Below are 230686 nucleotides of genomic sequence, written 5' to 3'. Positions count from 1 at the left end.
AATACCAATGGAGAGGTGGCGGTGGGCGCCAGGGATATTTATCGAACCATACTTTTCGCTGTAGCGAGAGGGGCCTCCCATCCAACCAATCAGAAAAGTCGTCAGCTTTTCCCGTGACTCGGTTAAATCTGATGCATGCATGGCACGAATATCAGCAGCCTCTGGTAGCGTATCCATGTAATGGTAGAAGCTATCAACCAAACATTTTACGCCTTCTTCTCCACCAGCTGCTGTTAGCGTGCTATCACCCACGCCATAAACCGGTGTCGTTTTTTCTTTCACAGAAGAGGGATCCGGGCGGTATATCAACGTCATTATATTGTCTTCATTACTTCCTTTGATGTTGCAAGTATACCAATCTATACAACATTATCCTGCTCTTAAACGTGACAATACCGTAAGGTGCTTATCATTTGATTATGCACAGTTGATATATCATGACTGCCTACGTCGGAGCCGCCACGCTAAGCCAGTCAAGCCCAACCCAAACATGGCTAACGACGCAGGTTCAGGTACAACAAATGAAGATCCGCCAACATACTGATGCGCTTTATCTTTACCGCCACCCAGTACCGCTCTGCCACGAATCCCGACGGAGATAAGATCGCTTAGCGAGTTGCCCAAATCAGCAATATCAAAGCTAATGTCATAAAACCAATTGGTCAGTTGCGAGTTACGAGCCCCCACACGCAAAATCACATCATAGGGGGCATAAGGCACTCGGTTAAAATTACAGCCACCACCACAGTTCGATGAATTAAAGTAAATATTCGTCGGTGCCGTAACATCGTCACCAGAACGGCGCACAGCATTAAAATTTTGCAGATCAATATTGCCAGCATTGTACTGATTGGCAGTGTCGGAAAAGTTAAAGCCTATTCCCAAAATATCGGCATCCGCTTCTGGCACTGTGATATTGAAAGTAAACCTACCGCTCGTATTATCGTTAACCTTGAAAATATAATCCGCAGTTTGGTTGTTGGTATCATTCCAGTCATCAATATGCAGCTCTAAAGCAGATACCGGCGTACTGAGAATACCTAGCCAAAGTAGATAATTTTTTATTTTTTTCATGCTCGCTCCACGAATCAATTTACATAACACTCCTGAACATGGATAAAGCAATGACTATGCCAGCACTGTAAGTCACAGATGCCTAATAAATTTATACCTGGCCTCTAACCCTTTTCATCATCACTGTAAAAAAGCCTGACACTTTCACGATGCTATGCGCAATCAGTGTAATGTCGTTCCTCATATATCACGCCCATTTAGGTATTTATACGTTATGGCAAGCGACAAACCGGCCCTACTATGTAAATAAACCTGACAGTTAGCATCTGTTTTTTCCAAGAGTGAAGTCACCAAATGTTCCGTCGGTATTTATAACTGATTGAACTTAAAAGTGCCTTCGCCCAAAAAATGACAACGCTCATAATATTCGGGGTGGTCTGTATTTTGCTTAAAGAAAGAGTATTGCTATGTCGTACTTGTCTTCAAGGAGCAAATTACATGCTAAAACCAGCCACATTGCTCGCTATCAGCGTAACTTTCATCCCCTTATCACATGCCAGCCCGCTAGACTTGCTGAATAACCACCAGCTCATTGTTTTTGAAGACTTGGAATCAACCAGCGAAGTGGGCGGGACAGCAATCATTGCGGGCGACCTCAATGGCACAGCGTCAAACTATGCAACCCATATGTCGCAAGCCATGCCGAGTGGAGACGGGCTGGTTATCGGCGGGGATCTTAATGTCAATGTACAAGTCAACAACAACTACGGCGCTATTGTAGGTGGCAGCAATAATGGTATCGTATCGCTCAATGGCCCAAGTAGTGGTTTATCATCCGATACCAGCAACTATGATTTCTCCCAAATCCAAGCCGAGCTCAGCCAATTTTCAACATTTTTGGCATCACTTCCGTCCAACTCGTTGTTAACGCAGCCTTTAGGGTGCTGCAACAACGCCAGCTTTGACGTTGGTAATTCAGTGGGTAGCCTTGCTGCAGTATTCAATATCGATAAAGAAGATATCTTTGAAAACCCGCTGATCAATAGCTATTCACTCAACCTCAATAGCCAAATGCCGTCAGCCATTGTGATTAATGTGGCAGGGGAAAATATTGATGACTCCACCTTCAGCTTCAATGCTATCGGTGACTTTGTATCAGAGGCCATTGCCGAGCTGGTGATCTGGAACTTTTACCAATCGGAGACCTTGAACCTCACCAAGGCCATTCATGGCAGTATCCTCGCCCCACTCGCTGAGCTAACCAACCACACCGAAATCAAAGGATCTGTTGCGGTCAAAAGCCATTTCCAATATGGCAAAATATGGGGCCCAACTTTCGCCGGTATCGTCCCTGCTACTGAAGACCCATCCCCTGCTCCAGCGCCTAATCCACTGGCCTTCATGGCGCTGATCGTCGGCTTCCTTTGTTGGCGCTACCGAGTTGCTGCATAGTCTAGATTCAACGAGATAGATCGCTGCAAAAAGAAAAAAGCCCTTGATAACCAGTATCAAGGGCTGTTAACTATGGTGATTGTACATCAAGAAACGTATATAGGACCGCCAAATGCTGTCACAGGTGGCACTTCACCAGTGAATTTCTCGATGTCGACAATCACAGTATTGGCACTGGTTGCCTGAGCCAATTCCGACGTACCTATATCCATGGTGACGGTATTGGGGTCGCCATAAGTATCGATGGCACCCAGCTTTTCATTCAGCGGGCCATACCACGCCCCTTCATGAATACGTACCACACCCGGCGGGTAATCATCAGACACCCGAGCCCCGGCCAGCAATTGACCACGGTCGTTAAACACCCGGACCAAATCACCGTCTTTGATGCCTCGAGCTTTAGCGTCTTCCGGGCTGATATAAATCGGCTCACGGCCCTGTACCGCGTAGGTTGCACGATATTCCTCTGACTCACACATTTGTGAGTGCAAGCGTTGGTCTGGGTGGCACGATTGAAGCCAAAGCGGGAATTTATCGGAACCTGGCCCACCATGCGAGCGCTCGGCCTTTTCAAACCACATCGGGTGACCTTGGCAGTGCTCGTAGTTATAGCTGGCAATCTTACGGCTATAGATTTCGATAAAGCCAGAAGGTGTTCCCAACGGGTTGATTTCAGGATCTTCACGGAAATCAGCATGACGAACAAAGTTCTTGCCTTCACCGAAGTCTACCCAGCCAGCCTCACCGATCTCCCAGAACTTATCAAATTCCGGCATTTCGAAATTGGCCTTGTTGGCTTCTCGGCAATCCTCATACAACGAGCGCACCCACTCCATTTCATCCATGCCTCGGGTATATTCTTTATTGCGCCCAAAGCGACGGCAGAAGTCAGTAAAAATATCGAAGTCAGTGCGCGACTGATAAAGAGGATCAACCAACTTGTGCATGGCAATCACACCCGTTCCCGAGTACGCCCCATAAAGGTCGATATCATTACGTTCAAACTGGGTACACGCCGGTAATACGATGTCGGAGAAGCGGCAAGTTGCCGTCCACGCAAAATCGATAGTGACAACGGTTTGCAACTTCTGGAATGCCTTTTTCATCCGGTTACGGTCTTGGTGGTGGTGCCAAGGGTTACAACCACTGACGACCAGCATCTTGGTATCCGGTAATATCACCTTACTGCCGTTGTAATTAATTTCCTTGCCCGGCTCCAAAATCGCATCAATCCAACGGGCAACTGGAATTGTCCTGCTGTAGCCATTGAAGTCGTCATTATCCCACTTCGGCTTCTTACCCTCATCAACATTACGAGGGAAGCCACCTGGGCCAGACGCCCCTGTCGGCGGAATACCGACCCCACTGTAGTGGTGAGAGTATGAAATGCCACCGCCCGGCAAACCGATTTGGCCAAGCATGGTGGCGATAACCGCCCCCATCCAGTATGGCTGCTCACCATGCTGCTGACGCTGCACCGCCCAACCGAAAATAATCTGGGTACGATCTTTTGCCATCATGCGCGCAAATTCGCGGATCTGATCCGCTTTCACGCCACAAATAGGCTCAGCCCACTCAGGGGTCTTCGCGGTCTTATCTTCCGCTTCCCCCACAACGTAAGGAATGAATTCATCAAAGCCTAAGGCATAGGTATCAATAAATTCCTTATCGTAAAGCTCCTCGGTGTACAGGGTATGGGCAATTGCCAACATGAATGGTACATCGGTTTGCGGGTTAACGTAGATTTGATCGCAGCTGAGGAAGTTCTGGGTTTTCGACTTCACCGGATCCACCGAGATCACTTTGATCTCCCCTTTGGCGACCTTCTCTTTCAACTGCTCATAGTATTCATAAGAATCATGGGTTTCGCACTGCCAACCGACCTGGGTATTTTTCACCGGGTCATTGGCCCATAAAATAACATTCTTACTGTTACTCAAAATATCAGGCCAAGACGTACCTTGGGCGTACACCTCGGTAGAGCCCAAGACATAGGGCATGATCGTTTGCCCCGCCCCCGTCGAGTAGTCCCCTACCTTGGTCATAAAGTTACCGTGCATCCCCACTGCACGCTGCATATGGTTACCGCAACTGTGGAACTGTCCCGTTTGACGCCAACCGGTCATCCCGGCATGCAAGGCCCATGGGCCATAATCCTTTTGCACCCGCTCTAACTCTTGATAAAGCAGATCCAATGCTTCATCCCAGGTCACCCTGATAAAGCGGTTATTACCTCGGGTATCTCCGCTATATTTATGCTTCTTCAACCAATCAAGCCGCACCATCGGGTACTTCACTCGTGATGGGCTATAAATGATCCCTTTTACCCCGTTGATCATATCCGTTGGATATTTATCTCGATCCAACGGCTCAATGTCGGTCACCTTCCCGTTATAGATACGGGCCCGGAAGGCCCCCCAGTGGGAGCCTGTTGTTTTCCATACCCCATCTGAAGCATACGGGGATGCCACTTCTTCAGCAGCACGTGCCGCCGAAGTTAATAAACTAGGGCCAATCACCGTTACCGCACTGGTGGTGGCTAACCCTTTCAAAAATTTACGTCGACTCAGAGACATAGTTAACCTCACTTCGCTTCTTTTAATGGCCTGCGTCAGAGAAATCTGACGAGTGTTTTTGCAAGTATTTCAATACAAGTGCTTCACTATCACGATCGAGATTGACGAATGCGAGCATCCCGTTGAACATGCCAGGCCAAGTGTTGGCATCGAAATGATTTTCTGCCGGCTGAGTATGACAAACACTACAGTTGTCATTGTAGGCAGGGCGTGCTTCCGCCCAGATCACTTCGACATCATCGATAAGCGACTCTTTTGGCATCCAGAGTTTGACGACGACACGTTGCCAGCCAAGACCGGTTAACTCGTCTTCTTTCTCTTCAAACTTCTCAACCAAGGTTTCACTCAAAGCAGCATCTTTGCTCAATGCTGCCGTTGGAATATTCATACCGAAATCTTCATTAATAACGCGACCAAAGCCTTTGGTTTTGCGCCACCCGGCAATTTCGACCTGAATTGCATTATCCTTCACTTGAACAACCTTCACTTCTGACGCCGGGTTCAACTGCCCGCCATCAATCGTCAAGGCTTCATCTTCATACATAGGTAAGTAACGGACGCTGAAGTAATTTTCACCCTCAGAGAAGCGGGTGTTATTCGCTTTTTGAACCAGACCTGAAATCATACCGCCAGAAGCTTCCATATTGCCCGGTAGCTCATGGGCAATCCCCTTGTGGCAATCCATACAGCTTTGATCACGCTCAGCGGCTTGCTTCATCTGGGTTCGGGCGATGTCAGACATTTCATCCCACTTCATACTGTCGTAGTTGTGGCAGTTTTTACACTCAAGTGAACCATTGGCCGAGAAGCGTTCCCATTCGTGGTTGGCAAGCTCCAGTCGTTTTTCGAGAAACTTCTCGCGAGTATTGATTGTGCCGAAAATAGCCCCAAACACTTCCTTACTTGCCTGCATCTTACGGGCAATTTTATCGGTCCAATTATGCGGAACATGGCAATCTGGGCAGGTCGCCCTCACACCAGAATGATTCGACCAGTGAACCGTTCCCTTCAATTCTTCGTATACATTGTCACGCATCTCATGACAGCCGATGCAAAACTTCTCGGTATTGGTCACTTCTAGGGCGGTATTGAAGCCACCCCAGAAAATAATACCGGCAATAAAGCCGCCCAACGTGAGGACGCCCAAGCTAATGTGCATAGCCGGACGCCAAAACGTGGCCCATAGTTTTTTCAAAAAGCTCATCATATGCTTACCTTTCCTTAATTTGGCTTACGGTGTTAACGCGTCGTATCTAGCCGTGCCCCGGAGGGCCTAAGAAAAAGACCTGCATCGCCCATACAATGAAGCCATAACCGCCCACAATGGCAACCGCAAGAATGGGAAACAGGAAAATAGTGATGAAGAGAAAAGAGCGCCACTCATACTTTGCTCTTTCTTTATCCGCGACTGGATCAGGGTTACTCATTGCTGACATCCTTCTTATTATCTGTATCCCTTAAGCAACGAGTAGGCACTTACTGCTAAAGGGCTATATCGAATATGTTCAAGTATAGTTAAGGATGTTAACGGTACGGAAAAACCGCTCAATTAAAGCAAAAGTGTTGAAGCAAAGCACATTTTTCACATCAACCCCATTCAATACAAGGTCAGGTTTAGTGAAGGAGAATGAGTTGGTATTTGATAAAACAGAAAAAGGCGCATTGCTGCGCCTTTTAAGAGAGGAAGGAGGATTTTACTTACAGTGCAACACTGTAGATAGTTTGGTTCTGCTGGTATAGCTTCAAGCGCTGTTGGAAGTTCGCCACACGCTGGCTGTTGCTGTCGTCCAGTTTACCAATCGCCGTTTCCTGAGCTTCAATAGCTTGGCGGAATTCGCCACATGCAGCGTAGGCCGCAGCCAAGTTATCGTAATCACCTGCATCACCGGTGCCAGTACGGCTCAATACCTGTTTAGCCAATTTCAGTGCACGTTCGCCGTCACGCATACGCTCGTCCGAGCATGTCGCATACAGCCATACCAGATTACGCTTTGATTCCAACGAACCGCCGTTTGATGCTTCGTTAAACCACTTAATGGCATTGCCGCAGTCTACCGAGCCAGCTGCGCCAGAAGCATAGTACATACCAAGCTCAACCATTGCCGGTACATCACCTTCTTTTGCTGCTTCTTTATACCAATGAAGCGCTTGTTCGTTATCACGAGGTAGCACCTGACCCTGCTTAAATAGGTCGCCAATCATGGTTTTGACTTCAGGCATATCAACCGCGGCTTTCTCTAGCCAGTACATGCCTTTTAGCGGGTCGGCCTTTAAACCGTTGGAGCCTTCAAGATAGGCTCGACCTAAGAAAAGCTGCATATTTTTATCACCCTGTTCAGCTTCAAGCTCAACATAGTTCAATGTTGAAAGCAGGTGGTGCTCAGGTGAAGTTGTAACAGAGGCGTTGGCCGTGGTGGTACCTAATACAGCAAGGCCAAACATTGCACCGAACACAACTTTTTTAAGGGTCATAACTGCTGGCATATCGTGGTCTCTTCTCTCAGGCGTTTCGTTCTGGTGAAGCAATTTAATCAATGCGTGATTAAAAAACAACCAGCTGCAGCCATACAGGCGTGACTAAAAGAATAGACAATTAACGATATTTTATTTCATGCCAAGCGGTTAGCTGACTCAGAAAAATGATGAGGATTATTGAAAATGAGAGATAGATCGTAATTTTATATACTAGATAATAATGAAATATGCTGAATAGGCGCTTAACTGACAGCATAAGTCTCTAGCTAAGTACATAAAAAGGCCGCGAAGTGTTACCACTTCGCGGCCCAATCAATCAGATAAGCATCTTAAAGGTGGAGGTAATGCTCTTCACCAGCCTTAATGTAGTGGCCTTTATCGTTTGGCGCACCATCTAGGTCGATATCCAAATCAATTTGATTCGGTAGATCCAGCAAGGCATCACACACTAACACCACATCGTAGTTTCCTTGCGGCACATGCTCCATCTTATACTGATCATCACTAGATACTTTCGCCGTCATCACTGGCGCATAAGCTGAACCTAAATCACCATACTTAGAATCAGATTCGTACAAATACACATAAGAGTCATCTGTTTTGTTCACACATGATGATAAATCGACGTCACCAAGAATAGTGCCTGATAGCGCTTCATTCGCAACACGGAAACCTTCACTCTTTAGTATGTAGGCTTGATCAACCAATTGAAGCAAACTACGTAAATCAAACGTAAAGATGAACTTTTCAGGTACATCAATGTTGATATTCAAGCCATCAAACGTGAGATCATCGACAATATCCATTTTCATTTTATCAACTGGATTACCCACGTATGAGTATGGTGTATCAAGGAAGTCACCATAGCTACCCTGCAATACGGAAAGCGCCATCGAGGTATACTCCCCAACAGGAACAAGCTGTTCCGCAATCAGATCCTTAAGATCAATACCGGTAATATCATACAGGTCGATAACAATAAACTTCGGATAGCCATCATTATCAACAGGAATTTCCGAGTCGGCTGGAATACACTGTTTTGAGTTAACGCCATATGGGTCACTCATACTTTTCGTTGTCCACTCAACAATGGTTCCCGATAAATCCTTAATTGATACCGAGTCAATGGCGACACACGCTTGCAGGTCATCCGTACCGTTCGGTACTTCCGAAGGCGGAACCGACACATCTACAGAAACGGGCGCCGTACCACCGCTATCTTGGTTACCTGTTGCATTGTTTGAGTCATCCGAGCCCCCGCCCCCGCCACACCCGGCTGCGACAAGCGTGGCTAGCATTGGTAATAGTATTTTGTTCATGTCTTCACCCCTACGACAATGTAAAAACTGGCCGTTACCAAACCAATCCGCTGGCCGCTGAGTGTTTGGCTGTATTGTTATTAATGGCCAGATTGAATCTGACAGTTCAAATTTTAGGAGCTATTGAGAAGGCAAAAAAATTATCAGAAGGTTAATTAAGTAATGAGAAAAAGATCTTATTAACAAGACGAAAAAAGACCGGTTGAGAAACCGGCCTTTGTTTTATTTTTGAAACTTGAACCCCTATACAGGGTCGAGTTCAAGCATTTCCTGAATGTTGGCTTGAGGTTTGGATTCCTGACCAAAGCCACGCAAACCCACCACGTGCACATGTTCACGATCCTTGAAGATCTTACGAACCAGCTTATAGGTCGTGCCCTTCTCAGGGCTGATATTCTCAGGTGCAGCGATAAGCAACTGCATGTCCAAACGGTCACACAACTCAAACAAGGTTGCAATCGACTTGGCATCCAGACGTGCTGCCTCATCCAAGAACAACAAGCGACACGGGATGATATCTTTACCGCGCAGACGGCGAGATTCTTCTTCCCAGCTCTGAACAACCATCAGTAGGATAGCCTGACCAGTACCGATAGCTTCACCTGTTGATAGCGCACCAGATTCTGCTTGCAGCCAACCGTCTGTACCACGGTTAACCTCAATGCTCAGCTCAAGATAGTTACGATAATCCAGTAGCTCTTCACCCATGACTTGCGGTGAGCGCTGACCCATGTCAATGTGCGGGTTCAAACGCTGGAACAGTTTCGCAATCGCTTCCGAGAACGACAGACGCTGGTTACCAAACAGATCTTGGTGCTGGTCTTGCTGATCCGCCAAGCCATTCAGTAGCGACTCGTGGGTCTCGCGTACCTTCACGTTCAGGCGAACCCCTTTCACCTGGCCGAAGCCAATATTCTGTAGGCCTTGGTTTAGCATACGAATACGGTTTTGCTCGCGCTGAATTGTCTTACGGATAATATTCGCAACCGAGTCAGAGCTGATTGCCAAGCGTTGCTCACGTGCCGTCAGCTCTTCGCTTAGGCGGGCAAGCTCCACTTCCATTTCTTCAATCGCTTCGACCGGATCATCAGTACGGATGATGTCATGACGAATACGCTCACGTAAGTGCTGGTACACTGCAATGTAGAACAGCACCTTGCGCTCTGGACGCGACACGTCTTCCGATGCACGTAATGCATCACGCAGCTCTTCGTTGTCCGCGACAGCCAAACGAAGTGCACCCAGGGATTTATCCGATAGCGAGCGCAATTCATCAGCAGACATGTAAGCCATTTCACGGCGGTGTAGGCGACGCTCAACATCGCTTTCGCGTGCGAGCCGAAGCACAGCACACCAACCGGCTTTCGCCGTTACCACTAATTTGCGAATGTCTTGGTATTCCTTGCCTACTTTACGCAGGCGTTTTACCAAGCCCTTCATTTCAAGTTCAACAGAAGTGATGGCTTTCTCAAGCTGGCTACGACGGTTGCGAGAAGCGTGCAGACGCTCATTCAACTCATCGCGGCGCAAGCGTGCACGCTCTTCGGCTTCGACATCGGCACGAACACCTAGCTCTTGCAATTCACGCTCAAACTCTTGAACCGTTTCCAGCTTCGCTTGGTGCGAACTCTTCAACGATGCCAATAGCTGATTGTATTGGTTCGACTGGGCACGAGACTGCTTCAACGCATCACGACAACGAGTTCGCTCACGCTCTGCGGCAACCAATTTCGCTTTCAGCTGCTCATTAAGCTCCGAGCTCTTGTTCAGTAGCTCAACAGAATCGGCATAGCTGAAGTGGTGGCGACGCTCGACCAGGTCAGCCACTGCGAAAATTTTGGTCTTCAACGCCTGCAGCTTGGTATCTGCCTGCTCATATCCGGCTTGCAGACTATCAAACTGCTCTGGATCAGCCTCAAGGGCAGTGGCCAATGACTCTAGCTCGGCAATTGCCTTACCGTGCGTGTTGATGAAGTGCTTCGCTTCATCAAGCTGTGCCAGTTGCTGCTCGATTTCTTCGAAACGCGCCACCAAGGTGTCGTCTTCAAGCAAGTTAACCAACGGGTTGATCTTACCCAACAGCGACAAACCTTCGCGTGCTGCAGTCAGCTGGCTACGCTGCTGTTGCTCTTTGGCATCGGTTTCTGATAGCTGACGGGCAATTTGGTTACGCTTGTCGCGGGCCACTTTCAATGCCGCTTCCGGATCATCGTTGAAGGCAACCGACATGTGGGTGGCAACAAAACTATTGAAGCTCTGGTACAAACGCTGCAATTTCTGCGAATCGAACGATGCCTTGGCATGATCTTCTACAACCTGATCACGCTCATCACGAAGTTGCTCCAAACGCTGCTCACGTGCCGCGCGGCCAAACAGTGGCACTTTCGGGAAGCGAGAGTAGCGAAGTTGGCGGTCGTTCAAGTGAACGCATACCGCATCTTCAAGCTCGTCAACATCAAAGCCGCTGTCATCAAACGAGTCAGCATCACCTTCAATGATGTACAAATCATCTGGGCAATCATCAAGCGCGACCAGTTTCTCTTTAATACCTTTGAGATCAGGTACAACAATCGCATGACGCGACGGGCCGTACATGGCACTAAAATATGGCGCATCGGCAAGGGTAATATCGTCATAGATCTCAGACAGCATGGTGCCGCCCAAGGTGTCTGCCAAAGCGCGCAGGCGCGAATCATCGCTACCGCCCGGCTGTGCCAAACGTTCGATATCCAGCTCAAGTTGCTTTTTGCGTGCCGCAAGTTGGTCGCGGTTGCTTGACGCTTCACGCTCTTTGTCCAGCGTATCTTGCATTGCATCCATGACCGCTTGGCTGTCATACAACTCGCGCTCTGATTGCTCCGCCAATTTTTCCAATGCATCAGAAGCTGCAATCCATGCTGGCGCTGCCGCTTCCAAGGTAGAGATTTGTGCCGCCAGCTGCTGATCTTGGCGACGTTGCTCGCTACGCTGCTCAACCAAGACTTCTTGTTCTTGCTCTAGGGCTTCAAGCGTTGCTTCATGGCGAGCTTGTTCTTCTGCCAACGCCAACTCGCCATCCAGTGTCACGGCAAAGCGCTTGGCATAGGTTTCGGCCAGTTCAGTCGCTTGGCGCTGGTTGCGTACTGCACGCTCTAGATCGCGGTATTGCGCTTTGAGCTGCTCGCCGCGCTCGGTAACCGATCTCAACTGGCGTGCCTTTGCAATCAGCTCTTTCGCTTTATTGCTCGCTTCAGAACGCTCAACTGCACCAGCAATGGTGGTCACAATTTGCAGGCCTTTTTCGAACTGCTGCGCCGCTGCCGATGACATATCGAGCTTGTGCTTGAGCGCCAACAACGCCGTGGTTTGGGTTTCCTGCTCTTGCTTCAGTTGAGCAAGGTAAGGCACCGCTTTGTCGGCAAGCAATTGATGATCGCCTGAAAGCTCGCGGGCTTTTTCCAACGCTTGTACCGCTTGCTGGTACTGAAGGGCACGGGTTTGCTGCATATCCAATGCTTGCTGGTAGTCAGCCAACTGAGTCTTCAGGCTATCAACTTCTTCTTCAGTCAAAAGAGACTGCTCTTCAGCCATCGCCAACTGCTCAGCAGCTTCTTCCACCACCATAACCTGCTCTTCAAGACGCTCGGTCAGCTCTTCCAGATCTTCGCGGTAACGCTCAATCTTTTCTTGCTGGCGTACCGCCGTCTGTACCAATTGCAGGTGATCGGATGCCGCTTGATGATCCTGCTCAAGCGCGCCTTCGCGCTCAGTCAGTTCATCCAACTCAGCCGTCATATTGGTCATCGACGCCTGATGATCATCCAGTGCCTTGCGAGATCCCATCAGCTCACTACGCAAAGCCAGGGTCTTTTCTAGCTTTTTGCGACGCTCATTGGCATGTCGCATGTAGTCTGCAGCCACATAGTTGGTCGCTTCGGTGATCAAATGCTTGAACAAGTCACGATCACTTTGGGTCAACTTGATCGCTTCTAGCGTCATGCGGTTTTCGCGTAGTGCGGCTTCCATGTCTTGGAACGCCTTTTTCACCCCGCCGTTTTGCGGCAACAGGTAGTCACGCAGCGAGCGGGTAATGGCACTTGAAATACCACCGTAAAGCGAGGCTTCAATCAGGCGGTAGAACTTCGAACGATCTGTACTGTTACGCAATTTCTTCGGCAACACGCCAAATTCAAACATTTGCGCATGGTAGTCAGTGACCGAGTTGAACGCCTTGAACACTACGCCTTCGTATTCAGACGTGATGATGTCCTTCACTTCGTTGATTTGGCGAACACGTGCCTGGTTGTCAGACAGCGACTCAACCAACACTTCTGTCGGCTTAACGTGTGACGGCAAGCCTTGGATAATGAAAGGCTTAATATCTACTTTCTTATCACGGCCAGCCACTTGCTGCAGCTTCACCGCAAAAATGACACGTTGCTTCTTCGAGTTAACCACATCCAGTGCCGAGTAACAGGCACCCGGCTTAAGCTTACCGTGCAGGCCCTTGTCACGTGAGGCGTTCGAACTACCCGCTTCAGTGGTATTACGGAAGTGAAGCAAACTCTGATCAGGGATCAGCGAGGTGATGAAAGCCGCCATCGTGGTCGACTTACCTGCACCGTTACCCCCTGATAGGGTGGTTACTAAGTTATCGATGTCAAAGGTACGGGCAAAAAAGCCGTTCCAGTTGACCATCGTCAGCGATTGATACTTACCGCGTTCCATTAGGCTTCGCCCTCCTGCTCGCTATGCTCAAGATCTTGCTCTTGGCCTAGTTCTTGTTCTTTAGTTTCTCCAGCATCAAGCAGGCTTGACTGGCTTGGCTCTTGCTGGTGAACAACAACCGCTTCACCGTCACGAATCAAGCGGATTTGTGCTTCGCGCACATCATCGCCAGCACGAACATCCGCACCAAAGCGGAATACCGCCTCGCTGATACGGAACTTGCCGTTCTCACCAACCGGGATCAACATACCAATACGGCGTAGGCGACGCAGCGAAGTCTTCACTTTGTCGTATAGCTTTTCACGGTCAAGATCAGAACCTGTTGCGCGGTTGGTTACCAGCTTCATGAGCTTTTTCTCATCCGCTAGCGCAAGCAGTTCATCGAACATTTCTTGGTTGGTAAAGATACCCTCATGGGCCAAACGCTCGGGGCTTAGGTAAAGGAAACACAGTACCTTACCCACCAGCATGTCGATTTCAGACAGAACCGAGCGGCTAATCAACGAGGTTGAACGCGGACGAAGGTAGAAGAAACCTTCAGGAGCACGAACCAATTCAGCGTTGTAGCGCTTATAGAACATCACCAGCTCTTGCTCGAACTCGATCAATAGGGCGTGGTTATCTAAGTCTTCGCTTGAAATATGGCGGCCAGTACGCAGCGCATTATCCAAAGCAGGGAAAAGCGGGTTGGCAATTGCCTTGGCCAGCTTTTCAGGCATAAATTCTTCAATATTTGTCAATGACATTTGCTTGTACCTTGGCTCCATAGTCATTAATTGCTTCCCAGTCAGGCTGGATGGCGCTGAAGTCCGACTCGGAGTAACCCAGTCTTACAGCCTGGTCAATCACAAGACGCGACACATCAAAATGCTGCGCCTGCGGGTGTTGAGCCAAATAATCTTTAAGAAGCAAACTTAAGTTAATTGCCGCCCCAGTTTCTTTATGGGCTTGCAGCATAGCAGCGACTTTCTCGGCGAGCTGATCTTGTACCAGATCGAGTTCTTCAAACTCCATTTCTTCTGGCACGATACCCGTCACCTCATCGTCGCGAAGTACCAAGGCCTCATCACGCATGTCCAACAAGCGCTCAGCATCGGCATAAGTCAGTAGCCACGGCGCGTCGAAGTAGTCGGTAACCGACTGGCGCAAACGCTGGCTGAAAGCACGGTTCTTATCCATATCGATGGCGGTACGGATAAATTTATGCACGTGGCGGTCGTAGCCAATCCACAAGTCGATGGCCTGCTGTCCCCAGTTAATGATGCGATCCAACTTAGCTTGTAAGTTGAAAACCATGGCATCAACGAAGTCCAGTTCAGGGTTACCTTGGGTTTCTTCCTGGATAATCAACAACTGGGTTTGCAACTGATCACCCGCCGCCTGCAAGGTATCTTGCAGCTCTCGCAGCGTGCTTGACGTCTCGTTCAATAGCGTTTCACAGCTAGTGATGGCCGCGCGCCAGTCTTGGTTAAGCAGCTCGGCGATGTCTTCTTTCACCTGTTGCTGCTGCTCATCCATGGTGCGCTGGTTAAGGTCGATACGGTCAAAAATTTCGGCGACCGAATATTTCAACACCGCATGGACATTCTGGCGCCAGTGTTTCTCGTCGCCGCCTTCGGCAGCTGCCTGAGCAGCCTTGTTAATTTCATCTGCCACCATAGCAAGTTGGATCGACAGCTTAAGCGTCGAATACTCGCGATGGCGGGCATAATAGTCCGTGATCCCTAGCGCTAACGGGCTAAGGCGGTAAATGCTCGCCCCGTCTGTTACTTCACTGGTAAATCGTGAAATCAAACGTTGGCGAACCAATTCATTTATGGCGTTATTGGCTCGAAAGGCCACGGTTTCAGGTGTTTGACCAAACATATCACTGACGATACGAAACGCATCAATCAGCTCCCCTTCCCCTAATTCTTCATCGAAACGATCACCGCTTAAAACAGCAATCGCCAACAAGAACGCCAGCCGCTCGGTTGGTAGGTTAAGCTCAAACTGGTGTTGCTTAACCCAATTCACCAACTCGGGAACGGTCTGGGTAACTTCACTCATCCGTTGTCCTTATTGCTGTTGTTTTTATCTGTCTCACTCTCTGCCAACGGCTTTTGGGCGTAAACATGAATGTAGCGCCCCAAAGACAGATAAGGCTCCTGACGACAAAGCTTCTGCTCCATCTCAAGAACCTGCTCAAAACTGTAATCTCCCACCATGGTTGTTTGCATGTAGTCGTGGAAGGTACGTACGCCGGTTTTACCCAAAATGGTAAATCCAGCATCAGTTAACCAGCTATATACCTCTTCTGGTTTGATACCTTGTTGAGGTTGAAGCTTAAAGCGCTTACGGTGTGGCATACCTTCTTCGATATGAGTCAAATTGCCACAAATCAAGTTCTTAAACAGCAAACCATTGTAGTTATAGAACATGACAGAAATAACGCCGCCAGGTTTGGTTTGCTCCAATAAACGCTCGAGCGCTTCTTTCGGGTCTGATAACCACTCCATCACTGCATGGAATAAAATCAGATCGACTGGCTCATCCAAGTGCTGGCTGATTTCCTGCACCGGGCTATGAACCAATCGATATTGCTCAAGAAGCCCGTTTTTCGCAATTTCTTGCTCAGCCAATTTCAGCATTTCGCCAGAGAGATCACATAAAGTGACATGATGCCCTAGCTCAGCAATTTTTTGCGAGAGCTGACCAACACCCCCACCAGCATCAAGAATGTGCAGCGGTTCATTGGTTTTCAATAAGGCTAAAATTTGCTCAAGATCTTGCCAAACAACCGTTTGGCGAATTTGCCCTTTGGCTGTTCCGTAAATATTTTTTGCAAATTTTTGCGCTAAGTCGTCAAAATTTCGATCTTCGATCACGTCAGCTTTACGTTATGATAGCGGTTCTAAAAATGTGGCTTATTTTCTCACAAGCGAAAGAGGAATAAAGGCTTGTGATGCTTTTTCAAGCTCAACTGCTGATTTTTCGGACTACATTGCATGTTTGAACTAAAAAAAATTGTTTCAACGTTTTTGATGCCCCTACCTGCCTTGCTGTTGCTGGGCTTGTTCGGGTTACTGCTGCTTTGGTTTACTCGACGTAAGGGACTTGCATCATTTTTCATCGGTTTTGCATTTCTAGGAATATTCCTAGTGTCATTCCAGCCTGTCGCGACCAGCCTGCTGCGACCACTGGAAAAAGCCTACCCGCCTTATGTCCCTTCAGACCGGACTGTCGAATTCGTCATGGTGCTGGGAAGCGGTCATGTCATCGATAACAAGATGCCCATCACTTCCCAACTATCCAGAACCTCATTGATGCGCCTGTCGGAAGGGATCCGCATCCACCGCATGTTCCCAGGTTCAAAAATGATCCTGTCGGGATATGGTGCCGGCACTGAGATCAGCCAAGCCAGGATGATGGCAAAGGTCGCACTGGCACTCGGGGTAAATAAGAATGACATCTTGCTACTGGAGACGGCAAAAGACACCTGGGAAGAAGCCTTCCAAGCAGCAACCGTCGTGGGCGATAAGAAGCTGGTTATCGTTACTTCAGCCAGCCATATGACCAGGGCCATGAATGAGTTCCATGAAGTGGGGCTTAACCCTGCTGCGGCACCAACCAACTTCTTGGCCAGCAATAAGATAGAGGAACCTTGGCATAGATACCGCCCGCAAGCGAAATTCCTAGAGCAGACTGAACGCTACTGGCATGAAAGACTTGGCCGGTGGTGGCAACAACTGAGAAAGGTCGTTGCCCCTAAGGATCCTGAAATTCAAGCGCCGTCAACCCCTGACGAGCCGGCTCAGGTTTCAGCTTAGGTGTAGCTTTAGGTTTAAGCCCTGCCACAAAAAAACTAACGTCCCGTGAACTGTTACTAAACAGCTCACGGGACGTTTTCGTCTCTACGGCTTAATCGTGCAGGTATTTGCGCTTGTAGTCTGACGCCATGGCGAAAAGGGGAACAATGCAAGCAACCAAGCCGATATTGGCAATATAAACCAACGACTCATTTGCCAGCACCTGATAAACGGAAACCATTAGCATCAAAGCCATTGTTAGCAAAAATAGGCGGTGTGCCCAAGGACGGTTTAATGAAAATCGCGCGTATTGACGAACCATAATTACTCTCTCGTTATATTTTACCCTCAATAAATTAAGGCGGTCAGTCACGTGACGAATAAAGCATGAATGGTCATTTTTTCGAAGCAATATCAATAAAAGGCCATTTTATATACAACTTAACCGCACTTATAAAAACTTGGAATATGATAGTAAATTTGTTCATATTTAAATTCCAATAAAGCCATTCCCGATTTGCAAACTGCATCATATTATTGTCCGCCTATTAGTTATTGATATGCCTGTAAACGGAACTTGCAGGTCACGGCGAGATTTAGGATACCGAATATGATGTACCAGATATTAAACTTGGCGATTTTCGTCATTCTTATTGGCCTGCTGTATAAGCAACAAAAAGCAGAAAATACGCTATCAAAGCGTGTATTTACCAGCCTAGGGCTAGGTGTTGTGTTCGGTGGCGCACTACAGCTTGTTTACGGTGGCGGCAGCGAAGTTATCGCCAGCACACTGGAGTACGTCAACATTGTTGGCGCGGGCTATGTTAGCTTGCTGAAAATGATCATCATGCCTTTGATCATGGTGTCGATCATTGGTGCCATCATTAAGGTTAAAGACTCTGGCTCGCTGGGTAAGATCTCCGGCCTAAGTATTGGTATCCTGCTGGCAACAACTGCAGCATCTGCCTTAATCGGTATTCTGGTGAGCAATATGTTCGGCCTAACGGCCGAAGGCATTGTCCAAGGCGCACGTGAAATTGCACGTGGCGAAGCACTGGAAACTCGCCTGACGACGGTTCAGACCTTGTCATTTGCTGACATGATTATCTCGTTCTTCCCTGGCAACCCGTTTGCGGACCTTGCAGGTAGCCGTGCCACCTCAACCATCGCTGTTGTTATTTTCTCAGCCTTTATCGGTGTTGCAGGCCTGACGGTAATGCGCACCCAGCCAGAGCTTGGCGCGAGCTTTGAAAAGTTCGTGAATGTTGCACAAGAAATCGTGCGTACCCTAGTACGTATGGTGCTAAGCCTAACGCCATACGGCGTGCTAGCCCTAATGACCAAAGTGGTTGCAGGTTCAAACTACGATGACATCTTGAGCCTGATTAACTTTGTTGTAGCCTCCTACGTTGGCCTTGGCCTGATCTTGGTGATGCACTTGGTACTGGTGACCTTTGTCGGTGTTAATCCTGTGCGCTACCTGAAGAAAATCCTACCTGTGCTGACGTTCGCATTCACCTCTCGCTCAAGTGCCGGTACCATCCCGCTGAACGTCGATACTCAGGTTAAGAAGCTGGGTAATGGTGAAGGCGTGGCTAACTTCTCTGCATCATTTGGTGCGACCATGGGCCAGAACGGTTGTGCGGGCCTATACCCTGCCATGCTAGCAGTAATGATTGCCCCTACCATCGGTATTAACCCGCTGGACCCAGGCTTCATGCTGACACTAATCGCAATTGTGACTATCAGCTCATTTGGTATCGCCGGTGTCGGTGGTGGTGCGACTTTCGCCGCACTTATCGTACTATCCGCATTGGATATGCCTGTCGCGCTTGCGGGTCTCCTGATCTCAATCGAGCCGTTGATTGATATGGGCCGTACCGCCGTTAACGTAAGTGGAGCTATGACAGCAGGTACCATCACCTCTCGCGTGTTGGGTCAGGCTGATGATGAGATCTTCGAGTCAGATAACGACATCGAGGGTGAACCAGCAAAAGCTTGATAATATTCACTTTTGTTAAAATCAAGAAGGACGAGCAATTATGCTCGTCCTTCTTGATTTACCTAATTGAGTTCTAGAAGCAGTTAATCGAAGTTATCACTCAGATTTGAGACGAAGTCACTCAGGCTCTGCATATCAATTTCTGCCCCACCTTTTGCTTTCCCAGTAACTGGCTGACTCCCTGTCAGAAACGCTCCCTCAAACTCTCAATAGGTCTGACTGAGTATTAGGCTTTGAGCTATTTTTCACGCTTACCCACCTATCAAGCCGAATCAGTTTCATTTGCGTTGTGTGCCTCTAACTTCCTATGGCTTCCTTCGGAGCCTGCCGTTGGTCATCAACACCCTTGCCATTCGCTTAGAGCTAGGGCGATTCAGGTTTCTTTCAACCTGACGGATTTGCCAGCTTAGCTGGGCGAATAAAAAGGCGAGTATTAATATTACTCGCCTTAAAAAGAGTGCATTTATCGCTAGGGTATTGATTAATTTTATGCTACCAACAGCCCCATATCATCTATGGGTGAGCCATTCCGATTGTTATAAGTGAAGTACATTTTCAGCAATATTTTGCAGGGCTAATTACTGCGACAGACTAGACGTTTTAAATGATTACTTAACTAAAAATGAGTAAACCAGTCTATTATTTTATAAAATTACCATACTCAATTTGTCGACTCATTAATAACCAAAGGGTATTTCCTCAACATAAGCACTGTATAGCTTACCGCACTTTGATTATCATATAATAATCAAAGTGTAGAGAACATCAAATTAGTGCTAATTATCAATAGTCATCTCATCTAAAGAAACAACTCCACATTCATCAGAATCAACATACTCAAAATCAGTTAAGCCACTTTTTTCTATCGCAATTACTCCCCGATAGCAAAAAGTACCATCAGGATAAAAGTTTTTATTTCCAACACTCTGTTTTGATTGTGTTAGCTGGCTTTTCATTGAAACCGCATAGTCAAGAAGGTTTACCAAACGAGTTTCTGTTTGAACCACCTCATTATTTAGCAAGTTAACCTTTGCATTTAAAACTTCATTTTCTTTCGATAAAACCTTATAAGTCAAAAAGTTGCTTAGCATTAGTGCAGATAACGCCAACATCACAGCCCACACAAAAAAATCACCAAATTTCAATGTATCACCTAAAAGTTACTAATTACAAAATTTCATCTGACACAATATATACAAACAAGCAAGTAAAAACACAATCAAAAATAAAATATAAACAAAATATTAATCACGCAGAATATGTTTTTTGTATTTGAGTTATTTTAACACACATTAAGAAAACCCACACCACCTCACAAAAATAAAGATAAAATAAAAATAAAACAGCAGAAAGGTGACTCGAATTTATAATGCTCATTTCAAAAAGTAAATTTATTATTCTCTTATATCTGCCATCTGTTGATATTATTATGAACGTTACTATTAAGTAAAAAGTAACATCTTATTTAAACAAAACAATAATTTAATTCAAATATTCAACCTAAGCTTGATTTGACCATACAATATGGTTACCCCTATGATTAAAAAAGGGCTGATGGGATAACCCATCAGCCCTTTGACTGTATTTAAGCTCACTACGATGCGGCTTAATGGTACAAGCTAGTCTGCAGCAACCAGCTGACGGACCTTTTCAAGATCTTCCGGCGTATCAACACCAGCAGGCGGCGCATCAATCGCGACTTCAACGTGGATCTTCTCGCCGTACCACAGCACGCGTAGTTGCTCCAGTGCCTCGATTTTCTCTAGCGCACTTGGCTCCCAGTTGATGTAGGTGTTAATAAAACCGGCACGGTAGGCATAGATACCGATATGGCGCATCAGGTTATGATGGATTTCCTGCGGGCGCTTGGCATAGTTATCACGATCCCACGGAATCGATGCACGGCTAAAGTACAAGGCATAGCCGTCTTTATCCGTCACCACCTTCACGGCGTTCGGGTTGAACACCTCATCGGCATGGTCAATGTGCACTGCCAATGTCGCCATCGGCGCTTGGCTGCTTGCAAGGTTGGTCGCCACCTGGCGAATAATTGAATCAGGGATCAGCGGCTCGTCACCTTGCACATTAACCACGATTTCATCATCGGCCAGATTATACTTTTCAACCACTTCGGCAAGGCGCTCAGTACCCGATTCATGATCATCTCGGGTTAGGCAAACCTCACCACCAAAGCCCGTCACAACATCAACAATGCGCTGGTCATCCGTGGCAACAATCACTTGAGTAGCACCGGCTTTGCTGGCCTGCTCATAAACCCACTGGATCATTGGCTTGCCCGCGATATCTGCAAGCGGTTTACCCGGTAGGCGGGATGATTGGTATCGGGCTGGAATAATGACAGTAAATGACATTATTTCACCTCTTCCGAGCTCAATGTGCGTGCCTCAGGCTCAAGCAGAACTGGAATACCGTCCTTGATGCCGTAAGCCAAACGATCAAACTTACAAATCAGCTCATTTTTCTCTTTGTCGAAATTCAATTTACCTTTGCAAACAGGGCAAGCAACGATTTCAAGTAGACGATGATCCATATTCTTCCTTTACCTTTTTAATGCGGTTAATCAAGCTCTCAGCCTGCGGCTCTGGCATGACGGCATCCACCGGCAAGTACCACCAATTAGGCAGGGCGAAAGCGTGGCATTTCACCGCATCTTTCTCTGTCATGATCAGATGCTGCCCATTGGCAGCCAACTGTTGTAATTCCTGCTCGGAGAAAGCCTGATGATCAGCAAACGGCTGACAAACAACAGGGTTAGCACCTAGCTGGTTTAATGTATTAAAAAATCGTGGCGGATGACCAATACCCGCCATCGCGACCAAGTCGCCTTCAAGCGATTGGAGCTCTGCCCGCTCACCGGTTTTCAAGTTGATAAGCGGCGATGGAGCCAAATGCATCGGGATTTCGTTTGCTTGTGGTTGATCACCATTACAAATCAGAAAATCCACTTCTTGCAAGCGCTCGCAACCTTCACGCAATGGCCCAAGCGGTATCAGTTGCTGGTTGCCAAACCGACGCTGGCCGTCAATGACAACAATCTCAATATCGCGTGCTAACGCATAATGCTGCAAGCCATCATCAGTAATAATGACATCGACCTCGGGCTCAAGCAATGCAACAGCTTCTGCCCTTTTCGGTGATACGGCAACAGGCACACCAGTACGGCGGTAGATTAGTATAGGCTCGTCGCCCGCCTCGCTGGTGCTACTCTGCCCGTCGATACGGTAAGGGTAATGGGGCGCTTTACCGCCATACCCCCGCGACACAACGCCGGGTTTCAAGCCTGCCGCGAGTAACTGCTCAACCAGCCATACCACCACAGGGGTTTTGCCGTTCCCACCAGCGGTGATATTGCCCACAACGACGACAGGCACAGAAGCATGATAGGCGGGCTTGCGACCGGTTTGATATTGCTGCCGGCGACGACGACTTATCAGGCCAAAGAGCTTACTCAATGGCCATAATAAAGGCTTCAGTGCCCGGCCGGCCGGGTGGGACTCGAACCAAATTTTTTCAATCATTGATGCCATGATATGCCCAGGCCGCTACTCGCCAAACTGGATACGGTGCAATTGGGCATAGGCGCCATCTTGAGCCAGCAGCTCAGCGTGAACGCCCTGCTCGATAATTTCACCCTCGTCCACCACCAAGATCTGATCAGCTTTTTCGATTGTCGACAAGCGGTGGGCAATCACCAACACGGTACGGTCTTTTTGCAGCTCATCGAGCGCCGCCTGAATAGCTCGCTCAGATTCGGTATCCAATGCCGAGGTTGCCTCATCCAGAATCAAGATTGGCGCATCACGCAGTAAGGCGCGGGCAATGGCAAGGCGCTGGCGCTGACCGCCCGATAGGCTGACGCCATTTTCACCAATCATGGTATCCATGCCTTCATCCATCCCTTCGATGAAGTCCATCGCATGGGCAAGGCGTGCTGCTTTTTCAATATCTTCGCGGCTGTACTTATCACCACTGGCGTAAGCGATATTGTTGGCAACAGTGTCATTGAATAAGTGTACGTTCTGGGAGACCACGGCCACCTGATCACGCAGGTTAGCCAACTTGTACTCACAGATATCATGGTCATCGATGGTAATGCTACCAGAGTCGATGTCGTAGAAACGGGTTAGCAAGTTAGCGATGGTACTTTTGCCCGAGCCAGAACGGCCGACCAATGCCAATGTCTTACCGGCCGGCAGGTCAAAGCTAACGTTGCGTAGCGCGGGGGTATCTTTGGTCGGGTAGGTGAAAGTCACGTCTTTGACTTTAACTTCACCATTTACTCGGCCGGCCACCAGGTTACCGTGGTCTTTCTCGGTTTCCTGCTCCATCAAGTCAAATAGGGTGCTACATGCCGCCATACCGCGCTGGAACTGTGAAGTAACGTTAGTCAGCGATTTCAAAGGGCGCATCAAGCCAAACATCGAACCGAAGATCAGGGCAAAGGTACCCGGCGTCAGCGACTCGCGCAGTGTGTCAGTATTGGCCAAAATCAGCACCGCGACCAACGCCAACGAAGCAATAACCTGGATCACCGGGTTAGCAATGGCCTGAGCAGAGACCAATTTCATGGTTTGCTGGCGCATGCGGTTGCTGACGTTATCAAAACGGTCTTTCTCAACTTGCTGGCCGCCATAGCTCAATACCACTTTGTGGCCTTTCAGCATTTGCTCTGCCGATGAGGTGACCGAGCCCATTGCATCTTGCATATTTTTCGAGATGCGGCGAAAACGCTTTGAAACAACACGGATAGAAATAGCGACGATTGGCGCGATAATCAGGAGGATCGCGGAAAGCTGCCAGCTGTTGTAAAACATGATGGCCATGAGTGCGATGATGGTTGCACCCTCGCGAACCAAATTCACCAAGGCACCACTGGTTGCCGAAGCCACTTGTTCAGAATCATAGGTGATGCGGGAAAGCAATTTACCGGCCGATTCCTTATCGAAATAGCCCACAGGCATTTTCATGAAATGGTTGAACATCTGGCGGCGCATGGTCATCACGACATTGCCAGACACCCAAGCTAGGCAATAGGTTGAAACGAAGCCACTGACCCCACGTAGGATCATCAAACCCAGTAAATAAATCGGCATCATTGCCAAGAAGTTCGACTCTACACTGTCTATTCCGCCAAAGCTTTCGTCCATCAATGGCTTAATCATCGAAAGCATCAGGGCATCACTTGCGGCATTGACGATAAGGGCAACAATGGCAACACCTAAGCCCGCTTTATACAGGCTGATGGAAGGCCAGAGGCGCTTAAAGGTATCCCAAGTGGTTTGATCGTTGGGTTGTGTCATGAAAATTCATTTATTTTTGAAGTCAATTCTTCACATTCTACTCGCTTAGCGTCATTGGACCAAATAAGTTAATCCACCCCCTTTGTAAACCGCTCAATTTTCATGCAAATTTCGACTTCACCCCAAGGCGAATTATTCATAAATACGAAACCACGCCCGCTTTACATCCTGCCTATACCTCAGAACGCTAACATCCCCCGGCCCAATGGTCAGCGAAATCTGCCCAGAATCAGCGGTTGATAGCCATTGTGCCCCTTTCGTCACATATCGCTGCTTAACCAGAGATGACGGCAACGGCCATGGGCTATATTTAGCCACCGACACCAATGCAAATTGCGGTGACATATCGCTAAGCCACGTCGCTGTAGACGAGCTGTTGCTTCCATGGTGCGGGACTAGCAAGATATCGGGAGAAAGAGAAGGGGCTTGCTGTTTCAACAACAGCTCTGAAATCGCATCGATATCCCCAGTGAGCAGTAATACCGGTGAAAACTGGGTTGTCATACTAGCTATTTCAATCACACAAGAATGAGGGTTGGCAGCACGGGATACGCGCTTTGGTGGCCACAAGACCCGAAACTCCAGCCCTTGCCACTGCCACCTATCACCTTTAACACAGGAGGCGAAACCGGCACGGAAATCACTGCTTCTTTTCCAGCCCGGCTTAAAATGCTCGACCAGAAACTGGGTACCGCCCGCATGGTCATTATCGGCATGGCTCAAGATTAAGCCGTCGAGTTGATGGATGCCTTTTGCATGAAGCACCGGCGCAATCACTGATGATGCAATACTGCCCGATTCCCAGCGGTTACCTGTGTCGTACAGCACAGCCCGGCCATTTCTTTCCAGCAAGACGGCTAACCCGTGTCCGACATCCAGCAAGTGGATCTGCCAAGACAGCAGGTCGACCTCTCCTGCTGGTTTAGCCGACCTATCACCACGGAAACCCCACCCCCATGCAACCAACACAATAAGCAAAGCCGTATAGAAAAAGCGAAACGTCGAGAAGGGAAAAAACCACCTTAATGCGATACACAACATCACACCAAATAGCATTAGCATGGCAAGCGGACTTAATACCCACCAACTACCCACGGCTAGCTCTGCAATTGTTAACACCGGTGTTAAAGAGTGATCGGCCAACCACCATAATTTGCTGGCAACAAGCTCACTGGAAGAAAACACAATGGCCAATAATACCAAGGGGACAGTGACCAGGCTGACCCAAGGTACGGCAAGGAGGTTAATCAACGGTGCCATAGGGGTAAAACCACCAAACCATAGCCACTGTACCGGCAGCATCAATAGCAGCAGGGCAAACTGAATTTGTACTAAAGGCTTCACTTTCGCCCAAGTAACGGCATGAATGGCCACACTTGAGTCGCGCGGCCCTAGATTGCTTGCCCTCCCAGCACCGACAACCAGGCAGAATAGGATAATGACAACAGCTGAGAAGGATAACCAGAAGCCCGCGGTATAAGACGCAAGGGGATCAAAGCCCAGGCAAAGCGTAAAAGTCATTAAGGTGATCTGCCAGGCGGGTAAACGTATCCTGAGCCGCAATAATAATAAGACTATGGCGCTCATCACCAAGGCTCGAACCGTTGGAATACTAAAGCCGGCAAGCCACGCATACCCTGCCCCGGCAGCCAACCCTAGCCATAATGGCAACCATTGCCCCCACAGTGGTAGGTTGAGCATTCCTCGCAGGCATTGGCCCAGCCACCAGCCCCCCATCACCGCAAGGCCTATATGCAAACCTGAAATTGCCATTAAATGTGAAAGGCCGCTGTCTCTTAGCAGCAACCAGTGTTGGTCATCCAACTCCCCGCGAAAGCCAAACCCCAATGCCAATAGATATGCTTGCTGCTCTAAACCCTGGGTCAGCGAAAAATGATAATCAAACAGATGTTGCCGAGTGGAATGCTGACCTTCAAGGCTAAGCCGCCTTCCTGATAATACCGTGCCCCGGCCATGAATCCCTTTTCCCACAGATTGCTTTTCCGCATCATACCCTGCGCTATTGACCCGGCCATAAGGAGGTCGAAGCCTCACCTCAAACTGCCATCGCTCACCTTGCCTTAACACGGTTTCATTCTCACCTTGCGGCCAATGTAACCTAAACTTCATTGGCACCGACTCAACATTTCCTAACGGCGGGTAATTTGAAGTTACAAAATCAAAGGTGATAACGGGCTTGTTAGCATTTAATAGGCTGCTAACTTCCCCAAATATGGTAAGATTCTCCGGCTCAATAAATATATGTTGGACGTTTTTTAGATAGGATGTTGCGGCGATATTCGCCAACAGTGTGCCAAAAGCGACCCAGATCAATAGTGGTTTGCCTAAATAAGCACACACTACGCAGCCAAATATAATAGCTGCAATAAACCCATTATATTCTGGTATCGATGGCCAGAAATGAAGTGACAATAGTCCTAAAGCAATCCCGGCAAAAGCGATATTCATACCGTTATTGCCTGTAAATAAAATGACTGACAATGCCAAGACAAGTAATTAAACGTTTCATGCCCAGCCACGAAGTGATTAAGCGCCAAAAAGCGCTGAAAATTTTTGGTAGTGTGCTTTATAACCCAAACCTGTGGTGCCTTAACCGCCGTTCGGCATCAGGTGCTTTTGCAGTTGGTTTGTTTATGGCGTTTGTTCCTCTTCCCAGTCAAATGATCATGGCTGCCGGGTTGGCAATCCTTTTTAGTGTCAACCTGCCTTTATCGGTATGCCTTGTTTGGATCAGCAACCCGATTACCATGCCAGTCATGTTCTATGCCGCCTACAAAGTCGGGGCGTGGCTCATGAATACCCCCCACCAGCCTTTTCATTTTGAGCTGTCGTGGGAGTTCCTCATGCACCAGATGAACCAAATTGGCCCGCCGTTCCTACTTGGCTGCTTGGTTTGTGCGATTTTCTTTTCCCTTGTCGGCTACTTTGGGATCCGCGGCCTTTGGCGCTACTCAGTCGTCCGTAGTTGGCAAAAGCGAAAGTTTCGGTTGCTCAACCTCGACTAATCGCTATACGGCTATGGCTTGATACTCGAAATAAAAAAACCTCGCTAATGCGAGGTTTTTTAATATGTAAATAAGTCAGCAGCAACCTAAGGGGAGAATGACATCACGATAAAGGAAGTCACGACACACACTCATTGTATTTAGCTGTACAAATACAGCCAATGATGGAATCTATGTCGATAAATTTAACCACTATTCGTTAATTCTCTCTCCCTTGTACCCACTGCCATGTACCCAGCGCCCTGCCCCTAACACCTTGTCACCGTCAGTTATTTGGCACTTAGCACTGTCGCGGGCTGCAACGCACTGGCACGCTTGGCCGGATACCAAGTCGCCAAGAAGCTAAGTAGTACCGCAGTCACCGTGACGATTGCCACATCATGGGTTTGCAGCTGAGTTGGCAAAAAGTCGACAAAGTAAATATCGCCAGATAAGAACTGGTGACCAATCAAGCCCTCGACAAAGGTGACGATGGCCGTCAGGTTCACTGCTACTGCCGAGCCAATTATCGAGCCAAGCAAGCTCCCGATAACACCAGAAAGTACACCGTGCCAAACGAAAATCGAGCGGACCAGCCGATCTGTCGCCCCCATGGTTCGAAGAATGGCGATATCCGCCGCGCGGTCTTTCACCGCCATCATCAACGTCGACACGATATTGAAGCAGGCCACGCCAATCACCAATACCATCACCAAGTACATGATCGTACGAACCATCTGGATATCACGGTACAAATAGCCGTATTGTTGCTGCCAGCTCTTTAAATAGACATAGACCGGAAGGGTGAACCCCACTTCGCGCACGATATTCTGGGCATCAAGTACCTGGTCAACATTGATTGCAATGCCCGACACGCCTTCACCCATCGACAAATATTGCTGGGCGTCTGCCATTGGTACTAAGGCAAAGTTATGATCAATTTGCCCTGCCAGGGCGAGCAAGCCTGCCACTTGCAAGCGAATACGCTGCGGGGATTTCAGCTTAAGCGCAGGATCCGGGTTGGGGATCATGGCCGTGATCCAGTCACCGACATCAATACCCAGCTTTTGCGCCACACCTTGCCCTAGGATCACCTGCTGCTTGCCAGCTTCAAGGCGATCCCACGCCCCATCCTCAACAAAGTTAGGGATCGCGCTTACTCTTCGTTCCTGCTCAGGATCCACACCGCGCACTTCGACCGCCTTCAAGTTACTACCCTTCTCCAACAAGGCGGTAAATTGAATATACGGTGCGGCGGCCACAACCTGCGGATGCTGCTCGACCTTTTCTAGTACAGGCTGCCAGTCCGTAAATGGCGGGGTCACCGCTTGCAACTCACCATGTGGGATCACCGACAACACCCGGTTTTGCAACTCACGCTCAAAACCGTTCATGGCCGATAGACCAATGATGATCACGGCAACGCCGACCGCAATGCCCAACATCGACGAAACCGAAATAAACGAGACCATCCGGTTGCGCTGTTTCGCCCGGCTGAAACGGCTACCTATAAATAGCGATAACGGTCGAAACATCAAGCTACCTCAACCTTTTCTAGCTCGCCGTCCTGCATGTGCATGCAATGATCCAGCTTGGCCGCAAGTTCGTTGTCATGGGTCACAACCAAAAATGCCGTGCCTGACTCCTTGTTCAGCTTGCGCATCAAATCATAGATTTCTAACGCGGTTTTATGATCCAAGTTACCGGTCGGCTCATCGGCCAGCACCAAAGCCGGCTTATTCACCAAGGCGCGGGCAATGGCAACCCGCTGTCGCTCACCACCACTTAGCTCTGAAGGACGATGCTCCAGGCGATGGCCTAAACCGACCATTTCCAGCATGCTGTGAGCCTGAGAGCGTGCTTTATCCGACGCCACACCACCAATCAACAGCGGCATTGCCACATTTTCCACCGCGCTAAAATCTGCCAGCAAGTGGTGGAACTGATACACAAAGCCTATCTCACGGTTACGCAACTTGGCCTGCTTATTGGCGCTCATGGCATTCAGCTTCTGCCCTTTAAAAAAGACCTCGCCTTCTGTTGGTTCATCCAGCGCGCCCAGCAAATGCAACAAGGTACTTTTGCCGGAACCTGAAGCACCCACAATGCCCACCAAATCACCCGCATTCAGGCTAAAACCTACCCCTTTTAACACCTCGGTCTCGAGCTGGGCTTCGCGATAAACCTTGCGTAGCCCCTGACAAACTAATAACGAATTACTCATAACGAAGTGCCTCAGCAGGACGAACCGATGCCGCCCGGTAGGAAGGAAAAACAGTTGCCAGCAGGCTCAACAAAATCGCCCCGACAATCACAACTAAGATTTGCATCGGTGAAATCACCACGGGTAGCGAACCACCAGCAGCAATCAGGCTAACGCCTGTGACCGATAAAATAGTATTCAGGTTATATGCCAGTAACGTCCCCAGCAAACCACCGGAAATCGCGCCAATCACCCCACTACTGGCCCCTTGTACCATAAAGACAAAGAGCACTTGCCTTGATGACATACCTTGGGTTTTCAAAATCGCCACTTCTGCCTGCTTCTCCATCACCACCATGATGAGGGCAGAAATAATATTAAACGCAGCCACACCAATAATGAGCCCCAGCATCAGGCCCATCATGTTCTTTTCCATTTTAACGGCTTGAAATAATTCACCGCGTTGCTCACGCCAATCAGACCAACGCTTATCATCCAGCAGCGGCTCCTTCGCTAGCTCGGCGACCACAAACGGATCGTCGACAAATAAACGCCACCCGGTGATCTGGCCTTTTTTATAGCGAAGCAACCGACCCGCATCTTCGATATGGGTCAGGATCAACTGCTTATCGACATCCGAGCCGGTATTGTAAATCCCGGACACCTCAAAGTTACGCTGGCTTGGAATACGGCCAAGAGGGGTGTACTGACTGGCACTGGTCACCATCAGGCGCACTTTATCACCCACGGCAACACCCAGCTGGTTTGCCAATGATTGGCCCAAAATCACGCGGTAGCTACCCGGCTGCAAATCTTCGATCGCGCCACGGCTAGTGTAATAACCCACCGGCTCAAACTCTTCAGGGTCAACCCCAAGAAGCATACCTGCCGCCAGCGACTGGGCACTTTGCAATATCGCCTCGTCACGGGTGATTGGCGTGACCATTTCAACATGGGGCATTTCAAGGAGTGATGGCGGCGGGGTGTCTGTTCGCATTATCCGCCCATCCGGGCCGGATACGACCGCTTGGGGCATCACCCCAAGAATGCGCTCTTTGAGTTGCTGCTCAAAGCCGTTCATGACAGATAGCACCGTCACCAAGGCCAGCACCCCGATAGTGATCCCGGCCGTCGACATATAGGAAACAAATCGGCTAAACCTGTCCCCGGAGCGACCGCGCAAATAACGAAGGCCGATAAAAAAAGAAACGGGATGAAACATATTATTGTGAAAATACCATCCTGATAAAAACTGTTCGCCAGCATACCGTTGATGCGGCTTTTTACCAATAGCAAAGGGTAAAACTAATGTAAAAACAGAAGGTAAAACAGGCACTCCTACCCCTACCGACTTGCCCCTAAGCGATTGCTAAGTGATAATCGAATGATAGTTAATTTATTGTGAGTGCAACATGCAGCAGGACGAGTATTTTTCAGTCAATGCCGGACTGACCATTAATGTCGAACCATTACCGGCAGATGAAATGACGCCAGACGAGCAATCCTTCAGCCTAGAAATACCGCCACTGTTCCGTGTTGCCAGTGAGTGTAACCAGCTTGACGACAATCTAGAGCGCTCTTTAAGCACACTCGGCCAAACCGAACAGCAAGCACTCACGGCTTATCTGACAGCGCAGAATAATAAAATCAATCTGCTGCTCACTTTCGTGCTTTCTCAGCAAAATGACCCCGCTTACCGTTTCACAACGGAGTCCTTTGGAGCGAGCCGGTTATCATACCGCTCGCCAGTCGCCCTCTCCCAAGGTTCAGCAGTCAGGGTGAAGCTCTTTCTCGATAACCCCGCGGCAGCAGTGTATGCCTATGCCGAAGTGGCTGAATGCACCGAGCAAGATGATCAGTTTGAGATTACACTCAAGTACACCCGTTTACAGGAAGATGACAGGGATCTTTTGATCCGTGCCGCCCTGCACTTTCAACAGAAAATCTTGCGCCAACGCGCCCAACAGCGATCAGAAAACCAATAATTACCATGACAGTACAATCGATTCTTTCTTTACCATTGCCATCCAAGGCCGGCGATAGCCGCTTTGTCGGTAATGTTACCGGCGCAGCACTGGCACTTTCTGTCGCTGAGTTGGCCCATCAGCATCAAGGCCCGCTGCTGGTTGTGGTACCCGATACGCAAACCGCCCTTAGGTTACAGTCCGAGGTTGGCCAGTTTACCGAGCAAGAAGTGACGGTTTTCCCTGATTGGGAAACCCTGCCTTATGACAACTTCTCGCCGCACCAAGATATTATTTCCGAGCGACTGTCGCGCTTGTACCAGCTGCCCACCCAGCAATCTGGGGTGATGCTGGTACCCATCAGCACCCTACTACAACGCTTATCACCCCAAGAATTTATTCACCAGCATGCACTGTTGGTAAGCAACGGGGACCGCCTATCACTCGACAAGCTACGGTTGCAGCTTGAAGCGTCGGGCTACCGTCATGTCGATCAAGTGATGGAGCATGGCGAGTACGCAAGCCGAGGCTCACTGCTCGACTTGTTCCCAATGGGTAGCAACCAACCCTATCGCATTGACTTTTTCGATGACGAAGTTGATTCAATCCGCCAGTTCGACCCGGAAAACCAGCGCTCGACTGGGGAAATTGACAGCATCAACCTACTGCCGGCTCATGAATTCCCAACCAATGATATTGCGGTTGAGAGCTTCCGTATGCGCTGGCGCGAGCGTTTTGAAGCCAGACGCGAGCCAGAGTCTATCTACCAGCAAGTCAGCAAACGCACCTGGCCTGCCGGTATCGAGTACTGGCATCCTCTGTTTTTTGAAAAAACAGAGACCTTATTCGACTACTTGCCTGAAAACAGCTTGCTAGTCACGCTTGGTCATTTGGAACCCGCCGTCGATCAATTCTTGAACGATGCCGAATACCGCTATGACCAACGCAAGGTTGACCCATTACGCCCGTTGCTACCACCGCAAGAGCTGTGGCTGACCAAAGAAGAAATGTTCGTCGGATTTAAGTCGCTGCCGCAAGTTCGGATCCGCCAAGACCAAGAGCCGGAGAAAGCAGGCCGTTTCAATCCGGCACTGGGCCCAATCCCAGCAATCACCATCAACCACCAGCTAAAAGAGCCATTGGCTGATTTCCGACGCTTTAGCGAAAGCTTTGCGGGTAAGATTATTTTCTCGGTCGCCTCCGAAGGCCGCCGCGAAGCTCTCCTTGATCTGCTGGCACGAATCAAGTTGCGCCCGATCGTATGCGCTTCACTCACCGAGGCAGTAGAAGCGCCGGGTCGCTTCAGCCTGGTGATCGGCTCAGCGGAACAAGGATTTATTTTAGAAGATCCGTCTGTCGCCTTTATTTGTGAAAGCGATCTGCTTGGTGAGCGAGTGGTTCAACGCCGCCGCAGGGAAGATAAAAAATCGGTCAATGCCGATACCATTATCCGCAACCTTGCCGAACTACAAGTCGGCCAGCCGGTTGTTCATATCGATCACGGTATTGGCCGTTACCAAGGCTTGCAAACCCTTGAGGCTGGCGGGCTAAAAACCGAGTACGTGACATTGGAATACCAAGGCGGCGCCAAGCTTTACGTACCGGTTGCTTCCTTGCACCTGATCAGCCGCTACTCTGGCGGGGCTGAAGAAACAGCGCCTATCCACAAGCTCGGTGGCGAAACATGGGCGAAAGCACGCAAGAAAGCGGCCGAAAAAGTCCGCGATGTTGCCGCTGAACTACTGGATGTTTATGCCAAGCGTGAAATGAAGCCTGGCTTTAAATTCAAGCTAGACCGCGAAGCCTATGCCGATTTCTGTACCGGTTTCCCATTCGAGGAAACCCATGATCAGGCATTGGCTATCAACGCTGTGCTTTCTGACATGTGCCAAGCCAAAGCCATGGATCGCCTTGTGTGTGGTGATGTGGGCTTTGGTAAAACCGAAGTCGCGATGCGTGCTGCCTTTGTGGCCGTCGACAACAACAAACAAGTGACGGTACTGGTGCCAACCACCCTACTGGCCCAGCAGCATTTCGAAAACTTCCGTGACCGTTTTGCCAATACGCCAATTCGCGTAGAAGTCCTTTCGCGCTTCAAGACCGCCAAAGAGCAAAAGCAAATATTGGCAGATGTGGAAGAAGGTAAGATTGATATCCTGATCGGTACCCACAAGCTGCTTAATGCCTCGGTTAACTACCATGATCTCGGCTTGCTGATTGTCGATGAGGAGCACCGCTTTGGCGTCCGCCAGAAAGAAAAGCTAAAAGCCATCCGTGCCGATGTCGATATTCTGACCTTAACCGCCACACCGATCCCTCGTACCCTGAACATGGCCATGAGCGGTATGCGCGATCTATCGATTATCGCCACGCCGCCAGCACGCCGTTTGGCGATCAAGACCTTTGTCCGAGAACGCGATGATGCCATTACCCGCGAAGCGGTATTGCGTGAGATCATGCGCGGTGGCCAGGTGTACTTCCTCCACAATGATGTCGATTCCATCGAAAAAATGGCCGAAGATCTCGCCATCTTGATCCCAGAAGCCCGCGTCACATTTGCCCACGGCCAAATGCGTGAACGCGAGCTAGAAAAGATCATGAGCGACTTCTACCATCAGCGCTTTAACCTACTGGTGTGTACCACGATCATCGAAACAGGTATTGATGTTCCGACCGCCAATACCATCATTATCAACCGTGCCGACCACCTTGGCCTGGCGCAGCTGCACCAGCTGCGCGGCCGTGTTGGTCGTTCACACCACCAAGCATACGCCTACCTGCTTACACCTCATCCAAAACGTATGACCAAGGATGCGGTGAAACGTCTTGATGCAATATCATCCCTTGAAGATTTAGGGGCAGGCTTTACACTGGCTACCCATGACCTTGAGATCCGCGGTGCGGGTGAGCTACTGGGTGACGAGCAAAGCGGCCAAATCCAGTCCGTTGGCTTTAGCCTGTTCATGGAAATGCTTGAGCAAGCAGTTGAAGCGCTGAAGGAAGGGAAAGAACCCTCATTGGATGATTTGCTGCGCCAGCAAACCGAAGTTGAACTTCGCTTACCGGCGCTGCTGCCCGATGACTTTATCCCTGACATCAACACCCGACTCTCGCTGTACAAGCGTATTGCGAGCGCAGAGAACGAAAACGCCCTCAATGAATTGAAAGTTGAGCTTATTGACCGATTCGGCTTGTTACCGGATGCCACCAAGAACTTGCTGACAGTGAACAAATTGAAGCTGAAAGCAGCCGATGTGGGTGTACGTAAAATTGAAGCAGGCGAAAAAGGTGGCTTTATCGAGTTCAACCCGAATGCAGCCATTAACCCGGCGTTCTTGGTTGGGCTACTTCAAGCTCAGCCACAACATTACCGAATGGAAGGGCCAACCAAGCTGAAAGTAATGGCACCGATGACTGATCGTAAAGATCGGATTAAGTATGTTGACGGGCTTCTAACACAGCTAGCGGAAAACACTCTATAATAGACGGCATTAAAGTGCGGAGTATTATCTTGAAAAAAATGATTTATTTGCTGCTCTTAGCCATCAGTTGGCCGAGCCTAGCAGCAAGACAATTCGACATTGAAGTGATCATGTTCAAGCGCAACATTGCGCCGGAGCAGGTAAGTGAATCTTGGCCTGATCAGCAAAAGCCTATCAACCTCAAAGGCGTTGTATCATTCGGTGACAGCGACCGTCTGGCAGCTAAAGGGATCACCCTGATGTCGCCTTCGGATTTCGAGCTTACTCCGCAGTACAACAAGCTTAAAGGCCACGCGGGCTTTACCCCTCTCGCCCACTTTGGCTGGCGTCAGGGTGATCTTAGCCGGGCAGCAGCACCGCGCTTTCATTTAACCGCGGGTAAAGACTTCTCGGACAAGTACTTGGCGGATGGCACATCAAAAGCCGAGCAGCAGCGCCGTGAGCAAGAAGCAGGCACGGACGGTATTGTAGTTGTTGCCGACAACGATCCGGTCGCAATTGATGAACAGTCACTAAGCCCTGAGCAAATCCCTGAAGTGGCAAAAGAACAGCCGCTTTATGAGCTCGAAGGTATGATCCGTGTGTACGTCCAGCATTACTTATTCACTGAAATCAATGTGGATCTCCGCGAACCCGGTCGCCGCGAAGTCATTGTTGGCACCGAAGGCATGGATGAGTTCGACCCGCTCAGTGAAGACAGCAATGTTCAGGTTGGCCACCTACAGGAAGTGAAGAACAAAGTTGAAGTGGAAGAATTCTTGAAATCATACCGCTTTGAACAGCAGCGCCAGATGCGCAGTGGTGAAACCCACTACCTTGATCACCCACTCATGGGCATGGTCATCCAAATCCGCCGAATCGATGGCTAACATCCGGATAGATTAACGACTTTTGACGGGCAACCTATTATAGGTTGCCCGTTTTGTATCTGTTGCGTATTGCCCCTTCACACTATTACCGCCAGCCTATTGCAAGCCTCAAACAGCCATACCAAACTAGTCATATGCCAATAAGTTCTTCAAAGGATTGAATAAATGAAGGCAGATTTTGAACTGGTAACAGATAGGCTAATTCTAAGGCCCTATAAAAATGTTGATTTGCTTGACCTTGTCGAGGCAATACAACAATCAGATGACACCTTGTCGCGCTGGCTCCCTTGGTGCAGCGCACATTACAACCAGCATGATGCGCACGAATGGATCCACGCCAGCCAACAAAACTGGCTATATGATATTTGCTATGAGTTCGCGATTTTCCACCGTGACGACGATGAGTTCCTTGGCAGTATTTCCATCAGCAACTTATCCGAAATTACCAACTCAGGTGAACTGGGTTACTGGATTAAATCATCCGCCCAGCAGCAAGGATTCGCCACAGAAGCTTGTCGAGAAGCTGCCCGCTTTGCCTTCTCGAAAGTAAAACTGACCCGGATTGAAATCGTGACCCACCTTGGCAATTTAGCCAGCCAACGAACAGCACTGGCATGCAATGCAAAGTTTGAATGTACCGCCAGAAACCGGGTCATTGAAGATGGACACCCCATTAACGGATTGTTGTTCTCCTTGATCCCCACAGACATACCTCAAAACCCGGCCCCCAGAGGCAATGAGTCTTGAAATAATGCCAAACCGATTAAATATCTGGTCAGATCTTGAATTGGGTTGGCATAAAACGCCTTTACCTTAAAGAAACATGGTATATATTGAATCTTCAATGCTTTGACAGGAATCCAACGTGTTCAAAATTATCCTTACTATTGCCCTTATCGGCCTTGTTATTTTCTTCGTGCAGCGCTCATTCACCAATAAAAAATCCGCAGAAGAGAACGTAAAAATTGGTGCTGAGTTTTTGGCGAACAACCAAGCGCAAGAAGGGGTAAAAACCACTGAATCTGGCCTGCAATACTTAGTGTTACAAGAAGGTACAGGCACCGTTCACCCTAAGGCCACCGACAAGGTCACTGTGCACTATCACGGTACGTTAATTGACGGCACGGTTTTCGACAGCTCAGTTGAGCGTGGTGAAACTATCCAGTTTGGTTTGAACCAGGTGATCAAGGGCTGGACTGAAGGGCTTCAGTTAATGGTAGAAGGCGAAAAAACCCGCTTCTTCATTCCTGCGGAGCTTGCTTATGGCAACCGTGGCGTTGGCAGTATTCCGGCGGGCTCTGTGCTTATCTTTGATGTTGAGCTGTTTAAAATCAACTAATTGCCCGACAGCAGACAGATAACCAATAAAAAAACCGCCAATGGCGGTTTTTTATTTCTCACTTATAGCCCATTACTCAGCCAAAGCCGCTTCATGCAAAGCGGCTATTTCAAGCGCTTTACCTCGGAACGCGCTGCGGTCGCATTCTCATGGTAAATGTCGGCCAAATAAGTGGCCAAGTCGTCTTCTTCCAACTCTGGTGGAATAACAACATCGTAAATACGGGCACGCATCGCGGTATCTGACTCTTTGAACAATAGCCAAAAGCCGTCTTTCTTTTGTACTGACATCTTGGTGCCAAATACATCGAACATTAAGAACATTATCGACATCCTTTCTTTGCGCCCCGCATCGGCGGCTTGCTTAGTGAAGTTTCAGGTTAGGTCGCAACACGCGGTTGATTCGACCAACCAACATCATTAAACCTGTTTTGAACATGCCATGCAACGCGACCAAGTGCATGCGGTACAAAGAAATGTACACAACACGCGCAATGCGACCTTCAACCATCATAGAGCCCTTGGTCAGGTTACCCATCAAGCTACCCACGGTAGAGAAACGGCTCAGAGAAACCAACGAGCCATGATCGCTGTAGACGTAAGGCTTCTGCTCGCGATCGGTCAATTTCGCAACAATGTTGTAGAAACAGCGGCTTGCCATCTGGTGGGCAGCCTGGGCGCGTGGCGGAACAAAGCTACCGTCGTCCTGCACGCAAGATGCCAAATCGCCAATAACATAGATGTCTTCGTCGCGGGTGGTTTGCAACGTCGGCTTCACCACCAACTGGTTGATGCGGTTGGTTTCTAGGCCGGCGATCTCTTTCATGAAGTCAGGCGCTTTGATACCTGCCGCCCAAACCATGATTTGCGCCGGGATATGGTCGCCATCTTCGGTTGTCAGGCCGGTTTCATCGGCCTTGGTAACCATAGTCGCGGTACGTACGTTCACACCCAGCTTGGTAAGCTCACTGTGCGCCGCAGATGAGATACGCGGTGGAAGCGCAGGCAAAATACGCTCGCCCGCTTCCACAAGGTTGACGTTCAAACGTGAGCTATCCAGATCGCCAAAGCCGTAGTTTTGTAACTCTTGTACAGCATTGTGTAGCTCCGCCGATAGCTCAACCCCTGTTGCACCCGCACCGACAATCGCAATATCAACCGTTTTCTGGTTCTTATCGGCGTGGAGTTTCAGGAACTGGTTGTTCATCTCGGTGCGGAAACGGTGTGCCTGCTCAGGGCTATCCAGGAAAATACAGTTGTCACGCACTCCCGGAGTATTGAAGTCGTTTGAGGTTGAGCCAATCGCAAGCACCAACACATCGTATTCAAGCTCGCGCTCTGCCATTAGCAGTTCGTTATGCTCATCATAAAGTGCGGCAAGCTTGATCACTTTATTTTCACGATCAATGTCTTGCAGGCTGCCCATTTGGAAATCGAAATGGTGATTCTTCGCATGGGCACGGTAGCTCAACGCATCGACACCCGCATCCATCGAGCCTGTCGCCACTTCGTGCAATAAAGGCTTCCACAGGTGGCTGGCCTTGCGGTCCACAAGGGTTACTTTGGCTCGACGTTTACGCCCAAGGGTACGACCCAGTTTAGTCGCAAGCTCCAAACCGCCGGCGCCACCGCCTACTACGATAATTCGCGTCACAATTACTTCCTCATATTCTCTAAATTTATTTTGCTCAGAGCCTTACACCGACCTTTCATCCATAAAATGAAGGTTGTACTGCGCTGGCTAGCTGACTGAATTTTATTAATATCAACAGAACAACACCCTTAAGCAACAAGGTGCAAAGCAAGACGCTGTTCTATTGATATTAATGAGCAGACGGCAAAAAACCGTCTGCGGGGGGTAGGAGGCTAAGGCGTTTCTTTGAATGCTTTTATTGTTTGTAGATGTTGCGAGATTTTTTTAAATTTATGAGTTTCGCTCTCGTCCCAAATGATATCGTAGAAATCATCCAGCGCATCTTTTGTGTGACGATTATCTAACACTTCATCATTAGTTGAAAGTATGCAAAGGCAATTACCTGCATTTTTTTCACGGAAGCCTGTTACACATTTAGTCGAAATGTCGGCATATTCCTCAGGTCGATCAATCCGCCCTTCCATGTTTTGCTCAGGGTGCAAATTTGGGTTAAAAATGACCTGCTTGATCCCACATAAAAAGCCGATTCGCTCAGACCAGTATCCCCCAAGCCCTACACCACAGATCAGCGGTTGCTCATCTGAAGATTCCTCTTTTAGCTTGTGCACTTCTTTCAACAGGTGCTGCATATCATGCTTGGGGTGTAGGGTACTGTAATTCACGAAACGAACATCAGGGTCAATAAACTGAAGCTGTAGTACCTTTTCATGATTACCCGGGCTTGTTGAATCAAAGCCATGCAAATAAATAATCATCTTGTCTCCCTGTCGTGATTTACGCTAGGGCTTAAGCTGAGCATTGTTTTAATTAAACAAAAACAGACACTGCAACGTAAAACCCTTATAACAATTCGTTGAATTTAATCTAACACGTTTTATAGGGTTTAAAAGCCACAAATCCCACTTTTTTCACTATTGGTTAATCAAGACAGCCACATCTTTGCGTAACCCGGTTAGTTTGCTGATTAAATAGCCACGCTGTTTATCAGAAAGCGTGTGGTTCAATCTTCGCATCAGTTCAAAACGGCGGTTGAGGTAGAAGTTGACCTCTGCCTGATGGTGCGGTGTTTCAAGAGAGACAATCTTTTGCAGCAATTGGCTAAGCTGAGATTCAAAGTTCGGTGAGTTGCGCTGCTGCATTAAGGCTCGCCAGCTATCGAGGTAATAGCTGCGTATTGCCAGGAACACCGGCTCCATTTCCAGCTGGTACCCAGCCAGTTCTTGCAACATGGCTTCCTGCTTGGAGGTTAACGAACCTATCCAATCTTGGGTGAAGTCTTCAAGCCGTTCGGTTCGCTTGGCTAATTTTTGGCCCGGTGCCAGCCCTGCCCGCTCTTGATTGATCTCATTTAAACGGGTCGTGATTTTCCTATCTAACTCAGCCACCTGCTGCTCCGTCAAACCCGAAAGCATATCCGCTAAGGGCTCCGCCAATACCGCGATTGAGCTTTTACCAAGATTATTGAATGTGTGGTAGTAGCCCCTTACCTGGCTGAAAGTTAACGGTATGGACAAATCAACCACTAGCTGATCAAGGGCACGATGAAGCTTAGGCAATTCTTGGCCACGGTGGCGCTCCAAAGCCCGTGCCAGGCCACCATCTAGGCTGGACTCCAGACGACTGTCCAAACTGACATAGTTGGAGAGGTTATAGCCAACCCAATAATCAAGGTTGTTATAAGCAAGACGTGTTGCACACCCACCCAACAGAATTAAGGTCAGTGATATTGCTGTGATCTGGGGGATCATTCTCACCATCTTGGTTGCTCCAAACGAATCAGCTCGCATGAAGTTTAGACCAGAATTAAGAGAAAAGATTTAACTAATCAATAGATTGCATGTAAGAAATGAGACGGCGCTTTAGTTTTTCTGCCTCAATAAGATAGCTTTCATCTTGCCAAAGTTCAGCCCCAACATAAAACCATAACATGGCGAGATACTCGCACCATGGCAGCCAAGATTGCACAGCCTGACACCAACGTTCAATATCAGTACATTGCCTTATGTGGCAATACTGCTCGACAGCTTCGGTGATGGGCAGTTGATTGGCAGATAGGGTCAAGGCTAAATCTAGCGAGGGATCGCCGGCGGCAGCGTATTCCCAATCTATAACACGGCATTCATCCTGCGGCGAAACAATCACGTTGTACCAACCAAGATCATGGTGGCAGCAGGTATCACTAAACCACTGCACAGGCTTGAGCGCTTGAAAATATCCGTAAATCGCTCGCAATGATTCATCTTTATTTTCAATACTGATGTGATGCCAATAGTGAGCCGATTTTTGTTGGACATCCAACCGTGCTTTAGGAACAGGAAGTTGGTGTATCTGTGCCTGTAGTTTCAGCAAGGCTTCGCAATCTAATTCGGCATTGGCGGTGTCACCTTCAAGCCACTCAACCAGAATACCTTGCTCATGGCATAAAAATGGGCGCGGTGCTATCCCGCCAGTATCGCTGCGATTGATGCCAGCCAAGAGCTGGTACTCATGATCACGTGAAATATCAAACGCTGCTGTCGATAATGAAACGGGACGCCAGACGAAACGGTGGCGCTTTAACGATCGGATATGTTGAAGGTCGACTTGCCAGCAGCGGTTACTTAAACCACCGCTGAGTGGCGAAGCCGATATACATTGATAATCAGGTAGCAATGAGCATAGCAACGCGCTCAGTTGTTGTGAGTTGACGGCCATGCTGCTACCTGAAAATTCAATATATTAGTACCTGAAAATGAACCACCTAGGCGGTTACCAACCCAGTAAGCTTTTTGACTCTTGCTTACGGATTTCGGTTTCGTCAGCCCACTCGATCAAACCTGTTTCCAGATCCATCAAGCGCATGGTCATCTTGTAGTAAACGTCTTTATCGCTACCGGCTGACTTAACAATGCTTGATAGGTTACCGTATAGCATGTATTCCGCACCCACCATCTTACCGAACTGAATAGCCGTGCTTTGGTTCACCAACTCATCGTTGTTCTGGAAGTTAAGCTGCTTACGCACCGCTTCAACACGGGTCATATCAACGAAACGGAACTTACCCGAGTTAAGTAAGCGCGTACTTACTGAATCAGTAATTGACTCAGTGTCGATATGCTCGCTGGTTTTGTTCTTGATACCATCAACAACAATAATTGGGCGCTGGTTGTTACCTGTGATGTAAGCGACCGAACCAGAAGACAGCATGCTATCGGTCATCTCTTCAGCAATTTTCTGCAAGTCGGTAGAACCGAATTCAATGGTGGTGGTTTCTGCTTCTTGAGCATCGCCATAACTCACTTTCTGCGCACAGCCACCCATTAGTGCAGCCACACCCAATAATGCAATCACGCTTTTTTTCATTTTCCTACCTTTATTTTAAATCAACCGCTTATACCTATATCCAAGAAACTTGGGTGTGAAAGGATAAGCCAATGCCCTAAATCAATATGTCGCCTTGCGGATATATACCCGGTATTGCGTTGCTTCTGGCTTTCTTGCGACCGCTTGCAACGTCATGGTGTCCTTGCCATGTAGTACAAACTGGCGCCAAGGCGAATCGCTACCCGCGACTTCTAACCCTTGGGCGTCATACCAATAAAATCGGTATTGTAATTTGAGATCAGAGTCGATTTTGCTCGTCACTGGCACCGCTGCTTTGAGCAAGCCATTAGCATTCGACACATGCGCACGCTCGATGGTGACGCGGTTTGCCAAATCGTTATTGCCAATCACGACGTTTTGGTTGCTACTTTCGATACTGATACCCGAGGTTGTCGTCGAACATGCCGCCAGACCCAGTACCATTAACACTACGAACAACACTCTCATTAGCTATCTCCTAATAACACCGACCAACCGGTCAGCTGATTTCCTTGTCGAGAAACCCACACCATGGTCGTCCTGCCAGCCACGACATCGACGTCAACCTGATGACCGTTCCATGTTACAGCATGCTTGCCCGGGGCCAGCATTTGGTGCGAGACATCAACCTTTGCTGGTAAGGTTTGCCAGCTGCGTGTATCGGGCTGCTCTGTCAGCGTATTAAATATATTGGCCAGCACATTGCCCACATCATCAGCCCCTCTCGATGCTGACTGCCTTACCTGATCCTTTGCCAATACTCGAAGCGCCCGGCGAAGAACAATAACCGGCAACTCTTCACTCAAACTGTATTGCGCCATACCATTGATATTAGACAAGTTACTGCTGGATAACGGTTGGTTATCCATTTTCAATGGCGAAAACCTCGGCGCTACGGTGTTTCCATAATAGGGCAAGGCCAAGTTATACACCGCCCCATTACCATGCCTGTCATATAGCCATAGCGGTAAACGCCAGCTATCTTTGGCCGCCACGACCCCCTGCTCGTCAAAGATCACTACGCGCCCTTGATTTCGCGAAGGCGCTTGGTATTTGCCGTAGCGGGCTTCAAGTTGCTTAAGATCGTCTGTCATGCCCATGCGTGTAGCCAAGCGAAGCACAGTATCAGCAACGAATACATTGTCGGGGGCAACGGCGAGTGCACGCTTGTAATCGATGTAGGCGCTGTTTAAGTCGCCATCGGCTTCATAAAGCACACCAGAGAAGTAAAAGAGATAACCGTTTTGTACATTGCCCAGATCTGCACCCACATCCGGGTAACGCGCCAAGACCGCACCAAGATTTTGATCTAACCCTTTACGCCTGGCTTCTTGTTCCGCACGGCCCAACTCGGCTTCACGCTCTCGCTTTGCAGCCTCTTGGACTTGGTTTGCACGCCTTACTTCAACCAGCGCCCCTTCCAAGTCTCGCTGCTGCAGATAGTTCAGCGACAAATACAGATGTAAAAACCCCAACTCGTAGTCGGCGGGCTTGTAGGTGATCATGTTGTCGTTCGTCAGCAAAGAACCAGCTTGGTTAAAACCTTCCGACACCTGAAGCACAGCCTCACGCTGCTGTTGCTTTACCGCATTATCCGACACTTTCAAGGCAGCAAAACTCTCAGGGTAGTGCTGGGCGACAAACCCCACGCGCCCCTTCTCCATACCGTCTAAAATGTCACCAGCAGGTGCATCAGGTAATGCTTCCAAAGCCTGTTGGTATTGGCCTTGTTGCATTGCCTGATGTGCCTGACTATTTGCAGCGCTGTAATGACTGAACAAGCTTTGCGTCGATAAGTTCGCACACGCAACCAAACTAAAGGATAAAACCGCAACGGCGGCACGTTTCAACATTCTGTCATCAACCACTAAAAATAAAAAAGCCCAAGTGCCGAGTGTTATCTTTATTGACCTTTGATAGGCGAAAAAATCACACTCTTGGTGCTCATATACCCAAGCACCTGCCACTCAGACTTTGTTCTAAGACGTAAGTTCCCCAATCAGGCGCAACTATCATACGCCAGATCAAGCATTCATCAAATCAATAGTTAACCAACCAACATTGGTCCTAGCGGGCGACCACCAAGCAGGTGCATGTGAATATGGTACACTTCCTGGCCACCATGAGGATTACAGTTCATGATGAGGCGGTAGCCGTCTTCAGCGATACCTTCCTTCTCTGCTAGCTTACGTGCAACCGTAAACAAGCGGCCCATCATCAACTCATCATTCGCTTCAACATCGTTTACTGTTGGGATCAGCTTATTAGGGATAATCAAAATATGGCTTGGCGCACGCGGGTTTATGTCACGAAATGCTGTCACCAGATCATCTTGATATAAAACGTCTGCTGGAATTTCTTTACGAATAATCTTACTGAAAATGGTCTCTTCAGCCATAACACGCTCCGTTTTTATTAGCTAAGGTTTTTCCTTGCTTCCCAGTATGCGTGACTCAACCCAACAGAGCAATATTGAACACTGTTTTAAACCATTTTTCCAGTGAATAAGTCAACTTGGAAGTTATTTTTTGATGCAGCCGTCAAAGACTGTAAGACGCATATTCAGATATGATCAGCTGCTATGCCCTTTGCTTCACACGGAATTTATGTGCTGAAAGGGTCATTATTGTCACATTTGGTGTTGCTTATTTTATTGCTTAAAATTTCGACATCACACTTTGTACGAAGACCAATATCATAATAACAACTTCGTATTACAGTTAGTTCAGTAAGTCCAGCTGTCGCTTACTTAATTGATCTATTTAGGGATATTATGAAGACAACGAAACAAACCTCCGTCATACGACGTATGTATACCGGCTTTGCAGTGATGGTTATCTTGTTTGCCGCCACAATCATGATGATGCTCGATGGCACAAACCGCATTCACCAGCAACTTGAAACCGTGACTACCGATGCACTACCTTTGGTCTCCACTTCAAACCTCGTCAGCGTCCGCCTTCTCTCCGTCGACAAGATTTTCAAAGACTACCTGACCAGCCAAAACATCGAGCGCATGCAAGCCTACGAACAAGAGCTGCTAGTGGCCCATGATGAATTTCTCGTTGCCCTTGACGAATTAGTCGCCCTTACCCAAAACAACAACGCGCTAAACGCCCAGCTAAACGAGCTTATTGCCCTCGAAGACCGCTACTTCCAAGAAGCAAAAACTGCGATGGGCAACTACCGAACCCAATTGCTGGCCGAAAGCGAGCGACAGCAGTCTGCCCGCCAATTCCAGCAACTGCATAACAGCTTAAACCTCAAGATGAAGGACTACGTTGAGGAGCAGGAAAGTATCTCCGTCAAGATGATTGCCAAGAATTACTTCATCAAGCTACAGCAAACAGAAACCATTACCTCGGATGCGCTGGCAACTGATGACTTGGCCGCTATCAACAATGCCGTCAAAGACAACAAGCTGTATGTCAACCACCTCAGCAATACTTACCGCTCGCTCACTTCGATGATGCCGGAGATCAAAAGCATCTTCGATAAAGACATTGAGCAATACAGCAAAGATATCGGCCAGAATGGCGGGGTCTTGGATGCCCACTACCAGTATGTTTCAGCCCGCGAGCGCCTTTATGCCAACATTGCCATCCTGGCCACTGAGATAGACAACGCCACGGCCATTCTTGATGGCTTTCGGGTTCAAGCCAACACCCAAATGAACCAAGCCATTGTTGATGCCGATGAGGCATACCAGCAAGGTTACAACCGTGCAATCATGATCGGTTTGGCCGCTACCGCCTTTGCCATCTTCATTGGCTGGTACTTGGCCCAGAGTGTTCGCCGCCCTTTAAATTCAACGCTGAAAACGCTAGAAGCCCTGGCCGATGGCGACATGACCAAGCGCAGCAATATCAACCAGTTTGTTGAGTTCAGCAAGCAAGGCAGCTACATCAACTCGCTGGCCGATAGCCTGCAGGAAATCTTGGGCAAAATCACCCAGGCATCCAGTGAATTAACCAGCGTTGCGGAAGAGAACCAAACCACAACCACTGAAGCCAAGCACCGACTCAACGAACAGCGCCAACAAACGGCTTCCGTTGCAACGGCAATGACAGAAATGGAGCAATCCGTTACCGATGTTTCCCATAGCGCCCAAAACACCATGGAGCGGGTGCACGAGGTAGAGCGGGCTTCCAACACTGGTCGCGAGGTGATGAGCCGCAATATTAACACCGCCCATCAGTTGTCCGAGCGGCTTGACGAGTCGGTAAAAGCGGTTTCGAACTTGCAAGAGATGAGCAGCAATATCGGCTCGATCCTTGACGTGATAAGAAACATTGCCGACCAGACCAACCTACTTGCCCTCAATGCCGCAATCGAAGCTGCCCGCGCCGGCGAGCAAGGCCGAGGCTTTGCCGTGGTTGCCGATGAAGTCAGGGTGCTGGCAAAACGCACCACCGATTCCACCTCGGAAATCGAGCAGATGATCCAAAGCTTGCAGTCCAGCTCAGGCCAAGCGGTGAACGTCATGCAATCCTGTGTGGGTGAAATGGAAAACAGCATCAACCAGGCATCTGACGCCAACAGCGCAATGGAAGAGATCCAAGCGATTATTTTGGAAATCAGCCAAATGAGCACCCACATTGCCGAAGCCGCAGAAGAGCAGCGTAGTACCACCGCTGAAATTGCGCGAACCCTAGAGGACATCAGCCATATTGCCGACTCTAACTACATGTCGATGGAAGAAGTTGCAGAGGCGAGCAACAAGCTGGATACACTCTCTCACCAGCAAAATGATTTGGTTCATCGCTTCAAGCTATAGCCATTCAAGTGATTGATTTATACCACCAAGCCAGTTGCTTAGCGACTGGCTTTCTTTTACCCAGCATTAACCCGTTTCGCCTCACATAAAAGCAAACGTTTACTCTTTTAATAATCATAGAGCTAGATAGTTTGAAACCACCCCTTTACATCCCTTCATTATGCTTTTAGAATCGGTCGAATTTTTTTGGGAGGGAAGCAACAATGACGACATTAACGATCACACGTCCTGATGACTGGCACACGCACCTTCGTGACGGCGAAGTGTTGAACGATACTGTAAGGGACATTAGCCGGTATCTTGGACGCGCAATCATTATGCCGAACTTGGTTCCACCGGTGACCGATACCGAAGCAGCTCTTGCTTACCGCGATCGTATTCTTGCCGAAAAGCCTCAAGGCAATTTCTCTCCTCTAATGACACTCTACCTCACCGACAACACCACACCTGAAGAAATCCGCAAAGCTAAAGCAACAGGCCACATTTATGCGGCAAAGCTATACCCAGCTGGCGCAACAACCAACTCGGATTCAGGCGTGACCTCTATCGATAAGCTGATCCCAACGCTCCAAGCGATGGAAGAAGAAGGCATGCTGCTGCTTATCCACGGTGAAGTAACAACGCACGACGTTGACATTTTCGACCGTGAGAAAACATTCCTTGATACGGTGTTGGCACCCATCGTTGAGAAAATGCCAACCCTAAAGATTGTGGTTGAGCACATCACGACAAAAGATGCGGTAGAGTTCGTCAACAATGCCGGCCCTAACGTAGGTGCCACCATCACGGCCCACCACCTGATGTTTAACCGTAACCACATGCTGGTTGGCGGCATTCGCCCACACTACTACTGCCTGCCAATTTTGAAGCGCAATATTCACCAGCAAGCGCTAATCGAAGCGGCTACCAGCGGCAGCCCTAAGTTCTTCCTTGGTACCGATTCAGCACCTCACGCTCAAGGTCGCAAAGAATCAGCTTGCGGCTGTGCGGGTTCATACACGGCACACGCAGCTATCGAGCTATACGCTGAAGTATTCGAACAAGCTGGCGCACTGGATAAGCTCGAAGCTTTTGCTAGCTTCAATGGCCCGGACTTCTACGGCCTGCCTCGCAACACGGACACCATCACGCTGACGAAAGAAAGCTGGCCGGTGCCTGAAACAATGTCATTCGGTAACGATGTCGTTGTGCCAATCCGCGCAGGCGAAGAAATTCAGTGGCAAGTGAAGTAATACAAATTACTTAAACTTTTCCATTAAAAAGGGCTTCCTATTTAGGAAGCCCTTTTTGATTATCTAGAAACTATCGCATCACCACTAGTTCTGCATGGCTGGCGTGCCCTCGCTAACCGAACCAGGCAAAGCAACGTGGTGGAACAAGCGATAGAGTACAGGTACCACAATCAAGGTCAGCACGGTGGCAAAACCGAGACCGAACATGATGGTTACCGCCATCGGCTTGAAGAACACATCGGGCAATAGTGGGATCATACCGAGTATGGTGGTTACCGCCGCCATACATACCGGACGAACACGGCTCACCGCCGCATCAACAACGGCCTGGTACTTCTCCTTACCACTGGCGATTTCAATCTCAATTTGATCAAGCAATACAATACCGTTTTTCACCAGCATGCCCGACAGGCTCAAGAAGCCAAGTAGCGCCATAAAGCCAAATGGTGTATTCAGCAATAGCAAGCCGGTAGTCACACCGATAACCGCAAGTGGTACCGTCGCCCACACTATCAACGCCTCTTTTACCTTGTTAAACAAGAAGATAGTAATAAGGAACATCACCAAATAACCCATAGGCATCGTTTGGAACAGTGACGCCTTCGCATCTGCCGACGATTCATATTCACCCCCCCACTCCAACGAGTAGCCCGGCGGATAATCCAACGCCTCAATCAATGGCTGAATACGAGCCTGAACGGTTGCGGCCGTTTCATCGCCCAGCGGATCCGGATCAGCCATCACGGTGAGCATACGCTTACGGTCTTTCCTTGCGATCAGTGGATCTTCCCAGCGAATGTTGACGCCGTTGATCACCTGCTGCAACGGAATATAGCCTTGGGTTGCCGGGCTCCAGATCTTCATCCCTTCGATAGTGCTGACGTCGACCCGCTCTTCATCTGGCAGGCGCGCCACAATCGGCATCAGGTTAGTACCGTCACGATACACCCCAACCGTTAAGCCAGAGAATGACATTTGCAGTAAGTCATCGACATCTTTCTTGGTAATACCGTAGCGGCGAGCCTGGCTTTCATTGAAAATTGGCTCGATCACCTTGTTACGCTCGCGCCAGTCATGTCGAATATTGAATGCCCCAGGGTCAGCATTCATGATATCGACCACTTCCTTGGCTAAAGTACGCAGTACTGTTGGATCTGGCCCCACCAAGCGGGCTTCAAGTTTCGAACCAGAAGATGGACCAAGCATGATTTGCTTCAATTTGTAATCCAGCTCTGGGTGTCTTGCATCGAGCACTTCGCTCAACTTGCCCATCACCGGTAAGACATCTTCAAAGCTCTTCACTCTGATAATCAACTCACCGTACGACGAGTAACTTTTCTCTGGTGAGTAGGTCAACATGAAACGTTGCGAGCCTCTGCCCGCACTGGAGCTGACATACTCAACCCGATCGTCCTGCTCAATGGCCAGCTCAAGATCCTTCAAGGTATCGTTGGTTGCACGGATATCCGTCCCTTCCGGCAGCCAAACATCAACCATGAACATCGGCGTTGTTGAAGCTGGGAAGAAAGATTGCTTAAGCAAGGTAAAGCCGTACAAGCTCGCGCCCAACATGATGACCAGTGCAATCACGGTCAGCCAGGCCCGGCGCATACAGAACTCTAGGAAGGCCTTGTATGCCACAAATAGCTTACCTGCGTATGGATCCGCATCATCGTCACCATCGCTGACCTTACTGCTCTTGAAGAACATATCGGCAAAAAACGGCGTCAGCGAGATAGCGGTAAACCAACTGAGCATCAGGGACACGAGCAGTACCGTAAAGAGGGTTCGACAGTATTCACCCGTCGAGTCCTGCGACAACCCAATCGGGGCAAATGCCATTACCGCAATCACGGTTGCCCCCAGCAACGGCCATTTTGTTTGGGTCACAATATCGGACGCGGCCTGCATCCGGGTGCGTCCCCGCTGCATTCCTATCAGCACCCCTTCGACCACCACGATGGCGTTATCCACCAGCATCCCGAGGGCGATAACCAAGGCCCCGAGTGAGATCCGCTGCAAGTCTATCGCCATCCAGCTCATAAAGACGAAGGTGCCCAATACGGTAAGCAACAGGATCAAACCAATTAAGATCCCCGACCTTAAACCCATGAAGAACAGCAGAACGATAATAACAATCGCCACCGCCTGGCCAAGGCTGACTATAAAGCCACTGACTGACTTATCGACTTCGGTTGGCTGGCTATATACCACGCTGATATCGATGCCAACCGGTTGTTGCTCTTTCAGTTCACGCAAACGGCGATCAACTCGATTCCCCACTTCGACCACGTTGACGCCATCAACCGCGGAAATACCGACATGCAGGGCTTCAGAGCCGTTGTAACCAATGAGGTTGTCGGGTATTTCCTTGAAATCGCGCTTAATCTCAGCCACGTCTTTCAAGTAAATCAGCCCTTCGGCGCCACTGTCGGTAATGATTAAATCACCCAACTCTTCAACGCTGGTAAACTCACCAGTGGGGTGGACGCGAATATACTCAGTACCAATTCGCACCGCCCCCGCACTGGTCACCAAGTTCTGGGTCTCAAGCGTGCTATAAATGGTTTGCGGCGAAATACCCAGGCTGCTCAAGCGCTGCATCGAGATTTCGATAAAGACTTGCTCTTGCTGAGTACCGGTAACCGATACCTTACCTACCCCCTCGACCAACTCCACCTCACGGCGTAAGTAGTCAACGTAATCGTTCAGTTCCTTATAGCTATACCCTTCACCGGTGATCGCCAACAAAATACCGAACACGTCACCAAAATCATCGTTAACAATGGGCTCTTGAACACCTGGCGGCAAAGATGGCTTAAGATCGTTGACCTTCCGGCGCAATTCATCCCAGATCTGCGGCAAGTCATCCGGGCCATAGTTGTTTTTCATGGTCACGGTAATTTGAGATAGCCCCCGGCTCGACACCGAGTTCACCTCGTCAACATAAATCAGCTGCTGAATCGCTTTCTCTATCGGATAGGTGACCTCTTCTTCCACTTGCAGCGGAGTAGCACCAGGGTAAGCAGTGACAACCATGGCATCTTTGATGGTGAACGCCGGATCCTCCAGTCGGCCAAGCCCAAAGAAGGCCATGGTCCCGCCAATAAGGAAGATCAACGTCAGCATCCAGCTGATAACTTTATTCCGTATAAAATAGGCTGCAATATCCTGTTTCATGATCTGCCCGCCTCCTTATCCACGATAGTCACCGATTGCCCTTCACGGAGTCGGTTAACACCTTCAACCACAATACGCTCTCCAGGCTCTAGCCCCTCAATTAAACGCACCCCTTCCGGTACCACCTTGTCGGTGACGACTTTCCGCTTGGTCACCGTATTATCATCGTTAACAATCCACACGAACTTGTTCTCTAGCCCCAAATCATCCCCGTCGGCATTGAATATGGCTTCCATGGGGATCACCGCCTCATCACGGCGATACACTTTCAGCTTTTGCGCATCTGCTTTTACTTCCACCGCCATGCCATCGAGAATAAATCGGTCTTTCGGCATAGGCATGGTCAAGGTGACCAAAAACGAGCCTAAATTCGGGTCGGGTTCGGTAGTAAACTCCTTGAGTTTCGCTTGGTACTGGGAGCCGTCGGCCAAAATAATTTTGGCGCCAGGCTGAGACTCTTCAACTTCTACAGCTGTGCTCTGGGAATAAATCATGTCCGGCGCCTGAATGATCACATCGACCTGGTCGGCCAAGTGTAAGTTCATGACCATCTGGCCAATTTGAACATTCTCGAACTGCTCTACTGGCACCCGTGAAATCACCCCGGAAAACGGAGCTTTTAACTCAGTGAAGGTCAAATTTAACTTGGCAAGATCCAGTCTAGCCTTGGCAATGCGGCGTTGGGCTCGCAGTTCATCAAATTGCGACTGGGGCAAAAAACCTTGTTTGACCAACTTGGCCGAGCGGCGATACTGGCTATCTGCGACATTGAACTTCGCTTGCGCATCATCCACTTCCAGTTTGTAATCTGTCGGATCGAGCCGGGCCAATAACTGCCCTTTCTTGATCTGATCCCCCGGGCGCACAGCGATATAGCTCACCTCACCTTGAACACGAAACGATAAGCTAGACTTGTTAGCAGCGGCGGCAACGGCAGGAAAGGTCAGTTGTGGCGCAGCAGTGGCCATTGTTACTTCACTAACCGCAACGGGCGCGACAATAATCCGGGGCTCAACTTCCGCCTTATCACAACCAGACAGCACGCTGGCAGCCCCTAAAGCTAAAGGCATTAATGTCCATTTCTTCATCTTATAGCCCTCGCTCCTTAACCCATTTGCGGACTTTCTGGCCCTCTTGCAGCCCAGTCACACCAGAGGTTGCGATTAGATCCCCATCTTGCAGCCCACTGATCACGCGCCGCCTGTCATCAAGCTGGACAGCCACTTTGGTGACCATCCCCTGTTCATCCACCTTCCAAACATAGGTCGTATCGCCTTCGGTCAAAATGGCACGCCTAGGCAACGCGCCTGTTCCCCCACTGGGAATCGCCACCTTCACGTGACCCGCCATCCCCGGCAGCAAGTTGTAACCTTGCGGACGCTCCATAAAAAGGGTGACCTTATAGCTTGACGTCTTCTCGTCAGCTTCGGTGTCAATTTCCTTGAATTGGGCTTCGAAGGTTTGGTTAGGAATGGTATCGAAGGTCACGCGGGGATCACGGTCGAAATCAGAACGGTGTTCAAACCGGGCAAACAACTGGTCTGGGAGCTGGAAGGTCACATTGATCACACCAGCACTTTGGATATGCATCACTGGTTGCTTGGCCGCGACGTACTCATAGTTTTCTACCAGAGATAAGGACAAGGTCCCATCGTACGGTGCGACTAAACTGGCATAATTCAGATTGGCCTTGGCTTTATCTAAATCCGCTTTTGCCTGGTTAAGCTCAGCTTCCGAGCGGTCAAAATCCAGCTCAGAAACAACATTGGTCTTGAGCAGTTCCTTGTCACGCTTGTACTGCACATAAGCCAATTCATAGTCTGCTTGTGATTGCTCAAGCAATAGGCTTAACTCATCTGTATTTAAGTGAGCCAGTACCTGTCCCCGCTCGACAAAGTCTCCCGGGTTGGCATTCACCTTATCAAGCTGCCCCGACACCCTAAACGCCAATACGGCCTTATCACCTGCTTCAACCACCGCCGGGAAGGTACGAAATGTTTGATCATCTCCCACTGATACGGCTTCCAGCTTCACCGGTCTGGAATCAGGTTCAGGTATTTCTACTTCCTTGCCGCCACACCCCTGAATAAACAGAGATAGCATAGCCGCAGCTAAAATAACGCGCCCCATAATACCCTCAATAATCGGTTTGTTTTTATTCTGTCTAATGACTGTTTTTGCCCTTCCAACGGGACAACAGCGCAAACCGGCCATTGAAACTCGCAATGCGCCTTAACCTACGCATCACCAGATCAAATACCTGATTACACTATAGTCCACAAATAGACACAATTTTCGAACCGAACACAAAAAAGCGACCAAAAACAATTTATTAAATGAGAGCAAACGCTAACAAATTGGCTAAAGGCAAACGAGGCAGGGGGGAGGAATTTCAAAAGAAATCAGGGGAAACAAACCAAGTTAGTTGCTAAATTTAGCTGTACAGAGAAGAATTCAGCCCAAACCGGCGAAGGTAAAAAAACAAAAAAGGAGCCGCAGCTCCTTTTTTGATCAGATTAAAGCAAATTTTTGCCTACTCCATTTCAGCAATTTTCACTTTCCAAGTATCAGGACCGGTCTTATGCGCATTCACGCCTTCGGCGTCGACGGCAACAGTGACCGGCATATCTTCCACTTCAAACTCGTAGATAGCTTCCATACCCAAATCTTCGAAAGCAACGACACGCGCTTTCTTGATAGCTTTCGCCACTAGGTATGCAGCACCACCAACGGCCATTAAGTAAACAGCCTTGTTGTTCTTGATGGACTCAATTGTCGCAGGACCACGTTCTGCTTTACCGATCATGCCGGTTAGGCCAGCCTGCTCAAGCATCATATCGGTAAACTTATCCATACGGGTGGAAGTTGTTGGGCCAGCTGGGCCAACCACTTCATCACCAACCGCATCAACCGGACCTACGTAATAGATAAAGCGATTTTTGAAATCAACCGGGAAGTCTTCACCCTTCGCCAGCATGTCCTGAATACGCTTATGCGCGGCATCACGGCCTGTCAGGATTTTGCCCGATAGCAATACCGTCTCACCCGAACGCCACTCTTGGACGTCTTTCTTGCTTATTTCATCGAGGTTCACGCGACGAACGTTTTCGCCCACTTCCCAGGTGACTTCCGGCCAGTCTTCCAGCTTCGGTGGCGTTAGTTCGGCAGGACCAGTACCATCTAGGGTGAAATGGACATGGCGAGTTGCCGCACAGTTAGGGATCATGCATACCGGTTTCGAGGCGGCATGCGTAGGTGCGGTTTTGATCTTCACATCAACCACCGTTGTCAAACCACCCAGCCCTTGAGCACCAATACCCAGCTTGTTGACACGGTTAAAGATATCGAGGCGAAGTTCTTCTTCTGCATTTTGCGCACCGCGCTCTTGCAGCTCGTGGATATCAACCGACTCCATCAATGATTCTTTTGCCAGTACCGCCGCTTTTTCAGCGGTACCACCGATACCAATACCCAGCATACCCGGCGGACACCAGCCAGCACCCATTAGCGGCACTGTCTTCTCTACCCACTCTGCAACATCATCAGACGGGTTTAGCATCACCATCTTGGTTTTGTTCTCAGAACCACCACCCTTGGCGGCAATTTGGATTTCTACCTTGTCGCCCGGTACCATATCAATGTGTACCACGGCTGGGGCGTTATCTTTGGTGTTCTTGCGGCTACCAGCAGGATCCGCAACGACAGAGGCTCGTAGCGGGTTGTCTGGGTTGGTGTAGGCTTGGCGAACACCTTCATCAATCATTTCCTGAACGGTCAGATCGCTGTCCCATTGGACATTCATACCAATCTTGACAAAGCAGGTCACAATCCCGGTATCCTGACAAATAGGACGGCGTCCTTCTGCAGACATACGCGAGTTAATCAAAATCTGCGCAATCGCATCTTTTGCCGCTTGGCTTTGCTCTTTGTTGTAGGCTTTTTCAAGTGCCTGAACAAAATCTAGCGGATGGTAGTAGGAAATATACTGTAGTGCATCAGCAACACTATTGATCACATCTTGTTTCTGGATGACGGTCATAAAGCCCTCGTTGATTTATTATCATTCCATGGCGCCCGATTTAATGCTTCCAATGTCATGTGATTCACACTTGCATGCCTGTATGTAGGGGATAATGCACAGGATGAAATGTAACCACGTGGCCATGATCCTCATGGCTTATCTCCGTTAACCATTGTTTCTACATCTCCAGTAGAAAATAATGGTCAAAGGACTTCCTTGGGCGTCGTATTAAATTCTGCGTTTATGATACTCTTGCGGACAATTTCGCGCCATGCGCCAATCGTACACCTGTCACAAAAAAGAAAATGATTTGTAAATCACATCCAAAACTGAGTATTGAACAACTCAATTACACTAAAGACGCTTCGCTAACGTGGTTCCAACCGTTGGCGGGCCAGCCGTGGGCTATGATATTACGCTCTGCGGCTTCAGATCATCCTGATAATCGCTTTGACATATTAGTTGCTGATCCTTTAGCCACTTTACAGACATATGGTGAAACAACTCATATTAAATTTTCAAATGGTGATGAAAAAACCAGCACCCATGATCCTTTCGAGTTAGTTGCGCAAACACAAGAGCAGTTACTGCCTGCTATTACCCCTATCAAAGATGTACCTTTTTTAGGTGGTGCACTCGGGTACTTTGCCTACGACCTCGGCCGTCGGGTCGAAAACATTCCTTCGCTAGCACAGCACGATTTGGCGACAGCCGATATGGCGATTGGCATTTATGACTGGGCACTCATTGCCGATCATCACACTGAACAACTTTATTTGATTTCCCCGCAAGGCAGTGAGCGCAGAGCATGGTTAGAAAAGCAGCTGGCTGAGCACCTAAGTAAAGTGGAAAATAACGTTTTACAACAAACCACTCGCTTTGCCTTAACATCTCCGTGGCATTCCAACATGGAAAAAGAGGAATATTGCAACAAATTTGATCATGTTCAGCAGTATTTGCTATCGGGTGATTGTTATCAGATCAACCTTGCACAACGTTTCAGTGCCAGTTTTGCAGGGGATGAGTGGGAAGCCTACCAACATCTCGAACAGCACAATGGCGCCCCTTTTTCCGGCTTTATCCGCACCCATGACAGCGCTATTCTCTCTGTTTCGCCTGAGCGCTTCTTGCAACATAGCCACGGTGATATAGAGACCAAGCCAATTAAAGGCACCCGCCCTCGCTCAGAAAACCCTGATTACGACGCCGAGCTTGCCAATGACCTGCAGACGGCCGAGAAAGATCGCTCAGAAAACCTCATGATTGTCGACTTGCTACGTAATGACATCGGTCGGGTCGCCGCCCCGGGTTCGGTACGGGTACCTTCACTGTTTGCCATCGAAAGTTTTCCAGCCGTACATCACCTTGTTAGTACCGTTACAGGAAAACTGGACGACGGGTACAACCCAACAGATCTACTGCGAGCTTGCTTCCCCGGCGGATCCATTACTGGCGCACCCAAAATCCGCGCGATGGAGATAATTGAGGAGCTTGAGCCTCACCGCCGTAGTGTCTATTGTGGCAGCATCGGTTACATCAGCCGTTGCGGCACCATGGATACCAGCATCACGATACGGACGCTGGTTGCTCATCAGGGCAATATCCATGCTTGGGCTGGTGGCGGCGTGGTCGCAGACAGCCAGGCTGACAGCGAATACCAAGAGATCCTCGATAAGCTGAGCAAAATCCTGCCCACGCTCGAATAACACCAAACCAAGCACGGGCAATGAAAAGCGGGCAATAGCCCGCTTTTGTATCCAATAGTACAATGACATTTTGCTATAAATTTACGCTAACAATCTGTTTCAACAGCTATAGTTACTATATTGGGTAACAGCAACATGCTATGGAAGGCTTATGGAAAATCAGCAACACATACTCACCCGCTTCTTACTCGCACCGCAAGCTAATTACGACCATAGCCATCAAGCACGTATCCGCCAGCACATCGCACCAAACTCCAAACTGAAACAAGCGGCTGTATTAATTCCACTTGTCCCCCGAAACAGTGCCTACCATGTGGTATTTACCCGACGCGCGTTACACCTGAAACACCACCCGGGGCAGGTTTCCTTTCCCGGAGGACGTTATGAAAACAGTGATATTGATTTAATTGATACCGCATTGAGGGAAACCCGAGAAGAGACTGGTATTTTATGCAATCGTGACAATATTATTGGACAGCTCCCTGCGCTGCCAACGGTCAGTGGCTACCTTGTTACCCCTTATCTTGCCATTATCTCACCTGAGTATAAGCCAGTGCTAGACCCTAACGAGGTTGATGAGTTGTTCGAAGCACCACTGGACTATATATTAAACCCAGTGAATATAAGAACACAGAAATTTACTATTTCCGGAAGTCTTCATAATATTTATTCAATTCCATTCAGCAAGTATTCAATTTGGGGTGCCACCGCCCAGATGCTCAAACTGCTATCAAAGCAGCTTTGGTATTAACAAATCTAATGTGACACGCCATTTTCCCTAATATAACCCCGCCTTATAATGTGATCCAAATCACCTTTAATTGTATTGCAATTACATCCGATTACATAACGCGATCTTGATCAAAGTTTTCCTGCAATAAATCGTGAAAATGCGCCCCGTTCCTAAATTCCGTTCCGTAATTAACTTTGGATATATAATCATGCAGACATCTACAAGCACAGCTGCTAACACTGCAGCAAAAGCAGGATGGACTTACAAAGACGTTACCTGGGCACTATCACTATTTGGTACTGCTGTAGGTGCGGGTGTTCTTTTCCTTCCAATTAAAGCGGGTGCTGGCGGCTTCTGGCCTCTAGTTATTCTTGCTCTGCTTGCACTGCCAATGACTTGGTTCGCGCACAAGAGCTTGGCTCGTTTCGTACTTTCTGCGAAAAACCCAGAAGCTGACATCACAGATACTGTTGAAGAACACTTCGGTAAAGCTGGCGCAAACATCATCACTTTTGCTTACTTCTTCGCCATCTACCCAATCGTTCTAATCTACGGTGTTGGTATCACAAACACTGTTGACTCTTTCATGGTTAACCAGCTTGGCATGGAATCACTTCCACGCTGGATCCTGTCTGGTGGCCTAATCATGGCGATGACAGCGGGTGTTGTATTCGGTAAAGAACTAATGCTGAAGGCAACTTCTGCAATGGTTTACCCACTAGTATTCGTTCTACTAGCACTATCTCTGTACCTAATTCCTGATTGGAACGCGTCTATGGTATCTGTTAGCCCAGACTGGGGTTCAATGCCTTCAGTAATCTGGCTAGCGATCCCAATCATCGTGTTCTCTTTCAACCACAGCCCAATCATCAGCCAGTTCTCTAAAGAACAGCGTCGCATCTACGGTGACAACGCAGTTCAGAAGACTGACATGATCACTGGCGGTGCAGCGATGATGCTAATGGGCTTCGTAATGTTCTTCGTATTCTCTGTTGTTCTTTCTCTATCTCCAGAGCAACTAGCTGAAGCACAAGCTCAGAACATCTCTGTTCTTTCATACCTAGCGAACCAGCACGACTCTGTACTGATTTCTCTAATGGGTCCACTAGTTGCATTCGCAGCTATCACATCTAGCTACTTCGGTCACTTCCTAGGTGCACACGAAGGTCTAGTTGGCCTAGTTAAGTCTCGCTCTGAAATGCCTAAGAGCAAGATCGAGAAAATCTCTCTAGGTTTCATCGTCATCACGACTTGGATTGTTGCGGTAGTTAACCCAAGCATCCTTGGCATGATTGAAACAATGGGTGCACCAATGATTGCTGCAATCTTGTTCCTAATGCCTATCTTTGCGATGAACAAAGTACCAGCAATGGCTAAGTACAAAACTTCTGCGCCAGCTCAAATTTTCACTGCACTATGTGGTATTGCAGCGATTACTTCTGTAATCTACGGTGCACTGTAAGTCACTCTTAATATAAATAGAAAGAATGACTGGTGATTAATTGTAAAGGCAAGAAAATGTGCTACAACGCATAGTCTTCTCAATTAATTCACGTACAATAGAGTAACGAAAAGAGCAGGAAGCGTATGCCCCTGCTCTTTTGTTTTGATTATCTCGCCAAGGAAGGGGCGAGAATGATAAAAACTATACAGTTTGCCGAACGCTAGATAGGGTTCCCAAACTGAGGTATTAGCAATGATCAGTGTTTTTGATATCTATAAAATTGGTGTGGGTCCTTCCAGTTCACACACCGTTGGTCCAATGAAAGCAGGTAAAGAGTTCATCGACGATTTGCGTGCAATGGGCAAGCTTCGTGACGTGACTAAAATTACCGTGGATGTTTACGGTTCTCTTTCTCTTACCGGTAAAGGTCACCACACTGATATCGCAATCATTATGGGCCTTGCGGGCAACAGCCCTGAGCACGTTGATATTGACAGCATCCCTGGCTTTATCGCACGTGTTGAAGAAACCGAGCGCCTTCCTGTTGGCATGCACTGCCACACTGTAGACTTCCCTCGTGAAGGCGGTATGAACTTCCATACCACTAACCTTCCTCTTCATGAAAACGGCATGACCATCCACGCTTGGATTGGTGATGAAGAAGCCTACACTAAGACCTACTACTCTATTGGCGGTGGTTTCATCGTTGACGAAGAGAACTTCGGTAAATCTTCTGAGTCTTCTGTAAAAGTTCCTCACATGTTCACCACAGCTGAAGAGCTAGTGAGCGCGTGTAAAGAAAGCGGTCTTTCTATCAGCTCTTTGGTTATGGCGAACGAACGTGCCATGAACGCCGAAGACGAAATCAACACCTCTTTCGCTAACATCTGGAAAACCATGCGTGAGTGTATGGAACGCGGTATGAGCGAAGAAGGTATCCTGCCTGGTCCTCTACGTGTACCACGTCGTGCCGCAGCACTTCGCCAGCAGCTAATGACCACAGAAAAACTGAGCAACGACCCAATGACGGTTGTTGACTGGGTGAACATGTACGCATTCGCTGTGAACGAAGAGAACGCAGCTGGCGGACGTGTTGTGACTGCGCCAACTAACGGTGCATGTGGCATCATCCCTGCGGTACTGGCTTACTACGATAAGTTTATCCAGTCTGTTGGCCCTAAAGAGTACACCCGTTACTTCGCGGCTTCTGGTGCGATCGGCGGCCTTTACAAGCGTAACGCTTCTATCTCTGGTGCTGAAGTAGGTTGTCAGGGTGAAGTAGGTGTAGCTTGTTCTATGGCTGCTGCTGGTCTTGCTGAACTTATGGGCGGTAGCCCTGAGCAAGTATGTATGGCGGCTGAAATCGCGATGGAGCACAACCTAGGTCTAACTTGTGACCCAGTTGCAGGTCAGGTGCAGGTTCCATGTATCGAGCGTAACGGTATTGCTGCAGTTAAAGCAATTAACGCATCTCGCATGGCACTACGTCGTTCATCTGACCCACGCGTTTCGCTAGATAAAGTTATCGAAACCATGCTAGAAACCGGTAAAGACATGAACGCGAAATACCGTGAAACATCTCAGGGCGGTCTGGCAATCAAAGTAATTTGCTAATTACCAAGATTAAGACATTGAAAAAGCTACCCTCGGGTAGCTTTTTTTATGGTTCACAATACAACGACGGCAACTAGAAAGCCCCGCCCGCATTGTGCAACAGCTGCTCAATGTCTTCGGCTATCGCCTCACCGCATTGCAAAGTGGTCAGCCATGAGATTGGGATCCCATCCTGGTTGCCGAAGCCATAGCAAGCACCGGCTAAAGCGCCGACAATGATCCCCCGACCGCAACTATCTCCCGACACAAGAATATTCTTCATTATTGCCTCGGTGTAACTGCTGCTGTTTTGCAAGATCCACGCCGCCATCGGCAAGCTGTCTCCCAAGTGGCAAGCTTGGTTGGCAATAGCGAGCACATGTCCCAAGTCGTTCACATCACCGCTCAATACCCTAACCTGTTCGATCTTTTCCTGAATCGGTTCTGGTGATTTAACCTTTAGCACGTTAAGCACAGGTTCCATCCGCTGCGAACGCAATGCCTCGTTAAGAGCACTGGCAAACGCCTTGGCACAAGCAATCGCGGTTTCATTCTGGTGGGTAATGCCAACCACGCGCTCAATTTCCGCTTCCAACTCAACCGATGGCATTTTCAAGGCCACCAATGCAGGCACTGCGCACAACGCTGGGTTTTGATCGTCATCACTGCCCGAATCTTCTGGCCAATCTTCCGGCGCCATCGAAAACAGCGTCAGCAGCAGTGCCTTGGTCGGACTATCGACGTAGCCGATAAACTCCCCGCCGGGGCCGAAATAATCGAGGATTTCTTGCTGCAAGGTTTGGGTATCGACACCAGGCTGCGATAAAAGCCGAATATATAAAGACAGCCATTCGCCATAAATAGTCAACTCGCCCGCCGTTAGCTTATCGTGGGCGTAATACCCTTCTACCCCTTCATAGTGATGGGCGTCTGGCTCAATAAATGGAAAATGCGGTAGAGACTGGAGTGTCTTGACCCGCTCGGGTGAATAGATCCAGTGGGTTCCCATACTGGCGGCATCTGCAACTAACGCCCCCATCAATGCTGCATAACGTTGTGCCATCGCGCGTTCCTTTCTTGAGAGAAAAGTATTGCAATAAGCTTATACCAAGAACGCAAAAGCAGAGCATTTACAAATTAGGAATGGATAAAAGAAAGGCATAAAACACAAAAGGCCCACCACATTGGGCGAGCCTTGGGAATAACATATATAGGCGAGGCGATCCCCTGCCTAATGAAGCAAGATTAAGCGGCTGCTTTTAGCTGGGCTTTGTCTTTCTTCAGTTCGCCGATTGGCAAAATAGTACGACCATACTCGTTGTTCAGTACCTGAGCCATCGCGAAGTAAATCGCACTTGCACCACAGATGATGCCTTCGAAGCCAGCGATAGTACCGATTAGGGTACTACCCGTGAAGTCACGAGCTGCAAGTAGGAAGAACAGTACGGTTAGAGAACCAAATACGAACTGCTTAGCACGTGGGTAGCACAGAGAACCAATGAACATGAAGCCAGTAAAGATGCCCCATAGTAGTAGGTACCATCCCATGAAACTTGCAGGGCTAGCTGGTAGACCCATGTAAGGCATGACCAAGATGCCAACCAGTGTCAGCCAGAACAGACCGTAAGAGGTAAATGCAGTGGTACCGAAGGTGTCACCACGCTTAAAGCACATCATACCTACGATAACTTGGCTTAGACCGCCGTAAAAAATACCCATAGCCAGGATCATAGAGTCAATCGGGAAGAAGCCCGCATTGTGGATATTCAACAGGATGGTAGTCATACCAAAACCCATAAGACCAAGTGGTGCTGGGTTAGCTAGTTTCGTAGACATTAGGTCCCCTACAGGATTAATTCAAATAAAGTTACAAACATTAAAATTTAGATGCATTTCGAATGCGCGGCGAATTCTAAAGGATGAAGCTGGTCAAATCAATCCAAAAGCCGTGCAAAACTTAACCAAACTCAAAAAAAGTTGGAATTTAATTTTCTCTGTAAAGTATTTTTCATTCGAATTCTATTTCTAAATGTTATCAAGTGTAAACCGAGCTTTTATCAATATATTTCACAACTCGCACTTATTGACTTAATAATCATTAAGTTAACAACAAAAGGCCAACTTCATCCTATTCATATTTTTCACAAGCCAAAAAAAAAGCAGCCATTCGGCTGCTTTTTAGTTCTGCTGTCTTTTGGAAAGGCTATTGGGCCAACGCTTCCGCTAGCGCTTGCTCTTGTTGCTCAGAGGGGGCTGTTGGCTCTGCTGAATTAACCTCACCTTTACCACCAGCAGCAACATCGGGTAGTGGCTCCAATGCTTGCGCCGACGGTACCGTCACTGGCGGAGCAACCTTGGCTTCCGTTAACTGCTTCAGTTGCGACTTCAGCAAGGCAATCTGCTCGTTCTGCTGGCTGATCAATGTTTGCAATATATCCAGCTGATCGTTCGTTTCGCTGCGGGCCAATTGCTTGGAGGTAGAATCATGCTGGCGTCTTGCCACGATAATCGCCTCCTCAATGAGTTTTGCCTGCTGGGCTAACGGCACATCACGCAAATCTTCATCTTTCAACGCCAATGAGATATTGAGCAGTTGGCCTTCCATTTCCAGGAAGAAGCTTTCATATTCATCGCGACTTCTATCACGCAGGCTTTTCACCTCTTGGGCTATATGCTCAGCATGGGCAAGCTCGAACTTGATCGCGGATACCGTTTGGTTAATGGCATCAAACGCACGTGGCGAGTTATCGATCAAAGCCTTACCGCCTGCAATTTCGGCTTCGACCTTGGCGTAGCTCAACGGCGCATAATAACGCACATCGTTACGCCTTAGCTCACGCAAAGCTTCCTCTTGCGGCATGATATAGATCCGCTTAATTACCCTGATTTCAAGGCTATGGGCACGCGACAAAAACTCATTTTGCTCCTCTTTCGCATCGCTAATCTGCCCACGTGCAATCAAGCTAAACAACTTGGCATAGAAGCGGTTCAAGCGAACAAATTCGCTACGATAATGCTGGCTGGCATCAACAGAATTAAGGTAGGCGATTTGAGTTATCGACGGCGCCAACACCTCATCCGCTACACGCTTTAGGTATTCGAGCTCTTTGTGATTATTCTCAACCACCGTGATATCTTCATAGAAGCGATCGATATAGGTCGTCGATGAGAATAACGACGCGCTCTGCAATGCCATATCAGGCGTTTGTTGAATTTCCTTAAACAGCGAATCAGCCTTCTGCCAACTCACCATCATGGTGTTGTATCGTTCAGGAGAGTAAATGCGCAACGCTTCCGCATTGATCAATGTGTCTCGCCATTGTAAGTGGATTTTTTGTGCTGTTTGTAAGGTGGTTTCCGAATTGACTTCATTTGGAGCACTACTTTCATTACCAGATGTACTTCCGCACCCACTGAGTAAAGCTGCAAGTAACATTAACCCGACAGCTTTCCCTCTAAATCTCATATAAGTGTTCCAATTTTGCTATATTTTTTCTCGTCTTATTGTATCGGACTCAGAAACCGCAAAAAAGTTCAGGTTGTTAATTCCCTGTCATTTTTGGCTCAAGCACAAACAATCGAGTAATTTCGCAGCATTTATAACCGATATCCAAGCAAGCCAGACATTAATGACTACTTAATGCTGAAGCCTTTATCTTCGATAAACTGCTTCATGAAAGGTCGGGCTTCTTTGTTCAAGGTAGCCGTTATCTGCTCGCTCCAAGACATGTCTTTTGTTCCGCCAGTACGGGTACGGTAATAGTCACGCACATGCTTGTCATACTCAGCCAGCGCATCACGATCAAGCTCATGTTGATAGCTGTTTTGGTGAACAACCAAAGACTGAGGTAGGCGAGGTTTAATCTCAGGCTGTTGATCAGGGTAGCCAAGGCAAAGACCAAACAGTGGCAACACGTGTTCAGGCAACTCAAGTAAATCAGCAACTTTGTCCGGGTTATTTCTAAGACCGCCAATATAGACCCCACCCAATCCCAGCGACTCGGCAGCAATCATGGCATTTTGGGCCATCAGTGCCGCATCCACCGCGCCAATCAACGTCTGCTCTGTGAAACCCAGTTGCGCCTGCGGGTTGATCTGCTGATGGCGGTTGTAATCGGCACAGAACACCAAGAACTCGGCCGCCGAGGCGACATAAGCTTGACCACCAGCATATTCAGCCAGCAGTTCGCGCTTATTGGTATCCGTTACGCGGACGATACTCACACACTGAATGAAGCTAGAAGTCGATGCTGCGATGGCACAATCTAAAATGGTTGATAGCTGCTCTGGAGCGACCTGCTGCGAGGTGAATTTGCGAATAGAGCGGTGGGCGAGAATGGTTTCAATTGCCTGGTTCATAGATATCCTTATCTTTTTTACCAAAGTCACTTAAGCATATGATTATCAATAGTGAGCTGTTCACTTTACCACAGCCCACTATTATTCAGCCAACAAATATATGTAAATGATTAACTCACTTAATTATTGCTCAGCAGTATCATTACGCTCACCGAGCGCGGCTAAATCTTTCTGCTTATTGCAATCACACATTTGCTCAAGAATACTCAGCAAGCGATCTTTGTTTAGCGGAAGTGGGTTCCCTTTGATGGCGTTAGATAGCAAGGCATCTTCTGCCACCTCATCATACATGATGTCACACAAGCCATAATCAGAAACGGGCGGTAAGTTAAGTCGCTTCAAGGTTCGCTTGGTCCATAGGATCCCATCGATAATTTCCGCATTCATTCGTCCTGTCAGGATACACGCCAATTGGCGATAGCGGTTGAGGACATCGGCACGCCCGGCTTCACGCGCTGCCAACACGTTCTCCTGCATCACGAATGGCGCCAGTTGGGCTGTGATCAAACCATGCGGGGCATTTAGCCGGCCACCAAGCGATGACGCCAGCCCATGCGCGGCGCCCAATTTAGCATTGGCCAACGCCATCCCGCCCAGCAAGGCGGCAAACGACATATCCGAGCGGGCACGGGGATCGTCATCTTCGCAGGCTGCCAAAATGGCCCCCGACAGCCGTCGCAAGCCCTCTTCACACACCATATCGGTCAGCGGGCTAGGCTCGCCACACACATACGATTCCATCAAATGGGTGAAAGCATCCATTCCGCAGCAACCGGACATGACTGGCTCCATCCCATAGGTTAGGGTTGGGTCGATAATGGCCAAGTCCGGCAACATGTCAGGACTTCGAAGGCTGACTTTGACATTTTCTTGAGCCGAACGCAGCACAGCGTTCTTACTCACTTCCGAACCGGTACCTGCCGTTGTCGGCACCGCGATAAACGGGATAGGTTTTGCCTGCAGGGGAACATTGCGGCCAACCACCTCAACATAATCATAAACGCTGCCTTGGTTCGGTATTAACGCGGCCAGCGCTTTGCCCGCATCCAGTACGCTGCCGCCACCAACGGCCACGACCATATCAGGACGAAACTTGCGCCCCATTGCCGCCATTTCTTCAACCATGGCTATCAAAGGCTCACCATGAACGGCGACCTGCTGATATCGCATGTTCTGCTGTTTAAAATAACTAATCATAGGCTCGGCACGGACACTGTCTCGGCCGGTCACCAGCAAGACGCTGTAACCAAACTGATTGAGCGAAGACAAAGAATTATTTAGCGCACCTTCACCAAAGATAATCCGGGTTGCGGTCATAAACTGAAACATAGGCACTCCATTCCACAAACATATACCCAAACAACCTCAAATGGCTCACCGACGAGCTTCTACCTTCAATGCTTTGAATTCAATAACATGCTCATAAAACTGTTTGGGTATAGGTAAGTATTATCGAGTGTGCCCGCTTCATGATTCCTGTTTTTGATTCTGAACAAACTTTGCCCAGTGATAAATCCTGCAACGTCGATAATCCGCGCCCAGTCACACTTAGCCATTAAGGTGAATTGATGACGCTTGGTTACTTTAACGTCTCTAGTTTTACGAAGTTATATTGATACAACACTCAACCAAGTGTCATAAAAGTGCCTAAATATTAAAATGTTACTGTCATTTCAACCCTCTACTCTGCCCCCAAGACAAAAAATGGCAACGAAGCCACAAAGGTTAAAACAGGGGATAAAAAATGAAAAAAGCAGTATTGGCATCAGCTATTTTTGCCACTCTAGTATCTGGTGCAGCTAGCGCAGCAACGGTTTACCAAGACGAATCATCATCGCTGAGTGTAGGCGGTCGCGCCGAGGCTCGCTTCAACATTTCTGACGAGAACAAGTCAGATGCAGATAGCACCGATTCCTTCGAGGACAAGAGCCGTGCTCGTGTGAACCTAAAAGGTAAGACAGAGATCATGGATGGCCTGGGTGCCTTCGGTACTTATGAAGTTGAATTGAAAAACGGAAAAGACACCAAAGTTGAAACTCGCTACCTATTTGCAGGCCTAGACACGCAAGTCGGTGCCTTTTCTTACGGTCAGCAAGACTCCGCGCAGGTTATTCTAACCGACCTTACAGATATCCTAGCCACATTCGGTGGTGATGCGGCTGACCTGATCGATGGTAACAAAGACAAGCGTGAAAACAACTTTGTCTATTCCGGCTCGTTCAATGACCTGACCGTTACCGCAAACTATATCGCCAACGATGCGAAGGACTCTGACACTTACGGTATCTCTTTTGTTTACTCCCTGCCGATGGGCCTTGATCTCGGCGCAGGCTATGTTGACGGCAAGGACGATGATGTTGATACCGACCAGTACAACATCACTGCCGCCTACACCATCAATGATTTCTATGTTGCTGGTCTCTATGCTGGCGGCTCAGCTGGCGATGCCGACCTCACCGCTTATGAACTTGCAGCGGCATACAAATATAACCAGTTTACCTTCCAAGGTGTGTACAACTACCAAGAAGAAGACCTGAACGGTACCAAGACCGATACCGTTGACTACTTTGCCCTTGAAGCTATCTACAAGTTCAATAGCAACTTCCGTGCTTATGCGGGTTACCTGTTCGAACAACTTGATGATACCGATGACCAATTCCAGGCTGGCGTTCGCTACGATTTCTAAGTCGGTTATTTAGCCCTTAAAATCGCCCCAACAAAACCGGACGCTATGTCCGGTTTTACTTTTTCTATTCGTCTTCGACAGCTTCAATCGGTTTTGTCTATCGCAGCAAGAGATAAAACCCTCTTTCTCATCTCCCGCAGTCACGTTATAGTAAACCCATCAAATTTTAGGAGATATGTCATGTTTGTTGTTATTTTCGGTCGTCCAGGTTGTCCATTCTGTGTTCGCGCTAAAGATCTAGCTGAAAAGCTAAAAGAAGAGCGTGAAGATTTTAACTACCGTTACGTGGATATCCACGCTGAAGGTATCAGCAAAGCAGACCTTGAAAAAACAGTCGGTAAGCCAGTAGAAACTGTGCCGCAAATCTTCATCGACCAAGAGCACATCGGTGGTTGCACAGAGTTTGAAGCTTACGCGAAAGAAAACCTAAACCTTTTCCAGTAATCGGTTTAAAAACAGGGTGTTAACAATTAAAAACAACACACCTGATAACAAATTCTTAAAAAGGCTGAAATATCAGCCTTTTTTATTGCCTTAACAAAAATCACTAGCTAAAAAACATTGTATTTTTTGTATTAAATAATGCTTTTTTCGGTATGACCTTTAGCCAAAATCAGCTAGAATTTCACCACTTTGTTGCTGTTCTATCGTCCCCGGAAAAAATGTTGTGAATATCGATGTCGCCGCCCTTCTTCATCAGAATGATATTCTGTTGCTCTTTGTTGTCCTCGCCGTCGGCTTAACCGCTGGCAAACTCAGGATTGCCAACCTCCAAATAGGTAATTCCATCGGTGTTCTCATCACCGCCCTGCTCTTTGGTAACGCAGGTTTCACCTTTGATGCTGACGCATTGAATATCGGCTTTATGCTGTTCATATTCTGTGTCGGAATCGAGGCAGGCCCGAACTTTTTCGGTATCTTTTTCCGTGATGGTAAGCACTACTTGATGCTGGCATTGGTGGTGATTCTTTCTGCCATTGCCATTACCGTTACCATGAGCCAGTACCTAGGACTCGAGCTCGGCTTGGCCACCGGCCTGATGGCAGGCTCGCTCACGGCTACGCCAGTACTGGTAGGTGCCAAAGACGCCTTAAATAGCGGCTTAGCTGGCATCACCGATGGCGATATCATCCAGCAAATGGTCGACAGCTTGAGCGTTGGCTATGCGATGTCATACCTAATTGGCCTTATCAGTGTCATTGTCCTGGCCAAGCTCATGCCGAAGCTGCAAAAGCACAACCTGGCCGAATCCTCGCAGCAAATCGCCCGCGAGCGTGGCATCGGAGAGAGTGCCCAGCGCAAGGTCTACTTACCGATTATCCGCGCTTATCGCGCTGGCCCTGAGCTAATCAACTGGATTGACGGCCGCAACCTGCGTGAGTTGGGTATCTACCGCCAAACCGGCTGTTATATCGAACGTGTTCGTCGAAACGGTATTCTTGCCAATCCCGATGGTGACGCAATTTTACAAGAAGGGGATGAAATCGCGCTGGTAGGCTACCCCGACAGCCACGCCCGTCTTGACCCAAGCTTCCGTAACGGGAAAGAAGTATTCGACCGGGATCTACTTGACCTGCGCATTGTCGAAGAAGAGATCGTGGTAAAAAATGACAGCATTGCCGGCAAGCGCCTATCAGAGCTCAACCTGTCTGAATACGGCTGTTTCCTCAACCGTGTTGTGCGCGCCCAGATTGAAATGCCGATGGATCACAACATCCTGCTTAGCAAAGGGGATATCCTGCAGGTCAGTGGCGAGAAAAGCCGTGTGCTTGGCCTTGCAGAACGCATCGGTTTCATCTCGGTTCATAGTCAGATTGCCGATCTGCTGGCTTTCTGCTGCTTCTTTATCATCGGGTTATTGGTGGGTACCATCACCATGACCTTTGGCCAGATCGCGTTTGGCCTAGGTAGTGCTGCTGGCCTACTTATCGCTGGCATTACCCTTGGTTTCTTGCGGGCCAACCACCCCACCTTTGGTTATGTCCCGCAGGGGGCGTTGAACATGACCAAGGATCTCGGCTTGATGGTGTTTATGGTCGGCATCGGCTTGAGCGCCGGTTCCAACCTCTTTGAGTCGCTATCTCAGGTTGGTATTGCGGTGTTCTCGGTTAGCCTAATGGTCAGCGTCATACCTGTGGTGTTGGCATACCTGTTCGGTGCTTACATCTTGAAGATGAACCGCGCCTTGTTATTTGGTGCCATCATTGGTGCCCGTACCTGTGCCCCGGCAATGGACATGATTAACGAACACGCCAGAAGTACCATTCCAGCGCTTGGCTATGCCGGTACCTACGCCATTGCCAACGTGTTGCTCACCGTAGCTGGTACGCTATTTGTGATCCTCAGCTAGCCCATCATACGGAACATAAATCAAACGTGCCCTTGGTGTGATGCCAGGGGCATTTTTTTGCATGTCTTTCAACGAGTCAGGTCTGATTCAGTCCGTTCGACTACTATATATTCATCTAATGACTGATTTTGCAGTCTGTAATCAAAAATCACTCATATATCATTCGCCAGCCTGACTGCTATTCAGTATATTGAATACAAAGAAAAAACATTGGTAATCAAAACTATGCGTATCCTAATTGTTGAAGATGATCCTATTCTTAGCCATCACCTGAAATCTCAGCTGAGTGAGCTTGGCCATCAGGTGCAGTGTGCGGGCACGGCAGAGGAAGGCCTGTTCTTTGCCCAAGACTACCCAAACGATGTGGCGATTGTTGATATCGGCCTGCCTGACCGTGATGGTATTAGCCTAATCAAAGACATTCGCCAAAAAGGCTTACGCCTACCAATCTTGATCCTGACTGCGCGCTCGAACTGGCAAGACAAGGTAACCGGCCTTGAAGCGGGTGCCGATGACTACCTGGTGAAGCCTTTCCAAAAAGAAGAAATGGTGGCTCGCCTGAGTGCGCTAGTGCGCCGCAGTGCCGGTTTTGTAAAACCTGAAATGACCGCGGGCGATATTCGTGTCGACCTACTTGCCAAGCAAGTGTTCATTCGCGAGAACCTGCTTGAATTGACCGCATTTGAGTACGACTTGCTCGAATACCTAATGCGCCATAGCCGCCAGGTGGTGTCTAAGCAGCGTTTGCTTGATGTGTTGTATGAAGATCAAGAAGGCGATCCAAATACCATCGAGGTGATGATTAGCCGCCTGCGCAAGAAGTTCACCAGTAACGGTCAAGACAACCCGATCTCAACTATCCGAGGCCAGGGTTACATCTTCGAACTACACGCACAATGAACCGAATTATCCAACCACGATTACGCCGCCGAGTACTGGTTACCTCGGTGGCTATCATTGTTCTTATCACATCGGCCCTGGCCGGCGTGATAAACCAACTCTATAGCCAAAGTTATATGGCGGCCTACTCTTCTGAGCTGGTCGCACAAATGCCCATGGTGGTTGCCCAGCTCAACCGGGCAGGCTTAATTAAAGACGTTGATAAGTGGATTGACTCAGTCGACCCATCAGACACCGACTACATGTCGGTGGTGTGCGATAAGACCGACCATACGATTTGGTTGTCGGAAGAGGCCCAGGAAGCCAACATCGGTAATATCTGTAAAGAGTTACCTGACAGTATTCCGGTCCCGACTCTAATAGAAACCAATAAAGGTGATAGCTATATCGCCTACAACATGACCCAGGAGCGTGAAGGCAACAACACCTTCCAATTGGTCGTGCTGCGCTCGGGCGATTCTTACATTTCATCACTGAATCAACTGCACAAGCGCACCACCTTCTACCTCGGGCTGTTCGTTCTTATCGCGATTGCCTTTTTGATTGCCGCCTTCCACTGGAGTTTTCAGCCGCTGCGCAAGCTGGCCTCCCAGCTCGATCAAATGACCGATGCTAAGCGCAACAAGCTCGATGATAATTTTCCGATGGAGCTGCAAGATGTCACTTTGGCCCTCAACCGCCTGATTGAGATAAGCAATGCCCAAAAAGGCCGTTACCGGCATGCAATGGACGATCTTGCCCACAGCCTGAAAACACGACTGGCCGCCACCAATGCCCTTTTGGATGACAAAGAGATCCCCCGGATCGAGCTAAACCAGCGGGTTATGGAACAAATCAGCCAAATGGATGAGTTGGTTCAGTATCAGTTGAAGCGGGCAATGATGGGTCAGCAAGGCCTACAAAAAGACAAAACCGAGCTGAAGCCGGTGATCGATAGTTTTGGTCGCCTCCTAAGCAAGGTATACACCGATAAGAGCGTAAAACTCGGCTACCACTTCAACTACAAGCTGAAGCTGCCAGTTAACCGCAGTGACTTGATGGAACTGCTGGGCAACCTGCTGGAAAACGCCTATCGCTTCTGCATTAGTGAGGTGCGCATCGCGGTTGATGAAAAACCGGACCACTTCATCATCCGGATCGAAGACGATGGCCCCGGCGTGGCAGAGGATGTACGCGAAGCCATCTTCCAGCGTGGTGTTCGTGCCGACCAGCTCAATCCAGGTCAAGGCATCGGCTTGTCGGTTTGCCATGAAATTGTCCGCAGTTATCAGGGCACCATTCACGTAGAAACAGCCACCATCGAAGGTGCGTCGTTCGTGATCAAACTGCCGAAACAGTAATCCGTCCCAAACCTACGGTAACCTGCACCCAGCGACCAAGTTGAGCATCAACAAAAAAACCGCCTTCCGGCGGTTTTTTATTAACGTTACGCTACGCTTGGCGGCGAATTAGATGTCTTGTACATCAAACTCAACAGCAGGGTTTACGTCTGCCGCGTAGTCAACAGCCTCGATACCAAAGCCAAACAGCTTCAGGAACTCGTCTTTGTATTCTTGGTAGTCTGCCACTTCGAACAAGTTTTCGTTAGTCACGTTCGGCCATAGCTCACGGCAGTGCTTCTGGATGTCTTCGCGAAGTTCCCAGTCATCCAGGCGTAGGCGGTTTTCGCTGTCGACTTCTGGTGCAGTGCCATCTTCTTTGTATAGACGCTGGGTGAACATGCGGTGGATCTGCTCCATACAGCCTTCGTGTACGCCTTCTTCGCGCATTTTCTTGAAGACCATCGCAATGTATAGCGGCATTACAGGAATAGCAGAGCTTGCTTGCGTTACAACACTCTTCAGTACCGCTACGTTCGCCGTACCGCCAGTTACAGAAAGCTTCTCGTCTAGCTCTTTCGCCGCTCGGTCTAGATCCATCTTCGCTTGGCCTAGTGCGCCATGCCAGTAGATAGGCCATGTGATTTCGGTACCGATGTAGCTGTATGCCACAGTCTTACAACCATCAGCCAATACGCCAGCATCAGACAGGGCGTTGATCCACAGCTCCCAGTCTTGGCCGCCCATAACGGTAACAGTGTCTTGTACTTCTTGCTCTGTCGCAGGCTCAATGCTTGCTTCAATCAGCACATCTTTATTGGTATCAACCGCCGTTGCGGTGTAGGTTTCGCCCATTGGTTTCAGGGTCGAACGTACAACCTCGCCAGAGTCCGGCATTTTACGCACTGGTGAAGCCAGCGAGTAAACCACCATATCAACCTGGCCTAGGTCTTCTTTGATCAGGTCAATGGTTTTTTGTTTTGCTTCGTGAGAGAAAGCATCACCGTTCAAGCTCTTAGAATATAGGCCTTCTTCTTTAGCAAACTTGTCGAAAGCAGCAGAGTTATACCAACCAGCGGTACCTGGCTTCTTCTCAGTACCTGGCTTTTCGAAGAACACACCGATAGTTGAAGCGCCGCCACCAAAGGCTGCCGCGATGCGAGAAGACAAACCGTAGCCACTTGAAGAGCCGATAACCAGCACGCGCTTAGGTGCATTGGCAATAGGGCCTTGAGCCTTGGTATAAGCAATTTGCTCTTTGACGTTTTCTTCACAACCCACAGGGTGCGTTGTAGTACAAATAAATCCACGAATTCTAGGTTTGATGATCATTTTCAACTTCCCTTACACAATTGACTGTAGGATAAAAGGTAAATGACAAATTCGCATTAAATTTATGAGCGAAAACGCTAAAATTTCCAGTGGTTGGAGGTGTTATTAGCAACTTTGTCGTCTATTTAACCGCAAATTAGACATAAAAAAGTGCCACGCTTTCGCGTGGCACATGGGAGACACCAGGGTTTATTGTTCACTTAGGCTATTGCCTTAGGCAGCCCTTCCCGGTTGTAGGCTACCTTTCTTGAAGTGAGCAGCAGAGAAGTGATCCACCTGAATTGCCTTCTGCCTTAGTTGATCAGCATTTTGCATCTTCTCAACGTCACCTTCTGTGATGATGCCCGCATCAAGCGCAACTTGTAACTTTTCTGTTAACGAAAGTTTGCGCGAGATCTCACCCGCCTTCACTGCTTTCGCCAATTTGCGCTCTAAATCTTTGACACCGTACATTGCGATAAACGCACGCTCCATGATGCCAACCGGATCATCTTCTTTTTCACCCACGTAGCACAGCTGAGTAAGTCGCTCGCGGTGCGCCCCTGGGGTCATTAGCAGTTCGGCAATCTTCACCGACAGTTCATCTTTTGGCGCCGAGTAATGGATACCCAACGGGAACAGCAAGGTGCGAAGCAAACGGCCTACTCCTTTGCGAGGGAAGTTTGCCAATACCTCATCAAATGCAACGCCACACTGATGCAAGCAGTGTTGAAGTGCGTAGTGGACCATCGGCAAGTCTTGCTGCTGGCGGCCTTCATCTTCAAATCGCTTCAGCGTTGCCGACGCAAGGTACAAGTGGCTCAAGACATCACCCAATCGTGCCGACACCATTTCGCGTCGCTTGAGTTCACCACCCAGGCTCAACATCGCAAAGTCTGCAGCCACTGCCAGCGCCTTACTCATACGTGACAAGTGCTTATAATAAATAGCGGTTTCACCCGACACCGGCGTACGGTTAAAGCGTGACCGAGTAAAGGCATTCACCATCGACTTAGCCACGTTACCAACCGCAAAGCTGATATGGCTCGATAGCAACTTGTCGAAATCTTTGGCTGCTTGCTCTGTGTCAGGATTAGCCGCCGCTTCCATTTCGCTCAGTACATATGGGTGACAGCGCGTCGCACCCTGCCCAAAGATCATCAGGTTACGAGTTAAGATGTTAGCCCCTTCAACCGTGATCGCGACAGGCATACCAAAGTAATGGTGGCCAATATAGTTCATTGGCCCAAGCTGTATCGCTCGCCCGGCGTGAACATCCATCGAGTCATTCAGGATGGTACGCGCCATTTCCGTCATATGGTATTTGGCTATTGCGGTAACAATCCCCGGCTTCTCTTTCATATCAAGCGATGTTGTTGTCAGGGTACGGGCAGCCTCAAGCATATAGGTGTAGCCACCAATGCGGCCCATGGCCTGTGCCACCCCTTCGAAGTTACCGATAGAGGTACCAAACTGCTTACGGACATAAGCATAGGCGCCAGTCGTACGAGCGGTCAGGTGACCAACCGCAGTGCCCAATGCTGGCAATGAAATACCTCGGCCAGCCGACAGGCACTCCACCAGCATGCGCCAACCACGGCCAACATAGTCTTGGCCGCCGATCACCCAATCCATCGGAATAAAGACATCGTTACCACGGGTTGGGCCATTCATGAACGCCAAGTTTAGCGGGTCGTGACGTTCACCAATTTCAACACCGGCATGATCGGCAGGGATCAACGCACAAGTAATACCAAGATCTTGCTTGTCACCAATCAAGCCTTCAGGATCCTGAAGCTTGAATGCCAAGCCCAGTACAGTCGCAACCGGCGCCAGAGTAATATAACGCTTGTTCCAACTCACGCGGATACCCAGCACCTCTTCGCCTTGGTATTCGCCGTAGCACACCACGCCCATATCAGGGATACCACCAGCATCAGAGCCGGCCTCTGGGCCTGTTAGGGCAAAGCATGGAATATCTTCACCATGAGAAAGGCGTGGCAGCCAGTAATCTTTCTGCTCTTGAGTACCATAATGGCTTAGCAGCTCACCCGGGCCCAATGAGTTCGGTACCATGACACATACCGCCGCACTCAAGCTCTTGGTCGCAATGCGGGTAACAATCGTAGAGTTGGCATGGGCAGAGAAGTCCAACCCGCCGTACTCTTTACCAATAATCAACGAGAAGAACTTTTCTTTACGTAAGTACTCCCAAACCTCTGGCGGAAGGTCTTTATCTTCCTGAACAATCTGGTAGTCATCCAACATATCAAGCAGTGTTTCCAGCTTGGTATCAATGAATGCCTGCTCTTCATCGCTTAACTTGGGTTTTGGGTAGGTCAACAACGTGTTCCAGTTTGGTGCGCCACTGAATAGCTCACCATCCCACCATACGCTACCGGCTTCCATCGCCTCACGCTCGGTATCAGAAAGCGGTGGCAACACCTTCTTGAACATTTTAAATGCGGGATCACTGAGATAGCGTTTTCTTATATTGGTTAACGTACTCATGTTTCAGGTCCTTTTGTCTCATATTGTTATTGGTTTTTATTGCGGGTATTACATTATTATTCGGTTCCTGTCTGCGTACCGCCGATAAGCGATAGCGGCTGATCTATCGGTGCTGCAACGCCAGCTGCCAAGTACGGCACCATGCGTTCAATCAAATCCTCAGTCGTCACCTTGCGGGAGAAGTCATTCTCGGCAATCTCACACAATGCCGTTGACGATGCCATGGTGAAGACGGAAGCCCCGAGGGTGAAATGCAGGCGCCAGAAAAGAGTTTCAGGATCAAGAGAAGGATTGGCGCGGCATACGGCGGTCGTGAATAGCTGTAGTACCTCGTTATAGCGATTGAGGATGTACCAGCGTAAGTGGCCCTGAACATCTGTATACCCACGACCGATCAGCGACATAAAGACAGTCGCACCACGGGGACGAAAATCATTCAACGACACCAGCGGGGCTTTGATGCAGCGGAAGACGTCATCCATAGAGAAGTCGTCGCGAGTAAGCAACACCTCCAAGTCAGCCTGCAACGCCGGCATGAACGCATCAAGGTAACGGCTTAGCACCGCCCTGACTAAAGTCTTTTTGTCACCATAGTGATAGTTTACCGACGCTAGATTAACCCCGGCCTTGCTTGTAATTGTTCTTAGCGAGGTATCCTTGAAACCATGCTCGGCAAACAGCAGCTCAGCGGCATCCAAAATACGTGCTTTGGTTTCTCCCTTTCCAGCCATATTCATTCACCCGTATTAAACACATGTTTAAACTTTACAACTTGATAGCATTTTTAACAAGCAATAAACACAAACTCTACTCTAAGTGATTGATAAGTTGATTTTATTAGCCAAAGTTGCGACTTCGATCATGTTAAAAATCAATGTGCCGCCACTGATTTTCTGGCCATAGCAGCAGTCTCAACCCCGTCCCATGCGACATTGCTGAGAATGGAGCAAACAAGAAAAAACTGAGAAATTTAAAAAAAATGGGAACAAAGGAAAAAAAAGCAGGTCATATGTAATGCCACTGCTTTTTCTTAGAAGACATTCTTCGAAGCCCGTCCCCTCATGGAGATGGGTTTTCTTTATTGGGGCCCGCTTAAATAGCTCAAGCAGGATGTTAATCACCGAACCTGCGTGCCCTTAACTTTTAGTTACCACTTATCAATCAGTTATAAAAAAATTGAAAAAAACAGCTGAAAAGTTGGAACCAAATCATGATCAGCGAGTCAGAATATATGTCATTAAGATTAAAGATTTCATTGTTAGCTGGCCGCCAAACACGAATTCATATCTTTAATCTACGAATGCAACTGCTGCTAAACTCCTAATTGTGTAAATAGAATTTCGCCCACTGATTTCAGTGGGCTTTTTTTTACCTGAAATAACCAAGACAACAAAAATAATTTGAACCAATCACCCTCAGCGAAGTCCTATATATACATTCATTTTGAAACAAAGGTGCATAACATAATGAATGATTATGCTTTGCTCCTTTGAACTGTGATTGCCACTGCTGCTAAACTCCTAACTGTGTAATTGATTTTGCCCACTGCTTGTCAGTGGGCTTTTTTTATCACAAAACCATAGAGATAAATTTTTTATAAAAAAGTTTGAACCTTTGGCATTCCCGTCAGTCTTATTAATAACATTCAACATTAAAGGGGCCAATCATGGTGATAAGCCGCTCCTTTAATTTTCAATGCCACTGCTGCTAAACTCCTAATTGTGTATTTTTGTCCCGCTGCCAGTCAGCGGGATTTTTTTATCGTGATAGCAAGTTGAGGCTCACTTCCTCATACCCCCAATGCAGATTCAGCAACTTATCAATTAAATAAAAAAAATGAAATTTTTATGAACTCTTTTAAAGCAGCATGGTCATATTTATATGATTGAAATTATGGCGTGATTGTTACCCCTAGCTAAATAGCACGCCATAATGTTTGATTGCCACTGCTGCTAAACTCCTAATTGTGTACTTTTTTATGGCCGAGACAATGTCTCGGCTTTTTTTTATATTTGCGGCTTCAACACCATCAAATCTGGATACTTTAGTGTCAATGAAAGTTGCTCGCACGTTTCACTGGCATCAACCACTTTGGCATCTCGCTCTTTAGAAGCGGAAAAACATGGTGCCGGAATACCTATCAGATCAGCCATCGCCGTATAATACGCTTGCCGCGTTGGGTGAGTCGGTGCTGCCAAATGCAATATTTGCTTTTTCGGCCATACCGTCATGATCTCGGTTATCGCATTGATACAATCTTCTTGGTGAATCAAATTAACTTTATCAAGGCCATGTTCGATACCTTGACGATTGGATAAAAACTTTACTGGGTGTCGCTTTGGGCCTATCAAACCAGCTAACCTGATGATCACAACATTCTCGCCCCATTGTGAGAGCAATTGCTGCTCAATAAAAACATGGGCTTTGGCTGATGCTGTTTCGGGTTGTACTGGGGTATCCTCTGTAATAATCCCTTTTGCGCTACCGTAAACACCAGTTGTACTTATAAATACAATTCGATGGCATCCTGCAAGCTTAGCTTGCTTCGCAAGCCCAAGCACACTGGCGATAAATCGCTTGTCGGCGTATTCCCCACGGCCCGGAGCGACATTAATTACCAGCACATCACTCCCAAAAAATTGCTGCCATTGGGGGCCTGACTTAGGCTCAATCACGTCATCGGGCAAGGATAATTGGATACCGTTTATGCCTAGGTCATTTAAACTATCAGCGGCAGCTTCATCTTGCTTGCTTCCCCAAACATCCATACCCTTGTTTACTAAATGTGTTGCCAAGGGCAAACCTAACCACCCGCAGCCACAGATACTGACTTTCATAATTCCCTCATTTATTTTCTGCTTTGTCCCAACAATATGCATACGATGACATTAAACAACCACTTTTATTTATTTCATCCTGTAAATTAATTCCTAGCACATGAAAATAAACAACAGAAAAATGCCAATATCCGTATGAATTTCGCTATTTCACTTAAAAATATTTTCAGTTCTGAAAGGAAAAAGTAGATCCCTGTCAAACTATAATAAAAAGTAAAAGGGATATTCATGGATTTGCTAGGAGCAGATCCATGAAAAGTAGTATAGTTTCATCAAAATGGCTTGATATGTTAATGAAAGCCGGTAATGAAATTCAGTAACGAGCGGTAACCGCCATGAATACCCTAGAGAAAATTCAAAAGAACCTAGATAACTTCAGTAAATCAGAACGTAAAGTTGCTGAAGTGATTCTTGCTTCTCCACAAACTGCGATTCATTCTAGCATTGCAACGCTGGCGAAAATGGCGGATGTCAGTGAGCCAACCGTTAACCGTTTCTGCCGTCGCCTCGATACGAAAGGCTTCCCAGACTTCAAACTACACTTGGCGCAAAGCTTAGCCAACGGTACACCTTATGTGAACCGCAATGTCGAAGAAGATGACGGGCCTGACGCTTACACATCAAAGATTTTCGAATCAACCATGGCTTGTCTTGATGTCGCAAAAAACAGCCTTGATCCAATGCAAGTTAACCGTGCTGTTGATCTGCTAACCCAAGCTAAGAAGATCTCTTTCTTCGGCTTAGGTGCATCTGCCTCGGTTGCCCATGATGCGCAGAACAAATTCTTCCGTTTTAACATCCCAATTGTATGCTTTGACGACATCGTTATGCAGCGCATGAGTGTTATCAACTGCACCGATGGTGATGTTGTTGTCATGATTTCGCACACAGGTCGCACTAAGAGCCTGGTTGAAGTTGCGCAAATGGCACGTGAGAATGGCGCAACGGTCATCGGTATTACAGCAAAAGACTCGCCACTTGATCGTGAATGCTCTCTATCAATTTGCCTTGATGTACCAGAAGACACTGACGTTTATATGCCAATGGCCAGTCGTGTGGTTCAAATGACCGTTATCGATGTATTGGCGACTGGTTTCACCCTTCGCCGCGGTGCGGGTTTTCGCGAAAACCTAAAGCGAGTAAAAGACTCACTTAAAGATTCCCGCTTCACCAAAGAAGGGATCATGTAAGCCCCCCTTACACGATATTCATTATAAAACACGGCCTTAGCGCCGTGTTTTTTTATATTTTACCCAGCCCAGCGTTCCCCCCTCTTCGTCCGTGTCATCTACACTTAACAGCAAGTCATAGCAACCATTTTTCCTGCGTAATACATAGCTCAATGACTTATCCAGGTTGGCATAAGAAATATTCACTAAACTAGGTAAATCAACCGCAATTCTTATCGTAACATGCAAAATTATTCATAATTATGCTTGTAGTACGTATTTTTCTTACATTTTGTTGATGAAGAACAGCTTCTTCTTCACGCAAGTTGTAGTAAAATTTCAATTACCCCCATGGAATGACTGAAACCAAGCAATCGTTTTCATGGTAAACAATGATACAGATGGAGTTTCCAATGTCAGAAAGGCTAAGACGTACTAAAATCGTAACTACTTTGGGTCCTGCAACCGACCGTGATAACAACCTTGAAAAGGTGATTGCAGCAGGCGCCAACGTAGTACGTATGAACTTCTCTCATGGTAGTCCTGAAGACCACATTCAGCGCACTAAAACTGTACGTGAAATCGCCGCTAAACTTGGAAAGCATGTTGCCATCCTTGGTGACCTGCAAGGTCCAAAAATCCGTGTTTCAACTTTCAAAGACAACAAAATTCAACTTGCTATCGGTGACAAGTTCACCCTAGACAGCGATCTTCCGAAAGGCGAAGGTAACCAGCAAGCTGTTGGCCTTGATTACAAAGAATTACCAAAAGACGTTGAAACAGGCGACATCCTACTACTGGATGATGGCCGTGTTCAGCTACGCGTGACATCAGTGGAAGGCAACAAAGTACACACTGAAGTTACCGTTGGCGGTCCTCTTTCAAACAACAAGGGTATCAACAAGAAAGGCGGCGGCCTTTCTGCCGAAGCCCTAACTGACAAAGATAAAGCAGATATCATCACTGCAGCTAAGATGGGCGTTGATTACCTAGCCGTCTCTTTCCCTCGCAACGGCGAAGACATGAAATACGCTCGCCGCCTTGCAACTGACGCAGGCCTAGAAGCGAAGCTTGTCGCTAAAGTTGAGCGTGCGGAAGCAGTTTCAACAACCGAAGCAATGGATGACATCATCATGGCATCTGATGCAGTGATGGTAGCCCGTGGCGACCTCGGTGTTGAAATCGGCGATCCTGAGCTAGTGGGCGTACAGAAGAAACTGATCCGCCGCGCTCGTAGCCTAAACCGTACTGTTATCACTGCAACGCAGATGATGGAATCAATGATCACAAGCCCAATGCCAACCCGTGCGGAAGTCATGGACGTTGCCAATGCTGTGCTTGATGGTACGGATGCGGTAATGCTTTCAGCCGAAACTGCTGCTGGTGATTTCCCGGTTGAAACAGTAACCGCAATGGCTGGTGTTTGTGTGGGTGCTGAAAAAGAGCCTAGCATTAATGTGTCAAACCACCGCCTAGCACGTACGTTTGAAACACCAGAAGAAACCATCGCAATGTCTACCATGTATGCTGCAAACCACATGGAAGGCGTTAAAGCGATGATCGCAATGACTGAATCAGGCCGCACAGCATTGATGATGTCGCGTATTTCATCTGGCTTGCCAATCTTCGCCATGTCACGCAACGAGAGCACACTAAACCGTGCTGCGCTATACCGTGGTGTAACGCCAGTTTACTTTGACCGCGATAGCGACGCTGGCCTAGCTGCCGCGAAACACGCAGTAGCCGTTCTGAAAGAAAAAAGCTTGCTAGACCAAGGCGACTTGGTGATCATCACTCAAGGTGACGTGATGGATACCATTGGTTCAACCAACAACATGCGTATTCTAACGGTAGAGTAAGCACCTTAGTCTTAGTCATACGTAAAGGGCGTAGCCATTGGCTACGCCCTTTGTTTTTCTAGGCAGGGTAACTTCAAACTCGTTATGGATACGTTTTATCGACTCTGACACCATTATCAAAATACAAGATTCTCACTGCATCACCCCGCTTGAAAATCATCGACTGATCGACATCCTGAATCACATCAATCAACCGCCCGTCATCGGCCTTTATCAAGACTTCAACCAAGCGATAATTGACAATTTTTTTAGTTGGCTGGCGCTGGTGCGCAATGCCTGCCCCTGCTACAGCACCCACCGCCGTCGCCACTTCCCGGCCTGTACCTCCGCCGAACTGGTTACCGATTAAGCCGCCGATAACACCGCCAAGCAAGGTTTCCCACCCATTTCTTTGGGAGTTAATCACCTCTTGGTGGGTGATATAACGCACACTGTCCACCTCGCCAAACACCACACTATTGACAGTACGGGCCTGATTGCGGTTGTAAGGGGCCGCAGATACAACGAGAGGTAAAATTAGCAATAACATTAACCACTTTCTCATCATATAATCCCCTTTCATTATTGCGCACGACACACTGACGAACGATTTAAACTACATTAATTAAATTATGGCTATTTACCTTCCGGAACTCGACCCGGTTACCACTGATTTTCCGCCGACAACAACCGCGCTTGACGATCCAAACGGCTTGTTGGCTTTCGGCGGCGACCTACGCCCTGAACGGTTACTATCCGCTTACCGACAAGGGATCTTCCCGTGGTTCTCCGAAGGCGAACCCCTACTTTGGTGGAGCCCTACCCCTCGGGCAGTGTTTATGCCAAGCGAGTTCAAGCCCAATAAAAGCTTAAGAAAATTCTACCGTAAGTCAGGGTACCAAGTCACACTGAACCACGCCTGTCATGATGTGATCCGCCTTTGTGCCGATACCCGAGGACCGGAAGAAACCTGGATCACCGAAGATATGATCCAAGCGTACCAGTTAATGCACAACTTAGGCTATTGCCACTCGGTCGAAGTATGGCAAGAGCAGAGACTGGTAGGCGGGCTCTATGGTATTGGTGTCGGTACTATCTTCTGCGGCGAATCAATGTTTTCACTGGCTGATAATGCATCGAAAATTGCGCTTTGGGCCTTCTGCCAGCATTTTAGCCATTACGGTGGCACCTTAATTGATTGCCAAATCATGAATAACCACCTTGAATCCTTAGGCGCCATTGAGCTCGACCGCCCCTCGTTCAGCCGGACCCTACAACGTGACAGAGATGCCATACTAGATCAGGGATGTTATCAAAAGCAGGAGTTGGCACCTTCATCATCATGAGCAGTTTTAATAAGCTATCGCTTCGCATCGGCCTGACACCAGAGTCAGAATGCAACTACTTGCCCACTGAGTCGGAGCAGCTGGGTGTCGTAATGGATCACCACTGGCTTAGCCCCGCAGGCTACAATGTATTATTGGCATCCGGTTACCGCCGAAGCGGGCAAGCTGTTTACAAGCCAATGTGCCAGCTATGCCAAGCGTGTACGCCGTTACGGATTGACTGCCAAGCCTTTGCCCCCTCAAAAAGCCAAAAGCGGCAACTAAACCAGATGAAGCAATTTAGGTGGGAGTTTAAGGACAACTTGGACGATGGCTGGTACAACTTATATGAAAAGTATATTACCCTGCGCCATGCAGATGGCAGCATGTACCCGCCCAACCGTGAGCAGTTTTTTGACTTTTGTACCGCACCATGGATGTCGACACGTTTTCTTCACGCGTATGACGGGGAAAAGCTGATTGCTGTTGCCGTGACCGATGTTTTCGACAATGCCATGAGTGCCGTCTATAGTTTCTTTGACCCTGATTCCCCACTTTCACTGGGCACGCTTTGCATCCTGTATCAGATCCAATATTGCCAACAATCAGGCCGAAAATGGCTCTACCCCGGCTACCAGATTGATGAATGCAAGGCGATGAACTACAAAGTGCGCTTTAAACCGCACCAAAAACTCACTGAAAACGGTTGGGAATCGACCAGTTAGACAGATAGAGATGCAATTTTCACCTTCGCTTTGGGTGAAATGAGAGAAAATACGTTTTAATGCATCACAGTTGCTGACAAAGCCCTACCGCAAGGGTAAAATTGCGGCCTAAACTTTACACTCAAACAGTTTCAAGGCATGATCCAGCCCGATCAGAAGAATGGCTGGTAGCCTAAGAGGATTCAATGGCAAAAGAAGACGTAATTGAAATGCAAGGTACTGTACTTGATACACTACCTAACACAATGTTCCGCGTTGAGCTAGAAAACGGTCACGTTGTTACCGCTCACATCTCTGGTAAAATGCGCAAAAACTACATCCGTATTCTTACTGGTGACAAGGTGACTGTGGAACTGACTCCATACGACCTAACCAAAGGCCGCATCGTCTTCCGCGCCCGTTAATCTTGAATCAAGATTAAGAATACAAATAAAACCCGGCCAAGCGCCGGGTTTTATTTTTCACGTGATAACAAGAGCTAATACCAGAACAACTTTGCGCCTAAAACAAAACAACCGCCCGAAGGCGGCTGTTTAAACACAGAGCACCAATTAAATTAATGCGCAGGTTCCATTTCACTGCTGAACTGGAAGTCAAGCTCGTCGTTAACAATATCAACGCGTACCGAACCGCCGTTCACCAGACAACCGAATAGCAATTCGTTCGCCATTGGTTTTTTCAGGTTATCTTGGATAACACGCGCCATTGGACGGGCACCCATCGCTTTATCGTAACCCTTGTTCGCCAACCACTCTCGTGCTTTGGACGACACTTCCATCGACACACCACGGGCATCAAGCTGCGCCTGCAGTTCGACAATAAACTTGTCCACCACTTGCGAGATAACATCTTTCTCAAGATGGTTGAACCAAATAATGCCGTCTAGGCGGTTACGGAATTCAGGAGTGAACACACGCTTGATTTCACCCATCGCATCGTGGCTGTGATCCTGCTGGATCAGGCCAATCGACTTACGAACCGTTTCGGTCACACCGGCGTTGGTGGTCATGACCAGGATCACATTGCGGAAATCAGCTTTGCGACCATTGTTGTCGGTCAAGGTACCGTTGTCCATCACCTGTAGCAGCAGGTTAAATACATCTGGGTGTGCTTTTTCGATTTCATCAAGCAACACAACGGCGTGAGGGTGCTTGATCACCGCGTCAGTTAGCAGGCCGCCCTGATCGTAACCAACGTAACCCGGAGGCGCACCAATCAAGCGGCTTACGGTATGACGCTCCATGTACTCAGACATATCGAAGCGTAATAGCTCAATACCCAAGGTACGCGCAAGCTGCACCGTCACTTCGGTTTTACCCACACCGGTTGGACCGGCAAACAAGAATGAACCCACAGGCTTATTCTCGGCGCCCAGGCCTGCACGGCTAAGCTTGATGGCTTCTGTTAGTACGTCGATCGCAGGGTCTTGGCCAAACACCAGCATTTTCAGCTTGTCATCCATCTTCTGAAGAACATCGCGATCACTTGAAGATACCGACTTCTCTGGGATACGCGCCATTTTGGCAATCATCGCCTCAATGTCGCTCACATTAACCGTCTTCTTACGACGGCTCACAGGTGCTAGTCGGCAACGTGCGCCAGCTTCGTCGATAACGTCGATGGCTTTGTCCGGCAAGTGACGTTCATTGATGTACTTAGCAGATAGCTCAACCGCAGCACGAATCGCTTTATTGGTGAAACGGACCTCATGGTGCGCTTCATATTTCGGTTTCAGGCCCATCAAGATCTTGGTCGTGTCATCCAACGACGGCTCTACAATATCAATCTTCTGGAAGCGGCGAGAAAGCGCACGCTCTTTTTCGAAGATATTGCTGTATTCCTGATAGGTGGTAGAACCCATGCAGCGTAGTTTACCGTTGCTCAGTAGTGGCTTGATAAGGTTTGCCGCATCAACCTGGCCACCAGATGCAGCACCCGCACCGATAATGGTGTGGATCTCATCAATGAACAGGATGGCCTGATCTTCTTTTTCCAGCTGCTTCAAAATCGCCTTGAAGCGTTTTTCAAAGTCGCCGCGGTACTTAGTACCCGCCAGTAGCGAACCAATGTCGAGCGAGTAGATCACGCAATTTTTGATCACTTCAGGGACTTGGCCTTCCACAATGCGCCATGCAAGACCTTCGGCAATGGCTGTTTTGCCCACGCCCGCCTCACCAACCAACAATGGGTTGTTTTTACGACGGCGGCAAAGTACCTGTACGGTGCGCTCCAGCTCAGAATCACGACCGATTAGCGGGTCTACGCCACCTGCGCGAGCCAGCTGGTTCAGGTTCGTCGCGAAATTCTCTAGCTTATCTTCAGAGCTCTGCTCTGCGCGTGGGTCTTCGCCACCCACATCGGAGCTGTTTAGATCGTCGTTATCACTGTCTTTGACCGTACCGTGAGAAATAAAGTTAACCACATCAAGGCGGCTAATATCGCTTTTCTTAAGTAGGTAAGCGGCATGCGACTCTTGTTCGCTAAAGATAGCAACAAGTACGTTCGCACCGGTCACTTCACTGCGGCCAGACGACTGCACGTGGAATACGGCACGCTGCAATACTCGCTGAAAACTGAGTGTAGGCTGAGTTTCTCGGCTCTCATCATCAACCGGAATTAATGGTGTCGTTTGTTCGATAAATGAGTCGAGCTCTTTGCGCAGCGTATCCAAATCGGCACGACAGGCCAGTAACGCCTCCTGTGCGGCTGCGTTTTCTAGTAAGGCTAACAGTAGGTGTTCTACTGTCATAAACTCGTGACGCTTTTCCCTTGCACGTGCAAATGCACCGTTCAAGCTTGCTTCAAGTTCTTTATTTAGCATAAGGCACCTCCCCTAAATACCACTCAATAATGGCGTGCCGGAAAAAACTCAGGCTTTTTCCATCGTACACAGTAGCGGATGTTCATGCTCCCTTGCATACATCATTACTTGGGCCACCTTTGTTTCGGCGACTTCAGCAGTGAAGGTTCCACATACCGCTTTCCCCTCATAATGCACAGTAAGCATCAACTGTGTTGATTTCTCCAGATCCATGGAGAAGAACTTCTGTAACACTTCTATCACAAAATCCATCGGTGTGTAATCATCATTGTTTAAAATTACTTTGTACATCGATGGCGGTTTTACCTGGACATCCTCTTCTTCTAAGACATCAGAGTCTGGGATAATCCACTCATATAACTTGCTCATAACCTTAACTTACCAGTACGATAGGAATAGTCCACCAATAAACAACAACTTAACACTAAGCCATTAAAATATGGCAATTCGACCGCAGTTTTCCTACCTCTATATTCAGACTAATGCACACATTGTATTCCAGCAAATCTGAGATGACTATGACTAAGCCGACAATACCGACTGATATAAGATGTATCTGCTGACAATTTATGCATTAGCAAAAGATATTGCAGGCTATTGCTCTCTACCCCCAATAAGCACGAAATTTCCGCCGCTGTCGACACTTTTTTCTATTGCTCACATATTCGATGCCAATAGCAGATTTTAAAGAAATGTTATTATATGCACTTGACTGTCTACTTCTTTTTACTAAAGTGTAACTTGTAATAGATGTTAACTGCATCAAATTAGCATTAGTATGCAAGTCATGATAAAAAGAGATAGCAAACTAATGCAAAATGGAACTTGAATGCAAAGAAGGATGTAAGCATGGCAACAGGTACAGTTAAATGGTTCAATAACGCAAAAGGTTTTGGCTTCATTTGCCCGGAAACAGGCGAAGGAGACATCTTTGCACACTATTCAACTATCCAAATGGATGGATACCGTACACTCAAGGCAGGCCAACAGGTTAACTACACCGTTGAGACGGGTCCAAAAGGTTTCCATGCCAAAGAGATAGTGCCTGTTGAAGGTGAGTTCGTTAAATAGCGATCACTTCAACCCGCATTGCTTAGGCGAGCATTGGCTCGCCTTTTCTATACCTAACCGACACCTAAGCCCCCGAATATTCTGGTACTTTTTTACGATTAACCACACCAGACGAAGTGAATAACAACTGCATAAAAACCTTCTCCCACACAATCATCTATTAACATTTCTGTTAACAATACATACCTTCTCCCCTAGTCACCCATTTACACTATCAATAACACCTGGCTGGATAGGTCATTGCTCCAAATATCGCGCATAAAAAAAGCCCGGCATTAATGCCGGGCTTTTGCAGGTTCTGGGAACCAGAATTTACATTTGCTCAATCATGTCATCAGCAAATTCAGAACACTTACGTAGCGTTGCACCGTCCATTAGGCGCTCAAAATCGTAAGTCACAGTCTTGTTGCTGATCGCCGCTTCCATAGAGCTGATAATCAGGTCTGCAGCTTCTGTCCAGCCTAGGTGGCGAAGCATCATTTCCGCTGAAAGGATCAGTGAACCTGGGTTAACCTTGTCCTGACCAGCGTACTTCGGTGCAGTACCGTGAGTTGCTTCGAACAGAGCAACACCATCACCAATGTTCGCACCCGGTGCGATACCGATACCACCAACCTGAGCTGCTAGTGCGTCAGAGATGTAGTCACCGTTAAGGTTCATGGTTGCGATTACATCGTACTCCGCTGGGCGAAGTAGGATTTGCTGTAGAAAAGCATCGGCGATGCTGTCTTTAACGATGATTTCTTTACCCGTGTTAGGGTTCTTCAACGTCATCCATGGGCCGCCGTCCAACAATTCAGCACCGAACTCTTGCGCTGCCACTTCGTAACCCCAATCTTTGAAGGCACCTTCGGTGAACTTCATGATGTTACCTTTGTGGACTAGCGTCAGCGAGTCACGATCGTTATCGATGGTGTACTGGATTGCAGCGCGTACTAGGCGCTTAGTGCCTTCTTCAGAAACAGGCTTGATACCCACGCCACACTCTTGTGGGAAGCGGATCTTAGTCGCACCCATTTCTTCCTGAAGGAACTTGATTACCTTATCAGCTTCTTCAGTACCGGCCTTGAACTCAACACCCGCATAGATATCTTCCGAGTTTTCACGGTAGATAACCATATCAGTTAGTTCAGGCTGTTTTAGTGGGCTTGGAACGCCATCGAAGTAGCGAACTGGGCGAGCACAGATGTACAGATCAAGCTCTTGACGAAGAGCAACGTTTAGTGAACGGATACCACCGCCAACTGGCGTTGTTAGTGGACCTTTGATTGCAACTTTGTAGTCACGGATGAAGTCTAGAGTTTCTTTCGGTAGCCAAGCATCTTCACCATAAACCTGGGTCGATTTCTCACCTGTGTAGATTTCCATCCACGCGATTTTACGGTCGCCGGCGTAGGCTTTCTGAACGGCTGCATCAACTACTTTGATCATTGCAGGGCTTACATCAACCCCAATACCGTCCCCTTCAATGTAAGGGATGACAGGGTTGTTAGGAACGACCAGTTTACCTTCAGAATCCAGGGTGATTTTCTGACCTTCAGCTGGTACAACTACTTTACTATCCATTTTAATCTCCTAGCGTCCATTTGTTATCTTTTTGTAAGATGCGCGCAAATCATACTTGAAATTTTATCGATACGCCACTCATGTTATTTTTCGAGTATAATGGGCGTGTCAATTTACTTTTCCCTTGTACAACACGCTATTTATGAAGCCAAACACCTCAGCTCGTCAACCAAAACGTTCTAATAATGAGCGCCGACCATCAAGAAAATTAAATAAACCGAAACGTCCGCGCGGGCCGCAGAAGATCATTTTATTTAACAAACCTTTTAACGTTCTGACCCAATTTACCGGCGAACCGGGCGATCAAACCCTGTCCGATTTTGTCCCGGTAAAAGACGTATACCCAGCCGGACGGTTAGACAAAGACAGCGAAGGATTATTGGTACTGACCAACGATGGCGTACTGCAGGCCCAGCTAACCCAGCCAAAATCCAAACAGCCAAAAGTGTATTGGGTACAAGTTGAAGGCGCACCGAGTGACGAAGATTTGGATAAGCTGCGCAAGGGAGTGGTACTAAAAGACGGGCCGACGCTGCCAGCTGGCGTCGAACGCATCGAAGATCCTCAAGTTTGGGAACGGGTGCCCCCTATCCGTGAACGCAAGAATATTCCAACGACCTGGCTGGCGATCACCCTAAAGGAGGGACGCAACCGACAAGTTCGCCGAATGACGGCCAATATCGGTTTCCCTACCCTGCGCTTGATCCGCTATAAAATGGCCGACTGGACCGTTTCAGACTTGCAGCCAGGCGAGTGGCGCGAAGTGTCCCTAGGCTAACCATTCCAACGGCAATAATACTTACCTAGCATCCCCTTGCTAGGTAAGTTTCCTTTCAATGCTCGGCAATCATTTCCTTACGATTTTTTTAGTTAATTAATTCGAAAACCACTACACATTTCAATCTAGCTAATCTATTATTGCCGCAACAAAGCAAACGTTTGCGTCAGTGTTAAATAGTCTGCCTGTTTCGTTTAACTCACGCTTTCCGTAAAGGATTTCTGACTCGGAACAAAAGAATGGCAAATTAATAAAGTGTGATTCGGCTCTCGCTCTGTTTCGCTAAAAAGCTTTCTGTTAGAATTACGCTCTTAACTCTATTAACGACTGAAGAGAAATATGTCAGATAACAGCCAGAAAAAAGTCATAGTCGGCATGTCCGGCGGCGTTGATTCCTCTGTTTCCGCTTACTTACTACTTCAACAGGGCTACCAAGTGGAAGGCCTGTTCATGAAGAACTGGGAAGAAGACGATAACGAAGAGTACTGCTCTGCCGCAGAAGATCTCGCTGACGCACAAGCTGTATGTGACAAACTAGGTATCCACCTGCACACCATCAACTTTGCAGCCGAGTACTGGGACAACGTGTTCGAATACTTCCTTGCAGAGTACAAAGCAGGCCGTACACCTAACCCTGACATTCTTTGTAACAAAGAAATCAAGTTCAAGGCATTCCTTGAATTTGCAGACGAAGTACTAGAAGCCGATTACATTGCGATGGGCCACTATACCCGCCGCAGTTTCCCAACCGCAGAAGGCGAAAAGCCGCAAATGCTGCGTGGTGTCGATAACAACAAAGATCAGAGCTACTTCCTGTACACCCTAAGCCATGAGCAAATCGCTCGTAGCCTTTTCCCTGTGGGTGAACTAGAAAAGCCGGAAGTGCGCCGCATTGCTGAAGAGCAAGATCTGATCACCGCGAAGAAAAAAGATTCTACCGGTATCTGTTTTATTGGTGAGCGCAAGTTCACTGACTTCCTTGGTAAATACCTACCTGCGCAGCCGGGTAAAATCGAAACGGCCGATGAAGGCAAAGTTATCGGTGAACACCAAGGCCTGATGTACCACACCCTAGGCCAGCGTAAGGGCCTGCATATTGGTGGTCAGAAAGGTGGCAACGGTAATGAAGAACCATGGTTCGTTGTCGATAAAGATGTAGCGCGTAACGTACTGATTGTGGGTCAGGGTAAAGATCACCCTCGCCTTAAATCTAACGGCCTGATTGCGAGCCAGCTGCACTGGGTTGATCGTCAACCAATGCGTGAGCCTTTGGCTTGTACAGTTAAAACACGCTACCGCCAGCAAGATATTCCTTGCACCATCATTCCAATGGATGATGAGAACATCAAAGTGATCTTTGATGAGCCACAAATTGCGGTCACACCAGGCCAGTCAGCTGTATTCTACAGCGGCGACGTTTGCCTAGGCGGCGGTATTATCGAGAAGCGTATCTAAGGGAGTTGACGCACATGGCACACACTGTATATGACCGTACAATTGCTTTTGCTGGCATTTGCCAAGCGGTAAAACTTGTTCAGAAAATTGCTCGTGACGGTCATTGTGACGATGAGTTATTGGCTGCAACCCTAAACAGTATTGTGGTAACCGACCCGTCGAATACCATCGAGATTTACGGCAACGAAGCTAACTTGCGTATGGGCCTAGAAGCGTTGTCTGCCGAGATTGACAACTCCCCGTCAGGTAACGAAATGACGCGTTACTTGGTCAGTGTGATGGCGCTTGAACGCAAGCTTGCCAGCCGCCGTGACAGCATGTCTCAACTCGGTGATCGCATCGATACCGCTAAGCGTCAGATCGACCATTTTGAGCTACTTGAGGATCAAATGGTCAGCAATCTGGCGAGCATCTACCTTGATATCATCAGCCCGCTGGGCCCGCGTATCCAGGTAACCGGTACACCTGCACACCTGCAGCAGCAGGCAGTACAACACAAAGTACGCGCGCTGCTTCTCGCAGCTATTCGTGCAGCGGTACTATGGCGCCAAGTGGGTGGCAAACGCCGTCACCTAATCTTCGGTCGCAAACAAATGGTGCAACAAGCGAAGATCTTACTCGCTCGTTGCTAACAGTTTTCTGCTGGCGCCATGGCGCCAGCACTACATTGCGCTTTTTGCCCGGCGAAAAGCCAGTAATAACTAGTTTTAACCCTCACTAATCAGGAGAGAGCAACATGGAACTGTCAGCATTGACTGCTGTTTCCCCGGTAGACGGCCGCTACGGAAGTAAAACAATTGCACTACGCAGCATTTTCAGTGAATTTGGTCTGCTAAAGTACCGCACTATTGTTGAAATCCGTTGGCTACAAAAACTAGCCGCTACTGATGCTATCGTGGAAGTGCCAGCATTCAGCGACGAAGCAAATGCTTTCCTAGATCGCGTTGCTGCTGAATTTAGCGAAGAAGATGCAATGCGCATCAAAGCTATCGAACGCACAACCAACCACGACGTAAAAGCTGTTGAATACTTCCTGAAAGAAAAAGTAGCTGAAGTACCAGAACTACACGCAGTGAACGAGTTCATTCACTTCGCATGTACGTCTGAAGATATCAACAACACGTCTCACGCGCTAATGCTGAAAGAAGCACGTGAAGAAGTGATCCTGCCTGAGATCCGTAACGTTATCGACGCAATCAAGGCACTTGCTAACGAATACCGTGAAGTACCACTACTATCTCGTACCCACGGCCAGCCAGCTTCTCCATCTACCATGGGTAAAGAAATGGCTAACGTTGCATACCGTATGGAACGCCAGTACAAGCAAATTGAAAACGTTGAAATCCTAGCGAAAATCAACGGTGCTGTAGGTAACTACAACGCTCACCTATCTGCTTACCCTGAAGTTGACTGGCACCAGTTCAGCGAAGAGTTCATCACAGAATCTCTTGGCGTAACTTGGAACCCATACACAACTCAGATCGAGCCACACGATTACATCGCTGAACTATTCGATGCTATCGCTCGCTTCAACACGATCCTACTAGACTTCGACCGCGACGTTTGGGGCTACATCGCACTGGGCCACTTCAAGCAGAAGACCATTGCAGGCGAAATTGGTTCTTCAACCATGCCGCACAAAGTTAACCCAATCGACTTCGAAAACTCAGAAGGTAACCTAGGCCTAGCTAACGCTATCTTCGGCCACCTAGCGCAGAAACTGCCTGTTTCTCGCTGGCAGCGCGACCTAACTGACTCGACAGTACTTCGTAACCTAGGTGTGGGTTGTGGCTACGCTATCATCGCTTACACATCAACGCTGAAAGGCATCAGCAAGCTTGAAGTTAACCAAGCTGCACTTGAAGCTGAGCTTGACCAAAACTGGGAAGTACTGGCTGAGCCTGTACAAACGGTAATGCGTCGCTACGGTATCGAGAAGCCATACGAGAAGCTAAAAGAGCTAACTCGCGGTAAGCGTGTTGACGGCGAAGGTATGCGTACTTTCATCGACGGTCTTGAGCTTCCAGAGCACGAGAAAGCACGTCTGAAAGAAATGACGCCGGCTAACTACATCGGTGACGCTGTTAAGCTAACTGATAAGCTGTAATCGCTTCGCGATCTTTGCTTCATTCTCAAAGGCCAGCATCCGCTGGCCTTTTTCTTTTCTTCCCCAACTACCAAAAACCAATCCCTTCAATTGGTGAAGTCGCTTGGATAACCTCCTATTGGTATTTGGCTACTTAAGCGTATAATTCGCCGTAATAGTCAGCTAAAAAAGCCAATTATATGTATCAACTCACTTTCAGCTTCGATGAATTCCTTGCCGAGTTTTGGCAAAAGAAACCCACTATTATCAAGGGCGGTTTTAAAGACTTCGTTGATCCTATCAGCCCCGACGAATTGGCCGGACTTGCCATGGAAGAAGAAGTCGACTCCCGTTACATTGCCAAACAAGGCGATGACTGGGATGTAAAACACGGCCCACTCAGTTTCGACAACGTGCCTGAAGATAACTGGTCGTTCATTGTTCAGGCTGCCAACCACTGGCATGAAGGGGCGGCACGCTTAGTCACACCGTTCCGCCAAATGCCAAACTGGCTATTTGATGATCTGATGATCTCCTACTCTACCCCGGGCGGCGGCGTCGGTGCCCATATCGACCAATACGATGTATTCATCGTTCAGGGCTCAGGCAAGCGCCATTGGCGTGTTGGGCCGAAAAAAGACGACTACGAAGAAGAGTTCGGTCATCCGGCACTGCGCCAAATCAAGGGCTTTGACCCGATCATTGATGAAGTGCTTGAACCGGGTGACATTCTCTATATTCCGCCGGGCTTCCCCCATGACGGCTACGCCATTGAGACGTCGATGAGCTTTTCTGTTGGCTTCCGCTCACCGAAAAAACAAGAACTGCTCAGCAGCTTTGCCGACTATGTAATTGCCAATGACATTGGCGATGTTCACTACCACAATCCTGCCCTGCCAGCGCGCAAGCACTCTGGTGCCATCCTAGCCAGCGAAGCAAAAGATCTTGAAAACATGATGCGCAGCTTGCTCGACCATCCCCAGATGATGCAGCAATGGATGGGTGAGCACCTGAGCAACAGCCGCCATGAGCTGGATGTGATTGCAGCCGAGCCACCATGGCAAAATGCCGAAACCTACCAATTCCTTGAAAGTGGCGAAGAGATGAAGCGACTAGGTGGCCTACGTGCATTCTACTTCCCTGAGCAGCCGCACATCTTATACATCAACGGCGATCGTTATGAATTACCGCAAGAGTGCGGCTCGGCAGCGGCTTACCTCTGTGACGAAGAGGCAATCAGCCAAAATTTACTTGGCAAGCTGATCGATCACCCCGCTTTCATCGCCCTGCTCACCCAGCTGGTCAACCACGGCTACTGGTACCCAGCCGACTAAGCAATAGAAAAACACCACAATAGAAAAACACCGAGCGGCGCTCGGTGTTTTATTTTTAGTCGACTGTACTCACTGCAACATCAAACCTTGAACTGCCCAGTCAGCGACTGCTGGTGATGGGACAAGGTTGTCAGTGTCTCGCCAATGCCCGCCGACTTTTCAGCCTGCTCGAGAATATTCTCGCTCAGCTCGCGAATATTGGTGACGTTACGGTTCACCTCAGCCGATACCGCCTGTTGCTCGTTCGCGGCATGCATGATTTGCTCATTCATCGCTTGAATCGACTGCACCGCAGCCGTGATTTGCTCAAGGCTATCAACCGCTTCGCTTACCTGCTCAGAAGTTTCGCCCGCCAATTGGTTGCCTTCTTCAATCGCTTTGACAACATCACGGGTACCCTGTTGGAGTACTTCGATAACCTGACGTATTTGACCGACCGAATCTTGGGTACGGCTAGCAAGTTGGCGAACTTCATCGGCCACCACCGCAAAGCCTCGGCCCTGCTCCCCTGCCCGCGCCGCCTCAATCGCGGCATTCAATGCCAGCAAGTTGGTTTGTTCAGAAATACCTTCAATCACCTGCAAGATCTGGTTGATATCCTCACTATTACTTGCCAGCTCTTTCGCGACAGGGACAGCCGTTTCCATTCTGTTCACCAGTGTCCCCATTGACTGCGAAGACGATTGAATCACGGTTTGGCCATCTTGCACCGACACTTCAGCTTGGTTGGCAGCCACCACCGCCGTTTCGGTATGCTCCACTACTTGCTGCGCCGTCAACGCCATCTCTTCGGAGGCCGTGGCAACCATATCCACTTCCTTGAACTGTGATTGGCTACCATCGCGGGAGTGGCGGGCGACTTGCGCCGCTTCTGAAGCGGTATCGCCAACTTGATCCACCGCTGTGACCACCTCCCGGATTGTATTTTGCAGCTTATCGAGGAAGCGGTTGAACCACATCGCCAATTCACCCACTTCGTCATTCTGGGCAACTGGCAAGCGCTGGGTTAAATCCCCTTCGCCTGAGGCGATATCTTTCAGGCTCGCCACCACTCGCTTAATCGGCGCGACCAAACGGGCAGCGGCTAGCAACACCACCACAAAGCCAACCACTGCGATGATGGCGCTGGCAAGCAGCTGAACATAGACTGATTCATTACGTTGTTGCTCGATAGCAGTATCAAGATTAATCGCATCTGCCAATACTTGGTCAACCGGCAATTGGATGACCACACCCCACGATGACTGACCCAAGGATACCGGCATGTAGACATAAAGCCATTGCTGATCCTGCGTCCAAACTATCTGCTCCGTCCCTTGCGCAAGCCAAGCTGTCAGCTCAGTTGGCAATATATCGCTTGAGCCAAATTGCTGCCCTATCCGGTTGCTAGCCTGCTCCCACGCGACAATCACCCCGCTTTCACTGATCAGGCTGACATGCCCTTGGCCGCCGTACAAGGCACCATCAACCTGTGAAATCATGGCCTGAAGTGGGCCTAGGCGAATATCCAACCCCATTACCCCAATCACGTCGCCGTCAGCCAATAGTGGGAACGTAATCGAACTCACCAATGGCTTCTCCTCGCCCATAGATGCATGAAAGGGTTCAGATACACACATCAAGCCACTATTAAGGCTGCAATTTAGCTTTTCAGCATTGCCCGCCGTCATCAACGCCTGCTCGCCAATAATGTATTGCTGGCTACCTTGCTCGGGTGATTGTGCCCAATACGGTGCGAAACGCCCCTTTTCATTGGAGCCCACATAGTCGGCACCGTGGTAATAGCTATCTTCACCATCAAGGGCATCTGGCTGGAATACGACGAAGGCACCGTAAATATTATCAAACTGTTTAACTGAATCTCGGAGCAGATCGTTGATAGAGCCACGCAATTCTTCGCTACTGGTAAAGTTGTCTTCGGCACTGCTTTTCAAGAAAAGAATGCTTTGCGCCAACATTTCAGCACGATAGGAAGCCTCGTCGAGGTACTGATTTACGCCAGTGGCTTGCCGGTGAGCCTGGGCTTGAACCATCTCTTCAGACTTACTGCGTAAAGTATTAAATGATTGCTCTCTTACCAGTTGCTGGTTTTGAGCCGAGAAGTAGAAAGACAGGCCGGTTAACACTGTTACAGTGGCAAGCAAGCCGAGACCCGCCATGAGGGTGATCTTCCATTGAACGGAGATTGACCGCATACAACAATCCTTTTGATGCTTATTTCATCGACTTTTATCCACCAGCCGAGAAATAGAATTTACTGCTTATAATCCATTGAGCAGGTTGCATTTTTACATATCAGTTACAACTTTATCAATATTTTTTGATGTTCTACCTAAACGAAAAAAAGCGCGAGTTTTACCCCGCGCTTAAAGCCTGTCACAGGCTTGAATTAGTTTACGTTCAAGCAGGATACCGCGTGAATATCGCCGCCTTGCAGCTGCGGTTTATGCTTCGCACATTCTGCCGTAGTAATAGGACAGCGAGTTCTAAACACACAACCCGATGGCGGGTTCATTGGTGACGGTAGTTCACCTTCAAGCAACTGGATGTCCTTGTTACGCTCGAGGTCCGGATCTGGGATCGGCACTGCCGACATCAAGGCTTTGGTATATGGGTGCTTTGGATCGCTAAACAAGGCATCAGCCTCGCCCATTTCAACCGCGTTACCGAGGTACATCACCAATACACGATCAGAGATGTGCTTAACCACCGACAAGTCGTGGGCAATGAAGATCAAGCTCAATCCCATCTCTTTTTGCAGTGATTTTAGCAAGTTCACAACCTGCGCCTGAATCGATACATCCAATGCCGATACCGGCTCATCACAGATGATCATCTTCGGCTTGAGGATCAAGGCGCGGGCAATACCGATACGCTGACATTGACCACCGGAGAATTCATGCGGGTAGCGGTTGATCACGTTCGGAAGCAAGCCAACTTTTGCCATCATGGCTTTAACCTGCTGCTTCACATCATCGGCGTCCAGTTCCGGATAGTAAGCCTTCAAAGGCTCGGCAATGATCTCGCCCACCGTCATACGCGGGTTGAGCGATGCCAATGGATCCTGGAAAATCATCTGGATATCTTTGCGCTTTTCGCGCATCGCCTTGTGATCCAGCTTGGTCAAGTCTTGGCCTAGCCAAACAACATTCCCATCAGTCGCTTCAACCAAGCCAATAACCGCGCGGGCAAAGGTCGACTTACCACAGCCGGATTCGCCAACTACCCCTAGGGTTTCACCTTCGTAAAGACGGATACCAACCCCATCCACCGCTTTTAGCTTCAGTGGTTTAGTCCATGGCCAAGCCGACTTTTGTGCAATGTCGAAGTGTACTTTTAAATCTTGAATATCAAGCAGTAGATTTTTTTGTGCTTCCATTACCACGTCCCCACATCAGAAAAACACGCACGTAAACGCCCTTCGGTAAATGCTTTTAGCTCAGGTGCCACCTGAGAGCATTGGCTTGTTGCGCGGTGGCAACGGTCCTGATAAGGACAGCCTTGCGGGAGGTGCAGCAAGTTTGGCGGGTTGCCAGGGATCGTCGGCAACTCTTCGCCTTCGGTGTCCAAGCGCGGGATAGCCTTCAACAGCCCTTCGGTGTATGGGTGAGAAGGTTTGTAGAAGATTTCGTCAATCTTGCCGTATTCCATGGTACGGCCAGCATACATCACCAGTACCTTGTCACAACTACCGGCAACCACACCCAGATCGTGGGTGATCATGATGATGGCTGTATTGAAATCATTCTTCAGCTCGTTCATCAGCTCCATGATCTGAGCCTGTACAGTTACATCGAGTGCCGTGGTCGGCTCATCGGCAATCAACAGTTTCGGACGGCATAGCAGTGCCATGGCTATCATGACGCGCTGGCGCATACCGCCCGAGAATTCGTGCGGGTACATGGTGATACGCTTGCGTGCTTCAGGGATCTTCACCGCCTCAAGCATGCGAACGCTTTCTTCGAACGCTTCCGACTTGCCCATTCCCTTGTGCAGCATCAGCACTTCCATTAGCTGATCGCTGACTTTCATGTAAGGGTTTAGCGAGGTCATCGGATCTTGGAAAATCATCGCGATTTGCTCGGCACGGATATGGTTCAAGTCCTTTTCCGGCAAATTAAGAATTTCGCGGCCTTCGAACTTGGCGCTGCCGCCAATCATGCCGTTTTTCGCCAGCAGGCCCATGATGGCAAACACGGTCTGGCTTTTACCCGAGCCAGACTCACCAACGATACCAAGGGTCTCACCTTGATTGAGAGAAAAATTAAGATCATTTACCGCGGTAACAATGCCGTCTTGTGTTTTGAATTCAACGCGTAGATCTTTGACATCTAATAAGCTCATACTACTTCCTTATACTTATCTTGCCCTAGCCCGCCACCTTTAAGCGGGCTAACACATGCCTTATTGTTATCTGTCTTTTGGATCCAGTGCGTCACGCAAACCGTCACCCACATAGTTAAAGCAGAATAAAGTCACGACCATAAAGGCGGCAGGGAACAATAGCTGCCAAATGGCAACTTCCATTGTCTGCGAGCCTTCCTGAAGCAGTGCGCCCCAGCTGGTCATCGGCTCTTGAACACCAAGGCCAAGGAAGCTCAAGAATGATTCGGTTAGGATCATTGATGGCACTAGCAGCGTTGAGTAAACCGCAACGATACCCAATACGTTAGGTACGATGTGACGGGTAATGATCCGCCACTGGCTCACACCAGAAACATGTGCCGCTTCAATAAACTCTTTACTGCGCAGCGACAGGGTCTGGCCACGTACGATACGCGCCATATCAAGCCATGAGATTGCACCGATAGCGACGAAAATCAGCATGATATTTCGGCCAAAGAAAGTCACCAGTACAATCACAAAGAACATGAACGGGATGGAATACAAAATTTCCAGCAAGCGCATCATGATACGGTCGGTACGACCGCCAATAAAGCCGGAAGCTGCACCGTAAAGCGTCCCGATCACGACCGCCACCAAGGCACCCAGAATACCCACCATCAGGGAGATCCGGCCGCCAATCAGAGTACGGGTGTACAAGTCACGCCCAAGGCTGTCGGTACCGAAGAAGTGACCATCAGGGCCAAAGCTTGGTGCCGCATGCAATGCATACCAGTCAGTATCATCGAAGGCATACGAGCTAAACATCGGGCCGAAAATCACAGCCAGTGTAATAAAGAATAGAATGGTCAGACTCACCATTGCCGCTCGGTTGCGCATGAAACGAATTCGCGCATCCTGCCACAGGCTGCGGCCTTCGATTTCAAGTTGCTCAGAGAACTTCTCGACCGCTTCTACATTGTCTTTTTTAGTCAGCATCATCAGTCTGTCCCCTTAATAACGAATCTTAGGATCAATGTACGCCAGCACGATATCGACGATGGCGTTGAAGACAATGGTCAAGGAGCCGATCAAAATGGTGATCCCCAGAACCAGCGAATAGTCACGGTTAAAAGCAGCATTAACGAATAGCTTACCGATCCCTGGTAGGCCAAAGATGGTTTCGATAACCACCGAACCTGTGATGATGCCTACAAATGCAGGCCCCATGTAAGAAACCACAGGTAGCATGGCAGGCTTGAGGGCATGCTTGATGACGATATATGGGTAGCTTAGGCCCTTGGCACGCGCAGTACGGATAAAGTTACTGTTCAAGGTTTCAATCATGCTACCGCGGGTAATACGGGCGAAAGTTGCCACATACAGCAATGACATACCCATCATAGGTAATAGCATGTACGGCAGCGAGCCATCGTTCCAGCCACCGGCCGGTAGCCAGCCCAGGTTAATTGAGAAGATATAAATCAGTACCGGCGCCAATATAAATGAGGGCATGACGACCCCGGCCATGGCGGTCGACATGATGCAGTAGTCTATCCAACTATTCTGCTTCAAGGCGGCAATGGTACCGACGGTGACCCCCATGATGACGGCAAAAATAAAGGCAAAAACACCGATCTTGGCAGACACCGGCAACGCTTTGGATACCAGCTCATTTACCGTGAAGTCTTTGTATTTAAAAGAAGGACCAAAATCACCTTGGACAATATTGCCAAGGTAGGTGGTGTATTGCTCAAATACGGGTTTATCTAGGCCATACTTGGCTTCGATATTGGCCATAACTTCTGGCGGTAGTGGGCGATCACTTGAAAATGGGTTACCTGGTGCGAAGCGCATCAGGAAAAAAGAGATTGTGATGAGAACCAATAATGTGGGTATGGCTTCAAAAATCCGTTTTGCGATGAATTTAATCATAAAATTCCACCGTATAGTCTGTGACAGTTACTATTAATTGCTTACTGAAAAACCGCTGAATCCAATCAGTACTTCCAATCACTCTTGGCTGGCGGCAAATATTGAAAAGGGCACTGCTCTTGAACCAAGAGCAGTGCTTATTATTCATCTTGCTGTTTATTAGTCAGCAATGATGTAGAGGTCTTTACTGAAGATGTTGTCTTCAGGGTTTTTCTCTGGGTAGCCACCAAGTTTCGGGTTAACTAGGCGAGCATTAACATAGTGGTAGATAGGCATGATTGGCATATCGGCCGCAAGTTGCGCTTCTGCACCCTTGTATGCCGTAGCACGGTCAGCATCAGACTTAGCAGTCAGCGCTTGATCTAGGTATGCATCATAAGCCTGGCTATCGTATTTCGGATAGTTCTGCGAGTGGCCATCGCGCATGATTGCCAAGAAGGTTGATGCCTCGTTGTAGTCACCACACCAGCCGGCACGTGATACATCGAAGTTACCCTGACGCTTGCTGTCTAGGTAGCTCTTCCACTCTTGGTTTTCAAGTACTGCAGTAACACCCAGCTCTTTCTTCCACATTGAAGCGATCGCAACCGCCACTTTCTTGTGGTTTTCGCTGGTGTTGTAAAGCAGGTTGAACTTAAGCGGGTTGTCAGAGCCGTAGCCTGCTTTATCTAGCAGGGCTTTCGCTTTAGCGACACGCTCTTTCTGCGATAGCTCAGAATAGTCCGGCATTTCAACTTCGATACCGTTAGTAGCTAGCGGTGTGAAGTTGTATGCTGGGGTTTCACCCTTACCAACGATGAACTTAGCGATGACGTCGCGGTCAACCGCGTAAGACAGTGCCTTACGCACATTCTCATCATCGAATGGCGCTTTAGATGTATTGAACTCGTAGTAGTAAGAACATAGGTACGGTGTGACTTTTACGTAGTCTGGATGCTGCTTAACCAAACGCTTGAAGTGCTCGTTTGGCATTTCGTAAGTCACATCAACTTCGCCAGCCAAGAAACGGTTCATTTCAGCAACTTGGTTCTCGATTGGCAGGTAGGTCACCTTGTTCAGTACTGAGCTGTCGTTATCCCAGTATGCTTCGTTACGTGCTAGAACGATACGCTCGTTTACAACCCAGTTATCTAGCTTGTATGCGCCGTTTCCTACGTAGTTTTCAGGGCTTGTCCACTTATCACCAAACTCTTCAACCACTTTCGGGTTAACCGGTTTTAGCGATGTGTGCACCGTCATTGAAACAAAGTATGGTACTGCTTTGTCTAGCGTTACTTTCAATGTGTGCGCGTCAACTGCTTCAACACCCAGTGTTTCAGGATCTTTTTTGCCTAGAATGATGTCACTCGCGTTTTGCATCGTGGTCATTTCTAGATAAGAAGCGTACGGAGAACCCGTCTTAGGATCGGCTAGGCGGCGCCATGTGTAAACAAAGTCTTCAGCAACGACTGGATCGCCGTTAGACCATTTCGCGTCTTTGCGTAGGTTGAAAGTCCAAGTTTTGTTGTCTTCAGTTTCCCAAGACTCAGCAACACCGCCAACTAGCTTGCCGTTGCTATCTTGGTTAACCAAACCTTCAAGAAGGTCACGGATTACATTCGACTCAGGAACACCAGATACTTTCTGCGGGTCCAAAGATTCAACTTCGGTACCGTTACCACGGACTAGCTCTTGCTTGTCAGCCAGTTTTACACCGGCAGGTACATCTGCAGCCAAAGTAGAAAAAGAGGTGGTTGCCACAGCCATGCCAGCGCTTAAAAGAAGAGCCTGGGTAATTTTGTTCTTATACATGCATTAACTCCAATACATCATTTAATACGTCCTTGATGTTCTTCAGTCGGTGCATATTCACGCAACAATCTTTGCATCATTAATCCTAAACAACACAAAGCAAACCGAAGAATTGTTCAAAACATTATCAGGCATTGAAGTCTTTTGCCACATTTTGATTACAAAAACCGACATAATCCTTAATAAACAGCAAAAACCCAGCATTAGCCGCCATATGACACTTTGCTTACAGCTCAATATGTCACAAAACCCTAAATAAAAAGGAAAATCGGCCAGAAACGCCAAAAAACAGTCAATATTGAATAAATAATTATATTATTGAACATATATTCAGCATAATAAACTCAACACAGCAACAAAATACACAACAGTCAATAACAAATATTTAAAAACATGATGTCTACTCATAAAAAAAGCGCCTTTCGGCGCTTTTTTTATTTATTCTCACTGTCTAACTGAATGTTTGGCGGAACTTCATTCGGTGTTTGCTGCTTTCCTTCCCGTATTGACTGGTCGTTATCTGCATTGACCACGGAATCAAAAATACCGTCGTGGTTGATCTCTTCCATCATTTGCTTAATTTTACGATTCGTGACGCGCTTATGCTTCATGAAACCCTCCGCTGTTAACCGAGATACACAATTAAATGCCATTGAAGAAATTAATTTGTTCAAACCCAGCTAGCATTTCTTTCTTCATTAAATGAATATATTTTCAATATCCATGTTATTCCATCATGCTAATCATGAATTTAAAATATGGCACAGCAATGGGAATAGCGCCTTCAATTCGCCCTTATAATAACCAAACCGAATATAAAACATCCCCTATAGATTAAGTTTTCACATAGTGAACTTTTCACCTACAACACATTTCTCTAACCGCTTAATAAAGCTACTATAAATTTATTGGCTATTTAGTTAATTGGATTAACAAGATACGCCAATATTCCGTTCCCCGTTCCGTTATACCTTGAGAGTAGAATATGAGACCAGTAGGTTGTTTTTCACGTCCAAGTCCTTCCCGCGTCCGTCATGGCTACGTGCCTCCGTCGCGCAAAGTCAAAGACGGTAAGTAAGAAATAACGATAAAGCCCTTCGCGGTTGAGTTATGTATTAGCCCCTCATTTGAGGGGCTAATTTTTTTGCATTAAGCCCTTAGCAAAAACAAGAAACTTGTTATTCAATCACGGCTATGGAATCATCTTTTTGCGATCAAGGGGATGATCGCACACTGGCTTTACCCAATGCCGACCAGTTGCCTAATGGAATGGATACCAAGATGGAAACAAAAGCATTATCACACGACGAGAACTATACCATCTCTCAATTAGCTCAAGAGTTTGATGTCACGCTCAGGAGTATCCGCTTTTACGAAGATCAGGGGTTGTTAAAGCCAAAACGCCATGGCAAAACCCGTATTTTTTCGCGCCAAGACCGAGCCCGGCTGATCCTGATTTTACGCGGGAAAAGGCTAGGCTTTAGCCTGATGGAAATCCAAGAGCTATTTAACCTTTATGACGCTGATTCTAATAATAAAAAACAGCTGCAAACCATGCTAAATACTGTTCAGGCCAGACAACGGAAACTGAAACAGCAACAGAATGATATCGATTTGATCATGATGGAATTGAATGCGGCGGAAAGGCGTTGCTACAAGCAGTTGGCGAAGTTTGAGTAACCCACCAACGGCTTGGTAAACCACATGCCCACTAATGCAGCGGTATCCTAATCACCCACACCTGATGGCAAGGCTGTACCGGTAAGCCGTCATCAAGTAAGCGGTTTAAGTAAGCCAGGCGATGATGCCCCTCCAGCAAATTGTAATTCGCCTTTAGCACTTTGCCGTTCATCATCGGTATATCACGTTCATAATGAAGTACAATCGGTGCAACAGGCCAAGTCCCTGTTTCCTGCATTGCCTGTACCAGCCAGCTTCTTTGATAAATTGGGTTCTGCATCCGACTCGACAGCTTATCGACCACTTCTTGATGGGGGGTCTGGATTTTTGACTGAATTTGCTCCGAGCTCCACTCTTCGAGCGAGAACTGCATTGACTGAAAATCCAACCATCCCCAGTTGCATAATACTCCCTTCCAATGGCGATAAACCCATTGTTTGAGTACATCATCGGGAAAATTGGGCAAGGCTTGCTTGGCCTTGAGTCGCCACTGCGCCCACGGTTCGCAGTTTCTCGCACCAAAACCATCCGGCTCTAATTCATAGAGCAAGCGATCACTCCTAATCATAAGCGCCCTCCTTAGCAGCTTAGCCCTGGCGATCCTACGCCACAAAAAACAATAACCATTCACTTTTAATGGTTATTTATACCTTTAATTTGAAAGTAGCACAGCTCATCAGGAATGAACACCTGAATATTTAAGAAAGATTATGCAGGAAGCAGGAAGCAGGAAGCAGGAAGCAGGAAGCAGGAAGCAGGAAGCAGGAAAGAATAGCGCCTCTACGAGGAAGGCGCTATTAAACGATTACTTGTGCCAGCGATCGGCTGCTGAAGTATCCGTCTCGCGAGCATCAACCCAGCGTGACTCCTCAGGGGTTTGCTCTTTCTTCCAGAATGGCGCGCGTGTCTTCAAGTAGTCCATGATAAATTCACAGGCCTCGAACGCGGCGCCACGGTGTGCACTTGTTACACCTACAAACACAATTTGATCACCCAATGCCAAGTCGCCAACACGATGGATAACACGGGTTTTAAGCAGCGGCCAGCGGGCTGTTGCTTGTTCGACGATTTCCGCCAGCGACTTTTCCGTCATGCCCGGATAGTGCTCAAGCGATAACCCTGTTACCGCATCACCTTGGTTAAAGTCGCGGACCTTACCCACGAAGGTCACCACGGCACCGGCATCGGTTCCTTGGGCCAGCTGTTCATACTCATCCGCAACCGAGAAGTCTTCGAACTGAACTGAAATCATGGTTAGCCCCCTGTTACAGGCGGGAAGAAAGCCACTTCATCACCATCTTTGATTTCGGTGTCCAGCGAGCTGATCGTCTGGTTGATTGCCACCAGCAGTTTGCCCGACTCTAGCGCCAGCTGCCACTTGTCACCACGCTCAACAAGGTGGCTACGCAGTGCTTCCGCGGTAGCGAACTCAGCTTCAACTTCTAGACGATCGACACCCACAAGCTCTTTTACCTGAGCAAAAAATAAAACGTTAATCATGATTCCACCTTAAAGTGACCAGACTTACCGCCCGTTTTCTCTAGCAAGCGAACTTGCCCAATCACCATGTCTTTTTGTACCGCTTTACACATATCGTAAATAGTCAGTGCAGCCACTGACGCCGCCGTTAGGGCTTCCATTTCTACACCGGTTTTGCCCGCAAGCTTACAGCACGATTCGATGCGCACCATATTTTCAGCTTCGATCGCTTCCAGCTGAACTTCAACTTTAGACAACAGCAAAGGGTGGCATAGCGGGATCAAGTCCCATGTTTTCTTCGCCGCCTGAATACCAGCAATACGGGCCGTCGCAAACACGTCACCTTTGTGATGCTTGCCTGACACAATCAGTGCCAAAGTCTCTGGCGCCATGTGAACAAATGCCTCGGCACGTGCTTCACGAACAGTTTCAGCTTTCGCAGACACGTCAACCATGTTTGCTTCACCAGAAGCATTGATATGGGTAAATTGGTTCATCCGTTATAAATCCAAACAGAAAAATTAAATTTGATGTGAGATGGCGGCCTAGCCGCCAATTGATGCCAAGTTCGGTGTCATGCCGGTATTCCCCTGATCGAGGAAGTGGCTGACTGCCTTCTCTTGCAACCCACCTTGAATACGGGCAATAAGCGCATCACGCTGATCGTCTTGCTGTAGCAAATCACGTAAATCGACACCGTGATCGCCAAACAGGCATAGATGCAACTTGCCTTTTGCTGAGACACGAAGGCGATTGCAGCTCTTACAAAAATCTTTTTCGTAAGGCATGATCAGCCCGATCTCCCCTTGGTAATCTGGGTGGCAGAAAACTTGTGCGGGACCGTCGTTGTTGCTCTTGATTTTCAACAACCAGCCATTGGCAATCAAGTAATTACGGATGCTAACACCGGAAACATGATGGTTGTTAAATAGCTCATCCATCTCACCAGTCTGCATCAACTCGATAAAGCGCAACTGAATGGGACGATCTTTAATCCAGGCTAGGAATTGCGGGAGTTGCTGAGAGTTGAGATCTTTGAGCAAGACCGTGTTCACTTTCACTTGCTCAAAGCCGGCATCGAACGCCGCATCAATGCCATCCATGACCTGATTAAACATGTTCTCACCAGTGATTTGGTAAAACATCTTAGGATCAAGGCTATCGACACTCACATTGATGTGGGTTAAACCTGCATCACGCCAATCTTTGACATGCTTAGCCATACGATAACCGTTAGTCGTGGTCGCGACCTTGGTGATCCCAGGCTGATCGGCAACAGTACGGATGATATCGGTAAAATCGCGGCGCAAACTTGGCTCGCCGCCTGTAATACGCACTTTCGTGGTACCACATTCAGCAAACGCGCCAGTCACACGCTGGATTTCCTCAAGCGTCAAAAAAGAAGGCTTCTTCTTCTCTGTAGGATGGTAGCCATCCGGCAGGCAATATGTGCATTTAAAGTTACAGACATCTGTAACTGACAATCGCAAGTAATAAAACTTGCGATGATAGGTATCTTCAAATTGTTTCGCCACGGAACACCTTTCCAAATACGGGAGGCCGATGCATTTCTTTATCGACCCTGGTGACAACCTGTCACTGTCTTAGAGCACTTATGCTTCACTTCTAGAAGGCACTTAGTGATCTGAGCTCGGAGTTATGGCAATTGTGCAAAGGGGGTTGATCCAAACAAGACACAATAGCAGTAATAGTTATAAAAGTATCAGATGAATGACCTAAGGGGCAAATCATCTGAAAAAAAACGTGCTGCATTCTACCTTTCGGGGCATTTCACGACAATACTACTAAAGGGAATACAGGAAGATTTTCTTACAAAAAGTGAGGATATTATGTCCAATATAATCGAATCCGCCACGGTTGAGGATATTGCGCTCTATCTACAACGTGAGGAAGGGCTTGATGCAAGTACGGCCCGAAAGCAAGCACAAACCGTCATTGATGGTTTTACTGATATGCAGGACAAGGGGCTAATCAAAGGTTGGTACTTTGATGAGCAAAGCCACCTCGAACTGCTACCCAGTGACAACGCAATGAAGATCATTGCAAATCAAAAATGAATTGCATTTTGCACATAATGTATAAGCCATTTATTGCATTATGCTAAAAAGTCGGCAGGGATGATAAATCACACCATATAAATAGCGGTATGACAATCCGGCATCACATTTGCAATGTCCATATTACCTGACAACAATTGATAGCCGGAGCAGACTATGAAACAGTACATACCGCTAATTTTCCAAAAGCGTCACATTCTTCCTGGCGGAAAAATCCCACTACGTATTTCTCCTGGCCCACAAATGGAGGCGTTCAAAGCCGCACTCAAAAATGAGAACGGTTTTGGGGTATGCATGTTTGACGAAGGCGAGCATGGGCACCACTTCTTCCATATTGGTACCCGAGTGACTGTCGAAGATTTTGACACCTCGACAAATGATGGCACCTTGGTGGTCACGGTCGCAGGCCATGAAAACTTCCGTATCGACAGCCTTGAACGCAATGACGACGGTGTATTTATTGGCGACTGCCAGCCTATTCCGCTATGGCCAGAAACCAAAGTCAGCTCGGACCAACAAGTACTTGCCGACAAGCTCAAAATCATGTTCAAAAAGCACCCGGAACTCAATGGGCTCCACCAAGAAAAACAATTTAGCAACTTGAGTTGGTTGTGCCAGCGTTGGCTCGAACTTCTGCCGGTACCCGCTAGCGAAAAACAGGCACTGCTCAACACGCCTAACTGCTACGATACCTATGACTACCTAATGAGCATCATGCAGAAAAATCACTAGCTCATACCATCATGTTGTCATTTGTGCCCTCTTTGCTCTGGGAGGGCGACAACGCAGGTGCCCTGCCTTGATAGCCTTGGTTGCTGTGTCCATCTTGCCTCGCAGGTATCCCCAACTGTGATATAGCTATCAGCTTCAAGCAATCACCTGTATTCATACCGCAGAAAAAAGTACACTGCTCACAGTTATTCCTATGTAAACGTCGAGCAACTCATGTCAAACACGACCTCCCTCACTTCTACTACGCCAAAAATTGTCGCCATTGGTGGCGGACATGGACTTGGGCGTATCTTATCCGCGCTTTCTGATTACGGTGAAGATGTGACAGGTATCGTCACGACAACAGACAACGGCGGCTCGACGGGACGTATCCGGGCTTGCCAAGGCGGTATCGCTTGGGGGGATATGCGTAACTGCCTAAACCAGTTAATTACCGAGCCTTCAGTCGGCTCGATGATTTTCGAATATCGCTTTCGTGGCAATGGCGAACTGGACGGCCACAACCTTGGCAATCTAATGCTAAAGGCGTTGGATAATCTATCGATTCGACCACTGGATGCCATCAACCTGATCCGTGACATGCTGAAGGTGAAAACCCAGATTGTGCCGATGTCGGAACACCCAGCCGATCTATCGGCAATGACGCCAACAGGTGAGATCATCTGTGGTGAAACCAGTGTCGATGAGCTAGGCGAGATCCCGCAAAGGCTCTACGTCGAACCTGCAGTGCCTGCCACCAAGGAGGCGGTCAGCGCTATCAATGACGCTGACGTGATTTTACTGGGCCCGGGTAGCTTTCTGACCAGTGTTATGCCGGTATTGCTACTGAAAGAAGTCGAGCTGGCACTCAAGAAGAGCCAAGCCACAATCGTCTTCATTACCAACCTGGATAAAGAAAAAGGGCCTGCCGGCATGATGTCACTGGAGCAGATGCTGCATTGGTGCGAGCGCTCGATGGGTGGGCGTCAGGTAGACAAAATCTTAACGGATAAAAAGCTTGAACTGCTTGATGCGAAATACGACCAGTGTGTGGAAGATCTCGCATCAAACAACCATGAGTGGCGACATGACCGCGATAAACTAAAGCAAGCTATTGATCGGATTGTCGAGGCTCGCTAAGCGCTTATATTCCACCGCCATTCCCTCGACCAGCTGCCTAAACTCAGGCAGGTGGTCGTGCATCCAATCTTCCTGCCCTTGGCGAACACGAGATTCACATTCCTGCGCCATCAATGCCAATTCGTCGGCCCCAAAACTCGCGGCACTGCTTTTAATTGCGTGGCTAATTTCACGTACCTGCCCCGCAGTAGGCTGATCAGAAAGCTGACGGAAATACTGCTCTAACTCGTCACTAAAAACGGTTAAAAGTAACGTTAAAGTATCATGACCAACTTCATCAGCCATACGCTTGATTGTTTCTACATTAATACCTGTAGCCATTCAATACTCTCCCTACAATTAACCCTGTGCTTCCTGCCAGGTTTGTAATTTTCTATAAATCGTGGATGGGCTTACTTCCAATAAACCCGCCGCTCGCGGAATGTTGCCATCGCAAGCATCAATCGCCGCTTCAATTGCCCGTTTCTCTACAATCCAAAGCGGTTCAATCTGTGACTTGCTTACGATTTGGCTAACACTACTTGTCGCTGTTTGCACCTCAGGTTGAACAGGTGCCTCGGCTGCCATATGTGAAGTAGATGCAATGCTTGAAGTAGATGCAATTTTGACGCCACCATTATTGATTGGCGGCGGCACCATCTGCAATGTAACTTCTTCGCCTTCGTTTAGCACCACGATATTTCGAATTACGTTCTGCAGCTCACGAACATTTCCCTGCCAATGATACGCTTTGAAGAGCCTTATCACTTCTGGAGAGAAACGGCTGAAATTTTTGCCTTCCTCAACTGACATAAGAGCCAACAGTGCATGGGCAATTTCAAGTACATCATCGCCGCGATCACGAAGAGGTGGCAATGAAACCGGAATTACATGCAAACGGTAATACAAATCTTCCCGAAAACGGCCTTCTTGCACTTCTAGCCACGGGTTACGGTTAGTCGCACAGACAAACCTCACATCGACTGTACTGGTTTTCGATGAGCCTACTTTCTGGTAAGTCCCTGTTTGAATGAATCGAAGCAGCTTGCTTTGCAAGTCGAGATCCATCTCGCAAAGCTCATCGAGGAAAAGGGTACCGTTATTGGCAAGCTCGACCGCCCCTTGGCGTTCTGTCGACGCACCTGTAAAGGCGCCTTTTACATGGCCAAATAACTCACTTTCTATCAACTCTTTAGGAATGGCGGCACAGTTTAAGGCCACGAAAGGCTTATCGTTTCTAGGGCTTGCCGCATGGACTGCTTCAGCACATACCTCTTTACCGGTACCACTTTCACCGGTAATAAAGACCGTTGCCTTACTCGATGCCGCAGACTCAATAACACGATAAACCGCCTGCATCGGTAAGCTATTACCAATAAAGCCTTGATATTGCGCGCCAGCTTGTTTGGAAGACTTTTTCTCTTGTGGCGATTTCTCTTCTTCTTTCAGCGCATTATTGACAGTGACACGTAGCCGGTCTGCCTCACAAGGTTTGATCAAGAAGTCTTGGGCTCCATAGCGCATCGCTTCAACCGCGACATCAATCGAGCCGTGTGCCGTCATGATCACCACAGGGATATTGCCATGATCTCGCCTGACGGCTTCTAGCACCTGCATACCTGTCATATCCGGCAGGCGTAAATCCAACAAGATTAGATCTGGGGTGATATCTTTTACAAATGCCAACGCCTCGGTGCCGGTCCCGACAATAGTGACCGACACACCTAGTGGGTTTAGGTATGACTTGTACAACGCCGCAACTGAGGCGGTATCTTCAACCATCAAGACTTGACGCTGTCTTGTTTTGCTCTCCATTGCCCCTCCAAATCCTATTGACCTTTACTAATTGTAATCAATAGAAATTTTTTGTTGTCACTTTTTTGCTATCGCACTAACACAACAACGTATTTTTTCATTATGAATCGCATAATGATTCGCAAAATGCAAATCCATGGCTATTTTTTATCCTACCGAGCGCAAAAATATCATCTAACCCCGCTAAAAAAGTACAATTAAAGAAGTCATGAAAAGTTGGCACGGCTTCTGCATTTATTAAATTGACTCTCCTGAGAGTCAACCTAGCCAACTGACGTTGTTTGTGGATTTTTTCACTAAAACAATGACGCCAACCGAAACTGTTCTCGGTTGGCTTTTTTTTGCCTGCAAACAGCCCCATCAAAAAAGTGATAAGGCCATTGCGGTTAAGGGAAGGAATTAGGAATTAGCAATAAATTGCTGTCGTAGTTCATGGATCTTATCTCGCAGCTCCGCCGCTTTTTCAAACTCCAAGTTTTGAGCCGCATCGTACATTTGCTTCTCAAATTGCTGAATCTCAGACTCCAGCTGCTGCGGTGACATTGCAGTGTAGCTCGCTTTGTTTTCAGCAACCTTATGAAGCTGGGCTGCGCGATTCGCTGGCCTCCCTTTTCCGGGTGCGCCAAGCTCCATAATATCGGACACTTTCTTGTTCAGCGCTTTAGGCACTAGGCCATGCTTTTCATTATGGGCTACCTGTTTCTCACGACGGCGCTCTGTTTCATTGATTGCGCGTTGCATTGAGCCAGTGATCTTATCACCGTACAGAATCGCCTTACCTTCCAAGTTACGTGCGGCTCGGCCAATCGTCTGGATCAATGAACGCTCGGAACGCAGGAAGCCTTCCTTATCTGCATCCAATATCGCCACCAACGATACTTCGGGCATATCCAGGCCTTCTCGCAACAGGTTGATCCCCACCAGTACATCAAACTCTCCCAAGCGAAGATCGCGAATAATTTCGACCCGTTCAACCGTATCAATATCGGAGTGGAGGTAGCGGACTTTGACATCATGCTCAGACAGGTATTCAGTTAAATCTTCCGCCATACGCTTGGTGAGGGTCGTTACCAGTACCCGCTCGTTCTTCGCTTCGCGAATACGGATCTCAGAAAGCAAATCATCGACCTGGGTGGACACCGGCCTTACCTCAATAGCAGGGTCAAGCAAGCCCGTTGGACGGACGACTTGCTCTGCGATATCCCCGCCAGACTTCTCGATTTCATAATTACCAGGTGTCGCAGAAATATAGAGGGTTTGCGGGGCCAGTGCCTCAAACTCTTCAAACTTGAGCGGACGGTTATCCAGTGCCGATGGCAAGCGGAAGCCATATTCGACCAGGTTTTCCTTGCGCGAGCGGTCACCACGGTACATGGCACCAATTTGCGATACGGTAACGTGGGACTCATCAATAATGAGCAAACCATCGGCAGGCAGGTAATCAAAGAGTGTCGGTGGCGGCTCACCCTCTGCTCGGCCACTTAAATAACGGGAGTAGTTCTCGATACCCGAGCAGAATCCCAGCTCGTTCATCATCTCGATATCGAACTGGGTGCGCTGGCTGATACGTTGCTCCTCAACCAACTTGTTGTTCTCTAGCAATTGCTTCTTGCGAACTTCCAGCTCATCTTTGATCCCATCAATCGCCTCCAGCACCTTCTCGCGCGGGGTCACGTAGTGGGTTTTCGGATAAATGGTGCATCGAGGGAGATCACGCTTGATCACCGCGCCGGTCAGCGGATCAAAGACACTAATGCAGTCGATCTCATCATCGAACAGCTCAATTCGAATCGCGTCTTTTTCAGATTCCGCCGGGAAGATATCAATCACCTCTCCCCTCACCCGGAAGTTACCACGCTCAAATGCCACATCATTGCGGGTATATTGCAGCTCGGCCAAGCGGCGCAGAATATCACGCTGATCGATCACATCACCTCGGCGGGCATGCAGCATCATCTTTAGGTATGAGTCGGGATCGCCCAAGCCATAGATAGCCGATACCGAAGCAATAATGATGACATCACGCCTTTCCATGAGAGCCTTGGTCGCCGATAACCTCATTTGTTCAATGTGCGCATTCACCGATGCATCTTTTTCAATGAAGGTATCCGTGGTAGGCACATAGGCTTCAGGCTGATAATAGTCATAGTAGGATACAAAGTATTCCACCGCGTTATCAGGGAAGAACTCCCTCATTTCACCATATAGCTGAGCCGCCAGTGTTTTGTTTGGCGCCAGGATCATGGTCGGCCTGCCTGCTTGGGCAATAACGTTGGCTACCGTAAAAGTCTTACCGGTACCCGTTGCCCCAAGCAATGTCTGGTGAGCCAACCCAGAATCAAGTCCATCTAACAGCTGCGCAATGGCGGTGGGTTGATCGCCCGAGGGCGAATAGTTTGAAGAGAGGTTAAATGTTTTTGAGCTGGCTTTATCCATCTGAAACCCGTACTGGCTATATGATCAGTGTGTAGATAGTAGCTAACAAGCCTCTCAACAGCAATCATCAGCGGGCTTGGCCTAGGCTTGTTTGCAAACTTTTCCATTTAAATCACGAAGAAGCAGCATCCTAAAAATGCATATTTATCAACGTGATTATTCATCGAGTGCATGGCGAAATAACCTAAAACCACAGGTTAACGCAAGAAGGTATCTGTCCCAATCGCAAATATCAATAAAGCACATAAAGTAATGATTTTATTTACCTTTAATGTTGTTAACTTGATATCAATAGCAATAAGACAAAGAACCAGAATGCATATAGTGATTTCAATCCAAACCCCATTATCGAACCATTGTTTTTACTTAACTAGTCACTCATTTTAGCTATAAGTCTCTATTCTTTACTGTGACCATATAAATATCTAACCGGGAGCTATCCCAGCATATGGTAAGGCTATCAATATGAAAACTATTAGCAAAAAAAACCTTCGCCAAGGCCGCCCTAGCGGCATCTATCCTGGCGACACTTGTTGGCTGTTTTGATACTGGTGACGACGATACGACCAAATTCACCATCCTACACACGAATGACCACCATGGCCGCTTTTGGCATAACAGTGATGGTGAGTATGGCCTGGCAGCGCGTAAAACCCTGATAAACAATTTACGTGACGAGGTAGAAGCCAGTGGTGGCGAAGTATTGCTACTTTCTGGCGGCGATATCAACACTGGGGTCCCTGAGTCCGATTTACAGGACGCGGAGCCTGACTTTGTTGGTATGAGTGACATCCAGTATGACGCAATGGCCGTGGGTAACCATGAATTTGATAACCCCCGTGAAGTACTCGACCAACAGCAAACATGGGCTTCATTCCCTATGCTGTCGGCCAATATCTACGTCAAGGAAACTGGCGAGCGTTTATTCAAGCCCTATGAAATCTTTGATGTCAACGGAATAAAAATCGCTGTTATCGGTTTAACCACCGAAGATACAGGCCGGATCGGTAACCCGGAATATGTATCGGATCTTGAGTTCCGCAATACCGCAGAAGAAGCCGCGAAGGTCATTGATGAGATTAACGCCAAAGAAAAAGTGGATGTCATCCTCGCCGCCACCCATATGGGCCACTATCAAGATGGTAATAACGGTAGTAACGCCCCGGGTGATGTCACACTTGCCCGCTCCTTGGAGCCCGGCCAGCTTGATGCCATTATCGGCGGTCACTCGCAGAACCCAGTGTGTATGGAGCCCGGCAGCAATAACTATGATCCCAATTTCGAGCCTGGTGACGACTGTGTTCCCGACCAACAAAACGGTACCTATATCATGCAAGCCCACGAGTGGGGTAAGTATGTGGGGCGGGCTGATTTTGAATTCACCGACGGCGAGCTTACGTTAGTCAGCTACGAGCTTATCCCGGTGAACTTAGTTGAAGAAGACGAGAATGGCGATAAAGTCTTTATCCAAGAGGAGATCGAAAAAGATCCCGACCTATTCGCCGTTTTGGAAGTGTTCCAAATGAAGGGGGATGAAGCGCTTGGTGACACCATCGCCACACTTAATGGCAAATTAGAGGGGGATCGTGATGTGGTTCGCTCTCAACAAACCAATTTAGGCCGCCTGATTGGCGCAGCCCAAACTGAATCTGTGCCCAATGCCGACTTCGGTATCATGAACTCTGGCGGGGTGCGCGAGTCGATCAACCCCGAAGGAGTCGATGGCTTTGAAGTCACCTACCGTGATGTATTAACCGTACAGCCATTCGGCAATACCATCGGGTACGTTGAAATGACCGGTAGTGAAATAACCGAGTACCTAAGCGATGTTGCCACCAAGCAGATTGAATCCGGTGCCTATGCCCAATTTTTCGGGATCAGTATGACTGTCGACTGCCAGGCTGGCTCTGTGACGATTTCAGAGCTCGGCGGCAGAGCTTATACACCTGATGATCCCTATATATTTACCATCCCAAGCTTCAATGCCAACGGCGGTGATAACTACCCTATCTTGGAATTTATTGATACCGGTAATGTCGACGCAGATGTACTTCGAAGCTTCTTCGAATCAGCGGGAACCATTAACGCCGCTGACTATGAACCGAGCGGCGAAATCGTCTACCAGAACTCCAACTCAACAACAGGTTGCCAGTTAACGCCTTAATGACTCTATGACATCACTCCAGTTTGTAACACCAAGCTGGAGTGAATTAACCCATGATGAAGAAAGAGTGATCTTTCTCTTGACCGTATTGCTATTTCGCCTTAATATCTTCGCCCACGCTTCATACAGCCTCAGTTCAGTCTTCATCTGAGCGTAGATAATTATTCCTCATAATTATACTTTTATACCTATTTTTCCCACAGCTTATTCAATCATTGATTTAAATCAATTCACAGCACAATATCTTGAATTTTTAGCCTAAAGTATTCACTCTAACTTATCCCTTGCAATGTATCAGCCATGCTGTCACGCCTCCAATAACAGGGCTTTAGCACCCTGCCTCAGCTGTACAATTTTCACGCAAACCGTTAATCCGTTGGGCTATACAAGCACTTTCCAAGCATCAATTAACATACTTATCCACAGTTTCCGTGGATAAGTACGCTAAAGCCTTGTCTTGTCTGGGCTGGAGAAAAGCAAGATCATTTTTGCAGTTTTTTTGCGTTGCGAGGACAAAACCGAACAATTGTTCGAATTGCACAAAAAACACCCAACAAATGCGCTTTAAAGTGTTTAGTTTATGCTGACAAAGCGTTTAAGGATGTTAATGCAACATCGAATTCTCTTTACGATGGGTGAATTAACCGCCAAAAAGCCCTTCTATCTGAAAAACCCTGCTGTTGAGGAGTTGTTATAGCTATCACAAAGGCAGATAATATAGGGATCTTTAGCAAATAGTATTACGGCGGTATGACTGAATACCTACTCCTTCTCGTAGGTACAGTGTTGGTAAACAACTTTGTACTGGTTAAATTCTTGGGTCTGTGTCCCTTTATGGGGGTTTCCAAAAAACTGGAGACCGCTATTGGTATGGGATTAGCGACGACATTTGTTCTCACACTGGCCTCGGTGTGTGCGTACTTGGTTGAGACCTACATTCTTATCCCACTGGATATTCAATACCTCAGAACCCTCAGTTTCATTCTGGTGATTGCTGTTGTGGTCCAGTTCACTGAAATGGTGGTACACAAAACCAGTCCTACGCTTTATCGCCTATTAGGTATTTTCTTACCTTTGATCACCTCAAACTGTGCGGTGTTAGGTGTTGCACTGCTGAACATCAATGAGCGACACAATTTTATTGAATCCGTGATTTACGGATTTGGTGCCGCCGCTGGTTTCTCATTGGTGCTTGTCTTGTTCGCCTCTATGCGTGAACGTATTGCGGCCGCCGATGTGCCTGAACCTTTCAAGGGTGCATCCATTGCGATGATCACCGCAGGCCTGATGTCTCTTGCCTTTATGGGCTTTACTGGTTTGGTGAAAATTTAGATGAGCGGATTACTGATTGCCGTCATTGCTATTGCCGTCCTTGCTGCAATCTTTGGCCTTGTTTTAGGTTTCGCTTCGATCCGATTCAAAGTGGAAGCGGATCCTATCGTCGAGCAGATCGATGCGATCCTGCCGCAAACCCAGTGCGGCCAATGTGGCTATCCTGGCTGTCGCCCCTATGCCGAAGCCATTGCCAATGGCGATGACATCAACAAATGCCCGCCGGGCGGCCAGCAAACCATCGAAAAGTTGGCTGATCTGATGGGTGTTGAAGCTCAAGAGTCGGCCCACGATGCAGAGAAAAGCATTAAAAAAGTGGCCTTTATTCATGAAGACATGTGTATTGGCTGTACCAAATGTATTCAGGCTTGCCCTGTTGATGCCATTGTCGGCGGCACCAAAGCCCTGCATACCGTCATCAAAGACGAATGTACCGGATGCGACCTGTGTGTAGCACCGTGCCCAACGGATTGTATTGAAATGGTGCCAATTGAAACGACACCAGATAGCTGGAAGTGGGACCTTAACCAAATTCCGGTCGTCAATCTACCTGCAGATAGTCAACAGAGCACGGTGAAGTAACATGCTGTCAATTATCGAACAAATAAAACAAGGCCAGCTTTGGGACTTTCCCGGCGGTATTCACCCAGCTGAAAACAAGAAGCTATCAAGCAAAGTGGCAATCAAGCAGGCCGGTATTCCTGCCGAGTTGGTGTTGCCACTTAAGCAACACATCGGTACCAAAGGGGATATCCTGGTTGCCGTTGGCGATAAGGTACTGAAAGGCCAACCGCTAACAAAAAGCGACATGAGCATGTGTGTGCCTATCCACGCGCCCACCTCAGGTACAGTGACCGCCATTGAACAACGTACTACCGCCCACCCTTCTGGCCTATCGGATCTTTGTATCGTTATCGAAAGTGACGGTGAAGATACTTGGGGCGAGCAGGTTAAGCTCCCCGATTACCAAGATAAAGAACCTGGTGAGCTGATTGATGCCATTCGCTTCAATGGTATTGCTGGCTTGGGGGGTGCAGGCTTCCCGACCGGCCGTAAGCTTCAGGGTAGCCTTGGCTTAGCCGACATCTTGATCATCAACGCTGCCGAATGTGAACCTTATATCACGGCGGATGACCGACTGATGCAGGACTATGCAGCAGAGGTTATCGAAGGGGTGCGTATCCTGCGCCACATCGTTAAGCCTAAGCTGACACTTATCGGCATCGAAGATAACAAGCCGGAAGCCATCAAGGCGCTTGAGCAGCATGTCACCACCGATGACAACATCATCATTCGTGTCATTCCAACCAAATACCCTTCGGGAAGCTCGAAGCAGCTGGTTAAAGTTTTGACAGGGCGTGAAGTCCCAACCCAGTCCCGCTCTTCCGCTGTGGGTGTGGTGGTGCAAAATGTCGGTACCGCTTTTGCTGTCAAGCGCGCCATTATCGATGGCGAGCCATTGATTGAGCGAGTTGTCACCCTTACCGGTGAAGCCTTTAAACAACGCGGCAATGTTTTCGCGCGTTTAGGTACGCCGATTCAGTACCTACTCGACAACTTTGGCTATAAGCCAGATCGCAAGTACCCACGCGTCATTGTGGGTGGATCGTTGATGGGCTTTACATTACCGCATGCCAATGTGCCGATCACCAAGATCACCAACTGTATTCTTACGCCCAAGCGCCGTGAGTTACCTTTGCACACCCATGAGATGGCATGTATTCGTTGCAGTGCCTGTGCTGATGCCTGCCCGACATCTCTGCTTCCGCAGCAATTGCAGTGGTACGCCAAAGACCAAGACTACGACAAGTGTGAAGAATACAACCTGTTCGATTGTATCGAGTGCGGCGCTTGTGCCTATGTTTGCCCAAGTGAAATCCCGTTGGTTAATTACTACCGCCAGGCCAAGGCTGAAATCTACGCCCGTCGCCAAGATGAGCAAAATGCCGAGCGAGCCAAGCAACGTTTTGAAGCGAAGCAAGCACGTTTTGAACGTGACAAAGCGGCGCGTGAAAACCGCTTCAAGAAAGCAGCGGAAGATCGCCGTAAAGAAATGGCAAACAAAGGCGGTGATGACGCTGTGGCTGCCGCAATCGCCCGCGTAAAAGCCAAACAAGCTGGCGGTGAGGCCGATGACAAGAAGCCAGCCGTTGCTGCCGCAATTGCCCGTGCCAAAGCCAAGCAAGCAGAAGCGCAATCGGGTGCTGTCAAAGAGGCAGTGCCGGATAACAGCGAAATGGCCAAACTCCGTGAAGAGCGCAAACGCCAAGCTCGCGAGAAAAAAGCAGCCAAGAAAGCGGTAATGGCAGAGCTAGAGGAAGCACCGGCTACAACTGACGGTAAAAAAGATGCCGTTGCAGCCGCTGTTGCCCGTGCCAAGGCTCGCAAGGCTGCCCAACAAGCCGAAAGCAGCGCTGAAGCACTTCAAGCAGAGGCAACTGCCGAAAATGCTGAAGTAGCACCGCAGCCTGATGCCGATCCGAAGAAAGCGGCTGTTGCTGCTGCGATTGCCCGCGCCAAGGCTCGCAAGGCTGCACAACAGGCTGAAAGCAGTACTGAAGCACCTCAAGCAGAGGAAGATGCTGAAGTAGCACCGCAGCCCGACGCCGATCCGAAGAAAGCGGCTGTCGCTGCAGCGATTGCCCGCGCCAAGGCCCGCAAGGCTGCCCAACAGGTTGAAAAGGAAGCTGAACAAACCAGCGAAGCGGTTGAAGCAGCTCCGCAGCCTGACACCGATCCGAAGAAAGCGGCTGTCGCTGCTGCTGTTGCCCGTGCCAAGGCCCGCAAGGCTGCCCAAGAGGCTGAAAAGGCAGCGGAAAAACAGGCGGAGCAAGTCAGCGAAGCGGTTGAAGCAGCCCCGCAGCCTGACGTCGAACCGAAAAAAGCGGCTGTCGCTGCTGCCGTTGCCCGTGCCAAAGCTCGCAAGGCTGCCCAACAGGCTGAGAAGGAAGCAGAGCAACAAGCTGAGCAAACCAACGAAGCGGTTGAAGCAGCTCCGCAGCCAGACGTTGACCCGAAAAAAGCGGCTGTCGCTGCTGCTGTTGCCCGTGCCAAGGCTCGCAAGGCTGCCCAACAGGCTGAGAAGGAAGCAGAGCAACAAGCTGAGCAAACCAGCGAAGCGGTTGAAGAAGCCCCGCAGCCAGACGTTGACCCGAAAAAAGCGGCTGTCGCTGCTGCCGTTGCCCGTGCCAAAGCTCGCAAGGCTGCCCAACAGGCTGAAAAGGAAGCAGAACAACAAGCTGAGCAAACCAGCGAAGCGGTTGAAGCAGCCCCGCAACCTGACGTCGACCCGAAAAAAGCGGCTGTCGCTGCTGCCGTTGCCCGTGCCAAGGCGCGCAAGGCTGCCCAACAGGCTGAAAAGGAAGCAGAGCAACAAGCTGAGCAAGCCAGCGAAGCGACTGAAGAAGCCCCGCAGCCTGACGTCGACCCGAAAAAAGCGGCTGTCGCTGCTGCCGTTGCCCGTGCCAAAGCGCGCAAGGCTGCTCAACAAGCACAAGCAAAGAATAATGAGGAAAACTAATCGTGGCTTTTAATATTGCCAGCTCCCCACACGCCCACAGTCGCCGTAGCACTAGCAGCCTAATGCGAACGGTGATTTTATGTAGCCTGCTGGGTGTTGCAACACAATGGTATTTCTTTGGTTGGGGCGTCTTGATACAAGTTGTTTTAGCTGGATCCTGCGCGGTTGCGGCTGAGGCACTGATAGTCAAACTACGCAATCGACCACTTACCCCTTACCTGCGCGATAACAGTGCCTTGCTGACAGGTGTACTACTGGGTATTTCCATCCCACCGCTGGCACCGTGGTGGATCACTGTGATTGGTGTGGTGTTTGCGATTATCATTGCCAAGCACCTCTATGGTGGGTTGGGGCAAAACCTATTTAACCCGGCCATGGTTGCCTATGTTGTTTTGCTGATCTCGTTCCCGCTCCAAATGACAACTTGGCTACCGCCAGTTTCACTTAGTGCCGAACCAGTGAGCTTCATGGACAGCTTAAGTGCCATCATGACCGGTTTTACCCAAGACGGTTTTAGTGTGCACCAGCTAAGGGTGTCGGTTGATGGCGTGACCATGGCAACCCCACTGGACACCTTGAAAACCTCGCTAACAACCGGGCATACCACAACGGAAATCCTATCAGGCCCAGTTTTTGGCACCATTGCCGGTGTCGGTTGGGAATGGGTAAATATCGCCTTCTTGGTTGGTGGTGTGATCATGCTGAAGATGCGTGTGATCCAGTGGCACATCCCTGCGGGCATGCTGGGCATGCTGTTCCTGATGAGCACTCTTGGCTTTTTGATCAGCCCAGACAATTCAGCATCGCCGCTGTTCCACCTTTTCTCTGGTGCAACCATGCTGGGTGCATTTTTCATTGCAACCGATCCGGTTTCAGCCTCAACCACGGTTAAAGGACGATTGATCTTCGGCGCATTGATTGGCCTGCTGGTCTTTTTGATCCGTACCTTTGGTGGCTTCCCTGATGGTGTGGCATTCAGCGTCCTGCTTGCCAATATGTGTGTACCGCTCATTGATTACTACACACGCCCAAGAACCTATGGTCACCAGTAGGAGCTGCCATGATTAACGCAATGAAAAAAAACGGTGGCATCCTCGCCCTATTTGCTATTTTTGCCACCGGATTGGTCTCGGTTACTCACCTGCTCACCGCAGGCAAGATCGAAGAGCAACAACAAAAAGAGCTCTTAAAAGTACTTAACCAAGTTATCCCGGCCGAAAGCCATGATAACGAGCTATATAAAAGCTGCACCCTGATCACCAATGAGCAATACCTGGGTACACCAGAGCCTATGCCTGCCTATATTGCAGAGAAAAATAGCCAGAAAACCGGGGTTGCCATTGAAGCCATCGCACCAGATGGCTATAGCGGTGCAATAAAGCTAATTGTTGGTTTAGACATAGACGGTGTCGTCACTGGGGTACGGATCCTGAACCACAGCGAGACCCCAGGGCTAGGCGATAAAATTGAAACTCGCATCAGTGATTGGATCTATAGCTTCAACGGTAAGAAGCTTGAAGGCGAGAAAGATAGCCGCTGGGCAGTACGCAAAGACGGCGGCGAATTCGATCAGTTTACTGGGGCAACCATCACCCCGCGCGCTGTCGTAGGTGCCGTTAAAAATGTATCACTGTATTACCAACAACAGCAACAGACCTTATTCGCACAACCTCTGAACTGTCAGGGTGGATAACAGTATGAATAACGAATTAATGAAAAACGGCCTGTGGAATAACAACCCGGCCATCGTTCAACTTTTGGGTTTGTGTCCCTTGCTGGCTGTGTCAGCAACAGTGACCAACGCACTCGGTCTAGGCTTGGCAACCACCGCCGTCCTGGTCGGTTCGAACCTGATCGTCTCGCTGGTTCGCCAGTGGGTACCTTCTGAAATCCGTATTCCAGTATTCGTCATGGTAATCGCGGCATTGGTAACCTGTGTCCAATTGCTAATGAACGCCTTCACCTATGGCTTGTACCAATCACTGGGGATTTTCATCCCGCTGATTGTGACCAACTGTATAATCATTGGCCGGGCAGAAGCCTTTGCATCGAAAAACGAACCTAAGGCAGCCGTACTTGATGGCTTGTGGATGGGTCTGGGTATGTGCGGTGCCCTGGTTGTGCTTGGCGCAATTCGTGAAATTCTTGGCAACGGAACTTTATTTGATGGCGCTGACCGCTTGCTTGGCGAGTGGGCATCGGTTCTGCGTATCGAAGTATTTAGTTTTGATAGCAGCTTCTTGCTTGCCATCTTGCCACCAGGCGCATTCATCGGGGTTGGTTTCATGATTGCAATCAAGAACAGCATTGATAAGCAGCGTGAAAAGAAAGCGGAAAAACAACAAGACAAGCCGACAATCGAACGAGTTCGCGTTACTTCATCTAATTAATTTTTCAATTTGTCGATGATCGCATGCTGTGGAGATGAAGTCTCCGCAGCAGATCAGACACACTACTCAGCACGCCCTACAAATATTCAATGTGACTGAGTTTGTCAGCTTAACTGGAAGTCGTTATGAACAATGAAAAACGGGTTCAAATCCTAGAACGCCTACGAGCAGAGAACCCTCACCCAGAAACCGAGCTTAACTGGAGCTCACCGTTTGAATTGCTGATTGCCGTATTGCTCTCAGCCCAGGCAACAGATGTCAGTGTCAACAAGGCCACAGACAAGCTCTACCCTGTCGCCAACACGCCGCAAGCCCTATTTGACTTGGGTGTTGACGGCGTTAAGGAATACATCAAGACCATCGGCTTATTTAACTCAAAAGCTGAAAACGTCATAAAAACCTGCCGTATTTTGCTTGAAAAGCACGGCGGTGAAGTCCCTGAAGATCGTGATGCATTAGAAGCACTACCCGGTGTTGGCCGCAAGACAGCCAACGTTGTGCTAAACACCGCCTTCGGCTGGCCGACCATAGCTGTCGACACCCACATTTTCCGCGTATCAAACCGTACCAAGTTTGCCATGGGTAAAAACGTCGATCAGGTTGAGCAGAAACTACTGAAGGTCGTACCGAAAGAGTTCAAGGTCGATGTCCACCACTGGCTTATCCTGCACGGCCGCTATACCTGTATTGCCCGCAAGCCACGCTGCGGTAGCTGTATTATCGAAGATCTTTGCGAGTATAAAGACAAGGTCTACCCAGCGGAATAACGCTGTAGCGACGACCGATAGAAAACAACAAAGCCCGTTACAGCAATTAACGGGCTTTGTTGTTAGTAGTCAGAGCGAATTACATTACTCTACTTTACTGAAATATTCGGTCACGATAGCGCGATAGTTATTATCGTCGCTCGTTGGGTCATTAAACTCGATAGAGTAATACGGCATGATGCTTTCTTTTAGCTTTTCAGCAATTTGCAGTTCGAGGTTTTCGACGCTGACGGTACTGGAGATCTCATAAGTTTCAGCCCTGTTCAGCCCCATCTCTTCAGCCTGTTCAACCGAGATCTGCTCAGCATTCACTTCAGCTGCCAATTCAGAGCCCACTTTAGCCACATCGCTATCAAGCACAACGTCGTCAGCTGCAATCGCAGTGCCGACACTAAAACAAAAACCAAACATCGCTAGCCAAGCTAATTTTTTCATAACCACTACCTTCTTAGTTTTATTGTTCCACACTAAATCTAGCCCGTTTGCTAGTTAGTTCAGCTTCAAAAATAAGAAATGGGAGCGGGAAATTGCATGAGTCGATCCAAACGAAATGGCGACAAACCAAAAAGGCGGTCGCTGCTGTTCGCTAACCGCCTTTCCCCTTAGGAAATACAATAAATCGCTATTCCACTTGATTGTAATAGCCAGTCACAATGGCTTGGTAGTTACTGTCGTAGCTACGCGGCGCAACATAGGCCACGGAATAGTATTCGATGTTTTTCTCTTTGAGCTTATCGTAGACCTGCTGGTCTAGGCGCGCTTTGCCCGATACGGTATAAACAGTAAATGACTCAGAGCGGTTCAACCCCATTGACTTGGCCTTGTCGGTCGTCACCTCATACGGGACACCATCAACTTTCGCCACCGGATTACAATCTTGAGCCACTAAAGGAAAGGCGGCAAACAGTGCAATGAATAACAACGGTTTCATATTTGACTACCTATTTCGACTACACCCTATAAAGTTAGTCAAGTAATCAGTTTTATCGAATATTATCCCAAGAAAATAGCTAACCCCGTTGCTATAAGATGGTACGGCCCAGGGAAATGACCACGCGGCGGTTTTTATTGCGGCCAATTGGCGTTGAATTATCGGCAATTGGACGACGCTTGCCATAGGCTTCAACCTGAATGCGATCCTTCGGCAACCCCATTTGCATGAAGTAGTCTTCCAACCGCTTGGCACGGCGTTCAGATAACGCTTGGTTGGTATTCTTACCACCTTGCGAGTCGGTGTAAGTGGCGACTAACACCAGATCGACATCGTCGCTGTAGCGCACAAAATCAGAGATTTGCGCCAATCGTTGCTGCGATGCTTTATTAAGCTCTTCGCTATCCTGATCATAATGCAGAACGGTAAAGGCGATATCTTCAAAACTGTAAGGCAGTAAGTTATCTAGGCATTGGCTGAATTGGTTATACGAGGTTTGGAAAGCGACGGCCGATAACCCCACCTCCACCAGCTTGTTACGCTGTTGCCAATCTTGATAACTGAACGTTGGGTAGCGACCCAGCTCCAGTTCAGACAGCATTGACCACGCGGTTTGCCCGCCGACATAACCATCGAACTGCTTGAAGAAAGTAATTTGAGCAATAGGCTCGGCAGCATCGCCCGGCATCCATTTGGGCGGCATGGAAACCAAACTGACATTACGGGTCTCACCCATAGGCCGGCGCATTTTTAGCTCGAAGTCCAAGTTGATTTTTTTGCTGGCGCGGGAAATGAACTGGGCCTCACCGTAATTGGGGATAGCATGCAGCATTCGGCATTCTAAAGGGGTATCAACTGCCACTTTCCAGCTCGATTGCGCAGGCGTGGCCACATACTGCTGATTAGCAACCGCTGTTCCACTGAGCATCAAGCTCACCCCCAACGCTGCATAGCCATATGTGAAAGTTGTTTTACCCATAGTCATTACCTACTGTTCTGCTCGCCCCTATTGTATCGGATCAAATAGAAAAATCTTTAGCCAACACACAGAAAGGCAGCAAAATCACAATGACTTGCCCTATCGCCACACCGTCTAAAGGTTTAGCTCCGGATGTGAATCTGACATAATGCGCAATTACTTCAATTTTTGCCGTAGTGTTATGAGCCAAGATAACGAACTAAACACATTAAAAAGTCGCTTTCGCGGCTACTTTCCAGTTGTCATCGATGTAGAAACAGCTGGCTTCAACGCTAAGACCGACGCACTACTCGAAATTTGTGCTGTAACGCTTCAAATGGATGAAGATGGCTGGCTAAAGCCGGCAACAACGCTTCACTTCCATGTCACGCCTTTTGAGGGGGCAGTGATCCACAAAGAGGCGCTGGAATTTAATGGGATCCGCGACCCGTTCAGCCCGTTGCGTGGCGCGGTATCTGAAGAAACCGCATTAAAAGAAATCTACAAGCAGATCCGCAAAGAACAAAAAGCATCCGGTTGTTCACGCGCAATCATGGTGGCCCACAATGCCAACTTCGATCACAGCTTTGTAATGGCAGCTTCTGAGCGCGCCAAACTAAAGCGCAACCCATTCCACCCGTTTGCAACTTTCGATACCGCAGCACTAAGCGGCCTCGCGTTTGGCCAAACGGTGCTTGCCAAAGCGTGTGCGACCGCTGGCATTGCATTTGATAACAAGGAAGCGCACTCAGCACTGTATGATACCGAACGTACCGCAGAGCTATTTTGTGAGATTGTTAACAAATGGAAGAAATTAGGTGGTTGGCCACTCGTTGCGCCTCAAACAGATGACGAGACCAACGAAGAATAATTCAAACAGCGCCCCCTAGCCAAACCCAGCACAAGCCCAGACTATCTGGGCTTTTTTCTGCAAGATTCAAACGGCCGTTTCATTTTAAATGTTCGTTTCAAACACCCGAAATATAATCGATTAAATTTTAGACATTACATTCAAAAACAATGCTTTACATTAGGTTAACATTTCTAATCTTGCCCGATATACTGACCACTGCTGTTTCAATGTGTTAATAAATGCTTCAAAAGAATAACGTGGAATTCAAGTTGTTCATTACTGCAAGTGACACCAGCAATGAGCAACCATCTCCGCAACAAAGAAGCCTCCCTCCAACACTGCGATTCAGTGATTGAGCTTTTCTATTCATGGATTGAAGAGCAAAGAGCAATATAAATAAGAGGCAACAATCATAATGTCTAAAAAGATCACATACTCCGCTATGGCCGTCGCCGCAGCGCTAGTTAGCATCAATGCTAATGCGGCAGGCTTCCAAGTAAACGAACATTCAGCATCAGGTTTAGGTCGCGCTTTCTCCGGTGAAGTCGCTGTTGCTGACAATGCGTCGGTATTAGCCCGCAACCCGGCCGCCATGATGATGTTCGATACCATGCAGCTATCAGGTGCAATCTCATATATTGATCCGCAAATAGATGTTGAAGCTGAAAACGTTGGGGAAACCGCAACCGATGTGGCCCCAACCGCAGTCGTACCAGCGGGATACTTTATCCAACCAATCAACGATCAATTTGCCTGGGGACTTGCCCTATTCACCAACTACGGCTTTGCCACTGAATACCCTTCTGACTTCCACTTTGGTTCTGATGCCGGTACAACCGATCTGCTAACCTTGAATCTAAACCCGAATATCGCCTACCGAGTTAACGACAACTTGAGTATTGGTGCGGGTATTAATATGGTCTATGCCGATGCCGAGTTGCTTCGTCACCAAGGCGGCTTGAATCCAAGCAACCCAAGTGCCGACTTATTGAAACTCGAAGGCGATACCATTGATTGGGGTTGGAACATTGGCCTATTGTACGAAGTGAATGAAAATCACCGCTTTGGTTTAAGCTACCGCTCGGAGGTCGAACTTAAATTTGATGGCGATTTCACTGATTACACCGGTGCCTTTATCAATAGTGGGCAGGCTGGCGAGACCGTTCCCGGCAAGCTGAATGTTATCACTCCGGCCATTGCCGAGTTTGGCGGCTTCCACCAGCTCAACAACCAATGGGCAGTTCACTACGGTGTGCAATGGATCCAGTGGAGTAAGTTTACAGAGCTCAAAGCCACCAGTGATCAATGTGTGAATAACGAATGTTTGTTGAAAGAAGAAGACTTCGATGACAACTTCCGTTACTCCATTGGTGCCACCTATAACCTGAACCCAGATTGGATCTTACGTGCCGGCTTTGCATTCGATGAGCAGGCAGGTAAATCGACCCTTAGCATCCCTGATACCGATCGTTACTGGTACTCAGCAGGCTTCACTTACAACTACAGCAGCCAGATGACCTTCGACTTTGGCTTCACCTACCTATACGGCAAGAGCAACAGCTTCGAGGAAAGCAAAGAAACCTTCCATGCTACCAACGATGCCTATCTGACATCAGCTCAGATCAACTACAGCTTCTAAGCCGAAAAAGTGGATAAATTTAGCTAAGGGATTACCAAATGAAAAAAAGTATTTTAGCACTGAGCGTGGCAGCCTCTCTGGCACTGGCGGGCTGCGGCAACGACACCAAGGTCGAGAATAAGGTTCAGTATGAAGATCACATCCTAAAGAGTCTACAGGCCGACACCAAGATTGTATTTGATGTACTGACTGACCCAATCCTGCCAACATTCATGGCAGTGGATACCATCGATGGCACCCTGTCGACCGAGGGCAGTATGGGTGACGATCATTACTCGACGGATCTCTCTGATCCGGTTGCGGCACTAGGCAAAACTGATGGCTGGAGTACCACTCAGCCCATTGTCTTGCCGTTTGGCGGTGGACTCAATAGCGCTACGATCCCAAGTGCGATTTCAGTTATCGAGACTAGCGATCCGCGGGCTGGAGCGCCATTCAATATCGTTGAGTTGCAATATGGTGTTGACTACCTAGCCCTGCCCGTTGACGACAGCATTATCATTCAACCAACTAAGCCATTAAACCCGAAGTCCCACTATATGTTTGCGGTCACGGACGAACTGCAAGACAGCAATGGTGAGCCTGTGGGTATGTCAGAATCTTATGCAGCGCTAAAAACAACCGTCCAGGCACCAAGTTCAGATCTGGTCACTGCGCAAGAAGTCACCCACTTGATTGAAGGGATTTTTGCAAGTACTGGCATGGATTCGAAAACCATCATCTACTCCAGCTGGTTCACAACAGGCTCGGTAGGTGAAACACTTTACGCAACCAAAGCGGCCGTAGCTTCTGGGGTGTTGTCAGGCAAGGGGGTTCAATCAGTTTGGACTGGCACGGCTAACCCTAATAATGTTGACTTGACCCTAGCCTACTCAATCTCAGCAGACTCAACCAAGGACTATGCTGCCGCACTTGGTGAGGACGATAACTTCACTAAGTATCTCGATGATAGCAATGGGACTCTAAAGCAAACATTAATCGGCTTATATAGCGCAACAAGCCCGGGGACAATCAACGTTACCAAAGGAACGGTCAAGCTCCCATACTACCTAGAAACTGATACAAATAATTGGAATAACACCCCATTCCAATCGGCAATGCCTAGCCTTGCAATTATTGCTAACGCGCTGGGTGACGATGCGCTCGCCGCCACGGTTACCGAACAGCTTATCGCCGCTGGTATTGACGTGACCAAGCTAGCCACGGATACAACCGAGCAACTGAAACTGGTTGGCCTTTCGCTGGAGGATGCTGACGGGCAACCGCTTGATGCCGAAAGCTTGATCACCCAATACAGTCCAATCCCGCAAATCAAGTCACTCGAAGATGTACCTTACCTGCTGTTCACCCCAACAGTTGCTGCAGCCGATGGCTCGCTACCGGTTGTGATATATCAACACGGTATTACTTCGGTAAAAGAAAATAGCTATGCCTTCGCAGCCAACTTGATAGCAAAAGGGATTGCTGTACTTGCCATCGATAATCCGCATCACGGTGATCGCAGCCTGGATGACGACCGTTCGGCTAACACGGATATTCAAGCTTATCTGAACCTAACCTATCTACCTGTTGCCCGCGATAATATTCGCCAGAGTATGTTAGATATCAACGGGCTACGTACCGCACTATCAGTGACCGATTTAACAACTGATGACGAGCTAAAACTGTTAGATTCATCTAACGTTTCTTTCCTCGGCCACTCACTCGGGGGCGTGGTGGGCGCACCAGCTGTTGTTGCAGCTAACCGTACCCTCGGACTCGGCACGCCAGTTGATGGTATGTTCTCATTTGAAAAAGCGGCCTTTGCCAATTCGGGGAGTGATATCGGCAACCTGCTATTCGGCTCGCAAGCCTTTGGCTCGATGATCAAACACAACTTGATGTATAGCAGTAGTAAGGATTACCAATCCTATGCTGATGCAAGCTGCACCGATACTAGCTTTGAGGGCTGGGAGAACATATGTTTTGATAATTTCGAAGCCGCCGCGTCCGATGAAATAAAAACTGAAATGAGCTCAACGTTCAGTTCATTTATTTACGCCGCCCAAACCATTATTGGTACAGCCGATCCAGTGAACGCCGCCTGGCTCGCTAGCAATAACGTAGCGCCAGATGGAAGCGATGAGCCAGTCAACATTCCGATGTACATGCTACAAGTCAAAAACGACGATACTGTACCAAACAATGTGCCGATCAATCAGATCCTCAACCAGCCATTTGCAGGTACCGAGCCAATGGCAGATCTATTCGGCTTGGATTCTTTTACATCTGGTCCAGCAGAAGGAGGGAAATACTTTGCTAAGTTCAACGAGGCGGCAGAAGGTAACCACTCAACCTTCATTGCCCCTAGTACATTTGCCCCTGGTGCTCCCGAGCTAATTACCCATGGTGTGATGCAAGCTCAAGTAGGTGAATTCTTTGCAACAGGCAAAGTAGATACCATCGGCAATCAAGAAGATTAAGCAACAAAAAGGCTAGCCACTTGGCTAGCCTTCTCTTCTTCACTGTATTTGCAGCCAAGCTCGCTTGAGCTCGGCAATCAATCCAGATCCTTACAAATCGTCAGTGTGCTCTGACAGGTAAGCGGCTACACCCTGTGGTGATGCATCCATACCTTCTTTACCTTTCTCCCACTGTGCAGGGCAAACTTCGCCGTGCTCTTCGTGGAACTGAAGCGCATCAACCATACGTAGCATTTCATCGATATTACGGCCTAGCGGCAGATCATTTACAACCTGGTGGCGAACCACACCTTCTTTGTCGATCAGGAACGAGCCACGGAAGGCAACGCCCGCTTCAGGATGCTCAACGTCGTAGGCTTGGCAGATTTCATGCTTAGTATCTGCAATCAATGGGTACTGAACAGGACCGATACCGCCATCTTCTACCGCGGTGTTACGCCATGCGTTGTGGGAAAACTGCGAGTCGATTGAAACACCGATCACCTCGACACCCTTCGCTTGGAAGTCAGCAAAACGCTTATCGAAAGCGATCAGTTCTGATGGGCAAACAAAGGTAAAGTCTAGTGGGTAAAAGAAAATAACCGCCGGCTTGCCAGCAATGTGCTCTTTTAGGTTGAACTGGTCAACAATCTCACCGTTGCCTAAAACAGCTGCTGCAGTAAAGTCTGGCGCAGGACGGCCTACTAGTACACTCATAACAAACTCCATTTAATTGAGCATCGAATTGGTGAACAATCCAACACTTCAGCTTATGAATAGTAATAACGCATTGTTATTACTACAGGTTATACATTTAACGAATATCCAAACCAGTATAAACACCCATTGATGACAAGGCTAAGACATACAGCACAGATAAAGAAATTCCCTTTTACGGTAAAATTTTTCTCGACATGTTGTAAATTTTCAGCAAACTGAATGGTTTTGAGCAAAACAGCCCAATTAAATTATAAATACTACTTTCTAGGCACTCATTTCGTGCCAGTTGTAGTAATACAAACATTTTAACGACATAACACAACGACGGATCTAAGTTTTATGAACCCTGTAGTAATTTCGGTATGCGTTATGCTTGTACTCGCATTGATGCGGGTCAACGTAGTAGTTGCGCTTACCTTCAGTGCCATTCTTGGTGGCTTGATCGGCGGGATGCCACTGGCGGACACCGTCAGTGCCTTCGAAAGCGGCCTAGGCGGCGGTGCAACCACTGCACTTAGCTATGCCATGCTTGGTACTTTCGCTGTTGCCATTTCACGCTCGGGCATCACGGATGTACTGGCGCAAAAAGTGATCAAGCGCATCAGCGGCCATCACAACGCAGCAGCAGCCACTGGCGTAAAATACTCTGTTCTTTCTATTTTAGTGCTTTTGGCCATTTCTTCGCAGAATGCCATTCCGGTTCACATCGCGTTTATCCCGATAGTGATCCCACCGCTATTGCACGTATTCGCGAAGCTAAAACTAGACCGTCGCCTTATTGCCTGTGTGCTGACATTCGGCCTTGTAACGCCGTACATGGTGTTACCTGTCGGCTTTGGTGGCATCTTCCTAAATAACATCCTACTGAAAAACCTACACGACAATGGTTTGGACGTTAGTGCAGGCCAAGTACCGCTTGCAATGCTACTACCTGCGATGGGCATGATCTTCGGCCTGCTGGTTGCCACCTTTATTAGCTACCGCAAACCACGTGAGTACTCGGAAGAGAAAATCCTGGCGAGCGAACCAGAGCACGCTGAAATCAACATGCAGCATGTCTACATTGCTGTTGGTGCCATCATTGCGGCACTGGGTGCCCAGCTGTACAGCGGTTCGATGATCATTGGTGGCCTGATCGGCTTCATGGTGTTTACTTTTGGTGGTGTGATCAAGTGGAAGGAAACCCACGACGTATTCACCAAAGGCGTCCACATGATGGCAATGATCGGCTTTATCATGATTGCCGCAGCGGGCTTTGCTTCGGTAATGAAAGCAACCGGTGGTGTTGAGACCTTGGTTAGCTCATTGGCTGACGTAATTGGCGATAACAAGCCGCTAGCTGCCATCCTAATGTTGGTTGTTGGCCTACTGGTTACTATGGGTATCGGTTCATCTTTCTCGACTATCCCAATCCTAGCGACCATCTACGTACCGCTATGTATCACTTTCGGCTTCTCGCCATTGGCTACGGTAGCCCTAGTCGGTACAGCTGCCGCACTGGGTGATGCGGGCTCCCCTGCGTCTGACTCAACCTTGGGTCCAACAGCGGGCTTGAACGCTGACGGCCAGCACGAGCACGTATGGGAAACGGTGGTACCGACTTTCCTACACTACAACCTACCACTGATTGCCTTTGGCTGGATTGCGGCTATGGTGCTGTAGCCCGGCAAATAGCCTTACGGCCTAAAGAAAATACCCCAGGGTATAAACTTACCTGAAAACACCAGCCCTATAAGGCTGGTGTTTTTTTATTCTTTTACTGACTAGCCAAACACTTAGCAAAATAAAACCAGATGCTATAAACCCATTTTCATAATGGCATCTCTAGCCTATAGTTAGCGAATAAAGAATAAAAATTTCAGGGATGAGAAATGGAAATTCTGGCCCAGTCTTCGTATCTAATCATCGACGACAGCAACATCATTCAAAGTGCGACCCGCGCACTGTTGATGAAGCTTGGCGTCCCGATGAACAACATCGTCAGTACTGCCAGCGCCAAAGGCGCCATCGCGGCATGTAGCAAACGCAAGTTCGATATTCTGCTTATCGACCATAACCTTGGTGCCGGCAGCACAGGGTTGCAGCTTTTGGAATATTTGCATTACAAGCAGCTCATTTCCCCCAACGCCTTGGTGTTTATCGTCACCGGCAATGATAGCCAAGATGTGTTTTTCGGCTATTCGCAGCTTGAGCCTGATGGCTACCTGATCAAGCCGATACGCTCTGAAGATATCATCAAGCGAGTTTCATCCGGGCTACAGCGCCGCACCTTTTGCGGCACACTCCAACAAGCCTTTGGCGAAGGGGGGCTAAACCAAGTTAAGCCCTTATTTTCTAAAGCACCGGATACCATGGCACTCAAAGGCGGGACACTGTTCGTCGCTGATATGCTAAGAGCCAATCACCAATATGACAAAGCACAAGCAATGCTGGCAGGCTTGCTGCAAATTCATGACTACTTGCCGGCAAAAATAAAGCAGGTGGAAATATTGGCAGACCAACAACAATTCCGCCAAGCCATTGAACAGCTTAACAACCTCATTGACGAGAACCCGTTTAATGTCAGGCTACTGGGTATTAAAGCCACCCTCTGCACCCTCTCCGAGCAGTGGGAGCTACTTGAACACACCATCCAGCGCCATATCCAACTTCATACTAGCAGCCTTGACCAAACACTTTGCCTAGCATGGCTATACATCATCGAACAAGAGATAGACAAAGCCACCCCATTACTGCTTAAGAGTGCGCAGCTGCTCCCGAACTCGATGTGGGACAGTTCGGGACGGCGAGGACTCATCGCCTTTACCGATCTACTTGCATGTCAAAAAGAGAAACCTCAATCCCTTGAAAACTGGCGGTTGGAAAGTGCGTGGGCAAGGATCAGCAAAGATCCGAAGAGTAGAATTACCTCAAAAGGCACCCACAAGGCCATTGCCGCCATTAAATTCCTACTAATAGAAGAGAAAGAGCAGGCCAAAGAGGTATTGGCAGATATCACGGACAAAGAAATCACTGACACCGAAACCGGCTACTTAATTTGCTGGGCATTAAATCAACTTGGCGATCCAAGTGGCATCAAGCGCACGATCAAGATAATAGACAGCCTGCAACTGCCCGCCAGCCTAACCTTGGCAAGGCTACAGGCCATCGCACTGGGTAAGTTTGTCAAGCAAGAAGCAATTTCGCTACCGGAGCCTAGCGCTTAATAACTAAGTCACCCTTTGCAAGGATGTAAAGTATGTTGTCTCGCACCTCTAAGCTGGCGTTGGCCAAAATAGTTTTCATTTTGGGATGGCTTTGCTTCCCGCCAGTGAGTTTCGCTAGCCAGCAACCCACATTGAAAGTCGGCTTGCCTTATTTTGATGTACCGCCATACATCTATATCGACAAGCAAGTTTCGCCCCATAAAGTCACAGCGGCAGGCTACCCGCTCGCAAATAGTGCCTATAGCGGACTTATGGTTGATGTCCTCAGAAAGGTAGCAAACCAAACTGGCTTCGAATATCAATTAGTGCTCTACCCCGATTTCCAACAGGTATTAGCGGCATTTAAAGCAGGCGAGCTTGATTTACTCTTGGGTGTCACGGCTACTTTCGAGCGGCAACAGTATATGTCGTTTAGCGATCCCATGTTTTCTATCCGCCGCGGGGTGATCACCCACAATAAGTCGGTCAACGATTACCAACAGCTCAACAAGAAAACCATAGCGGTCGAAAAGGGATTTGCACTCAATGAATTGCTGCCAACCCTATTACCCAGTGCTTGGCTCAAGCCCGTTGCCGACAGCAATGAGGCTATCAGTGCGATTTTAAGCGGTACTGCCTTCGGTTATGTCGGTGATGCTGTTGTGTTGTCCAACTTGTTAAAGCAACAGGGCAACCCAGCCCTAACCTTATCAATACTGCCTGGGCTGCCCACCAAACACCTGCATTTTTCGGCCCCCAAGGGAAAACATAAGCTACTGAGCCGGATTAACTTTGCCCTGGAAGACATAAAGCGCGACAGCATGCCCGCCATTTACAACCAATGGCTCACCCCCGAACAACAAAATATGTTCACCCATTACGGGCAACTCAAGCTCAGCCAAGAAGAAAGAAACTGGCTTGACGGCAACCCAACCATTTCTGTTGGCGTACACCAAGACTGGGGCCCGTACGATTTTGTTGACGACCAAAATCGCCACTCCGGACTAAGCGCCGATCTGCTTGATATTTTAAGCTACGAGCTGGGCGTGAAGTTTAAGCCCCAATCAAACCCGTCTTATGCCGCTTTAACCGAATCATTCATCGATGGCGAAGTGATGATGCTATCGGCTGTGGCTGAAACCGAGGAAAGTAGCCTGCAAATGTATTTTTCGGCCCCCTATATTGATGAGCCCTGGGTACTTTTCGGCCATGCTGGAGCCTCGCTCGGTGGCTTATTCACCGACTCAGAACCAAAAGTCGGGGTCATTAGTGGTACTGCCGGCGAAGAGTTACTTGCCACACTTTGCAGCACCTGCAAGCCGACTTTCTTTATGGATCAAGCGTCAGCATTTCGGGCACTACAACAGAATACCGTCGATCAGGTACTAAGCTCACTTCATCACGCTTCACCCTTATTGCAAAGCAGCTATATCGGCCAGTTCAAGATGATCGGGCAAATCCAGCCTGAAAACCTGTTACCCCTCAGGTTTGCCGTCAACTATCGTCATCCAATATTACACGGCATTATCGATAAAGCGTTGGCGACCATACCCAAAGAAGAGTTCGATCGGCTAGAGCACAAATGGCTCACTTATGACTACCAAGAAGGCTTAGCACCAATGGAGGTCGCCAAGTGGGCAGGGCTTATTTCTGCACTCGGGCTAATGGTGATCGTTAGCATCATTGGCTGGAACCGCAAAATGGCACAGGAGATCTTACAGCGAAAAACAGCCGAGCGACGGGCAAAACGGGCAGAGCAACGGTTGCAGCAACTAGCCGATAACCTTGATGGTATCGTGCTCCAGCACGTCCAACCGGATCCGGATAAACCATTGGCACTGCACTTCACCTTTATCAGTGCCGGGATCACCGAGTTACTCCATATCAATGCCGACCAACTGCTATCGGCACCGTCCAGTTTACTTGAGCAAATGTTATTGGATGATGAGCAAAGCCTGGAAAACAGTATGCTCAGAGCGTGCCAGCAAGGACACTGGGATCACGAGCAAGCCATGAAGTGCCCAAGTGGCAAACCGAAATGGGTGCAGTTCAAGAGCCGTATCACTCCCCATGAAGATGGCGGTTACTATTGGAACACCGTCGTCACTGATATTTCGCTACTCAAGCAACAGCAGCTGGCGCTCGATGACGCCCGGAAAAAAGCAGAAATTGCCACCGCCGCCAAGTCCCAATTCCTTGCCACCATGAGCCATGAAGTGCGTACGCCCATCAGCGGTATACTCGGTTTATTAGAGCTGATGCAAGACCAGCCACTCAACGAGGAAACACGCAGCCTACACGGCGGTTTGACCCAATCGGCGCGAAACATGCTCCATATCGTCAATGACATCTTGGACTTTTCAAAGATTGAAGCAGGAAAATTGGAACTGAGCCCCGCAGACATTGCCTTGGGGACGACACTAGCAAGGATCATCCAGCCACAATCTATCCATGCCCAGCAGAAGGGGCTGGCCTTTCATTACTGGCAAGATCCAAACCTTGCCGAAAGCCATTTTGTCGACGATATACGCCTGCACCAGATCCTCAATAACTTTCTGAACAATGCAATCAAGTTCACCCAACAAGGGACTATCTCGTTAGTGGTGGATGCTCTCCCTCAACCAAGTTCGGCAACGAGTCCAACTACTGAAGATGGCATACAGCATGTACGCTTTAGCGTGAAGGATACAGGAATTGGTATTTCTCCGGCTCAGCAACAAGCCCTGTTCCAGCCCTTCGAGCAAGCCGATCAAAGTACCAGCCGTCGTTTCGGTGGAACCGGACTCGGTTTAGCCATCGCCCGCAAACTGGTTGAGCAAATGCAGGGGGAAATCACCCTCAGCAGCGAAGAAGCAAAAGGGAGCACTTTCTCCGTTCTCCTTCCCCTTGCCATCACCAAACAACCTGAGCCAACACGCACCCCACAAATGTTGGCAGGTAAACGCGCACTGCTATTCGGTTATTTTCTGCAGCGCGAAGAGCTGTGCCAATACCTTGAACATCAGGGTGTGGTGACTAACGTGGCCCCGCAAACCCACCCGCACGCCATTTGCAATACCCTCAAGCAGCAGCAACCCGACATTGCTTGTATCGCCCAATCTCTCTGGCAACAACTGGGCATCGACAGTACTTGGCTCAGCACCCACCTACCAAGCTGCAAGGTAATTGTGATCAGCCAGAACCCGATGCTTTCGCCTGAGCCGCTTGATCATCAATGGTGCCTGTCGGTCAACCCACTACTACCCGACAACCTAATGCATGTCATTACCGAGCCCGTCAGCGCGATTACCAATTCGGTTATCAATGCACCAGTAGAGCAAGCAGCCCGCGAATCAAGAATAGAGGCCGAAAAAAATGGCCGGTTGATCTTGGTGGCAGAGGATCACCCCGTCAACCAACAAGTGATCGCCAACCAGCTTGAAAAAATCGGCGTGCATGCCGACATTGTAGACAATGGTGCACAAGCCATTGAAGCACTGCAGCAGCATCATTATGGCTTGATCCTCTCTGACTGCCACATGCCGGAAATGGATGGCTATACTCTCGCCACGACACTGCGCCTACAGGAAGAGTTTGCTCACCTTCCTATCATTGCGCTCACCGCCAACGCCGTCCAAGGCGAAGAAAACCGCTGCATCGATGCAGGCATGAATGACTTTTTGATCAAGCCGGTATCAATCGACAAGCTAAAGGCGGTCATTGAACAATGGCTGCCTTCCGCGCCCGAGCCAGAACCCGAGCAACAGCAAACACAAGAACCAGCATCTTTGGAAGATGATTTCAGCGCCTTGTTCGGCGGTATTACCGCAGAACTAGAGGCTCCAACAAAGGAAGCGGATTCCCCGATATTAGATAGCGACGACGCCAAACCTGACCAATTTGATCCCTCCCGCAACAAAAGCGTTCTCGACAGAAACAAGATCCTCGCTATCTTTGGCGATGCTGATCTCAGTGACAACTTGATTGAAGAATTTAAGCAAAACCACCAGCACGATCTTCAGCTGCTAGAACAAGCGCTGCTCAATAACAACCAAGCCTCTGCGGCCGATGTTGCCCACCGCATGAAAGGCGCGGCAAGAATGTTGGAATGTGAAGCACTCGCCATGCCCCTTGAGCAAATAGAGCATCAAGCAGGCAATCAGCAACTTTCACCAAACGCGCATGAAATGAAGCAACTCAAACAGCTGAGCCAGCAACTTTGATACTTATAATGCATCGAGCCACGTCTCGGCATGGCTGAGCAAACAAACTCAAAAGCGGCCCTAAAAAAACGCCCCGGCCAATTATGGCTGGGGCGTTTCGTTGTCTGCTTCGCTGAGCGCCTTAACTGAGCGCCGAGCTTAAGCGAGAATTACTCTGCAGCAGCGTCACGGCGCTCTGCCGCTTCTTTGATCAGTGGCTGAAGCTCACCTTTCTGGAACATTTCGATGATGATGTCACAACCACCAATAAGCTCGCCTTCAACCCATAGCTGTGGGAATGTTGGCCACTGTGCGTAAGCAGGCAGCTCAGCACGGATATCAGGGTTTTGCAGGATATCTACATAGGCAAACTTCTCACCGCAGCCCATTAGAGCTTGAGATGCCTGAGATGAAAAACCACAGCTTGGCAGTTTTGGTGAACCCTTCATGTACAACAGGATTGGATTTTCAGAAATCTGCTGCTTAATTTTGTCGATGGTTTCCATAGCTTCCTCTTACGACATTTTAGTTATACCAAGCAATTCGGCATGCTTGATTAATTCTCACACATATAGCCCGACGATCTTGCTCAGTATTATAAGTTGAATTTCACAAGCACATTCTACTGCCTTGGGGCGAGGAAAAAAACGCCTAAAAGTAATATGGGTATTGAATGGGTAAATATCTGGCGTTTCTCGTGAGCTTTTTATGTCGAGGGGGTTTTAATAAAGAAAAAACTTGCTAAAATGATCCTATCATCACAATCAGGCTACCAGCCCTTGGTTCTAGTCGTGTTGTGAGCATACCCACCAACAACAAAAACGATGGGTATTAGTCAGTTATAAAATAAGTTGGTCACGAGCCAACCGGAAGCAATGTCGCGGGGCAACCCCCCTCAATAAAATGGAGAATCGAGTAATGGCATTCGAACTACCCGCTCTACCTTATGCAATCAACGCACTTGAGCCACACATCTCTCAGGAAACGCTTGAGTACCACCACGGCAAACACCACAACACTTACGTTGTTAAGCTAAACGGTCTTGTTGAAGGTACAGAACTTGCTGAGAAGTCTCTAGAAGAAATCATCAAGACTTCTACTGGCGGCGTATTCAACAATGCAGCTCAGATCTGGAACCACACTTTCTACTGGCACTGCCTAGCACCAAACGCTGGCGGCGAGCCAACGGGTGAGGTAGCGGACGCAATCGCTCAGTCTTTTGGTTCTTTCGAAGAGTTCAAGGCGAAGTTCACAGATTCTGCAATCAACAACTTCGGCTCTTCTTGGACTTGGCTTGTCAAGAAAGCAGACGGCTCTCTTGACATCGTTAACACGTCTAACGCTGCGACGCCTCTAACAGACGAAGGTGTAACTCCTCTTCTAACTGTTGACCTATGGGAACACGCTTACTACATCGATTACCGTAACGTTCGTCCAGACTACATGAACGGCTTCTGGGCACTAGTTAACTGGGACTTCGTTGCTAAGAACCTAGCAGCTTAATCGATACCGGCTCCTTTAGCCTCGAACATAAGCGCCTGCATATTGCAGGCGTTTTTTTATTAAATCTATTTAGCCTCCCGCCGCAATTCTTTTTAAATTAGCCATACCCACCAGCAACCGTCCTTCACCATTTTCAGCTGCCAAATGCATCTCAAAGCTCCATACAAATGGACCGATTCTCGTTAAAACATACGATACTCGGCGGGGCTGGGTAAGAGAAATCGCTGATTACAGCGAAAAGATGGTGCCTTTATCCTTGGTTAGGGCAAATTCACCGACACAAGTGAAGCACCCTATAATTTAATTTAAAGTCAATTAGTTACACGTAAGTTTGAACTGCTTTTTATAAGCCTCGCGCCCCTGAAAAGCCATAAAAAATATAAAATCGTATGGTTTCATATAGTTGATTTACGCTTTCCTGACAATTTGCTGAACAAATGAAAGTAAAAATGCGGGTGTATTCAGCAAGAAGATACTCTTATGACTAAAAATTCAGCCAGCAAAACTTTCATCACCACCCTACTTTGCCTTGCTCCGGTACTTGCTACTGCCAACGAGACAGAGGCATCCGCTATCCCTGTTACGGTTGAGCCCGTGGCAACGAAGAGCATCACCCAACACATCGAAGAAGTGGGTAAAATCACCGCACACGACTCTGCCAACCTCACCTTCAGTGCCGGTGCCAAAATAAAAGCTATCCACTTCAATGATGGCGAAGCTGTCGAAGCTGGAACTGTGATTGCCGAACTTGATAGTACTAAAGCTAAAGCGGATTACGATAAGGCCCAAAGTTCACTGAAGCTCGCTGAAACCAATCTAGCCAGGACGCTCAACTTGCTTGCCAAGCAACCAGACGCCCTCTCTCCACAGGATGTTGACGGAATCAGAGAAGAGGTAAACCTCGCGAAAGCTGATTTCCGCCAGAAGGAAGCCACACTTAAGGACTACACCATTGTTGCCCCGTTTGATGGCCGCCTGACCACATTCAGCTATTCGGTCGGCAGCCATATTGATGCCTCTACCCCGCTGGTGAGCTTGTTCAAGCTTGATCCAGTTAAAGTTACCTACTCAATCAGCCAAGAGGATCTCGGCAAGGCCCACAAGGGGCAAGCCGCGAGTGTGACTGTTTCAGCGTACCCAAACCAAGAGTTTACTGGCCAAGTTAATTATATTGCGCCGGCTGTAGACGACAGTTCAGGACGAGTTGAGGTCAATGCCAATATCAATAACCCGAACCTGACTTTAGCACCGGGCATGTTTGCCGATGTGCGCCATAAACTCGAAGTCGCAAAACAGCAGCTTGTTGTACCTCAAACCGCCATCGTTGCGCATAACGACACACGCTACATTTGGGTAATCAAAGACAATAAGCCAACACGCAAAACCGTAACATTAGGTGCCAATACCAATGACGGTTACGTAGCAGTTAACTCCGGCCTCAATAAGGGTGAGCTGGTGGTCACTGCGGGTCAGCACAAGCTCAATGAAAACGTAACGGTAAAAGTGATGGATCAACCGTTGAAAGAAACTGAGGAGGACAGCTAATGCAGTTGCCTTCAGTTTGTATTCGCCATCCTGTTTTTGCATCGGTACTCAGTATCGCCATAGTCTTGTTGGGACTGTTGTCTTTTCAAAAACTCTCTGTTCGCTATTTCCCGGCGCATCAAGATTCGACCGCAACTGTCAGTGCCAACATTACAGGTGCTAGTGCCGAATTTATGTCGCGCAACGTGGCAGATAAGCTGATCGATGCTGCAAGCGGCATTGATAGCATCGAAACAATGGAGACCGACTGTGGCGAAGGTTCCTGTAGCTTAGCGATTGAGTTTTCGGATGACGTCGATGAGACCGAATACACCAACTTAATGAACAAGCTGCGCAGTAGCGTTGAGGGGATCACTGACTTCCCGCCGAGTATGACCGACAAGCCAACGGTGACGGACAATACCTTTGCCCTCGGTGCTGCTAGTAATGTCATTACTTTTGTCAATACGGGCGAGATGGATCAACAAGCGATGTTCGACTACATCGACCAACAGCTCATTCCACAATTCAGGCACATTCAGGGCGTTGGCAGCGTCAATGGCCCCTTCGGTGGCGAAGCCAAAGCCGTACGAGTTTGGCTAAAACCTGAACGAATGAAAGCCCTAAACATCCAAGCAGCCGATGTGGTAGGCACACTCAGCACCTATAACAGCACCTTTACCGCCGGTACCATCAAGGGTGAGGCCCGAGACTTTTCTATCAACCCAGTTACCCAGGTTGATAACATTGATGATGTACGTAACTTAGTGATCCGTGTTGATGAAGGCCAAATCATTCGAGTAAAAGACATTGCCGATATCAACATGGGGGCGGAAAGCCTTACCCCGAATATGCTATCTATCGACGGCCACCAGGCTTTATCGTTAGAGATTGCACCATTTAAAGCCGAGAACCCGATTGTCGTCACGGAACGTATCCAGGCCGCCATGGAGAAAATGCAGGCAAAATTGCCAGCAGGCATCGAAATGAAGATGGTGTATAACGAAGCTGACTTCATTGATTCGGCCATTAATCAAGGCTTTTCGACACTCATCGAAGCCATTGTGCTGGTTTCCTTAGTCGTCATGCTGTTCTTGGGGTCAATCCGAGTGGCCTCTATCCCGGTGATTACTATCCCTGTTTGTGTGATAGGTGTATTTGCCGTGATGTCATGGCTTGGCTTTAGCATCAATATGATGACGATACTGGCGATCATTCTCGCCATTGGCCTGGTCGTCGATGACGCCATCGTAGTGGTGGAAAACTGCTACCGACATATCGAAAACGGTGAAACACCACTCAATGCCGCGCTGAAGGGCAGTAAAGAAATTGTCTTTCCCGTCATCTCGATGACACTAACGCTGGCAGTGGTTTACCTACCGATCGGCTTTATGTCAGGCCTAACCGCGGATCTGTTCCGCCAATTTGCCTTTACACTTGCCGCAGCGGTCATTATCTCCGGTATCGTAGCTTTAACGCTGTCACCGATGATGAGTGCCTACTTACTCACCCCGCCAACTCAGCAGCCGCGCTGGTATGCTCGTATTGACCACCAGCTAAACCGCTTAGCGAATGCTTACAATAACGAGTTAGCGAAATGGTTTAACCGAAAAGCAACCATGGCAGCCATTTCGCTCGGGCTGTTGCTCATTGCTGGCGTCACTTTTGTTTATATACCCAAAATAGTGCTGCCGACTGAAGATTCGGGCTATATCCATGCGACACCTGTCAGCCCGACCGGCGTTGGTACCCAATACCACCTCACCCACCGTGACGCGTTAAACAAAGTCATGGGTAACAATGAAGCTATCGAAGCGAATCTTTCATACCTTGATAGCGCCCCTGACAACCATATCCTGCTAAAGCCATGGGACGAACGCGAGCAATCCATCGAAGAGATTATCGCAGACCTAAGCCGTCAGGCCGGGCAATCAATACCCGCTTATGACTTATCATCAATATCGGTGCGCACCTCCGACGGCCTTCACTTGGCGACTAGCCTGGTATTAGTCCTGACGACGGTCGATCGTGATACAGATGCATTGGCTGCTACGGCGGAGAATGTTGTAACGCTACTGGAAAACTACCCAGGCCTTACCGATGTCTCAAACTCAACCGTGCGTGACAACCTCGCCTATGATTTGTTCATTGACCAAAATGCGATTACATTGTCAGGCGTAAACTATGGTGATGTCACAAGCGCCCTGTCGACTTTTCTTGGCTCCGTGAAAGCGGCTGACTTACAAGCTGACGATGGCTTTACCTACCCGATTCAGGTACAGGTCAACCGCCAGGATCTGGGTAACTTTGATGTCCTTGATACGTTGTATGTCAATTCCGAGTCGGGCCAAAGTCTACCTCTGTCGCAATTTGTCTCGATTAAGCAAACCACCGCAGAGAAAACCTTCAAGACATACATGGCACGGGACAGCGCTGTTATCTCGGCAAAGCTAATGCCAGGCTATATTCCTAGCGATATCAAGGCGTTTGTAGATGAGCAAGTACCACTACTACTTAACCCAGCTCAAGACTACGCCTACGATGGAACGGTCAAAATATTAAACGACTCACAGGCGGGCACCCAGTTGCTGTTCTTGCTTGCCCTCGTGTTTGTTTACTTAATCTTGGCGGCACAGTTTGAGAGCTTCGTTGACCCCTTGGTGATCTTGCTGACGGTCCCATTGTGTATTGTCGGCGCCCTGCTGACACTGACAGTGTTCGGCCAGAGTATGAATATCTACTCCAAGATCGGATTGCTCACCTTGGTCGGCCTCGTCACCAAGCACGGCATCCTTTTGGTCGAGTTCGCCAATAGCCAACGACGCCAAGGCTTACCTGTGCTTGAGGCCGCAATGGAAAGTGCACGCTCTCGCTTGCGCCCAATCCTGATGACGTCTCTGACCATGATCCTCGGCACGCTGCCACTGGTTTTTGCTTCTGGCCCAGGCTCAGCAGGCAGAATCAATATCGGATTAGTGCTGGTTGGCGGATTGATTGCCGGCACCTTCTTCTCGCTATTCGTCGTACCGGTGGCCTATGTTGCCTTGGCCAAAATCAAAGACAAAGCTCGCCTGGCCTTCGGCCAGTCAAGCGATAAGTCTCAGGCTACATCTTAGTTTAGCCGTCGTTCTTAACCCATAAAAAAACGCCTGCAACTGCAGGCGTTTTCACATTTAAAGCTTAAACAAGTACTGAAATTACTTCTCAGCCAAGATAATACGTAAAGTACGACGTAGCGGCTCTGCCGCACCCCATAGTAGCTGATCACCCACGGTGAACGCGTTCAGGTACTCACCGCCCATCGCCAGCTTGCGCAGACGACCAACAGGAATAGAAAGCGTCCCCGTTACCTTGGTTGGTGATAGCTCCTGAGCGGTAATATCGCGATCGTTCGGGATCACCTTCACCCAATCGTTGTGCGAAGCGATGATCTGCTCGATTTCGTCCATCGGTACATCTTTTTTCAGCTTCAGCGTCAGCGCCTGGCTGTGGCAGCGCATCGCGCCGATACGCACGCAAGTACCGTCAATTGGAATTGGGTTGCCATCAAGGCCTAGGATCTTGTTGGTCTCAACCGATGCTTTCCACTCTTCCTTGCTCTGGCCGTTATCACGCTTCACGTCAATCCATGGAATCAACGAGCCTGCCAGCGGCACGCCAAACTCATTCGACGGGAAGTCAGACGAACGCATCACGTCGGCAACCTTACGGTCAATATCAAGAATGGATGTTGACGGATCAGCCAGCTCACTTGATACCGCATCGTTAATCACGCCCATCTGGCTAATCAACTCACGCATATTCTTAGCACCGGCACCCGATGCAGCCTGATAGGTCTGCGAAGTCATCCACTCCACCAAGCCTGCCTGGTAAAGACCACCCACCGCCATCAGCATCAAGCTAACGGTACAGTTACCGCCGGTAAAGGTATTCACACCATTTACCAGGCCTTGTTTCATTTGATCGTAGTTAACAGGATCAAGCGCAATTATTGACTCATCAGCCATACGCAAGGTAGAGGCAGCATCGATCCAGTACCCTTTCCAACCAGCTTGGCGCAGTTGTGGGTAAACTTTCTCGGTATAACTACCGCCCTGGCAGGTAATAATCGCATCAAGCTTCTTCAAGCTATCAATATCAAAGGCATCTTGTAGGTCGCCTGCATCTTTACCAAAGTTCGGTGCAGGAATACCTATTTGGGATGTCGAGAAGAATACCGGCTCGATTACATCGAAATCCCCTTCTTCTACCATACGTTGCATAAGGACGGAGCCAACCATCCCTCGCCATCCAACTAAGCCTACTTTCATCATGTGCACTACACTCCCTGTTTTTAATATCTGTTGGTCGATAGCCAAACCCAAAATCTGATACCCATCTATAGTAATTTCAGCCCTGAAACACAAGTAGAATATGCAATAAACCTGTAAAAAAATCACTTCCGCGTGAAATCTTTGTCGGGCAAGTAAAGTTGACGCTTTTTAACAATAGAAATTGCTGCTATTTGAGTCCGTTGTTTAACGGACTAGAAAACATGCAAAAGACGCTTATGATGCAACCTCACTACCACTTATTGTTCAGTTTTGACGCTTGGGCGAAAGGCATCCCCCTATTTCCCTCCTCTCTTTACTGGCTAATTTTGATATACGACCATCGAATTGATAGCCCGCATGCGCTCAACATTGCGATACCTTAATCAATATAAATTAGAAAAGTCAGACACCTACACAAAGAAAGAAACTCATATAGAAACGCCATAGAACAGCCAATACAGAGACAAAAAATAGCTAGCCCAATATTGGAGACGTGAGGAACAATCAATAAAGGCATTGTTTTATCGGTTTCAGTGCCACCAATTGAATTAGACCGCAAAAACACATGCTATCCATCCCTGTGGTAAAACCATTCTGCTACTGTGACTGATATTTCATAAACGGCCTAATCCGTCTAGGTCCTTCGCTGACGCTAGAAAAAACCATACCCAGATACCGATAAAAGTAATATCGCCTCTGAGCTTTTTCCCAGTATGATTCTCTACTCCAAGTTTCAATACTGGCACCATGGTGAATGTAAACAAATATGTCAGCCATGAATTATTGGAAAACATTCAAAATCTTGAGCTAATCAATCAAAATTAGTCACCAAAACAAGCCAGTAACTGAAAGCACACAGTTCGAAGCCAATTAATTAATAAAGAAAAAACATTTGACGAAGAATTTAACTATTCACTCTATTCATTAATTTTCACAAAGCCCTGATTAATATAGATCCAGATCACATTTATTAACGAATACTTCAATAGTGTTATGTTTCAGTAGCACATATTGACCCCCGTCAATTATTTGCCCTGCCAATTAGAGAAAATAACCACGATTTTTATTTTAAGTAGCGTCAACTTCTTACCCATTGTGAAAAGTTGTTACAAGTTACTTTTTGCCAATTTGGCTTTTAGATTCCTACGAGGTTATATATGAGCAATCCAGCAAAGGATGACCAAAAGGTAACAATAGGTGCATACATTGCCCTAGCGTTTGCTTTTGTGTTCTTCTCAGGCGCACTACAGACGAACGAGTGGTACGGTGTTTTTGACTTTAACACCCTAAACGGTTCTTTCGGTACTATGGCTAACGAAGTCACTGTTGCTGCAGAGGGTGCACTAGAAGTGACTAAGACAACTATGCGCGGTACTGGCGGTAGCGGTGCACGTGATGGTTTCTTGTTTGCCCTAACACTAGTTCCAACAGTTATGTTCGCACTGGGCATGATCAACGTACTAGAGCACTACGGTGCACTTAAAGCGGCACGTAAGCTACTGACTCCTCTACTACGTCCACTAGTTGGTCTACCAGGTGATACCGGCCTAGCACTTATCGCTTCTCTACAGAACACTGACTCAGGTGCATCAATGACCCGTCAGCTGCAGGAAGAAGGCCACATCAACCAGCGTGAAACCGACGTGTTCGCGATGTTCCAGTTCTCAGCTGGTGCGACTATCGTTAACTTCTTCTCTTCAGGTGCGGTGCTATTCACCCTAACTTACGCTGACGGCACAGCGGCTGTGACATCTTCTATCGGTCTTGCGGTAGTGATGATGTTCGTTATGAAGATTGTTGGTGCCAACATCTTCCGCCTATACCTAGCTGCAACTGACAAGAAAAACAACGTAACTTCAGAGAAGGAGACCGCATAATGTCTCAAGCTACTAAAAAGCCAATGGTTACCGACATCTTCGTAGAAGGTGCAAAAAAAGGTTGGGCAATCTCTACTAGCTCAACAATTCCAAACGTAATGATGGCATTCGTTATCATCAAAGTTCTTTCTCTGACTGGTGCCCTAGACGCAATGGGCGTACTTTTCTCACCAGTTATGGGTATTTTCGGCCTACCAGGCGAGGCAGCGGCCGTACTAATCGGTGCTTGGATGTCTATGGGCGGCGCTGTGGGTGTTGTTATCACCCTGTTTGACAGCGGTATCTTAGACGGCAGCCACATCGCTATCTTGGCACCGGCTATCTACCTAATGGGCTCTCAGGTTCAGTACCTAGGCCGTATCCTAGGTGTTATCGGTACTGAAGGTCGCCACATCCCAGTAATGGTTGCGATTTCAGTATTCAACGCATTCGTTGCAATGTTCGTAATGAACATCCTAGTGTAACGCTATTTAAATAGGGGGGCAGATCTGCCCCCTTTTTTTATTCCTGTCGCTATTCCTCCCCGACAAACGGGTTTCTATCAGGAGCTACTATGAGTTTCTCACTACAAGATTATTTGGAAGAACTACGTCCGTTAATTGATGTTGACTGCGGTACCCTTACCAAAGAAGGTATCGAAGTTATTGCAAACCAAATGGAAAAGAAATACCTCGACCTTGGTTGGCATGTTAAGCGCGTTGACTGCGGTATTGCAGGCACTGGCCTTGAAGTTCGCAACAAGCCAGAAGCAGAATCAATTGATGTGATGCTACTTGGCCACATGGATACTGTTTTCCCAGTGGGTACAGTGGCAGCTCGCCCAATGACCTTCGATGAAAAGCGTGCATACGGCCCAGGTGTATCTGATATGAAATCTGGCCTGTTGAACATCGTTCATGTCATGCGCGAAATGGATAAAGAGACGCTAGACAAGCTGTCTATCTGCATCTGCATGAACCCAGACGAAGAAATCGGCTCGCTACACTCTGAAGCGTGGCTAAAGAGCGTTGCTGTTAACGCTAAGAACGTATTGGTTGCCGAAGCCGCTCGTGCCGACGGCTCACTGGTTAAAGCGCGTAAAGGTATGGCTCGCTACCGCCTAACGTTTGCAGGTAAAGCTGCTCACGCGGGTAACGAACCGCAAAACGGCCGCAGTGCAATCACTGAAATGGCTAACTGGATCCTGGCTATCAACAACCTAACAAACTTCGAGTCAGGCACCACCCTGAACGTAGGTGTTGTTAAGGGCGGTGCAGGCGCGAACATCGTACCTGATCACGCTGAAGCTGTGGTTGATGTCCGTTTCTGGGACAACGACGAGTACGCCGATGCTGACGCGAAGATCCGTGCTCTGGCTGAAACACCGTTCGTTGACGGCATATCAATCACGGTTGACCGCGAAGCACACAAACCATCAATGGTTCCTTCAGAGAAAACTGAAGCACTGATGGCGATGGTTGAAGAGTCTGGTAAAGAACTGGGCATCGACATCAAGTGGCAAGAAGTGGGCGGCGGCTCAGATGCTAACCTAACTGCGGTACTGGGTATTCCAACACTGGATGGCCTTGGCCCTGCAGGTGCTGGTTTCCACAGTGCTGACGAGTACCTAGAGCTTGATACTATCGAGCCTCGCATCCAGCTTCTGAAGAAAGTGCTGGTTAAAATTGCCGGTTAATATTGCTTGCAGATAAGTAATTTTTCTTTATAAGGCGCCTGTTCGGCGCCTTTTTTGTCGCAGCACCTGTTCTACTTCCTTTTCGTCGCACCTTATTCGTCGATACTTTCACCAACAAACCACTATTAGTCAGCCTGTTAGACTGAATATCCTTTCCCCCGCAATATAAGATATATTTAAAATACACTTTAAATCTTCTGATAATGATCTTGATCAATGAACTCAATCATCCATCGCCTTAAGCTTTCCTTATTATAAAGTTGCAAAATAAATACACCTTTAAGGAATGCAATAATGTCGAACCTAGCAATGTTTTGTCACCAGTGCTCTATGGCACAAACAGGTGGCTGTGGTAGCACCGGAAAAACCCAAGGTACTTGTGGTAAAGACGAAAACCTATCACGCCTACAAGATATTATGATTTTTGGCCTTAAGGGCCTTTCTGCATACCGCACCCATGCCAACGATCTTGGTGCCGACACCAAGTCGGTTGACGATGTTATTGCTGAAACCCTCTACTTCACCCTAACGAATGTGAACTTCAGCTTCGACCAGCACATTGCCCAACTAATGAAAATTGGTGGCGCGGGTAGTGAAATGATGTCTCTGCTTGGCGAAGCGCACCACAACCGTTTGGGTGTGCCTACACCAGTCTGCGTACCGCAAAACAAGGCCGAGGGTAAGGGCATCTTGGTCACCGGCCACGATCTTGAGCTGCTTGAGCGCCTGTTGATTACAACGGAAGGCAAAGGGATCAACATCTACACCCACTCTGAAATGCTGCCTGCACACGGCTACCCTGAGTTGCGTAAGTACAGCCACCTAAAAGGCAACATCGGTAAGGCGTGGTTTGATCAGAAGAAACTATTCCAACAGTGGAACGGTACGATTATCGTGACCACTAACTGCATCGTGCCGCCAACGGGCCGTGCTGATTACGCCGACCGCCTTTACAGCTACGGTATCGTGGGTATCGACAACTGCCGCCAGCTTGAAGAGGACTTTGGCCCGCTCATCGAGCAAACCCTGAGCCTACCGGATATCGAGGGCTTCGACAGCGAAGAAACCCTGATGACTGGCCATAACTACAAGACTATCTTAGGTCTGGCACCGCAAATCCTTGAAGCGGTAAACGAAGGCAAGATCAAGCAATTCTTCGTGGTTGCCGGTTGTGACAAGCCAGGTAAGCCGAATGACTACTTCCGCGATCTTGCACTGTCGATCCCGGACGACTGCATTATCTTGACCTCGTCATGCGGCAAGTTCCGCTTCAACGACCATGACTTTGGCACCGTACCGGGCACTGAAATCCCGCGCTACTTGGATCTTGGCCAGTGTAACGACAGCTACGGTGCCGTGATGATTGCGCTGGCGCTGAGCGATGCTATGGGCGTAGCGGTCAATGATCTGCCGGTGAACATCGTGTTGTCTTGGATGGAGCAAAAAGCGGTGCTGATCCTATTGGCGCTGTTCAACCTTGGCATCCAAAACATCTACCTGGGTCCAAACCCGCCGGAATTTGTCAACGAGGATATCTTCAATTTCCTCCAGCAGCAGTTCAACCTGCAGCTAACCGGCGATGCCAAAGCTGATCTGGAAAAAATGCTCAACCCTCAGCCTGAAATCACGTTGGTTGAAGCTTAATTGCCCAATTTTGCAGGGCGGATAAACGCCCTGCAACCTGTACCTAGGTTTACCTTGATTATCTAGGTTTTGTAATTCAGGTATATGCCTTTCGGGCTGGCTCTTTGCTACCCACGTTGAGTCGGCCCACCTATCACAATAATAATTCAATCTATGTACCTGCCATGCAGGGACACAGTTTCGTATTTGATGACAGTGCTTGTTCGCTGGAGTTAGTTATGTCTGAACATTATCAAAAAAACACTGCAACCACGGAAAGTCAGGCCTTTGCCACCATGGATGGAAACGAAGCCGCCGCTTCCATTGCCTACCGTTGTAACGAAGTGATCGGGATTTACCCTATCACCCCCTCTTCCCCGATGTCCGAAGCCTGCGAGGTATGGGAGTCACAAGGTAAAGAAAACCTGTGGGGACAAGTACCGCGTGTCATTGAGATGCAATCGGAAGGCGGGGCTGCGGGCGCGGTTCACGGTGCGCTAATGGCGGGAGCAATGGCGACAACCTTCACGTCATCCCAAGGCCTACTGCTCAAAATTCCCAACATGTACAAGATTGCCGGTGAGCTCACCCCGTTTGTGATGCACGTTGCTGCCCGTACTCTTGCCACCCATGCATTGTCTATTTTTGGCGACCACTCCGATGTGATGGCAGTGCGCCAAACCGGATTTGCCATGCTGGCAGCCAACAGTGTTCAGCAAGCCCACGATTTTGCCCTCATTAGCCAAGCGGCAACACTTGAAAGCCGGATCCCGTTCGTTCACTTTTTCGACGGATTCCGCACGTCTCACGAAATCAATAAAATCAAGCTAATAGAAGATTCAACCCTTGATGCGATGATCGACCAGCAACACGTAGAGGCATTCCGCGAACGCGGCCTTACGCCGGATGCACCAAGCATCCGTGGTACGGCGCAAAACCCTGACACCTTCTTCCAAGCCCGCGAAGCTGCCAATATTTACTACCAAGCCTGCCCAGATATTGTGGCGGCCAAAATGGAAAAATTTGCCGAGCTTACCGGCCGCGAATATAAACTGTTTGATTACTATGGCCACCCAGAAGCAACCAATGTTCTTGTTATCATGGGCTCGGCTTGTGAGACGGTTCAGCAAACTATCGACTACCAGCTACAGCTTGGGCAAAAAGTCGGGGTGATCAGTGTTCACCTTTACCGACCATTCTCGCTAAAACATTTCATCTCGGTATTGCCTGCCTCTGTTGAACAAATTGCGGTGCTGGATCGTACCAAGGAAGCGGGCGCTATTGGCGAACCGCTGTATCTGGATGTCGCTGCGACGCTGCAACAAGCATTTAGCGACAACAAAATCGCCCATTTGCCACGGGTGATCGGCGGCCGTTACGGGCTTTCCTCGAAAGAATTCACCCCGTCCCATGTTGCCGGCATTTTCAAAGCCATGGCAAATGATTGCTTGCACCACTCGTTTACCGTTGGCATTAACGATGACATCACCAACCTGTCACTGCCACCCGCGGCTCAGCTCGACCTTGAGCCAAATAGCCGGCTGCGCGCGCTGTTTTACGGTCTCGGGGCCGACGGTACGGTGAGCGCCAACAAAAACACCATCAAGATTTTAGGTGAAAACACTTCGCTCCATACCCAAGGCTACTTCGTCTATGACTCGAAAAAGTCGGGAGGGACAACAGTCTCTCACCTACGCTTCGATCAACGCTCTGTGGAAGCACCGTACCTGATAGAGCAAGCAGAATTCATTGCCTGCCACCAATTCCAGTTCATCAACAAACTGGAGATGTTCGAAAAAGCGACGGAGAAAGCAACGGTATTGATCAACAGCCCGCACGCTGCCAACAAAGTGTGGGGGCACCTACCCCATGAAGTACAGCAAGTCATGATCAACAAACAGCTCAATGTTTATGTCATTGATGCTGTGTCTTTGGCGCGCCAGCTGGGGCTGAAAAACCGTATCAACACCATTATGCAAACGGGTTTCTTCGCATTGAGCGAGCTGATGCCGCTCGATGAAGCCATCAGCCAGCTCAAACAAGCCATTGAAAAGAGCTATGGCAAGCGCGGCCCAGAAGTCATAGCAGCCAACCATGCCGCAGTGGATGCCACCGTTGCGAACCTTACCAAGGTGCTGGTTCCCGAAACGGCAACCAGTCTTTTCCGCCGCCCGCCGGTGGTCAACGAAAAGGCACCGGATCTGGTCAAGCGCGTCAGTGCCATGATGATGGCGGATAAGGGCGATCAACTCCCCGTCAGTGCCTTCCCTGTTGACGGCAGCTGGCCGACGGCAACAACCCAGTGGGAAAAGCGCAACATTGCCCAAGGGATCCCTGTATGGGAAGAAGATCTGTGCACCCAGTGCAATATCTGTACCCTGGTCTGCCCGCATGCCGCCATTCGTGCCAAGGCCGTTGCGCCAGAGGCATTGCATGATGCGCCTGACGGTTTTAAGCACACCGACTACAAACAACGCGACTTCAAGGGCCAAAGCTACACCTTGCAGGTGTCCCCAATGGATTGTACCGGCTGTAATCTGTGCACCATGGCATGCCCGGCCAGCGATAAAAATGACCCTAGCCGCAAAGCAATCAACATGGCGGCCAAGCAACCGGTACTAGAGCAGCAACATGCCAATTATGAGCATTTCCTGCAGTTGCCCGAGCTTGAACGAATCGACATTAAGCGTATTGATGCCCGAACCAGCCAGCTGCTTCAACCATTGTTTGAATACTCTGGCGCGTGCTCCGGGTGTGGCGAAACCTCGTATATCAAGCTGCTTACCCAACTGTTTGGCGATCGCTTATTGATTGCCAATGCAACTGGCTGCTCTTCCATCTACAGCGGTAACCTACCCACTACGCCATACGCTGTTGATCAGCACGGGCGAGGACCGGCTTGGGCGAACTCGCTGTTCGAGGACAACGCTGAGTTTGGCCTTGGTATGCGCCTCGCATTAGACAGCAAGCGCAACAATGCGCTGGCATTGCTCGAAACAGCCACCGATTTCTTGCCACAGACGTTGGTAGAGCAAATCAAACAGGATGCCTTTGATGGCAGCGAGCAAGCAGTGGTACGCCAACGTACCAACATCGCTAAACTGCGCGCCGAGCTACCGTATTCTCACCGCCAGCTAGCCACTCTCGCAGACGATCTTGTCGCAAAAAGCAACTGGATCGTCGGTGGCGACGGTTGGGCTTACGATATTGGCTTTGGCGGCTTGGACCATGTGCTTGCCGGCGGCGATAACGTCAATGTGCTGGTGATGGATACCCAAGGCTATTCCAACACCGGCGGCCAGCAATCGAAAGCCACGCCAACAGGCGCCGTTGCCAAATTCGCCACCCAAGGCAAAACCAGCAACGGGAAAGACTTGGCGCTCAATATGATGATGCACGGCAATGTGTTCGTCGCCAAAATCGCGCTGGGTGCCAACATGAACCAAACCATCAAGGCGCTGCAAGAAGCCGAAGCATACCCCGGCCCATCATTGGTCATCGCCTACTCACCGTGTATCACCCACGGCTTTGATATGGCTGAAGGTGTCGAGCATCAACAGTTACTGGTTGAAAGCGGGCTGTGGCCACTGTTCCGCTTTGATCCGCGCCGAACCGAGAAAGGGCGTGCGGCACTGCAGATGGACTCAAAAGCACCGAAGCGCGATGTCGAAGCATTGATCAGCCGAGAAGCGCGATTTACCCAAATCCTGCGCCGGGATCCAGAGCGCTACCAGCAGAACCTCGAACGGCTTCGTGAACAAGTCGAGACCAAGCACCGATTGCTGGAGCAACTCGGTAACTGGAAACCGGAAAAATAATTCATTACCTACTGCGGGCAACCGCCCGCAGGCCACGTAAATTAAATCAACCACAGCGGATAGCAGCCGCTGTGGTCTATAACAAAATCAGGAGAAAACCATGGCGAACATCGGCCTATTCTTTGGGAGCGACACAGGTAATACCGAAAAAGTTGCTCAGAAAATTGCAGAAAAACTATCGATCGAACTTCATGATATTGCAGGCAATAGCTGCGATGTTTTCGATGACTATGACTTTCTCATCCTGGGCACGCCAACCGCCAACTACGGTGAAATGCAGCCAGATTGGGACTACTTTGTGCCTGAAATGGAAGATGCCGATCTAAACGGGAAAAAAGTCGCGCTGTTTGGCTTGGGCGATCAAGTTGACTACCCTGACAGCTTCCTTGATGCCATGGGCGACTTGGCCGAGTTGGTCGAGCAGGCCGGCGGTGAACTGGTTGGTGAGTGGCCCACTGACGGCTATGACTTTTACGACTCCCGCGGCGTGAAAGGCGGCAAGTTTGTCGGACTGGCCTTGGACGAAGATCGCCAACCCGAGCTAACAGATGATCGTATTGCGACCTGGCTTGCAAGCCTGGGCCTATAATCGATGACTTTGAATTGTGCCTATGCATAGCTTGTACAGGCAATAAAACAATAAGGGCTGCATAATGCAGCCCTTTATGATCTGTTGTCTCAAGCATCTAAGTAATTGACTGGCTAGCTGTTTAGCTACCTAGGTATTAGCGTTTAAGTCTATAAAATCTAAGCTAAAAGGTGTACTTAAACGACTATAGTGATGTTGAGGTATCGACACTCGCCGTTGTTACGTTTGTCGTTCTACGCAGCATGCCAAACCGAAATTTCATCGCTTGTATCGGTCGGCGCCAAGTAAATTTCGGCATTGCCCAGCGAAGTACATGCGTTAAGTGCAAACGCTTCGCCGGTTGATAGCACTGGCTCTGGCATTGTAAGCAGTTAGGCTTGTCATCACCCAAACGGCATTTTGCCATTCGGCTTTCGACATAGTTAATTAACCCTTCGCATTCAGGGCAAACAATTGCCCCACGGTGCAGCGTTTTACAGTAAAGACGAATCATCGCTTTAGCAGTATCCAGTTCACGCTGCTGACGAACTGAATGTGTGTTTTGAACGGTCATAGTGGCGGTATTATCCACCGCTAGCACCATATTCCCTTGATTTAGATCAATTTAGGCGTCTGAACCATCAATTCAAAGCAAAATACTGACGAAAATTACACCAAGTGTCTATTTTTTGGCGAGCAAAAATCGCTCATTAAGCAACCGCCACCTCGGCTAAATAGTCCTTCGCACTGGCAACGGTCTCGGTCAGCACCTGATCAAGCTGTTGGCATTCAGCCATTGAAACCGTTTGCTGTTGCTTTAATTTCAACTCAAGATCAGCCGACAGGCTATTCAACACTGCCGCACCTAGGCTACCCGAAACCCCTTTTAAGCTATGGACCAAACGCAGTGCCTGCTCATCATTTGGGTTGGACTCAACCATTTTTATCAAGGCTTGGCCGTCACCCGCATGCTCCTCGATAAAGATTTCGAGCAGCATCAAGGCCGTGTCCTGATCGCCATCTAGAGAATCAAGTAAGAAGTTCACATCAATCTTGGCGGGTAAATCACCGGAGGTTTTGGCCTCTTCAATGGATTGGGCTGGCTGGTTTTCAACAAACTGCGCGGGTTCGGGCGCGTTGTACTCCTCAAACTCTGCTTTTTCGATAATGCTGTCGATCATTTGCTCATCATTATCAGCCAGGCTGCTGATTTCAGCTTGGCATTGCTTAAGGTGTTCCGTGATCTCAAGTTCAACCTTGGCAATGGCTGTGATAAATTGCTGGCAGTCGGTACGATCGATCTGACCACCTTCACTTACCGTGTGCTCAATATACTCGGTAACTGCGCGTAGCTGCTGGGCACCTAGACTGCCTGCTACCCCTTTGAGGCTGTGGGCCACCAATTTCACTTGGGTTAGATCGCCAGCATCCAAATAGCGCTTCAACTTTTCACCGTCGTCGGCATGCTCTTCAAGGAAAATTTCCAGCAACATTGCGACCGACTCATGGTCGTTATCCATGCTGTCTAAGATATGCTGGATATCAAACACCAGTAAGTCGTCAAACCGAGAAGCTTTTTCTTCTTGTTCACTGCCCTCTATCACAGATGCTTCAACCACTTGCCCCCCAGCATCTGCAACCTCGACATCAACCTCAAGCGCAGCGTCGGTTTCCACCTCAACAGGTTTATCACTTACCGGTGCGGCTTCCTCTATAACCGTATTTTCCCCCTGGCTGGCAGAAACTCGTTCTGAAGGCTGTTGCTCCGTTTGCTTGACTTCATCTTGCTGAACACTGCTTTGCCTCACCATCACAAAGGCACAACCAACGGCAGCCAGCCCCGAAATAGCCGCAACAACATAGCCTAACTGCATGCCACTAAAGCCAGCAAAGGCACCACCAGCACTCACAGCCATCAGAAGAATCATTGATAATTTCATCAAACCCAACCTTAAAGGTGGCAATCAATGCCACATTATCTCAACTATTTATTATCTTGCTAACTGTACCCAACCTTGGTGAAAACAATGTGTTACGCATTGCATATACCTAGAAAGCTGTACACGATTACCTAGATAACTTTAGACAAAGAACGATTGGGGGGGCAAATAACAGGGACAAAAAAAGAGCAACATATTGCATATTGCTCTTTAATCGGTAAATCCCTAATAAAAGTAGATTAATTATCGCTGTTCAAGCGGCGCATCAGCTGGTCTTTTAGATTCGGCGGTACACCTTTCAGCGTCAACGTATCGGTTTCTGCGTCATAGAAAACACGCTCGCCCAGTAGCATGCTATCGAAATTAATGGTCACCCCACCGCCGGAACCGACAAATTTAGTGAGTTTGCGCATCGCGGTGCGATCAGCCGGGAAGCTTTCTTCCAGCTCATAGCCTTGCTGAGAGGTAAACTGGTAGAAATCCGTACCATCATCCGACTCAGGTAGCTCGGCCGCCAGCTCTTTCACTGTTACTTCATCACCAGCCTGAAGCTGGCTATTACAGTAGTCATAAACTTGCTTGCGGTATTCTTGCTTCTCTTCTTTTTCCATTCGCGAGTCAGCACAAAAGTCTTCGACCGCTTGCATCAGCACTTGGTTTTGCTCTTTAACATCCAAGCCAACTTCCGCTTGCATGAAATCAAGGAAGAAATCCGCAATCTTACGGCCAACGCGGCCTTTGATGAAGGTCAGGTAGCGATTTGAATCGCTGTCGGTTTCCCACGAAGACAAGTCGATACGGGCAACAATATCCATCTTACCCACATCCAGGTAGTCGGTTGCGCTGATATCAAGCTGCTCGGTCACCTTCATGCTGTGGCAGGTTGGCAACAGGCCAATAAGCAGGTAATCCGTCGCCAAAGACTGGTACTCGGCAATCACCAAGGTGCCCACATCGGCAAATGGGTATTTCGCCAACTCAGCCTGTAAGCGCTGGGCTGATTGGTTAGAAAAGGTAAGAAAATCCAGCTCACCGGCACGAACTTGTTTCAACCAGTGACTAAATTCACTCTCTTCGGCGAAATGACCAAACCCTTTCGCCCCCTTGCTGCTATAAACTCGATGCAGCTCAGCAACCAGTTCTTCTGTCGCAGAGTTATTCTCAAGCGTTTGTTTTCTTAGGTGAACTTCCAGTTCTTCTGAATCATTCTTTACCAGCTGGTGAAGAATGACGTTCGAAAGTGTAAGACTCATAATGGAAAAATTTCAGTAAATCTAAAGTGTAGGTTATTATAAGTCGCTTTCCTTAACATTAAAGAAGATTAAACAAGACTTCCTATGCCTATTACTTCAAAATACAGCAATAAAAAAGTTGAACAAATCATTGAAGATATGTTCGATGTACTAGAGAAGCACGATGCTTCAGCAGAGCTTGCTCTGATGATCGTTGGTAATATTGCGACTAACATCATTAATTCAGACGTGCCTGCAGCGCAAAGGAAGGCAATTGCAGATAAATTCGCACAAGCCCTGCAATCCTCAATCAAAGAAGATTAATCTTGTTTGCTTACGTTATAGCAAGATAAGACTGGGAAACACTGACATATATGGTCTCCAGCGGTAACAACTACAAAGACAAAGTCTCCCAGCTGATTAGCTGGGGACACTGGTTCAGTTTCTTTAATATCATCGCCGCCATGCTACTTGGCACGCGTTATATTGTGCACTCTGAATGGCCCGAAACCCTTTTGGGTCAAGCCTACCTTGCCTTTAGCTGGGTTGGCCATTTTGGGTTCCTTGTCTTTGGCTTCTATATTCTGATCCTATTTCCGGCTAGCTTTTTGATCCCGTCGCAGCGCCTTATGCGCCTGTTTGCGGTATTGGTTGGCACCATCGGCCTGACAACCTTGTTGTTAGATACCCATGCCTACGAGTCTTTGGAGCTACACCTAAGCCCACTCGTTTGGGATTTGCTGCTAAGTGGAGAAAGAACAGAACTGAATGCCCGCTGGCAATACTTGTTTATTACCGTACCGGTAATTTTCCTGCTCCAGCTGGTGCTGTCAGAATGGCTATGGCGTAAACTGCGAAAACTCACCCGAAAACACGTTGGCGTGCCTATTGCCATGGTTTTCGGGGTCTGCTTTATCAGCAGCCACCTTATTTATATCTGGGCCGATGCTAATTTATATCGCCCGGTAACGGTCCAGCGTTCGAATTTCCCGCTGTCATACCCGATGACCGCGAAAACATTCATGGAAAAACACGGCCTGCTTGACCGCAAAGAATACACTGAGCGCCTCAACGCCCAAGGTGTTGAAGATAGCGATCAGATCCGCTACCCGCTGGAAAAAATGAGCTTCCGCGATCCGGGTACGCAGCAGAACATTCTGGTGTTGATGATCGATGGTTTGCGCAGCGACATGGTTAAACCAGAAGTCATGCCATACCTGTCGGCCTTTGCCGAGCAAAACCTGAACTACACCAACCACTACAGCAGTGGCAACGACAATGACTCCGGTTTATTCGGCCTGTTCTATGGCTTGCCGAGTAGTTATTACAACAGTATCCGCTCGGCGAGTAAGCAGCCACTTATGCTTAATACCCTTGAAAAGCGCGGCTACCAGTTTGGTGCATTCAGTGGCAATGGCTTGGATGAGCCTATTTACCAGGACGCGATCTTTAGCAAGCAAGCATTACCTGAAGCCACCGAAGGTACTGGCGACCCACAAGCCATCAGCGACTGGACGGCATGGCTAACAGAGCAGCCGACGGATTCACCATGGTTTAGCTATATCGAGCTTACCAGTGTTGAAAACTTCGAAGAAGGTGGAGACTACGTCCCTGTTTTTGAACCGTCACTGGGTTCAAATGATACCCAAGGGCAAGACACCAACACCCTGTTCAAGAACAGCTACAAGAATGCTGCCCATTATATTGACGAGCAGCTAATTACCATCTTCGATCAACTGGTGGCGCAAGGCCAAATGGATAACACCATTGTGGTTATCACGGCCAACCACGGCACTGAATTCAATGAAACCGGCTCGAACAGTTGGGGGGCAAATACCAACTACAGCCAATACCAACTGAAAGTACCGATGATCATCCACTGGCCTGATAGTGTTGCCTCAGTCACCAAGCGACAAACCAGCCACCTTGATCTAGTGCCTACAATCATGGAATCGGTATTGAGTACAACGGCACCGACTTCTGCTTATAGCAGCGGTACCAGCTTGTTTAAGGTTAACCCCAAGCGCCGTTGGTTGCTTGCCGGTAACAATGATGACATTGTGATGATCCAGCCTAAGACGACAACGGTGGTCGATAAGTACGGCAATTACCGCGTTTACGACCAAGACTACCAGCAGCTGGACGCCGCAAAGCCTAAATTATCGACGCTGATGCAAGCAATGCACGAAATGAAGCGCTTCTACACGCCTAAGTAGGCAGGACAGCCACCCCAAGCTACAACGAAAGAAGCCGCATGATTGCGGCTTCTTTTTTGTTCTTCTGTCGGCAGGCTAGTGGCTAATGATACTCTTGATTGCTAGCAAAGCATTGCTCAAATCCATCCGACCAGCCATTGGCATATCGGTTGTCAGTTTCCATTCTTTCCGGATCGCGTCTAAACCCTTCCTGGTGTGTTCTCGCGGCCAATTTTCTGCTGCTGCAGCCGTCTTGATAACCATCAAGATAGTTACGGGTAAACCCTAGCTCGGCGAGTTTCTCATGCCGGCTTTCGGCACAACCGACTATGGTGGTCACCGCAACAATGGATGCAAGCAAAATTGGTGCTAACGGCATCGTCTTCCCTTACCTATATGAATACTGACACCTAAAATTTAGAGTGTTCGATAAAATATGACTGTCTTAGTTTCGATACATCCGCTATTTTTATACTCAAATTATCTTAATTAGCTGAAAGCCCTATGACCCAACATGTCCTAATTACAGGTGCAAACCGAGGCATCGGCCTTGCCCTAACCGAGCTTTACCTAAAAAGTGGCTGGTCGGTCTACGCCACCTGCCGTGATATAACCCAAGCCCCCGAGCTCACTGCATTGCAACGTATCCACGAGCACCTCTTTGTTAGCGAACTGGATGTCACCGACCATCACGCTATTGAGCAACTCAGTCAGTCTTTAAAGGCGATAAGCTTTGACTTGCTGGTCAACAATGCAGGCTATTACGGCCCCAAGGGCTACGGATTTGGTAATACCGATGCAGATGAATGGCGCAAAGTATTTGAAATCAATACCATAGCCCCACTCAAGTTGGTTGAAGCCTTTTACCCGCAGCTTAAAGCTAACCAACCGGGTGTTGTCGCTTGCCTCTCATCCAAAGTCGGCAGCATGGCTGAAAACACCAGCGGCGGTGGCTACATCTACCGCTCATCGAAAGCGGCCCTTAACTCCGTGGTGAAAAGCCTCTCCAACGACCTATTACCACAAGGCATTATCTGTATTGCCCTTCATCCCGGCTGGGTACAAACCGAAATGGGCGGGCCGAATGCTTTGATTGATACCCAGACATCGGCCAAAGGGTTGAAGCAAGTTATTGATAGTGTGGGCGAAGCTGACTCAGGCTTGTTTATGGACTATCAGGGGAACTACCTGCCTTGGTAACTAACCAAGGCCCCCCAAAATACCCATAAGGAATAAAGCTATTTCTCAATGTAATTACGCGCTTTCCAACTTGTGTAATGACTCGCAAATTTACCAATTACCATGCATAAGAATTGCATTCTGTGTCGTCAGCAATCATTTTTAGCGGCTAAATCCGTAACAATGACCTAAGAAATCAATAAGAATAAATGGGATACCCTGACGTTGGCACAACATGATCAGCTCAATAGCTTTTATCAGCGAATACTCTCACAGTGGGCAAAAGCCCATGGCTTGCGCACCATTTGCGAGCTAACCAGCCGCAACTTGTTCTTGAGCTTTGGCGTCGAGAAGGCACAGTTGGTTGTTGCTTATAAATCCCGCTGGCGATCCTTGTTGGAGATGCGGCAAGACGGTATTCATTACCAGTTCCCACCCGATGAGATCGCTGACGACAATCTTGTGCCTTTTTACCAAATCACCAAAGCTATCCGCCAACGCCACCCTACAGTTACCGAATTCGATACCGCCAGACGCTTCTTGCTACCGATAGAGCGCCGCTCTACCATTATCGGCTGCTTAATTTTCGACTTACCCAAGAGTGTCACTAACGAAAATATTACTGGTAATGACTTCATCGCGCTTGCCACACTCATTGCCTCTGAGCTCGATTCTTCCTTGATCAATGCCAGTATTCAAGACGAGCATAGCGGTCGGCGCACAGCCGAGCGGGAATTAAAAATTAGCATCGATGAGCAGAATAGTTTGCAGCAGCAGCTGCAAGCACTGCACGATATCTCCTTCAAGCTTTGGCGGGCAGAGTCTGTCGATGACATGCTGTATACCGCCGTCGATGAAGCAAAGAAGTCGTTGAAAATCGACCGGATGGCCATCTTCTTGTTCAATGAAAATCAAAAGATGCACGGGACATATGGGACTGATATCCACGGCAATACCGTGGATGAACACTATTTTGAGGCCGGGATCCCCGACCAATGGTTTTCAAACCGTACCCTCACCAACAAGGAATATTTCGCGGTACAGCATGACACCCCGCTCTACCACGACTTCAAGCAAGTCGGCTTTGGCTGGAATGGCTATATCTCGCTGTGGGATGAAGACACCCCCATCGGCTGGATAGCATGCGACAACCTGCTTAGTGGAATGCCGTTGCACAACAACCACCAGCAATTGCTCAAGCAGTTCGGCTTTATTGTGTCGCAGCATTTAGTCCGTCGCCAGGCAGAGGAGAAACTCAAGCAACTCAATACCGACCTTGAGCTCATCGTTGCCCAGCGTACCGAAGAGTTACAGCAAGCCAATGAAAAACTTGAAAAGATATCCCGCCTTGACGCCCTCACTGATGTCGCCAACCGCCGGGTATTTGATGAAAGGTTCAGCGAGGAGTGGCGCCGGGCAGAGCGCCACCAACTGCCACTGTCTTTGCTAATCATTGATGTTGATAACTTCAAGCTATACAACGACAGCTATGGCCATGCCGCCGGGGATGATTGCCTGAAGGCGGTAGCCACTTGCCTGGCAAGCCTTGAAAGACGCGCCGGGGCATTGTTTGCCCGCTATGGCGGCGAAGAGTTTGTACTTTTGCTTCCGGGACAGGATCATCATGCAGCAAAATATGCGGCGAAGCGGGCTTTGCACTCCATTCAAGATCTTCAGCTGCACCGCACAAAAGGGGCAGACAGTGCACCGAATATCGTGACGGTGAGCATTGGTGGCTGCACCATCATTCCATCGTCTTTTCGCACCCCAAGCCAATTTTTCGAGCAGACCGATCATGCTCTTTATGAAGCCAAGTCAAACGGGAGAAACCAGTACTTCATGTGCCAACACTGCCGCTAGCCGATACCCAATAAAGCCGATATAAATTCTATATATCAACGATCTATACCCTAGCTACTTCAAGATGGGTATAGACACTATTACTAACTCTTGGGTTTACGGCCACCTGATGATGCCCGGCTACGCCCTTTTGAACCAGTGCTTTTCTTTGCCCCGCCTTTGTTATAGCGGCGTTTCTTGCCCTTAAATGGCTCTGGGGATTTTAAGTCTCGCAAACTTTGCGGTACTTCACTGTGCTTTACTTTTTCCATCAGTGCCGACACTTGCTGCTCAAGGGCATCCATGAACGGCTTATAGGCACATTTCTTGTCGGCCATGTCCTGCAGCTGGTGCTCCCAGTGGGCAGTCATATCAGGGTAGGTCGACTCATCAGGCAACGCATAGATCAGCCCGCGCCCCGCCTCTGTCGCATGGATATTCTTGCCTTGGCGCATCAACAATTGGCGCTTAAAGAGGACATCCAAAATCCCCGCCCGGGTCGCTTCGGTACCCAAGCCATCGGTATCTCGCAAAATTTTCTTTAACGAGTTATCAGAAACAAAGCGGGCAATCCCGGTCATGGCCTGCAATAAGGTCGCTTCGGTAAAAGCTTTGGGTGGCTCGGTCATTTTGTCTTTGATCTCGCCATCTTGGCAGGTCAAAACCGTGCCCTTGTCCAATGGCGGGACTTTGTCGGCAAGGTCCGTTTCTTTCGCTGAATCATCGCGGCCAAGCAGCTGGCGCCAGCCCGGAGACATCAACTGCCGCCCTCGGGCAACAAACAAGCCCCCCGCAATGGTAAATTCAAGCTTGGCCTCGCTGTATACCGCCGGTGGATAAAACTGCATCAGGTACTGCCTTGCGATCAGTTGGTACACCTTCTGCTCAGAGGCACTGAGCGACGCGGCATTAATCGACTTGGGTGTTGGAATAATGGCATGGTGGGCATCCACTTTTTTATCATTCCAAGCTTTTGACTTTATTGAAGTATCCGCCCCAGCCACCGCCTGGCTTAGGCTTTGGTCATTATTGGCCACCGCTTGGCATACATCGTTTGCCTGCTTGAAGTGATCCATCGGCAAATGGCGTGAGTCCGAGCGAGGGTAAGTGATCACTTTGTGCTTTTCATATAACGCCTGACAATTTGCCAATACATCAGCCGCGCTCATGCCAAACCGCTTGGCGGCATCGATTTGCAACGCCGATAACGAATAAGGCAACGGCGCATTCTGCTTGGTTTCCTTACGCTCTGACGCCGTTACCTCTGCCGGCTGGCCTTTGATTCGGCTGACGACGTTTTCACACAATTTACGGTTAAGCACCCTTCCTTCTTCGTCCATCCATGGCTGGCAGGCTTCGCTCGGCTTCCAGCGGGCACGGATAGTCATGTCCTGATAAGGGATCAACGCGAACAGCTCAAAAAAGGGCTTGGGAACGAAATTGGCAATTTCATCATCGCGGCGCGTCACCAACCCCAGCACCGGTGTTTGGACTCGGCCAACCGACAGAACGCCGCGGTAGCCCCCTTTTTGCCCCAATAGGGTATAGGCGCGGGTCATGTTCATGCCGTAAAGCCAATCCGCCCGCGAGCGCGCCAACGCCGAGACTGACAACGGAATAAAGTCGCGGTTGCTGCGCATTTTGCCCAACGCGCGCTTAACCGCTGCCGGATTCAGGTCGGAAATCAGCAAGCGCTGCATATTGGCTTTCTTGCCTTGGGCAAGCTTGACGTAATCAATCACCTCGTCCACCAGCAGTTGCCCTTCGCGATCAGGGTCGCCCGCATGCACCACCTCGGTCGCTTGCTTGCAGAGTTTACGGACAACCGCCAACTGCTGCTTGGCTGACTTACGCGGAGATAGTTGCCACTGCTCCGGCACAATCGGCAGATCGGCCATGTTCCATTTCTTGTATTTCTCGTCATAGGCATCCGGCTCAACCTGCTCTAACAAGTGGCCGATACACCAAGTGACAATATCGCCATTCCCCAACTCGATATAGCCATTTTGGCTCTTATGAGGGCGAGGCAATACAGCCGCTATCGCACGGCCAAGGCTGGGTTTTTCTGCAATATAAAGACGCGTCATGGGACTGGAGCAATTGTTCTTAGTAGGGTTTCATTACTTTGAACTATATGAGAAAACAGCCATCAGAACAAGAAATACTGGATATAGATACAGTTTAAAATCGAAGGGAAAAGTTTCGAGAGTAGCGTTTGAGTTGCGCAAAGAATCATTGTGGAAAGACTGACAGCAATAAAATTGATAGCGGTGAAGGCTCGATACCCGCACCGCTAAAATTGCAGTTAGCGCGCGTTTTCAGCCAGCCACGCTTTGACCTCATCGTATTCACCACGGAACACGATGCGATCGGCTTTCTTGCCCAACTGGTAGGTGTACATTGGATCGTAGTACTGCTCAAGCAACAAGCTTAGCCAATCATAATGGCGCTCAAGCGAGCCGGACGATTGCATCGCTTTTACCGCGTTTTGCTGAACGAGCAATAGTTCTTCGTAGCGCTGGAAACCCAGGCGCTTGCGAATGCTGAACATCCCTCTTTCAAGGTACTCCGCAAACTTTTGCCAACCGTCTTCTTCGCCATATTGAGCGACAAAATCGCGCTGCATGCGCACGACATAGTCATCAAGCAAGCGCTCAAGGCGTACGTCCAGCGGATCATCGACAATGGCAATTGGCGCTTGCTGCATTGCTTGGTTGATCGACAAGGGTACGCTAACCGAACCGATGATCTTGCCTTCATCTTCGAAGACAAGGTGATCGTGGCCTGCCGCCTGCTTTTTCAACATCGCCACAGCCAGCACATTCTCAAAATCGATCTGGGTGCGCTGCGGGGTGACATAACGCCCGAACGACGATCCCCGGTGGTTTGCCGCACCTTCCAAGTCGATGGCATTGTCGACTTCGTTGACCATGATAGTTTTGCCGCAACCGGTATTGCCACCAATCAAGGTCATCGGCTTGGCTGCCACAGCATCAATGGTATCGATAAGGTAGCGGCGCAGGGCTTTGTACCCCCCCACAACCATTGGGTAGTCAATGCCGGCTTCTTGCAACCACTGCTGGGTAATACGCGAACGCAACCCGCCACGGAAACAGTACAGGTAGCCGTTAGGGTTTGCTTCACAAAACGCCTTCCATTGGGCAACGCGCTGGGCTTTCACCTCACCATTAACCAATTCATGCCCCAAGGCAATCGCTGCCTGCTGGCCTTGCTCCTTGTAGCAGGTGCCAACCGCCTCTCGCTCATCATCTTGCATTAGCGGTCGGTTATCCGAGGTTGGAAACGCACCCTGAGCAAATTCAATCGGGGCACGCATATCCATCAACGGCGTATCATTAACAAACAGCTGCTGGAAATCTTCACAGTTTGGGCGTGACATAATTAGCAAATCTCAATCAGTACAGCTTGATCATCGGCTGCTTTGGTAAGCTCACCGATCGCATTCAAGGTGATGCCATGCTTCTTAGCCACGTCCTGTACTTCCTGCTCGGCATCTGGGGTAACCGCCAACAACAAACCACCCGACGTTTGCGGATCACACAATAGCGCTTTTTGCTGCTCAGTCATTTCACCTAGGCGGTGGCCGTAACTGTCAAAGTTACGCCCTGTGCCACCCGGTACACAGCCTTCTGCAATGTAATCAAAAACACCTGGTAAATGCGGGACCTGATCAAACTGGATAGTAGCCTTCAAGCCGCTACCTTCACAAATCTCGTTAAGGTGGCCCATCAAGCCGAAGCCGGTTACGTCGGTCATGGCCTTAACACCAGCCACATCGGCAAAATCCACGCCTGGCTTGTTCAATGCGCACATCCAATCACGAGCAAGGTTTTGGTGCTCTTCTTTTAGCTTGGACTTTTTCTCAGCGGTGGTCAGCACACCAATACCCAACGGCTTGGTCAGGTACAGTTTGCAACCCGCTTCTGCTTGGTTGTTGCGCTTCACGCGGTCGGTATCCACAATACCGGTTACCGCCAAGCCAAAAATAGGCTCAGGGGCGTCAATAGAGTGGCCGCCAGCCAGAGAAATACCCGCTTCACGGCACACCGCACGGCCACCTTCAATCACCTGCTGGGCAATTTCCGGCGCCAACACATTGACCGGCCAGCCTAAAATCGCAATGGCCATGATTGGCTTACCACCCATCGCGTAGATATCGCTGATAGCGTTAGTGGCGGCAATGCGACCAAAATCATAAGGGTTATCAACGATAGGCATGAAGAAATCGGTAGTACTCACAACCGCAGTACCATTGCCAAGATCGTAAACCGCGGCATCATCTTTACTTTCGTTACCAACTAGCAGGTTTGGATCCGCGAATGGAGCGAGCTGCGATCGAAGAATAGTATCAAGTACTTGAGGAGAAATTTTACAACCACACCCTGCTCCGTGGCTGTATTGAGTTAGACGAACATTTTCCATGACACGCTCCGAAAAATTTTTACAAGAGCGAGGATTCTACTCCTGCGATCTGGCAGTGTCATCATTCTGGATCAAAAAGGGGAAGCATTTTAGCTTCCCCTGATGGTTAACTTTACCGCCAATAGCGCTTAGAGGTATTCAACAAACTGGGTTAAATCCCTGGCTGGCGCCTTCGCATCGCGGCAACCTGCACTACCGATGTAAAGGAAGCCAACAATAAGATCATCACCTTGTACCCCAAGTGCCTCGCGTACCATCGGGTGGTAGGCCCATTTGCCGGTACGCCAAAAGCCAGAAAAACCTTGGGCTACCGCTGCCATCTGCATAGCTTGCGTCGCACACCCCGCTGATAAGTGCTGCTCGATAGTCGGCACTTTCTCGTGCTCGGTGACTTTGGCCACCACGGTGATCACCATGGGTGCCCGAAAAGGCGATTTCGCGGCCTTTTCGATAACGGCCTCATCGGCACCATCGGCTTTGGCCGCCTCCACCAAGATATCGGACAGCTTGCCTAACCCTTCTTCGCCTTGGGATACGATAAAACGCCAAGGGGTTAAACCGGCGTGATCCGGTGCGCGTAAACCCGCTTGGAAAATCGCCTCTAATGCCTCGCCTTCCGGCGCAGGGGCAACGAGCTTGGGTAACGAACGTCGATTAAGCAATAGGGTGAGTGCATCCATAACTACCTCATAATGAAATTTTGTCCTATACCGACGATAGCATAATTCTTGCGGAGCAAATCCACTGAGAAATAGTGGGATATTACTAATGGTTCTATGGTTCTATGGTTCTATGGTTCTATGGTTCTATGGTTCTAATAGACTAGCCTTGCTTAGCAATGCTTTCACAAGGTGACTTTAGAACCATAGAACCGATCGCCTATAGCTTTGCCGCTAGCTCCATGCCTTGGCGGATCACCCGCTTGGCATCAACCTCGCCTGCGACGTCTGCCCCACCAATCACATGCACATTGATGTTGTTGGCTTTTAGCTTGTCGGACAATTCCTCGACCGAGGTCTGCCCGGCACACAGCACGATATTGTCGACATCCAGCACCCGCGACTGCCCTTCAACCGTAATATGCAAGCCGCTGTCGTCAATGCGATCGTAGCTCACGCCCGCAAGCAGTTCGACGCCGCGCTTTTCAAGCACCTTGCGGTGGATCCAACCCGTTGTTTTACCCGGCCCCTTACCGACCTTGCCAGGCTTACGCTGCATTAGCCAAACTTGGCGCTGGCTCACATACTCATCATGCGGATACAAACCGCCCGCGTGGTCAATGTCTTTATCAATACCCCAGTCTTTCAGCCAGTCGTCCAATGCTTGGTGCTCTGGCTCGGTCAGCATGGTAGACACATCGACCCCAATCCCGCCGGCACCAATCACCGCCACTTTTTGACCAAGCTGTACCTTATCGCGTATCAGGGTTTGGTAATCGATCACTTTTTCGTGGTCAACGCCCGGTATCGGTGGCTTGCGCGGCTGCACCCCCGTCGCCACAATCACTTCGTCATAGCCAGACAGCTCCTCGGCTGTCACGCCATGGCCCAGCTTCACATTGACATTGGTCTGCTCAAGACGGCGGGTAAAGTAGCGGATAGTTTCCTTGAACTCTTCCTTGCCGGGGATCTGCATCGCCAAATTAAACTGACCGCCGACATAATCATTTTTCTCAAACAAGTCGACTTGGAAGCCACGCTCGGCAGCAGCTACTGCGGTCGCCATCCCTGCCGGGCCCGCGCCCACAATGGCAATACGGCGGCTACTCGCTGCTGGAGTCAGCACCAACTCAGTTTCGTAACAGGCTTGCGGGTTCACCAAGCAACTTGCTCGCTTGCCGACAAAGACATGGTCAAGGCAGGCTTGGTTGCAACCGATACAGGTATTGATATCGTCGGCACGGTCTTGCTCGGCTTTCATCACAAAGTCCGGATCAGCGAGGAACGGCCGTGCCATTGACACCATGTCGGCTTGGTTGGTCGATAAAATATCTTCAGCCACCTGCGGGGTATTGATTCGGTTACAGGTTACCAGCGGGATCGAGACTTCCGACTTCAACTTTTCGGTTACCCAGGCAAACGCCGCCCGCGGCACTTGGGTGGCAATGGTGGGTACCCTTGCCTCGTGCCAGCCAATGCCAGTATTCAAGATAGAGACGCCTGCCTGCTCTAGCAGTTTCGCCAGCTGAACCACTTCCTCGTGGGTACTGCCCTGCTCAACCAGGTCCAGCATCGACAGGCGGAATACAATAATAAAGTCACGCCCAACCCGGGCACGAACCGCCTTCACCAACTCAAGCGGAAAACGGATACGGTTTTCATAGCTACCGCCCCAATCATCGTAACGGTGGTTCGAGCGCTTACAAATAAACTGGTTGATGAGGTAACCTTCCGACCCCATCAACTCAACACCATCATAGCCAGCTTCGCGAGCCAGCTCGGCACTGCGGGCAAAGGCCTCAATGGTTTTGTAGATCTGCCGCTCACTCATTTGGCTTGGGGTAAATTTGGAAATGGGCGACTTAATCGCAGAAGCACTAACGGCAAACGGGTGCATGGCATAGCGCCCGGCATGAAGCAGCTGTAAGGCAATTTTGCCGCCTTCTTCATGGACGGCATCAGTAATGACACGGTGCGCACGAGCCGCTCTGGCAGAGCTAAACTCAGCACTTAGCGGATGCAGGCGGCCGCGAAAGTTAGGGGAAAAGCCGCCAGTCACAATCAGGCCGACACCGCCCTTGGCGCGGGCCGCATAGAAAGCAGCGAGTTTCTTGAATCCGTCACGGGACTCTTCCAGCCCGGTATGCATTGATCCCATCAACACACGATTACGTAATTGAGTGAAACCAAGATCTAACGGCGCTAACAAATGAGGGTAAGTTTTATCGTCCATGGCTTCCATTCTTTTGTTGTTATGGTCTGACCAGTATATGAAGAGGACAAACTTTAATCAAACACTTGTTTACATAAAATTAACACCAGTTTGATTTGGATCTAACCTTTGGCCATTATTTTCACGTTGCTTATTCTTGATAGGCTAACCGCAAAAGTCCCCGGCCTACACCTTGGTCAATCGATTTATTACTGTAATTCCTTGTTTACTAAGTTAGGATAGAAATAATACCGAACACATAATCAGGAACTTTCATGAAAGTGATATTTAAAGGAATAGCCAAACTGTTCCGTGGGATCTGGAAGCTGATTAGCTTTACCCGCCAGCTAATTATTAACCTGATCTTCCTTCTGATCGTGGGTGTACTAATCTTTGCCTTCACGCAAAGTGGTGAAGAGCCGGTTGTACCTGATGAAGCAGCCTTGGTTCTAGACCTAAGCGGTCCAATTGTTGAGCAGCGAAACTTCGTAAGCCCTGTCGACGCCATCACCAGCAACGCTCTCGGCCAACCACAAGTTAAAGAAAATGTCTTGTTTGATATCGTTGATACCATTCGAGCGGCATCAACCGATAACCGCATTACCGGATTGGTATTGAACCTGAGGGGAATGGCTGAAACAAACCTGACCAAGATGCGCTATATCGCCAAAGCAATCGAAGAGTTCAAGCAGGCGGGCAAACCCGTTTATGCCATCGGCGATAACTACAAGCAAAGCCAATATTACCTATCGACGTTTGCCGATAAGGTCTTCATGTCACCGGATGGCGGAGTACTGCTAACGGGTTACGGCAGCTACAGCCTGTACTACAAGAGCTTGCTAGAAAAGCTGGATGTGAATACCCATGTTTTCCGTGTCGGCACCTACAAGTCGTTTGTTGAGCCGTACACCCTCGACGGTATGTCTGACGAAGCCCGAGAAGCCAATACCGTTTGGCTAAATCAGTTATGGCAAGGCTATACCTCTGACGTGGCAGCAAACCGCCAAATCGATGCATCGGTGCTCACCCCAGAGCTAGAGAGCTTTATCGAGCAACTAAAAGCGGTAAACGGCGATTTTGCCGAGCTCAGCCTAAAACTCGGCTTGGTTGACGAATTGATCACCCGCCCAGCCCTGCGCAAGCAATTAATTGACGAGTTTGGTAGCAACGGCGAAAGTAGCTTCAACCAGATTAGCTACTACGATTACCAGCCAACGGTTATCAGTACCGATCTGCCAAGCGAAAACCAAGTTGCCGTGGTTGTGGCTAGCGGTGCTATCGTCGACGGCGGCCAGCGCAAAGGCACGGTTAGCGGAGACTCAACCGCCGCCCTGCTTCGCGAAGCCCGCCTAGACGACAAAGTGAAATCGGTGATCCTGCGTGTCGACAGCCCGGGCGGCAGTGCATTTGCCTCAGAAGTTATCCGCAATGAGGTTGACGCCCTAAAACATGCCGGCAAGCCTGTCGTTGTATCAATGTCGAGCCTTGCGGCATCGGGCGGTTACTGGATTTCATCCAGTGCAGATCGCATCTTGGCCCAGCCAACCACCATCACTGGCTCCATCGGTATCTTTGCGATTTTAACCACCTTTGAAAAAGGCTTGGAGAAAATGGGCATCTACAGCGACGGCGTGGGCACCACCCCGTTCTCGGGTGTCGGTGTCACTCGCGAGCTGCCCGAAGGGGTTGCCCAAGTGTTCCAGCTTGGTATTGAGCACGGCTACCAACGCTTTATCGGCTTGGTGAGCGAATACCGCAATATGTCTCTAGAGCAAGCTGACAGCATTGCCCAAGGCCGGGTATGGACAGGTAAAGATGCACTTAAGCTTGGCCTGGTCGACGAATTGGGGGATTTTGACGATGCTGTCAACGCCGCCGTTGAACTTGCCCAGCTAGACAGCTATGAACTGCGCTGGATGGCCGAGCCGCTGAGCACCGCAGAGATGTTCATGCAGCAGTTTACCTCTGAGGCCCGTGCCTTTATCGCCTCTGCTATACTTGGAGATATTCCAAAGTCATTGCAACCAGTTACACAACAAGTTGTAACAGACCTAACCGCCCTTGGTAACTTTGATGATCCAAAAGGGCAATATGCGTTCTGTATAAACTGTATCAATATCGAAAAGTGAGATCAGCCCGGCAACGCCGGGCTTTTTTTAATAGCTGTTAGCCGTATAATGCGGCCACCAAACCGATAATTCTGTACCTTCATATGGAAAGAAAACACATTTATATCGCCTACACAGGCGGCACAATTGGCATGCAGAAGTCACAGCACGGGTACATCCCTGTTGCCGGCTTCATGGAAAAACAGCTTGAAAGCATGCCAGAATTCCATCGTGCAGAAATGCCTAAATTCACTATCCATGAATATGATCCCCTAATCGATTCCTCGGATATGACGCCAGCGGATTGGCAGCGCATTGCTGATGATATTAAAGCGAACTACGACAAGTATGATGGTTTTGTGATCCTACATGGTACGGATACCATGGCATATACCGCCTCTGCCCTGTCATTTATGTTCGAAAACCTCGATAAGCCAGTGATTGTTACCGGCTCGCAAATCCCATTGGCGGAGCTGCGTTCAGATGGCCAAAGCAACTTGCTCAATGCTTTGCACGTCGCGGCAAACTACCCAATCAACGAAGTGACCGTTTTCTTCAACAACAAGTTGATCCGCGGTAACCGTAGTACCAAGGCGCACGCCGATGGTTTCGGCGCCTTTATTTCGCCAAACCTACCGCCGTTGCTAGAAGCGGGTATCAATATCCAGCTTAACAATGTCGAGCTAGACAAAAAGCCCGAAGGTGAATTCAAAGTCCATAACATCACGCCTCAGCCGATTGGTGTGATCACTATGTACCCAGGCATTTCGCCAGAAGTGATCCGCAATACCCTGCGCCAGCCGGTGAATGCGATGATCCTGCTTACCTTTGGGGTGGGTAATGCGCCTCAAAACCCTGAGCTGCTTGAGCAACTAAAAGAAGCCAGCGATCGCGGGGTGATCGTCATGAACCTGACCCAGTGCCTATCCGGCAAGGTTAACATGGGCGGTTACGCCACGGGCTGCGCCTTGGCAGATGCCGGGGTACTGAGCGGGTTTGACATGACACCAGAAGCCGCATTGGCAAAACTGCACTTCCTGCTCAGCCAAGCGCTACCGACCGAAACGGTAAGAAGCCTAATGCAGCAAGACCTACGTGGTGAGCTGTCAATCTAATCGGTGATTTTCACCAAATAGCAATAAGCGGGGGCCCATGTCCTCGCTTTTCTTTTTCCGCCACTAGCCACAGCTGAACAGCTAAGTTGTTTTTTTCTCGTCTACACTTTGTGTTATTGATATTTACGCAGGCAAAGTCATGACGATGATCCTCCACGGCTCTTCTATCTCGCCTTTTGTCAGAAAGATAATGCTGGCACTCGCCTATAAAGGACTCAGCTACGAGCTACAGCCCTTAAACCCCTTCGTGGAAAAAGAACTCGCACAAAAGCGCCACCCAATGGGCAAGGTCCCGGTGCTGGAGCATAACGGGCAGAGCATTATCGACTCAACGGTCATTGCCCACTACCTCGATGACTGTTATCCGGTACCGCCACTCTATCCCGGCGATGCCGCATCCAGAGCACAAATACGTTGGTTGGAAGAGTATGCCGACACTAGGCTGACATCCTTGATCGGCGGGGTGATGTTTTACCAGAAAATTTTGCGCGGCAAGATACTGGACAAAGACATCGACGAAGAGGCACTCGAACTGTGTATCGAGCACCACCTGCCCCCCGTGTTGGCTTACCTTGAAGAACAATTACCGGAACAGGCGTTTGTTACCGACCAACTATCGATGGCGGAGATCAGTTTGTGGAGTGTCTGCCGGAGTGGCTGGATGGCGGGGCTGCGCTACTCTAACTACCCAAAGCTCAACCATTACCTGGCGGCAATCGAGCAGGAGCCATGGGTGGCCAACTTGATCAGTGTGGAAGATCATGAAATGGCGGGCTTTTATTGCAACCCAATCATTGTTGGCACCCAGGGGTAGTCAATTAATGTCTACAATTGCTCGTGGCCAAAACGGGCAATTTCATCAACTTGTGCCGTATCTTCCCCGCCCTCGCCAGCAAAATCGCGCTTAAGCTCAGCCTTAGACTTAAACTTGATTTCTCCCCCAACCTCTACCGTCATATGCGCGGCATCGGTATTGTGGCGCGACTGGTAGAGCATCACAGCCTGCATTGCCGAATCACGCTGCTCTTGAGTCAAAGGCGTGCCATCAGGCCACTTGCCAATTTCAACCGCAGTGGAAATCCGGCTATATACTTCTGGGGTCATTGCGTTGAGCAAAGTTTCAAGATCCATGTGACTTACTATCCAGTTGTTATCAAATTATCTGGTTGGTATATCAGTTTAACCTTAAGCTCGCCAAAAATACGTCGATAAATGTTTAGGGGATCACACTGTGTTTCAGCCGTGGAACCCGATTTCAGTACAACTTCTGGTACAGTAACTATTACAACAATTAATATCAGCCTTAATAAACATAATAAAAAGCACAGCACCGTATATGAACCGTCTTTTTCAAATCGCAATCAAACCACTTTGCCTGCTTGTCAGCTTGTTGCTGCTATCAGGCTGCTTCGAAAGGCACCGCTCAACAGATAGCCTCTGCGAAGCCAACCCGCAGCTTTGTGCCGATACCAATTTAAACGATGGCCAGTGCCGGTTGCAGCGTACAACCCTGATATGGAAACGCTATGATGTGCTGAAAAACCCAACAGACGCAGAGAAGTTTAAAGAGCTGAAATTCACTTACGATTACCAAAAATGTTTGGAGTATGCGGCACGTATCGAGCCGACTGAGCTAAAAGAAAGAAAAACCAACCGTACCCGCGCCCTACTCAGTGCATACGATTCTATCAAGCGCCTGAACCAAGAGCTGGCTGATTCAACCGATCCTGAAATCATTTATTATCGCTGGAGCCAGGGGGATAAAAGGGCTTTGCGCCAGTTCCTAATGCTTGAAGGCACCCCAGCACTAGAAACCCCCGATATGCAGTTGGCATTAGCCACCTTCTATACGACCAACGACAAAGAAAAGACGGTTGGACTGCTCAAGCATGCGCTTGAGTTATACAACAAAGGGGAGAAGGTAAAACCGGAGATCATCCAAAGCTTGGCGACCATTGCCCACCAGAGCGGTGACACGGAGCTCGCCTACCTTTGGTCAATGATAGGTAATGAGCTAGAAATGCAAATTGGCAGTCGCGACAAGCTCATTGCCTTTTACCCAATGGCAGATCAAAAGCGCGAGGCCATAGATCAACGAGCAGGTGATTTAGCCGAAGCCATCGCGCGAGGCAAATTCAGAGCTAGCATGGTGCAGTAAACCATACAGCACCATGTAGCAGCTAACCTACCTTATAACAGCAGATTACGCTTCAGGCTCTGAGTTGAAGATCAGCGAGACAGAGTTGACACAATAGCGCTCCCCGGTGGTCTTAGGACCATCGGGGAAAACATGGCCTAAATGGCTATCGCACTTGGCACAGCGAATTTCAATGCGGTGCATGCCGTGGCTGTGATCCTCAAGGTAGCGAATCGCGTCTTTTTCGATTGGCGCATCAAAGCTCGGCCACCCACAACCAGAATCATACTTGCTTTCGGAGTTGAACAACGGCGCCTCGCAGCAGGTGCAAGTATAGATGCCTGTTTCGCGGTTATGCAGGAGTGTGCCAGAGAACGGCGCTTCTGTTCCTTGCTCTCGGCAGACTCGATATTGCTCATCAGTTAACTTTCCCTTCCAATAAGTATCTGATTTTTCTGACATTACATATCCTTATTGCTATTTCACCTAGATCCGATTCAGAAAATTGGTTGCCATTTAGTCGAACTGTGGCACATACTTTCTGCTCGAAAGGATTTTACATCTTCACTGCTCATTTAAGCATATTTTACCTGAGCAAAGTGTCGATATTAAAAGTTAATAACGGTAATGGTGGATATTCATACAAATGCTGTACGAATTTGCAGCGTTGTAGTTGGAATGTAAAAAAAATCCGAACTTTTTTTTGACCTCACGCAATTTAAGTTCGTTTTTCACTTGCAGCGTCACGTTAGATTCTGTAATTTTACTACCAGTTATCTTTCATTAGAAATTAAGTTGTGGAGCAACTGTAATGACTATCAAAGTAGGTATTAACGGTTTTGGCCGTATTGGACGTTTTGTTTTCCGTGCTTCTGTAGAGCGTAACGACATCGAAGTTGTTGGTATCAACGACCTAATCGACGTTGAGTACATGGCTTACATGCTTAAGTACGACTCAACTCACGGCCGCTTCAACGGTACTGTTGAAGTTGAAGGTGGTAACCTAATCGTTAACGGCAAAACAGTTCGCGTAACTGCAGAGCGTAACCCAACTGACCTTAAGTGGGACGAAATCGGTGTTGACGTTGTTGCTGAAGCAACTGGTATCTTCCTAACTGACGAAACTGCTCGTCAGCACATCACTGCTGGTGCGAAGAAAGTTGTTCTAACTGGTCCTTCTAAAGATGCGACTCCAATGATCGTAATGGGTGTTAACCAAGACACTTACGCAGGTCAGGACATCGTTTCTAACGCTTCTTGTACTACGAACTGCCTAGCACCAATCGCTAAAGTTCTTAACGACAAGTTCGGCATCGAGTCTGGTCTTATGACTACTGTTCACGCTACTACTGCTACTCAGAAGACTGTTGACGGTCCTTCTGCTAAAGACTGGCGTGGTGGTCGTGGTGCTTCTCAGAACATCATCCCATCTTCAACTGGTGCTGCTAAAGCTGTAGGCGTTGTTCTTCCAGAACTAAACGGCAAGCTAACTGGTATGGCTTTCCGCGTACCAACTGCTAACGTTTCTGTAGTTGACCTAACAGTTAACCTAAAAACTGGCGCATCTTACGAAGCTATCTGTGCAGCAATGAAAGAAGCTTCTGAAGGCGAGCTGAAAGGTGTTCTAGGTTACACTGAAGATCAGGTTGTATCTCAGGACTTCATCGGTGAAGTACAGACTTCTGTATTCGATGCTAAAGCTGGTATCGCGCTAACTGATAACTTCGTTAAAGTTGTATCTTGGTACGACAACGAAATCGGTTACTCAAACAAAGTTCTTGACCTAATCGCTCACATCTCTAAGTAATGTAAGCTTTTAGCTAGAATGACAAAAGGCGGCGCTTTCAGTGTCGCCTTTTTTGTATGTTTGCAACATGGCTAGCCTAGTTAGCAAATAGGAGGACGGTGCTTTCCCACTATAGACATGCCGTTTGGCGCGAGTTATAAGTGTTGCTGTTCGAGTCAAACTAGGTGCATTTTCCTGACTATAAAAGCAAAAACCCGTATTTACTCTAGTTTAGAAGCTAAAAACCACTTACAAATTTAACAAATATATTTTAATTTTTGCAGATATTTTTTAAATAAAAATAAGTATATTGAAAACTGAGCTTTTCTTACTCGTCCTATTCAGGTCAAAAATATTGATGATATACCCAAATACTCTTACCGCACCGGTTGTTCACCGATCATGTTGCGAGAGTGATTAGGTATATAAATCAAAAAATTAAGGGTTGCATGATGGATTTACGTCAACTTTCAACACTCACAGCCTTGTCGGATGCCGTCACAATTTGTGAATACAACGGCATTAAGATTGTTCGCATTATTCATGAAGCAGCAGAAGCAGGGATCTCATTACACGGCGGCCACTTAGTGTGGTTTAAGCCCAAAGGTGAGAATGATGTTATCTGGCTAAGTGAAAAAGCAGAATTTGATACAGCCAAGGCGATTCGTGGTGGTATTCCGGTATGCTGGCCATGGTTTGGTAAGGTAGCAACACCATCGCATGGCTTTGCCCGCAATAGCGAGTGGACCTTGAAAGAGCACCGCGAAAATGACCAAGGTGTCATTGTTGCCCTGACCCTTGAAGACAGCGACGCCACCCGTGCTCTTTGGCCGCATAAGTTCAATAACGTACTGACCTTCGAGATCGGTGCCAGCTTGAAAGTCAGCCTGACCTCGACCAACACCGATAGCACCCCATGGCACTTCGGCGGCGCACTGCATAGCTACTTTACGGTAGCAGATATCAAGCAGACCCATGTGACGGGTATGGGGAGCCAATACATCGATAGCACGCAAGGCGGCAAGCATGAAGAAGGCGGTGAGCAACTGCATTTCGAACAAGAAGTCGATCGTGTCTACACTCAACCCGAAGATACCATTACGGTTCATGATGCAGGCAATAGCCGTAAGCTAGTGATCACAAACAGCGGCCACAATTCAGCTGTTTTGTGGAACCCTTGGGCCGAGCTTTCGCACAGCATGGGTGACATGGCAGATAATAGCTTTGAGACCATGGTATGTGTCGAATCTACACTGAATAAGCCGGACAGCATCACCTTGACGCCAGGAGAGTCCCACACCCTGACAACACAGGTATCAGTTAGTCGCTAGCTCATATTTCTGCCGACGGCTAAAGCTCTTGGCAGCTGCTAAAACTCTTGGCGACAACTAAAACCCCTGGCGGTTGCTAATGCTAAGACTTCTGGCCACAGCGAATAAACGTCACAAGCGCCTTTCTATTCTGGTAAGGCGCTTTCAACACTTCACTCAGCTATTCGTTTTACGTTTACCACTAGGCTAGCATCTGCGAGTTGGCTTCTATCAATACCCAGCCGTTACCATCCGGATCTGCGAAGGTGGCAAACCGCCCGCCAATAATGGTGACTATCTCAGATAACGGCACTCCCCTGCTTGATAACTCATAGTGTGTGCTATGAATATCATCGGTTTGTACCACCAACCCCTGAACGGATCCCGCTTCCATCCCGCCAAAAGGCCTGACAAGGCTTATTGTTGTTTCTGCCCCTTTGGGCGCCAGTTGTATCCAGCGTTTTTGATTATCGGCTTGATGATCGCGTATCAATTCAAAACCCAGTGCGTCCCGGTAGAATTGCAATGCCAAACCTTGGTCTGAGACAGGTATCGAAACAGTATCGACGCGTGAAATACTCATTCAACCACTTCCCCCCAATCATGAGCACTTTTTTATCTTAAGCCAAGGCATTTGATTTCGCGCACAAAATAAACACGATTAGTAATAACAAGCCTGCATCTCAAAATTTAAAACGCCCAGCATCCTCCACAAGCATGTTTTATTGGCACAAGTACGTACGAAAAACAGCAAAAGAATAAAAACCCATCTTGAGCCACATAAGCACCGTGCCATGATATTTATCACATATGAAATGCATTACTTTCAGTGACTAAATCCGGTTATGAAATAAATTTCGCAATTATCGACTAATGAATTTTTCAACCGCCGCGATCACAGTTCGATAACAACTTCATGAGGTTTTTTTAAACATTCACACTTGCAGAACGCGATTTATAGGAGGATAGTAAGGAATGTGTATGAAAAACATGCAGCTCGTTAGGTAAAGGTAAAAGGGAAATTTAGTTTATAAACCAACAACTCACTCAAGCAAATTAATCAGTTAGGTCTAGTCTTAAGTTATGAGGGATGTGAAAGTATTTTGTTTTCGTCCTTTCTAATTGATTAAAGAACGATTCAGGGGGCATACCATGAGTATTTTTGACCACTATCGTCAGCGCTATGAAGAAGCCAAGGATGAAGAGCTTTCATTGCAAGAATTCCTTGAGATCTGTCGCAACGATCGCAGTGCATATGTAAACGCCGCAGAACGTCTATTGATGGCTATCGGCGAACCCGAAATGATCGATACCGCTCAAGACCCACGTTTGAGCCGACTCTTTTCTAACCGCGTCATCTCTCGCTACAAAACATTCGAAGATTTCTATGGCATGGAAGATGCCATCGAGCAAATCGTGTCTTATTTAAAACACGCTGCCCAAGGTTTGGAAGAGCGCAAGCAAATCCTATACCTCCTAGGCCCTGTGGGTGGTGGTAAGTCATCACTCGCTGAGAAGCTGAAGAGCCTGATGCAGAAAGTGCCAATTTATGTACTGACTGCCAATGGCGAGCGTAGCCCTGTCAATGACCATCCGTTCTGCCTATTTGACAAGAACGAAGACGGTCAGTTGCTCAATACTGAGTACGGTATCCCTCAGCGGTACTTGAATACCATTATGTCGCCGTGGGCTGCGAAACGCCTGCACGAATTTGGCGGTGACATCAGCAAGTTCAAGGTCGTTAAAGTCCGCCCATCTATCCTAGACCAAGTGGGTATCGCGAAAACCGAGCCGGGTGATGAGAACAACCAAGACATTTCATCACTGGTAGGTAAAGTCGATATTCGCCAACTAGAGCACTTCTCTCAGGATGATCCGGATGCCTACAGCTATTCAGGCGCGCTATGTAAGGCAAACCAAGGCCTGATGGAATTCGTAGAGATGTTCAAAGCACCATTGAAAGTGCTTCACCCTCTACTAACGGCAACCCAGGAAGGTAACTACAACGGTACAGAAGGCCTATCAGCCCTACCGTATGACGGTATCATCCTGGCCCACTCAAACGAATCCGAGTGGCAGACATTCCGCAACAACAAGAACAATGAAGCCTTCCTAGACCGTGTCTTCATTGTAAAAGTACCGTACTGCCTACGCGTTTCGGAAGAGATCAAAATCTACGAAAAACTATTGCAGAACAGTGAGCTATCATCAGCACCATGCTCACCGAGTACCCTAGAGATCCTGGCTCGCTTTACCGTGTTGTCGCGCTTGAAAGAGCCTGAAAACTCAAGCCTCTACTCTAAGATGCGAGTTTACGACGGTGAAACACTGAAAGACACCGATCCTAAAGCCAAGTCCTATCAAGAATACCGCGATTATGCCGGTGTCGATGAAGGTATGGCAGGTCTGTCGACCCGTTTCGCGTTCAAGATCCTATCGCGCGTCTTTAACTTCGACCACTCTGAAGTGGCAGCAAACCCGGTTCACCTGTTCTACGTACTAGAACAGCAAATCGAGCGTGAGCAGTTCCCGCAAGAGATGGCAGAAAAATACCTAGAACACCTCAAAGGTTTCCTAACGCCTAAGTATGTTGAGTTCATCGGTAAAGAGATTCAAACCGCTTACCTAGAGTCTTACTCTGAGTACGGCCAGAATATCTTCGACCGCTACGTCAGCTACGCCGACTTCTGGATCCAAGACCAAGAGTACCGTGACCCTGAAACCGGTCAGCTATTTGACCGTGCGGCACTTAATAACGAATTGGAGAAAATTGAAAAACCGGCCGGTATCAGTAATCCGAAGGACTTCCGTAACGAAATCGTCAACTTCGTATTGCGTGCCCGTGCGAGCAATGCAGGCAAAAACCCGAACTGGACCAGCTACGAAAAACTTCGCACGGTTATCGAGAAGAAAATGTTCTCGAACACCGAAGAGCTACTTCCAGTTATTTCATTCAATGCCAAAACCTCTACCGAAGAGCAGAAGAAGCACGACGACTTCGTTGCCCGCATGATGGAGAAAGGCTACACCCGCAAGCAGGTTCGCTTGTTGTCTGAATGGTACTTACGCGTTCGTAAGTCATCATAAGACCGAGTGTTAATGGATGAATAAGGGGGGAGCTTATGGCGCATTTCATAGACCGCAGGCTCAACGGTAAAAATAAAAGCACGGTAAACCGCCAGCGCTTTTTACGCCGCCACAAACAGCAGATCAAAGAATCGATTGCTGATGCGGTGAACAAGCGCTCGATTACCGATGTTGAAAGCGGTGAGGATATTGCAATTCCTTCCCGCGATATCAGCGAGCCAAGCTTTCACCAAGGACGCGGTGGACAACGTGAAGTTGTCCACCCGGGCAACGACCAGTTCAGCCCTGGAGACCGTATTGAACGCCCCCAAGGAGGGGGCGGACAAGGCGGTGCCGGTGAAGGACAGGCAAGCCCGGATGGTGAAGGTCAGGATGAGTTCGTATTCCAAATATCCAAAGACGAGTACCTAGATCTGCTCTTTGAAGACTTGGAATTACCAAACCTTGAAAAGAATCAGCTGAACAAGATCGTCGAATGGAAGACATTCCGCTCGGGCTATAAGTCATCAGGTGTACCGGCCAATATTGCGATTGTTAAATCATTGCAGAATTCATTGGCACGCCGCACAGCGATGACGGCAGCAAAACGCCGCCAGCTTCGTGAGTTGGAACAAACCCTCGACCTGCTGATGAACACTGAACCAGCACAGCCTTTTGAAGAAGAAAGGGTGAAGCAGGAAATTCAAGCGCTACGCCAGAAGATCAGTAGTGTACCGTTTATTGATACCTTCGATTTACGCTACAAAAACTACGAGCGTCGCCCGCAACCCACCAGCCAAGCCGTCATGTTTTGCTTGATGGATGTGTCCGGCTCGATGGATCAGGCGACCAAAGATATGGCAAAGCGTTTCTATATCTTGTTGTACTTGTTCTTAAACCGAACCTACAAAAACGTTGATGTGGTGTTTATTCGCCACCATACGCAGGCAAAAGAAGTGGATGAGCATGAGTTCTTCTACTCCCAAGAAACCGGTGGCACCATTGTGTCCAGCGCCCTGCGAATGATGGATGACATCATCAAGAAGCGCTACTCGCCCGCAGAATGGAACATCTATGCGGCTCAGGCTTCCGATGGTGATAACTGGGCGGACGATTCTCCGGGCTGTAGGGAGTTACTGGACAAACAAATACTGCCAGTTACCCGCTACTACTCATACATTGAGATCACTCGCCGAGCACACCAAACACTATGGCGGGAATACGAGGCCCTACAGGGCAGCCATAGTAATTTTGCGATGCAGAACATTAGAAGCGTTGAAGACATATTCCCTGTATTCCGGGAGCTATTTAAGAAGCAAGTGAATTAACATCGCTTTAGGGGAGTGTGCTATGGAGACAAATACGAAGTCAAAGGCACTCAGTGACGGTCCTGATTGGACGTTTGATCTGCTTGATCAATACCACAAAGAAATAAAGCGTGTAGCCGATCACTATCGGCTAGACGCCTACCCCAATCAGATCGAGATCATCACTGCTGAACAAATGATGGACGCCTACTCCAGTATCGGTATGCCTATCAACTACCACCACTGGTCGTTTGGTAAGCGCTTTATCGAAACAGAGCGAGGCTACAAGCATGGTCAGATGGGTCTGGCATACGAGATCGTGATTAACTCCGATCCCTGTATTTCCTATCTGATGGAAGAGAACACCATCACAATGCAAGCATTGGTTATGGCCCATGCTTGTTACGGACATAACTCTTTTTTCAAAGGAAACTATCTATTTAAAACCTGGACTGATGCCAGTTCGATTGTCGATTACCTGCTTTTTGCTCGTAAGTATATTACTGAGTGTGAAGAAAAATATGGCGTCGATGATGTCGAGCGCTTGCTCGACTCGTGCCATGCCCTTATGAACTACGGTGTCGACCGCTATAAGCGTCCGGAACGTATTTCAATGGTGGAGGAGAAGGCAAGGCAGCAAGCACGGGAAGACTACCTTCAAACACAGGTCAATGCCCTGTGGCGTACCCTGCCCATTCAGCAGGAAGAAGAAGAGGTCTCAGAAGAGATTCGGTTCCCGGCCGATCCGCAAGAGAATATTCTCTACTTCATAGAGAAACATGCTCCCTTGCTAGAGCCTTGGCAACGGGAAATTGTGCGGATTGTCCGCAAGGTTAGCCAGTACTTCTACCCGCAGAAGCAAACCCAGGTAATGAACGAAGGGTGGGCAACATTCTGGCACTACACCATTCTCAATCATCTTTATGACGAGGGGTTGGTTACCGATCGCTTTATCATTGAGTTCTTGCACAGCCACACCAATGTGGTGGCTCAGCCTGAGTACAACAGCCCCTATTACAGTGGGATCAACCCATATGCACTAGGGTTTGCCATGTTCCAGGATATTCGCCGGATCTGTGAGAACCCGACGGAGGAAGATAAGTACTGGTTCCCGGATATTGCCGGTAAAGACTGGCTTGAAACCTTGCACTTTGCGATGGAGAACTTCAAGGACGAGAGCTTTATAAGCCAGTTCTTGTCACCGAAAGTGATCCGTGATTTCAAACTGTTTGCCGTCAATGACGATGATAGGCATAACTATGTTGAGGTGAGTGCGATTCACAACGAAGAGGGCTACCGCGCTATTCGTGAGAAGCTGTCGTCCCAGTATAATTTAAGTAACAAAGAACCAAATATTCAGGTTTGGAATGTGGCACTGAAGGGTGACCGATCGTTAACCTTGCGTTATGTACCGCATAACCGCATCCCGTTAGCGGATAGCCACCAGGAAGTGCTGAAGCACATGTACCGATTATGGGGCTTTGACGTCACCCTGGAAGAGGAGCTGCCTGACGGACGTACCCAAATTTTGGGGACTTGCCCGACTCGCAACCAGTACAACAGTGATATGTAATCATTCTTGATAGATAAAAAGAAAAAAGCGAGAACCAATGGTTCTCGCTTTTCTTTGTCTGTTGCCCCCCAATTATCACAACAAGAAGGTATCACAACAAGAAGGGGCTTTGCTTAGACGCTAGTCGCGTGCCAGCAATGAAATCCGATTACTGCTCTTCTTCGTACAAGTAGCGGGCGATTTCAATACGGTTGGCATACCAGATAGCACCACTTTCGCGTCCGTAATTACGAATACGGTCAGCCACTATTTCAGGCTGCTGGCTATCACAGTAAGACTTCATATCACGGTAGAAGCCAAGCGCTAGTTCACACGCTTCCTTAGACATAAAGTAGTAACCACCAACACGGGTATAGATTTTACGCAGGCCGTTAATCGTCAATACATACAAGGTATTGCCCGATTTTGCCGCCATACCCTGGAACATACGGTAGTCGAAGTAGTTAAATGCACGAGCACGGCAAATTGCTTCACACAACTCAGGATCATCCTTGCCGTACTTATCAACGATCTTTTTCACTTCTTGCATCAGCTCAGCTTTATCTTCGCTGTTCTCAACAAAGTCGGCAAAGCTATCAGCTTTAAGTAGTGTCTCGCACTCTTGAATAATGTGCCCAAGCAGTTGGCTTGATTCTTCATGGTTACCCTTAATGGCGTAACGCATGTAAACACTACTGATATCGGTACGCGCCGAAAGCAAGTCTTCCAACACGCCCTGAACATCCTGTCCATCTAGGGTAATCAAGGTATCCAGAATGCTTAGCCCCGAGGTATCCATGTAATTGTTCACACGGGTTGGTTTACCATGTTGGATAGTTAGCCAACCATCACGGGCAAGTCTTTGCAATACTTCACGTAACGTGGTTCGGGTTACACCAATAAGCTCGGATAACTCGCGCTCTGCAGGTAGAATAGAGCCCTGAGGGAAGTGATTATTCCAGATACTCTCTATGATATATTTCTCAGCAAATGTTGCTGGGCTATCAGCCTTTATTACCATCTGATTAATTTTCCGGTTGCTTCTTGCTAATTTTTTATTAACTCATCATACCACTAGTATGAATTGATTGCCTACCTAAATACAAGTGACTCCCGCCACACAAGGGGCATCACGCAGACTAATCCCCCACGGTAACACATAACCACAGGCTATATTTCGGGTTGAATAAACCCTTACAGAATATGCACATAACAATCATTCGCTTGCTAGCAATATTATCTTTGCATCAACAGTTATAAATTTGATGAAGCTCAACGTATTCTGAAAGGTGTAAGCATATATTTCAGCCGGTCGTGCGAAAAGCGTGTGTCACACACGTTTTTTGATGAATTTTCACAATATTAAATAAGTTCTCAACCTAGTACTTGACTGATCAAGATCACACGGTACAGTTAGCACGATCTGGGAGCTGAATGGATGCTGCTGCCTGCTTTAAGTTAAACACCATAAGGGATATGGTCTTTAGCTTAGAGGGTCTCTAAAGAACACTTAACCAACATAATAACAAATGGTTATCTCGATCTCGGACTATAAAAGGCAATGTAGCACGCAGCTCAACAACTATTGCGTATATTTTTTAAGAGACTCGAAACAATGGCAATTTCGCTACGGAACGCCTTCATTAAGAACTTTTTAGGAAAAGCCCCCGACTGGTACAAAGTATCAATCATCGCCTTCCTGATCATCAACCCAATCGTCTTCTTCTTTGTTGACCCATTTGTCGCTGGCTGGCTACTGGTTATTGAATTCATCTTTACCCTCGCCATGGCCCTCAAATGTTACCCGCTGCAACCCGGTGGTTTGCTTGCCATCGAGGCCGTCGCCATCGGCATGACCAGCCCCGAGATGGTCAAGCACGAAATCGTGGCGAACATTGAAGTGCTCTTGCTACTGATCTTCATGGTTGCTGGCATTTACTTTATGAAACAATTACTGCTCTATATCTTCACCAAGATACTGATCGGTATTCGTTCCAAAACCCTACTGTCACTCGCTTTCTGTGTGATGTCGGCTTTTCTGTCCGCGTTCCTTGATGCCCTAACCGTTATCGCGGTGGTGATCAGCGTGACCATCGGCTTCTACAGCATCTACCACAAGGTTGCTTCTGGCCAAGAACCGCATGCTTCCCACGACCACACCACAGACAAGCACATTCGCGAAGTCAGCCGTGACGATCTGGAAAACTACCGTGCCTTCCTACGTAGCCTACTGATGCATGCGGGTGTCGGTACTGCGCTGGGTGGTGTAATGACCATGGTGGGTGAACCGCAAAACTTGATCATCGCCGATCAGGCCGGTTGGTTATTTGGCGAGTTCATCATGCGTATGCTGCCTGTGACGCTACCCGTGTTCTTCTGCGGTATTTTAACCTGTGTGTTGGTCGAAAAATTCCAAATTTGCGGCTACGGTTCTAAGTTGCCTGAAAACGTTCGTAAGATCCTGGTTGATTACGACAACGAAGAACGCAAGCGCCGTACCAACATCGACTACGCGAAACTTTGGATCCAAGTGATTATCGCTGTTTGGCTTATTGTCGGCCTAGCCCTGCACTTGGCTGCGGTTGGCCTGATTGGCTTGACCGTGATTATCCTCGCGACCTCGTTCACCGGTATTACCGACGAACATGCCCTTGGTAAAGCGTTTGAAGAAGCACTACCGTTCACCGCGCTATTGGCCGTTTTCTTCTCCATTGTGGCCGTTATCATCGACCAGCAGCTTTTTGCGCCGATCATTACGATGGTACTGAGCCTAGAAGGCAGCATGCAGATGACCATGTTCTACATTGCTAACGGTCTGCTTTCGATGGTATCTGATAACGTATTCGTCGGTACGGTGTACATCAACGAAGTGAAGGCTGCCCTTGTCGACGGCATCATCACCCGTGATCAGTTCGATATGCTAGCCGTAGCCATCAACACCGGTACGAACCTACCTTCGGTTGCAACACCGAACGGCCAGGCTGCATTCCTATTCGCACTGACATCGGCACTGGCACCGCTTATCCGCTTGTCATACGGCCGCATGGTATACATGGCGCTGCCATACACCATCGTGCTATCGATTGTTGGCTTGGCGTGTATCGAATTTACCCTAGTGCCGATGACCCAATGGTTCTATGACATGGGTTGGTTGACCCATGCTGCAGAAGTTGCCACACAAATTGCACCTGCTGCTGGACATTAATTGAATCTTTCGTAAAGATTAATGTCAGTAATAACAGATCAAAGCCCTGATTATTCAGGGCTTTGTTTTATTAGATTCCGCCTTCAGTCGGTAATCGATTTTTATTTATATTGTTGATTGGATGCACACCATGCACTTTCTGTATACCTTTTCGAAAAGTCGCCTATCTTGGTTTTTGCTGTTCGCGTTCGTGATCTTCTTTGAGGCCGCCGCGTTGTTCTTCCAGCACGTGATGAAGCTTGACCCTTGCGTCATGTGTATTTACGAGCGTGTCGCGATGATGGGGATCGGCTTTGCCGCGCTGCTGGGTATGATTGCCCCGCAAAATGCCATTATCCGTTGGTCAGGCCTGGCGGCATGGGGCTATACGGCATACAGCGGCCTGGCATTGGCACAGGAGCATGTTGGCTACCAATTCAATCCGTCCCCGTTCGCCACTTGCGATCTGTTCGTGACCTTCCCTGACTGGGCACCGCTGAATAAGTGGGTACCTTGGATGTTCGAGGCCAACGGCGACTGCGCCAAAGTGGTTTGGCAATTCCTGGGCCAATCAATGCCGCAATGGCTGGTGATCATTTTCGCCGCTAACCTTGCTGCATTGGCTATCATTGTGGTTGCCCAGTTCCTTGGTACGAAAGAGGACTAAGCTCAATACCACTCAAGAGCAGCTCATAAAAAAAGCGAGTAGCCCTAACGGTCAACAGACCCTTGGCTGCTCGCTTTTTCTTTTGCCTCAAAACTTCTACCTTGAAGAGAAATGGGGCTACCGCTTTTTCAATGCTTCAACAATAGGTAAATCGGCAGGACACAGTGGATAGCGGTCGATATCGGCCAAATCGACCCACACCGCATCTTGGTGGCTGTGCATCACCAACTCCCCCGCTAACCAGTGTGACAGGTAGCCCTTGAGGTGGATAACCTTATCACCGTAATCAAAAATGCTGTCAGCCAAGAACTGCCCGGTTTTCGTCTCGATGGCCAGTTCCTCACCCAGCTCGCGTTCCAACGCTTGCTCAGGTGTTTCCGACCGCTCGACCTTACCACCGGGGAACTCCCACAGCCCGCCTTGGCTCGCACCGTCCAAGCGCTGAGCCAGCAAGTATTGGCCTCGCTTTTCAATCACACCGGCCACGACCAATATCACTGCTCGTTCAGTGGTACCTGGTTGTTCTGCCATCAGTTACTTACCGCAGCACTGCTTGAACTTCTTACCACTACCACACGGGCAGGCATCGTTACGGCCTGTATCTTTGTATGGGTTTACCGCTTGGGCTGCCGCACCTTGTTGCATTTCATCCGCGGCCATCACCACTTCCGGTAGCATCAAAGGCAATTGGGCATAAAGCGCTTCAGGCTCAGGCATGCCTGTCACACCCGCATCTTCCATTTGCTGCAACATAGACGCTTCGTCCATCATCAACATCAAAGTAGTCAGCAGCGCCGACAGCATGCGCATGGTACCATCCGACATTGGCTGCTCAGCCCAGTTTGGCTCAATCACTGGCCATACCGTCAGAAAGCCTTCGGCAAACTGGGCCAGCTCCTCAGTCACGCCTTGCTCCGGCTGCCAGCTAACTTGTTCTGGCAACACATATTCACCGGCTTTGATGTAGCGGTACTGCATTTCAAAGTGATTCAAGATAGCCGTTTTATCGTCGCTATTTAGCTCAACAGGCGCATCTTCTTCCACACCACCTGTCACCAATAGCGGTAGCCATGTTTCTGGCTCTAGCGGCTTAGGGTTGGCATTGGCAGCCAAAAGCGCACCTTCGATGAATGTGGCAGGCATGCCTTCCCATTGTGCCGGTAGCGTCATTAGTTCTGTCATGGTGTTCTATCTCGTTACTTCATAGTTGGCGCAGATTATACCCACTCTCTCTCAAACTTGAATAGATTTAGCCTCACAGCGACGAGGCCGCTTTCTGGTTAGCCAGATAGGAAAAAACAAACTAGCCTTTTCAGTAAGTTGAGTTGCCTCAGTAAATCTGTGAAAAATCGACAAAATAGTTGAACTTCTGTTTGAACAGTGGCAAAAATGATTAAGTTTAACCCAACATTAGGATGCAGTTTCATATGTCGACCGCCATTATTGCCGGTGCAAGTGGTCTCGTTGGAGACGAGTTGCTGCACCTTCTGTTAAGCCACCCTAACTTCAGTACCGTCTACTCACTGGCCCGTCGGGAACTGCCATTTCGCAGCGCCAAGCTCAAGCAACTGATTCACCCCGAGCTGAGGATCACCGATTGGGAAGAGTCCTCACCGACCCCCAATATCGGCTTTATCTGCTTGGGCACCACCAAGAAACAGGCCGGCAGTAAGCAAGCATTGGAAGCGGTTGACTACCAACTGGTCAAGGACGTCGCCCATACCATGCAGATGATCGGGGTTAAGCATATCGTGGTAATTTCAAGCCTATTTGCCAGCCCTTGGTCACCCTCGCACTACCTTCGCTGCAAAGGCAAGATGGAAAAAGCCCTTTCGGCCATGCACTTTGACCACTGCGTCTTTGTCCGTCCCGGCCCACTCAAGGGCGAGCGCAGTGCCCCGCGCAAAGATGAGCAATTGGTACAAGGGATTTTCGATACGTTGCACCCGCTCGTTGTCGGCCCGCTCGCCAATCTTGACCCAATCCCAGCCGAGCGAGTGGCAAGGCGCATGCTAGAGCTATCACTGGCTGCCGAAAGCCGGACATTGGCGCCTATCGAAATCGTCTCCGGCAAGATGCTATTAGACAAGCCCGCGGTTACCCACTAAAATCTCGCCTCCAACCTAGGGTCTAGTGCCCTAGCGACTATTAGCCTTGGCGACGAGAAATGCTATGCGTGTAATTTTAGGCCCGATGGAAGGTGTACTTGATCACCTGATGCGGGAGATGCTAACCGAAATCAATGACTACGATCTCTGCGTGACCGAGTTTGTCCGTGTTGTCGATCAATTGCTCCCCAATAGCGTCTTCTACCGCCTTTGCCCTGAACTCTACAACAACGGCAAAACCGCCTCTGGCACACCGGTGCGCGTCCAGCTGCTTGGCCAAGACCCTAACTGGCTAGCAGAAAACGCCCGCCGGGCCATTGAACTCGGCTCGTCCGGCATCGATATCAACTTCGGTTGCCCGGCCAAAGCGGTAAACAAAAGCCGTGGTGGCGCGGTATTGCTGCAAGACCCACAGTTGATGTACGACATCGTCAAGTCAGTAAGGGAAGCCACCGACCCAAGGTTGCCGGTTACCGCCAAAGTGCGCCTTGGCTGGGACGATCCATCCCATTGCTTCGACATCGCCGATGCCGTCGCCCAGGCCGGCGGTGATGAAATTGTGGTCCACGCCCGAACCAAGGTGGATGGCTACAAGGCCGAGACCATCAAGTGGGAATATATCCGCCAGCTAAAAGACAAAGTGCGTATCCCCATCATCGCCAACGGCGAGGTATGGAACTACCAAGACGGCCAACGCTGCCTTGACACCACCCAAACCGATGCCCTGATGGTTTGTCGCGGCGCATTGAACCTGCCGAACCTCGGTAACGTCGTAAAACACAATGCAACCCCGATGACATGGGCCGAGGTGCTTGCGCTGCTGTTGCGCTACTCGGAATACGAAATCAAGGGTGACAAAGGCCTGTACTACCCGAATAGGGTTAAGCAATGGTTCGCCTACCTGCGCCACGAATACCCTGAAGCCAAGGCGCTGTTTGCCGATATCCGCCGCCTCAACCGCGCAAAACCGATTGTTGAAGTGCTGGAAAATGCCCACCGCGCTATCGCGGCTTAGCCTTGAACAATGAGCCCCCATTCACAAGCCCGGCTTTCACCAAGCCGGGCTTGTCTGTTTTATTTCCCAACCTAAGACCGCTACCTCCCCCTTCACCTTTCTCTATCCCATTAAACATACGCAATTGGTGTCGATAGCTTCTCTCTATAGCCGATGCCTATCGTGTATAGGTTTCGCCTATCAAATCGATTGGAACGTCCAATTTCAAAAAATTTCGGGGCCAATGCATTATATCTCCATCGACGCGGGACAGCGTCAAACACGATAAATGAGAAAGAGAGTTAAAGCATGATCAATACAGAAATCAAACCATTCCAGGCGACTGCATTCAAAAACGGCGAGTTCGTAGAAATCACAGAGCAAGATGTAAAAGGTAAGTGGGCAGTCTTCTTCTTCTACCCAGCAGACTTCACTTTTGTATGCCCAACAGAGCTTGTTGACCTGCAAGAAAAATACGCTGAGCTTCAGTCTCGCGGTGTGGAAGTTTACTCAGTATCAACGGATACGCACTTCTCTCACAAAGCATGGCACGACACTTCAGACAAAATCGGCACTATCGAGTACTTCATGGTAGGCGACCAAACCGGCACTATCACTAACAACTTCAACGTAATGCGTGAAGGCCAAGGTCTAGCTGACCGTGCAACATTCCTAATCGACCCAGAAGGCGTTATCCAGGCGATGGAAATCACTGCTGAAGGTATCGGCCGTGATGCTGACGACCTACTACGCAAGGTTAAAGCGGCACAATACGTAGCGGCTAACCCTGGTGAAGTTTGCCCGGCTAAATGGAAAGAAGGCGAAGAGACGCTAGCACCATCTCTAGACCTAGTTGGTAAAATTTAAGATCAACTGAATAGCGGACACTGTTCAGTTTGACAGGCACGCTTTGGCCTATCTCCTAAAGGGCCAGGGCGTGCCGCCCCAAACAAGCTATCCGCATATCGAATAGACAACCCACCCCACACAATGTTTGCCGACTTGCGCCCCCTTTTTATTTTCCTTTAAAGCAAGAAGGTATTGGTCAATACCAAAAAACAGAATTTAAGAGCAGGCACGATTATGTTAGATCAAGCAATGAAGCAGCAGCTTAAAGCATACCTAGAAAACCTTAAAACCGATGTACAACTGATACTTAGCTTGGATAGCAGCGAGACAGCAAGCAAGCTTCAGGCCTTGGCAGACGACATTGCCTCACTAACCAACAAAATCAAAGTAACCCGTGATGACAGCGCCAGTACGCGCCAGCCAATCATGCAGGTTGTCAATGAAGAAAAAGGCACCTCAATTAGCTTTGCCGGCCTACCGATGGGGCATGAGTTTACTTCTCTAGTGCTCGCGCTCCTTCATAGCGGTGGCCACCCAATAAAACTTGAAGCAGACACTATCGAGCAAATTAAGGCATTGAGTCAGCCGCTAAATGTTGAAGTTTTCATTTCACTGTCGTGCCAAAACTGCCCAGAGGTAGTACAAGCATTCAACATGATGTCGGCAATCAACCCGTTGATCAAAACCACCATGATTGACGGTGCAGCCTTCCAAGACGAGGTAAAATCTCGCGATATTATGGCAGTGCCAAGTGTGTTTATTAACGGCGAGCTATTTGGTCAAGGCCGTATGTCATTGGCTGAAATCCTGAACAAAGTGGACTCTGGCGCCGCAGAGAAGAAAGCGGCCAACCTAAGCCAGCAACCACCTTTTGATGTACTGGTTGTGGGTGGCGGCCCTGCGGGATCGTCAGCGGCAATCTATGCTGCCCGCAAAGGCATTCGTACCGGTGTCGTCGCTGAACGTTTTGGTGGCCAAGTAATGGATACCATGGCTATCGAGAACTTTATCTCGGTAAAAGCCACAACAGGCCCTAAGCTCGTGGCAAGCCTTGAAGAGCACGTAAAAGAATATGGCGTCGAGGTGATCACCGAGCAACGCGCCGCTAACATCATCGACGCTGAAGAAACCACTGACGGATACATCCATGTCGAGCTAGAAAGCGGAGCCGTTTTAAAAGCGCGTACAGTCATCACCAGCACAGGTGCCCGCTGGCGTGAAATGAACGTACCTGGCGAGCAAGCATACCGCAACAAAGGCGTGGCTTACTGTCCGCACTGTGATGGTCCATTGTTCAAAGGCAAGAAAACAGCCGTGATCGGTGGTGGAAACTCCGGTATCGAAGCTGCTATCGACCTTGCAGGTATCGTGGAGCATGTCACCGTGCTTGAGTTCGCAGATACGCTACGAGCAGACCAAGTACTGATTGACAAGGCAAACGCAACACCAAACATCGACATCATCAAGATGGCACAAACGACCCAGGTACTGGGCGATGGTAACCGAGTAACCGGCCTTGAATACAAAGACCGCAATACGGGCGAACTGAAGCAAATCGAACTGGCGGGTATTTTTGTCCAGATCGGCCTGATGCCAAACAGCGAATGGTTGAAAGGCACTAACGTTGAGCTATCACCGCGTGGTGAAATCGAAATCGACGCACACGGCGCAACCTCAATGAATGGCGTGTTTGCCGCAGGTGACGTCACCACGGTGCCATACAAGCAGATCATTATCGCCATGGGTGAAGGCGCCAAGGCAAGCCTGGGGGCTTTCGATTACCTCATCCGTAACCCGGCGCCAACCAAGGTAGCAGAAACAGCGTAATTTGTGGCTATCACCACTTAATGAAAAAGCCCGACTTTCATCAAGTCGGGCTTTCTGTATGCTTTGCTCATTGCTCGCAGGTGATCAATTATGAGCGTTCCGGGTGGTTCAAAATATGATCTTCCCAGTCGATAACATCGATCTCATAGACAATCTTATCGCGCACCGATTCATCTGCCTTGTGCATGGCTTCTTTGGAGCCGGTAAGTAGCGGGTGCCACTCAGGTAGGTCCTTACCTTCGGCCAATAGGCGGTAGGCGCAGGTTTCAGGCAGCCAAACGAACTCATCGATACGGTCACGGGTTAGCTTCAAGCACTCTTCGCCTGACTCAAAGCGGTTCGGGTAGTCTTTGCACGAACAGGTGTTGTTATCCAGCAGGCTACAAGCAACATTGGTGTAGTAGATTTCATCGGTATCGTCGTCGATCAGTTTATGCAAGCAGCACTTACCGCAGCCATCGCACAGTGCCTCCCACTCCTGATCGGTCATTTCCTTCAAATCTTTTTGTTGCCAATAGTGTGTCATCACTCTGCCTTTTGTTGAACCTATCCTCCCGGCGAAGCGGGTTGATATTACCTCGGAGGCGGTTTTATAGCCGTCATACCATCAAAGTGCAAGCGATTCTGCTCATACCGCCCAAACTAATGGGGTGAATAAGATTCATTATTATCTAGAGCCATTCCACCAGTATGAATCAGAATATTTTTTGATCCTACCAAGCGACAGTGGTAAGTTTCGCACCGTTTCAATAATTGTAGGTGAGTTATGGATTGTCGATTAGGTTGTGGCGCGTGTTGTATCGCCCCGAGTATCTCTTCCCCTATTCCCGGCATGCCAAAAGGCAAGCCTGCAGGGGTGCGTTGTATCCAGCTTAATGAAAACAACTTGTGTAAGATCTTTGGCCAGCCAGAAAGGCCGGCGGTGTGCCATCAGTTTAAAGCCTGCCCATCGCTTTGCGGCTCAAGCTCGCAGCAAGCCATAGACAACATTACAGAACTAGAAAGCATGACCTAAAGTCATGCTTTCAACTAGCATTCGACAACATATTTCCGCTTATTACGGATCCATTTTGCCCGTTAAAATGCGCAATACCGACTTGGCATGCTCAACGGCTTGATGCCCAGAAAACGTCAGGTAACCACCATCTTCGCTAGTAACTAGCCCCTTTGCATACAGACGCTGGGCAGCGGAAACCATTTCCGGTGCAGCATTGCTGTGTACTTTGATCCCCTCCAAATCACTGTGCATCGGGAATTTGACCAGTAGGTTCAGCTCGTTAACCAAATCTGCGTTATATGGCATAGTGTTCTCTCAAGTTATTTCGCTTGATATTAATACTAGCGGGTCAGCTAGATTAAACTAGGTGACGAGATCATATCCCGTCTAATCAGCGAGAGAGCAAGATCAAATTTTTGATATAAAAAAACCGCCACAACGGGCGGTTTTTCAAAAAAGTTACTTATTGGTCAAAGATTAAGCTTGAATACCAACAATCAACCATGGCGCATTTTGGGCACGCAGATCACGCTCCAAGTGCCACACGTCGGTGATGTCTTCTTCAACGCCTTCGTTACGATCTTTATAACGACCAGAGAACTTGATACTTAGCTGTGCGATGTTCGCATCGTAGTCGGCACGTACCAGCTCGGCATCCACATACATCACTTCAGTATGCTGTTCGCCATCTAGCTTAGCGCGCTCTGCTGCCAAGTCGTTGAACAACGCAGGGCTCACGTACTCGCGAATGGTTTCCAGCTCATTGTGGTTCCAAGCACCTTGAATCTTACGGTAGTGCTCGCGTGAACCATTCAGGAACGCGTTCATGTTAAAGCTAGGAGGCAGGTTGAACGGTACTTCGCTATCAGTAGAAACATACTCTTCCTGCTGCGCTGCACCGGCGTTCATGCCGTTAGCTTGCTGGCGGAACTGAGCTTGCTTCTGCTGCGGGGAGTTGCCGGCATAAGCCTCACGGTGACCCATCGGCGTTGATTTCGCGCCGCGCATGGTTTTAAACAGCTTGAAGATAACAAAGGCAATCAAACCGAAGATCAGAATATCCATGAACTGGATACCTTCGAATGCACCGCCGAAGAATGCAGCTAGTAGACCACCAGCTAGCAGGCCGCCAAGTAGACCGCCCATCAAACCTTTCTTGCTGGATTGGGCAGCTTGGTTCGCACCAGGCTTTTGCTGTTGGTTTAGGGTGTTAGTTTGTTGTGGCTGTTGTTTTTTTACTGGAGCCGTTTTAAAGCTCTTGCCAAACGACTTGCCGCCACCAAATTTCTTCGCCTCAACCTGTGGTGCGACAAATGCCACCGTCAGGATCAAGGTGAAAACAGTGAAGAAGCGTTTCATAGAAATCAGTACCTTTGCCTCATATTGGAAATTGCATCGTAAACCGCTGGAACTGAATGTCAACTAAACCGTCAAAGCAAATTGTTACTAATATTTATCAAAGGTGAATATTGGATAGACAAAAGTTATAGTATTCAACGACTATAATGCAGACTGAAATCGCGTTTTCACACTACAGGACGCTCAATGAACGACACTCACAGTAAACTAATTGGTTACTTACTTTGGATCTTCGGGTTCACTGGCGCGCATCGCTTTTATTACGGCAAACCCGTTACGGGCACCATCTGGTTTTTCACCCTTGGCCTATTTGGCATCGGCTGGCTCATCGACCTATTCCTCGTTCCCTCGATGGATAGAGAAGCCGATCTGCGCTTTACGGGCGGCGATACCGACTACACCGTTGCCTGGATCTTGCTAACCTTCCTCGGTGTATTTGGCGTTCACCGTATGTACATGGGCAAATGGCTAACCGGTATTTTATACCTTTGCACCTTCGGCTTTTTCTTGATTGGTATTCTGGTCGACTTCTGGACCTTGAATGAGCAAGTTTCAATCAAGAACACCGAATCCCGCCGAGCCTAACCCGCCTATAAATTTACCTAACGATTTTTCGGTAGTGTATAGTTATTATTCACTACCGAATACTTATTGATGATTAAAGTCACAACTAGTTGAGAAATCAGCAGTAAAATGTAGTCAATCAATAACCAAAACTTGATCTTATAGATCGGTAACCACTAGAATATCGAACAATGTTCTATAATTTCCCACGACAAGGCATGTCGGGGACACCATACTTATTTTGTGACCATTGGCATTGACACATGCCGCCAATAAACAAGATAAGCAGAATTCGATTAAGAGTAAAAATTCGATGGCAAGACGAAACGACCATACTCGCGAAGAGTTGGTAAATATGACACTGGAGCAAGTCAAAAACTTTCTCAACGAACACCCACACCATGAGCTAAGCCTAAGGAAGGTCGCAGCGATGATTGGCTATGTGCCAAGTACCTTGGTGAATGTTTTTGGCAACTACAACCTATTATTGCTTCATGCCGTCGCCCAAACCCTTGATGAACTCTTTGCCGCAGCCGAAGCTGAAATGCAACAGGCCAGTTCACCTGAAGACGCGCTGAGCAAATTAGCATACTGCTACCTTGATTTTGCCGCACAAAACCCCTACCGCTGGCAGTTGATTTTCCAACATACCATGAACGGCGAAGAGTTACCGGAGTGGCAATCAGAGCGTATCGATAACCTAACCGGTATTTTGGAAGCTCTGATTCGCCAAATTAATGCCAAACTAACAGAAGAAGAGACACTCGAAGCAAGCCGAGTGCTATGGTCTGGTGTTCACGGTATCACTCTATTGACGGTGGATGACAAGCTATTTACCTCAACCCCTGTCGATGGCAAGGCGTTGATCGATAACTTGCTCAACACCTATATGAATGCCTGGAAAGCTTAAACGGAGTTAGGCATGTCGGGAAAGCCCCAATCAAGGCTGTTAACCAAACAGCGCTTTTTACCTTATTTTCTTACGCAGGCTCTTGGGGCTTTCAATGACAACATCTACAAGAATGTTTTACTGATCCTAATTGCCTTTGCCGCGCCAGGGACCCTGCCGTTAGACAGCGATCTGGTGATCAACCTCGCAGCTGGGTTATTCATCCTGCCGTTCTTTTTGTTTTCGGCGTCTGCCGGGGTGCTCTCTGATAAATACGATAAAGCACAGATCATGCGTATCGTAAAAATGGCGGAAATTGTGATCATGTCGCTGGCTGCCATTGCCTTCATCAGTGAGAGCTACACAGCACTGCTTGTATTACTGTTTCTTATGGGTACCCAGTCGGCCTTTTTTGGCCCGGCCAAGTATGCGCTTTTGCCGCAACACCTACGCAAAGAAGAGCTGGTTTCCGGCAACGCGCTGGTTGAGACCGGTACTTTCCTCGCGATCCTGATCGGTACCCTGCTTGCTGGCGTGATTGCCAATGCCGACAACGCCACCACCATCGCCGCCATTAGCGTGGTGACTTTTGCAATCATTGGTTTCCTTTGCTCGCGTTGGATCCCGGAAGCCAAGCCGAGCAACCCGGATTTGGTCTTCAAATGGCAGCCGGTGAAACAAACCCGCCTGACGCTAGGGATTGCCCGCAAAGATAAAACCGTCTTTCAGTGCATCATGGGGATCAGTTGGTTTTGGTTCCTTGGGGCATGTTATCTCACCCAATTCCCTAACTTTGCCAAGCTTTACCTTGGCGGAAATGCAGCAGCCGTCTCTTTCTTGCTGACCCTATTTTCTATCGGCATTGCTGTTGGCTCCCTGCTCTGTGACCGGTTGTCGGGCCACCGCATAGAACCGGGCATCGTGCCGTTGGGCAGCATGGGGATAACCGTCTTTGGTGCAGGGCTGATGTTTACCACCCCAGCCTCCATGCCGGAAACGCTATCGATTATCGAGTTTATTACCCACCCCGAGCTATTCGGTGTGTTTGTTTCATTGACGTTGCTTGGCGTTTCGGGCGGTATTTTCATCGTACCGCTCTATGCCATGATGCAGCACCGCGCCCAATCGCACGAGCGTGCCCAAATCATTGCGGCCAATAATATCTGGAATGCGATTTTCATGGTCGTCAGTGCTATCAGCGGCATCATATTCCTTTCGGTCTTGGACTTATCGATACCGCTGTTCTTCCTGTTCTTGTCGGTGCTGAACTTTGTGGTAGTGCTCTATATCTATACCCAAGCACCAGACTTCTTCTGGCGTTTCTTGGTGTGGGTGGTAAGCCACACAATGTATCGTGTGAAGCATAAGGATCTTGCCAATATACCGACTGAAGGCGGCGTACTCATCGTCTCAAACCATGTCAGTTATATGGATGCCCTACTGCTGGCAGGGGCTTGCCCGCGGCCTATCCGCTTCTTGATGGATCGTGATATCTACAATTTGCCGCTGATCAGAAGCTTCTGCAAAGCCTGCAAGGTGATCCCGATAGACGCCACTGACAGGAAATCTGTGATGAAAGCCTTTGTCAAAGTCAGCAAATACCTCGAGCGGGGGGATGTGGTCTGCGTGTTCCCGGAAGGCCAATTGACCTACGATGGCGAAGTGGCCCCGTTCATGCGCGGCATCGACCTTATTATCAAACGCTCGCCGGTGCCAGTGGTACCTGTTGCCCTACAAGGGCTTTGGGGCAGCTATTTCAGCCGCGAAGGTGGCCGGGCATTGCTCAAAATTCCGAAGCGTTTTTGGTCTAAGGTCAATATCATCGTCGGCTCGCCAATCGACTCCAAGCAAGCCAACAGTGAAATACTTCGTGAAGAGGTGCTTACCTTACGCGGTGATAATCGCTAGGCTTATAGCCCCCGGGAGATACCAACCCCATTAGATATCTGGCCAGATTTTTAATGGGGTTGGCGAAAGTTAACGGCTCAAGCTTACTCTGCTAGCCAATTGGCCAATTGCTTGCGCGATAGTTTAATCCCACCAGCTTGCAAATCCGTAGGCAGCGCCATATAGCGAACCGGACGGCGAAACGCGGTCACTTCCTGCTGCATATAATCCGCCAAGGCTTGCTGCAAGCTTTTACTAAACTGCCCCTTTGCTTCCACGATGGCAACCGGGCGCTGACCGAACTCTTCATCATCAATCGGTAAAACGAACACTTGCTTTACATCCGGGTGCGCCAACAACACTTTCTCTATATCTTCCGGCTGCACGTTCTCACCACCGGAAATGAACATGTTGTCTGCCCGGCCAATAATGTGTAGCTCTTCGTCATGCCAGCTGGCGAGATCTTTGGTGGCAAACCATTCTTCATCGCTAACCGGGAAAATAGTCTTGTTGCGATAATAGCCAAGGCATAGGGTTTCCCCCTTAACCAAGACTTCCCCGTCGCGCAGCATCAGCTCGCGGTTTGGCAATACGGCGCCCACACCGGCACTGCTATCAGCCGGCTTTGCCGTCACCGTCGATGCCATCTCGGTCATCCCGTAACCACACCAACACCCAATGCCGATGCTTGCCGCCTGCTCGGTTAGGCGAACAGGGATAGCCGCGCCGCCTAACAATACTTGCTTAAGCTTAAGCGATGCCGCCCCCTCGCTGGCGATAACCCGCTGGAGCTGGGTTGGTACCAGTGAAGCATGGGTCACTTTGGTCAAGGCATGATCAAAATTAGCCGGGGTACAAAGTGCCAGCCGGGCACCGCGATATAGCCAGCGCCAGACAATTGCCATCCCAGAAATATGAAACATCGGCAACGACAGCAACCAACTATCACCCTGCTCGAAGCTCATCCAAGCCAGTAGCCCCTGAGCACTGGCTAGGTGGGTTTGGGCTGAATGAACCACTGCCTTGGGCTGGCCCGTCGAGCCAGACGTCAGCGTTAAGGTTGCCGCCCGGCTAGGCTGCCAGGTAACGGGTACTACACGAGGCTGGGTAGCAGGCAACAATTGCACACGCCGATATTGGCCCAGACTGAATTCACACTTGGCCGGATACCAAACATAATCACACTGGAGCTGGGCCAGTTGGCTGTCAATCTCGGCTTGGCTCAAGCGTGGGTTCAACGCTGCGAAGCGCGCCCCGACCCTGAGGATAGCGAGCAATAGCCAGACCACTTGCGCCGAATTCGGCGCCACAACCGTCACCAACTGATCGCGCTTAACGCCTTGCTCCAGCAATCCCTGAGCATAGCTCTCTACCTGAGCGGCAACTTCCGCCCAGCTAAATTGCTGATCCTCAAATGACAAAGCGACCTCTGACGGTCGCTCTGCAGCCCAGTGTTGCCAAGGCCAGGTCGGGAATGAAACAGGCGTTAGCTCTGCCATACCACCTCAAGATCATTCAGTGATGTCACAGGCAGGGAGCACTCAGGCCATGGTGTTTCAAGCTGAGCTTGGAACAATTGCATGGTATCTAGCCCAGGGATCACATCCGGGGTTTGCCATGCAGCAAAGCGAGCGAGCTGGTTCAAGCCAAGGCTCGATTCCATACTGGAGCTGATCACGGCAACCAAGCCTGCTTCATGGGCTTGCTTCACCAATTCAATACAGCGCTCAACCGGACCCACCAAAGTTGGTTTGATAACAATCGCCACCACACCCGGCTCGGCTTTTACCTCGAAGCCCTCATCGCGTACGGTCTCATCCCACGCGATATTGATGCCCGTCTCCTGTGCAAAGGCAAGGCTTTCTGCAGGCGTTTTGCAAGGCTCTTCAAGGAAGGCGATACCCGCGCGGTTCTCAGGTTTTACATACTTGGCAAACTGCTGCGCTTTTAGCGGCGTCCATTGGCGGTTGGCATCAAGGCGCAAGCGAATACCCGGAATTGCCTCAATGAACATGTTTGCCACCATGCCATCGCGCACAGCTTCGTACATACCCACTTTAATTTTGGCGACTTTCTCGCCCGGCATTTTGTTCAGCTCGATAACAAGCTCATCCGGATCACCCGAACAAAGCGGGGCTACCTGGTAGTTGCCCTCTGCCGGCAGCTCGCCGTTAAGCTCAAGCATTGCCATGCTTAGGCCGCTTGCAACCGAAGGGTAGGCCGAATCAAGGTCAATCGCTTCCCCGGCTTGCCATTTCGCCAGCAGCTGTTTTGCCTGCTCGCCTGCTTGCTCAGCGGTTTCATGGCTGAACTCGGGTAATGGTGCAATTTCACCATAGCCAATTTTATCGTCTTGTTTCAGCTCAATAACCCAGCCTTCGCGAGTAACCAAACGCTGAGAGCGTAAAATCACACCGGTATCCATCGGAAGTTGGTATTGGAAAAGTTTTGCGCTACGCATGATTGAATTCCATCTGCTGATTTTTTAGTAAATACTGTTTCAATGTCATGAAGAACGCATATGGCTGTTCGACATGCACGTTATGCCCCGCCTCTGGGATAACGGAGTAGTCCAATCCAGATTCTTCGGCCAAGCATTTGAATTTTTCGTCTCTCTCTCCGCACACATAGTGGACGGGCATGGCTAATGCTAATGTTGCCAATTCGGCTTTCAACAAGGGCTGTTTCGCCAACGATGTAGCCTGCAACATATGTGCTATAGCAGCCCCAAGGTTATCACTGCGCTTGTGGATTAAACCTTGTCTTTGGTCATGATTTAATGATGAAAAAACAGCTTGCAGGTACCAATCAGCCAATACCTCTGCAATTGGCTCCTTGGCAAAGCGGTTCGCCCAGGCTATATCATTTTGCCAACGCGCTTCTCGCTGTGCCTGTGGCAGACCAAAGTTGCCACCTTCAACAAACAAACCGACCAATTGTGGCGATAACGCTGATTGCGTCGCGTTAACATTAGCCAACTGGCAGGCATGGTACATCGCAATACGCGCACCCAGCGAGTACCCCACCAACACATAGTGAGTGATGCCCCTGGCAGCAAGTGCCTGCTGTAGCCACTCATTGGTTTGTTCAAAACCGCTGGCATTGCAAAATTGGCTATGACCATGCCCCGGTAAATCAATCGTAAGGCATGGGTAGTCAGGTGACAGATAATTAACCACTTCGCGCCAATCACGCCCCGAGCCGAGTAAGCCATGGAGGAAGACCAAGGTCGGGCGCTGAGAGAGGCGATCAGAAGGTGGCGTTAGGCCAAAGGTTTCAGAGTAGAGAGGCATGCCGTACCTCGGCAAACAGGGCTTTTAGCAATTGGCCGCTCTCCCCTGCCGGTGTTTGTACCTCGATAAGGGTAGCGCTACGGCTGGCAAAGCCATCCCGGCACGCTTGTTCGGCCTCAGCCAAAGACGCAGGCCGAACATAATCCAAACCAAACATGGCTGCGGCATGGCTAAATTCAAGTCCATGCGGCATCCGGTACAGATTCTCTTTTTGTGCCTCTGGCACAGGGAGCATATCGAAAATCGCACCGCCATCATTATTGGTCACCAAAATAACCACGGGCTGGCTGGCCTGGCGCAACAATGCCAACGAGTTGAGATCGTAAAGCAATGAGGTATCGCCCAAAACACAAAACAGCGGCGCTTGTCGCCCTTGCTGAACACCCGCAGCGGTGGCAATCAAGCCATCAATGCCCGATGCGCCACGGTTGGCAAACGTCGCTGATCCCGGCACTTTGCCGCACATATCCAACAAGCGAACAATCAAACTATTGCCTAGAAATAGCTCAGCATTATCCGGCAACCAATCCATCATATTGGCTGCCAAGCTAACTTCGTTCAACTCGGTATGGGTTTGAAGTAGGTGGCCAAGATACTGCGACGATGCCGCTTTCAGGTTATCTGCCCAGCCACTGAACGGAGGGGTAAACGCTATCGCCCCATCCGCTTGCTGCTGCGCCATCAACTGCAGGGCATAGTCGCCCGACTTCGCCTTGATTTGCATGCTACATTGCTGAGTGGGGTCCAGCGGCGTTGAGAGAGGATCCACCAGCCAGTAATGCTGCCAAGCAGTACCCGCGATAAATTGGCCCAATCGCTTCGAGACCAACCGGCCGCCAAATTGGAGCAGTACATCCGCTTGGGATAAATGCTCGTGGCACGCCGGGTTTTGCAGCCAGACATCAAACCCCGCCCATTCGCTGCTTCCCCCCGCCTGGGGATCGGCAAGGAGTGGCCAGCCCAATTGCTTTGCTAATGCCGCTACATGGGCAAACTCGCCCGGCTCAAGGCGGCCGGCCACGATCACCCCTTTCTGTTGGCGCAACGACTGCCACTGCGATTGGTCAACCATCAACACTGGTGAACGGACGTCTTGGTAGGCGGTATAAGGTAATGCCGACTGCTGCCAACGCCCGACAGGCTGAAGGTATTGTGTAAAATCGGCGGCATCACCGTAAAGGGGTTCAGGATAATGACAATTGAAATGCACTGCCCCGCCACGCAGCTGCTGCTGATACATCACCGTATCAACGCTGCCCAACAGCCAAGCCGGGGAGATATCTGTACTTGGCGAAGGAACATCAAGAAACTCGGTTACATGGCTGGAGAAAATACCATGCTGGCGAATGGCTTGGTTAGCACCGCACTGGATCAATTCAGGCGGGCGATCTGAAGTCAGCATCACCAACTTCTCGCCCGTCAGGCCGCTCTCTGCAACCGCAGGTAGCAAATTGGCAACGGCGGTCCCCGAGGTGACCACAACCGCCACCGGTGTTTGGGTTGATTTAGCCAACCCCAAGGCCATAAACCCAAGGCCACGTTCGTCAAAATGGGTATGAATGGTCAGCTTTTCATTACGATCCGCTGCCAATGTCAAAGGTGTTGAACGTGAACCCGGCGCGATACAAACGTGTTCGACCCCTAAGCGCGCCAACTCTTCAAGCATCAAGCCAGCCCAAAGCTGGTTCAATGCTGCCCGGTGCTGCTGTGCCATCATGCCGACTTGCGCTCCAACTCAGGCTCATCGCTACCGAGCAAGCTACACAAGGTCGATGTTTTGCGGTCAAGCTCTTTCCATTCGCTGTCGGCAGTAGAGCCCGGAACGATGCCAGCGCCAGCAAACAAATGGAGATCATCCCCCATGATCAGGGCACTGCGTATCGCCACACAAAACTCGCTGCGGCGGTTGCTCAAGAAACCAACCGCACCGCTATACCAACCACGGGCGAACGGCTCGTTCTCCATAATAAAGTCCAACGCGGCTTCACGTGGCAGGCCGGCAATGGCCGCTGTGGGCTGCAAGCTATCTAGCAAATCAGCACTGTCAACCGACTCATTCAATTGCGCATCAATGCCACGCTTAAGGTGCTGCACCTTGCGCAAGCGGATCAGCTCAGGTGTTTCGGCCACGGTCATGGACTCGCAACGCGGTACCAAGCGGCTCACGATATCGTCAACGACCAGGCGGTTCTCATAGCGGTTTTTGTTGTCATCCATCAGCCACTGCGCCAGACGGTTATCTTCCGCGGTGTTGATGCCACGGCCGATGGTGCCAGCCAGCGCTTCGGTATTAAGATCGCGCTCTTGGCGCAGGAACAAACGCTCCGGTGTTGAACCAACAAAACAATGCTTGCTATCTAGCGCCATCATGAAGTGAAAGCTATTAAGGTTGCTACCTCGGCTTGCCTTAAGCAACTGTGCAGGAGAGACCGGGGTATCCAGCTTTAGCGTTGTTTTACGCGCAAGTACCACTTTCTCAAATACTTTTTGCGAAATAGCATCTAACGCGCTGCCAATCATTTTGGACCAACCGGCAAAGTCAGGCGAATAACTGCGCCCCACAATCTTGCTTTTGATTTCAGCTAGCTCAACCGAGCTTGCGTTAAGCTGAGACAACGACTTTACAATCTTGTCTGCATTTTCGGCAGAATAGTTCGCTGCCAGCTGCCAGCTACCGTCAAGGCGAATAATTTCAACCACCGGCAAGAAGAAGAAGGAAGATAAACAGCGCTGGTTACGGCTTGAGCGCCCATCAAAAGAACGGCCACCCCAGATACGCTGCTCGTCGGCCAGCACTTTTTCTGCCGCTTTCGGATCGGTAAATGTTTTGATTTGCCCCAGGGCAACGACCTCCTCGCGACTATCGCGAGACTGCCAGTAAAACTTAGGAAATATCGGCTGAGCTTCCATCCACTCAATAAGATCAGTATTGGCGGGAAGTTCCAGCTTCACAGTGAAACGTTGAGTACTGTCATTGGATTGTTGTTGAATTTTTTTAATTAGTAACTCAACGGCTTTTTGTAACGCGGTCAAGGTAACCTCACTCAGCTTTCATGCACCTACGAAGGCTCATCCCTGGCTGATTGTAACTAGCTAATCAATTAGCATTTGTTCTGAGCCCAACAACCGATAGCTGCGCGACATAGGCACCTAGTGGCGGCTCTGGGCGTACCTTTATGTGGTATTGCATTGATCTATAGCGAATGAAGCAACCAATCAACCACATAATGAATGAGGCATTCTACCTCAGTTCTCGCATTCTGACTAATAAAGTCATCTCTCATCACGAATCTTCATATCCCATCATAATCCTTATTATGTCCAGATTTTATCCCTAATCGGCCAGGTGTTAGCATTTTCCAGCTTAGCCTGTCATTCTGACTATCAATAACCAAAGCTAAATTAAGGGGAAAAAACGTGCTTAGATTTTGAACAACAGTTGTTTTGCGACATTTTATTCTGAATTTAAAGGGTAACCCGCGTCGTAATTCATAACCAGCAGTCAATCCGATCTATAAAACCCCATCTTCACAGGATAAAAAACTGTTTGGTATTGATTTTTTATTATTCCTGTTTATTTTTGACTGTTTGATAGTGTAATTTATTGTGATTAAACCAATAAAACAGGGTCGCAAAAATGCACAACATCGGGATGTCATCAAAACTCAATAATGTCTGTTACGACATACGAGGTCCCGTCCTTAAACATGCCAAGCGCATGGAAGAGGAAGGGCACAAAATTCTCAAGCTGAATATCGGCAATCCCGCCCCATTCGGTTTTGATGCCCCTGATGAAATTCTCGTTGATGTGATCCGTAACCTGCCAACATCGCAAGGTTACTGCGATTCAAAAGGGATTTATTCTGCGCGCAAGGCAGTTGTCCAGCATTACCAAAAACGTGGCATGCTTGATCTTGATGTTGAGGATGTCTACATCGGTAACGGTGTGTCCGAGCTCATCGTAATGGCAATGCAGGCATTATTGAACAACAATGATGAAATCCTCGTGCCTGCGCCAGACTACCCATTATGGACCGCGGCGGTCTCGTTGTCTGGCGGTAACCCGGTTCACTACACCTGCGACGAAGAAGCAGATTGGTACCCTGATCTTGATGATATCCGCAGCAAGATCACCCCAAACACCCGGGGTATTGTGCTGATCAACCCGAACAACCCAACGGGTGCGGTATATAGCCGAGACTTCCTGCTTGAAGTGATTGAAATTGCCCGCCAGCATAAGTTGATTATCTTTGCCGATGAGATCTACGACAAAATTCTTTACGAGGGTGCACAACACACCTCTATCGCCCCGCTGGCGGAAGATGTTTTCTGCGTCACCTTTAACGGCTTGTCAAAGTCTTACCGCGTGTGCGGCTTCCGAGCTGGCTGGATGGTGTTATCCGGGCCGAAGCACCTTGCTAAGGGCTATGTGGAAGGGCTGGAGATGCTCTCCTCTATGCGCCTGTGTGCCAACGTACCGATGCAGCATGCCGTGCAAACTGCATTGGGTGGCTACCAGAGTATCAATGAACTGATTTTGCCAGGTGGCCGCCTGCTAGAACAGCGAGACAAAGCCTATGACATGATCACCTCTATTCCCGGTGTTTCATGTGTCAAACCCAAAGGGGCGCTGTACTTATTCCCGAAATTAGACCAAAAAAAATTCAACATTGTTGATGATCAGAAAATGGCGCTCGACTTCCTTCAGCAAGAAAAAGTCCTGATTGTTCACGGGACTGGCTTCAACTGGAAGAAGCCCGACCATTTCCGCATCGTTACCCTTCCTCGGGTAGACGACTTGGAAATGGCTATTGGCCGCCTAGAACGCTTCCTCCATAGCTACCGTCAGTAATACAAACTCTCTCATTAAGCCCCAGATATTCTGGGGCTTTTTATTGCCCGACATTCGCGAATATTACTATTTTACCAAGCGGAATATCTGTTACCTTTAAAGGTATTGTTTAGTTATCTCTGTGCAGTACCCATATGAAACAAAGTCATTTTTTCGCCCATTTGGCTCGAATGAAACTTATCCAACGCTGGCCGCTGATGCGCTGCGTTGAAACCGAGAATATTTCAGAGCATAGCTTGCAAGTGGCCTTTGTCGCCCATGCCCTTGCCCTAATCAAAAACAAGAAATTTGGTGGCAACACCAACCCCGAGCGTATAGCCCTATTGGGGATGTTCCACGATTGCAGCGAAGTCCTTACCGGTGATATGCCAACCCCAATCAAGTACTACAACCCGGCTATCGCTGAGGAATACAAGAAAATTGAATTAGCCGCAGAGCGCAAGCTGTTATCCATGCTGCCGGAAGAGTTCCATGATGACTACGCACCGCTACTCGATAGCCACCACATAAACAAAGACGACTACGCGATCGTCAAACAGGCCGACAGCTTGTGTGCCTACCTCAAGTGCCTAGAGGAACTTAATGCGGGTAACCACGAGTTCACTACCGCCAAAAAGAACCTAGAGAAGACCCTTAACGATCGTTCGACTCCCGAAATGGAGTACTTCCTCGCGACCTTTGTTGATAGCTTCAACCTGACCCTGGATGATATTAGTTGATGAAACCTTTTGTACTTTCCGCCGAATCGCAATCAATATGGGAAGACCGCCGCAGCAACGAGCAAAAAGTTCGCCGCAATGATCATCGCTCAGCTTCCCAGCGCGATCGGGCGCGTATTCTTCACTCAGCGGCATTTCGCCGCTTGCAAGCCAAAACCCAGGTCCACGGTGCCGGCCACCATGACTTCTACCGCACCCGCCTCACCCACTCGCTAGAGGCCTCGCAAATCGGTACCGGCATTGTTGCCCAACTGAAAATCAAGCAACCTGAATTTCGGGACTTGCTGGCCTCAACCAGCTTGATGGAAAGCTTGTGCTTGGCGCATGACATTGGCCACCCGCCATTTGGCCACGGTGGCGAGGTAGCCCTCAATTATATGATGCGCAACCACGGTGGGTTTGAAGGCAATGCCCAGACTTTTCGCATCGTTGCCTTGCTTGAACCATACACCGAGCACTACGGCATGAATTTATCTCGCCGGACATTGCTCGGCTTGCTCAAGTACCCCGCCTTTCTTAGCGAGACCCAGGCGACCCAGTTACCGTCCGATGTAAACCACTTCCGCCAGCTCAAGGCGAAGGATTGGTATCCAGCCAAAGGTATTTACAATGACGATGCTGCTATTTTTGACTGGGTGCTAGCCCCGCTCTCCTCTCATGATAAGGCCTTGTTCAGCCAGATGCGCCAGCAGAGGACATCACCCCAAGAGCAGCTCAAGACTCGCTTTAAATCGCTTGATTGTTCGATCATGGAGCTTGCGGATGATATCGCTTATGGTGTCCATGATCTGGAAGATGCGATCGTGATGGGTATTGTCACCCGGGAGCAATGGCAGGAAGCCGTGGCAAGCAAATTAGCTGACTGTGGTGAGCCGTGGCTGGAAGAGCGTATCGGCGAGCTCAGCGACCAACTCTTTGGCACCCACCACCAGCGCAAAGACGCCATTGGTGCCATGGTTAACGCATTGCTGACTTCGATCCATATTGCACCTGCGATCCAAAACGGCGTCGACAGTTTCGAAGAGCCGCTACTCCAGTGGAACGCCTTCTTGTCAGAGCCAATGGAGCAGGTACTCGACGTATTAAAAAGCTTTGTCAGCTTGTATGTCGTTCATAAGCCCGATATCCAATTGCTGGAATACAAGGGCCAGCAACTTATCATGGAGCTATTCGAAGCCTTCGATTCCGATCCTGAACGCCTATTACCTGAAAACACCCGCGAGCGCTGGCGCCAAGCGGAAGCCAATGGCGAAAACGGCCACCGCATTATTGCCGACTACATCTCCGGCATGACCGACGGTTTTGCCCAACGCTTGTACAGTACCCTGTTCCAACCCACATCGACGGTTGGTGTCGGCATTGAGGGGCATGGTTTCTAGCCTCTCTGGAGCATAGTTCCCCCTCCCTTTAAATAGGGAGGAGCAAAACTATGTTCAACCCGTGTTCAAACCGGAGACATCCTTTACAGACCAAACTTTCACGATTAAAATAATTTCATGAATCATGAATAAATGACAATCATGAAAAAAGAAGTCGAGATACAAAATCAGGTAATGGCGCAGCTACCGGCGGATTGGTTGGCGAACATCACCCTGCTCCCAGCTGGCCCCTACGATGCTGAGCTCACACTCGAGTTCGGTGGGTTTACGCGCAACTTCCATGTCGAGAGCAAGTACATCCACCGCAAAGAAACGCTAGACCACTATGCCAAGCAGTGCGATACCGCATCGACACTGCTATTTTGCAACCCGCTCAGTGACTTCTTGCGCGACTATTGCCAGCAGCAAAACATCAACTATATCGATGCGGCCGGCAACGCCAGAATTGTGGGGGATGGGGTATATGTGTTGCTACAAGGTAACGCAGTCCCCCCGCGCCAACCGTCAGTACCGGGCATGAGCATCGGGATCATGAAGTGCCTGTTTGCCTTCTTCGCCGACGACGAGCTAATAAGCCAACCCTATAGCAAGATAGCCGACAGGGCCGGAATATCAGTGGGGATGGTTAGCAAAGCCATGGGCTACCTGACTGAGCATCAGTTCATTCCCGGCGGCAAGAAAGGGCGGCGCTTGCTAGATAAGACTACCCTCGCCTACCAATGGCTGATAGCTTACCCTACCGTACTGAAACCAAAGCTCAGTACATTGGTATTGGAGGCTAACCAACATTGGCAAAAGCTAGCAACCGAGCCAGGCGATGTGTGGATCGGCGAGGTGGCAGCAAGCCAGTTGACCGACTACCTTGAGGCCGAGCAGTGGCTGTTGTTCACCCAGCAACCGCTGCAACAAAAGATCCGCCAATACCGCTCGCGGCCGGATCCGAACGGCAAACTCACCGTTGCCAATGCCTTTTGGGGAGAGGCGCTTACCCTGAACACCTTTGCCAACGCATTACTCAGCACAGCTGAGCTGCTGGCCAGCCAAGATGGCCGTAACCGAGAAGTCGCCGAGATCTTAAATGAGCAATACCTACACCTTAAGCAACTCCCTTAACCCGGTATTTGAGCAGGCACTGCTCAGGGTGGTCGAGGCAGTCAACAGCCTGGCCGTGCCCTACTTCATCGCCGGAGCAACCGCCCGGGACATCGTCCTGCACGGCATTTTCGGCCACGCGCCGATACGGGCAACAAGGGATATCGACACCGCTATCCTGGTCGCCAACTGGGAGGAGTTCGATGCCACCAAGGCCAAGCTGCTGGCGGCTGGGCTGGCCCCCACCGAGCAAACCCACCGACTAAGGGAGCCTGAAAGCGGGCTGCCTGTTGATATTATCCCCTTTGGCCAGCTGGCCGATCAGGATGGACAGATCCAATGGCCGCCAAGCCATGACATTACGATGTCCGTGGTCGGTTTCCAGGAAGCCTACCAAACCGCTCTGACCGTTACCCTCGGTACCGCCACATTCAAAGTGGCATCGCTGCCCGGCATTGCGATGCTGAAGCTAATGGCATGGGACGAACGCGGGTTCGAGAACAGTAAAGATGCCACTGACTTTTACTCGATACTGAGCAAATACGGCCAGATCCACGACGGACGCCTTTGGGAAGATTACGTTCCCGGCGAGGCGCTGGATTTCAACCTAGAGCGCCAAGCAGCCTTCTTGCTGGGCTTTGATCTGAAGGATTTACTCAGCCAAGCAACCCTCGCCGTCTTGGTGGGCATCAAATCTAACAAGCATGACAACTTCTTGTCTGCCATTGTTCGAACCCACAAGGGAACATCCCTTGATGAAGTAGAAGCGCAGCTCGACGCATTTTGGATGGGGGTTGGGGTAGCGTAGATTAACGGTTTAGCTCACCCCACATCGATTAGTGAAGCTAATCCGAGATATAGACCATTGCACAAGCCAAATTCCTTAACAAAACCAAGCAAACTAAGAACGATAGTTTTTTTCGTAGACGCCTGCTGGCATTTGCTGGATTTGGAATTCAATCATACGATCAAAGGTATCCAACAAGGGGCTGAAATCAACATCACGCCCTTCTAGCGCGTCAAGGGCTAGAAAGCCGGCCTCAACCGTAGATACACCCTGCACCTTGGGAGATTTGCGGATACGGTAATTACCTTGCTCGGCGTTATCTAGGCTCACGGTTGGCAGTTGCTGCAAGTTGCTAGAAAGCTGCCACATCTTGTAGGCTTTCTTCCATGTCCCATCGAGTAGGATCAGGGTTCGAACCTGACTCGATTCGACGCTCTCGGTGACCAACGAAGATATCGCCACTGCTTCTTCGCCAGGGTATATCAGCCAAGCATCGCGGGTGGGCTCTGCTAGCAGGGCATTGAGTTCTTCGTGCTGGGAGAAGTCTTCTCCCACCCATAAACGGGCATTGGGTAGCGACAAGGTAAGAATACGCGCAGTACCAATCGCACGCTTAACCTCAGATGGGTGTTGTAAAATCCAAAGTTCGGTTTTAGCATCAATAACTTGGATCCAGTGGCAAATACAGGCTTTTTGCGCCTTGCCACATTTTTCACAATATCGACTCATTGAGGTTGCCTTGTCTGTTCGTTTGTTCGTAATTGCTGCCGTCTGCTTCATGGCTGTCTTCCAACTAGATGGGATGCAGACACTATTGGCATGGGATCGCAGCGCCATTAGCCACGGCGAGGCTTGGCGATTGCTGACGGGAAATTTCACCCATACCAATTGGCCCCACATGATAATGAACAGCCTCGCATTGGCAATCATTACCTTCATTTTTCGCCGAAATCTCAAGCTCAGCCAGTTAACAGGCTTTGTTGTCTTCTCTGCGGCTTTTATCGGTTCGGCACTGTGGTTTTCATCAACCACTTGGTATGCAGGGCTATCGGGTGTTTTGCATGGCCTCTTTGCCTTAGGGGCTATAAAGGATATTCAATCTAAGGATAAACTTGGATGGGCTTTGCTGGTTGGGGTGATCGTCAAAGTGGTTTGGGAACAATACTCAGGAGGCTCAGCCAGCTCAGCACGACTCATTGATGCAAGGGTTGCAGTGGAAGCCCATCTGCTTGGCGTGGTTTCCGCCCTACTCTATACACTCGCCAATAAGGTAAAAGCTTCTATTGCCAAGCGTGACTAGCTTGAGCAGAAAGGAGAACCACAGACTTCTCTCCTCTCTAGCCGGGAGGAGCTATAACTTTATCCGCTCGCGGTTTTTCTCGACCGTTGATGCGCCAATCCCTTTTACCTTCGACAAGTCATCGGCAGCCAAAAAAGGGCCGTGCTGTTGGCGGTATTCAATAATCTTCAGCGCTTTATCAGGGCCGATCCCTAGCAATAGCTTATCAAGCTCTTCTGCATTGGCCGTATTGACATTAACGGTGATCTCAATCCCTTCGTAATCATCCGCGGCTGCAGGTATTGTGCTTAGCACCATCAAGCCCAATAGCACCGCAGCGCTGGCGGATTTAATAAAGTAAACCATCTTCTATGCTCCTTGAAAATCAGTTATGACCAGTGGTCGTACACACGGTGCTTTTCTCGCAAGAAGATGTAAACAACGCATTTTTATTCGCAGCTAAAAAAACGACGGGCCGCACAATGGCGGCCCGTCGACTTACGTATTAATTACATTTATTTTGCATGTGCAGCTAACCACACATCAAACTAACTGTATTTTAATCACATACCATTATGTGAATTTGCAGCTGCATCCAGTTCAGGGTAGCTCACTTCAGCCGTATTACGAAGCTGATCTAGCGTTGCCATCACATCTTGCTGGGCGTTCATCTGCTGAACTTGTGCTGCCAACTGGCTATCAACCGATACAGGCTCGACATCCGCTTCAATCACTTTATCCAGCGCGATAATTAGCATGTCGCCTGCTGCATCACGAGTCACACCGTAAACAGGCTGCTCGCCTTCAGGCTTAGCCAAGCCGAATGCAACTTGCGCAAGCATCGGATCGGTACCCATGCGAGAAATCACTTCAGCGTCAGAGAAGCTTAGGCCTGCATCTTCAAGCAGTGCGTTGCTACCATCGCGAAGCTGGGCAAGCATCTCATCCGCTTTCGCTTGAGCTTGCTCTTCGCCTTTCTGCTGGGCAAGTTGCTGCTTAACAGACTCAGAAACCTCATCGAACGGCAGTACCATTTCATCGCGCGAATCATCGACACGAACAACAACAACGTGCTCAGGCGCAATCTCGATCACATCAGAGTTCAGGCCATCTTCACGTACTTCTGGGCTAAATAGCGCCTGAAGCACAACTGGTGTAGACAATACACCCGGAGCATCGTTTTGCGAGAAGAAGTCAGTGGTTTGAACCGTTGCATCAACAGCCTGCGCAGCATCATCTAGCGAATCAGGCATTTCAAACGCCGTCTCAGCCAGCTGGTTCTGTAGGTCGTAGAAAGCTTCTACCGCACGCTGCTCACGCAGCTCAACGATGATGTCTTCACGTACATCAGCGAAAGGCTTAACCTGCGGCTCTTTGATGTCATCTAGCTTGATGATATGGAAACCAAAGTCAGACTCAACAACACCAGAAATCTCGCCTTTGTTCAGGGCAAACGCCGCATCTTCAAATGCCGGATCCATCACGCCACGCTCGAACCAGTCAAGCTTGCCGCCTTCTTTGCCGCTGAACGTATCATCTGAAGATGTTTTTGCTAGCTCAGCAAAATCAGCACCGCCGTTTAGCTCAGCAAGTAGTGCTTCAGCCTTCGCCTTAGCATCGCCGTCTTTACCTTGAACCAAGATATGGCTTGCCTGGCGCTGCTCGGCAGTACCGTATTTCTTCTGGTTGTCGTCGAAGTATGCTTTCGCATCTTCTTCGGTCACTTCAAGCGTACCTTTCAGGCCTTTGCCTGATAGTTCGATGTAAGCCGCCTTCACTTGATCTGGGCGCGTGTAACGCTCAGGGTTCTGCTCATAGAAAGCCAATGCTTCGTCGTCAGCTACTTCCGCGTTTTTGGTGAACGCTTCAACATCCAGGGTCAAAGTGCGAATTTCACGCTGCTGCTGCTCAAGCTTGGTCAGCGCAGTCAACTCACTGCTTAGGGCAAAGTCGCTGCCTTGAATAGCTAGCAGGAACTGCTGGCGAAGCAAATCGGTACGCATAGATTCAGCAAACTGATCCGGCGTCATACCCGAGCGGCGCAGAAGTGTGTTGTACGTTTCGTTATCAAAACGACCATCACGCTGGAATTCTGGCATAGAAACGATGGCAGTACGGATCTGCTCATCACTGATGCGCAGGCCAAGGTCGTTCGCACGCTGCTCGATTAGCACGTCGTTAACCATACGGTCTAGCACGCTACGGCGGAACTGTTGTACGTAAGCAGGATCGCCCATTAGCGTCGAGAAATAATCGCCCAGCTGCGCTTGCATGCGGTTACGTTCGTTCTGATAGGCCATCTCGAACTCACGCTGGCTGATCTCTCGTCCATCAACCGTTGCTGCTACTTGCTGACCACCGCCGGCTAGGTAGCTACCTACGCCCGCGAAAACAAAAGAAAGTATAATCAAGCCAAGAATAATCTTGACCCAAATGCTGCTTGCGCCTTCGCGCATTCGCTCCATCATAATTTGCCGTATCTCCTACTGATGCGATTTGGCATGGTATTGTGAAGAATGCTTCTCGATCCTGAATAGAAACGGAGCTGAGTAATCCACACTGATACAAAGTAAAAAAAGCGCATCAACCCGATGCGCCCTTTATTCCAGCCAAGCTGTCTTGTTATGACAACCTGAATTTCTGTTTGTTCCAACAAACCAACAGGGCTGGGCCCTTGCTTAGTTTACAGAATCTTTTAGCGCTTTACCTGCTTTAAAGCCAGGTACTTTTGCTGCTGCAATTTGGATCTCTTCGCCGGTCTGTGGGTTACGACCAGTACGCGCTGCACGCTCACGTACAGAGAAAGTACCAAAACCAACAAGAGCAACTTGATCACCTGACTTCAGGCTATCAGAAACCGCATCAATGAATGCGTCTAGAGCACGACCAGCAGACGCTTTAGAGATGTCTGCGTTTTCAGCAATTTTGTCAACCAATTGAGTTTTGTTCACGATCTGTTCCCCTCTGTAAACTATTTCCGCGTGCCGCCTCACTGGCAAAAATTTACACACGCCGGTTTTGAAAATGTATCAGGCCTAATTATATCAGTTCAAAGCACCAGAAATACGGGTAAGCGTTGATATTATTGAGCTAACAGCGAATTAGACCTAACTTATAGCTACACAAAAAAACGCTGACAAGGTTTTTTAGCCCCGAAAGCGTTTTTTCATTTCTTAACTTTGCTGCATGTCACTGTTTTGGGCGTTTACCAGCTCGATACCCGTTGGATTATTCTGCAGTGCAACGGTCAGCACTTCATCAATCCAACGCACCGGGCGCACCACCAAATCAGCAATTACGTTATCTGGAATCTCTTCCAAATCACGTTCGTTGTCTTTCGGGATCAACACAGTTTTGATACCGCCACGGTGAGCTGCCAGCAGTTTCTCTTTCAAACCACCGATTGGCAATACTTCACCACGCAGGGTAATTTCACCGGTCATCGCAACATCACCGCGCACCGGATTGCCTGTTAAACTAGACACCAAAGCAGTACACATGGCGATACCCGCACTCGGGCCATCTTTCGGCGTGGCACCTTCTGGTACGTGAACGTGGATATCACGCTTCTCGTAGAAGTCTGGCGCAATGCCTAGGCGCTCCGCACGGGTGCGTACAACGGTCATCGCGGCTTGGATAGACTCTTGCATCACATCACCCAGCGAGCCCGTGTAAGCCAGCTTACCTTTGCCCGGCATAGATTCCGTTTCAATGGTCAGCAAATCACCACCAACTTCGGTCCACGCCAAGCCAGTGACTTGGCCAATACGGTTGTTTTCTTCCGCTTTGCCGTAATCGAAACGCTGAACGCCCAAGTACTCTTTCAGGTTATCTTGGTTGATAACCACTTTCTTGGTTTCAGGGTTTAGCAGGATTTCTTTCACTGCCTTACGACACAGCTTAGACACCTCACGCTCAAGGCTACGTACGCCTGCTTCACGGGTGTAGTAACGGATAATCCCGAGCAGTGCCGAGTCATCCACTTCCACTTCACCCGGCTTCAAGCCATTGCGCTTGATTTGCTTTTCAAGCAGGTGACGTTTAGCGATATTCAGTTTTTCGTCTTCGGTATAACCCGACAGGCGGATCACTTCCATACGGTCCAGCAGCGGGCCAGGGATGTTCATCGAGTTCGATGTTGCCACGAACATCACATCCGACAGGTCGTAATCCACTTCCAAATAGTGATCGTTAAAAGCATTATTCTGCTCAGGATCAAGTACCTCAAGCAGGGCCGAAGAGGGATCGCCGCGCATATCCGATGACATCTTATCGATCTCATCAAGCAGGAACAGCGGGTTCTTCACTTCCACTTTTGCCATCTTCTGGATCAACTTGCCCGGCATCGAACCGATGTAGGTACGGCGGTGACCACGAATTTCAGCTTCGTCACGCACCCCGCCCAATGCCATACGCACGTACTTACGGCCTGTAGCGGCAGCGATAGACTGGCCCAGTGAGGTTTTACCCACACCAGGAGGACCGACAAGACAAAGGATCGGGCCTTTCAGCTTGTTCACACGGCTTTGTACCGCGAGGTACTCCAGAATGCGCTCTTTAACGCGTTCCAAGCCATAGTGGTCGGCATTCAATACTTCCTCGGCCTTGGCCAAGTTCTTCTTCACCTTCGAGCGCTTGTGCCATGGCACGCTCAGCATCCAATCGATGTAACCGCGAACCACGGTCGCTTCCGCCGACATCGGGGACATCATCTTCAGCTTCTGCAGCTCTTGCTCGGTTTTTTCGCGTGCTTCTGCCGGCATCTTCGACTCTTCGATCTTGATTTTCAAAGATTCGAATTCGTCCGGTGCATCATCCAGCTCACCCAGCTCTTTCTGGATAGCCTTCATCTGCTCGTTGAGGTAGTACTCGCGCTGGCTCTTTTCCATCTGTTTCTTGACGCGGCCACGGATACGCTTTTCTACCTGTAGCAAGTCAATTTCAGACTCCATCATTGCCATCAAGAACTCTAGGCGCTCTACGACGTCAACAATTTCAAGCACTTTCTGCTTATCAGCCAGCTTCAGCGGCATATGCGCAGCAATGGTGTCGGCAAGACGCGCGGCCTCATCGATACCGTTAAGCGAGGTCAGCACTTCCGGCGGGATTTTCTTGTTTAGCTTGATAAAGCCTTCGAACTGGTTGATAGCGGTGCGAACCAAGACTTCCTGCTCGCGCTCATCCATTTCTTCCGTTACCAAGAAATCGGCATCGGCACTGAAGAACTCATCGTCGCGAAGATTTTCGACCTTCGCACGCTGCTGGCCTTCAACCAACACCTTCACGGTACCGTCTGGCAACTTCAACAGCTGCAAGATAGTCGCAACGGTACCCACATCGTAAAGGTCGTCGATAGAAGGCTCGTCAGTCGCCGCTTCTTTCTGGGCCACCAACAAAATCTGTTTATTGTCATCCATCGCCGCTTCAAGGCAGCGAATGGATTTATCCCGGCCTACAAACAATGGAATAACCATATGAGGGTAGACCACCACATCACGCAGTGGTAGAACGGGGATCTCAAGGCGTTCCGAACGCTCCAGGTTCATATTTTTCTCTCTTCCGTTCAGTCTCTTTATTGAGTATATGGGGGCAATGCCGCAAGATTCAACGGGATAAGTAGCAGAAAATAAAAAAGGAGGCCAAAGCCTCCTTTTTTTGTCCATTATGGCCAGTAATCGTTCAATTACTCAGCGCCAGCCGCTTGGTTTTCTGTATTTTCATAAATCATCAAAGGCTCAGACTCGCCCTTAATTACTGATTCATCAATAACAACCTTGCTTACACCTTCCGCAGAAGGTAGCTCATACATGGTATCAAGTAGCACTGCTTCTACGATTGAGCGTAGACCACGCGCACCCGTTTTGCGCTCCATTGCCTTGCGGGCAATTGCCACAAGTGCATCGTCGCGGAACTCAAGCTCAACATTTTCAAGCTCAAGTAGGGCTGCGTACTGCTTGGTCAGTGCGTTCTTCGGCTCGCGAAGGATCTGAACCAATGCTTCTTCGTCTAACTCGTTCAAGATAGCCGTTACTGGCAGACGACCGATGAATTCCGGGATCAAACCGTATTTCACCAAATCTTCTGGTTCAACTTGCTCGAACAAGTCGCTTAGCGTGCTTGATTCGTCTTTAGAACGAACATCGGCACCAAAGCCGATACCTGTACCCGTTGCAACGCGCTGGTCGACAACTTTGTCTAGTCCAGCAAAAGCACCACCACAAATGAATAGGATCTTTGAAGTATCTACCTGCAAGAATTCCTGCTGTGGGTGCTTACGGCCACCTTGAGGTGGAACCGATGCAACTGTCCCTTCGATCAATTTCAGCAATGCCTGCTGAACACCCTCGCCCGAAACGTCACGGGTGATAGAAGGGTTGTCTGACTTGCGTGAAATCTTATCGATTTCATCAATGTAGACAATACCGCGCTCTGCTTTTGCAACGTCGTAATCACATTTTTGCAGTAGCTTCTGGATGATATTCTCTACGTCTTCACCCACGTAACCCGCTTCAGTCAGCGTGGTGGCATCTGCCATCGTGAATGGAACATCAAGCATACGTGCCAGTGTTTCAGCCAGTAGCGTCTTACCACTACCAGTTGGGCCAATCAGTAGGATGTTACTCTTACCTAGCTCTACACCGTCGCTATTGGTATCACCGTTACGTAGGCGCTTATAGTGGTTATATACCGCTACTGCCAGTACCTTCTTGGCGTGGCTTTGACCAATAACGTATTCATCCAGGTTTGCACGAATTTCCTGTGGTGTCGGAAGTTCACTGCCATCTCGCTTAGGCATCACTTCTTTGATTTCTTCACGAATAATGTCGTTGCACAAATCAACACATTCATCGCAAATATACACAGAAGGGCCTGCAATCAGCTTGCGAACTTCATGCTGACTTTTGCCGCAGAAAGAGCAGTACAGCAGTTTTCCACTACCACTCTCTTTTCGCTTATCTGTCATTCGCTAACCTCTTTTCGGGTCTTACCCCATCATTGCCTTGTCTTGAGTGTATAACAACTCAGGTTATTTTGCTCCGTACAACAGCGTTGTCATTGCACGGAGGCAAAAAAACTTACAGCTCGCGCTGACTCAAAACAGCATCGACCAAGCCGTACTCTACAGCCTGTTCTGCCGACATAAAGTTATCACGATCGGTATCGCGCTCAACCACTTCGAGTGGCTGGCCGGTGTGCTCTGCAAGCAAACCGTTCAAGCGCTGCTTGATCGTTAGAATTTCTTGGGCATGGATCTGGATATCAGATGCCTGTCCCTGGAAGCCACCCAACGGCTGGTGAATCATCACGCGTGAGTTAGGTAGACAATAACGCTTGCCTTTAGCACCACCAGCAAGCAGGAAGGCACCCATCGAGCATGCCTGCCCCATACATACCGTGCTCACGTTTGGCTTGATGAACTGCATGGTGTCGTAGATAGACATACCCGCTGTTACTGAACCGCCCGGTGAGTTGATGTACAGGAAGATGTCCTTGTCAGGGTTTTCTGACTCAAGGAACAGAAGCTGAGCAACGACTAGGTTTGCCATGTGATCTTCAACTTGACCTGTCAAAAAGATCACACGCTCTTTTAATAGTCGGGAATAGATGTCGTAGGAACGTTCACCACGAGAAGTCTGCTCGACCACCATAGGAACCAGCGCATCTAGAATCGGCGACATGGCGTTTTTTTCTTGGTAGCTCATAACGTTATTTCCCTAAAATAAATGGCCCGAATGAAATTACTCTCACACGGACCATTGTTAGCAGAAGATTTGAAGTAAAGTCAAATCTCTACAGTAATTTCAGCAAATTAAGCGGCTGGCTGCTGCTGGTTCATTAGCTCGTTGAAGCTAACTTCTTTTTCAGAAACCTGAGCTTTTGCTAGTAGTGCGTCAATCGCTTGCTCTTCAAGAGCAACGTTGCGCATGTTGTTCATCATCTGCTCGTTCTTCTCGTAGTATGCAACTACTTCAGTTGGATCTTCGTATGCAGAAGCCATTTCAGCGATGATTGCTTTAACGCGCTCTTCGTCAGCTTTTAGCTCTTCAGACTTGATCACTTCACCTAGTAGAAGACCAACAACTACGCGACGCTTAGCCTGCTCTTCGAATAGCTCACGTGGTAGCTCAGGCGCGTTAGCTGCATCACCGCCGAAGCGCTGAGTAGCCTGCTGGCGTAGAGTGTTGATTTCCTGGTCGATAAGTGCAGCAGGAACAGTGATGTCGTTCTGCTCGATTAGGCCGTTTAGAACCTGATCTTTGATGCGGCCTTTAACAGCTTGCTTCAGTTCACGCTCCATGTTCTTACGAACTTCAGTCTTAAGACCTTCTACAGAACCGTCTTCAACACCGAACTTAGCAACGAACTCTTCAGTTAGCTCAGGTAGTTCCTGCGCTTCAACTTTGTGTAGTTTGATAGCGAAAGAAGCTGCTTTACCTTTTAGGTTCTCAGCGTGGTAATCTTCTGGGAAAGTCACTTCTAACGTGAACTCGTCGCCCGCTATCTTACCAACGATACCGTCTTCGAAACCAGGGATCATGCGACCTTGGCCCATTGCTAGAGCGAAACCTTCAGCTTTACCGCCTTCGAACTCTTCGCCGTCAACAGAACCAGTGAAGTCGATAGTTACGCGGCTGTCAGCTGCTGCTTCAGCTTCAACTTCAGACCAAGTTGCCTGCTGCTTGCGTAGCGTTTCTAGCATCGCGTCAACGTCTTCGTCTTTAACTTCAACTGCAGGCTTTTCTACTGCAATTTTGTCTAGGCCAGCTAGTTCGATTTCAGGGAATACTTCAAAAGTAGCCTTGAATACTAGGTCTTTACCTTCAGCAATTTCTACTGGAGTGAAAGTAGGCGCGCCTGCTGGGTTGATTTTTTCTTTAACGATAGCTTCGATGTAGTGACGCTGCATCACTTCACCTAGGATGTCCTGGCGAACAGATGCGCCGAACATGCGAGCAACCATTTTGATCGGTGCTTTACCTGGACGGAAACCATCAAAACGACGATTCTTAGCAATTTTCTTCAGTTCAGCTGTTACTGCATCTTCGATGTTTGCAGCAGGAACTGTGATAGTTAGATGGCGCTCTAGACCTTCAGTGGTTTCAACGGTAACTTGCATTTTATTTAACCTCAAAACTTACTCAGTGTTCTCTGAGTGATGTTGCCGATCAGCATTGCTGACGGTGGCATCCTTTCGTGTTATGGCCGGCAACCACGCCAACACCATAACGCCTTAATTCTGATAATTTCTGTTTCTACTGGCTTTGCTGCCACTGAACCAGAAATTAAAAACGCGGTATTATAGCGATCCATCACCCTGTCGTCGAGACAGAGGGCCGCACCGCACTCAAACCTTTCACACAAGATAGGGGCAAAAATTCCATTTACAAGGGCAAACCCGAAAAAAAACCTTCCCTTTTGCTATTTTTTGACAATAGCCTCTTTTATTTGCAGAAAGTCCTGCTGCATTGGCGGCATTTTAATCCAGCCTCAAACACCAATGCTTGTCTAATACGTGATATTCCCGCCTGAAAGCACACTAAAACTGAACAATTTACGCTCAATTCAAGCTGGTATCAAAAATTACTCAAACAACCAAAATCATTACAAAACATTCTAAATAAGACGCAACCATCACACCCAAAATATGCAACAGGTATATTATATGTATTTGCATTCCCCAAGGCAGTTACACCTCAAATACAACTAGAAAAGGACACGACAATGAAAAGGAACAAAGCAAAGGTCATCGCTTCCTGGCAACCTAGCAACGAACGCGAGTTGGTGGCGCTAAAAGCATTACTGGTACAAGAAATAGCAGGCAGTCCAACACAGCACCAAGGCGGCACGGGTAAAGTAGGTAAAGACTCGGGAAGGTTGGTTCGCTGAAAAGCATTAAAGAGGGAAATGGCACGCCCTGTAGGATTCGAACCTACGACCACATCCTTAGAAGGGACGTGCTCTATCCAGCTGAGCTAAGGGCGCATCATTGGTGTAACACTTGGCTACGGGACGGAATTATACTTAGCTGATAATTAAGATCAATGCCTTCGCCCTTATTTTCGGTGCAATTGTGTTTAAGTGTTCAAACAAAAAGCAAAATTCAGGCAAATGGTGCATTCGCCACCAAGCCGCGCCCCTATGCCCAAGTACAAGCGCAACCATCGATGAACCAACAACGCAAACACCAGCGCAAACGTTTGCGCTATAGATCTTATTTACAAACTCTGCGACAATGACAACGTTTCATAGAACAAGGTACTGACTTGTTGCTAACAAAAAAAACAAGTCAGACACAGCAATACAAATAAACATACAGCCGTAAGTCACCACTATTCAGCCCAAAGGAAAATCATGGCCGCTCAAATTATTGATGGAAAACTTATTTCCCAGACTGTTCGTCAAGAAGTTGCTGCCCGTGTTAAGGCACGTGTTGAAGCGGGCCTGCGTGCCCCTGGGTTAGCCGTAGTATTAGTCGGTCAAGATCCGGCATCGCAAATTTATGTGGGCAGTAAGCGCAAAGCCTGCGACGAAGTCGGCTTCGTTTCTAAATCTTTCGATTTACCTGCCACCACAACCGAAACCGAGCTGCTGGCGCTGATCGACGAACTTAACCACGATAGCGCCGTTGATGGGATCTTGGTGCAGCTGCCTCTGCCAGCTGGCATTGATAGCACCAAAATTCTTGAGCATATCGACCCGGAAAAAGACGTAGATGGCTTCCACCCGTACAATGTGGGTCGCCTATGCCAGCGTATCCCTAAGCTTCGTTCGTGCACACCAAAGGGCATCATTACCCTGATGGAGCGCTACAACATTGAAGTACGCGGCAAGCATGCTGTCATTGTTGGGGCTTCCAATATTGTCGGTAGGCCAATGACGCTGGAATTACTGCTTGCAGGTGCCACCACCACCACCTGCCATCGCTTTACCAAAGATCTTGAAAGCCACGTTCGCCAAGCCGATATTCTAGTCGTCGCCGTCGGCAAGCCTAACTTTATCCCTGGCACTTGGATTAAGAAAGGGGCAACGGTTATCGATGTCGGTATTAACCGATTGGATAGCGGCAAGTTGGTCGGGGATGTGGAATACGACCTTGCCCGTGAAAGTGCCCGCCATATCACCCCTGTACCAGGCGGCGTTGGACCAATGACGGTAGCAACCTTGATTGAAAATACCCTGCATGCTTGTGAACAGTACCATGCGGAGAAGTAGGTAGAGCGGTACTAAGGAAAAAGCGGTACTGTGATCCTATGGTTAAAAAGCGAGTACCGAATGGTACTCGCTTCTCTTTAAGCTAGACACTTATACGGTTCTGAGAACCTAGGACCTCAGAACCACAGTTCCGCTCTTAACCCTTCACCATCTCTTTAAGGAAAGCGGTAAAGTCTTCACCAAGCTCATCATGGCGCATGCCATACTCTACAAACGCCTGCATGTAACCCAGTTTGCTACCACAGTCGTGGCTCTTACCTGACATGTGGAATGCATTCACCTGTTGTGACTCCATCAACATATCAATGGCATCAGTTAACTGGATTTCATCGCCTGCACCCACAGGAGTACGGGCTAGCAAATTCCAGATTTCGGCCGGCAAGATATAGCGCCCAACAATCGCCAAGTTAGAAGGTGCTTCTTCAACTGCCGGTTTTTCAACAACCTTGCTCATTGCCGCAGTTTCACCAGCCTTGAGATCAGCACCAGCAACATCAGCAACACCGTAGCTAGACACGTCTGCCATAGGCACTGGCTCAACCATCACCTGGCTAATACGCGTGTCATTAAACGCCGCCACCATTGCAGCCATGTTCTCTTTACGCAGATCACTTGCCGCTTCATCCAAAATCACATCCGGCAACACAACCGCAAACGGCTCATCACCAATCAATGGATGGGCACACAATACCGCATGGCCCAGACCTTTGGCCTGGCCCTGGCGAACGTGCATAATGGTGACATCAGATGGACAAATACTTTGTACTTCTTCCAGCAACTGACGCTTAACACGCTTTTCCAACGTCGCTTCTAGCTCGAATGACGTATCGAAGTGGTTCTCGATCGAGTTCTTCGAGGAATGGGTAACCAGCACGATTTCCTTGATGCCCGCAGCCACACACTCATTCACCACATATTGAATCAGCGGCTTATCAACAATTGGCAGCATCTCTTTCGGAATCGCCTTGGTGGCAGGCAGCATACGAGTTCCCAAACCCGCGACCGGGATCACCGCCTTTCTAACTAGTTTTTCATGCTGTATCTTATTTACTATCGTCATTATATATCTTACTTAAGTTGATTTAATATTGACATTTTAAAGTTATCAAACTGACTAAAAGACTCTCTTTCGTATATATATTCGCTTTTCAGCTGACATCTTAGCTGTTTCATTGAATCAGTTTCTGCTAGCTCTTTCACAATGCCAGAAAGGTTTTTCAACTTAGCATCAATCACATAACTAGCACGTGACAACGGAAACCTTTCATATATCGCACTTTCATAATTTTGCACATCAACAATAGCAAATGGCTTTTCTGTAAAAAGATAGTCAGAAGCGACGCTTGAGATATCTGATATAATCGCATCAGAGCGATTAAATAAATCATGAATATTAATCGATGAATCATTGTATTCATAATATTCACAATTAAAAGATTTATCGGATACGCTATCAACAATATTCTTTATTTTAGCTGCTACTTTAACTAACTCTACGTCGCGATTTGTATACGGGTGAAGTTTTACGATAACATTATAACCAGCGCTAATTATAGATTTTACAATCTGATCTCCATTGTACAATGAGCTATAGTTTGAATCACTAAAGTCTCCTCGCCAAGTAGGAGCATATACGATTGTTTTTCTCTTTTTGCTATCTATATTATCTTTGGACAAACTATCTAACTGCGGACGGCCAATAAGTTCAAAGCTATCATTAGGTATCTTGACATTATGTTGAGAATACCTATCTATTGCCGCTTTTCCTGAAACAAATAGCTTATCATATAGCTTACTTACCGGGCTGTAGCTTGGTGATTTATCGCTATCACCATGTAATAGTTGGATATGTATTAAATCGTTAAAACGAACCATTTGTGTGTTTTTTGCACTATTGTTGGCGTACAAAACAAGCTCTACTGACTCAAAAACTATGTCATCAACTTCACTCACATAATTACACAATAATACTGGTGCATTTGTGAAACTTTTTACCGCTTCATAGTGATGGTAGTCTCTTAGAACAACAATAAATGGCAGCTCAAGTTTTTCAACATACGGTAACCACATTTTTAACTGATACTCAGCGCCTTTAGGGCCACAAAAATAAAAGATAACTTTGGGTTTTAACTTTTGCGCATTCACTTTTTCAGTTAATAAAGAATTTTTTATTTTATCAAAGTCTTTACTAAACATCACAGTCGACAAAAGCTCTAAAGCAGTAACTGACAATATTAATATAGGACTGTATATCCATCCAGACAGGAAAAACAATTCAAAACATACTACAAAAAGAAGTAACATGATGAATTTTCTATGGGTTTTAGGTCTATATTTAATTTTGTTAACAAAATTAAATATAAAACTAAACTTACCAAGTGAAGCTTTAACCTTTAACAAATAAAAAACAATCGTTATCATGATTAAACCTGGGATTTATTTATAATTTTATTAGCGGTATTTGTAAAAACATCCGAATAACTTTCATTTGGAAAGTTACCTAATACATATTCTTTAAAGTTAGTTCTCTCAACTCTCTTTGTATCATGTATCGTAAGTTCGTCAATAACATTAGCTAAGTTTGACATATTACTATCTAGTACATAAGAAACAGTTGAGATAGGAAAAGTAACACTCATATTATCTTTTTCATTCTTCATATCTGTTACACAGATCGGCTTTTCACTAAATAAAAAGTCACTCACAACACTAGAGACATCAGAGATTAATGCGTCACACATGTTAAAACAATCGTATAAGTCTATATTTACATCTAATTTATCAATAAATATATGATTCAATATTCCTTTTTCATTTTCACGCTCAAGGATTTCCCTTAAATTATCCGCAATAATATTTGTCTCTTTGTTCTTATACAAATACGGGTGTAGTTTTATAACCACCCGAGTATTATCCCTTTCCAACAAACCTCTAACTATTGCTTCTGACTTTAAGATTGATGAGTATGCTGAATCAGCATTATAACCAAGCCAAGTAGGTGCATAAAGAACAGTTGTTATAGGACCTTTTTTCTGGTTACTGATTTGCTTAATTTTTTCTAGTTGAGGTCGACCCACTATTTCAAATTTATCTAATGGTATAAAAACACCATTCTTTTTGTATCTATCTACACCAAGCTGTCCTGCTACAAGTATTTTATCATACATAGCAGTAACTGGATTAAAACTAGGAGCTTTATCGCTATCACCGTGTAGTAATTGAACATGTGTAAGATGATTAAACCTTACCATATGAGTGTTTTTTGAGCCATTATTCACATAAAAGATAGTAGTTAATGATTCAGGTATACATTGATCTAATGTTGACATTGTCTTACATACTATAACGGGTGATCTTGTCATAGCTGAAATTGACTCATAGTTAAATGCTTCTCTTAATATAATTATAAATTTACCATTTAACTTTTCTATATATTTTATCCACATTGCTATATGGAACTCAGAGCCTCTGGGTGCACTAAAGTATAATGCAAATTTTGGTTTATAATCTGCAACATTTTTAGGTAATTCACTATTTAAAGTTTTTCGGTATTTTATAAAATTACGTAAAGACACTAAAGAGCATAAAAAGAAAAATAGTAATAAAGGAACACTTACATAAAGAAATGATTTAATATATAATAAGAATATTAAAGATAATGATTTGTTAAATATTACTA

General features: G+C 48.6%; 190 protein-coding genes, 1 tRNA gene, 1 pseudogene and 1 riboswitch (1 of these 193 cut by a window edge). Of the genes and pseudogenes, 89 read left to right on the top strand and 103 right to left on the bottom strand.

The window, feature by feature from the left end; translation table 11 throughout:
* On the bottom strand, positions 1-315 hold the 5' portion of the coding sequence (locus tag C9I98_RS04220) for a group II truncated hemoglobin (RefSeq protein WP_036831876.1). 129 nt of this gene lie to the left of the window's left edge; 315 of the gene's 444 nt are visible here — the first part of the coding sequence; its start codon is at positions 313-315; its stop codon lies beyond the left edge, outside the window.
* A gap of 120 nt (positions 316-435) precedes the next feature.
* A complete protein-coding gene (locus C9I98_RS04215) occupies positions 436-1074 on the bottom strand; it encodes a PEP-CTERM sorting domain-containing protein (protein WP_036831879.1) in 639 nt (212 codons plus the stop codon).
* Positions 1075-1512: 438 nt separating this feature from the next.
* Between C9I98_RS04215 and C9I98_RS04210 the strand changes: the two genes are divergently transcribed.
* Entirely contained in the window at positions 1513-2466 is a 954-nt protein-coding gene (locus C9I98_RS04210) for a collagen-binding domain-containing protein (protein ID WP_036831881.1), read from the top strand.
* 86 nt (positions 2467-2552) lie between these two features.
* On the opposite strand, the gene torA is transcribed toward C9I98_RS04210, so the two are convergent.
* The 9 genes from torA to cmoM form a co-directional block, all read right to left on the bottom strand.
* Positions 2553-5042 (bottom strand): trimethylamine-N-oxide reductase TorA, encoded by a 2490-nt coding sequence (torA, locus tag C9I98_RS04205; RefSeq protein WP_036831882.1) that lies wholly within the window; start codon positions 5040-5042, stop codon positions 2553-2555.
* Between the two features lie 22 nt (positions 5043-5064).
* Positions 5065-6249 (bottom strand): pentaheme c-type cytochrome TorC, encoded by a 1185-nt coding sequence (torC, locus tag C9I98_RS04200; protein WP_036831884.1) that lies wholly within the window; start codon positions 6247-6249, stop codon positions 5065-5067.
* Positions 6250-6295: 46 nt separating this feature from the next.
* The gene (gene torE / locus C9I98_RS04195) at positions 6296-6469 is read right to left on the bottom strand and encodes a trimethylamine N-oxide reductase system protein TorE (protein WP_036831887.1); all 174 of its coding nucleotides are present in this window, start codon (positions 6467-6469) and stop codon (positions 6296-6298) included.
* Between the two features lie 271 nt (positions 6470-6740).
* The gene (locus tag C9I98_RS04190; protein ID WP_036831890.1) at positions 6741-7526 is read right to left on the bottom strand and encodes a tetratricopeptide repeat protein; all 786 of its coding nucleotides are present in this window, start codon (positions 7524-7526) and stop codon (positions 6741-6743) included.
* Positions 7527-7846: 320 nt separating this feature from the next.
* Positions 7847-8836 (bottom strand): hypothetical protein, encoded by a 990-nt coding sequence (locus C9I98_RS04185; RefSeq protein ID WP_107271614.1) that lies wholly within the window; start codon positions 8834-8836, stop codon positions 7847-7849.
* A gap of 243 nt (positions 8837-9079) precedes the next feature.
* On the bottom strand, positions 9080-13543 hold the full coding sequence (mukB, locus tag C9I98_RS04180; RefSeq protein WP_107271613.1) for a chromosome partition protein MukB: 4464 nt from the start codon (positions 13541-13543) through the stop codon (positions 9080-9082).
* On the bottom strand, positions 13543-14289 hold the full coding sequence (gene mukE / locus C9I98_RS04175; protein ID WP_036831993.1) for a chromosome partition protein MukE: 747 nt from the start codon (positions 14287-14289) through the stop codon (positions 13543-13545). Before mukE ends, mukB begins: the two co-directional genes overlap by 1 nt.
* Positions 14270-15592 (bottom strand): chromosome partition protein MukF, encoded by a 1323-nt coding sequence (mukF, locus tag C9I98_RS04170; RefSeq protein WP_036831995.1) that lies wholly within the window; start codon positions 15590-15592, stop codon positions 14270-14272. Before mukF ends, mukE begins: the two co-directional genes overlap by 20 nt.
* Positions 15589-16410 carry a tRNA uridine 5-oxyacetic acid(34) methyltransferase CmoM gene (gene cmoM / locus C9I98_RS04165; protein WP_036831997.1) on the bottom strand — a complete coding sequence of 274 codons (822 nt, stop codon included), beginning with the start codon at positions 16408-16410 and terminating at the stop codon, positions 15589-15591. Before cmoM ends, mukF begins: the two co-directional genes overlap by 4 nt.
* Before the next feature lie 120 nt (positions 16411-16530).
* Here cmoM and elyC point away from each other — a divergent pair, with 120 nt between their 5' ends.
* On the top strand, positions 16531-17352 hold the full coding sequence (gene elyC / locus C9I98_RS04160; protein WP_107271612.1) for an envelope biogenesis factor ElyC: 822 nt from the start codon (positions 16531-16533) through the stop codon (positions 17350-17352).
* A gap of 91 nt (positions 17353-17443) precedes the next feature.
* Here elyC and C9I98_RS04155 read toward each other — a convergent pair whose 3' ends face one another.
* Positions 17444-17653, bottom strand: a complete 210-nt coding sequence (locus C9I98_RS04155; RefSeq protein WP_036830132.1) for a hypothetical protein — start codon at positions 17651-17653, stop codon at positions 17444-17446.
* Between the two features lie 288 nt (positions 17654-17941).
* Here C9I98_RS04155 and C9I98_RS04150 point away from each other — a divergent pair, with 288 nt between their 5' ends.
* Positions 17942-19333 (top strand): L-cystine transporter, encoded by a 1392-nt coding sequence (locus C9I98_RS04150; RefSeq protein WP_036825309.1) that lies wholly within the window; start codon positions 17942-17944, stop codon positions 19331-19333.
* A 776-nt stretch (positions 19334-20109) separates the two neighbouring features.
* Here C9I98_RS04150 and C9I98_RS04145 read toward each other — a convergent pair.
* The 6 genes from C9I98_RS04145 to C9I98_RS04120 all read right to left on the bottom strand — a co-directional run bounded on the left by C9I98_RS04145 (position 20110) and on the right by C9I98_RS04120 (position 27123).
* Positions 20110-20478 carry a hypothetical protein gene (locus tag C9I98_RS04145; protein WP_036829875.1) on the bottom strand — a complete coding sequence of 123 codons (369 nt, stop codon included), beginning with the start codon at positions 20476-20478 and terminating at the stop codon, positions 20110-20112.
* Between the two features lie 474 nt (positions 20479-20952).
* Positions 20953-21705 carry a 3-deoxy-manno-octulosonate cytidylyltransferase gene (kdsB, locus tag C9I98_RS04140; protein WP_036825855.1) on the bottom strand — a complete coding sequence of 251 codons (753 nt, stop codon included), beginning with the start codon at positions 21703-21705 and terminating at the stop codon, positions 20953-20955.
* On the bottom strand, positions 21705-21884 hold the full coding sequence (locus C9I98_RS04135) for a Trm112 family protein (RefSeq protein ID WP_036825857.1): 180 nt from the start codon (positions 21882-21884) through the stop codon (positions 21705-21707). The genes kdsB and C9I98_RS04135 overlap by 1 nt, the downstream gene beginning before the upstream one ends.
* The gene (lpxK, locus tag C9I98_RS04130) at positions 21865-22872 is read right to left on the bottom strand and encodes a tetraacyldisaccharide 4'-kinase (RefSeq protein ID WP_173424692.1); all 1008 of its coding nucleotides are present in this window, start codon (positions 22870-22872) and stop codon (positions 21865-21867) included. The genes C9I98_RS04135 and lpxK overlap by 20 nt, the downstream gene beginning before the upstream one ends.
* Before the next feature lie 24 nt (positions 22873-22896).
* Positions 22897-24654, bottom strand: a complete 1758-nt coding sequence (msbA, locus tag C9I98_RS04125) for a lipid A ABC transporter ATP-binding protein/permease MsbA (RefSeq protein ID WP_036825862.1) — start codon at positions 24652-24654, stop codon at positions 22897-22899.
* Between the two features lie 132 nt (positions 24655-24786).
* Positions 24787-27123, bottom strand: a complete 2337-nt coding sequence (locus C9I98_RS04120; protein WP_036825864.1) for a DNA internalization-related competence protein ComEC/Rec2 — start codon at positions 27121-27123, stop codon at positions 24787-24789.
* A 32-nt stretch (positions 27124-27155) separates the two neighbouring features.
* Between C9I98_RS04120 and C9I98_RS04115 the strand changes: the two genes are divergently transcribed.
* A complete protein-coding gene (locus C9I98_RS04115) occupies positions 27156-27680 on the top strand; it encodes a DUF2062 domain-containing protein (protein WP_036825867.1) in 525 nt (174 codons plus the stop codon).
* Between the two features lie 269 nt (positions 27681-27949).
* On the opposite strand, the gene lolE is transcribed toward C9I98_RS04115, so the two are convergent.
* The 3 genes from lolE to lolC are packed head-to-tail and all read right to left on the bottom strand — an operon-like array spanning position 27950 to position 31084.
* Positions 27950-29194 (bottom strand): lipoprotein-releasing ABC transporter permease subunit LolE, encoded by a 1245-nt coding sequence (lolE, locus tag C9I98_RS04110; protein ID WP_036824954.1) that lies wholly within the window; start codon positions 29192-29194, stop codon positions 27950-27952.
* The gene (lolD, locus tag C9I98_RS04105) at positions 29194-29883 is read right to left on the bottom strand and encodes a lipoprotein-releasing ABC transporter ATP-binding protein LolD (protein WP_036824951.1); all 690 of its coding nucleotides are present in this window, start codon (positions 29881-29883) and stop codon (positions 29194-29196) included. Before lolD ends, lolE begins: the two co-directional genes overlap by 1 nt.
* Positions 29876-31084, bottom strand: a complete 1209-nt coding sequence (gene lolC, locus C9I98_RS04100; protein ID WP_107271611.1) for a lipoprotein-releasing ABC transporter permease subunit LolC — start codon at positions 31082-31084, stop codon at positions 29876-29878. The genes lolD and lolC overlap by 8 nt, the downstream gene beginning before the upstream one ends.
* Before the next feature lie 190 nt (positions 31085-31274).
* Between lolC and C9I98_RS04095 the strand changes: the two genes are divergently transcribed.
* From C9I98_RS04095 to bamJ, 5 genes are all read left to right on the top strand, one after another.
* Positions 31275-31847: a hypothetical protein gene (locus tag C9I98_RS04095; RefSeq protein ID WP_036818967.1), complete on the top strand. Its 573-nt coding sequence runs from the start codon at positions 31275-31277 to the stop codon at positions 31845-31847.
* A gap of 5 nt (positions 31848-31852) precedes the next feature.
* Positions 31853-35308, top strand: coding sequence for a transcription-repair coupling factor (gene mfd / locus C9I98_RS04090; protein WP_036818964.1), 3456 nt, complete (start codon positions 31853-31855; stop codon positions 35306-35308).
* Positions 35309-35337: 29 nt separating this feature from the next.
* On the top strand, positions 35338-36177 hold the full coding sequence (locus C9I98_RS04085; RefSeq protein WP_036818970.1) for a peptidoglycan binding protein CsiV: 840 nt from the start codon (positions 35338-35340) through the stop codon (positions 36175-36177).
* A 165-nt stretch (positions 36178-36342) separates the two neighbouring features.
* Positions 36343-36924 (top strand): GNAT family N-acetyltransferase, encoded by a 582-nt coding sequence (locus C9I98_RS04080; protein WP_036818962.1) that lies wholly within the window; start codon positions 36343-36345, stop codon positions 36922-36924.
* 118 nt (positions 36925-37042) lie between these two features.
* On the top strand, positions 37043-37516 hold the full coding sequence (gene bamJ, locus C9I98_RS04075) for a BamJ family beta-barrel-assembly machinery protein (RefSeq protein WP_036818960.1): 474 nt from the start codon (positions 37043-37045) through the stop codon (positions 37514-37516).
* Between the two features lie 104 nt (positions 37517-37620).
* Here bamJ and C9I98_RS04070 read toward each other — a convergent pair whose 3' ends face one another.
* From C9I98_RS04070 to hinT, 9 genes are all read right to left on the bottom strand, one after another.
* A complete protein-coding gene (locus C9I98_RS04070; protein ID WP_036822484.1) occupies positions 37621-37839 on the bottom strand; it encodes a DUF7661 family protein in 219 nt (72 codons plus the stop codon).
* 40 nt (positions 37840-37879) lie between these two features.
* Positions 37880-39169 (bottom strand): NAD(P)/FAD-dependent oxidoreductase, encoded by a 1290-nt coding sequence (locus C9I98_RS04065; RefSeq protein WP_036822481.1) that lies wholly within the window; start codon positions 39167-39169, stop codon positions 37880-37882.
* Between the two features lie 212 nt (positions 39170-39381).
* Positions 39382-39924 (bottom strand): alpha/beta hydrolase YcfP, encoded by a 543-nt coding sequence (ycfP, locus tag C9I98_RS04060; RefSeq protein WP_036822478.1) that lies wholly within the window; start codon positions 39922-39924, stop codon positions 39382-39384.
* Positions 39925-40080: 156 nt separating this feature from the next.
* Positions 40081-40956 carry a DUF6279 family lipoprotein gene (locus tag C9I98_RS04055; RefSeq protein WP_245907084.1) on the bottom strand — a complete coding sequence of 292 codons (876 nt, stop codon included), beginning with the start codon at positions 40954-40956 and terminating at the stop codon, positions 40081-40083.
* A gap of 34 nt (positions 40957-40990) precedes the next feature.
* Positions 40991-41863, bottom strand: a complete 873-nt coding sequence (locus C9I98_RS04050; RefSeq protein WP_036831034.1) for a phosphotransferase — start codon at positions 41861-41863, stop codon at positions 40991-40993.
* Positions 41864-41917: 54 nt separating this feature from the next.
* Positions 41918-42511: a penicillin-binding protein activator LpoB gene (lpoB, locus tag C9I98_RS04045; protein ID WP_036831036.1), complete on the bottom strand. Its 594-nt coding sequence runs from the start codon at positions 42509-42511 to the stop codon at positions 41918-41920.
* 81 nt (positions 42512-42592) lie between these two features.
* Entirely contained in the window at positions 42593-42979 is a 387-nt protein-coding gene (locus tag C9I98_RS04040) for a YcfL family putative periplasmic lipoprotein (protein ID WP_036831037.1), read from the bottom strand.
* Entirely contained in the window at positions 42979-44364 is a 1386-nt protein-coding gene (locus tag C9I98_RS04035; protein ID WP_107271609.1) for a COG3014 family protein, read from the bottom strand. Before C9I98_RS04035 ends, C9I98_RS04040 begins: the two co-directional genes overlap by 1 nt.
* 194 nt (positions 44365-44558) lie before the next feature.
* Positions 44559-44909 (bottom strand): purine nucleoside phosphoramidase, encoded by a 351-nt coding sequence (gene hinT, locus C9I98_RS04030; RefSeq protein ID WP_036831039.1) that lies wholly within the window; start codon positions 44907-44909, stop codon positions 44559-44561.
* A gap of 375 nt (positions 44910-45284) precedes the next feature.
* Here hinT and C9I98_RS04025 point away from each other — a divergent pair, with 375 nt between their 5' ends.
* Together C9I98_RS04025 and pyrC are read left to right on the top strand one after the other, a co-directional pair.
* Entirely contained in the window at positions 45285-47288 is a 2004-nt protein-coding gene (locus tag C9I98_RS04025; protein ID WP_107271608.1) for a methyl-accepting chemotaxis protein, read from the top strand.
* A gap of 203 nt (positions 47289-47491) precedes the next feature.
* A complete protein-coding gene (gene pyrC, locus C9I98_RS04020; RefSeq protein WP_036825396.1) occupies positions 47492-48520 on the top strand; it encodes a dihydroorotase in 1029 nt (342 codons plus the stop codon).
* Positions 48521-48604: 84 nt separating this feature from the next.
* Here pyrC and C9I98_RS04015 read toward each other — a convergent pair whose 3' ends face one another.
* From C9I98_RS04015 to C9I98_RS04000, 4 genes are all read right to left on the bottom strand, one after another.
* On the bottom strand, positions 48605-51700 hold the full coding sequence (locus C9I98_RS04015; protein WP_107271607.1) for an efflux RND transporter permease subunit: 3096 nt from the start codon (positions 51698-51700) through the stop codon (positions 48605-48607).
* On the bottom strand, positions 51697-52788 hold the full coding sequence (locus C9I98_RS04010; protein ID WP_036826035.1) for an efflux RND transporter periplasmic adaptor subunit: 1092 nt from the start codon (positions 52786-52788) through the stop codon (positions 51697-51699). The genes C9I98_RS04015 and C9I98_RS04010 overlap by 4 nt, the downstream gene beginning before the upstream one ends.
* 1 nt (position 52789) lies before the next feature.
* Positions 52790-53830: an efflux RND transporter periplasmic adaptor subunit gene (locus C9I98_RS04005; protein ID WP_107271606.1), complete on the bottom strand. Its 1041-nt coding sequence runs from the start codon at positions 53828-53830 to the stop codon at positions 52790-52792.
* A 403-nt stretch (positions 53831-54233) separates the two neighbouring features.
* Entirely contained in the window at positions 54234-55739 is a 1506-nt protein-coding gene (locus tag C9I98_RS04000) for a fumarate hydratase (RefSeq protein WP_036818742.1), read from the bottom strand.
* A 287-nt stretch (positions 55740-56026) separates the two neighbouring features.
* On the opposite strand from C9I98_RS04000, the gene pabB reads away from it, so the two are divergent.
* From pabB to C9I98_RS03980, 4 genes are all read left to right on the top strand, one after another.
* Positions 56027-57427, top strand: coding sequence for an aminodeoxychorismate synthase component I (gene pabB / locus C9I98_RS03995; protein WP_036818739.1), 1401 nt, complete (start codon positions 56027-56029; stop codon positions 57425-57427).
* Between the two features lie 151 nt (positions 57428-57578).
* Positions 57579-58178, top strand: coding sequence for a CoA pyrophosphatase (locus C9I98_RS03990; RefSeq protein WP_036818738.1), 600 nt, complete (start codon positions 57579-57581; stop codon positions 58176-58178).
* A gap of 190 nt (positions 58179-58368) precedes the next feature.
* The gene (locus C9I98_RS03985; protein WP_036818736.1) at positions 58369-59622 is read left to right on the top strand and encodes an aromatic amino acid transport family protein; all 1254 of its coding nucleotides are present in this window, start codon (positions 58369-58371) and stop codon (positions 59620-59622) included.
* A gap of 234 nt (positions 59623-59856) precedes the next feature.
* On the top strand, positions 59857-61218 hold the full coding sequence (locus tag C9I98_RS03980; RefSeq protein WP_036818733.1) for an L-serine ammonia-lyase: 1362 nt from the start codon (positions 59857-59859) through the stop codon (positions 61216-61218).
* Positions 61219-61291: 73 nt separating this feature from the next.
* On the opposite strand, the gene C9I98_RS03975 is transcribed toward C9I98_RS03980, so the two are convergent.
* The 5 genes from C9I98_RS03975 to C9I98_RS03955 form a co-directional block, all read right to left on the bottom strand.
* Positions 61292-62260, bottom strand: a complete 969-nt coding sequence (locus C9I98_RS03975; protein WP_107271605.1) for an ADP-ribosylglycohydrolase family protein — start codon at positions 62258-62260, stop codon at positions 61292-61294.
* Positions 62261-62442: 182 nt separating this feature from the next.
* Positions 62443-63033 carry an acetate uptake transporter gene (locus tag C9I98_RS03970; RefSeq protein ID WP_107271604.1) on the bottom strand — a complete coding sequence of 197 codons (591 nt, stop codon included), beginning with the start codon at positions 63031-63033 and terminating at the stop codon, positions 62443-62445.
* 367 nt (positions 63034-63400) lie between these two features.
* Positions 63401-64633 carry a hypothetical protein gene (locus tag C9I98_RS03965; RefSeq protein ID WP_051902081.1) on the bottom strand — a complete coding sequence of 411 codons (1233 nt, stop codon included), beginning with the start codon at positions 64631-64633 and terminating at the stop codon, positions 63401-63403.
* A gap of 197 nt (positions 64634-64830) precedes the next feature.
* Positions 64831-65556, bottom strand: coding sequence for an oxygen-insensitive NADPH nitroreductase (gene nfsA, locus C9I98_RS03960; RefSeq protein ID WP_036820085.1), 726 nt, complete (start codon positions 65554-65556; stop codon positions 64831-64833).
* Positions 65557-65679: 123 nt separating this feature from the next.
* Complete coding sequence (locus tag C9I98_RS03955; RefSeq protein ID WP_107271603.1) at positions 65680-66885, bottom strand: iron-containing alcohol dehydrogenase; 1206 nt, start codon at positions 66883-66885, stop codon at positions 65680-65682.
* A 415-nt stretch (positions 66886-67300) separates the two neighbouring features.
* On the opposite strand from C9I98_RS03955, the gene C9I98_RS03950 reads away from it, so the two are divergent.
* The 5 genes from C9I98_RS03950 to C9I98_RS03930 all read left to right on the top strand — a co-directional run bounded on the left by C9I98_RS03950 (position 67301) and on the right by C9I98_RS03930 (position 72832).
* Positions 67301-68242, top strand: a complete 942-nt coding sequence (locus C9I98_RS03950; protein ID WP_036817706.1) for a porin — start codon at positions 67301-67303, stop codon at positions 68240-68242.
* Positions 68243-68422: 180 nt separating this feature from the next.
* The gene (locus C9I98_RS03945; protein WP_036817704.1) at positions 68423-68686 is read left to right on the top strand and encodes a GrxA family glutaredoxin; all 264 of its coding nucleotides are present in this window, start codon (positions 68423-68425) and stop codon (positions 68684-68686) included.
* Between the two features lie 223 nt (positions 68687-68909).
* The gene (locus C9I98_RS03940) at positions 68910-70592 is read left to right on the top strand and encodes an aspartate:alanine antiporter (protein WP_036817701.1); all 1683 of its coding nucleotides are present in this window, start codon (positions 68910-68912) and stop codon (positions 70590-70592) included.
* 225 nt (positions 70593-70817) lie between these two features.
* A complete protein-coding gene (locus tag C9I98_RS03935) occupies positions 70818-71492 on the top strand; it encodes a response regulator (RefSeq protein WP_036817699.1) in 675 nt (224 codons plus the stop codon).
* Entirely contained in the window at positions 71489-72832 is a 1344-nt protein-coding gene (locus tag C9I98_RS03930) for an ATP-binding protein (RefSeq protein ID WP_107271602.1), read from the top strand. The genes C9I98_RS03935 and C9I98_RS03930 overlap by 4 nt, the downstream gene beginning before the upstream one ends.
* 108 nt (positions 72833-72940) lie before the next feature.
* Here the strand turns inward: C9I98_RS03930 and fabV are convergent, their stop codons facing one another.
* From fabV to C9I98_RS03910, 4 genes are all read right to left on the bottom strand, one after another.
* The gene (gene fabV, locus C9I98_RS03925; protein WP_036822605.1) at positions 72941-74143 is read right to left on the bottom strand and encodes an enoyl-ACP reductase FabV; all 1203 of its coding nucleotides are present in this window, start codon (positions 74141-74143) and stop codon (positions 72941-72943) included.
* 213 nt (positions 74144-74356) lie between these two features.
* A complete protein-coding gene (locus C9I98_RS03920; RefSeq protein ID WP_107271601.1) occupies positions 74357-76633 on the bottom strand; it encodes an acyl-CoA dehydrogenase in 2277 nt (758 codons plus the stop codon).
* 56 nt (positions 76634-76689) lie between these two features.
* Complete coding sequence (psrA, locus tag C9I98_RS03915; protein ID WP_036827864.1) at positions 76690-77364, bottom strand: TetR family transcriptional repressor PsrA; 675 nt, start codon at positions 77362-77364, stop codon at positions 76690-76692.
* A 1275-nt stretch (positions 77365-78639) separates the two neighbouring features.
* On the bottom strand, positions 78640-79470 hold the full coding sequence (locus C9I98_RS03910; RefSeq protein WP_107271600.1) for an NAD-dependent epimerase/dehydratase family protein: 831 nt from the start codon (positions 79468-79470) through the stop codon (positions 78640-78642).
* Positions 79471-79805: 335 nt separating this feature from the next.
* On the opposite strand from C9I98_RS03910, the gene C9I98_RS03905 reads away from it, so the two are divergent.
* Both C9I98_RS03905 and pyk read left to right on the top strand, forming a co-directional pair.
* On the top strand, positions 79806-80660 hold the full coding sequence (locus tag C9I98_RS03905; RefSeq protein ID WP_036818540.1) for a MurR/RpiR family transcriptional regulator: 855 nt from the start codon (positions 79806-79808) through the stop codon (positions 80658-80660).
* A 392-nt stretch (positions 80661-81052) separates the two neighbouring features.
* Positions 81053-82498: a pyruvate kinase gene (gene pyk / locus C9I98_RS03900; protein WP_036818537.1), complete on the top strand. Its 1446-nt coding sequence runs from the start codon at positions 81053-81055 to the stop codon at positions 82496-82498.
* Between the two features lie 82 nt (positions 82499-82580).
* On the opposite strand, the gene C9I98_RS03895 is transcribed toward pyk, so the two are convergent.
* The gene (locus C9I98_RS03895; RefSeq protein WP_036818542.1) at positions 82581-83042 is read right to left on the bottom strand and encodes a glycine zipper 2TM domain-containing protein; all 462 of its coding nucleotides are present in this window, start codon (positions 83040-83042) and stop codon (positions 82581-82583) included.
* 67 nt (positions 83043-83109) lie between these two features.
* On the opposite strand from C9I98_RS03895, the gene aat reads away from it, so the two are divergent.
* The 3 genes from aat (at position 83110) to infA (ending at position 84931) form a co-directional block, all read left to right on the top strand.
* Positions 83110-83823 carry a leucyl/phenylalanyl-tRNA--protein transferase gene (gene aat, locus C9I98_RS03890; protein WP_036818535.1) on the top strand — a complete coding sequence of 238 codons (714 nt, stop codon included), beginning with the start codon at positions 83110-83112 and terminating at the stop codon, positions 83821-83823.
* A complete protein-coding gene (locus C9I98_RS03885; protein ID WP_036818533.1) occupies positions 83820-84527 on the top strand; it encodes an arginyltransferase in 708 nt (235 codons plus the stop codon). The genes aat and C9I98_RS03885 overlap by 4 nt, the downstream gene beginning before the upstream one ends.
* 185 nt (positions 84528-84712) lie before the next feature.
* Positions 84713-84931 carry a translation initiation factor IF-1 gene (gene infA, locus C9I98_RS03880; RefSeq protein ID WP_005298441.1) on the top strand — a complete coding sequence of 73 codons (219 nt, stop codon included), beginning with the start codon at positions 84713-84715 and terminating at the stop codon, positions 84929-84931.
* Between the two features lie 152 nt (positions 84932-85083).
* Here infA and clpA read toward each other — a convergent pair whose 3' ends face one another.
* Together clpA and clpS are read right to left on the bottom strand one after the other, a co-directional pair.
* Positions 85084-87348, bottom strand: a complete 2265-nt coding sequence (clpA, locus tag C9I98_RS03875) for an ATP-dependent Clp protease ATP-binding subunit ClpA (RefSeq protein ID WP_036818531.1) — start codon at positions 87346-87348, stop codon at positions 85084-85086.
* Between the two features lie 48 nt (positions 87349-87396).
* On the bottom strand, positions 87397-87717 hold the full coding sequence (clpS, locus tag C9I98_RS03870; RefSeq protein ID WP_036818529.1) for an ATP-dependent Clp protease adapter ClpS: 321 nt from the start codon (positions 87715-87717) through the stop codon (positions 87397-87399).
* 480 nt (positions 87718-88197) lie between these two features.
* Here clpS and cspD point away from each other — a divergent pair, with 480 nt between their 5' ends.
* Complete coding sequence (gene cspD, locus C9I98_RS03865) at positions 88198-88419, top strand: cold shock domain-containing protein CspD (protein ID WP_036818527.1); 222 nt, start codon at positions 88198-88200, stop codon at positions 88417-88419.
* A 312-nt stretch (positions 88420-88731) separates the two neighbouring features.
* Here cspD and icd read toward each other — a convergent pair whose 3' ends face one another.
* Complete coding sequence (icd, locus tag C9I98_RS03860; protein WP_036818525.1) at positions 88732-89985, bottom strand: NADP-dependent isocitrate dehydrogenase; 1254 nt, start codon at positions 89983-89985, stop codon at positions 88732-88734.
* 142 nt (positions 89986-90127) lie between these two features.
* Here icd and C9I98_RS03855 point away from each other — a divergent pair, with 142 nt between their 5' ends.
* The 5 genes from C9I98_RS03855 to C9I98_RS03835 all read left to right on the top strand — a co-directional run bounded on the left by C9I98_RS03855 (position 90128) and on the right by C9I98_RS03835 (position 95638).
* On the top strand, positions 90128-90763 hold the full coding sequence (locus tag C9I98_RS03855) for a pseudouridine synthase (protein WP_036818523.1): 636 nt from the start codon (positions 90128-90130) through the stop codon (positions 90761-90763).
* A gap of 339 nt (positions 90764-91102) precedes the next feature.
* Positions 91103-92218, top strand: coding sequence for a tRNA 2-thiouridine(34) synthase MnmA (gene mnmA / locus C9I98_RS03850; RefSeq protein WP_036818521.1), 1116 nt, complete (start codon positions 91103-91105; stop codon positions 92216-92218).
* A 14-nt stretch (positions 92219-92232) separates the two neighbouring features.
* Positions 92233-92850: a high frequency lysogenization protein HflD gene (hflD, locus tag C9I98_RS03845; protein WP_036818519.1), complete on the top strand. Its 618-nt coding sequence runs from the start codon at positions 92233-92235 to the stop codon at positions 92848-92850.
* 104 nt (positions 92851-92954) lie between these two features.
* Complete coding sequence (gene purB / locus C9I98_RS03840) at positions 92955-94325, top strand: adenylosuccinate lyase (protein ID WP_036818516.1); 1371 nt, start codon at positions 92955-92957, stop codon at positions 94323-94325.
* A gap of 179 nt (positions 94326-94504) precedes the next feature.
* The gene (locus tag C9I98_RS03835; protein ID WP_107271599.1) at positions 94505-95638 is read left to right on the top strand and encodes a ribosomal protein uL16 3-hydroxylase; all 1134 of its coding nucleotides are present in this window, start codon (positions 94505-94507) and stop codon (positions 95636-95638) included.
* A gap of 80 nt (positions 95639-95718) precedes the next feature.
* Here the strand turns inward: C9I98_RS03835 and C9I98_RS03830 are convergent, their stop codons facing one another.
* From C9I98_RS03830 to C9I98_RS03800, 7 genes are all read right to left on the bottom strand, one after another.
* Entirely contained in the window at positions 95719-97833 is a 2115-nt protein-coding gene (locus C9I98_RS03830; protein ID WP_107271598.1) for a methyl-accepting chemotaxis protein, read from the bottom strand.
* 194 nt (positions 97834-98027) lie between these two features.
* Positions 98028-99017 carry a murein tripeptide/oligopeptide ABC transporter ATP binding protein OppF gene (oppF, locus tag C9I98_RS03825; RefSeq protein ID WP_036819821.1) on the bottom strand — a complete coding sequence of 330 codons (990 nt, stop codon included), beginning with the start codon at positions 99015-99017 and terminating at the stop codon, positions 98028-98030.
* Complete coding sequence (gene oppD / locus C9I98_RS03820; protein WP_036819818.1) at positions 99017-99982, bottom strand: ABC transporter ATP-binding protein; 966 nt, start codon at positions 99980-99982, stop codon at positions 99017-99019. Before oppD ends, oppF begins: the two co-directional genes overlap by 1 nt.
* A 66-nt stretch (positions 99983-100048) precedes the next feature.
* Positions 100049-100960 carry an oligopeptide ABC transporter permease OppC gene (oppC, locus tag C9I98_RS03815; RefSeq protein WP_036819826.1) on the bottom strand — a complete coding sequence of 304 codons (912 nt, stop codon included), beginning with the start codon at positions 100958-100960 and terminating at the stop codon, positions 100049-100051.
* A gap of 15 nt (positions 100961-100975) precedes the next feature.
* The gene (oppB, locus tag C9I98_RS03810) at positions 100976-101896 is read right to left on the bottom strand and encodes an oligopeptide ABC transporter permease OppB (RefSeq protein ID WP_036819816.1); all 921 of its coding nucleotides are present in this window, start codon (positions 101894-101896) and stop codon (positions 100976-100978) included.
* A gap of 159 nt (positions 101897-102055) precedes the next feature.
* Positions 102056-103687 carry an ABC transporter substrate-binding protein gene (locus C9I98_RS03805; protein ID WP_036819813.1) on the bottom strand — a complete coding sequence of 544 codons (1632 nt, stop codon included), beginning with the start codon at positions 103685-103687 and terminating at the stop codon, positions 102056-102058.
* Between the two features lie 434 nt (positions 103688-104121).
* On the bottom strand, positions 104122-104298 hold the full coding sequence (locus C9I98_RS03800) for a hypothetical protein (protein WP_245907083.1): 177 nt from the start codon (positions 104296-104298) through the stop codon (positions 104122-104124).
* A 670-nt stretch (positions 104299-104968) separates the two neighbouring features.
* Here C9I98_RS03800 and C9I98_RS03795 point away from each other — a divergent pair.
* Positions 104969-105367, top strand: coding sequence for a MerR family transcriptional regulator (locus C9I98_RS03795; protein ID WP_107271723.1), 399 nt, complete (start codon positions 104969-104971; stop codon positions 105365-105367).
* 31 nt (positions 105368-105398) lie between these two features.
* Here the strand turns inward: C9I98_RS03795 and C9I98_RS03790 are convergent, their stop codons facing one another.
* The 5 genes from C9I98_RS03790 to moaA form a co-directional block, all read right to left on the bottom strand.
* Positions 105399-105935, bottom strand: coding sequence for a hypothetical protein (locus C9I98_RS03790; protein WP_036829834.1), 537 nt, complete (start codon positions 105933-105935; stop codon positions 105399-105401).
* Positions 105936-106172: 237 nt separating this feature from the next.
* Positions 106173-106619, bottom strand: a complete 447-nt coding sequence (gene moaE / locus C9I98_RS03785) for a molybdopterin synthase catalytic subunit MoaE (protein WP_036829835.1) — start codon at positions 106617-106619, stop codon at positions 106173-106175.
* 2 nt (positions 106620-106621) lie between these two features.
* Positions 106622-106867 (bottom strand): molybdopterin synthase sulfur carrier subunit, encoded by a 246-nt coding sequence (moaD, locus tag C9I98_RS03780; protein WP_107271596.1) that lies wholly within the window; start codon positions 106865-106867, stop codon positions 106622-106624.
* A complete protein-coding gene (gene moaC, locus C9I98_RS03775) occupies positions 106864-107343 on the bottom strand; it encodes a cyclic pyranopterin monophosphate synthase MoaC (RefSeq protein ID WP_036820506.1) in 480 nt (159 codons plus the stop codon). The genes moaD and moaC overlap by 4 nt, the downstream gene beginning before the upstream one ends.
* A 48-nt stretch (positions 107344-107391) precedes the next feature.
* Complete coding sequence (moaA, locus tag C9I98_RS03770) at positions 107392-108381, bottom strand: GTP 3',8-cyclase MoaA (RefSeq protein ID WP_036820509.1); 990 nt, start codon at positions 108379-108381, stop codon at positions 107392-107394.
* Positions 108370-108515: riboswitch (molybdenum cofactor riboswitch) on the bottom strand. Its footprint overlaps the gene before it by 12 nt.
* A gap of 181 nt (positions 108516-108696) precedes the next feature.
* Between moaA and C9I98_RS03765 the strand changes: the two genes are divergently transcribed.
* From C9I98_RS03765 to yvcK, 3 genes are all read left to right on the top strand, one after another.
* Complete coding sequence (locus tag C9I98_RS03765; RefSeq protein ID WP_036820529.1) at positions 108697-108924, top strand: hypothetical protein; 228 nt, start codon at positions 108697-108699, stop codon at positions 108922-108924.
* A gap of 156 nt (positions 108925-109080) precedes the next feature.
* A complete protein-coding gene (locus C9I98_RS03760) occupies positions 109081-109656 on the top strand; it encodes an LON peptidase substrate-binding domain-containing protein (RefSeq protein WP_036820512.1) in 576 nt (191 codons plus the stop codon).
* 213 nt (positions 109657-109869) lie between these two features.
* Entirely contained in the window at positions 109870-110775 is a 906-nt protein-coding gene (gene yvcK, locus C9I98_RS03755) for a uridine diphosphate-N-acetylglucosamine-binding protein YvcK (RefSeq protein ID WP_036820515.1), read from the top strand.
* On the opposite strand, the gene C9I98_RS03750 is transcribed toward yvcK, so the two are convergent.
* From C9I98_RS03750 to uvrB, 3 genes are all read right to left on the bottom strand, one after another.
* Complete coding sequence (locus C9I98_RS03750; RefSeq protein ID WP_036820519.1) at positions 110737-111096, bottom strand: Hpt domain-containing protein; 360 nt, start codon at positions 111094-111096, stop codon at positions 110737-110739. The two genes, yvcK and C9I98_RS03750, sit on opposite strands and share 39 nt — an antisense overlap.
* An 18-nt stretch (positions 111097-111114) precedes the next feature.
* On the bottom strand, positions 111115-112569 hold the full coding sequence (luxO, locus tag C9I98_RS03745; protein ID WP_036820522.1) for a quorum-sensing sigma-54 dependent transcriptional regulator LuxO: 1455 nt from the start codon (positions 112567-112569) through the stop codon (positions 111115-111117).
* 399 nt (positions 112570-112968) lie between these two features.
* Complete coding sequence (gene uvrB, locus C9I98_RS03740) at positions 112969-115005, bottom strand: excinuclease ABC subunit UvrB (protein ID WP_036820526.1); 2037 nt, start codon at positions 115003-115005, stop codon at positions 112969-112971.
* A 475-nt stretch (positions 115006-115480) separates the two neighbouring features.
* On the opposite strand from uvrB, the pseudogene ushA reads away from it, so the two are divergent.
* The 8 genes and pseudogenes from ushA to nth all read left to right on the top strand — a co-directional run.
* Positions 115481-117169, top strand: a pseudogene (gene ushA / locus C9I98_RS03735) (bifunctional UDP-sugar hydrolase/5'-nucleotidase UshA); the annotation flags it as partial.
* Between the two features lie 750 nt (positions 117170-117919).
* Complete coding sequence (gene rsxA, locus C9I98_RS03730; RefSeq protein WP_036825064.1) at positions 117920-118501, top strand: electron transport complex subunit RsxA; 582 nt, start codon at positions 117920-117922, stop codon at positions 118499-118501.
* Entirely contained in the window at positions 118502-119083 is a 582-nt protein-coding gene (rsxB, locus tag C9I98_RS03725) for an electron transport complex subunit RsxB (RefSeq protein ID WP_036825066.1), read from the top strand.
* 1 nt (position 119084) lies between these two features.
* Complete coding sequence (gene rsxC, locus C9I98_RS03720) at positions 119085-122021, top strand: electron transport complex subunit RsxC (RefSeq protein ID WP_107271595.1); 2937 nt, start codon at positions 119085-119087, stop codon at positions 122019-122021.
* A 2-nt stretch (positions 122022-122023) separates the two neighbouring features.
* A complete protein-coding gene (rsxD, locus tag C9I98_RS03715; RefSeq protein ID WP_107271594.1) occupies positions 122024-123073 on the top strand; it encodes an electron transport complex subunit RsxD in 1050 nt (349 codons plus the stop codon).
* A gap of 8 nt (positions 123074-123081) precedes the next feature.
* Entirely contained in the window at positions 123082-123714 is a 633-nt protein-coding gene (gene rsxG / locus C9I98_RS03710; protein WP_036817098.1) for an electron transport complex subunit RsxG, read from the top strand.
* A gap of 4 nt (positions 123715-123718) precedes the next feature.
* Positions 123719-124411 (top strand): electron transport complex subunit E, encoded by a 693-nt coding sequence (locus tag C9I98_RS03705; protein WP_036817097.1) that lies wholly within the window; start codon positions 123719-123721, stop codon positions 124409-124411.
* 125 nt (positions 124412-124536) lie between these two features.
* The gene (gene nth / locus C9I98_RS03700) at positions 124537-125178 is read left to right on the top strand and encodes an endonuclease III (protein WP_036817094.1); all 642 of its coding nucleotides are present in this window, start codon (positions 124537-124539) and stop codon (positions 125176-125178) included.
* 84 nt (positions 125179-125262) lie between these two features.
* Here nth and C9I98_RS03695 read toward each other — a convergent pair whose 3' ends face one another.
* The 3 genes from C9I98_RS03695 to motY all read right to left on the bottom strand — a co-directional run bounded on the left by C9I98_RS03695 (position 125263) and on the right by motY (position 127037).
* Positions 125263-125613, bottom strand: coding sequence for a hypothetical protein (locus C9I98_RS03695; RefSeq protein ID WP_036817092.1), 351 nt, complete (start codon positions 125611-125613; stop codon positions 125263-125265).
* A 187-nt stretch (positions 125614-125800) separates the two neighbouring features.
* Positions 125801-126109: a hypothetical protein gene (locus tag C9I98_RS03690; RefSeq protein WP_036817089.1), complete on the bottom strand. Its 309-nt coding sequence runs from the start codon at positions 126107-126109 to the stop codon at positions 125801-125803.
* 91 nt (positions 126110-126200) lie between these two features.
* The gene (gene motY / locus C9I98_RS03685; RefSeq protein WP_245907097.1) at positions 126201-127037 is read right to left on the bottom strand and encodes a flagellar protein MotY; all 837 of its coding nucleotides are present in this window, start codon (positions 127035-127037) and stop codon (positions 126201-126203) included.
* Between the two features lie 232 nt (positions 127038-127269).
* Between motY and rnt the strand changes: the two genes are divergently transcribed.
* The 3 genes from rnt to C9I98_RS03670 all read left to right on the top strand — a co-directional run bounded on the left by rnt (position 127270) and on the right by C9I98_RS03670 (position 132021).
* Positions 127270-127938, top strand: coding sequence for a ribonuclease T (gene rnt / locus C9I98_RS03680; protein ID WP_036817100.1), 669 nt, complete (start codon positions 127270-127272; stop codon positions 127936-127938).
* 397 nt (positions 127939-128335) lie between these two features.
* The gene (locus C9I98_RS03675) at positions 128336-129559 is read left to right on the top strand and encodes an outer membrane protein transport protein (protein ID WP_036817085.1); all 1224 of its coding nucleotides are present in this window, start codon (positions 128336-128338) and stop codon (positions 129557-129559) included.
* Positions 129560-129597: 38 nt separating this feature from the next.
* A complete protein-coding gene (locus tag C9I98_RS03670) occupies positions 129598-132021 on the top strand; it encodes a VolA/Pla-1 family phospholipase (RefSeq protein WP_036817084.1) in 2424 nt (807 codons plus the stop codon).
* A 90-nt stretch (positions 132022-132111) separates the two neighbouring features.
* Here the strand turns inward: C9I98_RS03670 and C9I98_RS03665 are convergent, their stop codons facing one another.
* A complete protein-coding gene (locus tag C9I98_RS03665; protein WP_036817083.1) occupies positions 132112-132717 on the bottom strand; it encodes a peroxiredoxin C in 606 nt (201 codons plus the stop codon).
* A gap of 342 nt (positions 132718-133059) precedes the next feature.
* Here C9I98_RS03665 and C9I98_RS03660 point away from each other — a divergent pair, with 342 nt between their 5' ends.
* From C9I98_RS03660 to C9I98_RS03650, 3 genes are all read left to right on the top strand, one after another.
* Complete coding sequence (locus C9I98_RS03660) at positions 133060-134382, top strand: Na+/H+ antiporter family protein (RefSeq protein ID WP_036817082.1); 1323 nt, start codon at positions 133060-133062, stop codon at positions 134380-134382.
* A 209-nt stretch (positions 134383-134591) separates the two neighbouring features.
* The gene (locus C9I98_RS03655) at positions 134592-135926 is read left to right on the top strand and encodes a response regulator (protein WP_107271593.1); all 1335 of its coding nucleotides are present in this window, start codon (positions 134592-134594) and stop codon (positions 135924-135926) included.
* A 32-nt stretch (positions 135927-135958) separates the two neighbouring features.
* The gene (locus tag C9I98_RS03650; protein ID WP_107271592.1) at positions 135959-140107 is read left to right on the top strand and encodes a transporter substrate-binding domain-containing protein; all 4149 of its coding nucleotides are present in this window, start codon (positions 135959-135961) and stop codon (positions 140105-140107) included.
* A 149-nt stretch (positions 140108-140256) separates the two neighbouring features.
* Here C9I98_RS03650 and C9I98_RS03645 read toward each other — a convergent pair whose 3' ends face one another.
* The gene (locus C9I98_RS03645; RefSeq protein WP_036822141.1) at positions 140257-140592 is read right to left on the bottom strand and encodes a Grx4 family monothiol glutaredoxin; all 336 of its coding nucleotides are present in this window, start codon (positions 140590-140592) and stop codon (positions 140257-140259) included.
* 412 nt (positions 140593-141004) lie between these two features.
* Here C9I98_RS03645 and sodB point away from each other — a divergent pair, with 412 nt between their 5' ends.
* From sodB to C9I98_RS03630, 3 genes are all read left to right on the top strand, one after another.
* Positions 141005-141589: a superoxide dismutase [Fe] gene (gene sodB, locus C9I98_RS03640; RefSeq protein WP_036822144.1), complete on the top strand. Its 585-nt coding sequence runs from the start codon at positions 141005-141007 to the stop codon at positions 141587-141589.
* A 480-nt stretch (positions 141590-142069) separates the two neighbouring features.
* A complete protein-coding gene (locus C9I98_RS03635; RefSeq protein ID WP_107271591.1) occupies positions 142070-143134 on the top strand; it encodes an efflux RND transporter periplasmic adaptor subunit in 1065 nt (354 codons plus the stop codon).
* Complete coding sequence (locus C9I98_RS03630; RefSeq protein WP_107271590.1) at positions 143134-146229, top strand: efflux RND transporter permease subunit; 3096 nt, start codon at positions 143134-143136, stop codon at positions 146227-146229. Before C9I98_RS03635 ends, C9I98_RS03630 begins: the two co-directional genes overlap by 1 nt.
* A gap of 81 nt (positions 146230-146310) precedes the next feature.
* Here C9I98_RS03630 and asd read toward each other — a convergent pair whose 3' ends face one another.
* Positions 146311-147423: an aspartate-semialdehyde dehydrogenase gene (gene asd, locus C9I98_RS03625; RefSeq protein WP_107271721.1), complete on the bottom strand. Its 1113-nt coding sequence runs from the start codon at positions 147421-147423 to the stop codon at positions 146311-146313.
* A 1160-nt stretch (positions 147424-148583) separates the two neighbouring features.
* On the opposite strand from asd, the gene C9I98_RS03620 reads away from it, so the two are divergent.
* The 6 genes from C9I98_RS03620 (at position 148584) to fldA (ending at position 157008) form a co-directional block, all read left to right on the top strand.
* Positions 148584-149303 carry a nucleoside recognition domain-containing protein gene (locus C9I98_RS03620; protein ID WP_036822629.1) on the top strand — a complete coding sequence of 240 codons (720 nt, stop codon included), beginning with the start codon at positions 148584-148586 and terminating at the stop codon, positions 149301-149303.
* A complete protein-coding gene (locus C9I98_RS03615) occupies positions 149303-149767 on the top strand; it encodes a YjiG family protein (protein ID WP_036822632.1) in 465 nt (154 codons plus the stop codon). The genes C9I98_RS03620 and C9I98_RS03615 overlap by 1 nt, the downstream gene beginning before the upstream one ends.
* Before the next feature lie 89 nt (positions 149768-149856).
* The gene (locus tag C9I98_RS03610) at positions 149857-150978 is read left to right on the top strand and encodes a M20 family metallopeptidase (protein ID WP_036822634.1); all 1122 of its coding nucleotides are present in this window, start codon (positions 149857-149859) and stop codon (positions 150976-150978) included.
* 294 nt (positions 150979-151272) lie between these two features.
* On the top strand, positions 151273-152622 hold the full coding sequence (gene hcp, locus C9I98_RS03605) for a hydroxylamine reductase (RefSeq protein WP_036822636.1): 1350 nt from the start codon (positions 151273-151275) through the stop codon (positions 152620-152622).
* A 218-nt stretch (positions 152623-152840) separates the two neighbouring features.
* Entirely contained in the window at positions 152841-156419 is a 3579-nt protein-coding gene (gene nifJ, locus C9I98_RS03600) for a pyruvate:ferredoxin (flavodoxin) oxidoreductase (protein WP_107271589.1), read from the top strand.
* A gap of 100 nt (positions 156420-156519) precedes the next feature.
* The gene (gene fldA, locus C9I98_RS03595) at positions 156520-157008 is read left to right on the top strand and encodes a flavodoxin FldA (protein ID WP_036817465.1); all 489 of its coding nucleotides are present in this window, start codon (positions 156520-156522) and stop codon (positions 157006-157008) included.
* A 184-nt stretch (positions 157009-157192) separates the two neighbouring features.
* On the opposite strand, the gene C9I98_RS03590 is transcribed toward fldA, so the two are convergent.
* The 3 genes from C9I98_RS03590 to yejK form a co-directional block, all read right to left on the bottom strand.
* Positions 157193-157561 carry a nitrous oxide-stimulated promoter family protein gene (locus C9I98_RS03590; RefSeq protein WP_081878835.1) on the bottom strand — a complete coding sequence of 123 codons (369 nt, stop codon included), beginning with the start codon at positions 157559-157561 and terminating at the stop codon, positions 157193-157195.
* A 136-nt stretch (positions 157562-157697) separates the two neighbouring features.
* Positions 157698-158927, bottom strand: a complete 1230-nt coding sequence (locus tag C9I98_RS03585; RefSeq protein WP_036817467.1) for an Hpt domain-containing protein — start codon at positions 158925-158927, stop codon at positions 157698-157700.
* A 239-nt stretch (positions 158928-159166) separates the two neighbouring features.
* Positions 159167-160180, bottom strand: coding sequence for a nucleoid-associated protein YejK (yejK, locus tag C9I98_RS03580; RefSeq protein WP_036817469.1), 1014 nt, complete (start codon positions 160178-160180; stop codon positions 159167-159169).
* An 84-nt stretch (positions 160181-160264) separates the two neighbouring features.
* On the opposite strand from yejK, the gene C9I98_RS03575 reads away from it, so the two are divergent.
* Both C9I98_RS03575 and C9I98_RS03570 read left to right on the top strand, forming a co-directional pair.
* Positions 160265-160483, top strand: a complete 219-nt coding sequence (locus tag C9I98_RS03575; protein WP_036817470.1) for a YejL family protein — start codon at positions 160265-160267, stop codon at positions 160481-160483.
* 50 nt (positions 160484-160533) lie between these two features.
* Complete coding sequence (locus C9I98_RS03570) at positions 160534-162375, top strand: DUF3413 domain-containing protein (RefSeq protein WP_036817471.1); 1842 nt, start codon at positions 160534-160536, stop codon at positions 162373-162375.
* 82 nt (positions 162376-162457) lie between these two features.
* On the opposite strand, the gene C9I98_RS03565 is transcribed toward C9I98_RS03570, so the two are convergent.
* Positions 162458-162733: a hypothetical protein gene (locus C9I98_RS03565; RefSeq protein ID WP_036817472.1), complete on the bottom strand. Its 276-nt coding sequence runs from the start codon at positions 162731-162733 to the stop codon at positions 162458-162460.
* Positions 162734-162858: 125 nt separating this feature from the next.
* On the opposite strand from C9I98_RS03565, the gene C9I98_RS03560 reads away from it, so the two are divergent.
* Positions 162859-163554, top strand: a complete 696-nt coding sequence (locus tag C9I98_RS03560) for an SDR family oxidoreductase (RefSeq protein WP_036817473.1) — start codon at positions 162859-162861, stop codon at positions 163552-163554.
* A gap of 204 nt (positions 163555-163758) precedes the next feature.
* Entirely contained in the window at positions 163759-165393 is a 1635-nt protein-coding gene (locus tag C9I98_RS03555; protein ID WP_107271588.1) for a sensor domain-containing diguanylate cyclase, read from the top strand.
* Positions 165394-165476: 83 nt separating this feature from the next.
* On the opposite strand, the gene C9I98_RS03550 is transcribed toward C9I98_RS03555, so the two are convergent.
* The 5 genes from C9I98_RS03550 to C9I98_RS03530 all read right to left on the bottom strand — a co-directional run bounded on the left by C9I98_RS03550 (position 165477) and on the right by C9I98_RS03530 (position 172707).
* The gene (locus C9I98_RS03550; RefSeq protein ID WP_107271587.1) at positions 165477-167459 is read right to left on the bottom strand and encodes a DNA topoisomerase III; all 1983 of its coding nucleotides are present in this window, start codon (positions 167457-167459) and stop codon (positions 165477-165479) included.
* A 218-nt stretch (positions 167460-167677) separates the two neighbouring features.
* Positions 167678-168772: a tRNA 2-selenouridine(34) synthase MnmH gene (mnmH, locus tag C9I98_RS03545; protein WP_036832007.1), complete on the bottom strand. Its 1095-nt coding sequence runs from the start codon at positions 168770-168772 to the stop codon at positions 167678-167680.
* A 2-nt stretch (positions 168773-168774) separates the two neighbouring features.
* A complete protein-coding gene (gene selD, locus C9I98_RS03540) occupies positions 168775-169815 on the bottom strand; it encodes a selenide, water dikinase SelD (protein ID WP_036832009.1) in 1041 nt (346 codons plus the stop codon).
* 128 nt (positions 169816-169943) lie between these two features.
* Complete coding sequence (locus C9I98_RS03535; RefSeq protein WP_036832012.1) at positions 169944-170495, bottom strand: NAD(P)H nitroreductase; 552 nt, start codon at positions 170493-170495, stop codon at positions 169944-169946.
* Positions 170496-170694: 199 nt separating this feature from the next.
* The gene (locus C9I98_RS03530; protein ID WP_036832015.1) at positions 170695-172707 is read right to left on the bottom strand and encodes an NADPH-dependent 2,4-dienoyl-CoA reductase; all 2013 of its coding nucleotides are present in this window, start codon (positions 172705-172707) and stop codon (positions 170695-170697) included.
* Positions 172708-172961: 254 nt separating this feature from the next.
* Between C9I98_RS03530 and sppA the strand changes: the two genes are divergently transcribed.
* The 3 genes from sppA (at position 172962) to C9I98_RS03515 (ending at position 176723) form a co-directional block, all read left to right on the top strand.
* Positions 172962-174815, top strand: a complete 1854-nt coding sequence (gene sppA, locus C9I98_RS03525; RefSeq protein WP_036832016.1) for a signal peptide peptidase SppA — start codon at positions 172962-172964, stop codon at positions 174813-174815.
* Positions 174816-174898: 83 nt separating this feature from the next.
* On the top strand, positions 174899-175909 hold the full coding sequence (gene ansA, locus C9I98_RS03520) for an asparaginase (protein WP_036832019.1): 1011 nt from the start codon (positions 174899-174901) through the stop codon (positions 175907-175909).
* A gap of 139 nt (positions 175910-176048) precedes the next feature.
* Positions 176049-176723, top strand: coding sequence for a glutathione S-transferase family protein (locus C9I98_RS03515; protein ID WP_245907082.1), 675 nt, complete (start codon positions 176049-176051; stop codon positions 176721-176723).
* An 11-nt stretch (positions 176724-176734) separates the two neighbouring features.
* On the opposite strand, the gene C9I98_RS03510 is transcribed toward C9I98_RS03515, so the two are convergent.
* Positions 176735-177040, bottom strand: coding sequence for a YeaC family protein (locus C9I98_RS03510; protein WP_107271586.1), 306 nt, complete (start codon positions 177038-177040; stop codon positions 176735-176737).
* Between the two features lie 205 nt (positions 177041-177245).
* Here C9I98_RS03510 and C9I98_RS03505 point away from each other — a divergent pair, with 205 nt between their 5' ends.
* Positions 177246-178067: a DUF2989 domain-containing protein gene (locus C9I98_RS03505; RefSeq protein ID WP_036821810.1), complete on the top strand. Its 822-nt coding sequence runs from the start codon at positions 177246-177248 to the stop codon at positions 178065-178067.
* A gap of 45 nt (positions 178068-178112) precedes the next feature.
* Here C9I98_RS03505 and msrB read toward each other — a convergent pair whose 3' ends face one another.
* Positions 178113-178508: a peptide-methionine (R)-S-oxide reductase MsrB gene (msrB, locus tag C9I98_RS03500; protein WP_036821807.1), complete on the bottom strand. Its 396-nt coding sequence runs from the start codon at positions 178506-178508 to the stop codon at positions 178113-178115.
* A 349-nt stretch (positions 178509-178857) separates the two neighbouring features.
* On the opposite strand from msrB, the gene gap reads away from it, so the two are divergent.
* Together gap and C9I98_RS03490 are read left to right on the top strand one after the other, a co-directional pair.
* Positions 178858-179853 (top strand): type I glyceraldehyde-3-phosphate dehydrogenase, encoded by a 996-nt coding sequence (gene gap / locus C9I98_RS03495; RefSeq protein WP_036821804.1) that lies wholly within the window; start codon positions 178858-178860, stop codon positions 179851-179853.
* Between the two features lie 431 nt (positions 179854-180284).
* Positions 180285-181163, top strand: a complete 879-nt coding sequence (locus tag C9I98_RS03490) for a D-hexose-6-phosphate mutarotase (protein WP_036819556.1) — start codon at positions 180285-180287, stop codon at positions 181161-181163.
* Positions 181164-181344: 181 nt separating this feature from the next.
* On the opposite strand, the gene C9I98_RS03485 is transcribed toward C9I98_RS03490, so the two are convergent.
* Positions 181345-181725, bottom strand: a complete 381-nt coding sequence (locus tag C9I98_RS03485; protein WP_036819555.1) for a VOC family protein — start codon at positions 181723-181725, stop codon at positions 181345-181347.
* A gap of 569 nt (positions 181726-182294) precedes the next feature.
* Between C9I98_RS03485 and C9I98_RS03480 the strand changes: the two genes are divergently transcribed.
* Genes C9I98_RS03480 through C9I98_RS03470 form a run of 3 tightly spaced genes read left to right on the top strand, consistent with a single transcriptional unit; the run spans position 182295 to position 187088 of the window.
* Positions 182295-184229 (top strand): PrkA family serine protein kinase, encoded by a 1935-nt coding sequence (locus C9I98_RS03480; protein ID WP_107271585.1) that lies wholly within the window; start codon positions 182295-182297, stop codon positions 184227-184229.
* Positions 184230-184264: 35 nt separating this feature from the next.
* Complete coding sequence (locus tag C9I98_RS03475; RefSeq protein ID WP_107271584.1) at positions 184265-185536, top strand: YeaH/YhbH family protein; 1272 nt, start codon at positions 184265-184267, stop codon at positions 185534-185536.
* A gap of 22 nt (positions 185537-185558) precedes the next feature.
* Complete coding sequence (locus tag C9I98_RS03470; RefSeq protein ID WP_107271583.1) at positions 185559-187088, top strand: SpoVR family protein; 1530 nt, start codon at positions 185559-185561, stop codon at positions 187086-187088.
* A 148-nt stretch (positions 187089-187236) separates the two neighbouring features.
* Here C9I98_RS03470 and fadR read toward each other — a convergent pair whose 3' ends face one another.
* Positions 187237-188088 (bottom strand): fatty acid metabolism transcriptional regulator FadR, encoded by an 852-nt coding sequence (gene fadR / locus C9I98_RS03465; protein WP_036824194.1) that lies wholly within the window; start codon positions 188086-188088, stop codon positions 187237-187239.
* 594 nt (positions 188089-188682) lie between these two features.
* Between fadR and nhaB the strand changes: the two genes are divergently transcribed.
* Both nhaB and dsbB read left to right on the top strand, forming a co-directional pair.
* Positions 188683-190272, top strand: coding sequence for a Na(+)/H(+) antiporter NhaB (gene nhaB, locus C9I98_RS03460; protein WP_036824191.1), 1590 nt, complete (start codon positions 188683-188685; stop codon positions 190270-190272).
* A gap of 130 nt (positions 190273-190402) precedes the next feature.
* Positions 190403-190918, top strand: a complete 516-nt coding sequence (gene dsbB / locus C9I98_RS03455; protein ID WP_036829109.1) for a disulfide bond formation protein DsbB — start codon at positions 190403-190405, stop codon at positions 190916-190918.
* A gap of 117 nt (positions 190919-191035) precedes the next feature.
* On the opposite strand, the gene C9I98_RS03450 is transcribed toward dsbB, so the two are convergent.
* Positions 191036-191449, bottom strand: coding sequence for a (deoxy)nucleoside triphosphate pyrophosphohydrolase (locus tag C9I98_RS03450; RefSeq protein ID WP_107271581.1), 414 nt, complete (start codon positions 191447-191449; stop codon positions 191036-191038).
* 3 nt (positions 191450-191452) lie between these two features.
* Positions 191453-192100 (bottom strand): SEC-C metal-binding domain-containing protein, encoded by a 648-nt coding sequence (locus C9I98_RS03445; protein ID WP_036828542.1) that lies wholly within the window; start codon positions 192098-192100, stop codon positions 191453-191455.
* A gap of 233 nt (positions 192101-192333) precedes the next feature.
* Between C9I98_RS03445 and C9I98_RS03440 the strand changes: the two genes are divergently transcribed.
* From C9I98_RS03440 to ahpF, 4 genes are all read left to right on the top strand, one after another.
* Positions 192334-193026 carry an NAD(P)H-binding protein gene (locus C9I98_RS03440; RefSeq protein ID WP_036830718.1) on the top strand — a complete coding sequence of 231 codons (693 nt, stop codon included), beginning with the start codon at positions 192334-192336 and terminating at the stop codon, positions 193024-193026.
* 64 nt (positions 193027-193090) lie between these two features.
* A complete protein-coding gene (dusC, locus tag C9I98_RS03435; protein ID WP_107271580.1) occupies positions 193091-194041 on the top strand; it encodes a tRNA dihydrouridine(16) synthase DusC in 951 nt (316 codons plus the stop codon).
* A gap of 288 nt (positions 194042-194329) precedes the next feature.
* The gene (gene ahpC, locus C9I98_RS03430) at positions 194330-194887 is read left to right on the top strand and encodes an alkyl hydroperoxide reductase subunit C (RefSeq protein WP_036816937.1); all 558 of its coding nucleotides are present in this window, start codon (positions 194330-194332) and stop codon (positions 194885-194887) included.
* A 216-nt stretch (positions 194888-195103) separates the two neighbouring features.
* Positions 195104-196696: an alkyl hydroperoxide reductase subunit F gene (gene ahpF / locus C9I98_RS03425; protein WP_036816935.1), complete on the top strand. Its 1593-nt coding sequence runs from the start codon at positions 195104-195106 to the stop codon at positions 196694-196696.
* Positions 196697-196784: 88 nt separating this feature from the next.
* On the opposite strand, the gene C9I98_RS03420 is transcribed toward ahpF, so the two are convergent.
* A complete protein-coding gene (locus tag C9I98_RS03420) occupies positions 196785-197222 on the bottom strand; it encodes a YcgN family cysteine cluster protein (protein ID WP_081878825.1) in 438 nt (145 codons plus the stop codon).
* Between the two features lie 240 nt (positions 197223-197462).
* Between C9I98_RS03420 and C9I98_RS03415 the strand changes: the two genes are divergently transcribed.
* Positions 197463-197711, top strand: a complete 249-nt coding sequence (locus C9I98_RS03415; RefSeq protein WP_036816931.1) for a YkgJ family cysteine cluster protein — start codon at positions 197463-197465, stop codon at positions 197709-197711.
* A 42-nt stretch (positions 197712-197753) separates the two neighbouring features.
* Here C9I98_RS03415 and C9I98_RS03410 read toward each other — a convergent pair whose 3' ends face one another.
* Both C9I98_RS03410 and C9I98_RS03405 read right to left on the bottom strand, forming a co-directional pair.
* Positions 197754-197999, bottom strand: a complete 246-nt coding sequence (locus tag C9I98_RS03410) for a TIGR02647 family protein (protein WP_036816929.1) — start codon at positions 197997-197999, stop codon at positions 197754-197756.
* Positions 198000-198170: 171 nt separating this feature from the next.
* The gene (locus C9I98_RS03405; protein WP_036816926.1) at positions 198171-199052 is read right to left on the bottom strand and encodes a Tim44 domain-containing protein; all 882 of its coding nucleotides are present in this window, start codon (positions 199050-199052) and stop codon (positions 198171-198173) included.
* A gap of 186 nt (positions 199053-199238) precedes the next feature.
* On the opposite strand from C9I98_RS03405, the gene C9I98_RS03400 reads away from it, so the two are divergent.
* The 3 genes from C9I98_RS03400 to C9I98_RS03390 all read left to right on the top strand — a co-directional run bounded on the left by C9I98_RS03400 (position 199239) and on the right by C9I98_RS03390 (position 202413).
* Complete coding sequence (locus C9I98_RS03400) at positions 199239-199637, top strand: NINE protein (protein ID WP_036816923.1); 399 nt, start codon at positions 199239-199241, stop codon at positions 199635-199637.
* A gap of 292 nt (positions 199638-199929) precedes the next feature.
* A complete protein-coding gene (locus C9I98_RS03395; protein ID WP_036816943.1) occupies positions 199930-200526 on the top strand; it encodes a TetR/AcrR family transcriptional regulator in 597 nt (198 codons plus the stop codon).
* Positions 200527-200538: 12 nt separating this feature from the next.
* The gene (locus tag C9I98_RS03390; protein ID WP_036816921.1) at positions 200539-202413 is read left to right on the top strand and encodes an MFS transporter; all 1875 of its coding nucleotides are present in this window, start codon (positions 200539-200541) and stop codon (positions 202411-202413) included.
* A gap of 83 nt (positions 202414-202496) precedes the next feature.
* Here C9I98_RS03390 and menE read toward each other — a convergent pair whose 3' ends face one another.
* From menE to C9I98_RS03365, 5 genes are read right to left on the bottom strand one after another with little or no spacing between them, the layout of a single operon-like run.
* Positions 202497-203891 carry an o-succinylbenzoate--CoA ligase gene (gene menE, locus C9I98_RS03385; protein WP_036816919.1) on the bottom strand — a complete coding sequence of 465 codons (1395 nt, stop codon included), beginning with the start codon at positions 203889-203891 and terminating at the stop codon, positions 202497-202499.
* Positions 203879-204853: an o-succinylbenzoate synthase gene (gene menC, locus C9I98_RS03380; protein ID WP_036816917.1), complete on the bottom strand. Its 975-nt coding sequence runs from the start codon at positions 204851-204853 to the stop codon at positions 203879-203881. Before menC ends, menE begins: the two co-directional genes overlap by 13 nt.
* A complete protein-coding gene (gene menH / locus C9I98_RS03375; RefSeq protein ID WP_036816915.1) occupies positions 204846-205685 on the bottom strand; it encodes a 2-succinyl-6-hydroxy-2,4-cyclohexadiene-1-carboxylate synthase in 840 nt (279 codons plus the stop codon). Before menH ends, menC begins: the two co-directional genes overlap by 8 nt.
* Positions 205669-207402, bottom strand: a complete 1734-nt coding sequence (gene menD / locus C9I98_RS03370) for a 2-succinyl-5-enolpyruvyl-6-hydroxy-3-cyclohexene-1-carboxylic-acid synthase (protein ID WP_036816911.1) — start codon at positions 207400-207402, stop codon at positions 205669-205671. The genes menH and menD overlap by 17 nt, the downstream gene beginning before the upstream one ends.
* A complete protein-coding gene (locus tag C9I98_RS03365; protein WP_107271579.1) occupies positions 207399-208718 on the bottom strand; it encodes an isochorismate synthase in 1320 nt (439 codons plus the stop codon). Before C9I98_RS03365 ends, menD begins: the two co-directional genes overlap by 4 nt.
* Before the next feature lie 604 nt (positions 208719-209322).
* Here C9I98_RS03365 and C9I98_RS03360 point away from each other — a divergent pair.
* The 5 genes from C9I98_RS03360 to C9I98_RS03340 all read left to right on the top strand — a co-directional run bounded on the left by C9I98_RS03360 (position 209323) and on the right by C9I98_RS03340 (position 214535).
* Positions 209323-210537, top strand: coding sequence for a pyridoxal phosphate-dependent aminotransferase (locus C9I98_RS03360; RefSeq protein ID WP_036825199.1), 1215 nt, complete (start codon positions 209323-209325; stop codon positions 210535-210537).
* Between the two features lie 134 nt (positions 210538-210671).
* Entirely contained in the window at positions 210672-211256 is a 585-nt protein-coding gene (gene yfbR, locus C9I98_RS03355) for a 5'-deoxynucleotidase (protein ID WP_107271578.1), read from the top strand.
* Entirely contained in the window at positions 211256-212635 is a 1380-nt protein-coding gene (locus tag C9I98_RS03350) for an anti-phage deoxyguanosine triphosphatase (RefSeq protein WP_107271577.1), read from the top strand. Before yfbR ends, C9I98_RS03350 begins: the two co-directional genes overlap by 1 nt.
* A 141-nt stretch (positions 212636-212776) precedes the next feature.
* Positions 212777-213748, top strand: coding sequence for a type IV toxin-antitoxin system AbiEi family antitoxin (locus C9I98_RS03345; RefSeq protein WP_107271719.1), 972 nt, complete (start codon positions 212777-212779; stop codon positions 213746-213748).
* On the top strand, positions 213714-214535 hold the full coding sequence (locus tag C9I98_RS03340) for a nucleotidyl transferase AbiEii/AbiGii toxin family protein (protein WP_036817237.1): 822 nt from the start codon (positions 213714-213716) through the stop codon (positions 214533-214535). The genes C9I98_RS03345 and C9I98_RS03340 overlap by 35 nt, the downstream gene beginning before the upstream one ends.
* A 93-nt stretch (positions 214536-214628) precedes the next feature.
* Here C9I98_RS03340 and C9I98_RS03335 read toward each other — a convergent pair whose 3' ends face one another.
* Positions 214629-215243 carry a tRNA-uridine aminocarboxypropyltransferase gene (locus C9I98_RS03335; RefSeq protein ID WP_036817235.1) on the bottom strand — a complete coding sequence of 205 codons (615 nt, stop codon included), beginning with the start codon at positions 215241-215243 and terminating at the stop codon, positions 214629-214631.
* Between the two features lie 10 nt (positions 215244-215253).
* On the opposite strand from C9I98_RS03335, the gene rrtA reads away from it, so the two are divergent.
* Positions 215254-215814, top strand: coding sequence for a rhombosortase (gene rrtA / locus C9I98_RS03330; protein ID WP_036817233.1), 561 nt, complete (start codon positions 215254-215256; stop codon positions 215812-215814).
* Positions 215815-215865: 51 nt separating this feature from the next.
* Here the strand turns inward: rrtA and C9I98_RS03325 are convergent, their stop codons facing one another.
* The 7 genes from C9I98_RS03325 to tig all read right to left on the bottom strand — a co-directional run bounded on the left by C9I98_RS03325 (position 215866) and on the right by tig (position 224911).
* A complete protein-coding gene (locus C9I98_RS03325) occupies positions 215866-216111 on the bottom strand; it encodes a ComEA family DNA-binding protein (RefSeq protein WP_245907096.1) in 246 nt (81 codons plus the stop codon).
* Between the two features lie 245 nt (positions 216112-216356).
* Complete coding sequence (ppiD, locus tag C9I98_RS03320; protein ID WP_036817231.1) at positions 216357-218261, bottom strand: peptidylprolyl isomerase; 1905 nt, start codon at positions 218259-218261, stop codon at positions 216357-216359.
* Between the two features lie 210 nt (positions 218262-218471).
* Positions 218472-218786 (bottom strand): nucleoid-associated protein HU-beta, encoded by a 315-nt coding sequence (gene hupB, locus C9I98_RS03315; RefSeq protein WP_275451425.1) that lies wholly within the window; start codon positions 218784-218786, stop codon positions 218472-218474.
* Positions 218787-218966: 180 nt separating this feature from the next.
* Positions 218967-221339 carry an endopeptidase La gene (lon, locus tag C9I98_RS03310; RefSeq protein WP_036817226.1) on the bottom strand — a complete coding sequence of 791 codons (2373 nt, stop codon included), beginning with the start codon at positions 221337-221339 and terminating at the stop codon, positions 218967-218969.
* A 137-nt stretch (positions 221340-221476) separates the two neighbouring features.
* A complete protein-coding gene (gene clpX, locus C9I98_RS03305) occupies positions 221477-222757 on the bottom strand; it encodes an ATP-dependent protease ATP-binding subunit ClpX (RefSeq protein ID WP_036817224.1) in 1281 nt (426 codons plus the stop codon).
* 112 nt (positions 222758-222869) lie between these two features.
* Positions 222870-223496, bottom strand: a complete 627-nt coding sequence (clpP, locus tag C9I98_RS03300) for an ATP-dependent Clp endopeptidase proteolytic subunit ClpP (RefSeq protein WP_036817222.1) — start codon at positions 223494-223496, stop codon at positions 222870-222872.
* Positions 223497-223603: 107 nt separating this feature from the next.
* Positions 223604-224911 carry a trigger factor gene (tig, locus tag C9I98_RS03295; protein ID WP_036817220.1) on the bottom strand — a complete coding sequence of 436 codons (1308 nt, stop codon included), beginning with the start codon at positions 224909-224911 and terminating at the stop codon, positions 223604-223606.
* Positions 224912-225516: 605 nt separating this feature from the next.
* Between tig and C9I98_RS26615 the strand changes: the two genes are divergently transcribed.
* On the top strand, positions 225517-225681 hold the full coding sequence (locus tag C9I98_RS26615) for a hypothetical protein (RefSeq protein WP_170111207.1): 165 nt from the start codon (positions 225517-225519) through the stop codon (positions 225679-225681).
* Between the two features lie 19 nt (positions 225682-225700).
* Here C9I98_RS26615 and C9I98_RS03290 read toward each other — a convergent pair.
* Positions 225701-225777, bottom strand: a tRNA-Arg gene (locus C9I98_RS03290).
* A 369-nt stretch (positions 225778-226146) separates the two neighbouring features.
* On the opposite strand from C9I98_RS03290, the gene folD reads away from it, so the two are divergent.
* Entirely contained in the window at positions 226147-227007 is an 861-nt protein-coding gene (folD, locus tag C9I98_RS03285; RefSeq protein WP_036817217.1) for a bifunctional methylenetetrahydrofolate dehydrogenase/methenyltetrahydrofolate cyclohydrolase FolD, read from the top strand.
* 136 nt (positions 227008-227143) lie between these two features.
* Here the strand turns inward: folD and galU are convergent, their stop codons facing one another.
* From galU to C9I98_RS03270, 3 genes are all read right to left on the bottom strand, one after another.
* Complete coding sequence (galU, locus tag C9I98_RS03280; protein ID WP_107271575.1) at positions 227144-228067, bottom strand: UTP--glucose-1-phosphate uridylyltransferase GalU; 924 nt, start codon at positions 228065-228067, stop codon at positions 227144-227146.
* A gap of 8 nt (positions 228068-228075) precedes the next feature.
* Complete coding sequence (locus C9I98_RS03275) at positions 228076-229428, bottom strand: CDP-glycerol glycerophosphotransferase family protein (protein ID WP_107271574.1); 1353 nt, start codon at positions 229426-229428, stop codon at positions 228076-228078.
* A gap of 2 nt (positions 229429-229430) precedes the next feature.
* A partial coding sequence (locus C9I98_RS03270; RefSeq protein WP_211318300.1) for a CDP-glycerol glycerophosphotransferase family protein occupies positions 229431-230686 on the bottom strand: 1256 nt, incomplete at its 5' end.

Origin of the sequence: Photobacterium sanctipauli (assembly GCF_003026495.1) — a bacterium.
Lineage (GTDB): Bacteria > Pseudomonadota > Gammaproteobacteria > Enterobacterales > Vibrionaceae > Photobacterium > Photobacterium sanctipauli.
Note: the sequence above shows the minus strand (reverse complement) of the source record. Positions and strands in the feature narration are given on the sequence as shown.

Excerpts from the sequence above, each read along its gene's own strand:
- C9I98_RS03275 (WP_107271574.1), bottom strand. The coding sequence starts at position 229,428 with ATGATAACGATTGTTTTTTATTTGTTAAAGGTTAAAGCTTCACTTGGT.
- C9I98_RS03945 (WP_036817704.1), top strand. The coding sequence starts at position 68,423 with ATGTTTGTTGTTATTTTCGGTCGTCCAGGTTGTCCATTCTGTGTTCGC.
- rsxA (WP_036825064.1), top strand. The coding sequence starts at position 117,920 with ATGACTGAATACCTACTCCTTCTCGTAGGTACAGTGTTGGTAAACAAC.
- sodB (WP_036822144.1), top strand. The coding sequence starts at position 141,005 with ATGGCATTCGAACTACCCGCTCTACCTTATGCAATCAACGCACTTGAG.
- C9I98_RS04035 (WP_107271609.1), bottom strand. The coding sequence starts at position 44,364 with ATGTTGAAACGTGCCGCCGTTGCGGTTTTATCCTTTAGTTTGGTTGCG.
- C9I98_RS03855 (WP_036818523.1), top strand. The coding sequence starts at position 90,128 with ATGAAGCCAAACACCTCAGCTCGTCAACCAAAACGTTCTAATAATGAG.
- rsxB (WP_036825066.1), top strand. The coding sequence starts at position 118,502 with ATGAGCGGATTACTGATTGCCGTCATTGCTATTGCCGTCCTTGCTGCA.
- mnmH (WP_036832007.1), bottom strand. The coding sequence starts at position 168,772 with ATGTCACGCCCAAACTGTGAAGATTTCCAGCAGCTGTTTGTTAATGAT.
- folD (WP_036817217.1), top strand. The coding sequence starts at position 226,147 with ATGGCCGCTCAAATTATTGATGGAAAACTTATTTCCCAGACTGTTCGT.
- C9I98_RS03705 (WP_036817097.1), top strand. The coding sequence starts at position 123,719 with ATGAATAACGAATTAATGAAAAACGGCCTGTGGAATAACAACCCGGCC.
- C9I98_RS04115 (WP_036825867.1), top strand. The coding sequence starts at position 27,156 with ATGCCAAGACAAGTAATTAAACGTTTCATGCCCAGCCACGAAGTGATT.
- C9I98_RS04215 (WP_036831879.1), bottom strand. The coding sequence starts at position 1,074 with ATGAAAAAAATAAAAAATTATCTACTTTGGCTAGGTATTCTCAGTACG.
- selD (WP_036832009.1), bottom strand. The coding sequence starts at position 169,815 with ATGGAAAATGTTCGTCTAACTCAATACAGCCACGGAGCAGGGTGTGGT.
- C9I98_RS03765 (WP_036820529.1), top strand. The coding sequence starts at position 108,697 with ATGTCCAATATAATCGAATCCGCCACGGTTGAGGATATTGCGCTCTAT.
- C9I98_RS03565 (WP_036817472.1), bottom strand. The coding sequence starts at position 162,733 with ATGCCGTTAGCACCAATTTTGCTTGCATCCATTGTTGCGGTGACCACC.
- C9I98_RS03660 (WP_036817082.1), top strand. The coding sequence starts at position 133,060 with ATGAACCCTGTAGTAATTTCGGTATGCGTTATGCTTGTACTCGCATTG.
- nhaB (WP_036824191.1), top strand. The coding sequence starts at position 188,683 with ATGGCAATTTCGCTACGGAACGCCTTCATTAAGAACTTTTTAGGAAAA.
- gap (WP_036821804.1), top strand. The coding sequence starts at position 178,858 with ATGACTATCAAAGTAGGTATTAACGGTTTTGGCCGTATTGGACGTTTT.
- clpS (WP_036818529.1), bottom strand. The coding sequence starts at position 87,717 with ATGAGCAAGTTATATGAGTGGATTATCCCAGACTCTGATGTCTTAGAA.
- torE (WP_036831887.1), bottom strand. The coding sequence starts at position 6,469 with ATGAGTAACCCTGATCCAGTCGCGGATAAAGAAAGAGCAAAGTATGAG.
- hcp (WP_036822636.1), top strand. The coding sequence starts at position 151,273 with ATGTCGAACCTAGCAATGTTTTGTCACCAGTGCTCTATGGCACAAACA.
- purB (WP_036818516.1), top strand. The coding sequence starts at position 92,955 with ATGGAACTGTCAGCATTGACTGCTGTTTCCCCGGTAGACGGCCGCTAC.
- C9I98_RS04000 (WP_036818742.1), bottom strand. The coding sequence starts at position 55,739 with ATGACCGTCATCCAGAAACAAGATGTGATCAATAGTGTTGCTGATGCA.
- C9I98_RS03410 (WP_036816929.1), bottom strand. The coding sequence starts at position 197,999 with ATGCCATATAACGCAGATTTGGTTAACGAGCTGAACCTACTGGTCAAA.
- mnmA (WP_036818521.1), top strand. The coding sequence starts at position 91,103 with ATGTCAGATAACAGCCAGAAAAAAGTCATAGTCGGCATGTCCGGCGGC.
- C9I98_RS03665 (WP_036817083.1), bottom strand. The coding sequence starts at position 132,717 with ATGAGTGTACTAGTAGGCCGTCCTGCGCCAGACTTTACTGCAGCAGCT.
- C9I98_RS03515 (WP_245907082.1), top strand. The coding sequence starts at position 176,049 with ATGACGATGATCCTCCACGGCTCTTCTATCTCGCCTTTTGTCAGAAAG.
- C9I98_RS04025 (WP_107271608.1), top strand. The coding sequence starts at position 45,285 with ATGAAGACAACGAAACAAACCTCCGTCATACGACGTATGTATACCGGC.
- C9I98_RS04120 (WP_036825864.1), bottom strand. The coding sequence starts at position 27,123 with ATGAATATCGCTTTTGCCGGGATTGCTTTAGGACTATTGTCACTTCAT.
- clpA (WP_036818531.1), bottom strand. The coding sequence starts at position 87,348 with ATGCTAAATAAAGAACTTGAAGCAAGCTTGAACGGTGCATTTGCACGT.
- ppiD (WP_036817231.1), bottom strand. The coding sequence starts at position 218,261 with ATGATGGAGCGAATGCGCGAAGGCGCAAGCAGCATTTGGGTCAAGATT.
- luxO (WP_036820522.1), bottom strand. The coding sequence starts at position 112,569 with ATGGAGAGCAAAACAAGACAGCGTCAAGTCTTGATGGTTGAAGATACC.
- C9I98_RS03835 (WP_107271599.1), top strand. The coding sequence starts at position 94,505 with ATGTATCAACTCACTTTCAGCTTCGATGAATTCCTTGCCGAGTTTTGG.
- C9I98_RS04210 (WP_036831881.1), top strand. The coding sequence starts at position 1,513 with ATGCTAAAACCAGCCACATTGCTCGCTATCAGCGTAACTTTCATCCCC.
- C9I98_RS03970 (WP_107271604.1), bottom strand. The coding sequence starts at position 63,033 with ATGTCTACGAAACTAGCTAACCCAGCACCACTTGGTCTTATGGGTTTT.
- galU (WP_107271575.1), bottom strand. The coding sequence starts at position 228,067 with ATGACGATAGTAAATAAGATACAGCATGAAAAACTAGTTAGAAAGGCG.
- C9I98_RS03480 (WP_107271585.1), top strand. The coding sequence starts at position 182,295 with ATGAGTATTTTTGACCACTATCGTCAGCGCTATGAAGAAGCCAAGGAT.
- msrB (WP_036821807.1), bottom strand. The coding sequence starts at position 178,508 with ATGTCAGAAAAATCAGATACTTATTGGAAGGGAAAGTTAACTGATGAG.
- C9I98_RS03690 (WP_036817089.1), bottom strand. The coding sequence starts at position 126,109 with ATGAAACCGTTGTTATTCATTGCACTGTTTGCCGCCTTTCCTTTAGTG.
- rnt (WP_036817100.1), top strand. The coding sequence starts at position 127,270 with ATGAGCCAAGATAACGAACTAAACACATTAAAAAGTCGCTTTCGCGGC.
- C9I98_RS04050 (WP_036831034.1), bottom strand. The coding sequence starts at position 41,863 with ATGGCCGTCAACTCACAACAACTGAGCGCGTTGCTATGCTCATTGCTA.
- motY (WP_245907097.1), bottom strand. The coding sequence starts at position 127,037 with ATGCTCAGTGGAACAGCGGTTGCTAATCAGCAGTATGTGGCCACGCCT.
- C9I98_RS03400 (WP_036816923.1), top strand. The coding sequence starts at position 199,239 with ATGAACGACACTCACAGTAAACTAATTGGTTACTTACTTTGGATCTTC.
- C9I98_RS03990 (WP_036818738.1), top strand. The coding sequence starts at position 57,579 with ATGGAAAATCAGCAACACATACTCACCCGCTTCTTACTCGCACCGCAA.
- C9I98_RS04190 (WP_036831890.1), bottom strand. The coding sequence starts at position 7,526 with ATGCCAGCAGTTATGACCCTTAAAAAAGTTGTGTTCGGTGCAATGTTT.
- lolE (WP_036824954.1), bottom strand. The coding sequence starts at position 29,194 with ATGTTTCGACCGTTATCGCTATTTATAGGTAGCCGTTTCAGCCGGGCG.
- lon (WP_036817226.1), bottom strand. The coding sequence starts at position 221,339 with ATGAACCTGGAGCGTTCGGAACGCCTTGAGATCCCCGTTCTACCACTG.
- C9I98_RS03510 (WP_107271586.1), bottom strand. The coding sequence starts at position 177,040 with ATGGATCTTGAAACTTTGCTCAACGCAATGACCCCAGAAGTATATAGC.
- C9I98_RS03750 (WP_036820519.1), bottom strand. The coding sequence starts at position 111,096 with ATGGCTACAGGTATTAATGTAGAAACAATCAAGCGTATGGCTGATGAA.
- C9I98_RS03935 (WP_036817699.1), top strand. The coding sequence starts at position 70,818 with ATGCGTATCCTAATTGTTGAAGATGATCCTATTCTTAGCCATCACCTG.
- dusC (WP_107271580.1), top strand. The coding sequence starts at position 193,091 with ATGCGTGTAATTTTAGGCCCGATGGAAGGTGTACTTGATCACCTGATG.
- menH (WP_036816915.1), bottom strand. The coding sequence starts at position 205,685 with ATGCCTCTCTACTCTGAAACCTTTGGCCTAACGCCACCTTCTGATCGC.
- C9I98_RS03760 (WP_036820512.1), top strand. The coding sequence starts at position 109,081 with ATGAAACAGTACATACCGCTAATTTTCCAAAAGCGTCACATTCTTCCT.
- C9I98_RS04095 (WP_036818967.1), top strand. The coding sequence starts at position 31,275 with ATGCAGCAGGACGAGTATTTTTCAGTCAATGCCGGACTGACCATTAAT.
- C9I98_RS03575 (WP_036817470.1), top strand. The coding sequence starts at position 160,265 with ATGCCTATTACTTCAAAATACAGCAATAAAAAAGTTGAACAAATCATT.
- C9I98_RS03895 (WP_036818542.1), bottom strand. The coding sequence starts at position 83,042 with ATGAGAAAGTGGTTAATGTTATTGCTAATTTTACCTCTCGTTGTATCT.
- C9I98_RS03470 (WP_107271583.1), top strand. The coding sequence starts at position 185,559 with ATGGAGACAAATACGAAGTCAAAGGCACTCAGTGACGGTCCTGATTGG.
- C9I98_RS04185 (WP_107271614.1), bottom strand. The coding sequence starts at position 8,836 with ATGAACAAAATACTATTACCAATGCTAGCCACGCTTGTCGCAGCCGGG.
- nth (WP_036817094.1), top strand. The coding sequence starts at position 124,537 with ATGAACAATGAAAAACGGGTTCAAATCCTAGAACGCCTACGAGCAGAG.
- C9I98_RS03535 (WP_036832012.1), bottom strand. The coding sequence starts at position 170,495 with ATGGATGCACTCACCCTATTGCTTAATCGACGTTCGTTACCCAAGCTC.
- C9I98_RS03955 (WP_107271603.1), bottom strand. The coding sequence starts at position 66,885 with ATGTTTCAGTTTATGACCGCAACCCGGATTATCTTTGGTGAAGGTGCG.
- cspD (WP_036818527.1), top strand. The coding sequence starts at position 88,198 with ATGGCAACAGGTACAGTTAAATGGTTCAATAACGCAAAAGGTTTTGGC.
- pyrC (WP_036825396.1), top strand. The coding sequence starts at position 47,492 with ATGACGACATTAACGATCACACGTCCTGATGACTGGCACACGCACCTT.
- C9I98_RS03980 (WP_036818733.1), top strand. The coding sequence starts at position 59,857 with ATGATCAGTGTTTTTGATATCTATAAAATTGGTGTGGGTCCTTCCAGT.
- C9I98_RS03440 (WP_036830718.1), top strand. The coding sequence starts at position 192,334 with ATGCAGTTTCATATGTCGACCGCCATTATTGCCGGTGCAAGTGGTCTC.
- ahpC (WP_036816937.1), top strand. The coding sequence starts at position 194,330 with ATGATCAATACAGAAATCAAACCATTCCAGGCGACTGCATTCAAAAAC.
- C9I98_RS04155 (WP_036830132.1), bottom strand. The coding sequence starts at position 17,653 with ATGGTTCGTCAATACGCGCGATTTTCATTAAACCGTCCTTGGGCACAC.
- C9I98_RS03550 (WP_107271587.1), bottom strand. The coding sequence starts at position 167,459 with ATGACGCGTCTTTATATTGCAGAAAAACCCAGCCTTGGCCGTGCGATA.
- menC (WP_036816917.1), bottom strand. The coding sequence starts at position 204,853 with ATGCGTAGCGCAAAACTTTTCCAATACCAACTTCCGATGGATACCGGT.
- C9I98_RS04055 (WP_245907084.1), bottom strand. The coding sequence starts at position 40,956 with ATGCGAGCTGATTCGTTTGGAGCAACCAAGATGGTGAGAATGATCCCC.
- msbA (WP_036825862.1), bottom strand. The coding sequence starts at position 24,654 with ATGACACAACCCAACGATCAAACCACTTGGGATACCTTTAAGCGCCTC.
- C9I98_RS03675 (WP_036817085.1), top strand. The coding sequence starts at position 128,336 with ATGTCTAAAAAGATCACATACTCCGCTATGGCCGTCGCCGCAGCGCTA.
- C9I98_RS03335 (WP_036817235.1), bottom strand. The coding sequence starts at position 215,243 with ATGAGTCGATATTGTGAAAAATGTGGCAAGGCGCAAAAAGCCTGTATT.
- C9I98_RS03930 (WP_107271602.1), top strand. The coding sequence starts at position 71,489 with ATGAACCGAATTATCCAACCACGATTACGCCGCCGAGTACTGGTTACC.
- C9I98_RS04070 (WP_036822484.1), bottom strand. The coding sequence starts at position 37,839 with ATGTTCTTAATGTTCGATGTATTTGGCACCAAGATGTCAGTACAAAAG.
- C9I98_RS04135 (WP_036825857.1), bottom strand. The coding sequence starts at position 21,884 with ATGGATCATCGTCTACTTGAAATCGTTGCTTGCCCTGTTTGCAAAGGT.
- C9I98_RS03620 (WP_036822629.1), top strand. The coding sequence starts at position 148,584 with ATGAGCAATCCAGCAAAGGATGACCAAAAGGTAACAATAGGTGCATAC.
- rsxG (WP_036817098.1), top strand. The coding sequence starts at position 123,082 with ATGATTAACGCAATGAAAAAAAACGGTGGCATCCTCGCCCTATTTGCT.
- torA (WP_036831882.1), bottom strand. The coding sequence starts at position 5,042 with ATGTCTCTGAGTCGACGTAAATTTTTGAAAGGGTTAGCCACCACCAGT.
- yfbR (WP_107271578.1), top strand. The coding sequence starts at position 210,672 with ATGAAACAAAGTCATTTTTTCGCCCATTTGGCTCGAATGAAACTTATC.
- C9I98_RS03650 (WP_107271592.1), top strand. The coding sequence starts at position 135,959 with ATGTTGTCTCGCACCTCTAAGCTGGCGTTGGCCAAAATAGTTTTCATT.
- ahpF (WP_036816935.1), top strand. The coding sequence starts at position 195,104 with ATGTTAGATCAAGCAATGAAGCAGCAGCTTAAAGCATACCTAGAAAAC.
- C9I98_RS03630 (WP_107271590.1), top strand. The coding sequence starts at position 143,134 with ATGCAGTTGCCTTCAGTTTGTATTCGCCATCCTGTTTTTGCATCGGTA.
- oppF (WP_036819821.1), bottom strand. The coding sequence starts at position 99,017 with ATGGAAGCACAAAAAAATCTACTGCTTGATATTCAAGATTTAAAAGTA.
- C9I98_RS26615 (WP_170111207.1), top strand. The coding sequence starts at position 225,517 with ATGAAAAGGAACAAAGCAAAGGTCATCGCTTCCTGGCAACCTAGCAAC.
- fldA (WP_036817465.1), top strand. The coding sequence starts at position 156,520 with ATGGCGAACATCGGCCTATTCTTTGGGAGCGACACAGGTAATACCGAA.
- C9I98_RS03490 (WP_036819556.1), top strand. The coding sequence starts at position 180,285 with ATGGATTTACGTCAACTTTCAACACTCACAGCCTTGTCGGATGCCGTC.
- menE (WP_036816919.1), bottom strand. The coding sequence starts at position 203,891 with ATGGCAGAGCTAACGCCTGTTTCATTCCCGACCTGGCCTTGGCAACAC.
- C9I98_RS03950 (WP_036817706.1), top strand. The coding sequence starts at position 67,301 with ATGAAAAAAGCAGTATTGGCATCAGCTATTTTTGCCACTCTAGTATCT.
- C9I98_RS03420 (WP_081878825.1), bottom strand. The coding sequence starts at position 197,222 with ATGACACACTATTGGCAACAAAAAGATTTGAAGGAAATGACCGATCAG.
- oppD (WP_036819818.1), bottom strand. The coding sequence starts at position 99,982 with ATGAGCTTATTAGATGTCAAAGATCTACGCGTTGAATTCAAAACACAA.
- clpP (WP_036817222.1), bottom strand. The coding sequence starts at position 223,496 with ATGAGCTACCAAGAAAAAAACGCCATGTCGCCGATTCTAGATGCGCTG.
- lolD (WP_036824951.1), bottom strand. The coding sequence starts at position 29,883 with ATGAGTAATTCGTTATTAGTTTGTCAGGGGCTACGCAAGGTTTATCGC.
- C9I98_RS03910 (WP_107271600.1), bottom strand. The coding sequence starts at position 79,470 with ATGAAAGTCAGTATCTGTGGCTGCGGGTGGTTAGGTTTGCCCTTGGCA.
- C9I98_RS04080 (WP_036818962.1), top strand. The coding sequence starts at position 36,343 with ATGAAGGCAGATTTTGAACTGGTAACAGATAGGCTAATTCTAAGGCCC.
- C9I98_RS03985 (WP_036818736.1), top strand. The coding sequence starts at position 58,369 with ATGCAGACATCTACAAGCACAGCTGCTAACACTGCAGCAAAAGCAGGA.
- C9I98_RS03920 (WP_107271601.1), bottom strand. The coding sequence starts at position 76,633 with ATGAGTACGTTAACCAATATAAGAAAACGCTATCTCAGTGATCCCGCA.
- C9I98_RS03645 (WP_036822141.1), bottom strand. The coding sequence starts at position 140,592 with ATGGAAACCATCGACAAAATTAAGCAGCAGATTTCTGAAAATCCAATC.
- C9I98_RS03830 (WP_107271598.1), bottom strand. The coding sequence starts at position 97,833 with ATGCGGTCAATCTCCGTTCAATGGAAGATCACCCTCATGGCGGGTCTC.
- C9I98_RS03615 (WP_036822632.1), top strand. The coding sequence starts at position 149,303 with ATGTCTCAAGCTACTAAAAAGCCAATGGTTACCGACATCTTCGTAGAA.
- uvrB (WP_036820526.1), bottom strand. The coding sequence starts at position 115,005 with ATGGATAAAGCCAGCTCAAAAACATTTAACCTCTCTTCAAACTATTCG.
- C9I98_RS03450 (WP_107271581.1), bottom strand. The coding sequence starts at position 191,449 with ATGGCAGAACAACCAGGTACCACTGAACGAGCAGTGATATTGGTCGTG.
- nfsA (WP_036820085.1), bottom strand. The coding sequence starts at position 65,556 with ATGAACCAGGCAATTGAAACCATTCTCGCCCACCGCTCTATTCGCAAA.
- C9I98_RS03505 (WP_036821810.1), top strand. The coding sequence starts at position 177,246 with ATGAACCGTCTTTTTCAAATCGCAATCAAACCACTTTGCCTGCTTGTC.
- C9I98_RS03405 (WP_036816926.1), bottom strand. The coding sequence starts at position 199,052 with ATGAAACGCTTCTTCACTGTTTTCACCTTGATCCTGACGGTGGCATTT.
- C9I98_RS03585 (WP_036817467.1), bottom strand. The coding sequence starts at position 158,927 with ATGAAATTATCAATGATTCTTCTGATGGCTGTGAGTGCTGGTGGTGCC.
- ansA (WP_036832019.1), top strand. The coding sequence starts at position 174,899 with ATGGAAAGAAAACACATTTATATCGCCTACACAGGCGGCACAATTGGC.
- mfd (WP_036818964.1), top strand. The coding sequence starts at position 31,853 with ATGACAGTACAATCGATTCTTTCTTTACCATTGCCATCCAAGGCCGGC.
- pabB (WP_036818739.1), top strand. The coding sequence starts at position 56,027 with ATGATTTGTAAATCACATCCAAAACTGAGTATTGAACAACTCAATTAC.
- C9I98_RS03530 (WP_036832015.1), bottom strand. The coding sequence starts at position 172,707 with ATGGACGATAAAACTTACCCTCATTTGTTAGCGCCGTTAGATCTTGGT.
- tig (WP_036817220.1), bottom strand. The coding sequence starts at position 224,911 with ATGCAAGTTACCGTTGAAACCACTGAAGGTCTAGAGCGCCATCTAACT.
- oppB (WP_036819816.1), bottom strand. The coding sequence starts at position 101,896 with ATGATTAAATTCATCGCAAAACGGATTTTTGAAGCCATACCCACATTA.
- rsxC (WP_107271595.1), top strand. The coding sequence starts at position 119,085 with ATGCTGTCAATTATCGAACAAATAAAACAAGGCCAGCTTTGGGACTTT.
- torC (WP_036831884.1), bottom strand. The coding sequence starts at position 6,249 with ATGATGAGCTTTTTGAAAAAACTATGGGCCACGTTTTGGCGTCCGGCT.
- C9I98_RS03340 (WP_036817237.1), top strand. The coding sequence starts at position 213,714 with ATGAGCAATACCTACACCTTAAGCAACTCCCTTAACCCGGTATTTGAG.
- C9I98_RS03560 (WP_036817473.1), top strand. The coding sequence starts at position 162,859 with ATGACCCAACATGTCCTAATTACAGGTGCAAACCGAGGCATCGGCCTT.
- C9I98_RS03590 (WP_081878835.1), bottom strand. The coding sequence starts at position 157,561 with ATGACCGTTCAAAACACACATTCAGTTCGTCAGCAGCGTGAACTGGAT.
- hinT (WP_036831039.1), bottom strand. The coding sequence starts at position 44,909 with ATGGCTGAAGAGACCATTTTCAGTAAGATTATTCGTAAAGAAATTCCA.
- C9I98_RS04040 (WP_036831037.1), bottom strand. The coding sequence starts at position 42,979 with ATGAGAGTGTTGTTCGTAGTGTTAATGGTACTGGGTCTGGCGGCATGT.
- kdsB (WP_036825855.1), bottom strand. The coding sequence starts at position 21,705 with ATGTCATTTACTGTCATTATTCCAGCCCGATACCAATCATCCCGCCTA.
- moaC (WP_036820506.1), bottom strand. The coding sequence starts at position 107,343 with ATGAACCAATTTACCCATATCAATGCTTCTGGTGAAGCAAACATGGTT.
- C9I98_RS03635 (WP_107271591.1), top strand. The coding sequence starts at position 142,070 with ATGACTAAAAATTCAGCCAGCAAAACTTTCATCACCACCCTACTTTGC.
- sppA (WP_036832016.1), top strand. The coding sequence starts at position 172,962 with ATGAAAGTGATATTTAAAGGAATAGCCAAACTGTTCCGTGGGATCTGG.
- C9I98_RS03975 (WP_107271605.1), bottom strand. The coding sequence starts at position 62,260 with ATGGCACAACGTTATGCAGCATTGATGGGGGCGTTAGTTGCAGATGCC.
- yejK (WP_036817469.1), bottom strand. The coding sequence starts at position 160,180 with ATGAGTCTTACACTTTCGAACGTCATTCTTCACCAGCTGGTAAAGAAT.
- C9I98_RS03800 (WP_245907083.1), bottom strand. The coding sequence starts at position 104,298 with ATGAAGCATAAGCGCGTCACGAATCGTAAAATTAAGCAAATGATGGAA.
- mukB (WP_107271613.1), bottom strand. The coding sequence starts at position 13,543 with ATGGAACGCGGTAAGTATCAATCGCTGACGATGGTCAACTGGAACGGC.
- lpoB (WP_036831036.1), bottom strand. The coding sequence starts at position 42,511 with ATGAAAAAAAGCGTGATTGCATTATTGGGTGTGGCTGCACTAATGGGT.
- C9I98_RS04150 (WP_036825309.1), top strand. The coding sequence starts at position 17,942 with ATGATGTACCAGATATTAAACTTGGCGATTTTCGTCATTCTTATTGGC.
- yvcK (WP_036820515.1), top strand. The coding sequence starts at position 109,870 with ATGTCAAACACGACCTCCCTCACTTCTACTACGCCAAAAATTGTCGCC.
- C9I98_RS03395 (WP_036816943.1), top strand. The coding sequence starts at position 199,930 with ATGGCAAGACGAAACGACCATACTCGCGAAGAGTTGGTAAATATGACA.
- C9I98_RS03345 (WP_107271719.1), top strand. The coding sequence starts at position 212,777 with ATGAAAAAAGAAGTCGAGATACAAAATCAGGTAATGGCGCAGCTACCG.
- C9I98_RS03325 (WP_245907096.1), bottom strand. The coding sequence starts at position 216,111 with ATGGTGCTAAGCACAATACCTGCAGCCGCGGATGATTACGAAGGGATT.
- fabV (WP_036822605.1), bottom strand. The coding sequence starts at position 74,143 with ATGATCATCAAACCTAGAATTCGTGGATTTATTTGTACTACAACGCAC.
- moaD (WP_107271596.1), bottom strand. The coding sequence starts at position 106,867 with ATGATTAACGTTTTATTTTTTGCTCAGGTAAAAGAGCTTGTGGGTGTC.
- C9I98_RS03360 (WP_036825199.1), top strand. The coding sequence starts at position 209,323 with ATGCACAACATCGGGATGTCATCAAAACTCAATAATGTCTGTTACGAC.
- C9I98_RS03670 (WP_036817084.1), top strand. The coding sequence starts at position 129,598 with ATGAAAAAAAGTATTTTAGCACTGAGCGTGGCAGCCTCTCTGGCACTG.
- ycfP (WP_036822478.1), bottom strand. The coding sequence starts at position 39,924 with ATGATTATTTATTTGCATGGCTTTGATTCAACAAGCCCGGGTAATCAT.
- C9I98_RS03885 (WP_036818533.1), top strand. The coding sequence starts at position 83,820 with ATGAGCAGTTTTAATAAGCTATCGCTTCGCATCGGCCTGACACCAGAG.
- lolC (WP_107271611.1), bottom strand. The coding sequence starts at position 31,084 with ATGTTTCATCCCGTTTCTTTTTTTATCGGCCTTCGTTATTTGCGCGGT.
- C9I98_RS03965 (WP_051902081.1), bottom strand. The coding sequence starts at position 64,633 with ATGTTACTTGCAGCTTTACTCAGTGGGTGCGGAAGTACATCTGGTAAT.
- C9I98_RS03390 (WP_036816921.1), top strand. The coding sequence starts at position 200,539 with ATGTCGGGAAAGCCCCAATCAAGGCTGTTAACCAAACAGCGCTTTTTA.
- infA (WP_005298441.1), top strand. The coding sequence starts at position 84,713 with ATGGCAAAAGAAGACGTAATTGAAATGCAAGGTACTGTACTTGATACA.
- moaE (WP_036829835.1), bottom strand. The coding sequence starts at position 106,619 with ATGATTTCAGTTCAGTTCGAAGACTTCTCGGTTGCGGATGAGTATGAA.
- C9I98_RS03350 (WP_107271577.1), top strand. The coding sequence starts at position 211,256 with ATGAAACCTTTTGTACTTTCCGCCGAATCGCAATCAATATGGGAAGAC.
- C9I98_RS03805 (WP_036819813.1), bottom strand. The coding sequence starts at position 103,687 with ATGTATAAGAACAAAATTACCCAGGCTCTTCTTTTAAGCGCTGGCATG.
- mukE (WP_036831993.1), bottom strand. The coding sequence starts at position 14,289 with ATGTCATTGACAAATATTGAAGAATTTATGCCTGAAAAGCTGGCCAAG.
- asd (WP_107271721.1), bottom strand. The coding sequence starts at position 147,423 with ATGAAAGTAGGCTTAGTTGGATGGCGAGGGATGGTTGGCTCCGTCCTT.
- oppC (WP_036819826.1), bottom strand. The coding sequence starts at position 100,960 with ATGCTGACTAAAAAAGACAATGTAGAAGCGGTCGAGAAGTTCTCTGAG.
- C9I98_RS03790 (WP_036829834.1), bottom strand. The coding sequence starts at position 105,935 with ATGATTAGGAGTGATCGCTTGCTCTATGAATTAGAGCCGGATGGTTTT.
- C9I98_RS03475 (WP_107271584.1), top strand. The coding sequence starts at position 184,265 with ATGGCGCATTTCATAGACCGCAGGCTCAACGGTAAAAATAAAAGCACG.
- fadR (WP_036824194.1), bottom strand. The coding sequence starts at position 188,088 with ATGGTAATAAAGGCTGATAGCCCAGCAACATTTGCTGAGAAATATATC.
- C9I98_RS03655 (WP_107271593.1), top strand. The coding sequence starts at position 134,592 with ATGGAAATTCTGGCCCAGTCTTCGTATCTAATCATCGACGACAGCAAC.
- mukF (WP_036831995.1), bottom strand. The coding sequence starts at position 15,592 with ATGAGTGAAGTTACCCAGACCGTTCCCGAGTTGGTGAATTGGGTTAAG.
- C9I98_RS03905 (WP_036818540.1), top strand. The coding sequence starts at position 79,806 with ATGAATACCCTAGAGAAAATTCAAAAGAACCTAGATAACTTCAGTAAA.
- lpxK (WP_173424692.1), bottom strand. The coding sequence starts at position 22,872 with ATGATTGAAAAAATTTGGTTCGAGTCCCACCCGGCCGGCCGGGCACTG.
- C9I98_RS03695 (WP_036817092.1), bottom strand. The coding sequence starts at position 125,613 with ATGAAAAAATTAGCTTGGCTAGCGATGTTTGGTTTTTGTTTTAGTGTC.
- icd (WP_036818525.1), bottom strand. The coding sequence starts at position 89,985 with ATGGATAGTAAAGTAGTTGTACCAGCTGAAGGTCAGAAAATCACCCTG.
- C9I98_RS03415 (WP_036816931.1), top strand. The coding sequence starts at position 197,463 with ATGGATTGTCGATTAGGTTGTGGCGCGTGTTGTATCGCCCCGAGTATC.
- pyk (WP_036818537.1), top strand. The coding sequence starts at position 81,053 with ATGTCAGAAAGGCTAAGACGTACTAAAATCGTAACTACTTTGGGTCCT.
- dsbB (WP_036829109.1), top strand. The coding sequence starts at position 190,403 with ATGCACTTTCTGTATACCTTTTCGAAAAGTCGCCTATCTTGGTTTTTG.
- C9I98_RS04010 (WP_036826035.1), bottom strand. The coding sequence starts at position 52,788 with ATGAAGAAATGGACATTAATGCCTTTAGCTTTAGGGGCTGCCAGCGTG.
- C9I98_RS03610 (WP_036822634.1), top strand. The coding sequence starts at position 149,857 with ATGAGTTTCTCACTACAAGATTATTTGGAAGAACTACGTCCGTTAATT.
- C9I98_RS04015 (WP_107271607.1), bottom strand. The coding sequence starts at position 51,700 with ATGAAACAGGATATTGCAGCCTATTTTATACGGAATAAAGTTATCAGC.
- menD (WP_036816911.1), bottom strand. The coding sequence starts at position 207,402 with ATGATGGCACAGCAGCACCGGGCAGCATTGAACCAGCTTTGGGCTGGC.
- C9I98_RS03485 (WP_036819555.1), bottom strand. The coding sequence starts at position 181,725 with ATGAGTATTTCACGCGTCGATACTGTTTCGATACCTGTCTCAGACCAA.
- clpX (WP_036817224.1), bottom strand. The coding sequence starts at position 222,757 with ATGACAGATAAGCGAAAAGAGAGTGGTAGTGGAAAACTGCTGTACTGC.
- C9I98_RS03445 (WP_036828542.1), bottom strand. The coding sequence starts at position 192,100 with ATGACAGAACTAATGACGCTACCGGCACAATGGGAAGGCATGCCTGCC.
- C9I98_RS03570 (WP_036817471.1), top strand. The coding sequence starts at position 160,534 with ATGGTCTCCAGCGGTAACAACTACAAAGACAAAGTCTCCCAGCTGATT.
- hflD (WP_036818519.1), top strand. The coding sequence starts at position 92,233 with ATGGCACACACTGTATATGACCGTACAATTGCTTTTGCTGGCATTTGC.
- nifJ (WP_107271589.1), top strand. The coding sequence starts at position 152,841 with ATGTCTGAACATTATCAAAAAAACACTGCAACCACGGAAAGTCAGGCC.
- C9I98_RS04005 (WP_107271606.1), bottom strand. The coding sequence starts at position 53,830 with ATGGGGCGCGTTATTTTAGCTGCGGCTATGCTATCTCTGTTTATTCAG.
- elyC (WP_107271612.1), top strand. The coding sequence starts at position 16,531 with ATGTTTGAACTAAAAAAAATTGTTTCAACGTTTTTGATGCCCCTACCT.
- psrA (WP_036827864.1), bottom strand. The coding sequence starts at position 77,364 with ATGGCTGGAAAGGGAGAAACCAAAGCACGTATTTTGGATGCCGCTGAG.
- aat (WP_036818535.1), top strand. The coding sequence starts at position 83,110 with ATGGCTATTTACCTTCCGGAACTCGACCCGGTTACCACTGATTTTCCG.
- C9I98_RS03795 (WP_107271723.1), top strand. The coding sequence starts at position 104,969 with ATGGAAACAAAAGCATTATCACACGACGAGAACTATACCATCTCTCAA.